This window comes from Sphingomonas sp. EU05-FHT14C10, assembly GCF_058790595.1.
This window is the reverse complement of the sequence record NZ_JBYTEN010000006.1, coordinates 1-175,101: the sequence shown is the minus strand read 5'-3', so window position 1 is coordinate 175,101 and position 175,101 is coordinate 1. Positions and strand designations below refer to the sequence as shown.

Below are 175,101 nucleotides of genomic sequence, written 5' to 3'. Positions count from 1 at the left end.
AGTGAAATCATGGAAAACCGAAGGAAACCTGCGTCTCTCGCCGCCACGCTCGACATAAACTGCGACTGCAAAGAATATGTCCTCGACTATCTCGCGCACAGCTTCCCGGTCCAGCTCTACGAGCCGTTCAGCGACGGCGAGGGCAATCTGTCCTCGCGCCCCGTCTATCGCGACGGCGTGGCGGTCGAATGTCGCGAGGCCGTCGCTCGCCGCGAGGCCATGATCGAGCAATTGGCGGCGCTGCCTCCGGTGCCCGGTGCGCTCGACCAGATCCTCCATCGCTTCGGGTCCGAGCAGGTTGCCGAGGTGACCGGACGGTCGCGCCGTATCGTCGCGAAATCTTCCGACAGCGGAGCGCCGCGCTTCGCGGTCGAGACGCGGCCGGGCGCGGCCAACCTCGCCGAGGCGCAGGCCTTCATGGACGACGCCAAGCGTATCCTGGTCTTTTCCGACGCGGGCGGGACCGGCCGCTCCTATCACGCCGATCTGGGCGCGGTGAACCAGCGGTTGCGCGTTCACTATCTACTCGAGGCCGGGTGGAAGGCCGATGCCGCGATCCAAGGATTCGGGCGCACCAACCGCACCAACCAGGCGCAGCCGCCGCGCTTCCGGCCGGTCACCACCGATGTGAAGGCGCAGAAGCGCTTCATCTCGACGATCGCGCGGCGCCTCGACACGCTGGGCGCCATCACGCGCGGCCAACGCCAGACCGGCGGGCAGAACATGTTCCGCGCGCAAGACAATCTCGAATCGCATTATGCGCGCGACGCGCTTCGCCAGCTTTACGGCCTGCTCGTCGCGGGCAAGGTCGAAGGCTGTTCGCTCCTGGTGTTCGAGGATGCGACCGGTCTGTCGCTGATCGATTCCGGGACAGGCGGCCTCAAGGACGAGTTGCCGCCCATCACGACCTTCCTCAATCGCATGCTGGCGCTGACCATCGCGCTTCAGGACATTTTGTTCACGGCGTTCGAAGGCCTTCTCGCCGCCCGGATCGAAGGTGCGATCGCGAGCGGCGTCTACGAGATCGGCCTGGAGACACTGGCGGCCGAGAGCTTCATCGTGACCGATCGGCGGTCGATCTATACCCATCCGGGCACCGGTGCCGAGACGCGCCTGCTTACGATCGCGCGCAAGGACCGCAACCAGCCGCTCGGGCTCGAACAGGCGCTGGCCCGCGCGCGCGGCGTCGACGCGCTGCTGCTCGTCAATGCGCGGTCCGGCCGTGCCGCCGTGCAATTGCCGTCGCGCAGCCTGCTGCTCGACGATGGCAGCCTCGAACGCCGCATCCGGCTGCTTCGTCCGATGGAAGCGCCGACCATGGCGCTCGACGCAATGGCCGAGACCGAATGGGAGCGGGCTGACCCGGCGGCATTCGCCGATGCCTGGAATGCCGAGCTTGCGACCATCCCAGAATTCGATACCAGCACCATGCATGTCGTGGCGGGGCTGCTGCTACCGATCTGGAAGCAGCTCCCACGCGAATCCTCGCGCGTCTATCGGCTGCAAACCGATGACGGCGAGCGCATCATCGGCAGGCGCGTCTCCGCCGCCTGGGTCGCCGCGACCATCGATGCCGAACGCCCGGCGCTCGGCGCCGCCGAAGCCTGGCCGATGCTGCTTGCCGGCGAGGCCGTGCTGCACCTCATCGAAAGCCAGTCGCTCGCGCGCGTCCGCGCCATGGGCGTGCATCGGATCGAGCTCACCGGCTTCAACGATCTCGGCGTCGCGCGCCTGAAGGCGCTCGGCTTGATCTCCGAGATCATCTCGTGGAAGCTACGGCTGTTCGTGCCGACGGGGGCCGAAGGCGCGGAGGTGCTCGCGCGGCTCATGGAGCGGTTTCCGCTCCAGAAGGTCACCGAGCGCAACCCGGCGAAAGCCGCTTGAGGATGCGCCCCATGGACAATCCCGCAACCGAAATCGCGCGCCGCCTCGCCGAACGCGCCGAGGCGGTGTGCCGCCGCTATCTGTCGAACGGACACCGCGAAGGCCGCTACTGGCTGATCGGCGATGCCACGAACACGCCGGGGCGCAGCCTCTATGTCCGCCTTGCCACAGCCCGCGACGGGAGCGGCAGTGCCGGCAAATGGACCGACGCCGCGACCGGCGATCATGGCGATCTGCTCGACATCATCGCCCGGGTCGAAGGGCATCGGCAGCTGCGCGACACGCTCGCCGAGGCGCGGCGCTTCCTGAGCCTGCCCGTGCCTGGCCCCGATCATGATGGCGATCGAGCACCCGCCAGTCCCGCGCCCATGGGCTCGCCGCTCGCGGCCCGCCGGTTGTTCGAGGCCTCGAAGCCGATCGCGGGCAGCATTGTCGAGGCCTATTTGCGCGGACGTTCGCTGACCGGATTGCGCACCTGCACCGCCCTAAGATTCCATTCGCGCTGCTATTATCGTCCGTCCTGGGACGATCCGGCGCATACCCGTGGCGCCTGGCCGGCAATGATCGCAGCGGTCACCGACGAGGATGGCACGCTCACCGGCGTCCATCGGACATGGCTCGATCCCGGTGCATGCGACAAGGCGCCGATCGCCTCCCCGCGCCGCGCCATGGGCAATCTGCTCGGCCATGGCGTGCGCTTCGGTCGGGCCGGAGCGGTCATGGTCGCGGGCGAGGGAATCGAAACCGTCCTGTCGCTGCGCATGGGGATGCCCGGCATGCCGATGATCGCCGGGCTGTCGTCCGCGCATCTGGCGGCGCTGCGCTTCCCAGCCGAACTTCGGCGTCTCTATGTTGCGCGTGACGACGACCCCGCGGGTGACACCGCAGCAGCGACCCTGGATGGTCGGGCGCGCGATGCCGGGATCGAGGTCCACCCCCTGCAATCGCGCCTCGGCGACTTCAACGACGACCTGCGCCGGTTCGGGCTCGATGCGCTCCGCGTCGCCTTGCGCGATCAGCTGCTCCAGTGCGACGCCGATGGGTTCCTCAAGCTCCGCGTATAGCCCGCTATCCGGAATGCCTTCCTTTTGGGGCCGCGCGATCGGCCTTGCTAGAGGGCGACCGGACGGCAGGCGCGCCGCTGCCGCAACGCCGGGCGGCGGCTATTTTCCGCCGGCGGGCAGGCCCGCCTTTGCAGCGCGAAGCAAAATAGCCGCCGCCCGGCGTCCTTTGCTTCGCTGCGGCCCTGCGGGTGCGGCCCCGGCGCGCCCACCGTCTTTCGTCGCCTGGCAAGGCCGCGAAAGGCGCGGCCGCACTGGAAGGCGGCATCATGACCAGCGATCGATCCGAACCCGAGCATGCGAGCTCATCCACCGGCGTCATTCTCCAGGAGCTTCAGCTTTACGCCTATCGCCCCTTTTCCGACGAGCCCGATCCCCGGCCGCTGCCCGAGGATCGAATGGTCTCGGGCGCCGTCGCCGACATGTTCGATGCGCTGGTGGCGACGCTCGAGGACACGCGGCTCGAGCCCGATCTCGAGGATCTGCTCTGGGGCGTCACCAACGTCTTCCACCGCGCCGCCGAACGCGTGGAGCGCGAACTGGACGACAACGAGGTGGCGCAGCGGCGCAGCCAGCGCGAGCAGGACGGGTCCGAAGTCCGCTCGGTCGAGCTCGAACGCCTGCTGCTCGAAGGCGCCACGCTGATCGAGCGCCGCGACGCCATGGAATTCTTCCGCGATGCCGCGACCGAGCAATTCCGGCTGCATCTCCGCAAACCGTGGAGCCCGCGCTCCGGGTCGGTCGCCAATCGCAAGGCGCTCACCGCCGCGATGATCGACAGCCGGGACTTCCTGAACGCTCGGCGCAAGGCCGAACGGGACGTGCTCGTCCCCGCGGGGCCGAAGATCGCCTTCACCGCCGGCCAGGATTTCAACGACCACCGGCTGATCTGGCAGGTGCTCGATCGCGTGCATGCCAAGCATCCCGACATGGTGCTGCTGCATGGCGGGTCCGATACCGGCGGCGAGCGGATCGCCGCCTGCTGGGCCGATGCGCGCAAGGTCGCGCAGATCGCGTTCAAGCCCGACTGGACACGTCACAAGAAGGCCGCGCCGTTCAAGCGCAATGACGCGATGCTGTCGGTTCTGCCGATCGGCGTCATCATCTTCCCCGGCACCGGCATTCAGGACAACCTTGCCGACAAGGCCCGGGCGATGGGTATCCGTCCGATGGATTTTCGCAAACGAGATGGCGGCTGAGGGTCCGTGTGATCTTGCGCGGCCAGGCGATGGCGAACGCTGGGACCGGCCAGCCAGTTGAACGCGAGCCCCACCCCGCTCTTTGAGGCGCAATCCTTGGTCCAGCCCGGAACCTGACGCCGTCAACCCGTAAAGGGTCCGCTTACGCTAGCGCGTGCGGCCGCTCCCGGCTGCGCCTCCCGCGGTGACGGCGGTTCCGTTCCGGACGCTTCGGGCGCCCGTCGAGCGGGGGTGGTCCTCGCTCCCGACGGGAGTCCCGGACATGCCGCTCACCCTTGCCCAGTCCCACGCATGGAACCTCGCACGCACGCTGATGGCCTGCATCGTCGTATTTCATATCGACGAGAAGCTGTTCGGCGTCGTCGAGGCCCGCGAATATGACGGCGATCCCGCAGCGATCGTGCGCGAATATGATCCCTTTGTGCGCTGAGCCGACCATGTCGCGCCGGGCACACGGGATCGCTGGAAAGCGATTCCCGGATGCCCGGATACGCGCTATGGATAGCCCACATCGTGCGCTGTGGTGGTGGTGGAGAGCGCGTCCGACGGCTGGGCCGTTATTACGGAGGACGCATTGATGCTCGCTGTTCCGATCCTGATCGCGGTCGCGCTCTTTCTGATCTGGGTGCTGTTCAAGCTTTCCGTCCACGCGCTTTCCCTGTTCGCGGGCATGGCGGTCGCCATGCTCACATGGCGCTCGGGCGGCACGCTGTTCCCTGCGGCGCTCGCGGGCATCGCTGTCGCGCTGCTCATCGCCGCGACGGGGCCGATCTTGTTCGCGTCTGCGCGAACGCCGCTGGGCCGTGCGATGGTCGCGCTGCTGTTCGCGGCGCCGGCGGCATTTACCGCCTATCATGCCGCGCACGGCATCGCGGCTGAGGTCGCCGGTACGGGCGCATGGAGCGGACCGACGGCATTGATCGTCGCCTTCCTCGTCGGTTCGGTCGCGTGGCGGCGGATGACGCCGTCCGCATAGCTTCACCCGGTTTTGGTGCGAACGCTTGCCGTGGTGGTGCCCGCACTGCCGATCGGCTCGTCCCCGACGCGCCTTGGGGTGACGTAGCGCGATTTCGGAAAGATCGTGCCGTAGCCGGAGACCGTGGGACGATCGCCATCACGTCCCTGCCTTTTGATCTGCGGGGTTCGCCATCCTCGTCCCCGGTCCGATCGATCCCGCCCGCGGCCTCTTCAATGGCTGAGCTGGCCGGGGGACGGCTGCGCCTCGAAACGCCTTGGCCGCAACCGCGCGCCCGAAACTTTCTTCCCCTGGGCTGGCGCCCATTCCTCGCGAAGCAAGAAAGCCCCGGCCCCGCAGTCCTCCGCTGACGCTGCGGGCAGAGCTGCGGCGGCGTTCGCACCCGGCCCTTGCACGCCATCGAGGCCGCACAGGGCGGGCTCGAAAACCAAGGAGTATCATCATGGCGAACATCGGCAGCTTCAAGAAGGTCGGCCAGGACTATCAGGGCGAGATCGTCACCCTCAGCGTCCAGGCCAAGGGCGTCCGGATCGTTCCGGAGGACAATCGCAGCAACGACAGCGCCCCCACCCACCGTGTCTTCGTCGGACGCGCGGAAATCGGGGCGGCCTGGGCCAAGACCTCGGCCGAGCAGCGCGACTATCTCTCGGTCAAGCTCGACGACCCGAGCTTCACCGCACCCATCTTCGCCAACCTCTTCGATGACGAGGAAGGCGGCACCTACAGCCTGATCTGGTCGCGCCCGCGCCGCGCCAGCAACGACTGAGCCAACGAGACGCCCCGCCCGGCTCTGCCGGGCGGGGCTCTTACCATGTCGATCCGCGTCCGGTGCTCCGATGCCAGGCTGTAGCGAACGGCGCCTTCGACGTTGTGATGAGCGGACAGGCTTGTCCCCGCCGGGGCATGATGTTCCCCGGACGCAGGGCTAACCCCGTTGCGGGCGCGATCGTGCCTCGATGCCGTGCCGGCGTGTCGCAGAGAGGACCGGCGCGCATATTTGGCGTCGATCGGCGCGCTCGTTGCCGCCCTCCTGGGGACAATCGCCTGCCCGATCCGGGTCTTCCGGCCATCCGTGCCGCCGGCACAGCTGGGCATCTCGCAAACGGGTTCCGAGGTGCCTCATCGCAACGCCGCATGTCCGTGTCGACACGACATCAGACGAAGCGCGGCCGCTCGATCTCGCCGACTTCGCGCAGGAGTTCCTGCGCCGGAATCCGGACTATCGCCGCGACTGGCACGACGCGCAGTCACTTGCGGCATCCGCCGGAAAGGGAGGGCTGGCCCGGCATTGGGGTTTGGCCTTCTTCTTTCGATCCGGACCTTACCGCCAGCGACGCGCCGGCGCTCTGGCGCGCCGACGCCGCCGCGTCGGTCGTCGCGCTCGATCGCGCGCCTCCCGGCTTCGCGGGCGTCTGCGCCCTTGCGGGCATCGGCGTCCCGGCAGCCTGCGGCGAGGATGCCGCAGGACGCCACCTGGTCTATGAGACCATCACCGCCCGGCATCGCTTGTGGCTGCGCACGCCGGACGACGACGCGCCGCTGGTCATCCTGCTGAAGCTGACCGCCGATCCGATCGCGGCGGACGCGGCCGACGCCGCTCGGCGCTTCCTGTCGGGCGCGCCATTGGCCGCTGGTTCGGCCGCGCTCCACCCCAGCCGCTTCCAGCGCCAGCGGCTGGCGCTGCTGCTGCGCGTTCTCGATGCCGATCTCGCGGGCGCCAGCAACCGGCAGATCGGGAGCGGCATCCTCTATCCCTGGCTGGCGGAATTGCCCGCCGACAGCTGGAAATCGTCAAGCGAGCGCCGGCGCACGCAGCGGCTGATCGCCGAAGCCCGTCACATGATGCGCGCCGGCTACCGCGATCTGCTCGCCGGACGCTGACGCTGGTTTCGATTGGGGGCGACAATTTTGCGACCCGCATTTCAGCCGCTCCGCCGCCCCGCCCGTCGCCCTCCATGATCACCGGCAGATGGACGGAACTGGCGGTGGTCGCCGGTCGCCCGCTGGAGACCGAAAGATGAGTGGATCCGTATCCGCCGCACCGCAACGATTGCTCCGCACGCCCGACGCCGCGCTACTGCTCGGCCTGTCGGCCCGCACGCTCGAAAAGCATCGCTGCTATGGGACCGGGCCCGCCTATCGCAAGCTTGGCGGCCGCGTCGTCTATGCGATCGAGGATCTGCAATCCTGGGCCGAGCTGGGCGTGCGGCGCTCGACGTCGGATCCCGGCAAGGGTGTGGTCCACCCGGCCAAGCGCATCGCGCTCCCTGACCAGGGCCTTGCCGGCCCGGTTCGGCGCTGACGACCGGTACAGCCTGTGACGGCCGCCATAACCGCCAGCGATCGGCAGCTCGATCTGTTCCGGGCGATACCCGGCGAGCTCGCGCCGCGCGACGCCCAGGACCTGATGGCCTGGCCGTTCTTCAGCCTCGCCAAGTCACGGCGGGTGAAGCCGATCGATTTCCGGATGGGCGACGTCTCCATCCAGGTCGAGGCGACGCCCGAGCATGGCATGGCGACGATATGGGACGCCGATATTCTCATCTGGGCGGCAAGCCAGATCGTCGAGGCGCGCGACCGCGGCCGCCCGACGTCGCGCCTGATGGCGACCACGCCGCATGCCATCCTGACGTTCATCGCGCGCGGCGTCTCGCAGCGCGACTATGAACGGCTGAAAGCCGCGCTCGACCGGCTGCAGTCGACCACCGTCGCGACCACGATCCGCCAGCCACTCCAGCGGCGGCGGCACCGTTTCTCCTGGATCAACGAGTGGAAGGAACGGCTCGACCCGCACGGGCGGCCGCTCGGGATCGAGATGATCCTGCCCGACTGGTTCTATGCCGGCGTGCTCGACCAGGCGCTCGTGCTCACCATCGACCGCGCCTATTTCGACCTGACCGGGGGCCTTGAGCGCTGGCTTTACCGGATCGTGCGCAAGCATGGCGGGCGTCAGCGCGGTGGCTGGAGTTTCGACCTCGCGCACCTCCATTTGAAATCCGGGGTGCTGTCGCCGCGCAAGCAATTCGCCTTCGCGCTGCGCGATATCGTCCGCCGCCAGCCGCTCCCCGGCTACCGCCTCGCGCTCGAATTCGCGCTCGGGCGGGAGCGGCTGAGCTTCGTCGCGATCCCGCCCGATCCCTTCGATGTCGCGATGCGCCGGGTCGGCCTCAAGCCTGTGGATAAGTCATGATGGGACTCGTGCCATCCTTGACCCGGCACCTCGTGCCATCGCGAACCCGAAGCTCGTGCCATCGGAAACCGGAATCGGCTCCAAATCACTGCGCTCGCAGCGATTTTCCCGCGCCTAACCATGCTAACAAAGAATCCTTCGGATTCTATCTAACGTCTGGCGGCCAAGGCCGCCCGTCGCGCGACGGGCGCGCGACGAGCCGCAGTCGCGCGGGCATGGCCCGACCCGCTCCGCCGCTCGCTCGGCGATCCCCAAGGAGAAACTTGATGTCCCGCATCGCATCGGCGGGCGCGGATCGCGGACATGCGTCCGCATCCCCGGCCAGCCGTCTCACCCATGTCGATCTCCTGTGGATCGAGAAGCGCGTCGAGCGCTGGATACGCTTCGGCCGCATCGCGAACGACCGGATCGTCGACCGGCGCCGGCGCGTGGTCGGCTTCCGGCCCGGCGAGCCCTTTGCGTTCGTGTCCTGGGCGGCCAACGATCACGGCACGATCGCCTCGCGAATCGATATCGTCGCGCCGGTCGCGCCTGGCGCGCCCTATTCGACGCTGCCGTTCGTGCAGCCCGGCGGCGAATTGCTGCTCAGCGTTCATGGCTGCCAAAAGGTCGAACGCGTTCTTCGCACGATCGACCTGGTCGAAGCGATCGGCATCTATGCGGGCGATGCCGCCGCCGATCACTGGCGTCATGTCCATAACCGCGTGACGGCGGGATTCGAGCCCAGGCCCTATTCGATCGCGCGCCACCGCGCGTGGCTCCAGCGCCGGGAGCTCGGAGCATGACTCGGTTCGGCTATGTGATGCTCGCCTATTTCGCGGCGATGGCAACGATCATCACGGCGTTCATCAACCCTGCGCCGCGCCTGATCTGGAATGCCAGCGCGAGCGTGCCGATCGGCCTTTACACGGTCGATCGGACAGGCCCGATCGACCGTGGCTCGTTGGTCCTCGTCACGCCGCCGGAGCCGCTCGCGCGCTACCTCGCCGAGCGCCACTATCTGCCGCGCGGCGTGCCGATGCTGAAGCACGTCGCGGCGATCGCCGGACAGCGCGTCTGCCGGTCTGGCGTGCGGATCCTGGTCGATGGCGAGCATCTCGGCGATGCCCGGCTGCGCGACAGCCGAGGCCGGCCACTTCCCATTTGGAGTGGCTGCCGCGTGCTCGCGGCGGACGAAGTCTTCCTGATGAACGCCAACGTTCCCGACAGCCTCGACGGCCGCTATTTTGGCCCGCTCGCCACCACGACGCTCGGCGGCACGCTTACGCCGCTCTGGCTGCAGTCCGACCCGGATCAGGTTCGGGCGGCATCGCCGCGCCGCTGAATTTCGCTGAACTCAACCCCCCAAGTGATGGAGATTCCCATGTCGCAGATCGGTGCCTTTGTCCGGACGCCGGACGGCTTTTCCGGCCATCTCAAGACCCTGACGCTCGACGTCGAGCTGCGCCTGGTTCCCGCCGATGCCGAGGGGGAGAATGCGCCCGATTATCGCATCCATCGCGGCAGCGACGGCCAGGGTCCGGAAGTCGGTGCCGGCTGGAAGCGCACCGGCGAGCGCGCCGGCGCCTATGTCTCGCTGCTGATCGACGACCCGGCGCTTCCCCGGCCGATCCACGCCAATCTGTTCCAGTCCGGCCGCGGTAGCTCGGATCATCATCTGCTGTGGACGCGTCCTTCGCGCCGCGATGCGCGGGACTGAGACGATGCGCTTTTGCCGCGTGCTGGGCATTTTCACCGCGATCTGGACGAGCGCCATTGCAGCGCATGATGCGGCCTTCGCGCAGCCGATCGAGGTGCGTGATGTCGGTAGTTCGGTCGCCGGTTACGTGACCGAGGCGGCGCGGCGCTTCGCCATTCCGGAGGCGTGGATCTATGCCGTGATCCGCATCGAAAGCGCCGGCGATCCGCGCGCGGTATCGCCCAAGGGCGCGACCGGCCTGATGCAGCTCATGCCCGCGACCTGGGAGGCGATGCGCAGCCGATACGCCCTCGGCAACGACATTTACGATGCGCATGACAACATCATCGCCGGGGCCGGCTATCTGCGCGAAATGTACGATCGCTATGGCGCGCCGGGGTTTCTCGCTGCCTATAATGCGGGGCCGGGCCGCTACGAGGATTATCTCGCGAACCGGCGCGGACTGCCTGCGGAAACCGTCGCCTATGTGCGCAAGCTCGCGCCGGTCATCGCCACGGAAGCCACTGTCCGGGCGCCGGCATTCGCTCCCGACCCGCTCGCCTGGACGCGATCCGCGGTGTTCGTCGTGCGATCACGGCGCAGCCCCGTCGGCGCCGAAAACGTGGCAGAAGGCGCGAATTCAGCATCACTGCCTGCAGCGGAAGACCGCCGTTCTACGTCCTCCGATGGCAAGCCGAACGGCCTCTTCATCCCTCTTTCCGGCAAGTCTCCATGACGGTGCGGATGGCCTGCAGATTGCGGGATCGGATGCGAGGTCCGGAGGCCGAAGCTTGGGACGGGAGGCTCTGGACCGCAGGTTGGAAGCGACGGCGAGATAAAAGCACCGCCGTCGCGCGGGGTGCATGTGGTTGGTTTGATTGCGGTTTTCGCGCCGTCTCTCCACTTCGCCTGCCGTCGCTCTCCAGGAATTGTTCAATCTTTTCAAGCTTCCGAACGCCGTCGGCGGGCAATTTCAGCTCTGAGCCGGCTCGATGACTGGCGGCGAGGATGATTTCCGTATCAGGCCCGGCAAGGGGCGGGACGGCGGGGCGGCCAATATGCGCCGCGCGACCCGGCTGGCCGCTCAGGTCAAGCGCGCGTCCATGCGCGGCGGACAATTGCGGCGATCATCCGCCAAGCGCTCCGGCGGCACCGGCGCGCTTGGCCGCGGCCGCAGGGCCGCACTTTCGGCCCGGCTGCGATCCAATGCACGCCGGGTCGTCATCAAGGCGCGCGTCGTCCGCCAGTTCGGCACTCGCTTCCGCGCCGCGCCGCTCGCCCGGCATATCGCCTATCTCGAGCGCGACGGCGTCACTCGCGACGGCAAGGACGCAACGATGTTCGACGCGCGGTCCGATCGCGCCGATGGCGACGCGTTCGCCGATCGGTGTGGCGACGATCGCCATCATTTTCGTTTCATCGTCTCGCCCGAGGACGCCACCGAGCTCGCCGACCTGAGGACCTTCACGCGCGAGCTGATGGCCGATGTCGCGCAGGATCTGGACACTCGGCTCGATTGGGTGGCGATCGACCATTGGAATACCGACAACCCCCACGTCCATGTCCTGGTCCGCGGCGTCGCCGATGACGGGCGCGATCTGGTGATCGACCGGGACTATATCCGCAGCGGCATGCGCGCCCGCGCCGAGGAACGCGCGACGCTGGAGCTTGGCCCGCGCAGCCAGCGCGAGATCGAGGCGGCTTTGACCCGCGAGGTCGATGCCGACCGCTGGACCGGCCTGGACGCCGGCCTCGCGCGCATCGCGGACGATCAATCGGGCAGGATCGACCTGGCACCGTCGCCCGAGGACAGCGATCCGCAATTGCGCCGCTTGCTGGTCGGCCGCGCGATGAAGCTCGAGCGGCTCGGCCTTGCCGATCAGCTGGGACCCGCGAGCTGGTCGTTGAAGCCGGGAATCGAGCCTGCCCTTCGTGACCTCGGGATGCGGGGAGACATCATCAAGACGATGCATCGCGCGATGCTCGGCGCCGGCCGCGCCCCCGACCCGGCGGGGTTCGCGCTTCATGGCGGCGATACACAGGAGCCGGTGCTGGGCAGGCTTGTCGAGCGCGGCCTGCACGATGAGCTGCAGGGTACCGCCTATGCAGTGATCGACGGCGTGGATGGTCGCACGCACCATCTGCGATTCGACGATATCGACATGACGGGCGACGCCCGCCCGGGCGCCGTGGTCGATCTGCGCTCCTGGCAAGACAACAGGGGAAGGATCCGCTTGTCGCTCGCGACACGCTCCGACCTGCCGATCGATGCGCAGGTCACCGCGCGCGGCGCGACCTGGCTCGACCGCCAGCTGGTCGCGCGTGAGCAGGCGGCGACGGGCGGCGGGTTTGGCGCGGAGGTCCGCGACGCGATGGCGGCACGCGCGGAACTGCTGGCGGGCGAAGGGCTGGCGAGGCGGCAGGGCGGGCGCTTGGTGTTCGCGCAGGATCTCATCGAGACGCTGCGCACCCGCGACCTCGACGATGCGGCGGCGCGGATCGGTGATCGCACAGGTCTCGCCTATCAGCCCGGTGGGCCAGGCGAGCCTGTTGCCGGCGTCTATCGCGAGCGCGTGACACTTGCCTCTGGCCGGTTCGCGATGATCGATAATGGCCTGGGGTTCCAGCTCGTGCCCTGGCGGCCGGCGCTCGAACAGCATCTGGGTCAACATGTCAGCGGCACGATCGCGCCGGGAGGCGGGGTCGATTGGAGCTTCGGTCGTGCGCGAGGCCTTGGCCTCTAGGTCAGCCTACGCCGCAGCCTGTCATTGTGCGCCAGGCTTCACTCGACAGCCATTCGCGGCACCGCGCGCTTGAATTCCGCTTGCCCGGCGTCCGACTTCTCTTGCCGGAAAGGAAGGCGTGCGTGTCCGCGACCAAGATTCTCTGGGGCCAGATCCTCATCGTGTTCGCGATCGTGATCGGCGCGATCTGGGGCGCGACACAGTGGACCGCCGCGGCGCTTGGTCACCAACCCGAGCTCGGACCGCCCTGGTTCGTGTGGCAGGGCTATCGAATCTACCCCCCGCCAGCCTTCTTCTGGTGGTGGTTTTCGTTCGACGCCTATGCGCCCGCCATTTTCCTGCGCGGCGCGGCGATCGCCGCTTCGGGCGGGATTGCCGCAATGCTCGTCGCGATCGCGATGTCGGTCTGGCGCGCCCGCGAGCTCAAGACGGCGGAAACCTACGGCTCGGCGCGCTGGGCCAGCCCCGGAGAGGTTCGCGCCGCGGGCCTGCTCGGTGACGATGGCGTGGTCCTTGGCCGGTACGGGAAACATTATCTGCGTCACGACGGACCCGAGCATGTCCTGTGCTTCGCGCCGACGCGCTCGGGCAAGGGCGTCGGTCTGGTCGTGCCCTCGCTGCTCACCTGGCCGGGCTCCGCGATCGTCCATGACATCAAGGGCGAGAATTGGACGCTGACCGCCGGCTTCCGGTCGCGGTTCGGCCGCGCGCTGCTGTTCGATCCCACCAACGCGGCTTCGGCCGCCTATAATCCCTTGCTCGAGGTACGGCGCGGCGAATGGGAAGTCCGCGACGTCCAGAACGTCGCCGATGTCCTGGTCGACCCGGAAGGTTCGCTCGAACGGCGCAACCATTGGGAAAAGACCAGTCATGCCTTGCTGGTCGGCGCGATCCTTCATGTGCTTTACGCCGAGCCCGACAAGACGCTGGCCGGCGTGGCCGCCTTCCTTTCCGATCCCAGGCGGTCGATCGAGTCGACGCTGGCGGCGATGATGTCGACGCGGCACCTGGGCGACGCCGGGGTCCATCCGGTCGTCGCATCGGCCGCACGCGAGCTGCTCAACAAGTCGGAGAACGAGCGTTCCGGCGTGCTGTCGACCGCCATGTCGTTCCTCGGCCTCTACCGCGATCCCGTCGTCGCCGAGGTGACGCGGCGCTGCGACTGGCGCATCGCCGACCTGGTCGATGGCGCGCGGCCGGTCACGCTCTACCTCGTGGTTCCGCCGTCCGACATCAGCCGAACCAAGCCACTCATCCGGCTGGTGCTCAACCAGATCGGGCGCCGGCTGACCGAGGAGCTGACGCCCAAAGGCCGGCGGCAGCGCGTGCTGCTGATGCTCGACGAGTTCCCGGCGCTCGGGCGGCTCGATTTCTTCGAGAGCGCGCTCGCGTTCATGGCGGGCTACGGCCTGAAGGCGTTCCTGATCGCCCAGAGCCTCAACCAGATCGAGAAAGCCTATGGGCCGAACAACGCGATCCTCGACAATTGCCATGTGCGCGTAAGCTTCGCGACAAATGACGAGCGGACCGCGAAGCGCGTGTCCGACGCGCTCGGCACCGCCACCGAGATGCGCGCGATGAAGAATTATGCAGGGCACCGGCTGTCGCCATGGCTGGGGCATCTGATGGTCTCGCGGACCGAAACCGCCCGGCCCCTGCTGACGCCGGGCGAGGTCATGCAGCTGGCGCCCGACCGGGAGATCGTGATGGTCTCAGGCGTCATGCCGCTGCTCGCCAGCAAGGCGCGCTATTTCGAGGATCCGCGGCTGTCCGCCCGCATCGTCGCACCGCCACCGCAGCTTGCGGCGCAACGGTCCGTGCCGGTGGACGACTGGTCCGGCGCCCCGTCCGCCGCGGCGGGTCCACCCACCCCGGCGACGACGACGGCAGTCGCCGACGACGCCGGCGGCGACGCGGCAAACAGCGGCATCCGGCGGGAGCCCGAGCTGCCGGTCCAGGAGGAAATCGTAGCGCCACCGGCGGTGCCCCAGCGCGAATTCGACTTTGTCGAGGATGATGCCGCCGAGGCGAATGCGGTGCGCGCGCGGAGGGCACAGGAAGGCGCTCGCCGCAACGCGCGCGTCGCGAGCCTCGATCCCGATGACGGGATCGCGCTGTGAGCGGCAACCGTCTCAAGCATACGTTTCGCCTGCCGCCGGACCTGTCGCGCCAGCTTGCCGACTATGCCGCGCGCAAGCGCGTGTCGCAGGCGCTGGTGGTCGAGACCGCGCTGGCGTCGTTCCTGTCGCCGGACGGATCGGAGCGGCTGGAAGCCGCGATCAGTCGCCGGCTCGACCGGTTGAGCCGGCAAGCCGACCGGCTGGCGTGGAATATAGATCTCTCGAACGAGACGCTGGCGCTGTTCATCCGGTTCTGGCTGACCACCAACGCGCCGCTTCCCGATACGGCGCTCGCTGCCGCCCAGGCGATGGGAAAGGAGCGATGGGAACGATTCGTCGAATCGCTCAGCCGCCGCATGGAGTCCGGACCTCGGCTGGGTCGTGAGATCTCGCAGGATGTCGATGCCGGGATCGGATCGGAAGGCGAGCGGGACAGCTAGGTTCGCGCCTGATTTCGGTCACTTCAGGAAACCGGAGCCGATGCCTGCCAGCGTCTCGGCGATTGCATCCGGCTCGATCGCCATATAGGGGGGAGGGGTATGTCGCATCTTTCCGACAATCAGGCGCTCGTCAAGCGGGTGCGGCGCATCGCCGGCCAGGTGGCCGCGATCGAGCGTGCGCTCGCCGGAGGCGAGGATTGCGCGACCACACTGCATCTGGTCGCGGCGGCACGCGGCGCGATGAACGGCCTGATGGACCAGATCGTGGAAGCCCATCTCCAGGAGCATGTCGTCCGGCCGGGGCTCTCGGACGAGGACCGCGCGAAGGGCGCGGCGGAATTGACGGCGGCGATGCACCGCTACGCGAAATAGGAATTCAACATGGCGAGCCTTCCGGAAATCGAGGCCCTTGGTCACAGCCACGTCTATCTGGGCGCGGCGCATGACGAGAATGCGCGGCGAACCCTATGGGTGGTCGCACTGACCGCGGCGATGATGCTGGTCGAGATCGCTGCCGGCTATATGACCGGCTCGATGGCGCTGCTCGCCGATGGCTTCCATATGGCGACGCATGCGGGCGCGCTCGGCGTCGCAGCAGCAGCCTACGCGTTTGCCCGGCGGCACGCGCGCAATCCGGCCTTCTGCTTTGGGACCGGCAAGGTGGGCGACCTCGCGGGCTTTGCGTCCGCGCTGGTGCTCGGCTTGATCGCCCTGGGCATCGGGACTGAGTCGATCATGCGGCTCTTCGCGCCCGTCACCGTCGCCTTCGGCGAGGCCACGATCATCGCAGTGGTCGGGCTCGGCGTGAACATCGTCAGCGCGATGCTGCTCGGCGGCGGGCATCACCACGATCACCACCACGGCCATGGCGATCATCATCATGATCATCACGCCGACCATCACCACGGGCATGCTTCAGGGTCGCGCGACAACAATCTCCGCTCGGCCTATGTCCATGTGCTGGCCGATGCGCTGACGTCCGTGCTCGCGATCGCGGCGCTGCTGGCGGGCCGATTCCTGGGCTGGACCTGGATGGACCCGATCATGGGGATCGTGGGCGCGGTGGTCATTGCCCGCTGGTCCTGGACGCTCATGCGCGACACGGCGGCCGTCTTGCTGGACCGGACCGACGACCATGTCGCGCAGGAAATACGCGATCTGGTCGAAGGTCCCGGCGATGCCCGCATCGCGGACTTGCATGTGTGGCGCGTCGGTCCCGATGCGCATGCGGCGATCGTCAGCGTCGCAGGGTCTTCGCTTGCCGCGGCGACGGTTCGTGCACGGCTCGCGCCCGTGCACGAAGTTCGCCATCTCACCGTCGAGATCTGCTAGCGCTTCCGGCGCATCCCTGGCTTGCGCCCCAGTCCGATCTTCTGCGCCATCTCGCGGCGCGCCTTGGAATAATTTTCCGCGACCATCGGATAGTCGGGCTTCAGGCCGTAGCGCTCGCGATAGGTCTCCGGCGTAAGATTATGGCCGGAAAGGTGGCGGCGCAAAGTCTTGTAGGGCTTGCCGTCGATCAGCGAAATGATGTGATCCTTGGACGCCAGCGACTTGCGGACGGACACAGCCGGCGGATACTCGACTTCGGCCTCCGGTGCAGGAGTTTCCGTTGCGGCCGAAGGTGCAGCCAACTGCGACACTGCTTCGTGCATCCTCTTCAGGAAGGCGGAACTTCCTCGGCCGTGGCGCGCGTGTTCGGATTGGTAAGCCAGGCGATCGTCAACTCGGTCGCCAGCTCCAGCGCGCTCGTTTCAGTTGCTTCGTCGGCCATCGGAATCTCCCCTGAATAGATTTCGCACTAGCTACGTTGCGATTCTGGTCAACGGCCAATCGAAAGTGCAGTGCGGCGCCCTGATCCGAGACCTTCTGCCGGCCGATCGGATTCTTGCTGGCTCGCCGATCCTTTGTCTTTCTTCGCCAGCCTGCGATCGTCTCCGATAGTTGTTGCGAAGCCGGGTTTTGCTCCCCTCTTAGTCGACCCCGTTCGCTGGACCGCATGTCCGGCATCCGTCCGGGGACCGACATGGCCGTTCATCCGATCCGATCCGAAGCGAGCAGCCGGGGTGCGCGGATGCTTCGGACCGCGCTCGGACCTTCGATCGCCAAATGGCTCGGCGACGGGGCCGTTGTCGAAGTGATGCTCAACCCGGATGGGCGACTTTGGATCGACCGCTTGGGCGAGGGCATCACCGATACCGGCGAGATGCTTGCCCCCGACGATGGCGAGCGGATCGTTCGCCTCGTCGCGCATCATGTCGGCGTCGAGGTCCACGCGCATGCGCCGCGTGTTTCCGCCGAGCTTCCCGAAACCGGCGAGCGCTTCGAAGGCTTGCTCCCTCCCGTCGTTGCCGCACCGGCGTTCGCGATCCGCAAGCCCGCCGTCGCGATCTTCACGCTCGACGACTATGTCGATGCCGGCATCATGACCGCTGGCCAGGCCGATGCGCTGCGCAACGGCGTCGCCGGCCGCTGCAACATCCTGGTGGCGGGCGGGACATCCACCGGCAAGACCACGCTCACCAACGCGTTGCTCGCGGAGGTCGCCAAGACCGGCGACCGCGTCGTGCTCATCGAGGACACGCGCGAGTTGCAGTGCGCGGCGCCCAACCTCGTCGCGCTGCGCACCAAGGACGGGGTTGCGACACTCTCCGATCTCGTGCGCTCCAGCCTGCGGCTTCGCCCCGATCGCATCCCGATCGGCGAGGTGCGCGGCGCCGAGGCGCTCGACCTCTTGAAGGCGTGGGGAACCGGGCATCCGGGCGGCGTCGGCACCATTCATGCCGGAACCGCGATCGGCGCGCTGCGGCGGCTCGAGCAGCTGATTCAGGAAGCGGTGATCACCGTGCCCCGCGCACTGGTCGCAGACACGATCAACCTGATCGCGGTGCTCACGCGCGACGGCCATGGCCGCCGGCTCTCCGAACTCGCCCGCGTCGAGGGGCTCGGCGTCGACGGCGACTACCGCCTGACCTTTCTCTCAACCCCGGCATCCGGAGGCCATTCATGACTCGTCTCTTCGTTCGCTCGCGCGCCACGCTCGCTCTCGCCGCTTCCGCCTTCGTCGCGGCCGCCTATGCGCGGCCCGCCTTCGCGGCGGGGTCGTCGATGCCCTGGGAAGCCCCGCTGCAGTCGATCCTCGAAAGCATCGAGGGGCCGGTCGCCAAGATCGTCGCGGTGATCATCATCATCGTGACCGGCCTGACGCTCGCCTTTGGCGACACGTCGGGCGGCTCGCGCCGTTTGATCCAGATCGTGTTCGGGCTTTCGATCGCCTTCGCCGCAAGCTCCTTCTTCCTGAGCTTCTTCAGCTTCGGCGGCGGGGCGCTCGTCTGATGGACACGGGCGAGCAGATCCCCGGCTATTACGCGCCGGTGCATCGCGCGCTGACCGAGCAGATCCTGCTCGGCGGCGCGCCGCGCGCGGTGGCGATCGCCAACGGCACGCTGGCCGGAGCCGTCGGGCTGGGTCTCAGGCTGTGGATCGCCGGCATGGTGATCTGGGGGATCGGGCACTTCCTCGCGGTCTGGGCGGCGAAGCGCGATGCACAGTTCGTCGATGTGGCCCGCCGCCACCTTCGCTACCCCATTTTTCTGCGCGCCTGAGGCCGAACGCGATGATGTCCCTTCGCGAATATCGCCGCCACGCCGCCAGCCTCGCCGACTTCCTGCCTTGGGCGGCGTTGGTCGCCAAGGGCGTGGTGCTCAACAAGGACGGGAGCTTCCAGCGCTCGGCACGCTTTCGCGGGCCGGATCTCGATTCCGCCACGCCCGCCGAGCTCATCGCGACCACCGGCCGCCTCAACAATGCGCTGCGTCGCCTCGGCTCGGGCTGGGCGATCTTCGTCGAGGCGCAGCGTCAGGCGGCTGAACATTATCCGCAGGGTAGCTTCCCCGATGCCGCGTCCGCGCTCGTCGATCGCGAGCGGGCCGAGCAGTTCGCGGAACAGGGCGCCCATTTCGAGAGCCGCTATTATCTGACGCTCTTGTGGATGCCGCCCGCCGAAGATGCAGCGCGCGCGGAGGGCTGGCTCTACGAAGGCCGGGCCACGACCGGCGTCGATCCGCGCGAGGCGCTGGCGAGCTTCATCGACCGCAGCGACCGCGTTCTGCAACTCGTCGAGGGCTTCGTGCCGGAGGTCGCGTGGCTCGGCGATGCGGAAACGCTCACCTATCTGCACAGTACCGTCTCTACCAAGCGCCAGGGCGTCCGGGTCCCCGAGACGCCGATGTATCTCGACGCGCTGCTGGCCGACGAGCCGCTGACCGGGGGCCTCGAACCGCGCCTCGGCCATAACCATCTGCGCACGCTCACCGTCACCGGCCTTCCGACCGTCACCTTTCCCGGGCTCCTCGACGATCTCAATCGTCTCGCCTTTCCCTATCGCTGGTCAACCCGCGCGCTGATGCTCGACAAGGCCGACGCGACCAAATTGCTCGGCAAGATCCGCCGGCAATGGTTCGCCAAGCGCAAGTCGGTCGCCGCCATCCTGAAGGAGGTGATGACCAACGAGGCGTCGGCGCTGGTCGACAGCGATGCCGCGAACAAGGCGGCGGATGCCGATCTTGCGCTGCAGGAGCTGGGCTCGGATCATGTCGGTCAGGCCTATGTCACCGCGACCGTCACGGTGTGGGATCCCGACCCCGGCATCGCGGCGGAAAAGCTCCGGCTGGTCGAGAAGGTCATCCAGGGCCGCGATTTCACCGTCATCGCCGAGGGGATGAACGCGATCGAAGCCTGGCTCGGAAGCCTGCCCGGCCATGTCTATGCCAATGTGCGCCAGCCGCCGGTCTCGACGCTCAACCTCGCGCACATGATTCCGCTGTCCGCCGTCTGGGCGGGGCCCGAGCGCGACGAGCATTTCGATGCGCCTCCCTTGTTTTTCGCGCGCACCGAGGGTTCGACGCCGTTTCGCTTTTCGCTTCATGTCGGCGATGTCGGGCACACCCTGATTGTCGGCCCGACCGGTGCCGGCAAGTCGGTCCTGCTCGGCCTGATGGCGATGCAGTTCCGGCGCTACGAGGGCGCGCAGCTGTTCGCGTTCGACTTCGGCGGGTCGATCCGCGCGGCGGCGATCGCGATGGGCGGGGACTGGCAGGATCTCGGCCACAGCCTGTTCGACGGCGCAGCGGGGAACGTTCTCCTGCAGCCGCTCGCCGCGATCGACGACCCGGCCGAGCGCAACTGGGCCGCCGAATGGCTCGCCGCCATCCTCGCCGCCGAAGGCGTCACGATGGACCCGCCGGCCAAGGAGCATCTCTGGTCGGCGCTCGGGTCGCTTGCTTCCGCGCCGGTGGCGGAGCGCACATTGACCGGCCTCGCGGTGCTGCTCCAGGCACAGGCGCTCAAACAGGCGCTCGGCCCCTATTGCGTCGGCGGTCCCTATGGCCAGTTGCTCGACGCGGAATCGGAGCGGCTGGGGCAAAGCCGGGTGCAGGCGTTCGAGACCGAAGGCCTGACAGGAAGCGGCGCCGCGCCCGCGGTCCTGTCCTATCTGTTCCATCGTATCGAAGGCAGGCTCGACGGCTCGCCGACGCTCATCATCATCGACGAAGGCTGGCTGGTGCTCGACAGCCCGGCCTTTGCGCAGCAGTTGCGCGAATGGCTGAAGACGCTGCGCAAGAAGAATGCGAGCGTCGTCTTCGCGACGCAGAGCCTCGCCGATATCGAGACCAGCACGATCGCGCCGGCGATCGTCGAGAGCTGCCCCACGCGCATCTTCCTGCCCAACGAGCGCGCGGTCGAGCCGCAGATCACCGCGATCTATCGCCGGTTCGGGCTCAACGATCGCCAGATCGAGATCCTCGCGCGCGCGACGCCCAAGCGTGATTATTATTGCCAGTCGCGCCGCGGCAATCGCCTGTTCGAGCTTGGCCTTGGCGAGGTTGCCCTCGCCTTCACCGCCGCTTCGTCCAAGGCCGACCAGCTCCGCATCGCCGAATTGACCGGGACCGAAAGCCCCGAGGACTTCGCCGCGGCATGGCTGCGCGCGCGCGGCGCCGATTGGGCGGCCGATCTTTTGCCCGCCATCAACCAGGAGGTGACACCATGAAGACGCTTTCCCTTCGCCTGCTCATCGCCGCGGCTGCGGCACCGCTGGCGCTCGCCGTGTCGGCCGCGCCGGCGCACGCCCAGTTCGGCGGGATCGTCTATGATCCCACCAACTATTCCCAGAACGTGCTGACCGCGGCTCGGACGCTCGAGCAGATCAACAACCAGATCAAGTCGCTGCAGAACGAAGCGACCGCACTGATCAACGACGCGAAGAATCTCGCCTCGCTGCCCCTCTCGCAGATCGCCGAGCTCCAGGCACAGGTCCGCCGCACCCAGCAGTTGCTCGGCAGCGCCCAGCGCATCGCCTATGATGTGCAGTCGATCGACAAGGCGTTCAGCACCCAATATCGCGGCGTCAGCATGTCGTCGTCGGACCAGGCGCTGGTCGATGGCGCCAAGGAACGCTGGGCCAACTCGGTCGCGGCCTTCGAGGACGCGCTCAAGGTGCAGGCCGGCGTCGTCGGCAATATCGACGGCGCGCGCGACACGATGAACAATCTGGTGACCGCCAGCCAGTCGGCGAGCGGCGCGCTGCAGGCGGCACAAGCCGGCAACCAGTTGCTCGCGCTCCAGTCGCAGCAGCTCGCCGATCTGACCGCGATGATGGCGGCACAGGGCCGTGCCCAGGCGCTCGAAGCCGCGCAGCGCGCGGCCGCGCAGGACCAGGGCCGCGAGCAATTGCGCCGCTTCCTGTCGCGCGGCACCGGCTACCGGCCGGGCGGCGCCAAGATGTTCCACCAATAGGGCCACTGCGATGCAGGCCAAGTCTCTCGCCCGAGCTGGCGCGGTTGCGTTCGTCGCGGTCGCGATCACCGCAGCGGCGATCCAGATGCGGGATGGTCCCTCCCATCCTCCGGAAGGGCCGATGCCCGCGCCAGAGGCGAACCGCGACCCGTTGCGCGCCGAGCTCGTCCGCTGCCAGGCGCTCGGCCAGGACGGCGCTAGCGACGCGGCCTGCCTGCGCGCCTGGGACGCAAACCGCCGCCGCTTCTTCGGCCTGGCCGGACCAGCCACCGCGCGAGGCGCGAACGAGCGGCCCTCGTCGGGACTGCCCGGTCCAACCGACGGCAAGGCGAACGAGGATCCAGTTGCGAAAGCGTCGGCACCCGCGCCGGCCGGAGGTCACTGACATGGGCGGAACCGGCGTCGTCGACCGCTTTCTGGAGGTCTTCACCAGCTATATCGATTCCGGCTTCGGGCTGCTGCACGGCGAGGTCGCGTTCATCGCGACGACGCTGATCGTCATCGACGTGACGCTCGCGGCACTGTTCTGGACGCTCGGCGAGGGCGACGACATCATCGCGCGCCTGATCAAGAAGACTCTGTTCGTCGGGATCTTCGCCTATATCATCGGCAACTGGAACACGCTCGCGCAGATCGTGTTCAACAGCTTCGCCGGGCTGGGACTGAAGGCCAGCGGCACCAGCTTCACCGCCGCCGAACTGCTCCAGCCCGGGCGCGTCGCGCAGGTCGGTCTTGATGCCGGCCAGCCGATCCTCGAGGCGATCTCGGGGCTGATGGGCTATATCAGCTTCTTCGAGAATTTCATCCAGATCGTCGTGCTGCTGTTCGCATGGCTGATGGTGCTGCTCGCCTTCTTCATCCTTGCGATCCAGCTGTTCATCACGCTGATCGAGTTCAAGCTGGCGACGCTTTGCGGGTTCGTGCTGATCCCGTTCGGCCTGTTCGGCAAGACCGCCTTCATGGCCGAGCGCGTCCTCGGAAACGTCGTGTCGTCGGGCATCAAGGTGCTGGTGCTTGCCGTGATCATCGGCATCGGCTCGACGCTGTTCGGCGAGTTCACCTCGGCGATCGGCAATGCCGAGCCGACGATCGAGGATGCGATGACGATCGTGCTCGCGTCGCTCACCTTGCTCGGTCTCGGTATTTTCGGTCCCGGTATCGCCAACGGTATCGTCTCGGGCGGGCCGCAGCTCGGTGCAGGCGCGGCGGCGGGAACGGCGCTTGCCGCCGGCGGCATGGTCGCGGGCGGTGCGGCCGCCGCCGGCCTTGCTGCCGGTGCCGCCGGCGGTGCCGTGGCGAGCGTCGCGTCAACGGGCGCCCGCGCTGCGAGCGGGGCCGCGAGCGCCTATCGGCTGGGTGCCGAAGGGAAGACCGGCGCCGCCAGCATCGCAGGTGGCCTCGGCGGTGTCGGCAAGGCGGCGGCCAATGCGGCGATGTCGCCGCTTCGCCGCGCCGCTGAAAGCCTGCGCCGGTCCCCGTCAGCCACCGCCAGCGGACAGAATACGCAGGCCGCCGGCGACACCGCTGCTTCCGGGCCTCCCGCCTGGGCGACCGCAATGAAGCGGCGGCAGGCACTCGGCCACGCCGCGACGATCGGCGCCCATACCCTGCGATCGGGCGACGGCGGCGGCAGCGCCGGCTCGGCGATCGACGTCAGCCAGAAGGATTGAGCCCTCATGTTCCGACGCCCGTCCATTCACTACGGCAAGACGCCTGAGCCCGAGACGCCCTATCAGCGCGCAGCGCAGGCATGGGACGACCGGATCGGCTCTGCGCGCGTGCAGGCCCGAAGCTGGCGGCTCGCCTTTTTCGGCGCGCTCACGCTTTCGGGCGGACTCGCCGCCGGGCTCGTCTGGCAAAGCGCTCGCGGCACGATCGTCCCCTGGGTGGTCCAGGTCGACAAGCTCGGCGAAGCCCAGGCGGTGGCGCCGGCGAACGCCGATTATCGGCCGAGCGACCCGCAGATCGCGTTTCACCTGGCGCGCTTCGTCGAGCAGGTGCGCGGCATCGCCGCCGACCCGATCGTCGTCCGGCAGAATTGGCTGCGCGCCTATGACTTCACCACCGACAAGGGCGCGATAGCGCTCAACGACTATGCGCGCACCAACGACCCGTTCGCCAATATCGGTAAGGCGCAGGTCGCGGTCGACGTCTCGAGCGTGATCCGCGCCTCGCCGGACAGCTTTCGAGTCGCCTGGACCGAACGCCATTATCAGGAGGGCAATCTCGCGGCGACCGAGCGCTGGTCGGCGATCCTCACCATCGTCGTCCAGCCGCCCCGCACGCCCGACGCACTCCGCAAGAACCCGCTCGGCGTGTTCGTCAACGCCATCAACTGGTCGAAGGAACTCGCCCAATGAAGTCCACACGCTCGCGCCGCGGCGCACTTCCTGCGTTGCTGCTTTCGGCCGCACTGCTACCCGGCTGCACCGCCGCCGCGGCGAGGCCGCAGAGCATCGACTTTGCCGCCGCGGCCAAGGCGGCGCCGGTCGAGGATCCGCCCCGGCCCATCGAGATCGTCGCGGTCCCGACTCCCTTGCCCCTGCCGGGGCAACTCAAGCCGGCAGTCGACACGCCGATGCCGCGAGAGGAATCCGATCCCAAGGTCCGCATCGGGTCCGCCAATGCCGCGGCGCGCGTCCAGCCAGTCAGGGACGGCTTCCTCAACGCGATCCAGCAATATCCCTGGGCCGAGGGCGCGCTGTACCAGCTCTATGCGGCACCCGGCCAGGTGACCGACATCGCGCTGCAGGAAGGCGAGCAGCTTGTGGGGCCTGGCCCCGTCGCGGCCGGCGATACGGTCCGCTGGATCATCGGCGATACCGTCAGCGGCACGGGTGCCGCGCAGCGCGTCCATATCCTGGTCAAGCCGACACGCGCGGACCTTGCCACCAATCTGGTGATCAATACCAATCGGCGCACCTATCATCTCGAGCTTCGCGCAACGTCTGCAACCTATATGGCGTCGGTTTCCTGGATCTATCCGCAGGATCGGCTGATCGCGCTGCGTGGCAGCAATGCCGCAGCGGAGGCAGCCACGCCGATCGCCTCTGGCGTCGATCTCGCGTCTCTCGACTTCCGCTACACGATCGAGGGCGACCGGCCGCCCTGGCGGCCGCTCCGCGCGTTCGACGATGGCCGGCAGGTCTTCATCGAATTCCCGGCCGGCATCGCGCAGGGCGAGTTGCCGCCGCTGTTCGTGATCGGCATCGGCGGAGCCGGGGAGCTGGTCAACTATCGCATGCGCGACCGTTTCATGGTGGTCGATCGGCTGTTCGCGGCGGCCGAGCTACGCATCGGCGACAAAAAGTCGGAGCGGAAGGTACGCATCGTGCGCGACGATGCGCGCCCGGCCCGAAAGGACCGGCGATGAGCGAAGGCGAGGAGGGCGCCGGTCCCGCGCCGGAGCTCAGGCTGCGCGGCGATCCGCCGCGAGTGATGCGGCTGTCGCGAAAGACCCTCGCACTGCTCGGCCTCGCCGCCAGCGCGGGCATCGGCGGGTCGCTCATCTACGCGCTCCAGCCGGCGCGGCATCAGGCGAGCGAGGAACTCTACAACACGGATGGCCGGGCCACCGCCGACAGCGTCACAAGCGCACCCAAGGACTATGGCGAGATCCCGAAGCTCGGCCCACCACTCCCAGGTGACCTCGGCCGACCGATCGTCTCCGCTCAGCAGCGGGGAGCCGATGTGCCGCCGCCGCCAATCGGCGCGCAGCCCGGTGCCGGCCCGCCCGCCGCGAACGCCGCGGCAAATGCGGCCGAGGCGGCACGGCAGCGGGTACGGCAGGAGCGCGATGCGGCGCGGACGAGCAAGCTGTTCCTGAGCGGCGCACCGGCGGCGGGCGATGCAAGTGCTGCAATGCCCTCCGTCAATCTGCTCGCGGGAGCGGAGCGGCCGGCGGCCGCCGCCCTGCCGGCTGCGTCGGCGCAGGACTCAGCGGGCGACGGCCAGGCCGCGAAACGGACCTTCATGAGCACGACGGTCGCGCGGCCGGCCAGCGCCGAGCGTCTACAATCGCCATCCTCGCCCTATCTGCTCCAGGCCGGGAGCATCATACCCGCGGCGTTGATCACCGGCATTCGCTCCGATCTGCCGGGCCAGATCACCGCGCAGGTGACGGAGAATGTCTATGATAGCCCGACTGGAAGGCTTTTGCTGATCCCGCAGGGCGCGCGGCTGATCGGGGAATATGATTCGCAGATTTCGTTCGGGCAGAACCGCGTGCTGCTCGCCTGGGACCGGCTGATCTTCCCCGACGGCCGTTCGATCACGCTCGAGCGCCAGCCGGGCGCCGACGTGTCGGGGTTCGCGGGCCTGCAGGACAGCACCAACTATCATTGGGGCGGCATCGCCAGGGCGGCCTTGCTGTCGACCCTACTCGGCATCGGCGCCCAGGTCGGCTCCAACAACGACGACAACCTCAGTCGCGCCATTCGCGAGGGAACTTCGGACACGATCAACCAGGCCGGGCAGCAGATCGTGCGGCGGCAGCTCAACATCCAGCCGACGCTCACCATCCGCCCGGGCTTTCCCGTCCGCGTCATCGTGACGCGCGACTTGGTGCTTGCTCCGATTGCGAAGGAGGCGCGGTGATGGCGAAACTCAAGCTCGGACCCTTGGCCGACGACAAGCCGGTCCGGATGACGATCGAGCTTCCCGCAGCCCTGCACCGCGACCTCGTCGCTTATGCCGCGGCTCATGGCGCCGAGACGGGCCAGGCGCCATTGCCACCCGCCAAGCTGATAGCACCGATGCTGGAGCGCTTCATCGCCACCGACCGGGCATTCGCCGCCGCCCGGCGCGGCTTGCCGAACGGTCAGGACAAATAGCGCGCGGAGCGGCGCGGATCGCGCGGCGCAGCGCCCTGCATCAACCGACCAGCGCCTTTTCGAGATCCTGATGCTCGAACGCACTCGCCATGCGCTCGATCTGCGCCGGCGTCAGCCCGTTCTGGGCGGCTGCGTCGCGCCAACTACGCGTGGCGGCCGCCACTTCGGCGGCGACCCGTTTGGCGTCGGGAAGCTTGATGCCGAATGCGCCGGCCACCGACAATGCTGTGTCGAGCGACGCCTCGTCCTCGACCTCATTGAGCGTCAGCGCATGGATGCGCGGCTTGACGTCGGTCGGCATCGGATTGAGGTCGTAGGCGGGCGCCAGCCGCCAGCCTTCGCGCTCGCGCAGATAGCCATGATTGCGCAGATGGTCGTCGGTGTTCGAGATCAGGATATTGAAGACCATCCGCCGCCAGAGCTGCGCGGCGTCGGCTTCCGGCTGCGCGCCGTCCTGGCGCAGGATGTCGACCAGCTCGAGATAGCTGCGCGCGTCGCCATCGGCGGCGCCGAGCGCGGTCAGTGCCGACATGAAGGGAATGCGCTGGCCGTCCTCGCCGCGGTCGAAGCGGTGCATGATGAAGACCGGGCGCTTGAGCACGATGTCGAGCCGGCTGGCAGGTACGTCGATGCCGGCGCGTTCGGCGAGCAGCATCGCGGTCGCTTCCCAACGCGGTACCGGCCAGTCGTCGCTCGGCGCGGGGAATTTGGCGATCATCAGCCGGCCATCCGCACTCCGAACCGACGCCTTGGGACGAGCGCCGCCGAGCGAGGCGCCGGGCGCCAGCAGCAGCTTCAGATCGTCGTCATTTTCCTTGTCGTTGAGGATCCGGGTCGCCGCCGACAACAGCCGCGACAGCGAGACGAGCGGCGGGATCGGACGGTCGGAACGGGCCAGATAGGCATCGCTGCCTGCCTCTGCGAAGCGGAGCGCCCCCAGCCGCGTCTCGTCTTCGACCAGCAGGAGGAAGTCGGCGTCGAGCAAGGTGCGCGGCGCGCGGCCCTCGGCGCGCGCGGCACGGCGCTCGCGGCGCAGCAGCAGGTTGCGGCCCCAACGATCCGGAGCCGGGTCGGTGAAGGCGTTGAACAAGCCGCCGGCGGTGTGGAACTGGCCCGATCGCAGCGGAAGGTTCGGATCGAGCGCGAAGCCGTGCGGCCGCGCCAGCCAGCCGCGGTCATATTCGAACGTGGCGGTCTCGCGTGCGCCTTTCGATCGCGCCCAGAGCCGGCCGACCGGCACCGTCTCGCCTTGCCAGTCGATATGGACGTCGAGTTCGCGTTCCATGGCGGTCAGCGCTCCTGGCGCTTGGACGCGCGCGTGCGGACGGGCAGCCGTTCGATGTCGAGCGATTTGCCGACCTCGTCAGTTTCCGGATCCGCGAGCTCGGCGAGGCGTTCGGCCAGGCCGAGCGTGAACAGGACGGTGGCGTAGATGCCCAGCGCCACGCCCGGATCGCCGCGCTCGACGCGCGTGATCGTGTTGCGGCCGACAAAGGCCCGTTCGGCCACGGTCGCTATCGTGAGGCTGCGGCGCTTGCGCGCGGTCGCAATGTCGGTGCCCAGCTTGGCCAAGGCCCGCCTGACCGCGAGAGGAAGCGCTGTCTGCGCGCGTGAGGCTTTCATAGCTGCACCATAAAAGTGGCAATATCGAAGTTAGCGCACTCTTTATGGTGCAAAGTTTAAAGTTTCAAGGGCTTCGTGCGAACAACGCACCAAAAATGGTGCGCAAAGCCACTTAATGCCGTATTTTTGGTGCGATACACGAGAGGGCGCGGCTTCCAGCACATTCTGAATAGCCATATCGCACTGCCTTACGCGTGGCGCAGCATGAGCCGACCATGTCCATACTCGCCGATCGCCTGTCTTTCTGCGCCACGCTACGCCGGCACCAAATCCTTGTTGCCGAACAGGGTTTTCCGCTTCTCTTAATCGCCCCCGACGCCGGCGCGCTCCGCATCCGGCTGAGGGGAGATACAAGTGACCCACGCCCGTCCAGTTCGATCCGCCTTGCCGGCCACGCGCCGGTTGCGCCGCCTTGCCGCGCAGATCGCCATCGCCGCCGTCGTCGCGGCGCCCGTTCCAGCCCTCGCCAACAATTATGGCGAGAGCCTCGCCTGGCAGTTCATGAGCCCGGCGGAGCGCGCCGCACAGATCGCGATGCTCGACATGATCGAGAAACGGCGCGGCGGCTATTACGCGGCGCCGATCTATAACACGACCATCGCGCGCCAGTATAACTGCTCGATCAGCGCGACCGCGACCGGCAATAGCGGCGCGCAGACCGCGCTCGCCAATTCCCCAACCGTGACGGGCGCCACCGCGACCGCGACCGGCAACGACAGCACGACCAGCATCGGCGCCGGCCGCGCGAATACGACCGTAGACAGCGGCCAGACCAACAGCGGCGCCATCACCTCCGGAGTCGAAGGCGCGACCAGCGCGACCGTGCGCGGCGTCGCCTGGCAGGCGCTCAATTCGTCCCAAACCAATAGCGGCGACCAGTCGGCCAGCGTTCAGGCGAGCAATGCCTGCACATTCGGGGCACTGAACTGATGCCGCGGCCGAGCGAGGGCAATCGGCTTCTGCGCTCGCGCGCCTTGCGCGTCGCCGGCGCCGCGCTGCTGGCGACAAGCCTCTCGGCGTGCGTGAGCATGCACCAGCAACGCCTGGCTCCCGGCGAGGAACCGACGCTCATCGGGCCTGCCGTGCGCGACAACCGGACTCCGATGGACGGCGCGCTCGCATGCCTCGCAGCAGGGATCGCCGCACGCGGCAAGCCGCCACTGGTCATCGCCGTCGGCGACGTGCGCGACTATACCGGCAAATATTCGGTCAGCGAAGGCAACGCCATCACCCAGGGCGGCGCGCTGATGGTCTATTCCGCGCTCGGCAAGCTCGGCAGTGCCGTGGCGCTCGCCGAACGCTTCGATCCCGTGATCGCCGAACGCGAGCTCGGCTATACCGATCGCCGCCAGCTCGGCGACGGGCAGATCCACGACGTGACCGGCCCGACGGGTGCGGGCAAGGTGCCTTGGCTTCCCTATTTCGGCGGCAGCATCGCGGCGTCCGATTATTACATCGTCGGCGGCATCACCGAGCTCAACTACAATATCCGCTCGGGCGGGATCGAGACCGGTGCCAGCGGCATCGGCCCAAAGGCGCGGACCTTCACCCAGTCGGTCGCGATCGATCTGCGCATCGTCGACACCCGTTCGCTGCTGGTGGTCCGGACCGTGAGCCTCACCAAGCAGTTCACCGGCTATGAGGTCGGCTTCAATATCTTCCGGTTTTTCGGGTCCAGCCTGTTCGACATCAATATCGGCGCCAAGGGCCAGGAGCCGCTCCAGCTCGGCATCCGTACCGCGCTCGAGGAAGCGACATTGCGGCTGGTCGCCTCGGTCACCAAAGCCGATCCCGCGCCCTGCCTGGCCAGGCGCTCCTGGGACGGCGACGCGGTGCCGCCACCCACCACGCACATGCTCCAGCTCGTATCGGACACGGCGGCCCGGGCCGGCGCGGCGGTCGGCACCGCAATCAACGCCGCCGTGGCGGCCGAGGCACGCGACGCGGGCGGCGTCATATCGCTCCCGTTCGAGATCGGCTCGGCCGAGCTCACCGGTACGGCGGCCTCGATCATCGATCAGATCGCCGCAGCCGCGGCCAAGGCGCCGGTCGACGTCGCCATCGTCGCGCGCGACAGTGAAACGCTCGACCCCGCCAAGCGCGATGCCCTGACCGATCAGCGCATCGCCGCCCTGGTCACAGCGCTCGCCGCGCGCGGCATCGCCCCGGCGAGAGTCGCCATGCGCTGGCGACCGGCGCCCACCGACACCGCCGTTCAGCATGACCGCCCGGGCCTTCAGGCGCTCGCGCGGCTCCGCATCGCCAACTGAACCCGCCTCCCTCCAGCCGCAGGAGGCGCCGCCCCTCGAACCGACGACTTCGACCAGCCCCACCCCATCTCCAGGAGCCCATCATGTTCAAGACCCCATATTCCCGTCATGCCCGGCGCGCCCTTCTGGCCAGTGCCGCTGCCCCCGTCCTCGCCGCCATGCTCGCCATCGCCCCCGCCGCGGCGCAGACCGCCGACAGTGCGGTGAAGGGCGCGCGCATCGCCGCGAGCGAGCAGATCAACCGGTCGGCGCCCATTACGGCCGACGCCAGCGGCACCGCCAACCGGATCGCCGCAACCGGCGCGATGGAGGACTCGCGCGCGGCGCTCGACGACAATGAAGTCGCGGCCACGGCGCGCGGCAATCGGACCACGCAGAACATGACGCTCGGCATCGCCGACCAAGGTCTGGCCTATGGCCCCACCACGCTCGCGGCAGGTGCCGGCGGCCTCCGCGCCGATGCCGGCAGCGTCGTCGCGGTGAACCAGCGCGGCATCGCCTCGCCGGTGCGGACGGACATCGTCGGCGCGCAGATCTCGCTCGACAGCGGCGCGGCCATAACGAGCAGGCTCGAGGTCGCGGGCAACGACGCCGAAGCTGTGGCCCTTGCAAACGACGCCGCCGGCACGATCGACCTGACCGGGCTCGGCGACAGCGGCGCCGGCATCGTCGGCCTCCAGCGGACCGATGCGTCCTCCCTGGTGGCTGCGCGCGCGCTGGTGCGCACCCAGCTCGCCACCGGCGCGGCGTCCGGCAGCGATCTCGCGCTCAGCGGCAATGTCACGCGGGCGCTGGGCTATGGCAATTCGCTCACCAGCGACCTCGGCGTGAAGGCGACCGATATCGGCATCGCGCCCGGCTATGGGATCGCGTCGGTCGTACCGAGCGCGAGCGACGGCGACCCCGCGGTCAATGCCGCCTACGCCGTGCTCACCAGTCAGATTCTCGGCGGCAACGTCCAGGGCTATGCCACCGGCGCCGATGCGTCCGATCCGTTCGCGCTGATCGTTTCCGGCGATCTCGATGGCTCCTCCGCCGCCAACGACGCGAATTCACTTGTCGCGGGCGGCTACGGCAACCGCTCCGCAAACAGCCTTGCACTCGATGCCGTGTCGATCGCGCGCGCTGCGTCCGGCGAAGGTCCGGTGGGTGGCGCCGTCGCCAACATCACCAATGTGCAGCGCATCGCGGGCGCCGGTGTCGCCGGCACGACCGTCGGCGGCGCGATTGCGGACGTGTTGGGGAATGTCGATGGCGCCATGCTTTCGGCATCGACGAACGGCGTGCGTGCAGTCGCAACCGGCAATCTCGCCGAGGGCAATCTGCTCGACGTGACCGCCAGCACGATTGACGCCTGGGGCATGGATCCCCCTTCGGGACCGGTCGGGACCGCGCAGTCCGGAAATGACGGCAGCGCCACGGTCAGCGCGGCATTCAGCGCCCAGAACGTCCAGGACTATGGCACCGGCGCGATCGGCGCGAGTGCCATCGGCGCCGGGGCGCTGCTCCAGACCACCGCCGATATCGATCGCTCGACGTTGCACGCTGACGACAACCTCGCCGCCGCCGCCGCGACCGGCAACAGCGCGCTGACTGCGCTGACGCTCAAGGCCTCGACGTTGCGCGCGAGCGCCGACGTCAACAATGTGCAGACCGGTGACGGCGACGTTCGGGCAGCGATCGGCTCCGCCGACGATCCCGCCGGCGCGACCATCGCGCCCTTTGGCATGGTTCGCGCCTCGCGGCTGACCATCAGCGGGAACAGCGTCGCCGGATCGGCGATCGGCAATGTCGCCGACAGCAGCTTGACCGTCGAGGCCGGCTCGATCGCCAACGGAACCTCGCACGAGGACGCGGTCGCCGGCCCGCTGCCGTTCGGCTATGGCGCCGCAGCCACCTTCGCGCTGGCGAACACCCAGAAGCTCGGGCAACCCGCGCCTGGCAGCGAAGGCGGCACGGCGGGCGTCCATATCGCCAGCAACGTCATCGGCCGCTTCGCCGTGACCGGCGACGGCGGTGCGGAAGGTTCCTCGCTTGTAGTCGACGGCAATGTCCAGCGCGCGACATCGCTCGGCAACAGCGCGGCCAATCGCCTGTCGGTGACGGCCGCCAACCTCGACGACCTGACTTCCCCGTCTGCGGGTTCCGCGCTCTCGTCGGCGCAATATGGGCAGGCGGACGTCCTCGCGTCCTCGGCGATGAAGGTCGCCGCCAAAGGCGCGGTGACCGATTCCACCGTGTCGCTGTCGGGCAATTCCAACCAGGCGCTCGCGGCGATCAACGATGTCGACAATCGCCTCGCGCTCGATGCCGTCGGCATCGGCACGCTGACCGGCACCGATACCCGCGTGTCGATCGGCACGGCGCCCGCCATCATCGGCGATCAGGTGCTGGCCAATGTTCAATTCGCGGCCGGCACCGCAACTGCTGCGGCGAGCACGCGGCTGCGCAACGGCGATTCGGGCGGCGGCCTGGTGGCGTCGCGTTTTGCGATCGAGGACAATGCGACCGTGGCCGAGGCTTCGGCGAACCGCGCGAGCAACTTGGTCGAGATGTCGTCGGTCTCCGGAACGCCCGCGACCGGCATCGGCAATCTGCAGCAGAGCACCGCTGCCGTCAGCGCGTCGGCGGTGGCCGGCGCAGCGTTTACGGTCGCTGGGTCATTCGCCGATCCGGCACTGCGCGAATCCTCCGTCTCGATCGGCGCGAACACGGCGAGCGCGCTCGCCCGCGGCAACGTCGCGGACAACCGGCTCGACTTGGCCACAGGCGCTACGCCGGCATCGTCGACGCCATCAGTCGACATCGGCCGGTTCGACGCCTCGGCGCGCGCGATGTCGGCCGTGCTCAACTCCCAGATCAATTACGGGAGCATCGCGGCGAGCACGACGGGCAGCGGCTATGGCGTTCCGCTCAACGGCGCCGGCGCAGCCGTCATCGGCTCCAATGTCGCAGTGACGGGTAACGCCGCCTCCGCCGCCGCCTATGGCAACGCCGCCAGCAACACCGTCTCGGCCATGGCGCTCGGTGGCCTTCCCAGGGCGGCAATCGCCAACGTCCAGGCCAATTACGGCCCGGTCACCGCGCGGGTGACGGGCACCGGCTTCGGGATGCTGTCGGGTCCCCTGACCGGCAGCGCGATCACCATCAGCGGCAATCAGCCCGCCGCGATTGCGACGGGCAACCAGGCGACCAATATCGTCACCGCCATCCGCTAAGCCAATCCGCGGCGGGTCGCCCGCGCCCCCTGGGCCGGCTCGCATGCGGGAAGGGCCGCCACGCTCCCCCTGTCGTGGCGGCCCTTCGATTATCGCTCCCTTAGTCTCTGTCACGCCGTCAGCGCGGCAGCGGACGGCCATAACGATCGGCGAGCAATTGTAGGAAGCGGCGGACGATCGGATTGTCGTTGTCGTGGCGCCAGTGAACGCCCTGGTCGAGCATCGTCGGACCAAAGGCGTCATGCACCTCGCGTAGCAGGGCTTCCCCGTTGCGGAATGCCGCAGGCGCAATGCCGGTCGACACCGTGACGCGGTCTCCGCCGGCAAACGACAGGATATTGTCGCGGCCGACATCCTGCACGGCGATCGGCGGCCGGTGTCCCGGGCCCGAAAGGCGCGCGACGATCAGATCGGCCAGATCGGGACCTGGATCGGCGGCGGTGACGGTGAAGCTGCAATGCCTGAGATCGGTCCAGTAGAGCGGCTCGCGCTCGGCAAACGGATGCCCGGGCGCCAGCCCGATCAGCACCAGCTCGCGCCAGAAGGACAAGGACGCGATCATCGGCCGCGAGGATTGGCCGGTGCAGATTGCGAGGTCGAGCTGGCCCCGGTCGAGCGCGTCGAGCAGCGCCGACCGCCCGCATTCGCGCGCTTCGATGTCCACGTCGGGCCAGGTGGCGCGAAAGGAATTGAGCGCCGCCGCCAGGTCGCCCGCCGCCAGCGAGCCGTGGAATCCCAGCCGCAGCGTGCCGGCCTCTCCCTTGGCGAGCGCGCGGGATTCGCGGTGCAGCGCGTCGATGTCGTGGATGATCCGGCGGGCTTTGCTGAGAAAGCGTTCGCCGGGGTCGGTCGGCACGACGCCGCGCGTCGAGCGGCGAAAGAGCGGAAGGCCGAGGCGCAGCTCGAGGTGCTGCACGCGCTTGCTCAGCGTCGATTGCTTGATTCCGAATTGCTCGGCGGCGCGGCTGAAGCTACCGCTATCGGCGGCTGCGAGGACGTAGCGCAGCAGATGGACCTCGATCATCGACCTTCCCCGGCCGGGACGTGCTACGATGACCGCGCCCCGCATCGACAGAGAATCGTGGGCACGCGACTCGGGGACAATTCCAAGAAATGGGGGCGGCCCTCGTCGGCTTGGCTAGCTGCCACCCGCATTTGGCTCTCGCGCGACCGCACGTCGACCTTATGTGAGGATAAGGAGCGGAGCGCGTCTTGCGCTGCCGACGATGCTTGGCGAGTAACCGATACGCGATGGCGCTTGCCGACAAGATCACCGTTCAAACGCTTCTTTCATACGCGCGGGCCTGTATTTCCGTTGCGCGCGCTTGCACGCAGCTCGGCGCGGACGGCTATCACCACACGATCATTCCGAGCCGCGGCGCCGCGCCGATTGAGCGTGGCGCGCTGTCCTATTTCCACGCGGTCGTTAAACCAGCGATCCGGGGCACGCCGTTCGAGGATGGAATGCGCCGTCATCTGGAAGGACCGCTGGGGTCTTCGCTCTACTTGCCCTTCACGGCGGATTCCTGCGGCGAAATGGACGGAATCGCGAGCGGCGACGTCAGGGCTTTCTGGACCAAGGTGCTGGCTGCGATCGTGCGCGGTGACCTCGCCGATCCCCACTATCGATTCTTCTGTTATGTGCGCGACCGCGTTTGCCGGGTGGGGTTCAAGGCGGCGCTGGAAGACCATGTGCGGTCCGGCCGCTTCGTGTTTCTCGATACTGTCGTGTCAGGCCGCGCCATCGCGGAGATCATCGACGCGTTCGATGCCGAGGGACTGACCGACTGTCATTATATATTGGTCGTCGACGAGAATGGCGCCAGGCTGACCGCCGCGAACCGCCGCAAGCTCGAGGCCTTGCAAACCGCGGGTCGGGCGACACTCCTCAACGTGGACACGTTGTTCACAGAGGATCAGGGACCTGCCGTGAGCGGAATCTGGTGCGTCTCCTGCCCGGAGCTGATGCAGGTGGCCCGCGATGAGATACCCGACTTCGCCCATGGCGCCATCGGTGCCGGGATCTATTATCACGAGGTCCAGCAGCGACCCGACGCATCCAACGTCAACGTGACGGTCGGGATCGCGAAGCTCCATCAGCTGATCTGGCAGGCCGTCCAGGTCGTTGCCTGCCCAGAGGCGCTAATGGAAGATCTCGATTCAACAGGATTGTTGAGTGGCGCCTTCGACCTCGACTGGCAGCTCATGCGCCCCGAAATCATGGGCAGATGGCTTGAGGAGGAAATCGCAGTCTACCGCGAACATATCGATCGCCACCGCCTGTTCGATCAGGCGAGCACGCACGCGATCGCGCAGCCGAAGCTCCTCGCGGCCGCGGTGGAAAAACCGCGACTGGCAGTCTCGAGTTCGCACGCATTGCGGCTTCATTTCACCAGGGACGAGGCCGCCCGGCTCGTTCGAACCTTTCGGGAGGAGACGACCGGCCATGCCTGAGTGGGACCATGCGGGCAGCCGCGCGTCGGCGGGCGCCGCACTGGAAGCGATCGCGCTGGCGAGGCCCGCCCAGTTGCGTGCACGCGACCTCTCGCGACTGTCCAAGCTGCCGTTCAAGGCAGCATTCTATCGCGACAGCCTGCTCTGGCGGATCGAGGAGCTCGGCCGCGCCACGCTTCGGGCATATGACGAAGGCGACCATGTCGCCGGCATCCTGTTGGCGCGCGGTACGATCGAAACGGTGGCCGCCTTGTGGGAGCTTCATCGGCTCGTTTCCGATTATCGTGGCGACGCGATCGACGCCCTCGACGAAGCGTTGATGAAGATGCTGATGGGATCGCGCGTGCGCGACGACCGGCCGGCATCGCCCAACATCCTCACCGCTCTCGACCGGATGACGAAATCGTTGCCCGACTTCCGAGCGATCTATGACCAGTTGAGCGAGTTCGCCCATCCGAACGACGCCGGTACGGCCTCCTCCTTCGCCAAGCTGGACATCGTGCGGCTCGAAGCGACGTTCGGCCCGGCGGGCGAAAATCACGATCGCCGGGCATGGCTGTTGATCGAGGGACTCGCGACGTCGCTTCTGCTCGTGCTTCCACTCTATCGTGAGGTCTGCGCTGGCTTTCCGGCTTTCGCACGCCTCTGCGACACGGACGCCGAGCGGCTTTCCGAAGGCTAGAACCGCGCCAGCAGGTGACGCGCAAGTTCCAGCAGACCATGCGCCACTTCGCCAAGCAGCCCGATCGCGGTCGTCCATGTAAGCGCCTTGATCGAGTTCTTGATCAGCTCGTCGACCGCCAGATCTCCCTTCTTTGCGAGCCAGGAGCCCAGCTTGGCGCTCCAGCTTCCAAATCGGCGCGCCAAGGTCGCGAGCCGCGTGGGATCTGGCGCTTCGCGTTCGATCTCCGAGCGCGTTTCCTCGATCGCGGCGCGCATCTCGGCTGCGTCTTCGTCGCTGTAAGGCGGTAGTCCAATCGTCTCGGGAGGGGCATTGTGGCCGATATTCGCGGGCGCTGTCGGCAGCGCCGCCAACACCGTCTCCAGCGCATCGAGCCGCCGCAACACCTGCGCGCTGATCCGCGCGGTCTCGCCATCGCGGTCGATCGTTTCGCCCTCGGGCTCGGGATGCTCGTAATAGTCGCCGCTCGACGTCGGCGCCCATTCCGTCGTGCCGTCCTTTTCGATCAGCTCGATTGCCTCGTCGATCCACTTGGCGTCATATTCATAGCCGAACTGGTCGCGCAGCACGTCCCCGGCATCGAAGGGGCCGCCCCAGGGATAGAAATAGCTCTGATTCTCGCTGTCTCGTGGCGTTTCGTTCTGCGGATCTTCGAACTGCTCGAAGAACCAGTTCTCCATTTTCTCGAGCGCGCGCCGTTTCGCCTCGGCCTCGCGTTCGCGCTCGGCAGCCTCATCGTCCTCGATCTGCTCCCAATATCGCCGCTCTTCCTCGGCGTCTTCGTCGCGGCGGCGGCGCTCTTCGTCACGATCATCGGCCATTCTATCATGCTAGCCACCGCGCGGCCGCCGGTCCAACGACTATCGCTCCCGCGACACGGCGTGCACCCGCATCGATTGACGTGGGAACAAATAAGGAACATATTGCGCTGGACCGGTTATCGGGAAGGTCGTGCCAATGGACACGGCGGTCGGGCTCGGACGTTTCTCTTGCCATGACACGGCCTTCGCTTCACACCATCAAGCGCCCGGGCGGGCGACGCGGGGAAGGAGGCGCCCTCATGGCGCAAGCACTGATGACAAGAGCCTGGACGGCATGACCATGCAGCTCGCGTTGAGCGATGCCGGCCCAGCTTTATCGCCGATTTCCCCACGTCGTGAACTCGGTGCCTATGAGGCGCTGTGGCTGGAAAAGGGCGCCACCTTCAAAACGCTCGCCGAGCGATTCGCGGCCGATCCCAGTGCGCTTCCCTCCGATTTCGTCAGCCCCGCGATCGCCGATCAATGTGCCGCCGACGTGATGAAGCGACTCAAACAGGCGAACGTCCATCAGTTCGGGGTGCGCATCCACCACGCCGGCGACTATCCCCAGAAACTGCGCGATGCCCGCCATCCGGTCGAACTTCTCTACTATCGCGGCGCCTGGGAAATCACCGAGAGTCGTTGCGTCGCAGTGGTCGGAAGCCGCGAGGCGTCCGAGGACGGCATCCGGCGCGCGGCACGTCTGGCGCGCGAGCTCGTCGACCGCGGTTTCACTGTCGTGTCCGGCCTGGCCAAAGGCGTCGATTGCGCGGCACATGCGGCTGCCATCGCGCGGGGAGGGCGTACCATCGCGGTCGTCGGCACGCCATTGGGCGTCTGCTATCCCAAGGAGAATCTCGAGCTGCAGGAGACGATCGCCCAGCAGCACCTGGTGATTTCGCAAGTTCCCGTTCTGCGCTACGCTAAGCAGGCGCCGCCGCAGAATCGGCTCTTCTTTCCGGAGCGCAACAAGACCATGAGCGCGCTGACCGAGGGCACGATCATCGTCGAGGCAGGCGATACATCCGGCACGCTCACGCAGGCGCGCGCGGCGCTCCATCAAGGGCGCAAGCTCTTTATTCTCGACTCTTGCTTCCAGCGCTCGGATATAACTTGGCCCTCCCGCTATGAGGCCGAAGGCGCAATCCGCGTCAGGACGCCCGAAGATATCTGGAGCGCGCTTGGTTGACGGCATCCGGCTTTCACTGATCGATGACAGCAACCGTGGCGATCACTTTCACCTCACGGCGGACGATACCTGCTATTATCTGTACGAATACACGTCGCATCGCGATTATTCGTTCAGCGCTACCAACAACCTGATCAGCAACCTCAAAAAGAAACCAAGCCAGGCCGGCCAGGCGCATTACCACTATAAGGGCCGGGCGATCGCAAGCTGTGCCCGGGCGCTCGCCGGCGCTCTCAATCCCAATTGGCTGGCCAACGCGACGCTGGTGCCGGTTCCCGGTTCCAAGGCCGCCGGTCATCCTGATCATGACGACCGGATCGTGCGGATTTGCCGCCTGATGCGGCAGCCCGCACCGGACGTGCGGAATCTGGTGATCCAGGGACAATCGACAAATGCGTCGCACGAGGTTGGCCAAGGCGACCGCGTCACGGTCGAGGAACTGCTCGATCTCTACTCAATCGACGAAGCCGCGACGAAGCCCGCTCCTCAGGCAATTGGCATCGTTGACGACGTCCTCACCGCGGGCACGCATTATCGCGCCATGCACACGGCTTTGTCGCAGCGCTTCCCTGGCGTTCCGATCATCGGATTGTTCGTGGCGCGCCGGGTTTTCCCCGACGACCCGCTGGACTTCGATGATCTATGAGGTGGGATTTTCACGATCGGGACGCGGCAATGATCTTCGGATGCGCTATCCTGTGGAAGTGAACGACACTGTCCACTTCGATCCACAGCGGGTCAGCGATTCGCACGGCGCGCATCCCGCTGCCGCGTGGGCTACGCGCAAGGACCGCCGATCCCGGAGCGGAAACCCTGACGAGACGCGCGCCTTTCTGGCGCTGGCGACCGTTCGGGGCATCGGCCAGAAGACGCTTTTTGCGCTAGCCGGTTCCGGTCGCGCCTTCGCGGATGCGCTCGATCAGGGGCCGACCGACGACGATCCCGGCGCAGCGCCGCCCGCCAGGCGCTGGTCGGCCGTGCGCAACCACGCGCTCTCACGCGGCGACGAACTCGCCGGCCTGCTCGAACGGCTGGGCGTTACCTTGCTGTTCAGTGATGATCCGCGCTTCCCGCCCCAACTGCTCAAACTCGAACGACCACCGCACTGGTTGTTCGTGCAAGGATCGATCGACCGTCTGGCCGATCCGTCTTTGGCGATCGTCGGTACGCGCAAGCCCAGCGCCGATGGCTTGTTTCTCGCACGCTACGTCGGCGAGTGCTTAGCGGATTGGAGATTGCCGACCGTGAGCGGGCTCGCCGCCGGGATCGATCAGCTGGCGCACGAGCATTCTCTACGCGCCGATGTCCCCACCATCGCAGTGCTCGGCACGGGAATTCTCGACGAATATCCCAAGGGATCAGCGTTGCTCCGAGATCGGATCCTGGCGGCGGGAGGCTCGATCGTCACCGAATATCTTCCCCAGGTTTCATACAGCGCCGAGAATTTCGTCCAGCGCAATCGCCTCCAGGCCGCGTTGGGTCGCATGCTCATACCCGTGGAATGGAATCGTCGCAGCGGCACCGCGCACACGGTGCGGTTCGCGACCGCGCTCGGACGGCCGATCGCCTGTCTGCGCCTGCCCGAATGGCCCGAGGATCGCGTCATGCTGGAACCCGGCCTCGGATACCCGGGCGGCGCCCTTTTCACGCTGCCCCGCGACCAGACCGCTTTCGACGCCTTCGTTCGCGATGCGGCTGGCCCCCCTTCGACTGCGCCTGCGGGGCAGCTCTCGCTATTCGGCGAACCCTGACATGCTCAAGGGGGCCATCTTCTCGTTGCACGACGTGCTTGTGAAGCAGGGCACGATCGATGGCGGCCTGTTCGGCGAGACGATCAAGCTGCTGCGCTATCTCAAGGGGCGCGGCGTCGAGCCGGTCTTCATCAGCAATCACGACTGGACGGTGTCGTCAGAGGGACCCGAGCGCCCATTCCGTGCCCTGCTCGAGGAGCATCTCGGACCGGTCAGCTATTTTATCGCCGGGCGCGAAGGCATGCCGTTCAAGCCCCGGGCCGACGCGACCGCTCACATCCTCGCGGCCAAGGGTTGGACCGCGCGCGAGGTCCTCTACGTCGGCAACACCACCGACGACATGAAGACCGCCGCCAACGGCCGGCTGCTGTTCGTCAACGTGATGTGGCACGGCATCGCCAGTCCCTACGGCTTCCAGTTCGACTCTCCGCTCGACGTTGCTCGCTTCGTTGATTGCCTGTGCCTGGGGTTGGACAGCTGGTTCTGGGCGCTCGAACAAGGCCCGTTGCGCGTCTATGCGCTCGCGCCGTTCACGACCTTGTCGGCCAAATACGCGCAGGCGCATGCATATTCCGAGAACGCGAAGGCGACGTCCAAGCACGGCCTCGGGGACGCCAATTTCTGGGGCCGCCTTCTCGCCGCCCGGGTCTATTTCTCCGGCATCGTCGACGAGATCGACTATATCGCCGCCTATCCCGGACATTCACCCGCGTCGAACCCCACGGTGATCGCGAACGCGCTCGACATTCTCGGAAAATCGCTTCGCAAGAGTTATCTGCCAGATCTGATTGTCCGGCACAGCAAGGCGGTGAAATCGCAGACGGCACGCGCCTCGGGCGGAAGCGTCGGCCTCGACAACCAGCTGAACACGATCCGTCTCAATCCGGCGCCCACGCGCGGTGTCGGGGGCAAAACCTATGTCTCGCCGCCAACCAAGGGCGGCAAGACGGTGCTGCTCGTCGACGATATCTGCACGGAGGGAAACAGCTTCGAGGCCGGGCGCGCCTATTTGCGCGCAGCCGGGGCGAACGCGGTCTGTCTGAGCTGGCTGAAGACGATCAACACTGACTATCGGCAGGTGGCGCCGCCGTTCGACCCATTCAATCCCTATGTCGCTTGTACTTTCCCGGCCGCGATTTCAACCACCACCCATTGGTATTCGAGCGCCGTCAGCTCGCATTCGGCGCCGACCAATCTCGCCGACGTCTATTCGCGATATTTCAGCTGGGCTTGGCCGCAGGGCCTGTAGCAGTCCCAACCGGCTTGTGCGCTGCTACGCGCACGCCCTCGACACCGACCAGGCAGTCGAATGGATGATGCCCGCCCGCCACGAACTCCTCGACCATCTTGGCGCGTTCCGGGTCGCTGCGCCACGTCGCCTGTGGGAATTCCATCAGTCGTTCGGGCGTGAACCCCTCATAGGTCACCCGCAGGCCGTCGACCTCTACCTCGGCCATCGTCGTGGTCGCGCAGACATCCGCTCCTTCATTATAACGCGCGACGCACGTCCGGATGTGCAGAATGTCGCCATCCGACCGCTCGAGCAGCCGTTCGAGCGTGCGGAAATTGAGGATCGGCGTCGTTTCTTTCCCGAAGAACATCCCGGCATTGTCAGACGTGATCACCAGCTGCTCGAGCACGGTCACGAATCCCTCGAAATGCTCGAGCCCTCCCTCGGGAAGGACTGAACGGATGAACTCGATCCCTTCGGGTTTCGCCAGAAATTCGGCGATCGCCTTGGTCTGCCGGAATGCCTTGGAGACATTGTCGGGCGCAAGCGCGCGCAACTGGTCCTTCGCCCAGCGCGGCGGTATCGGGCTTTTCACTTCGCAGACGAGCATCACGAACCCCAGAGTGGGCTCCTCGGCGATGACCAGCAGATCGATATCGGGAAGCGCGGGATCGATCGCGCGTAGCGACACGTCCGAGCGGCACTGAAAACCCTGGGCTTCGAATGCAGACTTCACCCGCCTGACGAATTGCGCACCAAGCGCGTTGCTCACATTCGAAAGAAACGCTTGCGGCCGCCGCTGCGCGACGACGCGGAGCAGCTGCACCAGCCCTTCCGATTTGGAAAAGTGACAGGGGCGCATCATGATCCGATACGGCGACGCCCCCTCGCGCATCAGCGAAAAATACGTGGAATCGACCCTGCCGGCGACAGCGGCCTGGTCGAACACCAGATCCTGGAGGATTGCCGCGACCGCATCGTCTGCGACGCCTGTTTCTTGCACCAAGTTGCCGCGCAATTCGCCCTCATCCATGAAGACGCACCCGACATTGCCGTTCACCGCCGCCTGGTAACGATGATAGAGCGCCTTCATCATCAGCACGCGATACACCGCGTGGAAATCGCGGTAGCTATAGCCGCCAAGGTCGATGTCGGCATCGGGCTCCAGGATCGAGAAATAGGCAGACAGCTTGCGGTCGGCATGCGCCTGGAGCAGCGCGTCAGCCGCTTGATGCGCTTCGCCGACTTCGAATTCCGGCTGGTCCTTCAATAGGCGTTTGAGTTCGTCGGGCACGTCGAAACCGTCGAAGACGCGCTGCGACAGCAATATATGCTCGTTCCATACGGTGAAGAACTGCCGTGGCAGCGTCCGATCGCGATACCTGATCTCGACATGGTTTTCGCCGAACGACCAGGCGACGGAACCGGGGGCATTATAGCTGTAGTAGAGCAGCTCGCGCAGGTGGTGATAATGCGCGCCGAACATCAGATCGATCGCCATCGGTTCGACCTCCGGTTCGGTACCCAGCCGGCCGCTCACCAGATGCGCCGAGAAGCTGTCGATCCCGTCATTGAGCGCGCTTTCCAGCCCGCCGTCCGGATAGTTGGTTGCTGCGGTTTCGGCCATGTTGCAGGCAAGCAGCAGCGCTTCATTGGCATCGAAGCCGTTTGTCGCGCGCCGCACCAACTCGGCGTCGAGCCGCGCCTCGAATGCCTGGATTTTCTCCTTGGCGACGCCGGTCATCTGGCGCGCCGGCATGCCCGCTGTGCGATCACACGGCACCATAGTCATAGTCGTCGTCGGGCCATTCGGCGCCGTAGAAGAAGTCGTGCCCGTCACCCTCGACCGACAAACCGTTGAAACCGCACGTCGCGGCCTTTACAGCAGCAAGCACGTCGAGCTCGATCCCCTCGGCCCAGCGACCCGGACGGGTCGTCACGGTGTAGCAGGCCTGCGCGTTCGAATCGCACCAGACCATGCTCACGCGCGCCCGGACTAGGTCCGGCAGGGCATCGACGATCGCCCGCATCTCGTCGAGCTCCGCCGCCACCGACCAGCGGCTTTCGAGCTGAACTCCGCGATAGACGAACCCGGCGACCGGCAGCTTCGGACCGGCATCCGCGATGTCGATCTCGCGCTGACGGTGCAATAGCGCCGCCAGTTCTGCCGACATCGCAACCGTCTCGACCGGCGGGGGATTGTCATTGTCGTTCATCGCCGCCTCCTGTCCGCGCGCATCGGTCGACCATACGCCGCATCACAGCTTGAAACTGCCGCGATCGGCATAGCCCACCGGCCGCACCTCGAGCGACGCCACTGTGGCGAGGCGCGCGCGTCGACAGCTGAAGCTGTCCTTCAGCCCCTGCGAGGAAACTTGCAGCCAGGCGCCGTCGCGGCGCTCCAGCCAGCCCGACGCATAGGCGTCGCCCGCCAGGAACCCGGCATAGGCCGCGCCCACCCAGCGCGTTCCTTCCGGCGCCGGCCATAGCGCCACATGCACTGACAGTTCATCATATCCGGCATCATGCACCGAGGCGATCGCGGGAATGCCCTCTATGTCGAATGCGAACACATAGGGATCGCGGCGGCCATATCGGTCCGGTTCCTTGCCCGGCCAGCGATTGTCGCCCGCGCGAATGGTGAACAGCCGCTGGTCGATGCCTGCGTTTATGCCGGCCACCAGCATGTTCCGCCACGCCCGTAGGCGCACGCTCTTATGGTATTTTGTCCGATTGTAGCCCACCGACCGCGTGCGCACGACACGATGGCCCTCCGCATAGCGGATATTGTCGAAAATCAACGATCGGTCGCTTACGCCCATCTTGCGCCCGCTCACCGCGTGCAGACGCGTCAGGAATGCGCTTTCGTCCAATAGCGCATAGTCCGGATCGTCGGGGTCGATGTCCTTCATCGCCGCCACCAGCGAGATGTTGGTGCTGTACCCGAGCGCCGAGGCCAGCGCTTCGGAAAGATGCGATGACTTGTCCTTGGGGAAACGCGTCTGAAGGGCGCGCTTGACGTCACGAACGCCGATATCGCTGAGCGGAATGGCCGCCATGGATCGTTCCTTCACCTGCGGTCGACGTCCACGGATTACGCGCCGACCTGAAAAGTGAAGGTCGATCGTTTGCGAGTATGAGTGTCCGCTTTAACCCCGTGGCAGGTCCGGCGAGACGGCCAGCGCCAGGTTCGCGCATTGGCGGGGCGTAAGTCAAGATGGTCTTGGCGAATAGGAACGGCCGTTCCCTGCAGGTTCAGCGCCGGAGCAGTCGCCCTAGCAGGGACACGTTCGGCGGTGCGGCCGCTGCCTCCACCGCTTGCGCCGCCGCGGCGCCCATCAGCTCGGTCAGCGTATTTTCGAAATCGCGAGTGACATCATCGAAGCCCGTCTTCGCATGCGCGATCTCATGGAGCAGCGTGCCCGCAAACGCCGGCAACGTCGCGAGCTGATCGCGTCGCACCACGATGCTGCTGCTCTGAGGGTCCCAGAGCCCCACGGCATCCGCCCCTGTCACGAAATCCGCGCGCATCGTTCGGCTGATCCGGACGCTCGCGACGTGTGCGGGCAGTCCGCCGGCGATCTCGGCGATCGCGTCCGTGTGGCGAAAGATCGCGTGCTCGCCCGGGGTCAGCGCTTCGGGCTCCACCCAGTCGAACGTAAAGCTGTCGTTCCATTCGGCCTGATATTGGCCGAGGTCGCGGATCGGCGCGCCCGATAGGTCGCGCAGGCCCGCCACCTCCGCCTGGATGACGTCGGGAACGGTTATGATCTCCATGCCGTCACCACGCGCGTGATCGACCGCGGACGCGTTATGGATCAGCTGATCAGCGGTCACGAACAGGTAGCGCCCGCTTGCATTGAGAATACGGCAGGCATGAACCGCGATTTCCTTCCATCGCGCTTCGTCGCTTCCCGCGCCCGATTGCAGCGCGACCAACTGACGCGCGAGCACGGCCGCCACTTCGGTGCCCGACGCCTGCAGCAGCATCTGCTTCACCCGGTCGGTATAGGCGGTCCTCCCGACATTGGTGCGCTCGCGGTTGAGCGCCTTGCGCATCGCTTCGGTCAATGAGGTGATATTGTACGAAAACGCGAAATTCTCCTCCTCGGCGACGAGCAGCCCGGCCACATAAACGCGTGCCGGATGCCCATCCTTTCGCGCGAGGATCTGCCCGAACCTGGTGTCCTCCAGCACCGCTTCATCCGAAAAACGCAGGAAGAACGCTTTGGCCTTCGCCATCTGCGCATCGCTCAGACCGGCGAGCACTACGGTGGTCCCGGCGCGCTGCGCGTCGTCCGCAGGCTTCACCACTGCGTGCAGGGTTACCACATCGTCGAACCCGTGCTTGCCTGTTTCGGCCAAGGCGATCGAACCGTGCGCAGAGTCGATCTGCACTTCGACGCCGTTGCGGTGGAGCGTCGCAAGCGCATCTTTGAGCCCGACACCGAACTTGCCGATCACCCGGCCGGGATTGGCGAGCTTCTCGCCGCTCTCGTTCTGCGTGAAATGCTCATAGCGCAGCCCACGACCATGATCGTGAATGACCCAGGCGCCGTCGGTGCGCTTGAAAATGTCGACATCTGCCGTGTCGCTCAACACCTGCTCATCCAGCGCGTTGGCGATCAACTCGCGTACCGCGTGCGCGTCCTCCCATGCTTCGAGAATCTTCTCGATATTGAGATCGAACAATCGTTCGTCGATCATGATGTCTCAGCCCCCGTCGCAGACGAACGTGCTTTGAATCGCAATATCGGTCAATCGATGGTGCCGGTAGGCAGCGCATGATCGCAATATTCGGAAGTCCTGATCTGGCCACCATCGAACGCTCGGATAGTGTCGGCGGTCCGCCAGCAGTAGGTATTCTGGCTGATCTTCACCGGCCGGATGGGCAGCCTAATCACCGGTGCGCTCTTCCGCCGCCGCATGGCGAAGCTGCTCCAACCGTTCCAGCGAGACCTGCTCGACGATCCCGCGCAACGTGGTCACGCACGCGAGGATTGCATTCAGATCCTCAACGGTGATCTCATAGGCGGTCGAATAGCGCGCCTCGACGTAAGCGCGCTTGAGCAACTGGAAACGGCGGCGGTCGATCCGCCGATCGCGCGGCCAGGCGTCGATCAGTCTCGGCTCGTTGTCCTCGGCAAGCGAGCGCAGGAACTTGATATTGTGCGAGCGCGGGAAATAGAGCGTGCGCGCCAGCAGGAAGCAGATGTACGCGCGCTCAACTGCCTGGTGGAGCGTGAACGCGGCGTCTTTTCGCTTATCTCTTTGGATGCAGAATTCGGCGATCTCGATCGCGTCATCCACCTTGGTGAGCCACTCCCTAAAGTAGCCGTTCGCCATCTCACTGGCGTCGGCTGCCGTTAGCGGCATCGGTGTGGTGAGCGGGTGGCAGGGCAGCTCGTAGAGGATGATGCCGTCGCGGGCGATGTCGACCCAGAAATACTCGCCGCGCTTGAGCGACTGGTTCACCTCGTCGAGCGAGTGGACGATGATGTTGACCGGCCGGGCGATCTCGGCATCGCGAAGAATGCGGTCCTCGGCGACGTACCAGTAATGCGCGATGTCGGTCAGGTCTTCGTGGTTGACCACCACAAGCAGGTCGAAATCAGATTGGTAGCCGTTGGCGGGCTCATCGACCCAATCGTCGCGGGCATAGGAGCCGAACAGGATGATCTTGAGGATCTTGCCGTTCCTGCGGCTGGGCGTCGTCGCCTTGCCGATCGCCTCGGCGAACTCCTCCATCAGCACGCCCTGGACACGTTCCAGTTCGCCCTGCTGTACCGCCGGCAGATGATCGACATCTTTTCTCATTGCTCGGAATCTTCGGCGACCAGTCGTCGCTTGGCAAGCGCCCGTTGTCGAAAGAATATTTGTCGCGCTACTATCGGCAGGTTCGGCGATTCCGGATGGCCGGCAGCAACAGTTGCCGGCGCGCGTTACCCACGCGGTTCTCAACTTCCGGGATCGTCGGACACCACCGAGGCGGAGCTGGCCCGCCGATGGGTAAGCGATCTGGCCATCGGATGCTCTCCGGCGCGTTACCTCTCAGGGAAGTGGGCGCGAGATTGCCTTGATCGCCTTCAGTCCCGAGCCGAACCGCGCGATGGCGTCGCGATGCTTCTCGAGTTCGGCATAGGGCAAGTATGCGAAGTCGAGATCGGCAACTCGGCTGAAGGCGGGCCGCCTGAGCTGCGCGCGGACATCGGCTTCGCGCGCGTCCGGTGCAACCAGGAACAGCCCTGCGGCCGCATGTAGATCGCCGCCCGACAGCGCGAGATCGAGCATGCGCACGATTCCCGAATAGATCGAAGTCGAGTGCTCGACTTCGAACGCAGCCGCGACGTGCTGATTGGCGCCCAGCCACAGGACGTCGATCAGCCGGATCGAATCCGCGCCGGGGCTGACCGCAATGGCTTCGGGCAGATGCTCCAGACAGCCTTGCCCGAGCGGCATGCCCCCGTGCAGCCGGCCGCGATCGTTGGCGGCGATCCACACGTCATAGCCTAGCGCCAGCCCCAAATCGCGCAGCCACGCCTGAATCTCGGCATGGGTGCGGTCGCTTTCGCTCTGCTGCGAAGCCACCTTGTCAAGCTTGCGCGCTTCGGCGCGCGCTTCTTCGAGCCGCGCCAGCCAGTCCTTTCCGCCCGCCAGGTCGAGCGGCGGCGCGGGATAGCGGCCCGACCCGATGTCGAACAACAGCCCGCCGATCGCGCCCAGGTCATTCGACAAAAGGTCGCGATATCGGTCGTTGAGATCGAGAATGCCCGCGCGCATCGCCAGAAAATGATCCCAGGACCCAAGCTTCACCTTGGCGCCGGTCAGCGCGTTGTAGCCATTGACGATGGCGGTGTTGAATGGCGGTACCAGCGTAGGGTGCAGGAAGTAGAGCAGGTTTGCGACCGCTGGTCCCAATCCCTTAATCTTGAGCGCATCGATCGCCCGGATATGCGCGATGATCTCCTCGGCCGTGTCGCAGCACGAGCAATTGTCGAGCAGCTGACCGAACGCGCGCTGATTGTCGGGATTCTCATAGATGTCGGGGATGCGCAGCTTCGGTTTCCACAGAAAGGCATGGTCCGCTCCCTTGAAGATCTGCCGCTGCTCGGCGACCGAATGGACGACCGTCTCCAGTGATGATCCCCGATAGGCGACGCCGAAGGTCCCGGCGCGGATTTCCGCGACTACTTGGCCCAGGCCACGGCGGATCGACCGAAAATTCTTGAGCCGCTCGTCCCAGAGGAACCAACTGCGATAGGTGGCGCCCGGGTCGTCCCGCCAGCGGCGAATGAGCTCACGCGCGAGATCGTTGCCGGTATCCGCCACGTTTGCACTCATTCTCCGCCCCCCGCCTATTCACCCGTTTGCCCGCACGGTAGCGCGGGCTGGACCACCGCGCAGCAGGCAATATTGCGTTTGTCGAGGCGACATTGTGTAACGACATCCACGACCAACGGCGGTCTGCCGATCACAACGTCTTCGATTTGCGGGATGAACGCGGGGGGCCAGCGGAGCGCACGCTGGCGGTTTTCTGCGAAACCGCCAGGGGTCGCGCGTCTTTGTGACCGCGTGGCACACTTCCTCCGCCCGGGGGGCGCGGCGGCGGCTGGCCCCCAGGCCCGCGCGCACGCCGCCGCGCCGGCCGGGCTCCACAAGGGTGCGTTTGTTGATGCGCTCCTTTCGGAGCGCAGGATTGGTTCGAATATTGTCTCCCAATCGGATGCATCTCGAAGCGAGGATTCGCGTGCATCTTGCGTTTCCGCCGATCGCGGTTCTACGTTCGGTCCGCAGCGCCGGTCGGCGGTGCAGAGGCGTGAGAACCTCTTTGGGTCATATTCTACCGGGCACGAGCGGCCGGGTGGCTGACGCGCATGTCCAGGCCGTTCGCGGCTAAAGGCGTCAGCGCAAGTTCCCAAACTTGTTCTCAACACCCGGCTCCTCGGCCGGCCCGCCTCGCGACTGGGAGGCGGACGATGGGCTGCGGAATCGAGCGGGACGGACGGGTTTGCGGCCGGTTCAGATTGGCCGCGCGTGACCGTCGGCTAGGCCGCGCCTGATGCCGCGCCACGCGCCCCTGCCCGATGCGCTCGACGATCCCGAACCTTCCGGCCCGACCACGATGGAGCTCGAAATGCTCTATCGCAACGAGCAGCACGCGCTCGTGCGGTTCTTCACCCGCTACCGCGCCAGCCCCGACGATGCGCGCGATCTGGTCCAGGAAGCCTTTCTGCGGCTTTCGCGGATCGATTTGCGCGGCGGCGTGATCGCCCGGCCCGAGGCCTATCTGCGCCAGATCGCGCGCAACCTGCTGCGTGACCGCGCGAAAGCGGCGCGCCGCCATGCCGAGGCGCTCCATGTGCCGTTCGACGATGAAGCCATTTCGGATGCGGATGAAACCCGCCGGCTCGAGGCGCGCGATAGCCTCAACCGGCTCGAAGCTGCTATGGCGCGCCTGAAGCCCAAGACTCGGGAGATATTCATGGCGCATCGGCTGGACGGGTTCAGCTATGCCGAAATCGCGGAGCACACCGGCATGTCCGTCAAGGGTGTCGAGAAGCAGATGAGCCGTGCGATCGTCGAGCTCAGGCGGCTCATGGATCGCGTTTGATGCCAGTGCCGGGCGGAAGCCCCAGCGATCGCGCGCTCGAACAGGAGGCCGGGGACTGGTTCGCGAAAATGCGCGGACCCGATGCCGATCGCCATCGCCTCGACTTCGAGCGCTGGCGCGCCGCCGATCCTCGCCGTGGCGCCGCTTATGCCGAGCTGGAGCAGGTCTGGCACCTTTCGGGCGGGCTGGCCGGCACGCCGATCGGCCGTGCACGGCATCTGCCGGAACGGCGCCCATCGTTCTTTGCGCTTCCGGGAATACGCCCGGCGCTGGCGGCGATTGTGCTTGTTGCGATCGTCGGTGCGGGAATCTTCATCTGGCGCGCACCGTCCGAGCCTGGCCCCACGGTCGCCGCCAAAGCCGGTACGCCTGCGGTCACGCGCGTCGGCGAGATCCGGACCCTGAAGCTCTCAGACGGCTCGACCGTCACGCTCGACACCGACAGCGCGATCGAGGTCGCCTTTTCGGATTCGGAGCGGATCGTCCGGCTGACGCGCGGCCAGGCGCGGTTCGATGTCGCGCACGATACAGGTCGCCCGTTCATGGTCGAAGCGGGCGATCGCACCGTCGTTGCGCACGGTACCGTATTCGACGTTCGCGTCGGCCGCGATGGCGTGCGGGTCACGCTGCTACGCGGCGCGGTCGATGTCCGCGGGCACGCGCCGGGCGGAGGCAAACCGGCGACGCTGGCGCAGCTGACACCCGGGCAGAGCTTCTCGGACGCGACCGGTGCGGCACCGCAGGTCGCGCCGGCGCCCAAGGGTGGCGAGCAATGGGTATCGGGCATGCTCAGCTTCGATGGCGCACCGCTTGCCGAGGTCGTCGACGAGGCCAACCGCTATTCGCCGCACAAGCTGCGGCTGGGCTCGCCCGCGCTCGCCTCGCTGCGGGTGACCGGCGCCTTCCGCGCGCTCCCCACCGAAGAGCTGGCCGCGAGCCTCGCCGCGGCATTCGATCTTCGTGTCGCCCGTCTGCCCGACGGTGATTTCGCCCTGAACGCACGCTAGCCACAAAGAGCTTTCGCCCGCTTCCCTCCATTTTGGGGGGTAATCCCGCTTTTCGTCGTCAAGCCCCCGACAGCCGCATCACCGGCGTCGAGCAAAGGGGAGACGAACATGCGATTTGCGAAGATGGGGGCGCTCGCTCTGTCCACCGCCATGGTGCTGGTGGCACCGGCGGCGATGGCGCAGGCGAGCGAGGCGCGCGACTATGACCTGCCGAGCCAGCCGCTCGGCGATGCACTCCGCCAGGTGGCGCTCCAGTCCGGGCGGCAGGTGATCGTCGCCAGCGAGCTCGTCGACGGGCTGCGCGCGCCAGCGCTCAAGGGCCGGTACGATGTCGATACGGCGCTCGAAATGCTGCTGCGCGGCACCGGGCTGAATGCCGTCCGCGTTGGCTCGACATTGGTCGTTCAGCGGGTACCGGCTGGCGGGAGCGCCGACGGAGCGGATGCCGGCAGCAGCGAAATCCTGGTCACGGGCACCCGGATTCGCGGCCGCGGTCCCGTCGGCGTGTCGGTCATCACCATCGACCGCGCCGCGATCGACCAGAACGGCTTTGCCACGACGCAGCAGATCGCGCAGTCGGTGCCGCAGAATTTCGCGGGCGGCGCCAACGAGAATACCAGCGGATCGATCACTGGCGCTGGCAACGGCAATTCCGGGCGCGGCTCGGGCGTCAATCTGCGCGGGCTCGGCCAGACTTCGACCCTGCTGCTGCTCAACGGCGACCGGCCGCCGCTCGGCGGGGTGGCGGGCACCTTTGCCGATCTGTCGATGATCCCTGCCTCGGCGATCGAGCGGGTCGAGATCGTGCCGGACGGATCGTCCGCCATCTACGGGTCCGACGCGGTGGCCGGCGTCGTCAACATCGTGCCGCGCCTCAATTTTCGCGGCGCCGAGACGAGCTTCCGCATCGGCACCGCCGACGGCGATTCGCAGGAATATCAGTTCAGCCAGATCTTCGGCACGCGCTGGTCAAGCGGCAACGCGGTCATCGCCTATGAATTCTACAAGCGCGACCGGCTGCGCGCGGCCGACCGCGCCTTCGCCACCGACGACCTGCGTCCGTTCGGCGGGCTCGATCGCCGCGGCAATTATGCGAGTCCCGGCACGATCTTCGCGGGCGGCCAGAGCTTCGCCATCCCGCGCGGCCAGAATGGCGTCGGATTGACCCCCGGCCAGCTCACTGCCGGCACGATCAATCGCGGCGACAGCTGGTACGGCGTCGACATCCTGCCCGAGCAGCGCCGGCACTCGCTGTTCGCCGCGTTCAGCCAGAATCTCGCCCCCAACCTGCGCTTCTACGCGCATGGCTTGGCCACCTGGCGCAATTTCGATCAGGCGGTGCGATCGAGTTCCGATGCGCGCCGGACGGTGCCCGTCACCAACCCCTTCTATGTCGACCCGATCGGCACGCACCAATCGGTCGGGGTCAACTACAGCTTCGTTCGCGACCTCGGCAACGAGCGCCAGCGCGGCCTGGTCCGCGCCTATGGCGCAACGGCCGGGCTCGAGGCGACGTTCGGGCGATGGACCGTCGATGCCCATGGCACATGGGGCAGGCAGGCCGAACGCTATGAGCTGCTCAACCGAATCAACACCGCGCGGCTCGCGCTGGCGCTCGCGGACACCAATCCGGCGACCGCCTACAATCTGTTCGGCGACGGTCCGTCGACCAACAAGGCGACGATCGACTCGATCCGGGGCTATAATAAGCGCGATTACAATGGGACCGTCTGGTCCGCGACGCTGCGCGCCGACGGTCCGCTCCTAGCGCTGCCGGCCGGTGATGCGCGGCTCGCGATCGGCGGGGAATATCGCGAGGACCGCTACCGCGACGGCGCGACCATCTCCTACACCTCGACGCTCACGCCTACCACGACGCCGCCGGCTCCGCTGCTCGACGTCCGCACCGTCAAAGGAGTCTATGCCGAGCTGCTGATCCCGGTGTTCGGCGGCGATGCCCGGCTTCCCGGCTTCCATCGCCTCGACTTCTCGGCGGCGCTTCGCAGCGAGGACTATAGCGATTTCGGGCGCACCACCAATCCCAAGCTGGGTCTTACCTGGGAGCCGTTTGCCGGCCTCAGCTTCCGCGGAAGCTATGGCAAGTCGTTCCGGGCGCCCAGCTTTCAGGAGCTGCGGCAGGACCCCGCGACGATGGGCTATTTCGCCTATGCCGCCGCCGATCCGCAGGCGCCGGGCGGCACGTCGAACATCCTGGTGATCCGCGGCAACGATCCCAATCTGAGGCCGGAGCGCGCGACGACCTGGACGCTGGGCGCCGACCTGAAGCCGGGTTTCGCCCCCGGCTTTCATGCGGGTGTGACCTGGTTCAACGTCGATTATCGCGACCGCATCGCGTCGCCGGCGGCCAATCTCGCGAACTTCCTGGTCAACCGCGACATCTATGCCCCGATCATCACGGCCAACCCGTCGCCCGCGCGCGTTGCCCAGCTCTTCGACTCGCCTTATTATCTCGACCTGTTCGGCATCCCCCGCACCGCGACTTTCGTCGCCGAGGTCGATGCGCGCCTGCAGAACCTCTCGGTCGTCAAGCAGTCCGGGCTCGACTTCGATATCGGCTATGCGCTCGATCTCGGGGGCGGTCGTGCAGAGCTCGGCGCGGTCGGTACCTGGATCTTCCATATCCGGCAGCAGCTGACGCCCACCGCCAAGGCGATCGACGTGGTCGGGACGGTCGGCAATCCGGTGGATCTGCGCATCCGGGGAAAGGCGGTCTGGACGCGCGGGGGCTTTGGCGCGGCTCTGTTCGTCAACTATGTCGACGGCTACACCAACAAGACCACGGCGGCCCCGGAACGCGTCAGGTCCTGGACGACGTTCGACCTCAACCTCAGCTATCGCTTCGAGCGCGAGCGCGGCCCGCTTCATGGTCTGCGCATTGCGCTCAACGCGACCAATCTGTTCGACTCGAAGCCGCCCTATGTCGCCTATTTCGTCGGCACCGCAACCAGCGGCTATGACCCGGAGAATGCCAACCCGCTCGGACGCGTCGTCGCGCTCCAGGTGACCAAGTCATGGTAAGCCGGGTCGCGCTCATCGGGCTCGCGCTCTTCCTGCCCGGGATCGCCAACGCGAAAGCCACTTCCTGTGCAGAACGCCTGCTACCGTCCGCTTCCGCCGCCGCCGGGTCAAAGCGGCCGATCACCGCACGGGATCTGGTCGAGCTGCGCGACTTCGGCCGTCCCGATACCGGGGCGATCGGCGAGCCCTTCAATCTTTCGCCCGATGGCCGCCATGCAGCGCTGACGCTCCGGCGGGGCAACCCCGACAGCGACGATTATTGTGTGGGTGTGGTCCTGGTCACGCTCGATGGTCGCGCCCCGGCGCGTCTGCTCAATGTTGGAGGGGACATCGTCCCTTCGACCTATGACCTGCGCGGTTTGCCCGCGATCCCCAACGGCTCGCCCAAGGCAGCCACGCCGATCTGGTCTCCCGATAGCAAGAGACTGGCCTGGTTGCGGCGGGATCGCGGCGCCACGCAAGTCTGGCTAGTGGGGCTCGATGGCCGCCCCGCGACACAACTGACGCGCCTTTCGACCGATGCCCTGAGCATCGCCTGGGCGAAGGACGGCCGCACGATCCTCGTCAAGACGCGCCCCTTGCTCGACGCCGGGTTCGCCGCGATCGAGCGCGAAGGCAGAAGTGGTTATCACTATGACGCGCGCTTCGCGTCGCTGTTCGAAAATCGTCCACGGCCATCGCTTCCGCTGCCCGAGGAAACCAGCGCACTGGATGTTGTCAGTGGTGCGGTGCGACCCCTCTCGCCTGCCGAAGCCGCCAGGATGATGTTCGCGGGCGAAGCCAGTCGTCCGCCCGGCGCGACACTCTTCGCGGAGGCGTCGTCCGGCGACCGCGCTTGGACTGCATTGGCCGATCCGGAGCACCCTTATGGTCCCGACCGGCTGCATGTCGTGGTCGACGGCAAGGAGATAGCCTGCACCTCCGATGTCTGTGATGCGCATATCGGCGGGCTGTGGTGGATCTCCCCCGGCGAGCTTCTCATTGAACGCTATGGGGGGCCCGAAAATGGTGGGCGGGTCGCGTTGTTCCGCTGGCGCCCTGCGGCGGAAGCCGCACCTTCGATGCTGTTCGACACGGTGGAATCGCTGACCGGCTGCCAGCCCCTTGGCCGAGACCTGATCTGCGCCCGCGAGACCGCAATACAACCCCGCATGCTTGCCCGCCTCGATCCCGAGACCGGTGTGGCGACGACGCTCTACGACCCCAATCCCGAATTCGCTTTCATCCGAATGGGCAGCGTCGAGCGGCTCGTGTGGACCGATCGTGAGGGCGTTCCGACCTTCGGCGACCTAGTCCTTCCACCGGACCATAAGCCCGGCGAACGCCATCCGTTGATCGTCGTTCAATATCAGAGCCGCGGTTTCCTACGTGGAGGAACGGGCGACGAATATCCGATCTTTCTCTATGCCGCCAAGGGCTATGCCGTTCTGAGCTTCCAGGCCCCAAACAGACTGCCCGCGACAGACGCGGCGCCCGACCTCGACGCTTTGCAGCGGATCAATGTGCGCGATTGGGCGGGTCGGCGACGCATCTTCCTCGGTCTCGACGCCGGTGTCGACATGGCGATCACTCGCGGCAGCGTGGATGAGGAGCGTGTCGGAATCACCGGCCTGAGCGATGGCGGCAGCACGGTCCAATATGCGCTCAACAATTCGTCCCGCTTCAAGGCAGCCGTGATCAGCTCATGCTGTGACGATCCCAGCACAATGTTCACGGTCGGGCCGGCCTACCGCGATGCCGCACTTCGCTGGGGCTATCCGCCGCCGGGCCAGGAGGCGCGCGCATTCTGGGCGCCGCAATCGCTGGCGACAAACGCTACGCGTCTGACGACTCCGCTGCTGATGCAGCTGTCAGATGCCGAATATCGAATGGCGACCGAGGGCTTCTCGGCACTCGAAAGCGCCGGCGCACCCGTCGAGATGTATGTCTTTCCGGACGAGCAACATGTGAAAGCACATCCCGCCCATCGTTTGGCCGTTTACGAGCGTGGCATCGCCTGGTTCGACTTCTGGCTGCGCGACATGGTGTCGAACGACCTTGCCCGGCAGCCGGAGCTCGCGCGGTGGCAGACAATGAAGGCGCGCGTGCGATCAGCCCAGCGGTTGCCCTGACCGGCGTTCCCAGTTCGTCGCCCAGGCCTCAATATCGGCCAGTGCGAGCAATTGCGGGAGCGCCTCGCTGTCGAGCGCGCCGCTGTCGAGTACCGTGCGAACTGCCGGGCGGTCGAGAAATCCCTGGCGCGACAGGGTGCCGTCGAGCAGCATCTCCCGCAGGAGCGGCCGGTTGGCATGGATCAGTCGCTGTGCGAAGCCATCGAAGCTCCCCTTGGTGCGCCGGTCGATGACGGCGGCGGGCAATCGGTCCCGAAACGCCTCACGCGCGATGGCCCGATTGTTGCCGCCCGAGCACCACAACCAGCTTGGGATGCGCAGGCATGCCTCGAGCAAGGGCTGCGACATGAGCGGCGAGACATAGGGCGCCAGCGCCTCGCGCCCATAGCCCTCGAGATGGTTCTGGATTCCGATCAGCGACCAGACATGGCGGCGTTTGCCGGGCGGAATGTCGGCGGGCGCCTCCAGCCATGGATTGCCGGAAGGCCAGGGGAGATTCTCGCGGACCTGAGCGGCGGCGAAGCGGTTGGATCGTGGCCTCGGCAGCCTTGTGTCCGGCCGCCGCCAGCGCCGTGCCGCCACCAGCAGCACTTGCCAGACATTGGTCCGCGACAGGCGGGCGACCTCGTCGGCGGTCCGGAGCAGGCCGCGTCCGACGCCCTGCTGCATGAAACGGTCGACCACCGGCAATGCCGACTGGAGCAGGCAGAAGACATTGTCGCCGCCCGCGCCGCCGATGAACCCGTCGGCACCGAGCTCGGTGGCAAGCGACTGGATCGGCCTGTCCAGTGCCTGCGAGAAGTTGCGTGCGCACGGCCTCGGCAGGTGCGCCGCATCCGAGCGCGCGAGGTCGACCGCGTCCACCGCCAGGGACAAGGGATGGAGGGGCAGGCCCAGATGCGCGGCGACGGCGCGCGCATAGGGCAGCTCGTCCGGATCGCCCGGCGCCGGCCCGAAGGTCAGGCATGCCGCCTGCGATCCGGCCTCGTGGCCGCCGGCGGCGACGATCGCCGAGTCCAGTCCGCCCGAAATCTCGAGGAGTGGACGCGTGAAGCAGCGGCGCCAGGCCCGCAACACATCGCTGGCGGTATCGCCCAGCAGCGCGATCGCCGCCTCGCGCTCGTCGATCTGGCGCGCCGCGTCGGCAAAACGCCAGGGAGACCAGGCGCAGCGCGTCGACAACTCGTCGCCCGTCAGCCGGGCCGCCACGCCGGGCAGCAATTCGCTGATGCCGCGCAATGCCGTTTGCGCTGGCCTGAGATCCCGGAAGACCAGCGATTGGGCGATGATCGTCCAGTCGATCTCGGGCGCGAGCAGGCTATATTCGAACAACAAATCCGGGCGCGACGTGATGATCTGCGCGCCGTCGATTGCGGCCCGATAGCAGGCCACGGCGCCCGAGGGGTCGCGCAGGATTTCCACCCCGTCGTCGAGAGCGCGGATCGCGACGTAGCCGCCCCAGAACCGGCTCAGAAATTCCTCGGCTGCGCCTTCTACCGCGCGCTCGCCGTCGGCGAGCCGCGCGTTGGTCTCCCGGTCGAACAGATGGCCCCAGATGACGCCCCGCCCTTCGGGCAGCATCAGATGCGCGGCACCGGGGGCGCCAAGCACCAGCAGCCCCGGGGCATCGACGAGCGACCTGAGATCCTGCGCATCGCGCAATGACGCGATGAACGTGCCGAGCCTCTCCGAACGGGAATGTCCGGGTGGCGACAGGAGCGCGAGAAACGCCGCATTGTTCATACGGCCAGGATCGGCGTGAAACGCGAGACGTGATCATAGCTGTCGTTCAGGATGGCGTTGCGGACTTGCAGCCAGCAATGCGCCTCGAACGGATCGAGCTTGACGCCGAATACCAGCATGGCGGCCAAGCCGCGGGCCGTGAGCCAGCGATCGAGCGCGAGCGAATCGAGCAGGCAGTTGCGGGCAAACGGCGCGAGTGAACGCGATCCTGCGAACGCCGCTGCCTGTCCCAATGCCGGTGCGGTGTCGGCTCCGGTACAAGCTACCCGACGGCAGGCATGCTCGCTCAAAATGGCGTGAAGCGACTGAAGCCGCAGCTTCGCCAGCGTCAGGGCGAGAATGGCGGCGATCCGCCACGGTCCAGCCGTCATACCCCTGTCCTCGTTCGGCAGCCCGCAATCCAGCGCGACCGGAACGGTCACACGCTCCTTGAGCGCATTGGTCGGTTCGGGGTCCCACGCGCGCACAGTTCCGGCGCGGCAGAGCAACGTGCGAACTGCTGCCGGCGGGGATGCCGCATGCGCGCAATCGAGCCAGCTCCGCATCGCGGACTCGGCCGAGGGCGGCACCAGGAAGTATCTGTCCTGCCGCACGTCGAGCAGCACCAGCCGCCCGGAAGCGGCGCAGATATTCGCGTGCGGCAATATCCGCCAGAAGGCCATATCGCCCGTCAGTCGGACCGACGTCGCCGGCCCGGCAAGCGCCGGGCCGACGCGCGCCGATCAGTCCTCGGAAAGGCCGGCTTTGACCTGCAGGCCGGAGGCATCGATGATGCCTTCGTCCAGGCCCTGGGTCTCGACGCTCGCGGCGCCCAGATCGATGAGGTCGACGGCCTCGTTGGTTTCGCGGTCCATGGTCATGCTCCTCGTCGCGGGATGCGACGGAGCGGAGGATCGGCGGACCGCCCGGCTATAAGAAGATTATAATGGGATTATAATCGCCGGGCGCGCTTACCGATCTTCGCGGTGACGCAGCAGTGCCGGAACCGCCCGCATCCGCCGCAAATGATAGCGGCGGACGGCCTGTGCCTGGCCGGAATCGCGAATCGCCAGCTCGTCGAGCTCGCCGAGAATTGGCTCCAGCACCGCTTCTTCGATCATGCGGAACGCGTGCAGCCGGTCGCTCGCGCCGGCGATCGCTGCCCGAACCTCCAGATTGGGCACGTCGGCGGCGATCCGCTCGAACAGCAACGCGGTCCGATCCGCCAGCGTCGCGGGCTCGGGATCGTCGAGGTCCAATGCGGTGGTCGTTCGCGCGGTGCGCAGGGCGATCAGGGTCAGCGCCGAGTTCCACTCGTAGAGATCGCGCAGCGCCGCCTCGGTGAAATGGGCGACGTGAAACCCGTCGCCGCTACTTGCCTCGACCAGGCGTTCGCCCGCCAGCCGGTGGAGCACGTCGCGCACCGGCGTCATGCTCACGCCGAGATCGCCGGCCAGGCGATTGGCCTCGAGCCGCGTGCCGGGGGCAAAATGCCCCTCGCGGAGCATCTGCTTGAGCGTCACATAACTGCGCTCCATCGCCTGTACCGGGCTCATCCGCCGCGCTCCTGCGCCTGGCGGTGCGCCGCGACCGCCTCGCGCTGGTCGGGCCGAAGCGCATCGATCGCGCCGATATGCTCGGGCACGTCGTCGCCGAGCAGCACCGACGGGCAGATGCCCTCGTAATTGCCGAGATTGGGCCGGTGCTGCGCATAGCCGACCAGCGCCGCGAGCGCCGGATCGAACCGTCGCGCGGTCGGCGGCGGATAGGCGAGCCACTGATTCTCGTAAGGCTTGAGCCAGCCCAGGCAGTAGCTGACCACGACAGCGCGGCGGATATCGCCGGTCGCATTGGCGCCGGCGCCGTGCAGCGTCGAACCGAGAAAGACGATCGCGTCACCGGGGTTGCAATCGGCGACCACAGTGCCGCCGGGAGTGTCGTCGGCCAGGGCATTGCGTCCGTGCGAGCCCGGATAGATCAGCGTCCCGCCATTGGCGGGCGTGAACGGCGTCAGCGGCCACATCACATTGACCAGATACTCGACCTCGCCCTTGACGCCCTGCCACATGTCCTGGTCGCGGTGCGGAAACTGCGCCGGCGCTCCGGGATGAAGCGCGATCGCCTGCATGAGGTTGAGCTGCAGGCGATCGCACCAGGGCAGCAGCACATGCTCGGCGAGACCGAGGATTGCCGGGTTCATGACGAGCTCCGCGGCATGCGGCGAGCGTTTCAGCAGGCTGCCGAACCTTTTGGTCCGGGCGCCATAGAAATCGCCCGAGCAAAAGGGCGTCGCCTCGAACAGCGGACCCAGGTCCGCGTCGAGCGCGGCGATCCGCTCCGCGGGCATCGCTCCGCCGACGATGCACCAGCCTTGCTGGCTCAGCGCGGCGGTGGTGCCGATGCTATCGCCAGCGGCGACCAGAGGTTTACGGGTCATGGCGGTCACCTCCGCGCGCCGGCGGCGCGCAGCGGCGCGACCTGCGCCGGTGCCGCAGGCGACCAGATGCCGGCCTCGGCCAGGAGCGCCGGCGTATTCTCGGTGATCCGGATCCGGAGCGCGCCGAGCAACTGGCTGCCATACCGCACCGGCAGGCCGAGCGGCATGCAGTCCCAGCCGAAGCTCAGGATCTGCTGCAGCCAGCCCATCTCGGCGACGCCGGTATAGGTGGTGATGCCATTGGCGAGCGCATAGTCGGCGAGCGCGGTCACAAGCTGGTTGCGGACCAGCCGCCGGTCGCGTGCCGAAAGCCGCCGGTCCAGGCAGAAGCGCGTGATTTCGCGCACGGCGTGCCCGCACGGCGGCGCCTCCTCGCACAGGTCGGCGAAAAGCGTGTCGAGGATGTGCGGCCGGTCGGTCGGGAGCAGACGGGCGGAAGCCAGATGCTCGCCGCCCGCGTCGGTCAGGATCAGATATTCGGCATGCGGATCGTCGAACTGGTCGATTTCGAAACGCCCGTCGAGCACGGGCAGGTCCCATTTGAGAAGGTCGACGAAGACCTCCTTGCGGGCGGCGAACATCGCGCGAAGCGCATGATCCTCGCCTTGTCCCGCGGCAGTCGTGATGAGTTGGGCCATCGGCCAGCCTCCTTGAAGTGAAGAGGCAGCCAACATTGCGGCCGATCGGCGCGGCCGATATTCCAAGAAATGGGGGTATCAGTTCCTGAGCACGTCCGAAAAGCTGATCAGGCCGTCGAACAAGGCGCGCACCGCCAGGAGCGCACGCTTCTGCACCCCGTAGCGCTCGCGCGCATGCTTGAGATGCTGAATCACGGTTTCGTGGCTGATCCCGAGGATCTGCGCGATCTCCCGGTCGGTCTTGCCGCGCGCCGCCCACAGCACGCAGTCGCGCTGCCGATCGGTGAGCACTGCGCGCTGGAGCAGGATGGTATCGCCGCTTCGCGACAGCCGCCGCCCGGCCTCGAAGGCGAACCCGCCAACCAATTGCGCGATATGGTGCTGTTCCTCGGGAAAGCTGCGCCCGGCCGCGACCGCGAACGAGCAGGAGCCATGGACTTCGCCGGGGACATTGGCGGGGACGGTGAAGCCGTCGCCGATGCCGATACGCGATGCCGCCTCGAGCACGTCGCGGTCCTTGCTCGTCAGCTTGATCATGCGCGGCACCGCCGACCAGGCGAAGCCGATGCTCGCACGATGGCTGGCGCGGTGGATGGGGTCGGAACGCCCGAGGCCGCGCGCGTCGAACCAGTCCTGCCATGACGAGGGATAATTGTGCAGCCGGATCGCGGCGCTCGGCTGGCGCCCGAAATCGACGTGATGGACAAGCGCGAAATAAGCCACGCCCATCTCTGCGCAACAGTCCATCAGCGCGGCACGCAAGATCTCGGCATTATCGGCCGCGCGTGCCCTCTCGACGAACGCTTCGGCGATCGCCAGCCTGGTCATTCCCACCCCGGTCGACCCCGAGCGCGGTCCCAATCCGCGTGCCTCGGAAATTCGCCTTCGACAGGCTCGTGGCCAAGCAACTTCTCACGGCGGCCGCCAGAGCAACTACAATTGCCCAGCCTATCTCCTAAAGTAATTTTCCTGTCAAACGAATGCTTTGACCATCGCCGTGATGAAGAACAAAGGCGATCGATCTTCCCGGTTCGAGCGATCCGGCGCCGCGTGCCGTAACGGCAAGTGATGGTTAACCGTTATTTACTTGGCGCAAGCGCAGCGGGGATCGTTACGCCCGGCAACCGAAAGATCAGCCGGCCCGCCGAACCGACCCGTGATTATTTCCATTTTGGATCAATTGCGCGGATGGAACAAACGCGCCAGCGGCACCGGCATGACGGCGCGGGCCGCCGCCATGCCGGTGGTCAGCGAGATCCCGATTATTGCTTGGTCACGGCGGTCACCTCGCCGGCGTTGCCCGCGACCGTGACGTCGAACGCGACCTTGTCGCCGACCGCGATGCCATCGAGGACTTCGGGCTTCGCACTGAAGGTCATGGTCATCGCGGGCCAGTTCACTTCGGGGATCGCCTGATGGTCGAGCGTGATCTTGCCGCCGGCCTTGTCGATCGCGGTCACCGTGCCGACGCTTTTCGCCATCTTCGCTCCGGCGGGCATCGCCATGTTGCCCATGTTCGACCCGGCATTGGTCGCCGCCGGGGTCTCGGCGGTGGTGGCATTGGTCTCGGTTTTCTGGCCGCAGGCTGACAGCGAGACGGCGCCGGCAAGCAGGGCAGCGAGGTACAGGGTCTTCATCACATTCTCCTTCAGGGTTGCTCGGGTGGGGAAACGGGTCGTGCGCGGCGCCGCATGAGCAGATAGGCGGCGGGAATGACGAACATCGAGAGCAAAGGCGCGGTGAGCATGCCGCCGACCATCGGGGCAGCGATGCGGCTCATCACCTCGGAGCCCGTGCCGGTGCCGAGCAGGATCGGCAGCAGGCCGGCGAGGATCACCGCGACCGTCATCGCCTTGGGCCGGACCCGCAGCAGCGCGCCCTCGCGCACCGAGGCTTCGACCTGCTCGGCCGGGGGCGCTTCGCCGCGCTCGGCGAGCGCCTGCTTCAGATAGATCAGCATCACCACGCCGAACTCGGCGGCGACGCCGGCAAGCGCGATGAACCCGACCCCGGTCGCGACCGACTGGTTGTAGCCCAAGAGGTACAGCAGCCAGACGCCGCCGGTCAGCGCGAACGGCAAGGTCGCCATGATCAGCGCCGCTTCGTCCAGCCGCCGGAACGTCAGATAGAGCAGCAGGAAAATGATCGCGAGCGTCGCGGGGACGACGATCTTCAACCGCTCCATCGCGCGTTCCAGGAATTCGAACTGGCCGGTAAAGGCGATGCTGACGCCCGGCGGCAGCTGGACCTTGGCCGCAATCGCATGCTGGAGGTCGCCGACGATTGCCGTCATCGCCCGCCCGCGCGCGTCGACATAGATCCAGGTGGCCGGGCGGCCATTTTCGCTGCGCAGCATCGGCGGGCCGTTGACGATGCGAATGTCCGCCACGGTGCCGAGGGTGATCTGCTGCTTTGACGGGGTCAGGATCGGCAGGTCGACCAGCTTCTCCGGACTGTCGCGCAGCTCGCGCGGGTAGCGCACGCTGATCGGATAGCGCGCCAGTCCCTCGACGGTCTCGCCGATCGCCGCACCGCCGATCGCGCCAGAGACGATGTCCTGCACATCGGCTACGTTCATGCCGTAGCGCGCGGCTGCGCCGCGGTTGATCTGGACGTCGATATAGCGCCCACCGGTCAGCCGTTCGGCCAGCGCGGAGCTCACGCCCGGCACGGTCTTGGCGACGGCTTCGATCTGCCGCGCGACCTGGTCGATCTGCCCGAGATCGGACCCCGACACCTTGATCCCGATCGGGCTCTTGATGCCGGTCGCGAGCATGTCGATGCGGTTGCGGATCGGCGGGATCCAGAAATTGGCGAGACCCGGCACTTTCACGCGGGCATCGAGCTCCTCGATCAATTTCTCCTGCGTCATCCCCGGGCGCCATTGGTCCTTCGGCTTGAACCGGATCGTCGTCTCGAACATCTCGAGCGGCGCCGGATCGGTCGCGGTGTCGGCGCGCCCGGCCTTGCCGAACACGCTCTCGACCTCGGGCATTGTCTTGATCAGCCGGTCGGTCTGCTGGAGCAATTGCCCGGCCTTGGCGGTCGAGATGCCGGGCAGCGCCGAGGGCATGTAGAGCAGATCACCCTCGTTCATCGCCGGCATGAACTCGCCGCCGGTGCGCATGATCGGAACGATGCTCGACGCGAATATGAGGACCGCGATCACCAGCGTCGCCTTGGGCCGCTTGAGCACCCAGTCGAGCGCGGGACGATAGGCGCGCGCCAGCCAGCGATTGACCGGGTTGGCGTCCTCGCCGGGGATGCGCCCGCGAATCAGCCAGCCCATCAGCACCGGTACCAGGGTGACCGACAGGATGGCGGCGGCGGCCATCGCATAGGTCTTGGTGAAGGCGAGGGGCGCGAACAGTCGTCCTTCCTGCCCCTGGAGCGAGAAGATCGGCACGAACGAGAAAGTGATGATCAACAGGCTCAGGAACAGCGCCGGCCCCACCTCGGCGGCAGCGGCCGTGATCACGCGCCATCGCTCCGGGCCGGTCAGCGTTTCGTCCGGGTGGTCATGTTCCCAGCGTTCGAGATGTTTGTGCGCATTCTCGATCATCACCACGGCCGCATCGACCATCGCGCCGATCGCGATTGCGATGCCGCCCAGCGACATGATGTTTGCGTTGACGCCCTGTAGGCGCATCACCACGAACGCGGCGAGGATGCCGAGGGGCAGGGTCAGGATCGCGACCAGGGCCGAGCGGACGTGCCACAGGAACAATGCGCAGACGATCGCGACGACCAGGAACTCTTCGAGCAGTTTGCCGGATAGATTGTCGACCGCGCGATCGATCAGCCCCGAGCGGTCATAGGTGGTGACGACCTCGACGCCGGGCGGCAGGCTCTTGCGCAATTCGTCGAGCTTGGCCTTGACGCCTTCGATCACTTCGCGCGCATTCTTGCCCTGGCGCATGACGATGACGCCGCCCGCGACCTCACCCTCGCCGTTCAGCTCGGCGACGCCGCGCCGCATGTCGGGACCGATCTGGACGCTCGCGACATCGCCGAGCATCACCGGCACGCCGCCGGCGGCGGTGCGGATCGGCACGCTGCGGAAATCGTCGAGCGACGAGAGATAGCCGCTCGCGCGCACGACATATTCGGCCTCGGCCATCTCAACGACCGACCCGCCGGTTTCCGAATTCGCCCGCTTGAGCGCCTCGGCCACCTCGGCCTGCGTGACGCCGTAGGAAACCAGCTTCTGCGGATCGAGCAGCACCTGGTATTGCTTGACCATGCCGCCGATGCTCGCGACCTCGGCGACGCCGGGTACGGACTTGAGCTCGTAGCGCAGGAACCAGTCCTGCAGGCTTCGCAGCTGCTGAAGGTCGTGACGGCCGGTCCTGTCGACCAGCGCATATTCATAGATCCAGCCGACCCCGGTCGCGTCCGGGCCGATCGAGGCGGTGGCGCCTGCGGGCAACCGCCCCTGCACCTGGCTCAGATATTCGAGCACGCGGCTGCGCGCCCAATAGAGATCGGTGCCGTCGTCGAACAGCACATAGACGAAACTGTCACCGACGAACGAATAGCCGCGCACGACGCGCGCACCGGGCACCGACAGCATCGTCGTCGCCAGCGGATAGGTAACCTGGTTCTCGACGATTTGCGGCGCCTGGCCCGGATAGGAAGTGCGGATGATGACCTGGACGTCGGACAGGTCGGGAAGTGCATCGACCGGTGTCGTCCTGACCGCGCCGATGCCGACTGCAACTAGCACCAACGCCGCCAGCACCACGAAGATGCGCGCCTTGACCGAGGCGCGGATGACCGCCGCGATCATTGGCCACCGCCGATCGGGCGCACCGGGATGCCGGTGAGGCTGGCCTCGGAATCGAGCAGGAACTGCCCCGAGGCGACGACCTTTTCGCCGGGCGACAGCCCGGCTAGGATTTCGGTCTGCCCGCCCGCGTCGCGGCCGATACGGACCTCGGCGGGATGGTAGCGGCCGTCGCCGGCCGCGAGCATGACGAGCGTGCGCGTGCCGGTGCGGATCACCGCCTCGCTCGGCACCAGCAAAACCGGTTTCGCGTCGCCGCCAAGCGCCACGCTCGCGAACATGCCGGGCCGCAGCCGGCCGCCACGGTTGGGCAGCTCGATCCGCACGGTGAGCGTGCGGCTGTCGGCCTGCGCGGTCGGCAGGATTGCGATCACCCGGCCGGCGAACGTCTCGCCGGGAAAGCTGGTCAGCGTCGCGCTGGCGTTCTGGCCAATCCGGACATCGCCTGCGCGTGCTTCCGGAACGGCGGCATTGAGCCAGACGGTGCCGAGACCGCTTACCTGAGCAAGCGTCTGGCCCACGCTGAGCGTCACGCCGGCACGGGCATCGAGCGTCTGGATCACGCCCGAAATCGGCGTCGTGATCGTCACCACGCCGTTCGGCCGGCCCGTCCGTTCGACATTGGCGATCAGGCCATCGGACATGCCCATCAGCCGCAATCTTTGGCGCGCGGCGGCGGTCAGATTGGGCTTGCCGAGCCGTCTGACGCTCAAGAACTCGGTCTGCGCGCCGCCCCAGTCGGGCAGCAGCAGATCCGCGATTGGCGCGCCGGCACGGACAATGTCACCGGGCGCGCGGGCATATACACGGCTTACGAACCCGCCCGAGCGCGCCTGGATGATCGCCACATCGCGCTGGTTGAAGTCGATCGTGCCGGTGACGTCGAGCGCCGTGGCGAGACTGCCCATCTTCGCCTCGACCACGCGCAGGCCGAGGCTCTGGCGCGCGGCGGGATCGATCGTCACCGCCGGCGCCGCGCCGGGGCCCTGGCCATCGGCATATTTGGGGACCAGCTGCATGTCCATGAAAGGCGACTTGCCGGGCTTGTCGAACTTCTGGTTCGGAAACATCGGGTCGTAGTAATAGAGGACCTTGCCCGCGCCGGCCGATGCGGCGGCTTGAGGCTGCGGCGACTGGCGATGCCCCGCCCAATAGCCCGCGCCGCCTGCCGCCAGCGCCACGGCAAGGATCGATATTCCCCAGCGCACTGCGCCCGATTTGAGCGTCATGGCCGCTCCTCCCCATAGATGATGTTGATGCGGACCGCGTCGCGCGCGACATCGGCCTCCCGGTTGAGCGCCTCGACCTCGGCCTCGGCGAGCGCGAGCGTGGAGAGCAATGCCGTCCCCAGATCGAGCTTGCCCGCGGCATAGCTGTCGCGGTCGAGTTCGGCGCGCCGTCTGGCGAGTGGCACCAGCACGTCGCGCGCGTTACGCAATCGCTCATGGTGCATGGCGTGGTCCGCGAGATCCGCTTCCAGCGCCGCGACCAGCTCGCGCCGGATTGCGTCGCGATCGTACCGGCTGCTCTGCGCCTCGCTCTCGCTCGCCTCGATCCTGGGGTTCTGCCGCTTGCCGGCGAACAGCGGCAGGTCGATCGACACGCCGACCGACGCCATGTCGCCATATCGGGGATCGCGCCGGCCATAGGACACGCCGACCTTCCAGTCGGGACGCTTCTCGGCGCGGGCCAGCCGCACATCGGCGTCGGCCACCGCGATCCGCGCATCCTGTGCCCTGAGCGCCGGGAGCGAGTCGATCCCCGCCCGAAGCCGAACCGGATCGACATCAAGCATCGGCGCATCGCCCGATACCTCGGGATTGGGATCGCCGGTATAGCGCGCGAGCCGGGCGCGAGCTTGCGCCACCACCGCGGCCATTTCGGCGCGGCGATCGGCGATGGCGGCGCGAAGCTGCTCGGGCTCGAGCGCCTGGCTGGGCCGCGCGCTCCCGGAGGCGAGACGCGCGGTCACCGTCTTTTGGAGATCGTCGAGGCTGGCGTCGAGCAGATCGAGCTGCTTGAGCCGGCGTTCGCCATAATAGAGATCGATCCAGGCAAGCGCGGTCTCGAGCCGCACGTTGCGCCCCTCGACCAATTCGCCCGCCTCGGCGAGGCCGATGTTGGCGGTCGCGCGAGCGGCACGCGCATGCCGCTTGGCGAGGTTAGGGAACATCTGGCTGAACCCGACCGTCGCCATGGTGAAATCGTCGCGGGTGAAGCTGCCCGCATTGGGACCCGTCACCGGGAAATTCTGCAAACCCAGATCGAGCGTCGGATCGGGCAAGCGATCGGCGGCGATCGCCGAGGATCGCGCGCCGGCAGTCGTGGCGGCGCGCGCCTTGAGGCTGGGCGCGTTCGCGGCAGCGCGCGCCAGTGCCTGGTCATAGGTCAGCGGATCGGCCCAGGCCGGCGCCACCGAATCTATCGTCAGCGCCGCGGCGCCGATCGCCAGAACCAAGCGGCGTCGAGCGCGCCTTGGCAGGATGATCATGGAAATTTCCCCTTGTGGAAAAGGGACGGCGCGCCTGCGGAGGCGCGCCGTCCCCGGAGCGGGTCAACCGGACCGCAGCCCGGCCGTCCCGCTCCGGCGAGTCGCCGACGCGCGCGTCAGCCGTTGTTCGGCTTGACCGCAGCTTTCATGCAGTCGGCGGAGCTCGCCTGCATCATCGCGCAGTCGCAGCTGGCCATTTCCCGGGCCTCGGGCACCCACACGCGGACACGCGCGGGACCGATCGCGCGCGGCCCATATTGCGGGACCGAGCGCCATTCATAATGCCCGCGGGCACTTGTCGCCGGCGCATCCTGCGCGAAGGCGGGCACCGCGATGGCGAAGGTGGAAAGCATGGCCGCGATCGCCGCGGCCGACAGAGAAATCGTCTTCATGGTACTGTCCTTGGTCTGAAACTCGTCCTGACGCGGGCCGTTTGGCGCTCCGTCAGCCGTTCACGGCTTCAGGAAGCGCGGGCCCGCGCGCGAAGGTCAGCCAAGGAAGGTGGGTGGTTCCGGTTCCGGCCCGGTGTCATGGCCTGCAAGGATCGGTGATGTCGGCCAAAAACCGGCAGCAACGGGCGCCATCTGTGCGGTCGAGGGCGCCTGCGGCGCCTTGACGCCGAGCACCGCGTTGCAACCAGCCATCAGCATGCAGCCCGAACCCTTGGAGGATTTGGACTTGTCGCTCTTGACCGGCTTGGCGGCACAGTCGGTGCAGGGGCTGGCCATCTTGCAATCCGGCATCGCCGAACTCGATGCGACCTGGTCCTGCGTCATCAGCAGGCACGGCGCCGCGACCGCCACCCCGTTGCCGGCAAGGCCGAACAGGATGCCAATGCACAAGAGGTGGCGCAGCAGCTTCAGCACGGAATCGAAATGCTCCCTGGGGTGACAGGAGTCAATTCGCAGCCGCAGCGAAGAGGGTTACCGCAACCCCGACATTGTCACCTTGGCCAGCCGGTCCACGGCATCGCGCGACGGGAGCGCGCTCGCCGCATTGAGCGCGTGCAAGCAGAATTGCGCGAGTTCGATGGGTGCGACGTCGTCGCGGAGCCCGCCCCCGGCGGCGAGTTCGACCAGCAGGCCGCAGACCAGGTCGAGAAGATGGTGCTGCGCGCGCGCGACATGTGCGTCGCGGTGGAGCAAGGCGACAAGCTCGGCCGCGTGCTGACCGCGCCGGTGCATGCTGAGCGCATAGGCGCCGAGCACCGCTTCCAGACGTTGGTCTGGCGCTCCTGGGGCGCTCGCCAGCGCGGCAAGCTGCTCCAGATGCCCCGCGACATGGCGTTCGTGCCAGGCGACGAGGATCGCTTCGATGTCGGGAAAATATTTGTAGAGCGTGGCGCGGCCGATGCCCGCCGTCTTGGCGATCCGCGACATGGTCGCCGACCCCAGGCCCTGCCCGGTCACCATGCCCCAGGCAGCATCGAGGATCGCATCGCGCACGGCCTGACGATGCGCTTCGATCGTTTCGTTCCAGAGCCTCGGCACATGCCACCTATAGGAGATTGCCCAAGCGAGACAATCCGGCTCCGTTCATGACACATCGACTCGACATAGACATAGTGTCTCGATAAATCCCGAGGAGCCAATGTGAGGAAGTGATTCGATGATCGACCCTTCGGCCTATCCCGGTATGCCTCGCTGGGCGAAAATCCAGTGGCCGTTCCTCGCGATCCTGCTGCTCGTGGTCATCGGCATGGCGACCGGGTTCGTCCATCATGGGGGCCATTGATGACACCGCGTTTGCGCAAGCTCATGCTCACGCTCCATGTCGCGAGCTCGATCGGCTGGATCGGCGCGCTAGCCGCCTTTCTCGCGCTGGCGGCCACGGGCATGGCCAGCGGCGATCCGCAGCTTGTTCGCGCCTGCTATGTGGCGAATGCGCTGATCACCTGGACCGTCATCGTGCCGCTGGCGTTCGCTTCGCTGCTGACCGGCATCGTCCAGGCGCTGGCGACCCCATGGGGCCTGCTCCGGCATTTCTGGATCGTCTTCAAGCTCGTGATCGTCGTCGCGGCAACCGCGCTGCTGCTGGTGAAGACGGGGCAGATCGATCAGCTCGCGGCAACCGGGCAGATCGGCGCGGGCAGCCTGGCAGGCATGCGGGCGTCGATGATCGCGCATGCGGCCGGCGGCTTGGTCGTGCTCCTTTGGGCGACCGCGCTCGGAACCTACAAGCCGGCCGGTCTCACGCGGTACGGCTGGCTCCGCCAGCAATCCCGTCGCGAAGGCGAGCCTCAGTGATGCCCTGACGCACGCGCCGGCACGGCGCCCGGCGGCTCGCTTTCGAGCTGCTCGATGATCGGGCAGTCCGGGCGCGCATCGCCATGGCAGCGCTCGGCGAGATCGACCAGGGTACGCCGCATCGCTTCGAGCGCGACAGTCTTGCGCTGCAGCTCCTCGGCCCGCGAGGTCGCCAGCGCCTTCACTTCGGCGCTCGCCCGGCCGCGATCGTTCCACAGGTCGAGTAGCGTGCGGATCTCCTCGATCGGAAATCCCAGGTCACGCGCGTTGGCGATGAAGCGCAGCCGGTGGAGATCGGCCGGCGAATAGTCGCGATAGCCGCTGTCGCGCCGCGGCGCTTCGGGGATCAATCCGATCTTCTCGTAGTGGCGGATCATCCGCTGCGAGACGCCACTCGCCTCCGAGGCCTGGCCGATGTTCATAGCGTCTCCCGGTTGAGCCGAAGCGCGTTACCGACCACGCTCACCGACGACAACGCCATCGCCGCCGCGGCGATGATCGGCGAGAGCAGGATGCCGAAGAAGGGATAGAGCACGCCCGCCGCGATCGGCACCCCAGCCGCGTTGTAGATGAAGGCAAAGAACAGGTTCTGGCGAATGTTCGACATGGTCGCCACGCTCAACGCCCTTGCCCGCACGATCCCGGTGAGGTCGCCCTTGAGGAGCGTCACGCCCGCGCTTTCGATCGCGACGTCGGTGCCTGAGCCCATGGCGATGCCGACATCGGCGGCGGCCAGCGCCGGCGCGTCGTTGACACCGTCGCCGGCCATCGCGACGACCTGGCCTTCCCCCTTCAGCCGCGCGACGACCGCGCTCTTCTGGTCGGGCAGCACTTCGGCCTCTACCGCGTCGATGCCGAGCTTGCGCGCCACGGCTTCGGCGGTCGTGCGATTGTCGCCGGTCAGCATCACCACCTTGATCCCGGCTTCCCGCAATCCGGCAAGCGCCTCAGGGGTGCTCGCCTTGATCGGGTCGGCGATCGCGAGCACGCCCGCGATACGCCCATCGATCCCGACGAAGATCGCCGTCGCGCCATCGCGGCGCAGCTCGTCGGCCGTCGCTTCCATCGCAGCGAGCTCGATGCCGCTTTCCTGCATGATCCGCGCATTGCCGAGCGTCACTCTGCGGCCGTCGACCGTGCCGGTGGCGCCCTTGCCGGTCGGCGCGTCGAAGTCCGAAACGGCCGGGATTGCGATCCCCCGATCCGTCGCGGCCGCCACGACCGCGAGCGCGAGTGGATGCTCGGACGCGCGCTCCACCGCCGCTGCCAGACGGAGCACCTCGGCCTCGTCCAGTCCTTCGCCGGCGACGATCTGCGTCACGCTGGGTTTGCCTTCGGTCAACGTGCCGGTCTTGTCGACGATCAGCGTCTGAACCTTTTCGAGCCGCTCCAGCGCCTCGGCATTCTTGATCAGCACGCCGAGCCCGGCGCCGCGCCCGACGCCGACCATGATCGACATCGGTGTCGCAAGGCCGAGCGCGCAGGGGCAGGCGATGATTAGCACCGCCACGGCAGCGATCAGTCCGTGCGCGAGGCGCGGCTCCGGTCCCCAGATGCCCCAGGCAATGAACGCAAGCACCGCGACGCCAAGCACCGCGGGCACGAACCAGCCCGCGACCTGGTCGGCCAATCGCTGGATCGGCGCGCGCGAGCGCTGCGCCTCGGCGACCATCTGGACGATCCGCGCGAGCATCGTGTCGCGGCCGATCCGCTCGGCGCGGATCACGAGCGACCCGCTCTGGTTGAGCGTGCCGCCGATGACGCTCGCGCCAGCCGCCTTGGCGACCGGCATGGACTCGCCGGTCACCATTGACTCATCGACCGCCGAGCGGCCTTCCTCGATGCTCCCATCGACGGGGACCTTCTCGCCCGGGCGGACGCGCAGGCGGTCGCCGATCGCGACATCTTCCAGAGCGACTTCCTCTTCCTGCCCGTCGGTGCCGATGCGGCGCGCGGTCTTGGGCGCAAGGTTGAGCAGCGCCTTGATTGCGCCCGAAGTGCGCTCGCGCGCTCTCAGCTCCAGTACCTGGCCGAGCAGTACCAGCACGGTGATGACCGCCGCGGCCTCGAAATAGACCGCGACTGTTCCACCCTCGCGAAAGGCAGCCGGGAAGATGCCGGGCGCGAGCGTCGCCACCATGCTGTAGGCCCAAGCAACCCCGGTCCCCATCGCGATCAGCGTGAACATGTTGAGATGCCGGGTCTTGAGCGACATCCAGCCGCGCTCGAAGAAGGGCCAACCACCCCAGAGAACCACCGGCGTCGCGAGCAGCAATTGCGCCCAGGTGGAGGTCCGCTCGGAGACGAGATGGTGGAGGGCCGGAAAGAGGTGTCCGCCCATTTCGAGGGCCAGCACGGGAAGCGCGAGCGCAAGGCTGATCCAGAAGCGGCGCGTCATGTCGAGGAGCTCGGCGCTCGGCCCCGAGTCCGCGGTGGCGACCTCCGGTTCGAGCGCCATGCCGCAGATCGGGCAGGCGCCCGGATGATCCTGACGGATTTCGGGATGCATCGGGCAGGTCCAGATTGCCCCCGGCGGAACCGGCTCGGGTTCAGGTGCAGCCGCACTCAGGTAGCGTTCGGGGTCGGCGACGAACTTGGTGCGGCAGCCGGCACTGCAGAAATGATAGTCCTGCCCCTGGTGCGTGGCGTGATGCTGCGTGGTCGCGGGGTCCACGGTCATGCCGCAGACCGGATCCTTCACCTGCGCGTCGCCTTGGGGTTGGCCGGCGCAGCAACCGCTGCCGGAATGCGCATGGGGGTCGGCATTGTTCATCTGACTATCCTCCGATGCCTGCCCATGTGGGGTTTGACATCATGTCAGGGTCAAGACCCTATTTTCGCTCCCGCGCCCGTGGCGGTTCAGCCCTTACGCGCCGTGAAGATCGCGATCGTGCCGGTCAGCGTATGGATGCGCGCGCGCTCGGTCACCTCGGCGAAGCCGGCCTCGGCGATGAGCCCGGGAAGGACGCCGTCGGCATTGGGCTGGGTGTCCTCGATCCCGTCGAGCCGCTGCACGGTCAGCCGGAAGAGGAGCCGCATCAGCCCCGCCTGGCGGCTATAGTCGCAGAAGACGAGCCGGCCGCCCGGCTTCAGCGTGCGGTACATCGCCGCCATGCCACTCCGCTTGCCGGCAAGCGGAACCTGGTGGAACACCAGGCTCGAGGTCACCGCATCGGCGCTGTCCGGAGGAAGCGTGTCGGCGAAGCCCTGCCGCCAGTCGATCGTGACGGCCGCACGCACGGCCTTGTCGCGTGCGATGTCCAGCGCCTGCGCATCGGGATCGATGCCAGTGACCGACGCCTCGGGGTAGCGCTGCTTGAGCAGCACGGCGAAGCTGCCCGTGCCGCAGCCGACGTCGACAATCGCTTCGCCGGGCACGGGGGCGAGCAGGTCCAGCATCGCGCCGCGCCAGCTTTGCTCGCGCGTCCAGGTCCGGATCGCGCGGTCATAGTCGGCGGTATCGCCGGTTCCGAGCGGCGGCGTGAAGGCCGGCGGGTCCTGCGCGTCTGCTTCGCGATCGGGCTGCATCATGGTCATTCCCCTGTTGTGCGGACGGTCACATCGCGGACGGCGGCTCGAGCGTGCCCAGCCAGGCGACCAGCGCCAGCACGGCGATCGCGCAGCCGGTCTCGGTCGCCAGGCTGCGGCGCAATGCGCGAAGCGCGCTCGCATGATCCGATGCCGCAAGCGAGCGCTCGAATGCCGGCACCAGCCGGAACCGGTTCGCCGCGGCAAGCGCCGCCATCGCGCCGAACAGCGCCAGCTTGGCGATCAGCAGCTGTCCATAGAGGCTGTCCGGCAGCTTGAGGACGTTGGCGGGTCCGATCAGCAGCCAGCTGTTGACGAGGCCCGAGGCGACGATCGAGCCGACCGTGATCGTCCCCACAGCCGAGAAGCCGTCGAGCGCGCGATGCGACAATATGAGATGATCGCGATCGACCAGGTCGCGCCGCCGGAACACCAGCAGCAGAAGTGGGAACAGCGCGCCCACCCAGATGCCCGCCGCCCAGAGGTGGACGATGTCGGCGATTAGATGGAGCCGGCCGACCGCGCCGTCGTCCATCGCGCCATGCCCGGACCAGGCGAGGCTCGCGACAGCCACCGCGGCGGCGATCGTGACGAGCGACAGAGCGGCCACCGGCCGTCGTCGTAGCGCGACTGCTGCCGCCAGCGCGACGAGCAGCGCCGTCATCCGGAACAGCCAGGCTGCGCCGACGCTCGTGCCGCCGACGATCATTTCGAGGGAAGCGAGGTCGACCGAGGCGATCGGGACGCCCGCCATACCGGCGGCGAGCATCGCGAGGCCGCCGAGCGACAGCACCGCGCCGAGCGCGGCGCTGCCCCACAGCCACGGACCGAGCGCGATCGGACCGTCGAAGCGCCGCTCCTCGCCACGCAGCGCATAGAGCGCGAATGCGGCGAGCCCGAACAGCGCCATCAGGTCGAGATAGAGCCCGAGCCTGACCGCGACCGCGCCCATGTCGGTCATCAATTGATCTTGAAGCTGTAATTGCCCTCGACGCGGTGCGTGTCGGTCGACACGACGTGATAGCTGAGCTTGTAGCCGCCCTTCGGCAGCGCCTTGGGGAGCGTGACCACCAGGGTCTTGCCGTCGGCGCCGAGCGTCGCCTTGGCCGGCATCTTCATCGGCGCGTTCATCTTCATGCCCGGCATGTCGGTCATGACGAGATCGGCGCCCGAGAATTGGGCAACCAAAGATTCCGAGAAGACCAGCTTCAGCTCAGCGGTCGGCGCGGCGACGCTGTTGGGCGCGGGGGTGGCGGAAACGAGCTTGGGATGGGCATAGGCCGCTACGGGCGCGACAAGCAGCACGGCGGCGACGATCGGTGCAAAACGCATATGGGGATCTCCGAGAGCCGGCAAGGCGCCGGCATCGGGGAATACGCATCTCCGCTGCGCAACCCTCATCAACGCCGCGAAAAAGATTTCGGATCCGGCCGCACGAGATTTTTTGAGGGATTGCGCCATCGCTCGCGTAAAAGAGACAAAGGGGCGAGCGGAGCATGAACATGGTACAGGATCTGGACACGGCCCTTCGGCGGCTTTCCGCCGCGCCGCTGCACCCCGGGCTCGACTCGATCGAGGGTGCGGTGCTCGGAAGGCTGCATGAACGGGCGACGGCCTCGCCGCGCCAGGGCATCGGTATCGGCGCAATCGCCGCGGCCGGCGCGCTGATGCTCGGCATCGCGTCCGGCGGAGCGTTTCCGGCCTCGGCGAGCGCCGACACCTTGTCGCCCTTCGGCCCCACCAGCCCGCTTGCACCTTCCACCCTGCTGGCTGCGAACCGGTGAAGCCGACCCGCTGGGCGATCGGGATCGCCATCGTCGCGTTCCTTGCCGGTATTGCGGGCGTGTTCGTCGGCCGCGTCCTGATCGCGCCACCGCCCGCCCAGGGCACCGAGCTTCACGAAGTGCTGCACCATCAGCTGCAGCTCGATAGCGGCCAGGAAGCGAAGCTCGACCTGCTCGAGCAGCAATTCGCGATCCGGCGCCGCGCGCTCGAGCTCGAGCTGCGCGCCGCCAATGCCCGGCTCGCCGGCGCTATCCAGGCCGAGCATGGCAACGGGCCGCAGGTCGCCGCTGCGGTCGATGCGTCGCACGCCGCCATGGGCGAACTCCAGAAGGAGACGCTCGCCCATATCTTCGCGATGCGGCAGATTCTCAGGCCCGACCAGGCGCGAAAATTCGATGCCGCAGTGGTGAAGGCGCTTACCGTCGACGCGCGGTGAGCCTCGACCTTGCCAGCCTGGACGACGGCGAGCTGGCGGCGCTCAGCATCGCCGGGCGCGATACCGCTTTCGCCGAGATCATGCGCCGCCACCGCGAGCCCGTCTACCGCATCATCGCGGGCAACATCGGCGATCCAGATGAGGCGCTCGACCTCGTCCAGGAGACCTTCGTCGCCGCGCATCGCGCCCTTGGCCGTTATGAGACCGACCGTCCCATGCGCCGCTGGCTCGCGACGATCGCGCTCAACAAATGCCGCGACTGGCGGCGCCGGCGCGCGGTCCGCCGGCTGTTCGCCTTCGCGCTGCCGCTCGACGATACGAGCAGCCAGGTCGCGGAGGATCGCGCGCTTCCCGACGAAGAAGTCGCCAGCCGTCAGGAAATGACGCGGGTCTCCCGCGCGATCGCCGAACTGCCGGTCGCGCTGCGCGAGCCGCTCGTACTGCACACGCTCCAGGACTTGAGCCAGGCGGAGACCGCGGCGATCTTGTCGATCAGCGAGAAGGCGGTCGAGACGCGTGTCCGCCGGGCGCGGGCCAGGCTCGCGGAGCTTCTGGCAAAGGGCTGAACCGCGCCCCTTGACCCTGACACGGTGTCAAACCCCATTTTGTTTCATGGAATCTGAGGGGCGCATGCGCGGGGTGCGTATGCCTTTTCAGACGTCCGCGTTGAAGACGAGATCCAGGGACCCGCATGACCCACAGTATCGACCGCCGCCAGTTGCTGCGTGGCGCCACGCTCGCCGGAGGCGGCCTCGCGCTCGCAGCATGGATGCCCGCCTGGGCGCAGACCAATTCGGCCGGGATCGTGCGGCCGCTCCCGACGCTCTCGGGCAATGACATAACGCTCCGGATCGCGCGGCAGACGATGACCATCGACGGCCGCAAGATGCGCGCGATCGGCGTCAACGGCACCGTGCCCGCGCCGCTCCTCCGGCTGCGCGAGGGGCAGGCCGTCCGGCTGAACGTCGTCAACGAGCTCGACGTGGACAGTTCGATCCATTGGCACGGGCTACTGGTGCCGGCCCAGTTCGACGGCGTGCCCGGCGTGTCGTTCCCCGGCATCAAGCCCCGGTCGAATTATCTCTACGAATTTCCGGTCAAGCAGAGCGGCACCTATTGGTATCACAGCCATTCGGGACTGCAGGAGCAGCTCGGCCACTATGGTCCGATCGTCATCGACCCCGCCGGCCCCGATCCCGTGCAATCTGACCGCGAGCATGTGCTCGTCCTCGCCGATCACAGCCCGCTGTCGCCGGAGGAGATTTTCCGGCGGATCAAGGTCGACCCGGGCCATTTCAACTTCCAGCGGCAGACGCTCTCGGGTCTGCTGGCCAGGCGCGACCAGCCGCTCAAGGATCGGATGGACTGGGGCCGGATGCGGATGGACCCGACCGACGTGCTCGACGTGACCGGCAGCACCTACACCTATATCGTCAACGGGTTCGGCCCGCAGGACAATTGGACCGCTCTATTCAAGCCCGGCGAGCGGGTGCGGCTGCGTATCATCAATGCGTCGGCAATGACCAACTTCAATGTCCGGATTCCCGGCTTGCCGCTGTCGATCGTTCAGGCGGATGGGCAGAACGTCCATCCCGTGACGGTCGACGAGTTCCAGATCGGCGTCGCCGAGACCTATGACGCAATCGTCACGCCTGCCGACGACCGCGCCTGGTCGATCATCGCCGAGGCGGTCGACCGGTCCGGGATGGCCCGTGCGACGCTGGCGCCACGGCCGGGCATGGTCGGCGAGGTGCCGCCGCTCAGGAAACGTCCGCTCGCGACCATGAAGGACATGGGCATGGACATGTCGAGCATGCCCGGAATGGAGGGCATGGACATGTCCGGCGGGATGACGCCGCAGCGCGGCGTCGATCCGACCGCCGAGCAGAACCGCTCCGCCAGGCTCGCGACACCGGGCGGGGCGATGCCGCAGGGATCGGGTGCGATGCCAGGCATGGCCCCGGGCGAGATGGCCGGGATGGACCACAGCAAGATGGCGGGCATGTCGGGCCAGGACGGCGGCATGGCGGGCATGGACATGGGCTCGATGGGCTCGATGAAGATGCGCGATTTCTCGAACGCCCCCCAGGTCAAGAAAGGACCGGGCGTCCAGACGATCGCGCCGATGCCGATCGACCGCACCGGCGAGCCCGGCCAGGGGCTCGACGACGTCGGCCACAAGGTGCTGGTCTACAAGGACCTGATGGCGCTGGAGCGCAATCCCGACGTGCGTGCGCCCAGCCGCAGCCTCGACATCCACCTGACCGGCAACATGGAGCGGTTCATGTGGTCGTTCGACGGCGAGAAGATGTCGGACGTCCACGAGCCGATCCCGTTCATCGAGGGCGAGCGTGTACGGATCAATCTCATCAACGACACGATGATGAGCCACCCGATCCACATCCACGGCCACTTCTTCGAGCTGGTGACCGGGCACGGCGATCACGGCCCGCGCAAGCATACCGTGCTCGTCCAGCCGGGCGGCAAGGTGACCTGGGATTTCACCGCCGATGCCGTCGGCGACTGGGCGTTCCACTGCCACCTCCTCTACCACATGGAGGCCGGGATGATGCGCATCGTCAGCGTGCGGCCGAAGGGAGAAGCTGCATGAGCCGCTGCCTCGCCGCCGCATTCGCGGCCTCCGCCGCGCTGGTGCTCGCCGTCCCCGCCATCGCGCAGGACATGCCGGGCATGCCCGGCATGAAAATGCCCGCACCGGCCAAGCCTGCCACCAAGAAGCCGGCCGCGAAGAAGCCTGCGTTAAGAAAACCGGCGGCGAAGAAGCCGGTCGCGCGCCGCAAGCCGCCGCGCGCCAAGCCTGCGGCACCCGCACCGGCAGTGGACGGGATGCCGGGCATGGCGACACCGCCCGCCAAGCCCGGCGCGCAGCCAATGCCCGCGATGCCCGGAATGGCGCCGCCTGCGCCGAGCGGCACGCCGGACGCCAAGCCGGCGATGCCCGGCATGGACATGTCGGGCGACCACAAGGATCATGACATGGGCGCCATGCCCGGAATGGCGATGCCGGGCATGGAGCAGACCGGCACCGCGCTTCCCGCGGGCAATGCGCCTGCGCCCAAGCCGCCAATGGACCATTATGCCGACCGTTTCTTTCCCTCAGCGGAAATGGATCGTTCGCGCATGCAGTCGATGCGCGAGCAGGGCGGCCGGACCTTCTACCAGGTCATGTTCAACCTCGCCGAATACCAGGCACGCGCCGGGCGCGACGGCTATCGCTGGGACGGCGAGGCGTTTGTCGGCGGCGACGTCAACCGGCTATGGCTGAAGACCGAAGGCGAAGGCGCGTTCCGCGAGGGCGTCGATTCCGCCGAAGTGCAGGCGCTCTACAGCCGCGCGATCAATCCCTATTTCAACCTTCAGGCAGGCGTCCGCCAGGATTTCGGGCGCGGGCCAAATCGCACCTATGCGACGCTCGGCTTCGAGGGGCTCGCGCCCTATATGTTCGAGGTCGAGGGCGCGCTGTTCCTGTCGAACAAGGGCGACCTGCTCGGGCGGCTCGAAGGTTATTACGACCAGCGCATCACCCAGCGGCTGATCCTGCAGCCGCGGGTCGAGCTCAACCTGGCAGCGCAGGACGTGCCCGAAAACCGCATCGGTTCGGGGCTGACCAATGCGGAGCTGGGCCTGCGGCTGCGCTACGAGATCACGCGCCGGTTCGCGCCCTATATCGGCGTCTCCTATGACGCCAAGACGGGCCACACCGCCGATTTCGCGCGTGCGCGTGGCGAGGATCCTACCACCACCAGCTTTGTCGCCGGCGTGCGGTTCTGGTTCTGAACCGCACGCCGGTGCTTGCCGGCCGAGGAGAAGGCGATGGACAGGGAAATGATGCGGCGCCACCTGCCGAGCTGGTCGTTTGTGGGTGTGCTGGCGGCGCTGCTGCTGCTTTTCGCAGTCATGTTCGTCTATTTCGGCATCTACAACATCGCCGCCGATGCGCCACACACGCCGCCCGTTTATTCGCTGCTCGAAAGCCTGCGCGATCGCTCGATCCGGGTTCATGCGCAGGGAATCACGCCGCCCGCCGACCTCAATGGGCCGACGCGGATCGCGACCGGGGCCGGCCTCTATGCCGAGATGTGCTCAAGCTGCCATTTGGGGCCGGGCGTCGAGCGGTCCGAGCTCAGCCAGGGCCTCTATCCCCAGGCACCCGAACTCGCCAAGGCGCAGGACCTGAACGCCTCCGAGCAGTTCTGGATCATCAAGCATGGCGTCAAGCTGAGCGCGATGCCCGCCTGGGGCAAGACCCATCCCGATCCGCTAATCTGGGACATGGTCGCGTTCATCCGCAAGCTGCCGGGCATGACGCCTGATGAATATAAGCGTCTCGTTGCCAGCGCCCCGGGCGATCATGACGAGATGATGAAGGATATGCCGGGGATGAAGGAGGCGCCTGAGACGAAGTGAACGAACGGACGAGCGCGGGGCAGTGCAAGGAGCGACGACGAGATGATGAAGAACCCTTATGTGAGCCTCGCGCTGCAGACCATTGTCAGCGGCATCATCATGTATCTGGTGATGTTCGTGATGATCGACAGCCTCGGCAGTTTCTACAACAATCTCAACATGTTCTACATGACGCTGATGATGGTCGCGCCGATGGTGGTGCTGATGGTCCTGGCGATGAAGCACATGTTCCCCTCCAGGACCGCCAATGTGGCCTTGCTGGCGGTATCGGCGCTAGCGTTTCTGGGCTGTTACGCGCTGATCCGCACCCAGACGACAATCGGCGACACCCAGTTTCTGCGCTCGATGATCCCGCACCATTCGGGCGCGATCCTGATGTGCAGGGAAGCAAAGCTCAGCGACCCGGAGATCATCGCGCTTTGCGAGCGGATCAAGCGGTCGCAGGCCGAGGAAATCGATCAGATGAAGGCCATTCTCGCGCGCCGATAGACGCGCGGGCCGAAGCGGGGGAAGAATGAGAAGTACAAGATTGCGGCTACACATCGGCGCGAGCCGTCTGCATCGCTGGCTGGCACTCGTCATCGGCGTGCAATTGCTGCTTTGGTTTTCGAGCGGGCTCGTGATGAGCCTGTTGCCGATCGACCGCGTGCGCGGCGAGCACCTGGTCGATCGCGAGGCCGCCGCCGTCTTGCCCGCAAGCGCGAGCTATGTCTCGCCCCAGGCGATCATCGCGGCGAGCGACACGCCGGTTCGCGCGCTGCGCCACCGCATGCTGCTCGGCCGACCGGTCGTCGAGGCCGAGACGGGCTCCGGCCTCTCGCTCTACGATGGGACCACAGGCGTCCGCCTTCCGCCGGTCGATGCCCGTCAGGCAGAGGCGATCGCGATCGGCGCCTATCGCGGCGGCCCCAGGCCCAAGGCGACGGTCGAGCGCGTCACGGCCGCGAGCACCGAATATAAGGGACGCGTGCCGGCCTGGCGCGTCGTGCTCGCGGACGCCGACAATACCCGCGTCTATGTGACCGATACCGGCACCATCGCCGCGGTCCGCACCGGCACCTGGCGGCTCTACGACTTCTTCTGGGGCCTCCACATCATGGACTGGAGCGAGCACGAGAATTTCAACACGCCCTGGCTGAAGGCGTTCGCATTTGGCGGGCTGGCATTGGCGATCGCCGGCACGATCCTGCTCTATCTGCGCTGGCCGCGGCGCCGGCGACGGCGGGCGGAGGGGTGACCGCCAGGCGTACGTATGGAAGGAGCCCGGCAATGCCCGGGAAGGATATGACGGAGGATCGACGATGACTCGCTTTCGTATATTGGCCGCAGCGCTTGCCTTTGCGGTACCCGCCGCTGCGGTGGCCGCCGGGCCCGTCATCGTTCATCGCGATCCCGGGTGCGGTTGCTGCGAGAAATGGGCGGCGATGGTGAAGGCGCAGTTCGGCCGGCAGGTCCAGATTGTCGACGACGCCAAACGGTCGGCCTTCCAGCGTGCGCATGGCGTTCCCGCCGACCTCGCATCCTGCCACACGGCAGCGATCGACGGCATGACCTTCGAGGGCCATGTGCCGATCGCCGATATGAAGCGCCTGCTCGCCACGCATCCCAAAGGCATCACCGGGCTCGCGGTAGCCGGCATGCCGATGGGCTCGCCCGGAATGGAGATGCCGGGAATGCGCGGACAGGCCTATGACGTCATCGCGTTCGGCCCAGGCGGGCGAAAGATATTCGCGCACCACGGTTGATCGCGCCAGGCGCGATCAGCCGTCGATCGTCAGGATCAGAAGGTCGACGAGATTGCCGGGCTGGTCGGAACAGACATGGTCGAGATGGATGGCATAGCCGTCGCCTTCGTTGCGCCGGACTCGCGCCACCGCATTCTGGAAAGCCTGGAGATCGGATGGTTTGTCGCTCGCCGGCCGGAGCGTGGCGCCGCCCTCGGTCCGCTCGATGATATAATATCCGCCGCCTTCGAACAGATCGTCGATGAATGCCACTTGTGTCTCCCTGACTGGCGTATCGGGCAGGCCGAGGTCCGATGTCCAGTGTCGCGCTGGCGGTTGTCTGCCGGCGCCGACGGCTAGCGTGCGTGGATGTCTTCCCAACCCAATCCGCGTCTCGCGATCCTCAGAGACAAGATCGAGCGCATGCTGCCGGAGCAATTCCTCGCGATCGTCACAAGCGAGCGGATTTCCGTCAAGCAGCCGGGATCATGGCGCTGACCGCGTCGGTAGCTCTTCAATCGCAGAGCAATCCGCGCGATCCCCTATGGTACCTTACGTATCGAACGTGTCTGGACTCGGCCGCATCCTCAGGTCCGGATCGGCGGCTGTGCTGCCCCGGACGAAAGGAAAGCGCCGTGTCATTTCTAAGACCTGCCCTTGCCGCCGCCCTGTTTGCCGCGGCGCCCGCGTTTGCACAGGACCATCAGCACGAGGGCCAAGCCGCCCCTGCACCCCAAACGCCCCAGCCGAATGCATCCTGCCCAATGATGAAGGGAATGATGAACGGCCAGCCCGGAGGCACCATGCCGATGCCCCAGGACAAGCGCGACGGCACGGCGCCCGCGCCTGGCGCGGGCGGCATGCCGATGGCACCGGGTAAGATGGCGGACATGCCGTGCATGAAGAAGCCCACAACGGCGCCCGAGCCGCCGCATGATCACAACCATCCGGCCGGCCAATAAGCGGGAGATCCGGCGATGGCCGCCGTCGCGCGATCGACCTCTGCGTCAGAGGTGCAAGACCGTCATTTCGAGCGCTCGCGCCTGCTGTTGGCGGCGCCTCAAGCCTTGTTCGCGCATCTCGATGACCAGACACGGCTCGCCGGCCATATGACGAGGCCCTCGGCGATGATGGGGGGCGGGCGCATGACCTACGCGTTCGATAGTCGGCGCGGCATGGCGGTCGGGTCGCACATCCGCATGGGCGGCTCGGCCTTCGGGGTCACCATGTCGGTCGAGGAGGAAGTGACCGAGCGCGATCCGCCGCGCCGCAAGGCGTGGCGGACGATCGGAACGCCGCAGCTGCTCATCGTGGCGAGCTACGCGATGGGCTTCCGGATCGAGCCCGCCGGCAACGCCAGCCGGTTGACGGTGTGGATCGACTATCGGTTGCCGCAAGGCTGGATCGGCCGGCTGCTCGGCTGGCTGTTCGCCGGCTTCTATGCGCGCTGGTGCGTCGACCGCATGGTATCCGACGCGGAAAATGCCTTTTCAAGTGCGGCGCCGGGAGCGGAACCGGATTTAGGCTTAAGCGCCTAGACGAAGACGCCCGGCTGGAGCCGATCGCCGACGATAATAAAGCTGCTTCGCGAGTTCCGTGGCGACGGCATAGCCAATGACGATCCCCAGGCTGGCGGCAAGCATCGCGGGCGAAAGCGCCACCAGTCCGAACAACGGCGCAAGGCCGGGCATCCATGGCAGCGGCAACGTCACGCCGGCGACCGCGATCGTGCTCCAGAGCAGCAGCCGGCTCGGCCGGCTCCTGAGCGCCGGTCGGCGCGTGCGTACCACCAGCATCACCACCAACTCGGTGAGCAGCGAGACAAGGAACCAGGCCGTCTGGAACAGCGGCGCGTCGGCATGGAAGACCAGGAGCAAAAGCGCGAACGTCACGCCATCGAAGCAGGAGCTGACCAGACCGAACACGATCATGAAGCGCTGGACCTCGCGGACATCCCAGCGCTGCGGTCTGGCGACATGCTCGGGGTCGACGCGGTCGGTCGAGATGGCGATCGACGGCAGGTCCGACAGGAAATTGTTGAGCAGGATCTGCTTGGGCAGCAGCGGCAGGAACGGCAGCAGCGGCGTCGCCAGCGCCATGCTCACCATGTTGCCGAAGTTCGCGCTGGTGGTGATCGCGATATATTTGAGCGTGTTGGCGAAGGTGCGCCGCCCGTCCTCGACGCCCTGGCGAAGCACGTCGAGATCGCGCTGCAACAGCACGATATCGGCGCTCTCGCGCGCGACATCGACGGCCTGGTCGACCGATATGCCGACATCGGCGACATGGAGTGCGGGCGCGTCGTTGATCCCGTCGCCCAGAAAGCCGACGGCATGTCCCGCGCCTTGCAGCGCGCGCACGATCCGTTCCTTCTGCTGCGGATCGATTTCGACGAACAGCTGGGTCTCACGGGCGCGATGCGCGAGCGCGCGGTCGGATATTTTCGCCACCTCGGCGCCCGTCAGCATCGCGCCGGGATCGAGCCCGACGGCGCGCGCGACATGCGCCGTCACATGGCGATTGTCGCCGCTGATCACCTTGACGACGATGCCGAGCGCCTTGAGCTCGGCGATCGCCCTTGCCGCGTCCGGCTTGGCCGGATCGAGGAAGGCAAGGAAACCGAGGAAGGTCATTTCGCGCTCGCTCTCACGCGTGGCGCGGTCGTCCGCCTCAAGGACACGTTCGGCGACACCGAGCAGCCGCAGGCCTGCCTCCCCCTGGGCGCGGGACAATTCCTCCAGCGCCGCGCGAGCGGCCGCGTCGAGCGGGCTTACCTCGCCATCCGGTTGCGCCACGAACGCGCAGACCGCGAGCACGTCCGCCACCGCGCCTTTGGTGACGATACGCGCCGGTGCCTCGGGCACCGCCTCGCGCACGACGATGCTGAGACGTCGTCGCTGGAAGTCGTAAGGGATTTCGCCGAGCTTGCGCAGATTCCCCGCAGTCCAGCCTTCGCTCTTCGCCGCCGCACACAGCGCGGTATCCAGCGGATTGGCGATGCCCGTTTCGAACCAAGCATTCGCATAGCCGGCTTCGCGCACGCGCCGGCTGGGCTGGCCGGTGCTGTCGAGTGCTTCGGCGAGCGAGACCGCGCCGATCGTGAGCGTGCCTGTCTTGTCGGTGCACAATATCTCCATGCTGCCGAGATTCTCGATCGCTTCGAGCCGCCGGACGATGACGCCGCCACGAGCGAGGTGACGCGCGCCGGCGGATAGCGTGACGCTGACGATCGCCGGCAGCAGCTCGGGCGACAGGCCGACCGCCAGCGCCACGGCAAACAAGAGCGACTCCACGATCGGGCGACCAAGAAGTTGGTTCACCGTCAGAACGCCGAGCACGATGACGATCATCAGGTTGAGCAGCATGACTCCGAACCGCCGGACGCCCCGCGCGAAATCGGTTTCCGGCTCGGCTTGGCGGAGCCGCGCGGCCACTGCGCCGAATTGCGTGCGGCTGCCGGTTTCGGCGATCAGCACCCGCGCCGTGCCGGAGCGCACCGCCGAGCCCATGAACACGCAATTGCTCCGCGCAGAGACGGGCGCGTCGGCGGCGGCTGTGCCTTGCGCCTTTTCGACCGGGAGCGATTCGCCGGTGAGCGCCGCTTCGGTCACGAGGAAGTCGTTCGCCTCGAGGATTACGCCGTCGGCGGGAACGAGGTTGCCGGCGGCAAGCAGGACGACGTCGCCCGGGACCAGTGCGTCGCTCGCGACCGCCTGCTCGGCGCCGTCGCGGAGCGTGCGTGACGTGAGCGCGAGCCGCTGGCGAAGCGCGCGCACCGCCTGCGACGCGCGGTATTCCTGCAAAAAGCTCAACAGCGCGCTGCCGATCACGATCGCGAGGATGATCGAGGCATCGATCCACTCGCGCAGCACCAGCGATATGCCGGCGCCGAACAGGAGGATCAGGACCAGCGGGCTCATGAACTGCCGGAGCAGCAGGTTTAAGGCGGAGGTCCGCTGCTCGCCACCCACGCTGTTGGGGCCGGATCGGCGCAGACGTTCGGTAGCCTCCTCGCCGACCAACCCCTGCGCGCCGGCCGACAGCCTGGCAAGGAGCGCATCGATCGAGATGGCCCAATACGGCGCCTCGTGCGCAGCGATCCTGGCGCCGTAGCGCGGGCGGGAAGCGCGCGCGGTTCGCGGCATCTAGCGGCCCATGCTCGCAGCGGCGGCCATTGCCGATCCGATCGCGGCGGCGATCGGACCCGAGACGTCGATGGCGTTGGAGGGATGCGCAATCGTGTTGCTGCTGACGATTCCTGCCGGCTGCTCCGCCTGCAACCGGTCGAACGAATCTCCGGCGAACACCGGGTGAACGGCGACGCACACCGGCGGGCGATGGCTTGCGGCGTGCACCATCCGCACCGCCTCGATCATCGTCCGCGCGCTGGACGCGATGTCGTCGATGATCACCGGCGTTTCATTGGCGGCAAGATCGAGATCTCCGGCTGCGATGCTGACGTCGCGATCGCCGCGCCGCGTCTTGCGCAGCACCGTGAAACGCGCCTGCGCCAGTTCGGCGATCCGGCCCACCCATTGCGTGCTTTCCTCGTCGGGACCGATCAGCATGGGGTTCGGCACATGCGCGCGAAGCCATTCGGCGATCGGCTCCGCGGCGGTCACCGCAAAGCTCGGCACGGAGTAGATCGCACCGAGTGTCGGATGGCGATGGAGATGCGGATCGACCGTGACCAGCCAGTCGACTGCGTCGGAAATCAGGCGCGCATAGCTGACCGAGGTCACGGCCTCGCCCGGCTGGAATGCCTTGTCCTGGCGCATATAGCCCAGATAAGGCGCGATCAGCCCGACGCTGCGCGCCCCCTGTTCCTTCGCCGCGGCGGCCGCGAACAGCAGCGGCAGCGTCCTCGCGTCGGGATTGTCGAGCGTGCACAGGAACACGACGTCGCGCCCCACGACCGGGCTCAGCAGCCGCAGATAGGTTTCGCCGTCGGGGAAGTGCCGGGTGTCGAATGCGCCGGCTTCCAGCCCGGAAGCAGCGGCAAGGGCCTCGGCGAGACCGGCGGCTGCGTTGAGAGCGAACAACATCGGCTTCATTGCGGTCGCACCAGCAGCATGTCGGGATTGGCGGCTGCAAAGGAGAGCGCATAGTGGAGCTCGCCCTGGCTCTCGCCGTGGAGCGTCAGCAACGGCTGGCCCGGCTCGATCCGCTCGCCCGTCCTCACGTGCAACGCGACGCCCGCCGCCTTTGCCCCGGGGGCGCCCGCCAGCTTGGCGACGCGCGCCAGCAGACGGTTGTCGATGGCGCGCAGCACGCCGCCGCGAGGTGCCTCGATCGTATGGGTGAAAGCTGCGACCGGCGGCTCGCGAAAACCGCCCTGCGCCTCGCAGATCGCCATGAACTTGGCATGCGCGCGGCCGTCGTCGAGGATCGCGGCAGCACTTTGCGCACCCGTTCCTGGTGCCGCCTTGCCGCTGAGTTCAAGCACGCCGCCCGCCAGTTGCACGGCCCGCTCGCGCAAGTCCTGCGGCGCTCCCGCGGTGCGGCGAAGGACCGCGAGCACGTCGTGCGCTTCGAGCGCGGGACCGATGCCGACGCCGACCGGCTGAGTTCCATCGGTAAGCATCGGGCGCACCGTCATCCCGAATTCGGCCGCGACCGCGACGAGTTGTCCCGACAGCCGGTCGGCGTCCTCGCGTGTCCGCACCTTCGCAGTCGGTCCGACCGGCAGGTCGAGCAGGACATGCGTCGAGCCGGCGGCGAGCTTCTTCGACAGCACCGAGGCGACCAGCTGGGTTTCGCTGTCGAGATCGAGCGCGCGTTCGACGCGAATGAAGATATCGTCGGCCGGACTGAGCCGCACGCTGCCGCCCCAGACGACGCACCCACCCTCGCGGTCGACCACCGCGCGCATCCGGGCGACGTCGAGATCGACCGGCGCCATTGTCTCCATCGCGTCCGCCGTGCCGGCGGGCGAGGTGATCGCGCGCGACGAGGTCTTGGGAATGACCAGGCCCGCCGCAGCCGCGATCGCCACTACCAACGGCGTGGTGCGGTTGCCGGGAAGTCCGCCGACGCAATGCTTGTCGGCGACGACCATGCTCGGCCAGGCGAGCCGGTCCCCCGCCTCGAGCATCGCGCGCGTGAGCGCGACCGTCTCCGCGAGCTGGGGCGGCTGCGCCGAAAAGGCGGTGATGAACGCGGCGAGCTGGACGTCGGAATAGCGCTCGGCAACCACATCGGCGACGATCGCCTTGAGTCGCGCGGTATCGAGCCTGTGGCCATAGACCTTGGCGCGCACCGCGCTCATCGAATCGAGCGGATTGGGGTGCGCGACATGGAGCCTGGCGTCGGGCGCGACGCCCAGCCTGCGCCAGGCGACTTCGGACAATCCGACCTCGTCGATCGCCAGCACGTCGCTCGAGACCAGGTAGAGCGTCGCGATGATCGACCGCGCGCCATCGCGCACTTCGACCTGGGTGCGTGCGGTCACGCCCTCCGCTCGGCCGACAGGGCAGTCGGAATTCATGAACACGACCGCCTCGCTCTGGGTCTCGACGCCAAGCCGGCGGGCGCGCAGGCGATGCGCTGGGGCCATCGCGCCCGGCGGAGCGTGCCTCATGCGAGCTCGACCCGCTCACCATGCTCGGGAACGCGCGCGGACCACCCCAGCTTTTCGGAGATGTCCCGTCGGAACGTGTCGGACGCGTCGGGTTCGCCATGCGTCACGAAGGCCATGCGCGGTGCGGCCTCAAATCCACCGAGCCAGCGCATCAGTTCGTCGCGGTCGGCGTGCGCCGACATCATGTCGAGGCTCGCGACCTCGGCACGGACAGGAACATATTCGCCGTGGATCTTGAGCTCCTCGGCACCGTCCCGCAGCGCGGCGCCGCGCGTGCCGCCGGCCTGGAAGCCGGCGAGCACGATCGTGTTCCGTCGCACCGGCGCGTAGCGCTTCAGATGATAGAGCACGCGTCCGCCCGTCGCCATGCCGCTCGCCGAGATGATGACCTTCGGCGCCATGTCCTCATCGAGCCGCTTCGATTCTTCCATCTCGCGCACATAGGTGACCTGGCCGCACGCCTCGCGGCACTGCTCCGCGGTGAGGCGGTGCTCGCCGACGAAGTCGCAGAAGATCTCGCTCGCGTTCACCGCCATCGGGCTGTCGAGGAACACCGGCACGTTGGCGATCCGGCCCTGTTTGCGCAGCTGCGCGAGATGAAAGATCAGCGCCTGCGCGCGGCCGACCGCGAATGCCGGGATCACGACCGTGCCGCCGCGCTGAATGGTGCGGCCGATGACGTCCTCGAGCGCCGCCTGGGGCGAGGTGCGGTCGTGCAGCCGGTTGCCATAGGTCGACTCGACGATCAGATAATCCGCCGCGGGCACCGGCTCGGGATCGACCATCGTCGCGTCACCATAGCGGCCGACGTCGCCCGAGAAGACGATGCGCAGACCTTCGCATTCGATTTCGATACTTGCCGCACCGAGAATATGCCCTGCCGGCCGGAAGAGTGCGCGGCACCCCTCGACGACATCGACCGGCTCATGGAAACCGTGCGTGCGGAACGATTGCAGCGACCGCATCGCATCGTCCTGGGTGTAAAGCGGGAGCGCCGGCTTGTGCTTGCTGAATCCCCGCATGTTCGCGAAGCGCGCATCGCCCTCCATCAGGTGACCGCTGTCCGGGAGCAGCAACTCGCACAGCTTGCGCGTCGCGCGCGTGCTGATGATCGGCCCCTTGAACCCGTCGCGCACCAGGGCGGGCAGATAGCCCGAATGGTCGAGATGCGCGTGCGTGAGCAGCACCGCATCGACCTCGGCGGGCGGGATCGGAAACCGCGCCCAGTTGCGCTCGCGCAGCTGCTTGTAGCCCTGGAACAGCCCGCAATCGATCAGGATGCGGTGCCTGCCGGTGTCGAGCAGATATTTGGAGCCGGTGACGGTGCCGGCGGCACCGAGGAAGGTGAGGCTTACGGTCATTCAGATCCCTTTCGCCGCCGCCCGCGAGTCTGGCCGGCGACTTCCGCAAGGACGCCGTATCGAGCGGCACATTACACCCGGACGCGTTTCACCTGCCCGCGCCTGACTAGGGGATCGCCCGCATGTCCCCTCGTCCGGGGCGTCGGTAGTCAGCCACCACGGAGGTAACGCGGATGGATATCGTGGTGTTCGAGGCCGAGGACTGGGAGGCCCGGGCTTGCGCGGCGCTCGCGGACAGGCACCATCTTCAGTGCACCGTCGACCCGCTCAACCAGTCGACCGCCCCTGCCTTTGCGCAAGCCGAGATCGTCACGACCTTCGTCAACTCGCGTCTCGACGCCGCGACGCTCTCGCTCCTGCCCAGGCTCAGGATGATCGCGACGCGCTCGACCGGATTCGATCACATCGACCTCGACTATTGCGCCGGGCGCCAGATCGCCGTCAGCAACGTTCCGAGCTATGGCGACGTCACCGTCGCCGAGCATGTGTTCACACTGCTCCTGGCGCTCGTGCGCAACCTGGTCCCGACCGTGGAAGGCGCGCGCGGCGGCCGCTTCGACCAGTCTGAGCTGCGCGGCACCGACCTTTACGGAAAGACCATCGGCGTGATCGGCACCGGTCGGATCGGACGGCGTGTGATCGCCATCGCCAAGGGGTTCGGGATGGAGGTCGTCGCGGCCGATCTCGCGCCCGACGCCGCGCTGGCGCGCCAGGAAGGTTTCACGTACCTGGACCTGCCCGAGCTTCTGCGGACCGCCGATGTCGTCTCCCTCAACGTGCCTGCGACCGCGACGACCCGCAACCTGATCGGCGACGCCGAGTTCGCGCTGATGAAGCCGGGCGCGATTCTCATCAACACCGCGCGCGGCAATGTCGTCGAAGTCGACGCGCTCGTCCGGGCGGTCGCGAGTGGGCGCCTGCGCGCCGCCGGCCTCGACGTCCTACCCCAGGAACCGCTGATGCGCGACGAGGCGGAAATCTTCCGCGCATCGCCGCCCGATGCAGCGAGCGTCCGCGAACTGCTGGCCAACCATGTGCTCATGTCGATGCCCAACGTGCTCGTCACGCCGCATGTGGCCTATAATACCGTCGAAGCCCGGCGGCGCATCGTCGAGACGAGCATCGCCAACATCGTGGCTTTCGCCGAGGGCAAGCCGATCAACCTTGTCGAGGCCGGCTGAACCGCATCGGCTGCATCGTTGCCGAAGCCGGGCCTTCGCACGACCGTGGCCCGCAAATGATCGCCTGTAACCGGGGCCCGCAAATGATCCCCTGTAAATAGCACCTGGCGCGTGCGTCCCTAGCCGGTAGGAGCCGGGCTCGGGCTCGGAATCATGAAGCCGCGCGCTTCCTGAGGCTAGGGACAGTGGATGAAACTGGCGGTCTTCGAAACCGGCGTGGACGTGGCGCAAGCCATCGGCAGCCTGTGCCCCGCGCTCGAGTGCCGCTGCACGCCCCAGCCGCTCGATATCGGAAATGTCGCCGACTATCGCGATATCGAGATCGTCAGCGTGGGCGAGGGCTCGCGCCTGACGTTCCCGGTGCTGGTCCAATTACCCAACGCCGCGATCATCATCGCGCGGTCGCCGGACCATCCCATCGACCTTCGTTTTTGCGCCAGGGCAGGGATCGCCGTCATCGAATTGCCGGCTCGTAGCGACCCGACGGCGGCCCCTCATATGGACGCCGTGCTGATGGCGGTGCACAAGCTTCTGGAAGCGCGGGCCTAGGCGCTCCCTCGCGGCTGATCGCCGAATGCCCACATGCCGTCGCGGACGGACGGTTCCCAGGGATGCTTTTCGGTCGTCCTCGATGTGCCGGAAAAAAATCGAGCGATCCCGCGAGGGCTGCATCAATTTTCCGCGTAATGATGGAGAAGCGCCGCCTGGAAGGGATTGGCCCGGCTTGGTACGCCTGTTCGCCGGGCGCGCATCCGAGGGCGGTGCGGGGGAATGATAGCCGATGGTCAAATCCGCGATTGTTGCGCCCGACGCCGCGCACGCGATCATGGTCGATGGCTTGAACGACCTGATCGGTCGGATGGACGGATCGGCGATCCTCCTGCTCGATCCCGCCGGTATCATCCTCAGTTGGAACCAAGGCGCCGCGCGCATCCATGGCTGGACCTCCGAGGAGATGGTCGGCCGCCACTATTCGAGCTTGTTTCCCCAACAGGCCGTGGCGGGCGGCGTCCCCGCCCGGATGTGCGAGCTGGCCGAGCGAGTGAACCACCACGAATGCGAACAAGGGCGCGTTCGCAACGATGGCACCGAATTCCTCGCGGAGGTGGCGATCTATGCCATTCGCGACGATGGCGGCGCGATCATCGGCTTTGGCGAAGTCGTGCGCGACATCACCGAGCTGCGGCGGGCAAGCGCGGCGCTCGAGACGAGTGAAGCGCATCTTCGGTCGATCCTCGACTCGATGCCCGACGCGATGGTGGTGATCGATCAATCCGGATTGATCCAGTCCTTCAGCTCGGCGGCCGAACGCCTGTTCGGCTATAGCGAGGCCGAGCTTCTCGGCGAGAATGTCAGCATACTGGCGCCCTCGCCGCACCGTGAGGCCCATGACGGCTATCTCGCGCGCTATCTGCGCACCGGCGAGCGGCGCATCATCGGCATCGGCCGCGTGGTTTCGGGCCGCCGCCGCGACGGCAGCGTCTTCCCGATGGAACTGGCGATCGGCGAAGTGGTCGCGAAGGACGGTCATCAGCTGTTCACTGGCTTCATCCGCGACCTGACCGCGCGGCAGGATATCGAGCGGCGATTGCAGGATCTCCAGGAGGAGCTGATCCATGTCGCCCGGGTAAGCGCCATGGGAACCATGGCATCGACGCTTGCGCATGAGCTCAATCAGCCGCTGACGGCCGTCGCAACCTATCTCATGGCCGCGCGGACGCTGCTTGCACGCGGCGAGCCCGATTCCCTGAGCGACGCGCGGGAAGCGATCGGGGATGGCATCGCCGAAGCCGTGCGCGCCGGCCAGATCGTCCGGCGGCTGCGCGATTTCGTGGCGCGCGGCGACACCGAGCGCGAGATCGTTAGCCTGACCAAGCTGATCGAGGAGGCGAGCGCGCTGGCGCTCGCCGGCGTCAGCCAGCGCGGCATCACGGTACGGGTCGATCTCGATCCGACAGTGGCGCGCGTCCTGGTCGACCGCATCCAGATCCAGCAGGTGCTGCTCAATCTGATCCGCAATGCAATCGAGGCGATGGAAGACCGTCCGCAGCGAGAGCTGACCATTTCGACGCGCGCGCTCGGCAGTGACGAAGTCGAACTCGCGGTCGCCGATACCGGAACGGGTATCGCTCCGGAAGCGCTGGATCATCTCTTCGAGCCCTTCACCAGCACCAAGGCGCAGGGGCTCGGCGTGGGACTTTCAATCTGCAAGACGATCATCGAGGCGCATGGCGGCCGGCTCTGGGCCGAATCGCGCGGGGAAGGCGGGATGATCTTCCGCTTCACGCTCGCGCGTCTCGAGGCAAGCGAGGCGGGCGATGACAACTGAGCGGCTGGTGCATATCGTGGACGACGACGCCTCGGTGCGCCGGGGCACTGCGCTCCTGTTGCGAACGCAAGGCTATCTGGTCGAAAGCCATGCCTCGGGCGTCGCCTTCCTCGACAAGGTGATGGACTCGCGCCCCGGGTGCGTGCTGCTGGACGTGCGGATGCCCGACCTCGATGGCATCGGCGTGCTCGAACGGCTGGCAACGACCGAATTCGATTGGCCGGTCATCATCATGACCGCGCATGGCGATATCGCGACCGCCGTCGCCGCGATGCGGCTGGGCGCGCGCAACTTCATCGAAAAGCCGTTCGAGGAGGACACGCTGATGCTCGCGCTCGACGACGGCTTTGCCCTGCTGAGCCGGAAGGACGAGCTCGACCTGACAGTGGCGGCCGCCGTGGCGCGTCTGGAGTGTCTGACGGCGCGCGAACGCGAGGTTCTCGACGGGTTGGCCGCCGGCCAGACCAACAAGATGATCGCCATCGATCTCGGGATAAGCCCGCGCACGGTCGAGATTCATCGCGCCAATCTGATGGACAAGCTGCGCGTACAGACACTGCCGCAGGCGCTCCGCATCGCGCTCGTCGTCGAACTCGGCGGTCGCTCCTGACGGCCGGTTGCCCCGGTATCGTACCTATTCAGCATTCCGCGCCACCGGGCTAGCGCCAATGGACCGCGGCCGACCCGACCGCCGGCGTGGAGCGATGTTGTGGATCACGGACGGACTTCCGACGCGCAGCGGCCATGTGTGCTGCTGGTCGACGACGACCCAGCAGTCCGCCGCGCGATCACGCTGCTTCTGAGGACGAGCGGATATGCGGTTCGCGGTTATGAGCGGGCGGTGGACCTGCTGCACGACCCAATGGCACGTGCCGCCCAATGCCTGATAACCGATTATGCCATGCCTGCGATCGATGGCGTGACGCTGCTTCGAACGCTGCGGGCGCAAGGCTGGACCGCTCCGGCGATTCTGATCACAGGATTGTACAAAGGCACGATGGAGCAGATGGCGCGCGAGACCGGCTTCAGCGCGATGCTGGAAAAGCCGCTCACCGACGAACGCCTGCTCGATCTGCTCGCCGGCTGCCTGAACGGCGGCGCGCGCGCGTCAGCCTAACGAAGCGCAATCTGAGCGCATGCGTCGGCCGCGAGGCCGTCTTCCGCCGGTTCGCCCAATAACTGCATTCCAATAGGGAAACTCACGTAGGTAACCGCGCGTAGTTTCTGAGCCGATCGCTGGTGATAGCCCTCTGACAAGGCAGCAGAGCGAGGCCATCATGCCAGTAACGATAGCGAAAAGCGGCGCCACGTCGGGAGTTACGCCCAAGTCGAATGATCGCGGTCCTTGCATCTGCGCTCTCGCCGCGGGTCGCGGCCCCGTCGGCGACGACGCGGCGCCCGCCACCGCACTGCGCCTGATACGCGCCGAGCTGGCAAACGGCTATACTCGGTATCGCGCCCTCGCCGCGAAGCGGCTGCGCGACACCAACGCCGCCGAAGATGTCGTCCAGGCGTTCGCGTTGAAGGCGCTCGAGCGCGCCGGGCAGTTGCGCGATCCCCAGGCGGTCCATGGCTGGCTCCGCCGGCTGTTCGAGACGACGCTGATCGACTTCTGCCGCCGCCGCACGACCAGGGGCCAGCGCGAGGTCTCCTTCGATCTCGACCACCATGATCGTGCCGACGAGACCGTCGCCGATCTCGCACCGGACCCTTCGAACACCGTGATGGCGACGCTGGCACGGCTCAAGCCGGAATATGCCGATACCATCTATCGGCTCGACCTGCTCGACCAGCCGAAGCAGCTGGCGGCCGACCAGCTCGGTATTACCGTGAACAACCTTGCGGTTCGCGCGCATCGTGCGCGCCGGGCACTGCGCGACGCGCTCGACGCGATGCCGATCTCGGGGATGACCCCGGCACGCGCTCCCGCCTTTGCCCAGGCTTACGCCTGAAGGACCCGAATCCGGCTTTGCGCCGCCATCCTTGAGACGCGCGGCGCAATCGCTGCCGCCGGGAGGGCGCATCCGCGTAATATCGGGCCGGACGTGGCGTCTACTATCGTGCGGCATCAGGGATACCGGCGCCGCAGCTGAGACTGGCTGAGCATCCGGAGATTCCCTTGACGTTACCAGCCCGACGCACGCCTCTCCTGGTCGGCTTGGGACTCATCATTCTGGTGATCGGCTCGGCGGCCCTCTATTGGGTGCTCCAGCCGCGTCCGCAGGCAACGCAGCTGATCTACGGCAGCGGGCGTATCGAAGCCGACGAAGTGAGATTGAGTTCCGAAGTTCCCGGGCGCGTGCTGGAGAATCGCGCGATCGAGGGATCCAGCGTCACTTCGGGCATGCTCGTGGTTCGGATCGATCCCGTCGACTACGAGCTGCAGGCGGATCGCGCCAAAGCCCAGCGCAATGCCGCGCGTCTGGCCGCGGTGCAGATCGACGGCCAGATTGCGCTCGCCGCGCATCACGCGATGACCGCCAAAACGGACCTTGCGCGCTACGAGGAACTGAGCCGGCGCGGTTGGGTCTCGGCGCAGCGCCTCGACGTACAGCGCAACGCCTATGTCGCCGCCGCCGAGCAGGTCGGCGTCTTCCGCGAGCAGCGTGCCGGTGCCACGGCACAGGCCGATGCCGCGCAGAAGACGCTGGCGCTCGCGCGTTCACAGATCGGGAAGACGCGCGTCTATGCGCCGCTCACCGCCGCTGTGCTCGAGCGCCTGGTAGAGCCCGGCGAAGTCGTCGCCGCGGGCCAGCCGCTCGCGATTCTCGCCAATCTCTCCACGGTCCGGCTCAGGATATTCATCAGCGAAGCCGACCTCGGCCGCATTCGCCTCGGCTCCGCGGCACGTATCCGGGTGGACGCCTTTCCCGGCCGCGACTTCACCGCCCGCGTGACGCGGATCGATGCGCAAGCTCAGTTTACGCCGCGCGACGTGCACATGAAGGACGAGCGCAGCCGCACCGTCTATGGCGTGACGCTGGAAGCCGCCAATCCGGAGGGCCTGCTCAAGCCGGGTATGCCGGCCGACGCCTGGATCCTCTGGGATCCCAAGGCGGGCTGGCCCGCCGAACTGCGCGTTCCGGAATAGATCGGTGGCGCGCGCCCCGGTGATCGAAGCGCACGGCCTTGGCCGCCGCTATGGGGACCGCACCGTGCTCCAAGATATCACCTTCGATGTCGCGCCGGGGCAGGCATTCGGGGTGGTTGGTCCCGACGGCGCCGGCAAGACCACCTTGCTGCAGATGCTGGCCGGCATCCTGCGCCCGAGCTTCGGCACGGGTCGCGTCTTGGGCGAGGACCTGGGCAAGCACCCAGAGCGGGTGCAGGCGCAGGTCGGCTATATGTCGCAGGGCTTCTCGCTCTACGACCGCCTGAGCGTCGCGGAGAACATTGCCTTCGCCGCAGCGATCCGCGACGTGCCCCGGCAAGACTATGCCGCGCGAAAGGCGAGGTTGTTGGCGATGGCCGGGCTCGAGCGGTTTGAAGACCGGCCCGAAGGCGCGCTGTCCGGCGGAATGCGCAAGAAGCTCGCGCTCTGCGCCAATCTCATCCACGAGCCGCCGCTCCTGATCCTCGACGAACCGAGCCTCGGCGTCGATCCGCTTTCGCGGCGCGAGCTGTGGCGGATCCTCGAGGCGGCGCGCGGCGAAGGTCGATCGATCGTGTTCGCGACCTCCTATATGGACGAGGCGGATGCCTGCGACCACGTGCTGCTGCTGCGCGAGGGGCGGACGCTGGCGCTGGGTGCGCCCCCCGAGTTGCGCGAAGCGGCGCGACGGCGCGTCTATCGCGTGACTGCCCCCGAGCCCTATGCGCTCGAGAGCGAGCTTGCCGCATCGGACGCGGTACTGAGCTTCCAGAAGCACAGTCGCACCGGCTACCGCGTCCAGACCGCGACGGCCTTGCCCCCGGAGTTCGCCGCAGCAACCGCAGTGGACGCGGTGGAACCCGATATGGAAGACGTGTTCACCGTCCTGTCGATGGAGCCGGGAGCACGTGCGGCAGTCGAGACGGTGGCGCAGCGTTCGGCAACCGCCGGGATTGTCGTCGCCGCAGCCGCAGTCACCCAGCGCTTCGGCCGGTTCGTTGCGGTCGACCGGGTCGATCTCGATATTCGGGCCGGCGAGGTGCTCGGTCTGCTCGGCCCCAACGGCGCGGGCAAGACCACGTTGATCCGAATCCTGTGCGGCCTGCTCGCCCCGAGCGAGGGCAGTGCCCAGGTCGCCGGCTTCGACGTCGCACGGCAAAGCGAGCAGGTGCGTAGCCGGATCGGTTATGTCTCGCAGAAATTCTCGCTGTTCCCCGATCTGACAGCCCAGGAGAATCTGGGCTTTTTCGCGCGCGCCTATGGCGTGGCGCCACGGCTGATGCGGGAACGCATCGCCTGGGCAAGCGAGCGCGCCGGCTTCCCGATGGCGCAGGATGGATTGGTGCGAAGCCTGTCCAGCGCGTTGCGCCAGCGCCTCGCGCTGGCCTGCGCCATTCTCCATCGGCCGAAAGTGCTGTTTCTCGACGAGCCTACCTCGGGCGTCGATCCCTTGTCGCGTTTTCGCTTCTGGCGCCTGATCGCGGCGCTCGCCGGCGACGGCGTCGCGGTCATCGTCTCCACTCATTATCTCGAGGAGGCGACCTATTGCGATCGGCTCGGGATGATGATGGATGGCCGGATGATCGGCCTCGGTCCGCTCGAGACGCTCCAGCGCGAGCTCGGACTCGCCGATGCGCGTGTCGAGGAGGTCTTCCTCGGGCTGATCGCGCGCGAGCGCAAGCAGGCGCAGGCCGCGTGAAGCCGTCGCGCGTCCTCGCCTTCTCGCGCAAGGAAGTGCTCGAGATCGTCCGCGATCCGGTCACGATCTGGCTGTCTCTGTTCATGCCGGTCGTGATGCTGTTCCTGTTCGGCTACGCGCTGTCGTTCGATGTGGAGAACGCCCCGCTCATGGTCGTCGACCATGACAAGAGCGTCGCCAGCCGGTCGCTGACCACGCAGTTTCTGAACACGCCCTATTTCCGCCTCGCTGGAAGTCCGGAAGACGAGCGCATGGCCGAGCATGCGCTGATGGAAGGCCGCGCCCGCGCCGTCCTGTCAATCCCGCCCGGGTTCGGTCGCCAGCTCGCCCAGGGCCGGAGCGCTCCCGTCGAGTTTCTCATCGACGGCACCTATTCGAGCACCGCCGCGATCGTCTCGGCCTATGGCCGCGCCATCCTCTACGCATTTCCGAGCGGCACGTTGCAATTGCCCGTGCAGCCCGAGGTGCGCGTCTGGTACAATCCGCAGCTGCGCAGCCGCGACTTCCTTCTTCCCGGCCTGTTCGCGGTGATCATGATGACCTTTCCGCCGCTGCTGACCGCGCTCGCGGTCGCCCGCGAGAAGGAGCTGGGCACGATCGCGCAGATCTTCGCCTCGCCGCTCACCAAGGCGGAGTTCATCGTCGCCAAGCTCCTGCCCTATGCCGCTATCGCCGCCGGGCAGCTCGCGATCGTGCTCGCGGCGGGATTCCTCTGGTTCAAGCTCCCGATGCATGGCAGCCTGTTGCTGCTCGCCGGACTGGGGCTGGTCTATGTCGTTACCACGGTCTCAATCGGGCTGCTGATCTCGACGCTGGTCCGCACGCAGATCGCCGCGATGCTGGTCACGATGATCGCGACGCTGATGCCGTCGTTCCTATTCTCTGGCTTCATCTATCCCGTCTTCACCATGCCCGCCTTCTTTCAAGGCTATGCGGCGCGGATCCCGACCATGTATTTCGTCAACATCTCGCGCGGCATCGTCATGCGCGGCGCAGGGCTGGGCGAGCTCTGGTTCAACGCGGTCGTGCTCCTTGTCTATGGCGCGGTCGTGCTGGCGCTTTCGACCTTCCTGTTCAAGAAGCGGATCGCCTGATCATGTGGGGACGGATTTCCGGCCTGCTCGGCAAGGAGTTCGCGCAGATGCTGCGCGATCCCGTGGTGCTCTTCCTGATCCTGTTTCTCGCGACCGTCGAGATGGCGATGTGCGCGATGGCGCTCGGGTTCGACGTCAAGAATTTGAAGCTCGGGGTGATCGATCACGACCGCACGGTCGTGAGCCGGAGCCTGATCCAGGAACTGACGTCGGCCGACACCTTCGTCCTGCGCAACCAATTCTACTCTATGCGAGACGCGGAAACCCATCTGCGCTCGGGCGCGCTCGACGCGCTCATCGAAGTGCCGCCGAACTTCGGCGCGCGGATCGCCGCGGGGCGCCAGGCCTCGGTCGGCGTGGTGGTGGACGGCTCGAACGCCGACGTCGCCGCGCGCGCCCGGGCCTATATCGTCGAGATGACCGCGCGCTTCGCGCAAGCACGGATGCCGGCGACAATGCCGATGGCGGGCGGCGTCGAGCCGGCGGTGCATATCTGGTACAATCCCGATCTCACCAATACCCGGCTCAATGCGCTGGCGATGCTGACCCAGGCGGGCTTCATGCTCGCGATCATCCTGCCCGCGGCGGGACTGGTGCGCGAGAAGCAGGGCGGGACGCTCGAGCAGATCCGCGTGACGCCGATCCGGGCGCACGAGCTGTTCATCGGAAAGATCGTGCCGCCGATCGTCTTCGTGCTGGGATCGCTCTTCCCGTCGCTGCTCGTCATCCGCCTGCTCGGCGTGCCGCTCAACGGCAACCTCGCGACGTTCATCGCGCTCGACTTGATCTTCCTGTTGAGTGCGGTGTCGATCGGCATCTTCATCGCGACGATCACCACCACGCTGCAACAGGCGTTGCTGACCAGCTTCTTCGGCCTCTTCCCGCTCCTGTTCCTGTCAGGCGGGATCGCGCCGATCGAGAACATGCCCTATTGGCTCCAGGTCGGAATCGAGGCCAGTCCGCTGCGCCACTTCATCGACATCACGACCGGACTGTTCCTCAAGGGCGCGGGCATCGTCGAACTCTGGCGGCACGGCGTGGCACTGGTTGCCATCGGCGTGCCGTTGTTCGCGGCCAGCTGGCTCTTGTTCAAGCGGCAATGGTGAGCGTCCGGCGCGCGCGTCGCCCGCTCACCCGGCCGGCGGATTCGGACTGGCCAGCGTCCCGATCCCGAGCGTCCGGTCGGTCAGCGCGATCGACGCTGCGGGATCGGGCTCGCGGCCCCCCAGCGCCCGGATCGCGTCGATCGTCTCGGGAATGACGATCGCCTGGTTGTCGACCATATAGGTATAGAAAAGCTCGCGGCCTTCGACGGTGAGCAGGTCGCTCCACAGCGCCACCTCGTACAGGTTCGCATGCGGCCGGCCCGCGTCCGTCATCCATTCCTTGATCGCATTGAGTGCCGAAAGACCGGTGCGGCTGTCGACCGGCAGGATACGCGACGAGCCGGCAAAGGCGGCGAGGACTTCTTCCTTGCTCGCTGCGCGCGTCAGCTCGACGTTCCAGGCATGGAGATGCCCGAGCGTTTCGGGCACCTGGATCGCGATCGTGACGACATCGAGGTCGGGATCGACCGAGCGCGCGTCCGGGCCCTGATGGCTCGGCAGCTGCGCCTCGGGCACGAGCGTGTTGACGATGCCGCCGAGGTGGCTCTCCCATGGATCGGTGGTCCGCCGCAGGAGAGTGCCGCGCGCCTTGGCCAACAGGCCGGCGCGCTTGAGCGCGCCCAGCGTGCGGACGATCGAGGTGGTGTTGCACGAGACGACGCGTGTCGCTCCGCGCCCGACGGCGCCGGCATAGCTTGCCTCGGCGACGAACGAATGCCCCGCCACTTCGTGCTTCTCGCCGCCCTGGACGATGAACGCGCGGCCGATCCGGCGATAGAGCTCGGCATTGGCCGCACCGTGGCGCTTGGGTGTGCAATCGACGATGACGTCCGAGACTTCGACGAGTTCGGCAAGCGTTCCCGCAACGGCGAGTCCGGCCGTTTCCATCGCCTGCCGTCCTTCGGCGCTCGCGGCGAACAGCGGCGTTCCAGCCTGGATTACTTGCGCCACGCGCCAGTCCGCGGCCACATCGGCGACGCCGGCGAGCCGCATGTCTGGCTGCAAACGGATCGTCTCCGCCACGCGGCGCCCGATGACGCCATAGCCGACAACCGCGACCTTGATCCCATCTTCGCTGTGCATCGCTGGTTCCTTCGGCCGAGGGTCAATCATGGGCATAGGTGAAGTACGCGATCAGCGGGTTGGGGCGTCGGACCTGATAGGGCTGCGCGGCCGGCTGCGGGCGGGCCACCACGATATCGATGCGATAGTCGTTGACGCTCCGGAGGCTCGCATAGCCGCCATAGGTCAGCGCGCCGTTGATCGTCATCGGCGCGAGCGGAACGGTCCATGTCTTGCCGCGGGCCTCGAAAATCCGAGCCGTGACGGTCGCGTCGGTCACGCGCTGCCCGCCGAAAGTCCTGAAGACCGCCACCACCAGATGCACCGCATGCGCGCCCGGCGCGGGCACACCGCCATGCATGCTGGCTTCGGGATGGTCGGGCGAATGGCCCCGCACGATCGCCGCGGGCATCGCCCCCAGATAGACGGTGATGTCGCCGACGGTGTGGACGCCATCGACGACGCCAGCGCTTGCGGGCGCGGCCAGCAGCACGACGAGGCTCGCCGCCGCGGCGCGCCATCCGCCTGATCGACGATCGAATTCCGGCATCATGCGAACCCTCCTGTTCCGGACACTTCTTAGGACGCGCCGGCCTCCCCGAGCTTACACCCGTGCGCTGCCGGTCTGCGGAATGCAGCTCACCACCAGAGCCGTACGCCCGCCACGAAGCGCCGCTCGCTTGCGGGTTCGCCGCGCGCGCGCCTCAGGTCCGCGGTACTGCCGAAGGAAGGTTCCCACACATAGCCGACATAGGGCGCGACCTTGCGCACCACTTCGTAGCGCAGCCGCAGGCCGAGCTCAGCGCTGGTGACACCGCTGCCGAGCGTGCGGGCGACATCCTTGACGCTATAGGCGTTGACTTCGGCCTGGGGCGTCAGGATCAGACGGTTGGTGAGCCGAAGGTCGAAGGACGCCTTCGCACGCGCCCCCACGCGACCATCGTCGCCGAGATAGCCGGTGAGTTCGATGTCGAACCAATAGGGCGCGAGACCCTCGACTCCGGCTGCAAGCCAGCTGTGCGCGCCGGGACCCACGTCCTGACGGACGCCGAGCATGCGACCCCAGAACGGCCCCGTCGCATGCCACCAGAATGCCTCCACGCTCGTGTCCGCGTCGATGGGCTCGCCCGCGACCTTGATGCCCCGGCTGCGGATCCAGAGCTTGTCGTTGTCGCCACCCTGGGTGACCTGAGCCGACCAGGCAATACCGTTCTGACCACGGGTGCGCACGAACTCGAGTTCGTCAATCAGCACCTTGCCGACGCGGATCTGGTCGGCCTTTTCGAAGCCGGGCAGCGTCGAATTTCGATATCCGTCGGCATACGCATTGGGATCGCGCGCGTCCGCAGGCGGTTTGCCGCCCTGCATCGCGCCCATGCGCATCGTCGTCCCGCTCGACGGGGCGCTCATGTCCATTCCGGCCATCGATTGGTCAGGGGGCTGGGCTGGCGAGGGGCTCGCCGCGCTCGCAGGGGCGCTATGGTCCATGCCTTCCATCGACGGCGCATCGGGTGCCGTCTGATGCTGGTCTTGCGCTTGCGCATAAGCGGGGCCGATGGCCAGCGGCGATAAACCCAGCAGCAACGCCGCGCTGGACGTCCGAAGCAGATGGCGGCGAATGGAGCGCGTGCTCATGCGACCACCACCTCACGGAACATGCCCGCCGCCATGTGATAGAGCAGATGGCAATGAAACGCCCAGCGCCCCGGCGCGTCGGCGTTCACGCCGAAGCTCACGCGCTGCGCCGGCTGGATCAGAATGGTGTGCTTGCGCACAAGAAACCCGCCTCCAGGGTCCTCGAGATCGCTCCACATCCCGTGGAGATGCATCGGATGCGCCATCATCGTGTCGTTGACGAAGGTGATCCGCAGCCGTTCGTCCCTGTGGAAATGGATCGGCTTTGAATCGTTGAGCTTCACGCCGTCGATCGACCAGATGAAGCGTTCCATGTTGCCGGTCAGGTGCAGTTCGATCTCGCGAGCGGGAACGCGCGAGTCGGGTGCACCGCCCGGCCTCTTGAGATCGGCATAGGTGAGCACGCGGCGGCCGTTGTCGCGCAGCCCGGCGCCGGGGTCGTCGAGATTGGTGCGCGGATAGTCGACCCGCATGTCGGTCGTCGGTCCATATTCGGTCCGGGCGTGGCGCGCCGGCGGCGGCATGTCGGACATGTCGCCCGACATGGCGGCCATCGCACCCATCATGTCGACGGGATCGAGCCATTGCCGGGGGTCCAGGCGCGGTACCTCCGCGGTCATGCCCGTCCGCGGCGCCAGCGTGCCGCGGGCATAGCCGGTCCGGTCGAGCGACTGCGCGAAGATCGTATAGGCGCGGTCGTCGGGCAGCGTGACGAGAACGTCGTACGTCTCGCCCGGCGCGATCCGGAACTCGTCGACCTCGACCGGCACGACCGGCTGGCCGTCGGTCGAGACCACCAGCAGCTTGAGGCCGGGGATCCGCACATCGAAGATCGTCGCGGTGCCTGCGCCGACGAACCGCAGGCGCACGCGCTCGCCGGCGCGGGCGATCGCGGTCCAGTTGCCCGCCGGCGCGGTCCCGTTCATCAGGTAGGTGTAGGTTGCCGCAGAGACGTCGCTATAGTCGGTCGGATTCATCCGCGCGCCGTTCCACATCCGGCGTTTGGCGATAGCCTTCGAAAGCCCCAGCTTCGCGACATCGTCGAAAAAGCCACCGACTGTCGGCTGGGCGAAATTATAATAGCCGCTCATCTTCTTGAGATTGAGGTAGACCTGAAGCGGCGGCTCGTCGGTCCAGTCGCTCAGCATCACCACATAGTCGCGGTCGGCCGCGAGCGGTTCGGGAGTCCGAGGCTCGACGATCATCGCCCCGAACAGCCCGGTCTGCTCGGCGAGCGTATGCGCATGATACCAATAGGTCCCGCTCTGGCGGACAGTGAAGCGATAGGTAAAGGTCTCGCCCGGTCCGATGCCGCCGAAGCTGATCCCCGGCACGCCATCCATCTCGGCGGGCAGCTCCAAGCCATGCCAGTGGATGCTGGTCATCTCCTTGAGCCTGTTGGTCACGCGGAGCGTCACGGTGTCGCCTTCGCGCATGCGCAGCAACGGGCCGGGCACGCGCCCGTTGACCGCGGTCGCCAGGCGTTGCCTGCCGGTGTAGTTCACCGGCACCGCGGCGATCTCGAGATCGAACTCGGTGCCGCTCAGCTCGGGCGGGCCGCCGGACGTGGCAACGGAGGCCCCTGCGGCGATCGCGCGTCCGCCGAAAGCGACCAATGCCGCGGTCGCCGAAACACCCTGGACAAATCGGCGCCGGCCGAATGCGTGCTGGCGAAAATCGATCAGATCCATGGTGTGTTCACCCGTTCCCGTCCGTGATCGGTCCCGGCCGCTTGCCGGTCCTGCTGAACGAGACGCCGCCGCCCTTCGAAAATTACGCTTGGCATGGCGCGATGAAATGCTGGCACTCCTGCCTGTAATGTCGTGCCCCGGTGCGCGTCTTCAGCCTTGCAGGAGCCGGATGCCGCCTCGGGGCGCCGGCGCGCATGCAGGAGGATTCGAAATGGCAGATCCGATCAATACTGCCGTGCCGCCCGCCCAGCGCAGCGACGCCATCACCGGCGTCGTCGACGCCGGGCTGCGGTCGCATATGCTTTCGGTTTACAACTATATGGTCAGCGGCGTGCTGCTGTCCGGCATCGTGGCGTTCTTGGTGGCCGGCGATGATACCGCACGCTCGCTGTTCTTTGGCCCGGCCGGTACGCCGACGACGCTCGGCTGGGTCGCGGTGTTCGCGCCCTTGGCGCTGGTGCTCGTCTTCAGCTTCGGCCTCAATCGGCTCCCGACCGGTGCCGCCCGGGCAATCTTCTGGGCCTATGCCGCACTGATGGGCGTCTCGCTGTCGACGGTCCTGCTCGCCTATACCGGCGTCAGCGTCGCCCAGACCTTCTTCGTCTCCGCAGCGGCGTTCGCCGGGCTGAGCCTTTGGGGCTATGTGACCAGAAAGGACCTGTCGGGATTCGGCACCTTTTTGATCATGGGGCTATTCGGCCTGATCATCGCGATGCTGGTCAACATGTTCCTCCGCTCCTCGGCGATGGACCTGATCGTCAGCGTCGTCGGCGTGCTGCTGTTCGCTGGCCTCACCGCCTATGACACGCAGCGGATCAAGAACCTCTATTCCGAGGTCGGGAACGGCGCGTTTCGCGGGAAGGCGGAGGTTCTGGGCGCGCTGACGCTCTATCTCGACTTCATCAACCTGTTCCTGTTCCTGCTGCGGCTGATGGGCGATCGCCGCCAATAGGCCGCCCGGCGCTTCGGCGTCGGCCGGGAAGTCGAGCATCGGGGTGGCGCCGCCTTGGCGCCGCCCCGAATGCGCTGGAATTACGCGAAATCCTTGCCATGGTCCGTGCCGATGCCGTGCTAGGACATTGCGGCAAGCAGATTGTCGAGCGGCACGGTCGCGAATGTCGTGAAGCTGTCGGCGATCGCATAGGGCAGCACCAGCATGCGCCCATGGGCCATCGCACCGCAGCTATACGTCACGTTGGGCACATAGCCCTCGCGCTCCCCGCCATCGGCCCGGAGCAGCGGCCGGCTCATTCGCGCGAGCAGCTTGGACGGATCGTCGCGATCCAGCAGGCACGCGCCGATCCCGTAGTTGCGCATGAAACCTACGCCGTGCGTGACGACCAGCCAGCCCTCGTCGATCTCGATCGGGGATCCGCAATTGCCGATCTGCACGAACTCCCATGGCCAGCGTGGCGTGATCGCCCGCGACCCGCCGCTCCAATCGTGCAGCCTGTCCGAGGTCAGGAACCACAGATTCTCGTGATCCTGGCGCGCGAGCATGGCGAAGCGGCCGCCGATCCGCCGCGGAAACAGCGCCATGCCCTTGCCCGCTGCCGCGTCGCCGCCGAGCGGCCGCAGCTCGAAATTGCGGAAATCGCTGGTGCTGAGCACTTCCTGGCGGATCGCCTCGCCGCTGAACGCGGTGTAGGTGCCGAGATAGGCGATGCTGCCGTCGTCCTCGACGAACCGGACGAGCCGCAAATCCTCGAGTCCGTGCCGCTGGCTGGGAGTGGTCGGCACGATCACGCACTCGGAAAGCTGGTGGCTTCCGTCGCACAGGATGCGCACGCCGGCGTCGGGAATTGCGGCATCGAGGAACTCGACCCGCGGCACGACCGAGCGGCTGCTGGCAGGATCGACCACAGGAGCGCCGCCTGGCCCGCAGCAGCCGGTGCGGAAGGTGATCGACGAGATATGGCCCTCGCCGACGCCGCGCAGCGACATGACGAAGCGGATCGTGTCGGGCGGCAGGCCAGACTGGTCTGGGTGGGGCACGATGCTCGGATTGAACAGCGCAGCCGCCTCATAGGAATATTCGTGGCAGAAATAGGCGCCGATCAGCAGCGCCTGGTCATGGCCGACGTCCGGCGCGTCGATCAGTTGCCCCTGGACTTCATGAAAGCGGCGCAGGAAAGCGCATTCCGCATTCTGGTGGCGGCTCGCATATTCCTCAAGGAGCCGCGCAAGTTCGACCGCCAGCGCCTCGCCTTCGAGCGCGAGCACCCGGTCGGCGATCCGCTGCGCACGCGAATGGGGTTGTCCGGCAAACTCCGGGGGATCGTCCGCCGGGACATAGGGCCGGATGACCACGCGAGCCGGATCGGGACGGAGCTGGACCGAGAGCCGCTTGACATAGGCGGGCGACGGCACGGTGGGCGATCCTGCGGATTGCTCAGGCCACGCCGGCGAGCGCCAGCGTGGCATCGACGACGCCTTCCCGCGATGCGGCTGCGGATGGCATTGCCTTCTCCTTGAACGGCTGCGGCCTTGCGACAAGCTGCCTGCCGCCCCGCCCGCGCGCGAGCAGCGCCAGATGGCGACGTCCGACCGCGGACCAGCACATCGCCGTGCCGAGCAGCGCGGCGCTTCGCTCCAGGCGCGCGCGCAATACCGGATTCGCGAGCAGCCCGCTTATCGTCTCGCCGATGGCGCGCACATCGGCGAAGGGAACGAGCACGCCGCGGCCGTCGGCCAGCAACTCCCGCGCGTACCAATAGGGCGTCGACACCACCGCCTTGCCGAGCCCCACAGCATAAGCGAGCGTCCCCGAGGTGATCTGCGCTTCGTTGAGATAGGGCGTCACATAGATGTCGGCCGCGGCGATATAGTCGAGCAGATCGGGCAGATCGAGAAAGCCATCGATAAAGCGAATGTTGCGTTCGACGCCCAATGCCGCCGCGCGGTCGGCCAAGCTTTCGCGATAGCGTTCGCCCTCGTGGCGGCGGAGGTTGGGATGCGTCGCGCCGACCACCAGATAGAGGAGGTCGGGATGCGCGCGCACGATCGCCGGCAGCGCTTCGATCACCACCTCGATGCCCTTGTTGGGCGACAGCAGCCCGAAGGTGAGCAAGACCTTCCGGCCGGCGGCGTCGAGATCGGCCTTGGCCTGCCCGGGATGCATCAGCGGCTGGTCCGGAATGCCATGGGGAACCACGGCAATCTTGGCCTGGGCCACGCCATAGGTGTCGATGAGGATCTGGCGGCCCTTTTCGGCCATCACCACCAGGCGCGCCGAGCGCGCGATCAGTCGTTCCATCACACGACGCTGCTCGGCGTCGGGATGCGTGAGCACGGTATGGAGCGTGATGACCACTTCGGCCTGCAGCCGGTCGAGCAGGGCAAGCACGTGACTGCCCGCGGGTCCACCGAAGATGCCGAACTCATGCTGGAGGCTGACCGCGGCGACTCCGGCCTGGTTCAATCGATCGGCTGCGGCGATATAGGAAGCGGGATCATCCTGGTCGATCTCGACCGAAACCTCGGCGGGATAGGCATAGGGGCCGTGCGCATCGCTCACCGCGACCGCCAGGCACCGGCGGTCCGGCGCGGCTGCGCAGAGTGCGCGATGAAGGTCCTGCGTGAAAGTGGCGATGCCGCAACGCCGGGGCGGGTAGTTGCCGACGATCGCCAGGGGTGCCGAAGCCGTTGACCGGAGATCGACCAGGACGTTCATGCGACACCCCTTCAGCGCCATGCCGCGCCGGTGCGGCGTGGCTCCAGACCTTCAGACGTGATCGGTTGCGGAATCTTACATCGAGCGGGATCGTCACGCTCCGGGACAAGGCCGCACGCATTTAACCAGGTAGCCGGCACTCTTCCGGCAAGGCGATTTCGATAGCACAACTTGCAGCAGAGCTGCCGGAAGCGTCGCGGTGAGCAAGATCACCTCAGTCGTTGCCACCCTTTCGCTCGTTTGCCAGCAGTGCGGCTATACCCCACGCAATCTCCTCATCCTCGCGTGACGGCAATGTGCGCACCTGGATACGCCCGGTCGTCCCGCCGGTATCGACGCCCGCCCATTCGAGATCCCGGCAGATTGCCGCACGGACGAGTGCATCGTTCTCGCCGATGCCGCCAGTAAAGACGATCGTGTCCGCTCCCCCCAGCGCCGTCATCATTGCCGCAATCGCTCTGGCAACCGAGCGGCAGAAGAGGCGAATGGCGAGATCGGCATCGGCGTTCGTCGACGCTGCGGCGCGCAACCGGCGCAGGTCGCTGGACAGGCCGGACACGCCCAGCAACCCCGATTGCCGGTCGATCAACCGCTCGATCGCAGCTGAGTCCATGCGCCGTTCGCGCATCAGGTAGAACAACAGGCCCGGGTCGAGATCGCCCGCGCGTGTCGCCATCACGACGCCGCCCGATGGCGTGAGCCCCATGCTGGTGTCGATCGACCGGCCATTCCGGATCGCGGTCACACTGGCGCCGCTGCCCAGATGCGCGACCACCAGCCTGTTGGGCAAATCGTGCGCGAGCTGGCGGATGATGGACTGGCACGACAGGCCATGGAAGCCGTATCGGCGGACGCCCTGCGCGCGCAACGCCTTCGGTACCGCCAGCGTAGCGGCCAGATCCGGCAGATCGGCGTGGAAGGCGGTATCGAAGCACGCGATCTGCGGCACATCGGGGTACCGGCGCCCAGCCAAACGGATCAGTGCCAGCGCTGCCGGGCCATGGAGCGGAGCGAAGGCGGACGCCTGCTCGAGCACCGCGATGACCGGCGCGTCGATCCGGACGGGATCGCTCAGTGAAGGGCCACCATGTACCACGCGATGGCCGATCATCCCAGGCCGGACGCCGCCGAGCATTGCCTCGATCCGGGCAAACGGGTCGGCGACGATGCCCTCGATCTCTCCCGTTGCCATTTCCGCGACATGGTTCCGGCCGATATCGTAGAGGCCGAACTTCAGCGACGACGACCCCGCGTTCAGCGTGAGTATGGACCTCCCGCCAGGGTCAGTCACCGGCGCCACTGCCAGTCGCGAATTTCGGGCAGATCCTCGCCATGCTCGGCGATGTGGAGCTTGTGCCGCTCGATCGCGGTCCAGTAGCGCGCCTCCGCCGCCTCCACCTGGTCGCGCAGCCTCGGCACCCGCTGAATCGCGTCGAGCGCCAGGCGATAGCGGTCGAGATCGTTCAGCACCACCATGTCGAACGGCGTGGTGGTCGTGCCTTCCTCCTTGTAGCCGCGGACATGGAAATTGTCGTGGTTGGTGCGGCGATAGGTCAGCTTGTGGACCAAGGCGGGATAGCCGTGAAAGGCGAAGATCACCGGCCGGTCGCCGGTGAACAGCGCATCGAATGTCCGGTCGTCGAGCCCGTGGGGATGCTCGGATTGGGGTTGGAGCACCATCAGGTCGACGACGTTGATCACCCGGACGCGGATATCGGGAACCTGTTCGCGCAGCAGCATCACCGCCGCCATCGTCTCCAGCGTGGGCACATCACCGGCACAGGCCATCACCACGTCCGGCTCGCCCGGATCGCTTGCCCAATCCCAGATGCCGGCGCCCGCGGTGCAGTGCCGCACCGCCTCGTCGATCCCGAGCCACTGCCATTCCGGATCCTTGCCGGCGACGATGACGTTCACGTAATCGCGGCTGCGCAGACAATGGTCGGCCACCGACAGCAGGCAGTTGGCGTCGGGCGGCAGGTAGATACGCGCCACGTCCGCCTTCTTGTTCACGACATGATCGATGAAGCCCGGTTCCTGGTGCGACAAGCCGTTATGGTCCTGGCGCCAGACATGCGAGGTGAGCAGATAGTTGAGCGAGGGAATCGGCCTTCGCCAAGAAATAGTCCGCGCCACTTTCAGCCATTTGGCATGCTGATTGACCATCGAATCGACGATATGGACGAACGCCTCGTAGCACGAGAACAGCCCGTGCCGGCCGGTCAGCAGATAGCCTTCCAACCACCCTTGGCAGAGATGCTCACTCAGCACCTCCATCACCCGGCCGTTGCGGTCGAGATTCTCGTCGATCGCGTCGGTCCGCGCCATCCATTCCTTGCCGGTGACCTGGTACACCGCCTGCAACCGGTTCGACGCGGTCTCGTCGGGACCGAACAACCTGAAATTCGCGGCATCGAGGTTCCGCGCCATGACGTCCCGGATATAGCCGCCCAGCACCGTCGTTGCCGGGGCCTTGATCGCGCCGTGACCAGTAGAGACCGCATGGTCCCGGAAATCGGGCAGCGACAGCGGCACGGTCAGCTCCCCGCCATTGGCATGCGGATTGGAGCCCATCCGCCGGTGGCCAGTCGGCGCGAGCGAGGCATAATCCTCCCGGAATTTGCCATTCTCATCGAACAGCTCGGCCGGGCGATAGCTCAGCAGCCATTCCTCCAACTGCTCGAGGTGACCGGGCCGGTCGAAATTGGCGATCGGTACCTGGTGCGCGCGCCAGGTGCCCTCGACCGGCTTGCCGTCGACCACCTTCGGTCCGGTCCAGCCTTTCGGCGTCTTGAGCACGATCATCGGCCATCGCGGCCGTTCGTTGTCGCCGGTTCCCGACCGCGCCGCGGCCTGGATGACGTGGATGCGCTCCACCACCGAATCGAGCGTCGCGGCGAGAAGCTGGTGGACCGCGATCGGATCATCGCTCTCGACGAACCACGGCTCATGCCCGTAGCCCCTGAGGAGCGCGGTCAGTTCATCGCGGTCTATCCGCGCCAGCACCGCGGGATTGGCGATCTTGAAGCCGTTGAGGTGCAGGATCGGCAGTACCGCGCCGTCCCGCGCCGGATTGATAAACTTGTTGCTGTGCCAACTCGTCGCCAGCGCACCGGTTTCCGCTTCGCCGTCGCCGACCACGCAGGCCGCGATCAGGTCGGGGTTGTCGAACACCGCACCATAGGCATGGGCAAGGCTGTAGCCCAGTTCGCCGCCTTCGTGGATCGAGCCCGGCGTTTCCGGGGCCACGTGGCTCGGGATGCCGCCGGGCCAAGAGAATTGCCGGAACAGGCGGGTCATGCCCACGCGGCTGCGCTCGATCGCCGGGAAGCGCTCGGTGTAGCTTCCCTCGAGATAGGTGTTTGCCACCATCGCCGGGCCGCCATGACCCGGCCCGATCACCACGATCATGTTCACGCCCCGCTCGACAATCAGCCGGTTGAGATGGACGTAGAGCAGGTTCAACCCGGGCGTTGTTCCCCAGTGACCGAGCAACCGTGGCTTGATGTCGGCGCGCGTCAGCGGACGTTCGAGCAGGGGGTTGTCGCGCAGATAAATCTGCCCGACCGACAGATAGTTTGCCGCACGCCAATAAGCGTGCATCCGCCGCAGCATATCGGGCGAAAGTGGGCCGTCGACAGCGCCTGCTGCCAGATCGACGACATCGGATTCGGCCAGAGTCATCGTGAACTCCCTTCCTTCTGCAGCTCTGTGGCGACGAGATAGATTGGGCCCGCCCTGAAATAGGCAGTCATGCGAACGCGGGATCGCCATCTCGCGCGATGCGCAAACGGATTTCTCATGACGCTTCGCGCAGCTTTCGCACGCGCTCGGCCTCTTCGCACTGGCAGTCCAGGAAACCGTGAGCGACGCACATGCGGCACATCTGCTGGAGGCGCGCTTTCAGTGCCCGGCGCGCGCGGTGCAGCCTGACGGTGACATTGTTAACCGTTGTGCCCAGGCTGAGCGCGAGCTGCTCGCGCGGTTCGCCGAGCAGATCCGCGCGCCAGAGCACCGCCGAATATTCCGGCTTGAGCGTCGGCAGCAATTTGTAGAGGCACTGGCATACCGCCTCGTCGACCTCCGGATCCGGCTCGATAAGCGCTTCGGGAAGGTTGGCGAGCACGTCGGGATCGATCGCATGCTCACGCTTGCGCCGCGACGCGGCAGCACGCTGATGATCGACGATGGTGGTGGCCAGCACGCGCCCGAGCCAGCCGCGCACGGTGCGGACGTCGCGCAGCCCGTTCGAGCGTTCGAGCGCCTTCAGCATGAAGCGCTGCAGGACTTCCTCGGCTTCCCCGCTGCTGCCGAGGCGCCGGCGCAGAAACCTCGCCAGATCGCGACGGCTCTCAACCAGCGCGCGCCGCACCGCCGCGTCCATGGCCGACGGGTCGGCGTCGTTGCTCGCGGGCGGGTCCGGTTCGTCGTTCATCCTATCATCCTCATTGCCAAGGACGACGCGACGACCGCGCGATTACAGCAGGTAACAAATCCGGGCGCTGTAATCTTCACAGGCCGGCACCGTCCTAACCGACGCCCGCCGATGTCCTGATCTGGCGGGCGCGGAGGCCGACGCCGGATGCGCCGTCCGCACGAAACCGAATCCGGCCTCGGGAGGACCCCATGAAGTTTCTGCCCATGCTCTTGTCGGCGGCCCTGGTCGCCGTGATCCCCTCAACGACCTTTGCGCAGCAGTCCGGCGCGGCGAAGGCACCCGGCATTGGCCACACCTTCTTCATGCGCGGCAGCGTCGTGCACGTGACCGGCAAGCAGGTCGTGGTCTGCATCGGCAAGGCCGACGGCGCCCGGGCCGGTCAGGAACTGACCGTCTATCGCGTGTCCGAGCATCCGCACGGTCCCAAAGGGCCGCCGACGTTCCAGCGCAAGCAGATCGGCAGCGTGCGGATCGACGCGATCGTCGACGACCATTTTGCCAATGCGACGGTGCTGTCGGGCACGGTCCAGAAGAACGACCTGGTCGAGCTGCAGCGTTCCTGAGCTCGTCCCCGCCACGTCACCGCGCTCGCCAATGGCGGCGCGCGTGACAGGCGGGAGGACGAGGCGCCCATTCTCGATAGGAGCAGGATATGCGCGAGCAGGCAGCCTATGTTCTCGGCTTCGAAGCGCCGGCGGCAGGCGACGTCGCGGTTGTCGGTGGCAAGAACGCCTCGCTGTCGACCATGGTGCGGACCTTGCGCGGTGCCGGGCTTGCCGTGCCCGACGGGTTTGCGACGACCGCGACTGCCTATCGCGACTATATCGCGCACAACGCGATCACGCCCCGGCTGCAGGCATCGCTCGACGCCTTCAAGGCTGGGCGCGCCTCGCTCCAGCAAACCGGAGCGGCGATCCGCAGCCTGTTCCTCGACGGCGAATTCCCGGCGGACATGGCCGACGCGATCCGCCAAGCCTATCGCGAGCTGTCCCGCACCGCTGGCGTCGAGACGCTCGGCGTGGCGGTCCGCTCCAGCGCCACTGCCGAGGATCTTCCCGACGCGAGCTTCGCCGGCCAGCAGGAAACCTTCCTCAACGTTCATGGCGAGCGCGAGCTGCTCGACGCGTGCCGGCGCTGCTTCGCCTCGCTCTTCACCGATCGCGCAATCAGCTATCGCGAGACCAAGGGCTTCGACCATCTCAAGGTCGCGCTATCGATCGGGGTGCAGCGCATGGTCCGCTCCGACCTCGCCGGCTCGGGCGTCATGTTCTCGATCGACACCGAGACGGGCTTTCCGCGGGCGGTGGTGATCAGCGCGGCCTGGGGCCTAGGCGAGACGGTCGTGCAGGGCAGCGTCAATCCCGACAAGCATCTCGTCTTCAAGCCGCTGCTCGACACGCCAGGTGCCTGCCCGATCATCGAGCGGACCCTGGGCGAGAAGGAGCGCAAGCTCGTCTATGCACATGGCGGCAGTGCGCGGACGGTGTTGCGCGACACGACGCGGCGCGAGCGCGCTGCGTTCGTGCTCAGCGACGCCGAAGTCCTCCAGCTCGCGCGCTGGGCGGTGCTGATCGAGGCGCACTACGGCCGCGCAATGGACATGGAATGGGCCAAGGACGGCGAAACCGGCGAACTGTTCATCGTCCAGGCGCGGCCCGAGACGGTGCAGTCGGCCCGCCACGACGCGACGTTCAGGAGCTATCGGCTCAAGGAGGCTGCGCAGCCGATCCTCACCGGATCGGCGATCGGCGAGGCGATCGTCGCGGGCCAGGTCTGCGTGATCCGCAACCCCGCCGACATCGAGCGCTTCCGCGACGGCGCGATCCTGGTCACCGAGATGACCGATCCCGATTGGGTGCCGGTGATGAAGCGCGCGGCCGGGATCGTCACCGATCATGGCGGCTCGACCAGCCATGCCGCGATCGTCAGCCGCGAACTCGGCGTGCCGGCGGTGGTCGGCACCGGCAATGCGACCGAACTGCTCCATGAAGGGCAGGCGATCACGCTCTCCTGCGCCGAGGGAGACCGAGGGCATGTCTATGACGGCAGGCTCGCGTTCGACGCCGAACAGATCAATTTCGCCCAGATCCCCGAGACCCGAACAGCGATCATGGTCAATCTCGCGGACCCGGCCGCCGCGCTGCGCTGGTGGCGGCTGCCGGCCAGGGGCGTGGGGCTCGCGCGCATGGAGTTCATCATCAGCAACGCCATCAAGGCGCATCCGATGGCGCTGCTCCATCCCGAGCGCGTCGGCGACGCCGGCGCGCTGCGCGAGATCCGCAAGCTCACCCAAGGATTCGCCGATCCGCCCGAATTCTTCGTCGAGACGCTTGCGCTCGGCATCGCCAGGATCGCCGCGGTCTATCACCCGCACCCGGTGATCGTGCGCTTGAGTGACTTCAAGACCAACGAATATGCCCATCTCCTCGGCGGAGCCGCGTTCGAGCCCAAGGAGGAGAATCCGATGCTCGGGTTCCGCGGCGCGTCGCGCTACTATGACCCGCGCTACCGCGAGGGCTTCGCGCTCGAATGCCGCGCGCTCAAGCGCGTGCGCGAGGCTATCGGCTTCGCCAATGTCGTGGTGATGGTGCCGTTCTGCCGCACGCCGGCCGAGGCCGATCGCGTGCTCGAGGCGATGGCGGCGAACGGTCTCGAACGGGGCGCCGCCGGCCTCGAAGTCCATATGATGTGCGAGATTCCCTCGAACGTGATCCTCGCCGAACAATTCGCCGCGCGCTTCGACGGCTTCTCGATCGGCAGCAACGACCTGACGCAGCTCGCGCTCGGCGTCGACCGGGATTCGGGCGACCTGGCGCCGCTGTTCGACGAGCGCAGCGAGGCCGTGACGCGGCTCATCCATCAGGCGATCGCCTCGGCGCATGAGGCGGGCATCAAGGTCGGCATCTGCGGCCAGGCGCCGAGCAACTATCCCGAGTTCGCCGGCTTTCTGGTGCGCGAGAGGATCGACTCGATCTCGCTCAATCCGGACAGCTTCGTCGCAACTGTCCGCCATGTCGCCGAAGTCGAACAAGCGCTCGCCGCCGGGGCGGCGGAGAACCGGTCGCCCCAGCTGGCGCCGGCTGCATCCTAGGGAGGCCGCGATGGACGATCGCCAGGAGAGCGCCGACCCCAAGCACATCGTGATCGCGTGCCATCCCGAGGTCCGCAGCTTCACCATGGCGGTCGCCGAGACCTATTGCGAAGCGGTCGAGGCATGCGGCCAGCGCGCGGTGCTCCGCGACCTCTACCGCATGGGCTTCGATCCCGTGCTCAAGGCTTGCGAGCGTCCTGGCGTTGCCGACTTCGCCATCGCGCCCGACGTCGCCGCCGAACTCGCGCTGCTCGACGATGCCGCGGTCATCGTGCTGGTCTATCCGATCTGGTTCGGCACGCCGCCGGCGATGCTCAAAGGCTATGTCGAGCGCGTGCTCGGATCGGGGATGACGCATCGCGCGGTCCGCGCGGGCCAGGGCACGCCGGCGACGGCGGGCAAGCGGCTGATGAGCTTCACCTCGTCGGGAACGACGAGCCAGTGGCTGGAGGAGACCGGCGCATGGCTGTCGCTGCGCCAGGTGTTCGACCATTATCTCAAGGACGCGTTCGCGCTGGCGAGCGACGACCATCTTCATTTCTCGCCAATCGTCGAAGGCCTGGCCGAGCGGTTCGTCGACGAGCATCTCGAGGAGGTCCGCCAGCAAGCGCGCAAGGTCTGCAGCCTCGTTCCGCGCGGCTATCCTGCCCGAGGTCGAATGCTCAGCACGTGACGCGGCGCAAACGCGTCTTCTCGCGGTAAACGGGCCGCTCCGTCCCGGCCCCGCTTCATTTCGCGATCAGGCCCTGTTCGCGCGCGGCGTCGTCATAGAGGAAGACGGTGCCCGGGTCGGGAAGTTCCTGATCGTCGCGCTCCCGCTCTCCCAACCGAACGAGCAGGTCGCGGATCAGCGCGAGCCGCGCATGGCGCTTGTCGTCGGCGCGCACGACGATCCAGGGTGCGGCCACGCTGTGCGTGCGCGCCAGCATCGCGTCGCGCGCGGCGCTATAGGCCTTCCACCGCTTGCCTGCCTCCTGGTCGATCGGGCTCAGCTTCCATTGCTTGAGCGGATTCTTGGCGCGCGCGGCGAGCCGGCGGCGCTGTTCCCCTTTCGAGATGTCGAGATAATATTTGACGAGCGTGATGCCGCAATGCGCGAGCAACTGCTCGAACATTGGCACCGTGACCATGAACTCCTCATACTCGGCGTCGGTGCAGAACCCCATGACGCGCTCGACCCCGGCGCGGTTGTACCAGCTGCGGTTGAACAGCGCGATCTCGCCCGAAACCGGGAGATGCCCGGTCCAGCGCTGAAAATACCAGGAGCGCCGGTCGCGGTCCGAGGGCGATCCCAAGGCGACGACGCGCGTGTCGCGCGGGCTCAGATGCTCGACGATCCGCTTGATCATCCCGTCCTTGCCTGCGGCGTCTCGGCCCTCGACGAGGATCAGCAGCTTGCGCCCGTCCGCGATGACGCGCCGCTGCAGCGCGCTCAGCTGGATCTGCAGCGCATGGAGTTCGTCCGCATAGCCATCGGGCTGTTTGCGCTTCTTCGCCATGGTTCCGCTTGAGGCTGGAGGGGTGAAGCCGGCGCCGCGATCGAGGGGCGGGGCGCGGCGCCGGCTTCGGGGGACGGGGGATGCTAGGCCGGCTCGCGCGCCTCGTGATCCTGCAGCACCCCGTCCAGCGCGTCGCGCAGCTGCTGCTCCTTGGTGTGATCGAGCGAGGTGCGCAGCACCTTGCCGCCGACGCCTTTGAGTTCGTCGAGCAGCTTGTCCTCGGTCATCTTCTGGATGAGCACGAACAGCGCTGCAGACCCTGGTTGCAGCACCTCGGCGACTTCGCGCATGAAGCCGTCGTCGACTCCGACGTCGGTCAGCGCGCCGGCCAGGCCACCGCTTGCCGCACCGACCAGCAGGCCGATATGCGGCGCGAGGAAGAGCGCGCCGATCAGAAGGCCCCAGAAGCCGCCGCTGATCGCGCCGGATGTGGCCGGGCTCGCGAGCTGGCTGAGCCGGATGCTGCCATTCGGCCGCTTGGTGGCGACGACGGCGTCGGCCAGGGTGACGATGTGCGAACGCTGGAGGCTCACCAGCCGGTCGCGGATTTCTTCCGCCTTCTCTTCGCTGTCGAAGGCAATGACGACGAGTTCACTCATGACGTTTCTCCCTGGGAATAGGCCGGGCGGAGCTCAGGACTGCCGGCGATGGGCGCGATCCTGCGGCGGCGACGCCGGCCGCAGGCGCGGAATGAAGCCGGGGACGCGTTCCATATAGGCGCGATACTCCTCGCCGAAGGTGGCGAGCGCCTCGCGCTCCTCGCTGCGGGCGAGCCGGACGTACATGAAGACCAGCACCGGGAACATCGCGAGCGTGAGGATCGTCGGCCACTGGAACAGGAAGCCCAGCATGACGAGGATGAAGCCGTCATATTGCGGGTGCCGTATGCGGGCATAGATACCGTCGGTCGCGAGCATGCGACTGCGCTGCGCGCGGTAGAGCTTGGTCCATCCGGTCGAGATCAGCCAGAAGCCCGCGCCGATCAGCACGAAGCTCAGGATATGGAACGGCCCGAAATGCGGGTTCACGCGCCAGCCGAACATCGTCTCGAGCAAATGGCCGGCATCGTGCGAGAACCAGTCGACGCCGGGATAGCGGCTCTGCAGCCAGCCCGAGAGCAGATAGATGGTGAGCGGAAAACCGTACATCTCGGCGAACAGCGCCACGAGGAAGGCGCTGAACGCGCTGAACGAGCGCCAGTCGCGCGAGGTGGTGGGCTTGTAGAAGCTGTAGGCGAAGAAGATGAAGATCGCCGAATTGAGGATCACCAATCCCCAAAGGCCATAGGCCGGTGCGTCGTCGTGCATCGCTCGATCCTCCCGCTCAGTGGTGATGGGTGCCGGGTTCGGCGGCATCGGCGGCCGCCCGGTCGGCGCCGCCGCCATGGCCGCCATGGCCGCCATGTCCACCATGCCCGCCATGCATGAAGAGGTGCATCAGCGGGCAGGCCAACAGGATCAGGATCCAGGGCAGCGCGCTCAGCGCATGCAGCCGATGCTCGGACAGCAGGAAATAGGCCGCGATCGCCGCGAAGCCGATGAAGACCAGCGGCGCGCGCCAGCTTCGATTGCCCGTTCCTTGATGCGCATCATGGTCCATGTCCGCCTCCACGGCTGCCTGCGATGGAAGGCGCATGACGCGCCTTCGCAGCCTAGGACGCGCGAGCCCCGCCGTCCTTACACTGGCCGTGTGCTTATCGTTGCGGCGCGTCCGCGCCCGCTGCGCGCGCCGCGAGCGGCGCGAGCTGGCCGGGAAGGCGGAGCGCCAGCGCGAGCCCGACAAGCGCGGCAGCCGCCGCGGCGAGGAACGGCAATCCCGGCAACCGCGGTTCGAGTCCGAACAACAGCCCGCCGAGCGCCGACCCAATGGCCTGGCCGAGGCTCGCCGCAGCGGTCTGGCGGCCGAGCGCACCCCCCTGCGCCTTGCCCGCGGCAAGCGACACCCAAAGCGCCAGGATCGGTGACAGGATACCGGCGCCGGCCGCGACCAGCCCGACGGCGAGATAGAGCCGGGCCGGCGTTTCCACCCAGGGCGCGAGCGCGAGCGCGCCGGCAAGCGCGGCAAAGGCCGGTGCCAGCAGCCAACGCGTGGCGCGCGCCGGGAACCAGGGATTGAACACCAGGGCCTGCGCCACGACCATCACCAGGCTGCACTCGGTGAACATCAGGCCGATCTCGGCGGGGCTGAGGCCGAGAGCCTGCTGCGCGCGCAAGGCGAGCGCGACCTCGAAGATGCCGATCCCGGCCGCGACGATCCCGGAGAGCGCCAGCAATCGCGGGACCAGCCGTGTGCCCATATGGGCGATCGGGCCGGCCGCCGCCTTGGACGTCGGCGCGCGGCGGGGCAGCGTCAGCCAGAGCGCGAGCGTGCCGACCGCGCCCGCCGCGGCAGAGGTGAGGAAGGGCGCGCCCGACAATGGCATGCCCTCGCGCCACATTCCGGCGACGAAACCGCCGACCATCGGGCCCACCAGGAACCCGCCCACGCCCGCGATCGACAGCCAGGCGAAACGCCGCGCCCGCCAATTCTCGTCTGGCGCCCAGTCGCCGATCAGCGCCATCGACACCGGGATGACCGCCGCGGAGAACCCTCCGGTCAGGAACCGGCCGAGATAGAGCGCGACCAGGCTGTCGACAAAGGCGAACAAGAGCAGGCTGAGCGTGAATCCGGCCATTCCCGCCAGGATGACGCCGCGCCGCCGTCGCCGACGGTCCGACAGGCGGCCCCATAAGGGCGCGAACAGGAACAGGGCGAGCGTATAAGTGCCGGTCAGGAGGCCGGTATGCCAGGCCACGTCCGCGCCGGCGCCGAGCCGAAGCTCCAGCAGAAACGGCAATACCGGCAGCGCGATGCCATAGGCGAGCGACACGCAGAACGCAGCGAGCAGCAGCGCCGCGAATGCCGCGGACGGCAATCCGGGCTTCATGCGGCGGCGGCGGCCGGGAGTTCCGCCTCCTCCGGGGCGATGCCCGTGAGCCGGGTACGCTTGAGCATCAGCGCGTTGATCGCGACCAGCGCCGAGCTGCCCGACATCGCCAGCGCCGCAATCTCGGGGCTGAGCAGCATCGGATAGAGCACCCCGGCGGCGAGCGGAAAGGCGATGATGTTGTAGGCGACCGCCCACCATAGATTCTGGTGCATCTTGCGCAGCGTTGCCCGCGACAGCGCAAGCGCGCCCACGACGTCGAGCGGATCGCTCCGCATCAGCACCACGTCGGCGCTTTCGATCGCGACGTCGGTGCCGGCGCCGATTGCGAAGCCGACATCGGCCTGGGTCAGCGCGGGCGCGTCGTTGACGCCGTCGCCGACCATGCCGACGCGCTGGCCCTGTGCCTGGAGTTCCTTCACCTTGCCGGCCTTGTCGCCCGGCAGCACGTCGGCCAGCACGATCTCGACCCCGAGTTCCTGCGCGATACGCCTGGCGGTGCCTTCATTGTCGCCGGTGAGCATGGCGACCTTGACGCCGCGCTCGCGGAGCGCCGCGACGGTGGCCCTCGCGCTCGGCCGGGGCGCGTCGGCGATGGCGATCAGGCCGAGGATCTCGCCGCCGCGCGCGACATGGACGACTGTGCGGCCGGCGCCCTTGAGTTGTTCCGCGGCCGCTTCGAGCGCGCCGAGCGCGACCTTCTCCTCGTCCATCGCGAGGCGGTTGCCCACCACCACGGTCGCGCCCTCGACCTCGGCGCTCGCACCCCGGCCCTCGCGATTGGCGAAGCCGGTCGCCGCCGGGAGCGTAATGCCCTCGGTGCGCTCCAGGACAGCCTGCGCTAGGGGATGCTCCGAACTGCGCTCGATCGCGCCGGCGACGCGCAGTACTTCGTCCTCCGTATAGCCCGGCGCCGCGACGAGCTCGACGACCTTGGGCTGCCCCATGGTCAGCGTGCCGGTCTTGTCGAAGATGATAACGTCGAGCTTGGTCGCCTCTTCGAGCGCGCCGGCATTCTTGAACAATATGCCGTGCATCGCGCCGAGACCCGTGCCCACCATCACCGCCATCGGCGTGGCGAGCCCGAGCGCATCGGGGCAGGCGATCACGAACACGGTGATGGTGAGGGTGAGCGCGAACAGCAGCGTCTGTCCGACGATCCAGTACCAGATCGCGAAGGTCGCGAGCCCGATCAGGATCGCGGCCAGCACCAGCCATTGCGAGGCGCGGTCGGCGAGCAGCTGCGCCGGCGCCTTCGAGTTCTGCGCCTCCTGCACCAGCTTGACGATCTGCGCGAGCGCCGTGTCGGCGCCGATCTTGGTCGCGCGGTAACGGAAGCTCCCGCTGCGGTTGATCGTCGCCCCGATGACGCTGTCGCCGACCTTCTTCGACACTGGCATCGACTCGCCCGTCAGCATCGATTCATCGACCTGCGACGTGCCTTCGAGGATCTCGCCGTCGACGGGGATCTTGTCGCCCGGCCGGATCAGCACCACGTCCCCGAGCTGCACCTCGGCGGTCGGCACTTCGATCTCCTTGCCGTCGCGCAGCACCGTCGCCTTCGGCGGTGCGAGATCCATCAACGCCCGGATCGCCGCCGAAGCGCCGGCACGCGCGCGCATTTCGAGCCAATGGCCGAGCAGGATGAACACGAGCAGGACCGCCGAGGCTTCGTAGAATTGCTGGCCGTCGAACAGGAAGGTCGCGCCGACGCTGAACAGATAGCCGGTGCCGACGCTCAACAGCACCAGCACCGCCATGTTGAGCACGCCGTTGCGCAGCGCGCGGACCGCGGCGACCGCGAACGGCCAGGCCGGATAGAGGATCGCCGCGCTCGCGAGCAGGAACAGCGTCATGTTGAGGCTCAGGCCGAACATTGGCTTGAGCAGCGGTTCGCCCATCCCCATCGGCGAGAGCGCGAAGATCGGCAGCGAGAAGAGAAGCGCGACGAAGAAGCGGTTGCGCATGTCGCGCGCCATCTCCGCCATGTCCATGCCCGCGCCGTGGCCCATCTCGTGCGCCATGGCGTCGTGCGCCACTGCATGCTGCACCGATGTACCGGGCATCGCCGGTGCCGCGGGTAAGGGATGGTGATGAACGTGTTTGACCGGCGCGTCCGCGTCCGCTGGGGGCGCGCAGAGGTGCGTGGGCTGCACGCGCCCGCGGCAATGGAAACCGCAGTCGATGATCGTGCGGCGCAGCTCGGCCTCGGTCGTTCGCGCAGGATCGAAGTCGATGGTCACGCTCTGGGAGCCGGGGCTGGCCTCTGCCCGCTTGACCGCCGGATTCCGCATCAGCAGCCTTTCGACCGCCAGATGATCCAGAACTTCGAAGAGGCCGCGCGCCTCCAGCGTCACAGTCTGCAAGGCAAAGCTCCGGTGTCGTGCGTCGGCCCACGCTCGTTGCCGATCGGCATGGCCGAGATGCTATCGCTTCCGGCAGCGCGCGTCACGCGCCGCCGGAGCGTCTGCTCAGCGCTTCGATCCGCAGCACCCGCCGCTGGTTGCCGGCGGCGCGTCTTGCGGACGGGCCTGCTCGGCCTTGCCGGCGTCCGCCTTGCCGCCGCAGCATCCCGACTTGTTGCCGCTGCCACCTTGGTGATCGCTATGGTGGGTGTGGCTCGCCATGTCCTGTCTCCTTCGATGGCGGACTTCAGTCCAGCCGGATCGAAGGACGCGTCCGGCGCACGAATCTTACAGCGGCGCGAGCGATCGGCCCAAGGTCGCCCCAATGGAGCGAGCATTTACGCCGCGATCAGGCGGCCGCAGCCAGCACGCCTTGCTGCGCATCACGCCACGCGGTCAGCGCCTCCGCCGAATAGACGACCCGGCGCCCGATCTTTCGGAATGCCGGACCAGTGCCCATCCATCGATAGGTTTGCATCGTCCCCACCGTGAAACCGAGCAGGGCCGCGGCAGCGCGCGTATCGAGCCACTGGGTACGGATGATCGCGCCAAGCACCGGGTCGGGTTTCGGCGCTTCCTGTTCGCATTGCGTCGCCCAGAAGGCGATGAACGGATCCTCGTCTTCCATGTCATTGGCTGCGGCAACCGCGAAGCTGTCGTCGAGGTGCTGCGCGATCTCGTCGGAGATGCGGTCCGCCGCGGATTTGAGCGGATGATCGGACAGATGGGTATAGCGCTCGGTCGTCTTGGCGCTCTTGTGACCGAGCAGGGCGCCGATGATCAGCATGCTGTCGCCGGTCGATGCGCCGATCGAGGCGAAGCTGTGCCTCAGATCGTGGATGCGGACGTCCTCGAGCCTCGCGGTCTTGCGGATGCGTGCCCAGCAGGAATGCAGGTCGGTCACATGCGTGCCCTCCTTCTTGCCTGGGAGCAGATAGGGGTTGCCGACGACCTGCGGCACCGTCGCGATCACCTTCATCGCCGGCGCTCCAAGATGCACGATCTTCGCGCCCGTCTTGCTGTCCGGGAGCCGCAGGCAGCGGTGGAACGGATCGATATAGCTGCGCTTGAGTGTCAGTATCTCGCCCTTCCGGCATCCGGTCAGCACCAGCAGCCGAAGCGCGGCGATCGCATAGGGACTCTCCACCCCGAGCGATGCTGCCGCCGACAGCGCTTCGCCTAGCCTCGCGAGTTCGGCCGGTGAAAGGAAGCGCTCCATCTTCTTGCCCGGAAACTTGCGGACGCTGATCGCAGGGTTGTCGAGCCGCACGCCTCGCACCACGGAAAACCCCATGACCGCGCTCAGGGTCGTAACTGCCTGATTCGCCGCGCCTTTCCCACCGCGCACGCGCGATAGACCGCGATGACCGGTTTTCCTGCTTCGCGCGGTCTTTCCGGCCGCGATGTCACGCAGCAGCTGCTCGACGTCGGCGCGAACGATCTTCGACGCGCGGCGCGGGCCGAGGAGTGGCTTGATGTGGTTCTCGATGTTGTTACGCGCGGCCCGAATCGAGCTTTCTTTCGCGGTTATCAGTGCTTCCGCGAGATAGACGTCGCAAAGCTCGCCGAGCGTGAGTTCTTTACGTTCATTTATACGCTCCTGCTGCGGGTCGACGCCGTCTATGATTTTTCCCAATAGACTTTGCGCTTCCAGCCGGGCCGCTTCCGGGGTCCATGGAGAGCCATGGGTGCCGATCTTGAAGCGGCGCTGCCGGCCCTCGAAACGATATTGGAGAACATAGGTCAGCGCGCCGCCGGGCGAGATTCTCAGCCCGAATCCATGGACATCGGCGTCCCACAAGACGCGGTCCTTGCCATCCGCCTCGAGCTTGTCCACCACTCGCTTGGTCAAGCGTATCTGCGCTCTTGCCATACGAACTCCCGGAACTCGACCTCAGACTTGCCGCCGAGGTCCGCGAACTGGAAGCACGGCGGAAGCAAGCGGCATAAATTGATGGGTCAGAGTGTCGTATTCCAGCAAAGTTTGGTCAAGCAAAAATGGCTGAAATCGTAGATTTGGATAGTCTAGCGCAAGTAAAAGAGCACCTTGGTAAGGCTGAGGTCGTGAGTTCAATCCTCACCGGCAGCACCACCCGTCTCTGAGAAGGCGGATATGCAGAAGCATCATCATATCCTTCCCGCCGCATCGAATCTGCTGGGCATCTCGCTGCTCATCATCACCGGGCTCAATGTCGCGAAGATTGCGTCGACCACCATCGCAGACGAAATCGCATGGGGCGCGGCCGTCTGCTTCAGCCTCAGCTGCGTCTTCTCCTACCTCGCGATTCGGGCAGAACCGCAGGGCAGCGCGTTCGAGCCCTGGGCCGATCGCATTTTCTTCGGCGGGCTTATTCTGCTTTGCGGCTCGGTGCTCGTTCTGGCGCTCTGATCAAGCGCTTGCGATGGCGTTCCAGTCGATCGGCTGATGCCGGTCGATCGCCGCATCGGCGGGCGGCATCGGGTATTTGAGGCCCGATGCACAATTGAACAGCACCGCGCGGTCGCGGCTGTCGATCAGCCCGCGATCCAGTGCCGCTTCCCACGCCGCCGCCGTCGCCGCGCCCTCGGGGCAGAGCAGCAGCCCGTCCTCGCGCGCGATCCGGTCGCGCGCGGCGATGATCGCGTCGTCGTCGACGGCGATCGCAAAGCCGCCCGATTCGCGCACCGCGCGCAGGATCAGGAAATCGCCGATCGCCCCCGGCACGCGGATGCCGGAGGCCACGGTATGGGCGCCCACGATCGGCTCGGCATGCTCGGTCCCGGCTTCCCAGGCATTGACGATCGGCGCGCAGCCGCTCGCCTGCACGGCCACCATGCGCGGCCGCTCTGATCCGATGAAACCCAGCGCCTCCAGCTCGTCGAACGCCTTCCACATGCCGATCAGCCCGGTGCCGCCGCCCGTCGGGTAGAAGATCACGTCGGGCATCTGCCAGCCGAGCTGTTCGGCCAGCTCCAGCCCCATCGTCTTCTTGCCCTCGATCCGGTAAGGCTCCTTGAGCGTCGAGAGGTCGAACCAGCCCATCGGCTCCTTCCCCTCGCCGACGATCTTGCCGCAATCGCCGATCAGCCCGTTGACGCGCCACACCTTCGCCCCTTGCAGCGAGATCTCGCGGACGTTCACCTCGGGCGTGTCCTCGGGGCAGAAGACATAGGATTCGATCCCCGCCGCCGCGCCATAGGCGGCCAGCGCCGCGCCGGCATTGCCGTTGGTCGGCATCGCGATGCGCCCGACGCCCAGTTCCTTGGCCATGCTGACGGCCATCACCAGCCCGCGCGCCTTGAACGATCCGGTGGGCAGCCGCCCTTCGTCCTTCACGATGGGCGCCGCCGCGCCATGGCGCGCGCCCAGCCGGGGCAGGGGAATCAGCGGCGTCGCGACCTCGCCGAGGCTGACGACATTTTCGGTCCGCCGCACCGGCAGCAGCTCGCGCCATTTCCACAGATCGGGGCCGCGCGCTGCGATCGTCGCCTTGTCGATCGCGCGGCGCACGCCGTCGAGATCATAGCGCACGAGCAGCGGCTTGCCCGCGCGCGACAGGCCGTGAAGCGTGTCGGCGGCATAGGTCTCGCCGGTGGCGGAACATTCGAGATGGGTGACGAAGGTCGGGCGGTCGACGATATTGGCGTTGGGCATTGCCGCCTCATGCGCCCTCCTTTTGGATGACGCCAGATAGAAGCGCTTCAGCCCGCCATATTTTGCTTGAGCTCGCAGGCACGCTGCGCAAGCCGCACGGCCTCGTCGATCAGCGCCGCCGCATCCTGGCCGGCCTTGGACACCGCGATGCCAAGGCAGTTGCTGGCTTCGGCCCGCAGTTTTTCGGCGCGGTGGGCCCGCCGCGCCGAAGGAGATAAGCTACGCAACATAACGATCGCAGAATGCCGCACTGCGGCATTTGTTCCTGCGCCGCGCGGCGCGTGCTTTCAAATTGTCCGATCGCGCGGCGCCCACTAAGGGCGCAGGCAGGCAATCGAAGACGGGGATCCTTCGATGAACGACTGGTCGCGTGGTTATGATGTCTCGGTCGGCTATACCTACGGCTTCTGCCGCGAGATGGCCCCCGACTGGCTCGACCTCTGCGCGCGCGCGGCCGGCGGCGCGCAGCCGCAGCGGCACGCGTCGGGGCAGCCGCGCTTCCTTGAACTTGGCTGCGGGCAGGGCATGGGGCTTTGCCTCCTAGCTGCCGCCAATCCGGGCATCGACTTCGTCGGCATCGATTTCCTGCCCGATCATGTCGATCATGCGCGGCGGATCGCCGATGCGGCGGGGCTCGCCAATGTCCGCTTCGCCGCCGCCGATTTCGTCGATCTCGCGACTGGCTGGCCTGAAGATTTCGGCCAGTTCGACTATGTCGCGATGCACGGCGTCTACAGTTGGGTGGCGCCTCCGGTGCGCGCGGCGGTGGTCGAATGCCTGCGCCACGCCGTCCGCCCCGGCGGCCTCGTCTATGCTAGCTACAATGCCCAGCCCGGCTGGCTCGGCTCGATGCCCTTCCAGCATATCGCCCGCCGCTTGAGGGATGCGGGCGCGAAGACGGGGCCGGAAGCGATCGACGAATCGATCGCGCTGTTCGATCGGCTGGACGACGGCGGCGCGGGGATCTTCAAGATCCTGCCCGCGCTCAAGCCCCGCCTCGATTCGATCCGCCACCGCAGTCGCAACTATCTGGTGCAGGAATATCTGCACGACGGGTGGGAGCCGCTCTGGCATTCGAGCGTCGCCGACGATCTGGCGCGCGCCGGGCTCGCCCATGCCGGCACCGCGACGTTTGCCGAGGCGCTGCTCCCCGGGCCGTTGCCCGCCGCGCTGCGCGATACGATCGCTGCCCAGCCCGATCGCGGGCTGCAGCAGGATCTGCAGGATGTCGTGATCAACCAGGCCTTCCGGCGCGATATCTTCCGCCGCGCGCCGGCCGGCGCTCCTGCGACGACCGGCACCCCGCCGCCGATGCGCGTCCGCCTCCTCGCGCCGCCCGCACCCGGCAGCACGCTCAGGTTCGAAGCCGCGTTCGGCGAGGTCGCCCTGCAAGCCCCGGCCTATGCCGAGATTGTCGACGCGCTCCGCGCCGGCCCATGCCCCGTCGAGCAGCTCGTCGCGCTGCCCGGCGTCGCCCGGCAAGGCGTGGCCAATGCCCGCCAGCTGCTGTTGCTGCTCCTCCACGCGCAGGTGCTCGCGCCTGATGCCGCCGCCCCCGCATCGGCAGAGGCCGCGCAGCGCCTCAATTTCGTGATCGCGCGCGAAGCGTCGAAAGGCCTGCCCTATGGCAATATCGCTGCCGCCGCGATCGGCTCGGCGATCGCGATCACCGACGTCGATCTGATGCTCCTCGACAGCTGGTTTGCGGCTGATCGACAGGCCGACGGCTCGATGCTGGCCGAAGGCGTCGCCACGCGCCTCGCGGCGCTCGACCGCAGGCTCCACCACGCGGGAAAGCCGCTCGAAGGCGAAGCGATGCACCGCCAGCTCCTGGCCGAAGCATCCGAATTCCTCGCCCACCGCATCCCCGCCTGGCGCTCGCTGGGCGTTCTGCTTTAGGGAGCGGCAGGCAGGCGCCCGGTCCCGCCTTGCGGGAACCGGGGCCGCCATGCATCAAACGTCGAGATTGGCGACGTTCAGCGCATTTTCCTGGATGAAGTCGCGGCGCGGCTCCACCACGTCGCCCATCAGCTGGGTGAAGATCTCGTCGGCGACGTTGGCCTGCGTGATCTCGACGCGCAGCATCGATCGGTTCTGCGGATCGAGCGTGGTTTCCCACAGCTGCTCGGCATTCATCTCGCCCAGACCCTTGTAGCGCGAGATCGACAGTCCCTTGCGCCCCGCCGTCAGGATGGCGTCGAGCAGTTCGCTCGGCCGCGTTACCTGCGTGCCGCGCGGATCGACCGCTGCGTCCTCGTCGTCGCTCGCGCGCGCCGCCAGATTGGCCTGGATCAGCCGCGATGGGCGGACATAGGCGTCGGTCTGCTCGGCGGCGAGTGCATGGAGCTTGCGCGCCTCGGCCGATCCCAGGAAGGCCGCCTCGACGATGTGGTGGTCGGTCACCCCGCGCCAGAAGCGCTCGAGGTGATAGCCGCCTTCCTCGCTCAGCCGGCCCTGCCAGCGCGCCTCGGGGTCGCCGGCGTCGAGCCAGCCCGCCACGCGGTCGATCAGTGTCTCGCGCGCGATGCGGTCGAGGTCGGGGGCCAGCGCCCCGGCCAGCGCCATCGCCTCGATGATCGCGGGGTCATAGCGCCGCGGGACGTAGCGCATCAGCGTGCGCATCCGCCGCGCATGATCGATCAGCAGGCGCAGATCGTCGCCGCTGCGCTGCCCCTCGGGGCTGTCGAGCACCATCGCGCCCAGCCCCGCGTCGACCAGATACTGGTCCAGCGCCGCATCGTCCTTGAGATAGACTTCGGATCGGCCGCGCGCTGCCTTGTAGAGCGGCGGCTGGGCGATGAAGAGATGGCCGTTCGCGATCAGCTCGGGCATCTGGCGGTAGAAGAAGGTCAGCAGCAGCGTGCGGATATGCGCACCGTCCACGTCGGCGTCGGTCATGATGACGACCTTGTGGTAGCGCAGCTTCTCGATGTTGAAATCGTCGCGGCCGATGCTGGTGCCCAACGCCTGGATCAGCGTCCCGATCTCGCGCGACGACAGCATCCGGTCGAAACGCGCGCGCTCGACGTTCAGGATCTTGCCGCGCAGCGGCAGGATCGCCTGATAATGGCGGTCGCGCCCCTGCTTGGCCGATCCGCCTGCCGAATCACCCTCGACGAGGAAGAGTTCGGACTTGGCGGGATCGCGCTCCTGGCAGTCGGCGAGCTTGCCGGGCAGCGAGGCGATGTCCATCACGCCCTTGCGCCGCGTCAGTTCGCGCGCCTTGCGCGCTGCCTCGCGCGCGGCTGCGGCGTCGATGATCTTGCCGACGATCGCCTTGGCGTGGGCGGGGTTTTCCTCCAGCCACTCGGCCATCTTGTCGGCCATCAGCGCTTCCAGCGGCTGACGCACCTCGGACGAGACGAGCTTGTCCTTGGTCTGGCTGCTGAACTTGGGGTCGGGCAGCTTGACCGAAACGATCGCCGTCAGCCCCTCGCGCATGTCCTCGCCGGTGAGGCTGACCTTCTCCTTTTTCAACAGCCCCGATTTCTCGGCATAATTGTTGAGCGTGCGGGTCAGCGCCGCGCGGAAGGCCGCGATATGCGTGCCGCCGTCGCGCTGGGGGATGTTGTTGGTGAAGGCGAGGACATTCTCGTAATAGCTGTCGTTCCACTCGAGCGCGACGTCGATGCCGATCGAATCGCGCTGGCCGTGCACCGTGATCGGATCGGGGAAGAGCGGCGTCTTGGCGCGGTCGAGATATTTGACGAAGGCCGCGATGCCGCCTTCGTAGAACAGCTCATGCTCCACGCGTTCCTCGTGGCGCGCGTCGATCAGCTTCAGCCGCACGCCCGAATTGAGGAAGGCGAGCTCGCGGTAGCGATGCTCGAGCTTCTCGAAGTCGAACTCGGTGATCTTGAAGGTCTCGGCCGAGGGGAGGAAGGTCACACGCGTGCCGCGCTTGCCATCGGGCGCGGGGCCGACGACCTTCAGCGGCGCCACGGCATCGCCGCGCTTGAAGCGCATGTAATGCTCTTCGCCGTCGCGCCAGATCGTCAGGTCGAGGAAGTCGCTGAGCGCGTTGACCACCGATACGCCGACGCCGTGGAGGCCGCCGGAAACCTTGTAGGCATTGTCGTCGGACGTGTTCTCGAACTTGCCGCCGGCATGGAGCTGGGTCATGATGACCTCGGCCGCCGACACGCCTTCCTCGGGGTGGATTCCGGTCGGGATGCCGCGGCCATTGTCCTCGACCGACACCGATCCGTCGGGATTGAGCTGGATCAGGATCAGGTCGCAATGCCCGGCGAGCGCTTCGTCGATCGCGTTGTCGGAAACCTCGAACACCATGTGGTGCAGGCCCGATCCGTCGTCGGTGTCGCCGATATACATGCCGGGGCGCTTGCGAACCGCGTCCAGGCCCTTCAGCACCTTGATGGATTCGGCGCCGTAACTATTCGATTCAGGGGATGTTGCCATGAAAAGCATATAGCGATCGATCCGCGGAATCCCAAGCAATTCCGTCGCCGCTAGTCGCTTTACAACGGCGAAACGTGATGTTCCCCTGACAACTATGTACGAAAGCTCGATCACCGCCGTCCCCGCCGACATCGACGAGCTCGGCCACGTCAACAACGCGGTCTGGGTGCGCTGGATTCAGGATATGGCGACCGGCCACTGGCGCGCCCGTGCGCGTGCTCAGGATGTCGACGCCTATGTCTGGGTCGTCGTCCGCCACGAGATCGACTATCTCGGCAATGTGAAGGCCGGCGAGACGGTAACCGCGCGCACCTGGGTCGACGAGGCGGGGCCGCGTGGCGCGCGCTTCGATCGCCACGTCACCTTCACGGGCAGCGACGGCAAGCTGCGCGTCCGGGCGCGCTCGACCTGGGCGATCATCGATCGCGCCACAGGCCGCATCCTCCGCATCCCGAAGGACGTCGCCGCGCCGTTCATGGACGATGTCGGCTAAAACTCGCGCGACAATGCGAATTCGAAGCGCGTTCGCTTGAACTCGTAGAGGCCGACGGTCGAATCATTGACCGATCGCGTCACGCGGATCAGCGGCGACAATCCCTTGAAGCTGAACTGGCGCAGGATGACGCCGCCCGTCAGGTCCCACCGCGCATCGTTGCGCGTCCTGGGGAAGAGCGGCAGCCGCGCGTCGGCGCCGAGCATCCCCACGCTGCCCTGCATGAACACCAATTGCCGCCCGAACGCGCGCGCGAAGAGCATTTCCACCGATCCGCTCGTCGTCGCCAGCGATTTCGCCTCGGCGCTCTGTCGATCGAAACGCACCGCGAAGCGCGTGCTCAGCCGTGGCGTGATCGCGCGGTCATAGGCCACGCTCAGGTCGTAGAGCGATCCGTTTTGCGCCGAAATCTGGCGGTATCGGTTCTTGAGGAAGGTGCCTTCGACTTCGATCTGGCTCATCGGATCGAGCGGTTTCAGATAGTTGAGCGTCGCGCCATAGCTGGTCGAATAAAGGTCGCCGCCGAACCAGCGCTTGCTCGCCACCACCGCCGGCCGCCAGCGCGCGCGGCCGGTGCGGATTTCGGGTCCGGTCGCCACGGTCGCGATCACGTCGTTGAACTGCGATGCGCCATAGAGGTTGGCGCTGGCTGAAACGCGCGCGAGCAGACCGACATGATCGGTGAGGTCAGTTCGCGCAAAGGCCTGACCTGACAGCGATGCGCCGACGCCCGAACGCGCCCGCGCGTCGCGGTCGAGCTGGAGCGGGGCGATCACCGTGTCGACGGTCTGCTGGTCGGGCGCGCGGTTGATGTTGCTGTCGGGCGCGACCGCGATTTCGAAGGAGCCGCCGAAGGACTTGTTCGATCGCAACGCGACTGCGAACTGGTCGACCGCGCGCGCTACGTCCTCGGGCAGTCCTGCCGATCCCACGCGCCGCAGTTCGCGCCGCGCGCCCGCCTCGTCGCCCGATGCGGCAAGCAGCCGGGCAAGCTCGAGCCGCACGCGCTGCGCCCTGGGCTTTTCGTCGAGAATCTCCCGCAGAAGCTCGATCGCGCCATAACGGTCGCCCTGCGCCTCGCGCAGCTGCGAAAGGCGGAAGCGTGCCTCGGCGCGGGCATCGGCATCGGGATCGCGCGTCAGCCCGCGGAGCAGCGTCTCGGCGTCGGAAATCCGGCCGGCATCTGCATAGGCCCGCGCGATCGCCAGTACGTTGGCCGCGTTCAGCCCCGTGACGCAATGCGCCTTGTCGGGGCAGGGGCGGGGCTGCGTCTCGGGTGCCGGGGCTGCTGGCGTCTGCGCTGCCGCCCCGGTCGCCGCGACCAGCGCGATAGCGGCGATGAGGGGGCGGATCATCCTCGGTGTTCGGGTCTATTGCGCCTTGCCGACGACCGCGCCGACCGCGACGCCATTGGCGCCGGTCAGGCGGAAGGTATAGCCGATCTCGCTGCCCGTCGGGCCGAAGAAGGCGCCGTTGAAATTGCCGCTATAGACATTGCCGTCCGCATCGGTGCCCTGATGGACGAAGGTGCCGCCGAAGCCGCCGCCAAGCGCCGCGATCGTCCCCGTGCCGCGGAACACGCCCAGCGATTTGACCTGGCTGGTGATCGCGTGCGTACCCGTGAGATTCAGGTCGGTGGCAACGGTCATATTGCTGAAATTGGCTGTGAAACTGGCATTTCCACTGAGCGCGTAGGCGCCGTTGTTCGTTGCCCACAGGCCGTCGACATAAGTGGTGTAGCTGGCCGATCCGGTGCTTGGCTGGTTCACGCCCTGACGAATGCCATAGACGAAAAAGCGCTGGTCGAACGCGCCGGAGACCGAGTTGGTCGTGCTCCACGCGCCATAGCTCACATAGGATAGCGAGAGCAGCAGGTTGGCGCTGCCCGGATTGAACAGCACCAGCCGGTCCTGCCGTCCGCTGCTGCCGTCGATCTTGTAGACCGTGATGATGACATTGCTGTTGGCGCTGTCCTTGCTCGCGGGCAGGAAGCTCATGCCCGATGACCCGTCGTTGACGGTATATCCGCCAGTCGCGGCATCATAGCTCAGCGTTGCCCCGCCTCCGAAGTCGGCGGACGAAGAGCTGATCCCCGTCAACGCGCCGCCGCTGCCCTGAATAGCGCTGATCCTGCCCGTACTGACCGAGAAGGTCTCGCTCACTGACAAGGGATCGAGCCGCGTATTTGTCGGAGTGGGCGTCGGAGTGGGCGTCGGCGTCGGAGTGGGCGTCGGCGTCGGAGTCGGAGTGGGCGTCGGCGTCGGAGTGGGCGTCGGCGTCGGAGTGGGCGTCGGCGTCGGAGTGGGCGTCGGAGTGGGCGTCGGCGTCGGAGTGGGCGTCGGCGTCGGAGTGGGCGTCGGCGTCGGAGTGGGCGTCGGCGTAGGCGTCGGCGCCGGAGTAGGCGTCGGCGTGGAGTTCGTGCCACCGCCTCCGCAGGCGGCGAGCGCCAGCCCGAGACTGAACACGCAGGCGTTGCGGTGGATCTTCATGATAATTCCCAAGGGCAGCCGACAGTTGCCCGGGGCTATGCGGGACATCCTCCTTCAAATTGGTTAACGTGTCGGAAAGCAGTCGCTCAGGCGGCGCGCGTCCCGATCGCCTTTTGCCGTCGCCGCTGGACTGACGATCCTATCCCCATCGCCTCGCGATATTTGGCGACGGTACGCCGCGCGATGTCGAAGCCTTTTTCGCGCAGCAGATCGACCAGCGTATCGTCGGAAAGGATCGCCGAGGGTTCTTCGGCGGCGATCAGCGCGCGGATCGCGCTCTTGACGGCTTCCGCCGAAACCGCGTCTCCGCCGTCCGCCGACTGGATCGCGCTGGTGAAGAAATATTTGAGCTCGAACAGCCCGCGCGCGCAGCTCAGATATTTGTTGCTGGTCACGCGGCTCACCGTCGATTCGTGCATCCCGATCGCCTCGGCAACGGCGCGCAGCGTCAGCGGGCGCAGATGCGCGACGCCTTTCAGGAAAAAGGCTTCCTGCTGCTTCACGATCTCGCTCGCCACCTTGATGATTGTGCGCTGGCGCTGGTCGAGCGCCTTGATCAACCAGTTGGCGCTGGCCAGCGCTTCGGACAGCCACGCCTTGGACGTCTTGTCGTGCGATCCGCCCTGCAGCTCGACATAATAAGCGCGGTTGACCAGCAGGCGGGGCAATGTCGCGGTATTGATCTCGATCGCCCAGCCCCCGCCGCGCCGCGCCACGAACAGATCGGGCGTCACGGCCTGCGTGCGTTCGCCGCCGAAGCGCAACCCCGGCTTCGGATCATAGCCGCGCAGCTCGCGGATCATGTCCGCCATGTCCTCGTCGTCGACGCCGCACATGCGCTTGAGCTGGCTCAGTCGCCCCTGTGCCAGCAGGTCGAGATTGTCGAGCAGCCGCGCCATGGCGGGATCGTAGCGATCGGCTTCGCGCGCTTGGATGGCCAGGCACTCGCCCAGCGTCCGCGCACCGACGCCCGCCGGATCGAAGCCCTGGATCGTCGCCAGCACGCGCTCGACCATCGCCAGCGGCACGCCGAGCCGGCCTGCGAGATCGAGCAGATCGGCTTCCAGATAGCCGGCCTCGTCGATCTGATCGATCAGATAGGATGCGATCGCGAGTTCGGGCCCCGACAGCGTCTCGCCCGCCTGTGCGATCAGATGATCGTGGAGCGACGGCGCATCGGCCGCGAAGCTGTCGAAATCCGCCGCCTCGCCGTCCCCGCCGCCGCCCGTGCCTGCCAGCCCAAGCGCGCCGTCCATGCCGGGTGCCGAATCGCCGATGCTGTCGATCGCGCTGTCGTGGTGGAAGGTCTCGGCATTGTAATCGACGTCGAGCGGCGAATCGGCCGCGCCGTCGCCATGCGCGATCAGTCGGTCGGCAGTTTCGGGTTCGGGTGCGTCGGCCCAGCCGTCGGGGGCGTCGTCGCCCGATTCATAGGCATCGTCGGCAGGCGCGTCGCCGCGCTCCTCCCCGCCCGCCTCGAGCAACGGGTTGCGCTCCAGTTCCTCGGCGATGAAGGCTTCGATCTCAAGATTGGACAGCGCCAGAAGCTTGATCGCCTGCTGGAGCTGCGGCGTCATCACCAGCGACTGGCTCTGACGCAGATCGAGGCGCGGCCCCATCGCCATCGGCGCTACAATTCGAAACTTTCGCCGAGGTAGAGGCGACGGACATTCTCGTCGGCGACAAGCGCTTCCGGGCTGCCGGCGAAAAGCACCCGGCCGTCATAGATGATGCAGGCGCGATCGACGATGTCGAGCGTCTCGCGGACGTTATGATCGGTGATCAGCACGCCGATATTGCGCTTCTTGAGGTCGCGGACGAGGTCGCGAATGTCGGCGATCGAGATCGGGTCGATGCCCGCGAAGGGCTCGTCGAGCAGCATGATCGAGGGGTTGGCGGCCAGCGCGCGCGCAATCTCGCAGCGCCGCCGTTCGCCGCCCGACAGCGCCATTGCCGGCGATTCGCGCAGCCGCGTCAGCCCGAACTCGTCGAGCAGCGTCTCCAGCCGCTCCGCGCGCGCCGCGCGGTCGGGCTCGGCCATCTCGAGCACGGCCGATATGTTCTGCGCCACGGTCAGTCCGCGGAAGATCGATGTTTCCTGCGGCAGATAGCCGAGGCCCAGGATCGCGCGGCGATACATGGGCAGGCCGGTGATATCCTCGCCGTCGAGCATGATGCGGCCCGAATCGGGCTTCACCAGCCCCATCACCGAATAGAAGCAGGTCGTCTTGCCCGCGCCGTTGGGGCCGAGCAGGCCCACCACCTCGCCGCGTCCGACCGACAGCGATACGTCGGACAGCACTACGCGCTTGTCATAGGCCTTGGCGATCGAAACGACGGCCAGCCCGTCCGTCACCGCAGGCACGGCGTCGGGGCCGATCGGCGGATCGAAAGTGGCGATATCGTTCATCCTGGCTCCGGCTGCTCGCACGCGCGGGTTACGGGCGCGTTAACGGATTCGATTTTGGCAAGATTCGTGCATGGCGGCAAGCGCCGCCTGCGTCGGGACGGAAGGCTTAGGGCTTGGGGCTTGCCGAAGGCGTAGGGGCAGGCGACTTGCTCTGGTCGTTCTGGCGATCAGGCGCGACGAAGCGGCCGGTCACCCGTCCGCCGCGGCTGTTCTCGATATTGGAGCCGCCGACTGCCGATCCGTCCACGACCGCGCGGCCATTGTCCAGATCGTAGATCAGCCGCGCGCCCTGCACGTGATTCTGCCCCTGATCGAGCCGGACATTGCCCAGCATCGTGATCTGGCGCTTGTTGAGATCGTAGATGGCGAAATCGCCCCGCGCCGTCTGGTCGCCATTGTGCACCACGACATTGCCCGATGCGTCCATGCGCTGGATCTTGATATTGTCGCCGCTCGACGCGTTGCCGGCATAGGCCACGGTCAGGCGCTGCGAATCGAGCGTCATATCCTGCTGCTTGACCTTGACGTTGCCCGAGAAGATCGCGCGATCGGCGCGATCCTGCACCTCGATCCGGTCGGCCTCGACGTCGACGGGCGCGTTGGTGTCGTGCTTCTTGCCCGCCTGGCCAAGGGCGGGGCCGGCAAGCGCGATCATCGCGACGGAGAGCAGCAGGGCGCCGTGCTTCATCATTTCCCCTTGGCGGCCCCCTGCACGATATGCAAGCGCGCGCCGCCTTCGAGCGTCACGATCCGCTGGTTGAGGTCGGCGGTCATCCGGTCGCCGCTGAAGGTGCCCAGCGGCATGTCGCCTTCGGCTGTGCCGCGGCTGGCGAGCTTGCGCGTCTTGAGGTCGATGTCGACGTCGCTGGTGTGCAGCCGGTAGCCGTCGGCGGACCGGAAGAGGACGGGCCCGTCGATCGCCATCTTCTCGTCGTCCATATTATAACGGCCCTGATTCGCCGCGATCACCGCCGGCCCCTCGGGCAGCCCCAGCCGCGCGGTCACGCTGTTGAGCCGGACGACGGGGTCGGCCGAGCTGTGCTGGACGGCGGATCCGGCGCGCAGGACGAAGGCCTGGCCCTTGCTGTCCTGCCCGCGATAGCTGGCCGAGGTGACGCGCAGGCGTTCCGACGCGACGGCGACTTTCCCCTTGTCGAGCACGAAGCTCAGATCCTTGCCCGTGGTCAGCGGCGCGATCGCAAGAAAGGCGGTCAGCATCCCGATCGCGATCGGCAGCACGACGCGCAGGATGCGAATCACCCCGTCATGCCGGCTGCCCGGTGCCGCCCAGTGCTGGCGCGACGAGCGCTGACGGGCGGCAGCGTCAGACATGGCTGGGGTCAGACATGCGCGAAAATGTCGATCTCGGGCCAGCCGGCGAGATCGAGCGCCGCACGGTGCGGCAGGAAGTCGAAGCAGGCTTGCGCCAGCCCGGTGCGGCCTTCGCGGGCGAGACGCCGGTCCAGCTCCTCGCGCAGCGCGTGGAGAAAGCGCACGTCGGACGCCGCATAATCCTTCTGCGCGTCGCTCAGCTCCGGCCCGCCCCAGTCGGACGATTGCTGCTGCTTCGAAATATCCTGGCCCAGAAGTTCGCGGACCAGCTCCTTCAGCCCGTGGCGGTCGGTATAGGTGCGCACCAGCCGCGACGCCGTCTTGGTGCAATAGACCGGGGCCGCCATCACGCCGATATAGGCCGCGATCGAGGCGAGGTCGAAGCGCGCGAAATGATAGAGCTTCAGCCGATCGGGGTCGGTCAGCACCGCCTTCAGATTGGGCGCTGCGAAATCGCTGCCCGGCTTGAACCGCACGAGATGCTCGTCGCCGCTGCCGTCGGAAATCTGGACGAGGCACAGCCGGTCGCGTCCGGGGTGAAGCCCCATGGTTTCCGTATCGACGGCGACAGGGCCGGGGCCGAGCACGCCCGCCGGCAAATCTTCTTCATGGAAATGGACAGCCATTACGCGGCAATAGGCTAGGCGACCGCGCGGCTCAATGGCCGATTCGCGGCATCTCAAACTCTTGCCCGCCGATTTTGCGACTTGAACGCGCCGCGCCGATTTCGGCGGACATGCGCGCTATTTCGCTTGATGATCGCGGTTACCCGCGCATGCATCACGAGCTTTGCGAACGATTTGCGGAAATTGTTCGCGACATGGGTATTTTTTCGTTATGACATGCTTTGACGCGACTCCTGACTTTCGCGTCGGGGAGCTTGCGCCTTTCGCCCGGCGTGCAAGATCTGGTTAAGGCAATCGGGCGACCGGGAAAGATTTACAGGGCATGAGTTTCGATCGAGGACGGCGCGGACAGCGCGGCGGCAAGGACAAGCGGGACGGTTTCGGCGACGAGAGCTATGATGGCTATCAGGATCGCGGCAGCCGTTTCGGGGGCGGTTTTGGCGGTGGTGATTCCTACGGCGGCGGTGGCGGTCGTGGCGGCTTCGGTGGCGGCGGTGGCGGCTTCGGTGGCGGCGGCGGTGGCTTCGGCGGCGGTGGTGGTCGCGGCTTCGGCGGTGGCGGCGGCATGCCGGCGCAGGTCGTTGGCGAAGGCAAGGGCGTCGTCAAATTCTTCAACGCGCAGAAGGGCTTCGGCTTCGTCGTCCGCGATGATGGCGGTGAGGACGTTTTCGTTCACATCAGCGCCGTCGAGCAGGCTGGTCTTGCCGGGCTCGCCGAGGGTCAGCCGCTCGGCTTCACCCTCGTCGATCGCGGTGGCCGTATCTCGGCGACCGATCTGAAGATCGACGGCGAACCTCTCCCCGTGACCGAGCGTGCGCCGCGCGACGCTGGTCCCAGTGGCCCCGGCGGTGCTCCGCGTGGCGGCCCGCAGCGTCAGCTTACGGGCGAGAAGGCCAGCGGCACGGTCAAGTTCTTCAACGCGATGAAGGGCTTCGGCTTCATTCAGCGCGATGATGGCCAGCCGGACGCCTTTGTCCACATCAGCGCGGTCGAGCGTGCGGGCCTTACCAGCCTCAACGAGGGTGATCGTCTCGAGTTCGAACTCGAAGTCGATCGCCGTGGCAAATATGCGGCGGTGAACCTCGTTCCGGTCCAGTAAGCGATCCGACGAGACAAGAGAAAGGCCCGGCGGTCACATCGACCGCCGGGCCTTTTCTTATGTCCGGATGATGCGGGGTGGAGTGGTCTCCACCCGGCGCCATGCGAATCAGCTGCGGCTGGCCTCGAACAGGAACCAGGCGCGCTGCTCGGCTTCGTCGGTCCAGGTGTCGAGAATACCCGAAGTCGCATTGTCCTTCGCGGCGTCGACGATCTCCTTCGCCTCGTGGAACTTCTCGACGAGCTGGAGATTATCCTCGCGCAGTTCGATCAGCATGTCCTTGGCGGACACGAAATCGGCATCATTGTCCTTGATCGTCTGGCGGCGGGCAATGTCGCCGATCGAACGGATCGTGGTGTTGCCGATCTTGCGCACGCGTTCGGCGATCGCATCGGTCGTACCCAGGATCTGCGCGGCCTGATCGTCGAGCAGCAGGTGATAGTCGCGGAAATGCGGGCCCGAGACGTGCCAGTGGAAATTCTTGGTCTTCAGGTAAAGCGCAAAGCTGTCGGCGAGGATGCTGTTGAGCGTGTCGGCCACGGTCTTGGTCGCGTTGCTCGCCAGGTCGGTCGGGGTTTTCAGCTTCGGGTCGGTCTTGGCCATGGTCTGCTCCTTTGCCGGAATCTTTGCCGGAGATGGGGATACGCTCCACATAATGCACGAGCCACAGGAAAGTTACGCTGGCGATACGCAGATTCTCGATCTGCGTGAACGGCCTGCTAGATCAGCCTCGGCTAGATCAGGCGCAGCGCGGCGATGCCCGAAAAAAGGCCGCCGAGCAGGAAGATGGCGGCGGCGCCCCTCCTGATCTGCGCGACCGGAAGCTGCGCACCGAGCGCCAGCGCCGCCCCCGAGGCGACGATCACGCCCGCCGCCGCGCCGCAGGCGGTGAGGGCAGGCGATGCGGTACGTGCGGCGATCGCGGCGGTCACGAATTGCGTCTTGTCGCCAAAGGCGAGGAACAGAAAAGCAAGGAAGCTGCTGGCGAAGGCACCGATCCGCCAGCGCGCAACATCCGGCGCGCGCACCGGAAGCAATGCCCCCGCGCCGGCGAAGACAAGCGTGAGCGCGAGCAGCAGCCCGCGCGCTTCCGGCGTCATCAACGGAGCGAGCAAATTGCCGGCAAACGCCGCCAGCACGGCATTGGCGGCGGCGGCGATCGCGACCCCGGCGAGCACCGATCGCGTCCGCCCGAAATGCGCCGCCAGTGCCAGAACGAGCAACTGGGTCTTGTCGCCGAACTCGGCCAGGAGCGCGGCGACGAAAGCGGGCAGCAGGGCGTCCACGCCCTATCCGGCGAAGCGCACCGACATGGCGGCGGCAAAGGATTCGCCCGCGCCGCTGTCGCTCCGATCACAGCTTGCGGCGGCGCGCATCATGTCCAGGTAGGAAAGCAGCATCGGCCCGCGCTCGCCCCCGGCCAGCGCGGCTTCGAGCGACCGGGTCAGCTGGGCCAGCGGCATCAGCCCGTGCGCTTCGGCGGTACTGCGCACCAGATCGACATTCTCGCACAGCCGCATGATGTTCTGATGGCCGATTTCGGCGGCGATGCCGTCGATCCGCGCGCACAGGGTCGCGCGTATGTGACGCATCGCTTCGGACTCGTTCGCCATGATGTGGCCCCCGCCAGTTTCAGGCAGGGAGCCTCGCTCAAAGAGCCTAACGTCCCGTTAAGGACGCGAATCGGCGGGACACGAAAAAAGCGGGCCGCAACGCGACCCGCCCCGATCGGCCAGCAAGCCCGAAGGGCTTACTTGATCTTGGCTTCCTTGAACTCGACATGCTTGCGAGCAATCGGATCATATTTCCGGAAGCTCAGCTTTTCGGTCGTGTTCGGGCTGCGCGGATTCTTCTTCGTGACGTAGAAGAAGCCGGTATCAGCCGAGCTGACGAGCTTGATCTTGACGGTGGTCGGCTTTGCCATGACCCGAAAACCTCAGTCCTGAATTCTTAAAAAGACAAAAGCGGCGCCGACGACGCCGCTTGCGTGAGCGCAGGCCAATGCGCGTAGAGTCGCACTTTGTCAAGGCTTGGAGTCTGATCCGGCGGGCCGGTCCGGCATCCACCTGGGGCAGACCCGCTCTATACCAGCGCGCCGACCGCCTCGATGAATTTCATCACCGCGATGGGCTTCGACACATAGGCCTCGGCGCCTGCCGCCCGAATGCGTTCCTCGTCGCCCCTACCGGCGTAGGCGGTCACTGCCATGATGGGGATGGGCTTCAGCGCCTCGTCGGCTTTCAGCGTCTCGATCAGCTCGATACCGCTGACGTGGGGAAGCTGGATGTCCATGATGATCAGGTCGGGGGCGAAGGCGCGCGCGGTGTCAACGGCCTCGCGCCCGTCGCGCACCGGCTCGGCGACATAGTCGTGGGCGCGCAGCAGGTCGCAGAACAGCTTCAGATTGAGTTCGTTGTCCTCGACAACGAGCACTCTTTTTGTCACGCGCTTCCCCGAACAATGTGGTGATCTATCTAGGCCATGCCGACGCATCATACAAATGAAGCCGACCCGGTGGTGACGGCGCTCGCCGCACTGGGCTGGACGCTCGAATCGCCCGACCGCGCCCAGCGCCTGCTCGCACTGACCGGGCTGGGGGCTGACGATCTGCGCGCCCGCGCGGCCGATCCCGCCGTCTTGGGAGCGGTCCTCGGCTTCCTCGAGGCGCACGAGCCCGATCTCGTCGCCTGTGCCGAGGCGACAGGCGCAACCCCCGCCGCATTGGTTGCCGCGCGCGAGGCGCTCGAGCGATGAGCCGCCCGCTCCTCATCACCGATTGCGACGAAGTGCTGCTGCACATGGTCGTACCCTTCGGCGCCTGGCTGGGTGAGGCGCATGCGATCGACTTCGCGCCCGAAGGCGGCGATTTCTCGCGCGCGCTGCGCCACCGCCACGATGGCGCTCTCGTCGACCGCGAGGCGGTCTGGCCGCTGCTCGATGGCTTCTTCACCACCGAGATGCACCGGCAGACGCTCGTTCCCCACGCCGCCGAGGCCCTGGCTGCGCTCGCCGCGCTCGCCGACATCGTCGTTCTCACCAATCTCGCCGATCATCATCAGACGGGGCGCGAGGCGCAGCTCGATGCGCTCGGCCTCCGGCACCGGGTGGTCACCAATCAGGGGGGCAAGGGCGCGCCCGTGGCGCGGCTGCTCGACGAATATGGGCCGAGCGCTGCGGTCTTTGTCGACGATCTTGCCCAGCATCATGATTCGGTCGCGCGTCATGCGCCGCAGGTCCACCGGCTGCACATGATCTCGGAGCCGAGTCTGGCTCCGGCCGTCGCCCCCGCACCCGCCGCGCATGCCCGGATCGACGACTGGCGCGATGCCGAACGCTGGATCGTGGCGCGTTTCGCCGATGGAGCCTCTGCCAGGGCTTGACCGCAACGCATTCCCGGTGCTTGGGAAAAGCCATGTCCACCGACAAGCGCATCGCCGAGCTTGGCCTCAAGCTCCCCAAGCCCGCCGCCCCCGTCGCGGCCTATGTCCCGGCCGTCGAGCAGGGCGGGTTCCTCTATGTTTCCGGGCAGTTGCCGTTCCGCGACGGCAATCTGATGACCGGCCGGGTGGGCGAGGATGTCGATACCGATTTCGGGCGTGAGGCAGCGCGCGCCTGTGCGCTGATGCTGATCGCGCAGATGCAGGCGGCGCTTGGCTCGCTCGATCGCGTCGAGCGCGTCGTTAAGCTCGGCGTCTTCGTCAACAGCGATCCCAAGTTCACCGAGCAGCCGAAGGTCGCCGACGGCGCCTCGACGCTGATGGCCGATGTGTTCGGCGACGCGGGCAAGCACGCGCGCAGCGCGGTCGGCGTGCCCATCTTGCCGCTCGGCGCGGCGGTGGAAGTCGATGCCATCGTCGCCGTTCGCGGCGCCTGATCCCGCGCGGATCGCTTTCCTCACCGCGCAGCCCTTCGCGCATCGCGGGCTGCACGGCCAGGGCATTGTCGAGAATAGCCGTGCAGCCTGGGCGGGCGCGATCGCGCTCGGCCACGGCATCGAGTGCGACGTCCAGGCCTCGGCCGACGGCGCCGCCTTCGTGTTCCATGATTATGACCTCAAACGGCTTGCCGGGCGCGAAGGGCGGCTCGCGCGCCTGACTTCGGATGAGCTGGACGGAGTCCCCCTGTCGGGCAGCGACGAGACGATCCCGCGCCTTGGCGAGATGTTGGCGATCGTCGGTGGCCGCGTGCCGCTGCTCATCGAGATCAAGGCCGATCATGCGCACATAGCTCCGCTTTGCCTGTCGGTGCGCGATGCGCTCGAAACCTATGCGGGGCCTGTCGCGATCATGTCTTTCAACCCGCTCGTCGGCCGCTGGTTCGCACGCCATGCCGGGCAGATCACGCGCGGGCTGGTCGTCACCGAGGAGAGCCGCAAGGGATTGCGCGGCGCGCTCGTCCGGTGGCTTGCGCTTTGGCAGGCGAAACCCGATTTCCTTGCCTATGACGTGCGCGATCTTCCCTCGGGCTTCGCTTCGCTGTGGCGGGGGCGCGGCATGCCGCTGCTGACCTGGACGGTGCGGAGCGATGCCGCGGCCGGGATCGCCGCGCTCTACGCGGATCAGCCGATCTACGAACGGCCCTGATGGACGATCTCGTCGCGCGTATCGGCAATGGCGTGGCGTCGTTCGATGCGGCGCAGTGGGATGCATGCGCCGGCGCCGGCAATCCTTTCGTCAGCCACGCCTTCCTCTCGATCCTCGAGCAATCGGGCAGCGCCACCGCGCGCACGGGGTGGCAACCGGTGCCGATCGCGATCGACGGACCTGACAGCCGTCTCGCCGCCGTCGCGCCGGCCTATGCCAAGAGCCATAGCCAGGGCGAATATGTCTTCGATCAGGGCTGGGCCGACGCTTATGAGCGCGCGGGCGGCACGTATTATCCCAAACTTCAGGTGGCCGTGCCCTTTTCGCCGGTGCCCGGTCCGCGCCTGCTCGTCCGCGATCCGGCCTATGCGCCGGCTTTGATCGGCGCGCTGGAGGCCGTGGTCGGCCAGCACGGCCTGTCCTCCGCGCATGCGACTTTCATCGCGCCGGACGAAGTTCCCCTATTCGAGGCCGCCGGCTGGCTGATCCGCGCCGACAGCCAGTTCCACTGGACCGACGAAGGCTATGGCGATTTCGAGGGCTTTCTCGCGGCGCTCGCCAGCCGCAAGCGCAAGGCGATCCGCAAGGAGCGCGCGGCGGCGGTCGAAGGGCTGGAGATCGTCCATCTGACTGGCGACGCGATACGCGAGGCCGACTGGGACGATTTCTGGCGCTTCTATCAGGATACGGGCGCCCGCAAATGGGGCCGGCCCTATCTCACGCGCGCCTTCTTCTCGCTCCTCGGCGAGCGGATGGCGGACAAGGCGCTGCTGATCCTCGCGAAGCGGAAGGGGCGCTCGATCGCCGGCGCGCTCAACCTGATCGGCGCCGACACGCTTTACGGCCGCTATTGGGGCGCGGACGAGGAAGTGCCCTTCCTCCATTTCGAGCTTTGCTATTATCAGGCGATCGACGCGGCGCTGGCGCTTGGCCTGAAGCGTGTCGAGGCGGGTGCGCAGGGCGGGCACAAGCTGGCGCGCGGCTATGTCCCGGTGCCGACCTGGTCGGCGCATTACATCGCCGATCCCGGCTTTCGGTCGGCCGTGGCCGACTTTCTCGAGCGAGAACGACAGGCGGTCGCGCGCGACATCGCGCTGCTCGGAGAAATGACGCCTTTCAGGAAAGGCGAAGCCGAGGGCTAGGCGGCGCGGCGTCCGGTTTCGGAAAGCCAGGCGCGGGCCTGGCGCTGTGCCTCGGCAATCTCGCGCGCCGACATTTCATGGGCGATCTCGGCCCGCCATTCCTGCGCGCGTTCGCTGCCCGACATCGCCGAGATGTTGAACCATTTATGCGCTTCGACAAGATCGAGGTCGACGCCCTCGGCGCCGGACGAATAAGCGATGCCCAGATCGAAGCAGGCGTCGCTGTCGCCGCGTGCGGCATCGGCAAGGCGGCTTTCGATCAGAAAGCGAGCGGCAGAGTAACTGGTCCCCATTTTCCATTTCCCCCCGAAATGAACGACTCGAACCTTCGACATGTCGGGATAAGAAATGGTTAACGCGGTTAACCATCTATCCCGCCAAGGGAAAACGGCCGGGGAAAAGGAAGTTTTAGGCGCGCGGCTTGATCGCGAGATTGTCGATCAGGCGTGTGCCCGCGATTCTGGCGGCGACAAGAAGCCGCGCGGGGCGATCGGCGGCGGGGTCGAGCGCCAGCGTCTCGGCGTCGCGCAGGTCGACATAGTCGATCGATTCGAAACCGGCCTTCAGGATCGCGGCCTTGGCGACCTCGATCGCCTGTGCCGGCTCCTGCCCCTGCTCGATCGCTATCGCTGCTTCGCCCAGCGCGCGCGGCAATGCGCGGGCGTGGACGCGATCCTCTTCGGTCAGATAGGCGTTGCGCGACGACAGGGCGACGCCGTCGGCATCGCGCTGGGTGCTCACGCCGACGATGTCGATGCCCATGTCGAGGTCGGCGGCCATCCGCCGGATCACCGCAAGCTGCTGATAATCCTTCTCGCCGAACACGGCGACGTCGGGGCGGACCTGATTGAACAGCTTGGCGACCACGGTCGCGACGCCGTCGAAATGGCCCGGCCGCGCCGCGCCGTCCATCGGCTCGCTCACCCCGCTCACCGCGATGCTCGTCGCAAAACCCTCGGGATACATGGTCTCGATGTCGGGCAGCCACAGGATCGCGGCCCCGCCCTCGGTCAGCATCGCCGAATCGGACGAAAGCCGGCGCGGATAGGCGGCGAGATCCTCGTTGGGCCCGAACTGCTTCGGATTGACGAAGATCGAGACAACGACATGCTTCGCGCGCAGCCTCGCCTCGGCGACCAGCGCCATGTGGCCGGCGTGGAGCGCGCCCATCGTCGGCACGAGCGCGACCGGACCGTCGGCGCGCAGCGCGGCGACGGCGCTTCTCAACTCGGCGATCTGACGGATCGTTTGCACGCGCTGACGGGCTCCGATAAGGCGAAAGGGACGCGCTCCTTACCGGGGCGCGCGGGGGCGGACAAGCAAAAGGCGCCGGATCGGGGTAAAGGATTGTGGCGGCTACACATCTTATAGTTTTCGCGAACGAAAAGGGCGGCACGGGCAAATCGACCACCGCCGTTCACGTCGCGGTTGCGCTCGCGGCGCAGGGCCGTCGTGTCGCCGCGCTCGATCTCGATCATCGCCAGCGCACGCTCGGCCGCTATCTCGAAAATCGCGAAGCGACGGCAAAGCGGCGCGGCATCCACCTGCCGCAGCCGACGCACGCGACCTGCGCGGCGACCGACGAGGCGGGCTTCGATGCCGCGCTCGCGGCGGTCAGCGAAGGCGCCGAATTCGTCGTGATCGACACGCCGGGGCGCGACGATCCCATCGCCCGCCTCGCCGCGACGCGCGCGCATACGCTGGTCACGCCGATGAACGACAGCTTCGTCGATTTCGACCTGATCGGGCAGGTCGATCCCGAAAGTTTCAAGGTCAGCCGGCCCAGCTTCTATTCGGAACTGATCTGGGATGCGCGCAAGGCGCGCGCCAAGGCGGATGGCGCGACGATCGACTGGGTCGTGCTGCGCAATCGGCTTCAGCATATCGAGGCGCGCAACATGCGCCGGGTGGGCGACGCGCTGGCGCAGCTCTCCAAGCGCGTCGGCTTTCGCCTCATCCCCGGCCTCGGCGAACGCGTCATCTACCGCGAGCTCTTCCCCAGCGGGCTGACCCTGCTTGATATGAACGTCATGCAGGATGTCGGGCTTGGCCACGTCGCCGCGCGGCAGGAGCTGCGCGAGCTGGTCTCGGGCCTGCAACTGCCCGAGGCGGCGGGGGCGGTCGCCGCCTGATGCTCAAGCTGGTCGCGATCGCGGTCCTCGCGTTCGTCGTCTGGACCTGGCTGAAGACGCCGGCACGTCAGCCGCGTATGCCGCTGGCCGAGGCGCGCGATCTGCTCGGCGTGGGCGAAGCTGCGGGGGCGGACGAGATCCGCGCCGCGCATCGCCGCATCATCACCCGCGTCCATCCCGACGCCGGCGGCACGGCCGAGCTTGCGCGAAGGACCAATATGGCGCGCGATCTGTTATTGGCCGAGGCCGCCCGGCGGGCGCGCCCGAATCACTAGAACCGGAGTTTTCATGCCGCACCAGTTCCATCCCACCTCGCTGCGCGAATATGACATCCGCGGGATCGTCGGCCAGACGCTCGGGCCCGATGACGCGCATGCGATCGGCCGTGGTTTCGCCACTCTGCTGCGTCGCGCAGGCGGCACGCGCGCGGTTGTCGGCTATGACGGGCGCGCCTCGTCGCCGCTGCTCGAAGCCGCGCTGATCGACGGGCTGACGAGGAGCGGCGTCGATGTCGTCCGCGTCGGGCTGGGGCCGACCCCGATGCTTTATTATGCCGAGGCGATCCTTGAGGTCGATGGCGGCATCATGATCACCGGCAGCCATAATCCGGCCGATTACAATGGCTTCAAGATGGTGTTCCAGCACCGCCCCTTCTTCGGCGAGGATATCCAGACAATCGGCCGGATGGCGGTCGAAGGCGATTGGGACGAAGCTGATACGCCGGGCACGACGACCAATTTCGACATCCTCGATCAATATGTCGAGCGGTTGACTGCGGGCTATGCCGGCGGCGCCTATCGCGTCGGCTGGGATGCGGGCAACGGCGCTGCCGGCCCCGCGCTGGAGAAGCTGGTGAAGCTGCTTCCCGGCGAGCATCACACGCTGTTTACTGATGTCGATGCCAGCTTCCCCAATCACCACCCCGATCCCACCGAAGAGAAGAATCTCGAGCATCTGAAGGCGCTGGTCGCCGAAAAGGGGCTCGATTTCGGCATCGCCTTCGACGGCGACGGCGACCGCATCGGCGCGATCGACGGCGAGGGCCGCGTCGTGTGGGGCGATCAGCTCCTCGGCATCCTCGCCGAACCGGTGCTGAAGCGCGAGCCCGGCGCGACGATCATCGCCGACGTCAAGGCCAGCCAGGCGCTCTACGATCGCATCGCCGAACTCGGCGGCAAGCCGATGATGTGGAAGACGGGGCACAGCCTCATCAAGTCGAAGATGAAGGAAGAGCACGCCCCGATCGCGGGCGAGATGAGCGGACATATCTTCTTCGCGCTCGACTATTACGGCTTCGACGACGCGCTCTACGGCGCGGTGCGGCTGATCAGCGCGGTGCGCCAGTCGGGCAAGTCGCTGACCGAGATCAAGGATGCGATGCCCGCGCTCGTCAACACGCCGGAAATGCGCTTCCAGGTCGATGAAAGCCGCAAGTTCGCGGTTGTGGACGAAGTGCTCGACCGGCTTGAGGCCGATGGCGCGAACGTCAACCGCACCGACGGCGCGCGCGTGAACACGCCCGATGGCTGGTGGCTGCTGCGCGCCTCGAACACGCAGGACGTGCTCGTCGCCCGCGCCGAGGCGAAGGACGAATTGGGTCTCGAAAAACTGCTGGCCCAGATCGACGACCAGCTCGCCAAATCGGGAATCGTGCGCGGGCCGCAAGCGGGGCATTGATTCTTTTTCGGCGCCGGTTTGCGCTTTCCCTTACGGAATCGCGATTTTCAGCCAATGGTTGCGCTAACAACAATCGCGAATGTCGCCTTTGCACTCGCCATGAAACGCATTGCAACGCACAAGGGTCGGGCCTTTCAGGCATCCTCTCCTAAAAACTTTCACAGCCGGTCCTTCGGGGCCGGCTTTTTTTGACCTGAAGCGGGCGGATCGCCGGGCGGCTGCGTGCATCCATCACGCGCCGTCGCCCAGGTTGGCGACGCGGCGCAAGTCGCGCAGGCAATCGATCCATGATATTATCGCCCATCCAAGGGGGAGATGGAACTATGGCGCGCGCCCTGTTCATTGTCCTTGCTTTGCTTGCATACGCCATATTCTTCGCGACTTTTCTTTATCTTATCGGCTTCGTCGGCGATTTTCCCTGGCTTCCGCATACCATTGATCGTGGCATGTCTTCGCCGGTCGGCGTGGCGATTGCGATCGATCTTGCGCTGATTGCGCTGTTCGGTGTCCAGCACAGCGTGATGGCGCGGCAGGGGTTCAAGGCGGCATGGACGCGAATCATGCCTGAGCCTGTCGAGCGCAGTGCCTATGTCGTCTTCGCCAGCGCGGCGCTGATCATCCTGTTCGCTTTCTGGCGGCCGATCGTGGGAGATGTGTGGCGGGTCGAGGCGCCGGCCGGCGTCGCGATCCTCTGGGCCCTGTTCGCGGCTGGCTGGCTGATCGTGCTGCTCAGCACTTTCCTGATCGATCATTTCGAGTTGTTTGGGCTCAGCCAGGTCTTCCGCCACTGGCGCGGCCTGAAGGCGCAGCCGCCGCGTTTCCACCAGCCGCTTTTCTACAAGCTCGTCCGGCACCCGCTCTATGCGGGCTTCTTCCTCGCCTTCTGGGCGGCGCCGGTGATGAGCCTCGGCCATCTGCTCTTCGCGGCGGGCATGTCGATCTACATGCTGATCGCGATTCGCTATGAGGAGCGCGATCTCGTGCGCGTGTTTGGCGCGGATTATGAAGCCTATCGCACGCGGGTCGGCATGCTCGGCCCGAAACTGGTGAAGCGCGGCTAGCCGGCTGGCCGCTGCCGCCCCAGCCAGCCGCCGAGCAGGCCTGAGACCAGCTTCGACGCGCCCATGCCCCCGGTCAGCAGCAGCGGCGAGGGCAGCGCGCCCGTCGATGCGATCTGCGTGCCCCATTCGACGATCACGCACAGCGCGCCGACGATCAGCCCGGTTGCGATCGCCTTGTCCGCCGCCACGCGCCGCGCCGCCATCCAGGCGAACAGGATGATCACCGGGATCGCGCTTGCCGCATAGAAGACGGTCAGCGAATCGACATATTCCCATTGCGGCCGCCCGGGGTAGAGCGCGACCATCTCGATCACGGCCCAGACGATGCCGATGATCATCAGCGTGACGAGCGCGAGGACGCCGAACAGGATAGCGCGCGGATAAGGGCTGGGAGACTTCATGCCTGCCGGTCTAGAACGCTTCGCGCGGCGTTTGAACCGGGATGATGAAGGCGGATACGCGATTGACCGATTTGCCGGCCGTGCTTGCCCGCTGGTTCGCCGCGCGCGGCTGGCGTCCGCGCCGGCACCAGCTGGCGATGCTCGCCGCCGCGCGCGCGGGGCGCCATGCGCTGCTCGTTGCCCCCACGGGCGCGGGCAAGACGCTTGCCGGCTTCCTCCCCAGCCTCGTCGATCTGATTGAGCAGCCGGGCGATGGGCTGCACACGCTCTACGTCTCGCCGCTCAAGGCGCTTGCGGTCGATGTCCAGCGCAACCTGCTGGGGCCGATCGCCGAGATGGGGCTCGACATCAGCGTCGAGACGCGCAGCGGCGACACGCCCTCCGACCGCAAGGCGCGCCAGCGCGCGCGGCCGCCCCGTATCCTGCTGACCACGCCCGAATCGCTGAGCCTGCTCATTTCCTATACCGACAGCGATCAGCTTTTCGCCGGGCTGCGCACCGTGGTGATCGACGAGGTCCACGCCTTCGCCACGCAGAAGCGCGGCGATCTGCTCGCGCTTGCCCTGTCGCGGCTTCAGGCGGTCGCGCCCGGCCTTCGCCGCGTCGCGCTCTCGGCCACCGTCGCCGATCCCGACGGCTACCGCGCCTGGCTCGCGCCCGATGGCGATATCGATCAGGTCGTGGCGGTCAGGGGCGATCCCGGCGCCGATCCCGATATCGCGATCCTGCTCCCCCATGGCGAGATTCCCTGGGCCGGCCATTCGGGGCGCTATGCCGCCGAACAGGTGATGGCGGAAATCGAGACGCACGAGACGACGATCGTCTTCTGCAATACGCGCAGCCTTGCGGAGCTGATCTTCCAGGATCTGTGGGCGGTGAACGCGCAGAAGCTGCCGATCGGCATCCATCATGGCAGCCTCGCGCGCGAGGCGCGGCGCAAGGTCGAGAATGCGATGGCCGATGGGCGGCTGCGCGCGCTGGTCGCCACGGCCAGCCTCGATCTCGGCGTCGACTGGGGCAATGTCGATTGCGTGATCCAGATGGGCGCGCCCAAGGGATCGTCGCGCCTGCTCCAGCGCATCGGCCGCGCCAATCACCGGCTTGACGAGCCATCGGAAGCCGTGCTCGTCCCCGGCAACCGCTTCGAATATCTCGAGGCGCGCGCGGCGCTCGACGCCGTCGAGGCAGGCGAGCTCGATCCCGACATCTTCCGCCCCGGCGCGCTCGATGTGCTGGCGCAGCACATCATGGCCTGCGCCTGCGCCGCGCCCTTCGACGAAGCGGCTCTGCTGGCCGAGGTCCAACGCGCCTTGCCCTATTCGGCGCTGGATGCGGAGACGTTCGCGCGCGTGATCGGCTTCATTGCGACGGGCGGCTATGCGCTCAAGGCCTATGATCGCTTCAAGCGCCTGACGAAAGGCATCGACGGGCTGTGGCGCGTCACGCATCCCAGCTTCGTCGCGCAACACCGGCTCAACGCCGGGATCATCGTCGATGCGCCGGTGCTCGATGTCCGTTTCAAGAACGGGCGCACGCTCGGCACGGTCGAGGAATTGTTCGCCGCCAGCCTGTCGCCCGGCGACACTTTCTTCTTCGCGGGCATGAGCCTTGAGGTCGAGCGTATGGACGCGACCGATCTCTTCGTCCGCGCCACCAAGCGCCCCGCGCGCATCCCCACTTATGCGGGCGCGCGCATGCCGTTGTCGACCAATCTCGCCGGGCGCGTGCGCCGGTTCCTGTTCGATCGGAGCGAATGGGCGCGTTTCCCCGAAGATGTCCGTTTCTGGCTCGAAATGCAGGAGCGCCGCTCGCGCCTGCCGCGTCCGGGCGAATTGCTGGTCGAGACCTTTCCGCACGAGGGCCGTCAGTTCATGACGGTCTACAGTTTCGAGGGCTGGAACGCGCATCAGTCGCTCGGCTTCCTCCTCACCCGGCGGATGGAGGCGCAGGGGCTGAAGCCGCTCGGTTTCGTCGCCAACGATTATTCGCTCGCCGTCTACGGGCTGGAAAAGATCGTCGATCCCGCCGCGCTCTTCTCCCCCGATATTCTCGATCATGAATTTGTCGATTGGGTGCAGCAAAGCTCGCTGCTCCGCCGTGCCTTCCGCGAAGTGGCGGTGATCGGCGGTCTGGTCGAGCGCCAGCATCCCGGCAAGCGCAAGACCGGGCGGCAAGTCACCTTCTCCACTGACCTGATCTACGATGTCCTGCGCCGTTACGAGCCTGATCATCTGCTGCTGGCCGCTGCGTGGGCCGATGCGCGCGCGCGGATGACCGATGTCGGCCGCCTCGCCGATCTGATCGCGCGCGCTGCAGGGACGATGCTTCACGTCGATCTGGAGCGCGTGTCGCCACTCGCAGTGCCGGTGCTCGTCCTGATCGGGCGCGAGTCCGTGGCGCAGGGCACGGCCGACGACGCGCTGCTGATCGAGGCCGAGGCGCTGGCGGCGGAAGCGATGCGTCCGGATTAGGAATCGTCCAGCAGCGGGACAATCACACGGAGGCTCTTGCGATTGCAAAATATTGGGCATCTATTCGGCACCCTTGGGGGATGCCGATGATGACCATGCCGAAACGAGCGGCCATGTCGCCGCGTCTGTGTCTGCTGGCGGCGCTGCTGCTTGCCTCCGGTTGCGCGGGCCGTGTCGAGCCGAAGCCGCAGGGCGAAAGCCTGCACGAAAGGCTGCTCGTGCTAGACAGCCATCTCGATACGCCCGTCCATTTCGGGCGCGCGGGATGGAGCATCGCCGATCGCCACAGCTTCCCCGAAGATCTCAGCCAGGTCGATCTGCCGCGTATGCGCGACGGCGGGCTCGATGGCGGCTTCTTCGTCATCTACACGCCGCAAGGCCCGCTGACCCCTGCCGGCTTTGCCGATGCGCGCCTTTACGCGCTGAAGCGCGCGGCCGAGATCAGGGCGGTGGTGCAGGCCAATCCGGGCAGCATGACGCTGGCGCTCACGCCCGACGATGCGCGGCGCATCGCCGATGCCGGCCGCCGCGTCGTCTTCGAAAGCATGGAGAACAGCTATCCGCTGGGCGAGGGCGTCGCCGCGCTCGCCGATTTCTACGATCGCGGCGTGCGGATGGCCAGCCCGGTCCATTTCCTCAACAACCAGTTCGCCGATTCGGCGACCGATACCCCCAAATGGCACGGCCTCAGCCCGCTGGGGCGGCAATGGGTCGCCGAGATGAACCGGCTGGGGATGCTCATCGACGCCAGCCACGCGTCGGACGAGGCGTTCGATCAGATGCTCGCGCTGTCGAAGGCGCCGATCATCCTTTCGCATTCGGGGCCGAAGGCGGTGTTCGATCATCCGCGCAACATCGACGATGCGCGGCTGCGCGCGCTCGCGGCGAAGGGCGGCGTCATCCAGATCAACAGCGTCTATCTGGTGCCGCGCAATCCTTCGCCGGCTTGGGGCAAGCTGCTCGACGAGCGCGACGAAATCTACGATCTCACGCCCGATCAGCAGAAGGACCTTGCCCGCCGCACCGCCGAGGAACAGGCGCGCAATCCCTATACGACTGCGACATTCGACCTGTTCATGGCCAGCTTGCTCCATGCGCTGAAGGTCGTCGGCCCCGATCATGTCGGCATCGGCGCCGATTGGGACGGCGGCGGCGGCGTGATCGGCATGGAGGATGTCGCCTCGCTGCCCAAGGTCACCGCGCGGCTGAAGGCGGCGGGCTATTCGGATGCCGACATCGGCAAGGTTTGGTCGGGCAACCTGCTGCGCGCGCTGCAGGCAGCGGAAGACGGGGCGGGCAAATAGCGCCCGCAGCCACGCTTAGGCACAATATTTCTTTTTAGAAAATCTCTTCTCCAAAATGAGAAGGTGCGCTAGAGCCTCCTGACAGGTAAGTGGGGGATGGCGTGGCCAAGGCGCATATTGTCGTGATCGGAAGCGGGATTGCGGGGGCCTCGATCGCTGCTGCCATCGCGCCGCATGCCGATGTCACACTTCTCGAATCGGAAAATGCGGCGGGCTATCACACCACCGGGCGTTCGGCGGCGATGTACTTGCCAAGCTATGGCAATGATGTCGTCCGCGCGCTGACGCGGGCGAGTGCCGGCTTCCTCCACGTGCCGCCGCCCGAGGCAGAGGGGCATGATCTGCTGCGCCGTCGCGGGCTGCTCACCGTCGCCGATGCCGCGCACGAAGCCGCGCTCGATGCGCCCGTCTATGCGGGGCACCGCCGGCTTTCGGTCGACATGGCGACGATGCTGGTCCCGGCGCTGCGCCGCGAGGTGGTCGTCGGCGCGCGCTACGATCCCGAGGCGGCGGATATCGACGTCGATCTGCTCCACCAGAGCTATTTGCGCATGGCGCGCGCGCGCGGCGCCCGGACCTTGTTCGATTGCCGGGTGATCGGCGCGGATCGCGTCGCCGGGCTCTGGCAGGTCGCCTGCTCGGATGGGTCGAGGATCGAGGCCGAATGGGTGGTCGACGCCGCCGGCGCGTGGGGCGACGAAGTCGCCGCGCTGTTCGGCGCGCGCCCGGTCGGGCTGAAGCCGCTGCGTCGCACGATGCTGCTCGTCGATCCGCCCGAGGGGATGGCGACCGCCGATTGGCCCTTCGTGATGACCGTGCAGGAGAGCCTCTACTTCCGCCCCGAGGCCGGCAAGCTGCTCGTCTCGCCCGCCGACGAAACCGAGGATGTTCCCTCCGACGCGCAGCCGGAGGAGCTCGACATCGCGATCGGCGTCGATCGGTTCGAAACGCTCGTCGACATTCCGGTGCGGCGGATTTCGCATAGCTGGGCGGGACTGCGCACCTTCGCGCCCGATCGCGCGCCGGTGATCGGCGCGGATCCCGATGCGCCGGGCTTCTTCTGGTTCGCGGGGCAGGGCGGCTATGGCATCCAGATGGCGCCCGCCGCCGCTGCGCTCGGCGCGGCCCTGCTCTTCGATCTGCCGATCCCTGACGATCTTTTGGCCGAAGGCGTCGAAGCGCGGGCGGTCAGCCCGGCGCGCTTTCATGCGGAGGCAGTCCTATGAAGCGCGAATGGATCAACCGGCTGCTGCTCCCCGGCCTTGCCTTCAAGGCCGTGGTGATCGGCGGCGGTTATGCGACGGGGCGCGAGCTTGTCGAATTCTTCCTGCCCAGCGGCGCGGTCGGCGGCGTCGGCGCGATGCTGCTTGCGGCGGCGATCTGGAGCGGCATCTGCGCGCTGACCTTCCTCTTCGCGCAGGCGGTGCGCGCGGGCACCTATCAGGCGTTCTTCCGCGCGCTGCTCGGCCGCTTCGCCTTCTCTTTCGAAGCGCTGCTCATCCTCTACACTGTCGTTACCCTCTCGGTATTCGGCGCAGCGGCAGGGGCGATCGGCGCTGCGCTGTTCGGCTGGCCGGCGATAGGCGGCACGCTACTTCTCGTCGTCGGCATCTTGATCGTCACCGCGCAGGGCAATGGCTGGGTCGAAGGGCTGTTCAAATATGTCTCGGTGTTGCTCTACGGCACCTATGCGATCTTCCTGCTGCTGTGCCTGATGCGTTTCGGCGGGAAGATCGGCGATGCCTTTACGCACTCCGGCCCCGCGACCGGCTGGGTGACGGGCGGCATCACCTATGCCAGTTACAATGTGATCGGCGCGGTGCTCGTCCTCCCCGCGCTCCGGCACCAGAGCACGCGGCGCGAGGCGGTGATCTCGGGGCTGATCTCCGGCCCGCTCGCGATGCTGCCGGCGCTGGTCTTCTTCATCTGCCTGTCGGCCTATGGCACGCAGGTCGCCGATCAGGCGCTGCCGTCGGATTTCCTCCTGCGCCAGCTCGATTTCCCGATCTTCCACTGGATCTTCCAGGCGATGATCTTCGCCGCGCTCCTCGAATGCAGCGTCGGCAACGTCCATGCGATCAACGAACGCGTCGTGGCGCATCGCAAGGGACGCGGCGGGCTCGATACGCCGCGCCTGCGCTTCATCGTCACCATATTGCTGCTCGCCTTCTCGATGGGCGTGGCGCAGGCGGTCGGCCTCGTCGAGCTGATCGCGAAGGGCTACCGGCTGCTCGCCTATCTCGTTCTCGCCATCTTCATCCTGCCGCTGATCACGATCGGCGTCGGGCGGCTGCTGCGCCGCCCCGCCGAAACCGAAAATAGGGAGTCGCACGCATGATCAAGTCCCTGCTGATGGCCGGCGCCGCGCTGGCGGGCATCGTCGCGGTCGCGCCGGTCGCCGACGCGCAGACCAGCGCCCCCGACTATGATCTGGTGATCCGCAACGGGCGCGTGCTCGACGGCGCAGGCAATCCCTGGGTGCGTGCCGACGTTGCGGTGAAGAATGGCCGCATCGCCGCAATCGGCAAGATCACCGGCCGGGGAGCGCGCGAGATCGACGCCACCGGCGACTATGTGTCGCCCGGCTGGATCGACATGATGGACCAGTCGAACGATGTGCTGCTCAAGAACGGCCTCGCGGAAAGCAAGTTGCGTCAGGGGCTGACGACCGTGATCGACGGGGAAGGGGGCACTTCCGTTCCCGCCAACCAGATTGTCGACTATTTCAAGCGCCTCGAGACACAGGGCATCGCGGTCAATTTCGCGACTTACTACAGCGCGTCGCAATCGCGCGTCGAAGTGATGGGCGACAAGGCGGGCACGCCGACCTCGGCGCAGATCGCGGCGATGCAGGACAAGATCCGCACCGCGATGAACGCCGGCGCGATCGGCGTCACGTCCGCGCTCATCTATCCGCCTGATTCCTTCCAGACGACGCAGGACCTGATCCAGGTCGTCGGTGCTTCAGCGCCGTGCAACGGCATCTATGCCACGCATATGCGCGACGAGAGCGGCAAGCTGCTCGATGCGATCCGCGAGGCGATCGAGATCGGCGAGAAAGCGCATGTGAAGGTGGAGATATTCCATCTGAAGGCGGCCTATGCGCCGGAGTGGGGCAAGCTGATGCCGCAGGCGCTGAAGCTGATCCAGGATGCGCGCGACCGCGGCGTCGACGTCGCAGCCGATCTCTATCCCTATGTCGGTGCGGGAACCGGGCTCAGCATCACCGTGCCCAACTGGGTCTATGAGGATGGCGAGGCGAAGGCGATCGAACGGCTGAAGGATCCCGCGATCCGCGCCCGGCTGAAGCAGGAAGTGAAGGCGGGGTCGCAGCCCGGCTGGTCGAACCTCGTCGAGGCATCGGGCGGCTGGGATCATATCATCCTCGCCAACGCCTACAGCCCGAAATGGGACCAGTATCAGTATAAGTCGATCCAGGCGATCGCCGACACGCTGCACCGCGATCCCGTCGATGTCGCTTATGATATCGTGATCGACGCGATGCCCCACCGCGCGATGTCGCTGTTCATGATGATGGACGAGCGCGACGTGACGGCGGCGATCAAGGAGCCGTGGGTCGGGATCGGCAGCGATTCCGCCGCATCGGTCAAGCTCGGCGAGATGGAGGAGCTGGGCCTGGTCCATCCGCGCGCCTACGGCACCTTCCCGCGCATCATCGCCGAATATGTGAAGCGCCGCCACGTGCTGACGCTCGAGGATGCGGTGCGCAAGCTGACTTCCTGGCCCGCCAACCGGCTGGGGATCAGTGATCGCGGCGTGCTGCGCACCGGCCTCGTCGCCGATATCACCGTCTTCAACTACGACCGGCTCGACGACAAGGCGACGTGGGATCATCCCTTCGTTCCCGCCGAAGGCGTCGACTATGTGATCGTCAACGGCAAGGTCGTGCTCGATCAGGGCAAGCCCACCGCTGAGCGCCCGGGCCGGGTCCTGCGCGGCATGTGCGCGAAGGCCTCGTCATGAGCCGGCTGTCGCTTCACGTCGCGATCGAGGCATGGCCGCTGGCCAAGCCCTTCCGCATCGCGGGCAATGTCTTCGCCGAATCGCGCGGCGTGTTCGTGACGATCGACGACGGCGAACATCGCGGGCGCGGCGAGGCGCAGGGCGTCTATTATCGCAGCGAGACCGCCGAGAGCATGGCGGCGCAGATCGAGGCCGTCCGCGATGCGATCGAGGCCGGCGCGGAACGCGGCGACCTGCAGACGCTGCTCCCGGCAGGCGGCGCGCGCAACGCGCTCGACTGCGCCTATTGGGAGCTCGAATCGCACCGTGCAGGCGTGCCCGTGTGGAAGCTTGCGGGGCTGGCTACGCCGCGCCCGTTGCTCAGCACCTGGACGATCGGCGGCGACACGCCCGAGGTGATGGCGCGCGATGCCGTCGGCTATACCGGCGCGCGCTCGCTGAAGATCAAGCTGATCGGCGACGGGCTGGATGCCGATCGCGTCCGCGCCGTGCGCGCGGTGCGGCCCGATGCGTGGATCGGCGTCGACGCCAATCAGGGGCTCGACCGGCAGAAGCTGATCGATCTCTTGCCGGCGCTGGTCGAGGCCGGCGTCGCGCTGATCGAGCAGCCGGTGCCGGTGGGCGCCGATGCGTCGCTTGCCGGGCTGGGCTCGCCCATTCCGATCGCGGCCGACGAAAGCGTGCAGACGCTCGACGATCTCGCCGCCCTCAAGGGGCGCTATGACGTCGTCAATATCAAGCTCGACAAGTGCGGCGGGCTGACGGAGGGGCTGGCGATGGCCAATGCCGCGCGTGACATGGATCTGCGCGTGATGGTCGGCAACATGGTCGGCACCTCGCTTGCCATGGCGCCGTCCTTCGTCGTCGGCCAGCTTTGCGACGTCGTCGATCTCGACGGGCCGCTGCTGCTCGCGCGCGATCGCGAACCCTCCGTCCGCTACAGCGACGGTCTTATCGATTGCCCCGACGCGGTCTGGGGCTCCACTCTGATGCAAGGAGCGGCCCTCTGATGCCGATCGAACTGCCCCAGCCCTATCTTCTCTTCATCGGCGACGTCGCGGACCCGACTTATGCCAAGACGGCCTTCGGCCTGCGCGACTGGGCGCCCGAACAATGCGTGGGCGAACTGGCGCTTCCCGGCGCGACGGTGACGACGGGCCTCCAGCAGATGTCGCCCGCCGAAGCCGCCAAGGCCGGCGCGCGCTCGATCATCATCGGCGTGGTCAACAGCGGCGGCTTCATCCCCGACGCCTGGGTTCCGTCGCTCGTCGCCGCGCTGGAGGCCGGGCTCGACATCGTCAGCGGGATGCATCGCCGGCTTGGCGATGTGCCCGTGCTCAAGGCCGCGGCCGATCGGCTCGGCCGGCGGCTGATCGATATCCGCATCCCGCCCGCCGACCTGCCCGTCGGCACCGGCGAACGGCGCAGCGGCCGCCGCCTGCTGACCGTCGGCACCGATTGCGCGCTCGGCAAGAAATATACCGCGCTCTCGCTGGCGCGCGGCTTCGCCAATCGCGGCATCGACGCGACCTATCGTGCCACCGGGCAGACCGGGATCATGATCAGCGGCAGCGGCATTCCGATCGACGCGGTGGTCAGCGATTTCATCTCGGGCGCGGCGGAGCAGCTTTCGCCGGCGGCGGCGCCCGATCACTGGGATCTCGTCGAAGGGCAGGGATCGCTGCTTCACCCCTCGTTCGCGGCGGTAACGCTAGGCCTGCTCCACGGCAGCCAGCCCGATGTGATCGTACTGTGCCACGATCCGCGCCGGACCGAGATTCGCGGGCTCAAGGGCTTCCCCATTCCGCCGCTGCCCGAAGTCATCGCGCTCTATCTGTCGCTGGCGCGGCTGACCAATCCGAATGTGCGCTGTGCGGGGATCAGCCTCAACACCGCAGGCATGAGCCTGAGCGAGGCGGACGAGGCACTGGCCGCCGCCGAGAAGCAGACCGGCCTGCCCGCGGCCGATCCCTTCCGCGTCGCGGCGGGGTTCGAAAGGCTGATCGACGCCTGTCTGGCTTAAGCCTGATCCAGCAAAGCTGGATCGGGCGCCGCTTTCACATCAGGCGTGACACGCCGGTCAGGACAGCGCCTGCTCCGCGATGCGGCCTTCGGCCTCGGCGATCAGATGCTGCTGCAGATTTTCGTCGGCCGACGCACAGACCGACAGGATGGTCGCCTGCTCGAAGCCGGGGGCGACGACATAGGCATGGCCCATATTGCTGTCGATATAGACGCCTTCGCCCTTGTTGAGCGTGACGGGCGCATAGAATTCCGAATGGAAGACGACCGCGCCTTCGACGACGAAGGCGAATTCCTCGCCGCCGTGACGGACAAGGTCGCCGAACTCGTCGAGCGACTTGGCGGTGACCTTCACGTGGATGGGGATCATCCGCCGTTTGCGCAGGTCGCTGCACAAATAATTATAGACATAGTTGCGCGTCTCGACGCGCACCGACTCGTCGAGGCGCGCGATACTGCGGCGCGCGGTGACGACGGCGTCATTCTGCTCGCCTTCGGAGAAAAGCTCGGCAAGCCCTATTCCTAGCGAACGACTGAGCTGCTGCAGCCGATCGTAAGTGAGAGTGAGCTTGTCATTCTCGATCTTCGAGAGGGTGGAGAGAGGGATACCGCAAACGTCGCTCATTTCCGCGAGCGTCCATTGCCGGTCCCTGCGGATGCGCTTCACGATCGCGCCCAGGCTCATATTCGCTGACATCCGATATTTCCTAGCACATTTGCCGTGCGGCGAAAAAGCTCCTGATGAGCGCATTTTTTGACAGATTCATGTTGCGCTGCAAATATGTTTCCATATAGAGAAATTAATGCGGCATGGAAAATGATCCGGTCGCCAAAGAGGGGGGGTGTTGGCCATATGTCAAGACTCGGGGCCGGACTGGCTTTGGCGGCATTATTCGCCGCTTCGTCCGTTGCCGCGCAACCGGCGCAGCTTCCAGCCGCCGTTCCTGCCCGGCCGGTGGCGGCTTCGGTGCAGCAGGCGGTGTCAGCGCAGATTCTCACTTTGGAAAAACAGATCCAAGGTCGCGTGGGCGTGGCCTTCCGTCTCGTCGAGACGGGTGAGAGCGGCGCGGTCGCGGGGGGCGAGCGCTTCCCGATGGCAAGCACCTACAAGGTCGCCATTGCCGGTACGCTGCTGACGCGGGTCGACAAGGGGCAGGTGAGCCTCGACCAGATGGTCAGCGTCACCCAGCGCGATTTCGACCAGACCGGCGAAGTCGCCGATCACCTCATCCATCCCGGCATCACCCTCTCGGTCGCCAACCTGATGGAATTGATGCTCACCCAGAGCAACAATACCGCGACCGACAAGATGCTCACGCTCGCCGGCGGACCGGCGGCGGTGACGGCTTGGCTGCGTGCGAGCGGCATTGCCGATATGCAGGTCGATCGCAGCGTCAACGACGTGCTCAACGACTTTTACGGGACGCCCGAAGGCTCGCCCTTCGCCAGGCAGTTCATGGCGCGCGGGCTGAGCGACGCCGACATCGAGAAAGTCGCCTATTCGGCCAGCGCCGCTTTCGAGAAAGACCCGCGCGACACGAGCGCGCCGACCGCAATGGTCGATCTGCTCGCCAAGCTGCTCGCCGGGCCATTGCTCAAGCCCGAAAGCCGCACCTTCCTGATCGGCGTGATGGAACGCTGCGAGACGGGGCAGGCGCGGCTGAAGGGGCTTTTGCCGCAGGGAACAATCGTCGCGCACAAGACCGGAACACTCGGCGGTGCGCTCAATGACGTCGGCATGATCACATTGCCCGGCGGGCGCGGCCATCTGCTGATCGCGGTCTATACCAAGAGCAGCAGCCTGCCCGGCCCGCAGCGCGAACGCGCGATCGCGGAGATCAGCCGAAGCCTGTTCGATTATTTTGCGACGCGGTGATCGGACCGCAAAAAACTCACGATACCATATCGATAAAGGGGCAAGCATCATGGCAAGTGCATATCGGGAAGCGCGGTTCCTCCGCCGTATGCGTAACAATCTCTGTTCGACGACAGTCCATGCCCGTTCGGGCCAGGCGATGCTCGCGGTCGCGCTTGCGGCGCTTGTCGGCGTTTCGCCGCTGCATGCGCAGCAGACGGCGCCCGCCGACAATAATGGCAACCCCGGCGAGGGCGGCGACATCATCGTCACCGGATCGCAGATTGCGCGCCCGGGCTTCGTCTCGGCGACCCCGATTACCAACGTGACCTCGGCCGACATATTGCGCGTCGGCGCGGTCAACGTCGCCGATGCGCTCAACCAGCTGCCGGCGCTGAAGCCCAGCATTACGCCGTCCTCGGTCAGCAACCTCTCCAAGCTCGCCGGCGGCAACTACATGGATCTGCGCGGCCTCGGCTATCTGCGCACGCTGACCGTGATCGACGGCAAGCGCTATGTGCCGACCACGCCCGAAGGCGTCATCAACACCAACCTCATTCCCCAGGCGCTGATCGGCAGCGTCGACGTGGTGACCGGCGGCGCATCCGCCGCCTATGGTTCGGACGCCGTGGCGGGCGTGGTCAACTTCAAGCTCGACAACACGTTCAACGGGCTGCGCGGCAGCATCCAGGGCGGCATCACCGATCATAACGACAACCGCAATTACCTCGCTTCCTTCGCCTTCGGCACCAAGTTCGCCGAAGGCCGCGGCCATTTGCTCGTCGGCGTCGAATCGGCGCAGAACAGCGGCATCAAGGACGCCAGCAAGCGCAAATGGGCGGGCAACCGGTCGCTGATCATCAATCCCGCGAACGAGACCGATCCGTCACAGCCGTTTCTCGTCCACGTCAACGATGCGCGGGCTTCCTATGCCGCGCCCGGCGGCGTCATCACCTCGGGTGTGCTGAGCGGAATCCAGTTCGGCGCCAACGGGTCGCCGATGCCTTTCCGCTATGGCGCCTATCTGACCGAAGACAACACGATGGACGGTGGCGACGGCGACGAACTCGCCTCGCCCTATGTGCTCGTCGCGCCGACCAAGCGGCAGAGCGCCTATGCCGGCGTCAACTATGAGCTGACTGATGCGCTGACCGCCTATGCGAGCTTCACCTATGCCCGTTCAAGGCTCAACGAGCGCTCGATCCCGGCCGATGACGTGTTCACGATCAAGGCCGACAACGCCTATCTGCCTGCATCGCTGCGCTCCGCGCTGGCGGCTGCGGGAGAAAGCAGCTTCACCTTCGGCCGCAGCCTCGAGGATTATGGTGTCGGCCGCATCAAGCAGAAGGCGCATACTTGGCAGGCGATGGGCGGCCTGAAGGGCGGGATTGTCGATAGCTGGACCTTCGACGCTTCCGTCTCCTATGGCAAGACGCGCACGCTGACGCTGTTCACGGACGACGTGATCAAGGCCAATCGCCTGCTCGCGATCGATGCCGTGGTCAATCCCGCGACGGGCAGCGTCGTTTGCCGCTCGACGCTTACCGATCCGACCAATGGCTGCGTCCCCCTCAACCTGTTCGGCGTAGGGTCGCCCTCTTCGCAGGCGATCGACTATATCACCGGCACCTCAGTGCGTGACTGGCGTCAGGCGCAGACGGTAGCGGACCTCGTGGTTCGCGGCGAGCCGTTCTCCACCTGGGCCGGCCCTGTCTCGGTCGCGTTCGGCGGCGAATATCGTCGCCTCAACGTCGACGTGACGTCCGATCCCATCTCGGCCACCCCCAACAAGAGCCTGTTTCGCGTCGGCAACGTCAAACCCTATTCGGCGCACGAAGTCGTCAAGGAAGGTTTCGCGGAAGTCGTCGTCCCGCTCGCCAAGGATGAGAGCTGGGCGAAGAATCTCGAAATCGATCTCGGCGGCCGCGTCACTGATTATCGCACCTCGGGCACCGTCGAGACGTGGAAGGCAGGCGTCAACTACACGCTCAACGACAGCATCCGTTTCCGCGCCACCCGGTCGCGCGACATCCGCGCGCCTAACATCAACGAGCTGTTCGCGGCTGGCCAGACGCTGATCGGCGGCATCACGGATACCAAGACCAACGCCACCTACACGGTCAGCCAGACGACCGGCGGCAATCCCTATCTGAAGCCCGAAAAGGCCGACACGCTGACCGCTGGCGTCGTCCTCACCCCGTCCTTCGCCCCGCGCCTCAGCATTTCGATCGACTATTACGACATCAAGGTGAAGGGCGCGATCGCCTCGCTCACCGCGCAGACGATCGTCACGCGGTGCAATGGGGGCGACGCGGCGAGCTGCCTGCTAGTCCAGCGCGGTTCGGACGGCCGCATCTCGAACATCCTGCTCGCGCCGGTCAACTTCCAGAAGATCATCACCAACGGCATCGACGTGGAAGTCGCCTATCGCCTGCCGATCGGCAACGGCATGCTCGATTTCCGCGGGCTGACCAGCTACGTCAACAAGCTCAACCTGGTCGGCCAGAATGGCGACGTCACCAAGTTCGCGGGCAATACCGATCAGCCCGTGCTCGACGGCCCTGGCGGTACGCCGCACTGGCGCGCCAATGTCAGCGTGAACTATTCGACCGACAACTATCGTTTCGGCGTGACCGGTCGTTATGTCGGCGGCGGCGTGATCACGCGGGACGACGTGACGCTCGACTGGAATAATGTCAGCGGGCGCTTCTATGTCGATCTGTCGGGTGAATTCACGCTGTTCAAGACGACGAGCGGCGGAAAGGTCGCGCTCTTCGGAACGATCCTCAACGCCTTCGACAAGGATCCTCCCTTCACCGGCTATCAGTTCCAGACCGCGCGTCAGCTCTACGACGTCATCGGTCGCCAATATACGGCGGGCGTCCGCTTCAACTTCTGAACCAGCCAGAAAAATGTGAAGCCTGCGTCGGTATTCTCCCGAACGGAGATGCCGGCGCAGGTCGAGGGGATGCCTTGCTGAAGCTCCAGTCCATAAGTGAGATGCGTATCGGGGCCGGCGACAAGGGCCTGCCATCCCGGTCCGAAGGCATGAAGCTGGGCGACATCGCGGGCGCGGGCTGGCGCCTGCACAGCGATCTCCAGCTGCCGGCGGCGGTACTGCGCCGCTCTGTCATCGAGAATAATGCTGCGTGGATGCAGCGCTTCGCGGAACGCTTCGGCGTGGCGCTGTGCCCGCATGGCAAGACGACGATGGCCCCCCAGATCTTCGATCGCCAGCTCCGCGACGGCGCCTGGGGGCTGTCGTGCGCGACCATGGCGCATCTCCGCCTCTATCGCCGTTTCGGCGTGCCGCGCATCATCTTCTCCAACCAGATCGCCTCGGCCGAAGCCGCGGCCTGGCTGGCGCGGGAGATGGAAGCGGATCCGGATTTCGAGGTCATCCTCTTCATCGATTCGCTCGCCGGGGCGGAACTGCTGGCCGACGCCGCGCAGCTTGCCGGGCTCGGCCGCCCGATCCCGGTGCTCGTCGAGATCGGCGTCGCGGGTGGTCGCACCGGCGTGCGCGGCGCGGATACGGCGCTTGCGCTGGCGCGTGCGGCGGCGCGGCGCAGCGAGCTCAGCATCGTCGGCGTCGCGACCTTCGAGGGGATCGTGGCGGGCGGCACCGATGCCGGCATGGAACCCAATGTCGATGCGCTGCTTCTCGAAACCGTGCGCGCGGCCGAGATGATCGCGGCCGAAAAGCTGTTCGATCCCACCCGTCCGGTCATGCTGACGGCGGGCGGATCGCGCTTCTTCGATATGGTCGCGCGTCGCTTCAAGGCCGCCCGGATCGGCTCCGATCCGCTCGTGGTGCTGCGCAGCGGCTGCTACATCAGCCATGATTCCATCCAGTATGAGCTGGCTTTCGAACGCCTCCTCGAACGCAATGGCGAGGGCGGGATCGAAGGCCGGCTGCACAATGCGCTCGAGGTCTGGGCCGAAATCCAGTCCTGGCCCGAGCCCGGCTGGATGTTCGCCAATCTGGGCAAGCGCGATATTTCCTACGATGCGCACATGCCCGAGATCATCCTGGCGCGGCCACGCCTGAGCGGCGCGATCGAACGCGTCGCGTCCGGCACCTTCGCGGTCGAACGGCTGTCCGATCAGCATGCGCATGTCGCGGTGCGCGGTGCGACGTCGCTCGGTATCGGCGATCAGGTTGGTTTCGGCGTATCGCACCCTTGCACGACCTTCGACAAATGGCGGACGCTGTTCGAGGTCGACGACGACGGACTCGTCGTCGATGCGATCGCCACTTTCTTCTGAAGGACTGGATTTGCGATGACTCGCCGGCTCTATCTCGCTTCGCTCTTCCTGATCGGGCTGATCCTCGCGGTCCCCGCAGCAGCGGCGCCGGCTCCGCCGGCCGATGCCATTGCGGGCGCGGCGAAATGGGAAATCGAGAATGAGAAGATTCCCTCGATCGCGATCGCGCTGGTCGACAAGGGCGGCGTCGTCTGGTCGGGCGCGTGGGGGTTTGCCGATGCCGGGCGCAGCCAGCCCGCCGGACCCGATACCGTCTACCGCGCCGGATCGGTTTCAAAACTGCTGACCGACACCGCGATCATGCGGCTGGTCGAGGCCGGCAAGCTCGATCTCGATGCGCCGGTGACGCGCTATCTGCCCAGCTTCCATCCGCATAATCCGTTCGGCGGCGAGATCACGCTCCGCCAGCTGATGACGCATCGCAGCGGGCTGGTGCGCGAGCCGCCGCGCGGCCATTATTTCGATGCCGACGCCAAGGGGCAGGCCGATACCGTCCTCAGCCTCAACGACACGACTCTGGTCGCTAAGCCGGGCACGCTGACCAAATATTCGAACGCTGGGTTGGCCGTGGTGGGCGAGGTGCTCGCAGCGGTGACGGGCAAGCCTTACGAGCAGGCGCTGAACGAGCTGATCCTCGTGCCGCTCGGCATGAAGGCGAGCAGCATGACGCTGCCCCCGGTGAAAGACCGGCTGGCGTATAGCGAAATGGCGTCGTTCGATGGGCCGCGCTTTCCCGCGCCGCCCTTCGATCTCGGCACGCCTGCCGCCGGCAATCTCTACACCACCACCGGCGATCTCGGCCGCTTCGCCGTCGCGATGCTCGATCATGGCCAGGCGCTGCTCAAGCCCGCGACGGTCGAGGAGATGTGGCGCGTCCAATATCCGACCAATAATGGCCCGCGCAGCTTCGGCCTCGGCTTCATCGTCACCGATCTCGACGGTCAGCGCATGGTCGGCCATTCGGGCGCGGTCTATGGTTTCTCGACCGAGCTGAGGCTGCTGCCCGATGCGGGCATCGGCGTGGTCGTGTTCAGCACCGTCGATTCGGGCGTCACCGCCGGCAAGCTTGCTCGTTATGCGCTGAAGGCCTGGGCCGCCGCGCGCGGAGGCGCGGCGATCCCGGCTTATGCGCGCAGCACGCCCGTTACAGGCGATGAGGCGAAGCGGCTTTCGGGCTGGTACAGCAACGGCAAGGCCAGCGTCGGCGCGCGCATCTATCAGGCGCAGCTGGCGGTCGACGGCCCCGAGATTGCGGGCATGATCCGTAAGCAGGGCGACAAATATCTGATCGAGGACGCCCAGACGCTCGACGATCGCATCGCCTTCGCGCCCGATGGTAGCTGGATCGATCTTGCCGGCGTCCGCTACACGCGCGCCGTGCAGGCGGAACCGCCGCTGCCCGCGCCCGATTTCGCCGCCCTCGTCGGCGAATATGGCTGGCCGTACAATGTTCTGCGCATCTACGAGCGCGACGGCCGGCCTTTCATCCGCATCGAATGGGTCGATTACCGTCCGCTCGATCGCATCGACGCGGATGATTACGCCTTCCCCAAGGACCGCGGTCTCTATCCGCTCGAAAGCCTTCATTTCGAGCGCGATGCGAGTGGCCGGGCCACGGCCGTTTCGTTCAACGGCATCGTCTGGCCGCGCCGCGATTTCGGGGCGGAGGCACAGGCCCTCGTCCGGCAGGGCGTCAATGGCGACATCAGCACGCTGCGCAAGACAGCGCTTGCCGCCAGCCCGCCGGCCGAGGCGCCCAAGCCGCGCAAGTCGGATCTCGTCGCGCTCGATGTGCTCGATCCCTCGATCAAGCTCGAGATACGCTATGCGATGGATACCAATTTCCTCGGCGTCCCCGTTTATGAAAGCTCGGGTGCCTTCATGCAGAAGCCGGCGGCGGAGTCCGTCGCCAGGGCGAGCGCCGCGCTCCACGCCCGCGGCTACGGCCTGCTGATCCACGACGCTTACCGGCCGTGGTACGTCACAAAGATCTTCTGGGATGCGACGCCGCCCGATCGCCATCAGTTCGTCGCCGATCCGTCGCAGGGATCGCGCCACAATCGCGGCGCGGCGGTCGATCTGACGCTCTATGCGCTGGCGACGGGCAAGGCCGTGGAGATGACCGGGCGCTACGACGAATTCTCCGATCGCTCCTATTCCAACTATGTCGGCGGCACCGATCACGAGCGCTGGCTGCGCGAGGTGCTGCGCTCGGCGATGGAGGGCAACGGCTTCGCCGTCTATCCCGAGGAATGGTGGCACTTCGATTTCGGATCCTGGGCCGATTATCCGATCGGCAATGCGACCTTCGAACAATTGCGAGGCAAGGCGAAATGAAGATCGCGACGGTGATGCGCGCGCTGATGCTGCTGGGCGCTGCCTCGGTCGCCGGGGCGGCGGCGGCGCAGGACCCCTTCGCGCCGACCGCCGGGGCCGACCCCACGCTGTTCGTCAAGCAGTGGAGCGAGGCGAGCAAGGCGTTCGACGCGCCGCGCAAGGCGCTGCTCGCGACGATGGACAAGGAGATCAAGGCCGGGCCGTTCCGCGGCGATTATGAATCGCTCAACGGTTACGAGATTCCGCAATGGTTCAAGGATGCCAAGTTCGGCATCTTCATCCATTGGGGTGTCTATGCTGTGCCCGCCTATGGCAACACCTGGTACCCCCGGCAGATGTATGTGCAGGGGACCGACATCTTCAAACATCATGTCGAGACCTACGGCACGCAGGACAAGTTCGGCTACAAGGACTTCGTCCCGATGTTCAAGGCCGAGCGCTTCGATGCGAAGGCATGGGCGCATCTCTTCAAGCAGGCCGGCGCGCAATATGTCGTCCCGGTATTGGAGCATCATGACGGCTTCGCCATGTATGACAGCGCGCTTTCGGACTGGACCGTGGTCAAGAAGGGGCCGAAGCGCGACACGGGCGGCGAGCTGGCGGCGGCAGTGCGCGCTGAAGGTATGCATTTCGGCGCCTCCACTCACCGCATCGAGCATAATTTCTTCATGGGCGGCGGGCGCCAGTTCCGCTCTGATGTGAACGATCCGGCCAATGCCGAGCTTTACGGCCCGGCCCATGCCTGGCTGGAGGCCGAGACCGATGACTCGGTCTATAACGATTTCACCTATGTCTCGAAGGCGTTCGCCGACGACTGGCTGGCGCGATCGGTCGAGATCGTCGAGAAGTACAAGCCTGAGATCATGTATTTCGACTGGTGGAACGGTCAACCCAGCCTGCGCGACGACGTCGCCCGCTTCGCCGCTTATTATTATAATCGCACGCTCGAAAAGGGCGGCGGGATCGGCATCATCAATTACAAATATCACGCGATGAGCCCGCATTCGGCGGTGCTCGATCTGGAGCGCGGCCAGCTTGGCGAGATCAGGCCGCTGCATTGGCAGACCGATACCTCGATCAGCAACAAGTCGTGGGGCTATCTCGCGAAGGACGAATATAAATCCCCCGATTTCATCGTCCACCAGCTCGTCGATATCGTCAGCAAGAACGGCAATCTGCTGCTCAATGTCGGCCCGCGCGCCGACGGCACGATCCCCGACGAAGTGCAGCAGATCCTGCTCTCGGTCGGCGGCTGGCTCAAGGTCAATGGCGAGGCGATCTACGGATCGACGCCCTGGCTGGTCTATGGCGAAGGGCCGAACAACGTCGTCGGCGGATCGTTCAACGATACCAAGGCGACCGAGTGGAGCACCGGGGATTTCCGCTTCACCGCGAAGGACGGCGTCCTCTACGCGATCCAGATGAAACCCTCGGCGGGCGGCGAGGCGGTGATCCGCTCGCTTGGCGCCAGATCGGGGCTGGTGGTGCGCGGCGTCTCGATCCTCGGCGAAGCCCCGGTGACCGGCTTTACGCAGGCGAGCGACGGGCTGCATGTGCGGATCGGCGCCAAACCCGCCGGCCAATATGCGCTGGTCTACCGGATCGCGCTGGAGCCTGTGCGCCACTGAGCGGTCTGTTATTGTCCGGTTGCCGCGACTGCCGGCCGCTTCTAGGCGGACCGGCCAGCGACTCGAATTAAGTGCAAGGAGAATCCGGCATGGTCCGGACGGTAGGGAATGAAGGGCTGGCCGCGGCGACGGCCGTCGAAATGCTCGACGCGCGGCTGCGCTGGCTGTCCGCATGGACGATCCACAACGCCAATCACCTCCGCGAAAGCCGCGACGGGCTGAAGGTCGGCGGGCACCAGGCATCGTGCGCGTCGATGTCGACGATCATGGCGGCGCTCTATTTCACCGCGCTCCGCCCGCAGGACAAGGTGGCGGTGAAGCCGCATGCCGGGCCGTTGCTCCACGCCATCCACTATATGCTCGGCCAGCAGACCCTCGATCAGCTCCGGCGCTTTCGCGGGCTGGGCGGGATGCAAAGCTATCCCAGCCGCACCAAGGACTATATTCCCGTCGATTTCTCCACGGGTTCGGTCGGCCTCGGCGTCGCGATCACGGCCTTCGCCAGCCTCGTGCAGGATTATCTCATCGCGCATGGCCGTCTTTCGGAAGGCGAGGCGGGGCGGATGATCGCGCTGCTCGGCGATGCCGAGCTCGACGAAGGCAATATCTACGAATGCCTGATCGAGGCCTATAAGCACGACATCCGCAATTGCTGGTGGATCGTCGACTATAACCGCCAGAGCCTCGACGCGACGACGGCGGACCGCATGTTCCGTCGCTTCGACGATATTTTCGAGACCTGCGGCTGGCGCGTCGTCACGCTCAAATATGGCAAGCGCCAGATGGCCGCCTTCGCGCGCCCCGGCGGCGTCGCGCTGCGCGACTGGATCGACAATTGCCCCAATGCCGAATTCGCCGCGCTCACCTATCAGGGCGGGGCGGCCTGGCGCGCGCGCCTGCACCGCGATTTCGCGCAGGACGCCCGCGCCCGCGCGCTGATCGACGATTATGACGATGCCGCGCTCGCGCAGCTGATGACCAATCTCGGCGGCCATTGCCCCGAGACGCTGATCGAGGCCTTCGCGGCGGCGCAGGACGAACGGCCGACGCTGTTCATCGCCTATACCGTCAAGGGGCACGGCCTCGCGCTCGCCGGGCATAAGGACAATCATGCCGGGTTGATGACCGAGACCCAGATCGAGGGTCTCCGCGACAGCATGGGCATCGCCCCCGGCGCGGAATGGGAGCCTTATGGCGGGCTCGGCGCCAATGCCGCCGCCCAGCTGAAGGCCTTTGCAGAGGATGCGCCCTTCGCGCGCAAGCCCGCCGAGCCCCGCGTGCCGGCAACGCCGATTCCCGCGATCGCCGCGCCGTCGGGGCGCGAGCAATCGACGCAGATGGCGTTCGGCAAGATCCTGCTGGAGCTCGCCAAGTCCGGCCACCCGCTCGCCGAGCAGATCGTGACGACGTCGCCCGACGTCACCGTCTCCACCAATCTCGGCCCCTGGGTAAACCAGCGCGGCCTGTTCCGCCGGCAGGAGCTGGCCGACGTCTTCCAGGCCGCAAAGATTCCCTCGGTGCAGAAATGGGGCGCGCACGGCGCGGGCCAGCATGTCGAGCTCGGCATCGCCGAGAGCAATCTCTTCCTCATGCTGGCGGCGATGGGCCTGTCGGCGCCGCTCTTCGGGTCACGGTTGCTGCCGATCGGCACTGTCTATGACCCCTTCATCGCGCGCGGCCTCGATGCGCTCAACTATGGCTGCTATCAGGATGCGCGCTTCCTGCTCGTCGCGACGCCGTCGGGGCTGACGCTGGGGCCGGAAGGCGGCGCACACCAGTCGATCAACACGCCGCTGATCGGCATGGGCCAGCCGGGGCTGACGGCGTTCGAGCCCGCCACCGCCGATGAGCTTGCGCTCTGCATGGAATGGGCTTTCGGCCACATGCAGGCCGATGACGGCGGATCGGTCTATCTGCGGCTTTCGACACGCAGCGTCGCGGCGCCCGAACGGCGCGGGGAGGCATGGAAGGCCGAGGCGCTGAAAGGCGGCTATTGGCTGAGGGAGCCGAAGGGGACGCAGGCCATCGCCTATATGGGCGCGATCATGCCCGAGGCGATCGAGGCGTGGACGGCGCTCGGCGAGGATCATCCCGGCCTCGGTCTGCTGGCGATCACCTCGCCCGACCTGCTCCACCGCGAATGGAGCCAGGCGCAGCATGCCCGCATCCGGGGCGAGACGCCGGCCGAGCCGCATGTCGAAACGCTGCTGCGCCCGCTGGGGCGCGACGGCCGGGTGGTGACGGTACTCGATGGATCGCCCTCGGCGCTGTCCTGGCTGGGCGGCGTGCTCGGCCAGCGCATCCATCCGCTCGGCATCGACCGTTTCGGCCAGACCGGCGACCTCGTCGATCTCTACCGGAGCTACGATCTCGATGCGCGCGCCATCGCCACGACCGCCCGGTTCGCCTTCCGCCGATAGGCACGATTGCGCCGGGTAGCGGCTTCGCGCTAATCCCGGCGCATGGTTCCCTTTTCGTTCGCAGGGCATGATTTGGCCGCGCTGCCGCAGGGCGCGCTTTACTGGCCCGCGCGGCGTGCCTTGCTCGTCGCCGATCTGCATCTCGAAAAGGCGAGCTGGTTTGCGCGCTTCGGGCAAATGCTGCCGCCCTATGATTCGATCGCGACGCTCGCCGATCTCGAGGCGCTGGCAGCGGCCACCGATGCGCGCGAAATCTGGTGCCTCGGCGACAGCTTCCACGATTCGGGCGGCAGCGCGCGCTTGCCCGGTGCGGCGCGCGATCTGCTTGGCCGGTTGACGGCGCGGCTGCGCTTCGTCTGGATCACTGGCAATCATGATGCGGCGCTGGCCGACGATTGCGGCGGCGAGATCATGGTGGAGGCCATGGTCGACGGGCTGGTGCTGCGCCACGAGGCCGAGCCGGGCGAGGCGCGGCCCGAGCTGTCAGGCCATTTCCATCCCAAGCTGCGCATCAATCATCGCGGTCGCAACGTCGCGCGGCGCTGCTTCGTCGCGACACCTGCCAAGCTGATCCTGCCGGCCTTCGGCGCGCTGACCGGCGGGCTCGATGCAGGGCATCCCGAAATTATTCGTGCTGTAGGCGTCGGTGCGGAGGCACTGGTACCGCTTTCCGACCGGCTGCTGCGCTTTCCGATCGCCGTATGAGCGATCGGCCGACAGGCGATGGAACGCGCTCCCGGCCGATCGATGCGTAGGGTAGTTCAACGATAGACGACCGGGCCGATCGGGCGCGGTCCGGGACCGAAAGGTCCAGGCCCGAAGGGACGAGGGCCGGGGCCGAAATGCGGGCCGGGTCCGAAAGGTCCGGGCCCATAGTGCGGGCCGGGTCCGAAGGGGCCGGGTCCATAATGCGGCCCGGGGATGTATGGTCCCGGCCCATAGGGAAAGAAGGGGCCGGGGCCGAAGCCCGCATTGAAGCCGATCGCGATCGAGGTGTGGGCCGATGCAGGCGTGGCCGCCATGCCCCCGCCCAGAACCGCCCCGATCAGGGCTACCGCTGCAAAACGCTTGGAGATCTTCATCATCTTCTTCGCTCCTGTCAGGCGGTGAAGAGGAAAGGCTCCGGATCGCCGCTGTCGAAAATGCTTATGCCTGAGTCGTTCTGAACCGGGCGAGAATGCCATGTTAACGCTACCGTCAGAGAGATTAACGGCGTCGCTGGGGCGGCCTCGCGGCATTTTGCACACCCCCGGAATCGCGCGGGCCGGAGATGCTTGTTTGCATCTCCGGCCCGCATGCCGCCTTTGGCGAGGGATTGGCGCC

At 66.8% G+C, this 175,101-nt stretch carries 168 protein-coding genes and 2 pseudogenes; 97 read left to right on the top strand and 73 right to left on the bottom strand.

The window, feature by feature from the left end; genetic code table 11:
* From AC3WT0_RS08875 to dmeF, 19 genes and pseudogenes are all read left to right on the top strand, one after another.
* Nucleotides 1-1,884 (top strand): strawberry notch C-terminal domain-containing protein (locus AC3WT0_RS08875; protein ID WP_492753151.1); only part of this gene is annotated, 1,884 nt, incomplete at its 5' end.
* A gap of 11 nt (nucleotides 1,885-1,895) precedes the next feature.
* A complete protein-coding gene (locus tag AC3WT0_RS08870) occupies nucleotides 1,896-2,948 on the top strand; it encodes a DUF7146 domain-containing protein (protein ID WP_492753150.1) in 1,053 nt (350 codons plus the stop codon).
* Nucleotides 2,949-3,214: 266 nt separating this feature from the next.
* Complete coding sequence (locus AC3WT0_RS08865) at nucleotides 3,215-4,144, top strand: DUF2493 domain-containing protein (RefSeq protein WP_492753149.1); 930 nt, start codon at nucleotides 3,215-3,217, stop codon at nucleotides 4,142-4,144.
* 262 nt (nucleotides 4,145-4,406) lie between these two features.
* Nucleotides 4,407-4,574, top strand: a complete 168-nt coding sequence (locus AC3WT0_RS08860; protein ID WP_492753148.1) for a hypothetical protein — start codon at nucleotides 4,407-4,409, stop codon at nucleotides 4,572-4,574.
* 147 nt (nucleotides 4,575-4,721) lie between these two features.
* On the top strand, nucleotides 4,722-5,120 hold the full coding sequence (locus tag AC3WT0_RS08855; RefSeq protein WP_492753147.1) for a hypothetical protein: 399 nt from the start codon (nucleotides 4,722-4,724) through the stop codon (nucleotides 5,118-5,120).
* Nucleotides 5,121-5,562: 442 nt separating this feature from the next.
* Complete coding sequence (locus AC3WT0_RS08850) at nucleotides 5,563-5,886, top strand: DUF736 domain-containing protein (protein WP_492753146.1); 324 nt, start codon at nucleotides 5,563-5,565, stop codon at nucleotides 5,884-5,886.
* Between the two features lie 190 nt (nucleotides 5,887-6,076).
* Nucleotides 6,077-6,364 (top strand): annotated as a pseudogene (locus AC3WT0_RS08845) (transcriptional regulator domain-containing protein); the annotation flags it as partial.
* A gap of 7 nt (nucleotides 6,365-6,371) precedes the next feature.
* Nucleotides 6,372-7,001, top strand: coding sequence for a DUF2285 domain-containing protein (locus tag AC3WT0_RS08840; RefSeq protein ID WP_492753145.1), 630 nt, complete (start codon nucleotides 6,372-6,374; stop codon nucleotides 6,999-7,001).
* A 136-nt stretch (nucleotides 7,002-7,137) separates the two neighbouring features.
* Nucleotides 7,138-7,422: a helix-turn-helix transcriptional regulator gene (locus tag AC3WT0_RS08835; RefSeq protein WP_492753144.1), complete on the top strand. Its 285-nt coding sequence runs from the start codon at nucleotides 7,138-7,140 to the stop codon at nucleotides 7,420-7,422.
* 15 nt (nucleotides 7,423-7,437) lie between these two features.
* Nucleotides 7,438-8,310, top strand: a complete 873-nt coding sequence (locus AC3WT0_RS08830; RefSeq protein ID WP_492753143.1) for a replication initiator protein A — start codon at nucleotides 7,438-7,440, stop codon at nucleotides 8,308-8,310.
* Nucleotides 8,311-8,576: 266 nt separating this feature from the next.
* Nucleotides 8,577-9,095, top strand: coding sequence for a DUF2840 domain-containing protein (locus AC3WT0_RS08825; protein ID WP_492753142.1), 519 nt, complete (start codon nucleotides 8,577-8,579; stop codon nucleotides 9,093-9,095).
* Nucleotides 9,092-9,634 carry a S26 family signal peptidase gene (locus AC3WT0_RS08820; protein WP_492753141.1) on the top strand — a complete coding sequence of 181 codons (543 nt, stop codon included), beginning with the start codon at nucleotides 9,092-9,094 and terminating at the stop codon, nucleotides 9,632-9,634. Before AC3WT0_RS08825 ends, AC3WT0_RS08820 begins: the two co-directional genes overlap by 4 nt.
* Before the next feature lie 39 nt (nucleotides 9,635-9,673).
* Nucleotides 9,674-10,009, top strand: coding sequence for a DUF736 domain-containing protein (locus tag AC3WT0_RS08815; RefSeq protein WP_492753140.1), 336 nt, complete (start codon nucleotides 9,674-9,676; stop codon nucleotides 10,007-10,009).
* Between the two features lie 4 nt (nucleotides 10,010-10,013).
* Entirely contained in the window at nucleotides 10,014-10,724 is a 711-nt protein-coding gene (locus AC3WT0_RS08810) for a lytic transglycosylase domain-containing protein (RefSeq protein WP_492753139.1), read from the top strand.
* Nucleotides 10,725-10,980: 256 nt separating this feature from the next.
* A complete protein-coding gene (locus AC3WT0_RS08805; protein ID WP_492753138.1) occupies nucleotides 10,981-12,732 on the top strand; it encodes a relaxase/mobilization nuclease domain-containing protein in 1,752 nt (583 codons plus the stop codon).
* Between the two features lie 122 nt (nucleotides 12,733-12,854).
* On the top strand, nucleotides 12,855-14,852 hold the full coding sequence (locus tag AC3WT0_RS08800) for a conjugal transfer protein TraG (RefSeq protein ID WP_492753137.1): 1,998 nt from the start codon (nucleotides 12,855-12,857) through the stop codon (nucleotides 14,850-14,852).
* A complete protein-coding gene (locus AC3WT0_RS08795) occupies nucleotides 14,849-15,292 on the top strand; it encodes a CopG family transcriptional regulator (RefSeq protein ID WP_492753136.1) in 444 nt (147 codons plus the stop codon). Before AC3WT0_RS08800 ends, AC3WT0_RS08795 begins: the two co-directional genes overlap by 4 nt.
* 99 nt (nucleotides 15,293-15,391) lie before the next feature.
* Nucleotides 15,392-15,664, top strand: a complete 273-nt coding sequence (locus tag AC3WT0_RS08790; RefSeq protein ID WP_492753135.1) for a metal/formaldehyde-sensitive transcriptional repressor — start codon at nucleotides 15,392-15,394, stop codon at nucleotides 15,662-15,664.
* Nucleotides 15,665-15,673: 9 nt separating this feature from the next.
* Complete coding sequence (gene dmeF, locus AC3WT0_RS08785; RefSeq protein WP_492753134.1) at nucleotides 15,674-16,624, top strand: CDF family Co(II)/Ni(II) efflux transporter DmeF; 951 nt, start codon at nucleotides 15,674-15,676, stop codon at nucleotides 16,622-16,624.
* Here the strand turns inward: dmeF and AC3WT0_RS08780 are convergent.
* Nucleotides 16,621-17,066 (bottom strand): annotated as a pseudogene (locus AC3WT0_RS08780) (Ros/MucR family transcriptional regulator). The gene dmeF and the pseudogene AC3WT0_RS08780 sit on opposite strands and share 4 nt — an antisense overlap.
* 252 nt (nucleotides 17,067-17,318) lie before the next feature.
* On the opposite strand from AC3WT0_RS08780, the gene trbB reads away from it, so the two are divergent.
* The 11 genes from trbB to AC3WT0_RS08725 are packed head-to-tail and all read left to right on the top strand — an operon-like array spanning nucleotide 17,319 to nucleotide 26,922.
* Complete coding sequence (trbB, locus tag AC3WT0_RS08775) at nucleotides 17,319-18,302, top strand: P-type conjugative transfer ATPase TrbB (RefSeq protein ID WP_492753133.1); 984 nt, start codon at nucleotides 17,319-17,321, stop codon at nucleotides 18,300-18,302.
* Nucleotides 18,299-18,628: a TrbC/VirB2 family type IV secretion system protein gene (locus AC3WT0_RS08770; protein WP_492753132.1), complete on the top strand. Its 330-nt coding sequence runs from the start codon at nucleotides 18,299-18,301 to the stop codon at nucleotides 18,626-18,628. Before trbB ends, AC3WT0_RS08770 begins: the two co-directional genes overlap by 4 nt.
* A complete protein-coding gene (locus tag AC3WT0_RS08765; RefSeq protein ID WP_492753131.1) occupies nucleotides 18,628-18,897 on the top strand; it encodes a VirB3 family type IV secretion system protein in 270 nt (89 codons plus the stop codon). The genes AC3WT0_RS08770 and AC3WT0_RS08765 overlap by 1 nt, the downstream gene beginning before the upstream one ends.
* Before the next feature lie 11 nt (nucleotides 18,898-18,908).
* On the top strand, nucleotides 18,909-21,344 hold the full coding sequence (gene trbE, locus AC3WT0_RS08760) for a conjugal transfer protein TrbE (protein WP_492753130.1): 2,436 nt from the start codon (nucleotides 18,909-18,911) through the stop codon (nucleotides 21,342-21,344).
* Nucleotides 21,341-22,090 (top strand): P-type conjugative transfer protein TrbJ, encoded by a 750-nt coding sequence (gene trbJ, locus AC3WT0_RS08755; RefSeq protein WP_492753129.1) that lies wholly within the window; start codon nucleotides 21,341-21,343, stop codon nucleotides 22,088-22,090. The genes trbE and trbJ overlap by 4 nt, the downstream gene beginning before the upstream one ends.
* A 10-nt stretch (nucleotides 22,091-22,100) precedes the next feature.
* Nucleotides 22,101-22,475, top strand: coding sequence for a putative entry exclusion protein TrbK-alt (gene trbK-alt / locus AC3WT0_RS08750; protein ID WP_492753128.1), 375 nt, complete (start codon nucleotides 22,101-22,103; stop codon nucleotides 22,473-22,475).
* Nucleotide 22,476: 1 nt separating this feature from the next.
* Nucleotides 22,477-23,760 carry a P-type conjugative transfer protein TrbL gene (gene trbL / locus AC3WT0_RS08745; RefSeq protein ID WP_492753127.1) on the top strand — a complete coding sequence of 428 codons (1,284 nt, stop codon included), beginning with the start codon at nucleotides 22,477-22,479 and terminating at the stop codon, nucleotides 23,758-23,760.
* Between the two features lie 6 nt (nucleotides 23,761-23,766).
* Nucleotides 23,767-24,450, top strand: coding sequence for a conjugal transfer protein TrbF (gene trbF, locus AC3WT0_RS08740; protein WP_492753126.1), 684 nt, complete (start codon nucleotides 23,767-23,769; stop codon nucleotides 24,448-24,450).
* Complete coding sequence (trbG, locus tag AC3WT0_RS08735; protein ID WP_492753125.1) at nucleotides 24,447-25,463, top strand: P-type conjugative transfer protein TrbG; 1,017 nt, start codon at nucleotides 24,447-24,449, stop codon at nucleotides 25,461-25,463. The genes trbF and trbG overlap by 4 nt, the downstream gene beginning before the upstream one ends.
* On the top strand, nucleotides 25,460-26,686 hold the full coding sequence (locus AC3WT0_RS08730) for a TraB/TrbI/VirB10 family type IV secretion system protein (RefSeq protein WP_492753124.1): 1,227 nt from the start codon (nucleotides 25,460-25,462) through the stop codon (nucleotides 26,684-26,686). Before trbG ends, AC3WT0_RS08730 begins: the two co-directional genes overlap by 4 nt.
* Nucleotides 26,686-26,922 carry a DUF2274 domain-containing protein gene (locus AC3WT0_RS08725; RefSeq protein WP_492753123.1) on the top strand — a complete coding sequence of 79 codons (237 nt, stop codon included), beginning with the start codon at nucleotides 26,686-26,688 and terminating at the stop codon, nucleotides 26,920-26,922. Before AC3WT0_RS08730 ends, AC3WT0_RS08725 begins: the two co-directional genes overlap by 1 nt.
* Nucleotides 26,923-26,962: 40 nt before the next feature.
* On the opposite strand, the gene AC3WT0_RS08720 is transcribed toward AC3WT0_RS08725, so the two are convergent.
* On the bottom strand, nucleotides 26,963-28,207 hold the full coding sequence (locus AC3WT0_RS08720; RefSeq protein WP_492753122.1) for a type II toxin-antitoxin system HipA family toxin: 1,245 nt from the start codon (nucleotides 28,205-28,207) through the stop codon (nucleotides 26,963-26,965).
* A gap of 5 nt (nucleotides 28,208-28,212) precedes the next feature.
* A complete protein-coding gene (locus tag AC3WT0_RS08715) occupies nucleotides 28,213-28,494 on the bottom strand; it encodes a helix-turn-helix domain-containing protein (protein ID WP_492753121.1) in 282 nt (93 codons plus the stop codon).
* A 405-nt stretch (nucleotides 28,495-28,899) separates the two neighbouring features.
* On the opposite strand from AC3WT0_RS08715, the gene AC3WT0_RS08710 reads away from it, so the two are divergent.
* The 3 genes from AC3WT0_RS08710 to AC3WT0_RS08700 all read left to right on the top strand — a co-directional run bounded on the left by AC3WT0_RS08710 (nucleotide 28,900) and on the right by AC3WT0_RS08700 (nucleotide 34,033).
* Nucleotides 28,900-29,475: a hypothetical protein gene (locus AC3WT0_RS08710; RefSeq protein WP_492753120.1), complete on the top strand. Its 576-nt coding sequence runs from the start codon at nucleotides 28,900-28,902 to the stop codon at nucleotides 29,473-29,475.
* Nucleotides 29,475-30,815, top strand: coding sequence for a CsgG/HfaB family protein (locus AC3WT0_RS08705; RefSeq protein ID WP_492753119.1), 1,341 nt, complete (start codon nucleotides 29,475-29,477; stop codon nucleotides 30,813-30,815). The genes AC3WT0_RS08710 and AC3WT0_RS08705 overlap by 1 nt, the downstream gene beginning before the upstream one ends.
* An 83-nt stretch (nucleotides 30,816-30,898) precedes the next feature.
* Nucleotides 30,899-34,033 carry a beta strand repeat-containing protein gene (locus AC3WT0_RS08700; RefSeq protein ID WP_492753118.1) on the top strand — a complete coding sequence of 1,045 codons (3,135 nt, stop codon included), beginning with the start codon at nucleotides 30,899-30,901 and terminating at the stop codon, nucleotides 34,031-34,033.
* A gap of 118 nt (nucleotides 34,034-34,151) precedes the next feature.
* Here AC3WT0_RS08700 and AC3WT0_RS08695 read toward each other — a convergent pair whose 3' ends face one another.
* On the bottom strand, nucleotides 34,152-35,057 hold the full coding sequence (locus AC3WT0_RS08695) for a LysR family transcriptional regulator (protein WP_492753117.1): 906 nt from the start codon (nucleotides 35,055-35,057) through the stop codon (nucleotides 34,152-34,154).
* Nucleotides 35,058-35,284: 227 nt separating this feature from the next.
* Between AC3WT0_RS08695 and AC3WT0_RS08690 the strand changes: the two genes are divergently transcribed.
* Nucleotides 35,285-36,487 (top strand): hypothetical protein, encoded by a 1,203-nt coding sequence (locus AC3WT0_RS08690; RefSeq protein ID WP_492753116.1) that lies wholly within the window; start codon nucleotides 35,285-35,287, stop codon nucleotides 36,485-36,487.
* The gene (locus AC3WT0_RS08685; protein WP_492753115.1) at nucleotides 36,480-37,169 is read left to right on the top strand and encodes a hypothetical protein; all 690 of its coding nucleotides are present in this window, start codon (nucleotides 36,480-36,482) and stop codon (nucleotides 37,167-37,169) included. The genes AC3WT0_RS08690 and AC3WT0_RS08685 overlap by 8 nt, the downstream gene beginning before the upstream one ends.
* Here the strand turns inward: AC3WT0_RS08685 and AC3WT0_RS08680 are convergent.
* Nucleotides 37,166-37,990, bottom strand: a complete 825-nt coding sequence (locus AC3WT0_RS08680) for a hypothetical protein (protein ID WP_492753114.1) — start codon at nucleotides 37,988-37,990, stop codon at nucleotides 37,166-37,168. The genes AC3WT0_RS08685 and AC3WT0_RS08680 overlap by 4 nt on opposite strands.
* 274 nt (nucleotides 37,991-38,264) lie before the next feature.
* On the opposite strand from AC3WT0_RS08680, the gene AC3WT0_RS08675 reads away from it, so the two are divergent.
* From AC3WT0_RS08675 to AC3WT0_RS08660, 4 genes are read left to right on the top strand one after another with little or no spacing between them, the layout of a single operon-like run.
* Nucleotides 38,265-39,158, top strand: a complete 894-nt coding sequence (locus AC3WT0_RS08675) for a DNA-processing protein DprA (RefSeq protein WP_492753113.1) — start codon at nucleotides 38,265-38,267, stop codon at nucleotides 39,156-39,158.
* Nucleotides 39,151-39,804 carry a hypothetical protein gene (locus tag AC3WT0_RS08670; RefSeq protein WP_492753112.1) on the top strand — a complete coding sequence of 218 codons (654 nt, stop codon included), beginning with the start codon at nucleotides 39,151-39,153 and terminating at the stop codon, nucleotides 39,802-39,804. The genes AC3WT0_RS08675 and AC3WT0_RS08670 overlap by 8 nt, the downstream gene beginning before the upstream one ends.
* Before the next feature lie 40 nt (nucleotides 39,805-39,844).
* On the top strand, nucleotides 39,845-40,909 hold the full coding sequence (locus AC3WT0_RS08665) for a DNA-processing protein DprA (protein ID WP_492753111.1): 1,065 nt from the start codon (nucleotides 39,845-39,847) through the stop codon (nucleotides 40,907-40,909).
* 1 nt (nucleotide 40,910) lies between these two features.
* A complete protein-coding gene (locus AC3WT0_RS08660; RefSeq protein WP_492753110.1) occupies nucleotides 40,911-42,158 on the top strand; it encodes a hypothetical protein in 1,248 nt (415 codons plus the stop codon).
* Here AC3WT0_RS08660 and AC3WT0_RS08655 read toward each other — a convergent pair.
* The 7 genes from AC3WT0_RS08655 to AC3WT0_RS08625 all read right to left on the bottom strand — a co-directional run bounded on the left by AC3WT0_RS08655 (nucleotide 42,130) and on the right by AC3WT0_RS08625 (nucleotide 49,481).
* Nucleotides 42,130-43,884 (bottom strand): hypothetical protein, encoded by a 1,755-nt coding sequence (locus AC3WT0_RS08655; protein ID WP_492753109.1) that lies wholly within the window; start codon nucleotides 43,882-43,884, stop codon nucleotides 42,130-42,132. The genes AC3WT0_RS08660 and AC3WT0_RS08655 overlap by 29 nt on opposite strands.
* Nucleotides 43,885-43,912: 28 nt before the next feature.
* A complete protein-coding gene (locus AC3WT0_RS08650; protein WP_492753108.1) occupies nucleotides 43,913-44,356 on the bottom strand; it encodes a hypothetical protein in 444 nt (147 codons plus the stop codon).
* A 42-nt stretch (nucleotides 44,357-44,398) separates the two neighbouring features.
* The gene (locus AC3WT0_RS08645; protein WP_492753107.1) at nucleotides 44,399-45,199 is read right to left on the bottom strand and encodes a hypothetical protein; all 801 of its coding nucleotides are present in this window, start codon (nucleotides 45,197-45,199) and stop codon (nucleotides 44,399-44,401) included.
* Nucleotides 45,200-45,395: 196 nt separating this feature from the next.
* Complete coding sequence (locus tag AC3WT0_RS08640; RefSeq protein ID WP_492753106.1) at nucleotides 45,396-46,847, bottom strand: ATP-binding protein; 1,452 nt, start codon at nucleotides 46,845-46,847, stop codon at nucleotides 45,396-45,398.
* Nucleotides 46,848-46,897: 50 nt separating this feature from the next.
* Nucleotides 46,898-47,044: a hypothetical protein gene (locus tag AC3WT0_RS08635; protein ID WP_492753105.1), complete on the bottom strand. Its 147-nt coding sequence runs from the start codon at nucleotides 47,042-47,044 to the stop codon at nucleotides 46,898-46,900.
* Nucleotides 47,037-47,957, bottom strand: a complete 921-nt coding sequence (locus tag AC3WT0_RS08630; RefSeq protein WP_492753104.1) for a HEPN domain-containing protein — start codon at nucleotides 47,955-47,957, stop codon at nucleotides 47,037-47,039. The genes AC3WT0_RS08635 and AC3WT0_RS08630 overlap by 8 nt, the downstream gene beginning before the upstream one ends.
* Nucleotides 47,958-48,191: 234 nt before the next feature.
* Nucleotides 48,192-49,481: a type II restriction enzyme NmeDI-related protein gene (locus tag AC3WT0_RS08625; protein WP_492753103.1), complete on the bottom strand. Its 1,290-nt coding sequence runs from the start codon at nucleotides 49,479-49,481 to the stop codon at nucleotides 48,192-48,194.
* A gap of 718 nt (nucleotides 49,482-50,199) precedes the next feature.
* Here AC3WT0_RS08625 and AC3WT0_RS08620 point away from each other — a divergent pair.
* The 4 genes from AC3WT0_RS08620 to AC3WT0_RS08605 all read left to right on the top strand — a co-directional run bounded on the left by AC3WT0_RS08620 (nucleotide 50,200) and on the right by AC3WT0_RS08605 (nucleotide 56,908).
* On the top strand, nucleotides 50,200-50,751 hold the full coding sequence (locus AC3WT0_RS08620; protein ID WP_492753102.1) for an RNA polymerase sigma factor: 552 nt from the start codon (nucleotides 50,200-50,202) through the stop codon (nucleotides 50,749-50,751).
* A complete protein-coding gene (locus tag AC3WT0_RS08615) occupies nucleotides 50,751-51,758 on the top strand; it encodes a FecR family protein (RefSeq protein ID WP_492753101.1) in 1,008 nt (335 codons plus the stop codon). Before AC3WT0_RS08620 ends, AC3WT0_RS08615 begins: the two co-directional genes overlap by 1 nt.
* A gap of 108 nt (nucleotides 51,759-51,866) precedes the next feature.
* A complete protein-coding gene (locus tag AC3WT0_RS08610) occupies nucleotides 51,867-54,797 on the top strand; it encodes a TonB-dependent receptor domain-containing protein (protein ID WP_492753100.1) in 2,931 nt (976 codons plus the stop codon).
* On the top strand, nucleotides 54,791-56,908 hold the full coding sequence (locus AC3WT0_RS08605) for an Atxe2 family lasso peptide isopeptidase (protein WP_492753099.1): 2,118 nt from the start codon (nucleotides 54,791-54,793) through the stop codon (nucleotides 56,906-56,908). Before AC3WT0_RS08610 ends, AC3WT0_RS08605 begins: the two co-directional genes overlap by 7 nt.
* Here the strand turns inward: AC3WT0_RS08605 and AC3WT0_RS08600 are convergent.
* The 14 genes from AC3WT0_RS08600 to AC3WT0_RS08535 all read right to left on the bottom strand — a co-directional run bounded on the left by AC3WT0_RS08600 (nucleotide 56,888) and on the right by AC3WT0_RS08535 (nucleotide 70,472).
* Entirely contained in the window at nucleotides 56,888-58,570 is a 1,683-nt protein-coding gene (locus AC3WT0_RS08600; RefSeq protein ID WP_492753098.1) for an asparagine synthase-related protein, read from the bottom strand. The two genes, AC3WT0_RS08605 and AC3WT0_RS08600, sit on opposite strands and share 21 nt — an antisense overlap.
* A 77-nt stretch (nucleotides 58,571-58,647) precedes the next feature.
* Nucleotides 58,648-59,313: a lasso peptide biosynthesis B2 protein gene (locus AC3WT0_RS08595; RefSeq protein WP_492753097.1), complete on the bottom strand. Its 666-nt coding sequence runs from the start codon at nucleotides 59,311-59,313 to the stop codon at nucleotides 58,648-58,650.
* A gap of 60 nt (nucleotides 59,314-59,373) precedes the next feature.
* Nucleotides 59,374-59,505 (bottom strand): benenodin family lasso peptide, encoded by a 132-nt coding sequence (locus AC3WT0_RS08590; RefSeq protein ID WP_492753096.1) that lies wholly within the window; start codon nucleotides 59,503-59,505, stop codon nucleotides 59,374-59,376.
* Nucleotides 59,506-59,601: 96 nt separating this feature from the next.
* Nucleotides 59,602-60,186 (bottom strand): GntR family transcriptional regulator, encoded by a 585-nt coding sequence (locus AC3WT0_RS08585; protein ID WP_492753095.1) that lies wholly within the window; start codon nucleotides 60,184-60,186, stop codon nucleotides 59,602-59,604.
* Nucleotides 60,183-61,067, bottom strand: a complete 885-nt coding sequence (locus AC3WT0_RS08580; protein ID WP_492753094.1) for a phytanoyl-CoA dioxygenase family protein — start codon at nucleotides 61,065-61,067, stop codon at nucleotides 60,183-60,185. The genes AC3WT0_RS08585 and AC3WT0_RS08580 overlap by 4 nt, the downstream gene beginning before the upstream one ends.
* 5 nt (nucleotides 61,068-61,072) lie before the next feature.
* A complete protein-coding gene (locus AC3WT0_RS08575) occupies nucleotides 61,073-61,705 on the bottom strand; it encodes an acyl-homoserine-lactone synthase (protein WP_492753093.1) in 633 nt (210 codons plus the stop codon).
* A 78-nt stretch (nucleotides 61,706-61,783) separates the two neighbouring features.
* Nucleotides 61,784-62,533: a helix-turn-helix transcriptional regulator gene (locus AC3WT0_RS08570; RefSeq protein WP_492753092.1), complete on the bottom strand. Its 750-nt coding sequence runs from the start codon at nucleotides 62,531-62,533 to the stop codon at nucleotides 61,784-61,786.
* 434 nt (nucleotides 62,534-62,967) lie between these two features.
* Nucleotides 62,968-63,342 carry a copper-binding protein gene (locus tag AC3WT0_RS08565; protein ID WP_492753091.1) on the bottom strand — a complete coding sequence of 125 codons (375 nt, stop codon included), beginning with the start codon at nucleotides 63,340-63,342 and terminating at the stop codon, nucleotides 62,968-62,970.
* An 11-nt stretch (nucleotides 63,343-63,353) separates the two neighbouring features.
* Nucleotides 63,354-66,494: an efflux RND transporter permease subunit gene (locus tag AC3WT0_RS08560; RefSeq protein WP_492753090.1), complete on the bottom strand. Its 3,141-nt coding sequence runs from the start codon at nucleotides 66,492-66,494 to the stop codon at nucleotides 63,354-63,356.
* Nucleotides 66,491-67,720 carry an efflux RND transporter periplasmic adaptor subunit gene (locus AC3WT0_RS08555; protein ID WP_492753089.1) on the bottom strand — a complete coding sequence of 410 codons (1,230 nt, stop codon included), beginning with the start codon at nucleotides 67,718-67,720 and terminating at the stop codon, nucleotides 66,491-66,493. The genes AC3WT0_RS08560 and AC3WT0_RS08555 overlap by 4 nt, the downstream gene beginning before the upstream one ends.
* Nucleotides 67,717-68,982 (bottom strand): TolC family protein, encoded by a 1,266-nt coding sequence (locus AC3WT0_RS08550; protein WP_492753088.1) that lies wholly within the window; start codon nucleotides 68,980-68,982, stop codon nucleotides 67,717-67,719. The genes AC3WT0_RS08555 and AC3WT0_RS08550 overlap by 4 nt, the downstream gene beginning before the upstream one ends.
* Before the next feature lie 116 nt (nucleotides 68,983-69,098).
* Nucleotides 69,099-69,374 (bottom strand): hypothetical protein, encoded by a 276-nt coding sequence (locus AC3WT0_RS08545; protein WP_492753087.1) that lies wholly within the window; start codon nucleotides 69,372-69,374, stop codon nucleotides 69,099-69,101.
* A gap of 96 nt (nucleotides 69,375-69,470) precedes the next feature.
* A complete protein-coding gene (locus AC3WT0_RS08540; protein WP_492753086.1) occupies nucleotides 69,471-69,848 on the bottom strand; it encodes a hypothetical protein in 378 nt (125 codons plus the stop codon).
* A 57-nt stretch (nucleotides 69,849-69,905) separates the two neighbouring features.
* On the bottom strand, nucleotides 69,906-70,472 hold the full coding sequence (locus tag AC3WT0_RS08535; protein WP_492753085.1) for a TetR/AcrR family transcriptional regulator: 567 nt from the start codon (nucleotides 70,470-70,472) through the stop codon (nucleotides 69,906-69,908).
* A 118-nt stretch (nucleotides 70,473-70,590) separates the two neighbouring features.
* Between AC3WT0_RS08535 and AC3WT0_RS08530 the strand changes: the two genes are divergently transcribed.
* A complete protein-coding gene (locus tag AC3WT0_RS08530) occupies nucleotides 70,591-70,716 on the top strand; it encodes a hypothetical protein (protein WP_492753084.1) in 126 nt (41 codons plus the stop codon).
* A complete protein-coding gene (locus AC3WT0_RS08525; RefSeq protein WP_492753083.1) occupies nucleotides 70,716-71,228 on the top strand; it encodes a hypothetical protein in 513 nt (170 codons plus the stop codon). The genes AC3WT0_RS08530 and AC3WT0_RS08525 overlap by 1 nt, the downstream gene beginning before the upstream one ends.
* Here AC3WT0_RS08525 and cueR read toward each other — a convergent pair.
* The 5 genes from cueR to copC all read right to left on the bottom strand — a co-directional run bounded on the left by cueR (nucleotide 71,222) and on the right by copC (nucleotide 76,088).
* Nucleotides 71,222-71,650, bottom strand: a complete 429-nt coding sequence (gene cueR / locus AC3WT0_RS08520) for a Cu(I)-responsive transcriptional regulator (RefSeq protein ID WP_492753082.1) — start codon at nucleotides 71,648-71,650, stop codon at nucleotides 71,222-71,224. The two genes, AC3WT0_RS08525 and cueR, sit on opposite strands and share 7 nt — an antisense overlap.
* Nucleotides 71,647-74,001, bottom strand: coding sequence for a heavy metal translocating P-type ATPase (locus AC3WT0_RS08515; protein ID WP_492753081.1), 2,355 nt, complete (start codon nucleotides 73,999-74,001; stop codon nucleotides 71,647-71,649). Before AC3WT0_RS08515 ends, cueR begins: the two co-directional genes overlap by 4 nt.
* An 86-nt stretch (nucleotides 74,002-74,087) precedes the next feature.
* Entirely contained in the window at nucleotides 74,088-74,759 is a 672-nt protein-coding gene (locus AC3WT0_RS08510) for a class I SAM-dependent methyltransferase (protein ID WP_492753080.1), read from the bottom strand.
* A gap of 25 nt (nucleotides 74,760-74,784) precedes the next feature.
* Nucleotides 74,785-75,717, bottom strand: coding sequence for a copper homeostasis membrane protein CopD (gene copD / locus AC3WT0_RS08505; protein WP_492753079.1), 933 nt, complete (start codon nucleotides 75,715-75,717; stop codon nucleotides 74,785-74,787).
* Nucleotides 75,717-76,088 (bottom strand): copper homeostasis periplasmic binding protein CopC, encoded by a 372-nt coding sequence (gene copC, locus AC3WT0_RS08500; RefSeq protein ID WP_492753078.1) that lies wholly within the window; start codon nucleotides 76,086-76,088, stop codon nucleotides 75,717-75,719. The genes copD and copC overlap by 1 nt, the downstream gene beginning before the upstream one ends.
* 164 nt (nucleotides 76,089-76,252) lie before the next feature.
* Here copC and AC3WT0_RS08495 point away from each other — a divergent pair, with 164 nt between their 5' ends.
* The 9 genes from AC3WT0_RS08495 to AC3WT0_RS08455 all read left to right on the top strand — a co-directional run bounded on the left by AC3WT0_RS08495 (nucleotide 76,253) and on the right by AC3WT0_RS08455 (nucleotide 83,150).
* Nucleotides 76,253-76,540, top strand: a complete 288-nt coding sequence (locus AC3WT0_RS08495) for a hypothetical protein (RefSeq protein WP_492753077.1) — start codon at nucleotides 76,253-76,255, stop codon at nucleotides 76,538-76,540.
* Nucleotides 76,537-76,977, top strand: coding sequence for a periplasmic heavy metal sensor (locus AC3WT0_RS08490; protein ID WP_492753076.1), 441 nt, complete (start codon nucleotides 76,537-76,539; stop codon nucleotides 76,975-76,977). Before AC3WT0_RS08495 ends, AC3WT0_RS08490 begins: the two co-directional genes overlap by 4 nt.
* Complete coding sequence (locus AC3WT0_RS08485; protein ID WP_492753075.1) at nucleotides 76,974-77,543, top strand: RNA polymerase sigma factor; 570 nt, start codon at nucleotides 76,974-76,976, stop codon at nucleotides 77,541-77,543. Before AC3WT0_RS08490 ends, AC3WT0_RS08485 begins: the two co-directional genes overlap by 4 nt.
* Nucleotides 77,544-77,668: 125 nt before the next feature.
* Nucleotides 77,669-79,588 carry a copper resistance system multicopper oxidase gene (locus tag AC3WT0_RS08480; RefSeq protein ID WP_492753074.1) on the top strand — a complete coding sequence of 640 codons (1,920 nt, stop codon included), beginning with the start codon at nucleotides 77,669-77,671 and terminating at the stop codon, nucleotides 79,586-79,588.
* On the top strand, nucleotides 79,585-80,775 hold the full coding sequence (locus tag AC3WT0_RS08475) for a copper resistance protein B (RefSeq protein WP_492753073.1): 1,191 nt from the start codon (nucleotides 79,585-79,587) through the stop codon (nucleotides 80,773-80,775). Before AC3WT0_RS08480 ends, AC3WT0_RS08475 begins: the two co-directional genes overlap by 4 nt.
* Before the next feature lie 36 nt (nucleotides 80,776-80,811).
* Nucleotides 80,812-81,405 (top strand): c-type cytochrome, encoded by a 594-nt coding sequence (locus AC3WT0_RS08470; RefSeq protein ID WP_492753072.1) that lies wholly within the window; start codon nucleotides 80,812-80,814, stop codon nucleotides 81,403-81,405.
* Nucleotides 81,406-81,447: 42 nt separating this feature from the next.
* The gene (locus AC3WT0_RS08465) at nucleotides 81,448-81,894 is read left to right on the top strand and encodes a DUF305 domain-containing protein (RefSeq protein WP_492753071.1); all 447 of its coding nucleotides are present in this window, start codon (nucleotides 81,448-81,450) and stop codon (nucleotides 81,892-81,894) included.
* 40 nt (nucleotides 81,895-81,934) lie between these two features.
* Nucleotides 81,935-82,642, top strand: a complete 708-nt coding sequence (locus AC3WT0_RS08460) for a PepSY domain-containing protein (RefSeq protein WP_492753070.1) — start codon at nucleotides 81,935-81,937, stop codon at nucleotides 82,640-82,642.
* A 64-nt stretch (nucleotides 82,643-82,706) separates the two neighbouring features.
* Nucleotides 82,707-83,150, top strand: a complete 444-nt coding sequence (locus AC3WT0_RS08455; protein WP_492753069.1) for a DUF411 domain-containing protein — start codon at nucleotides 82,707-82,709, stop codon at nucleotides 83,148-83,150.
* Between the two features lie 15 nt (nucleotides 83,151-83,165).
* Here AC3WT0_RS08455 and AC3WT0_RS08450 read toward each other — a convergent pair whose 3' ends face one another.
* Nucleotides 83,166-83,402, bottom strand: coding sequence for a hypothetical protein (locus tag AC3WT0_RS08450; RefSeq protein WP_492753068.1), 237 nt, complete (start codon nucleotides 83,400-83,402; stop codon nucleotides 83,166-83,168).
* A gap of 503 nt (nucleotides 83,403-83,905) precedes the next feature.
* Between AC3WT0_RS08450 and AC3WT0_RS08445 the strand changes: the two genes are divergently transcribed.
* Both AC3WT0_RS08445 and AC3WT0_RS08440 read left to right on the top strand, forming a co-directional pair.
* The gene (locus AC3WT0_RS08445; protein ID WP_492753067.1) at nucleotides 83,906-84,091 is read left to right on the top strand and encodes a hypothetical protein; all 186 of its coding nucleotides are present in this window, start codon (nucleotides 83,906-83,908) and stop codon (nucleotides 84,089-84,091) included.
* A gap of 15 nt (nucleotides 84,092-84,106) precedes the next feature.
* The gene (locus AC3WT0_RS08440; RefSeq protein WP_492753066.1) at nucleotides 84,107-84,667 is read left to right on the top strand and encodes an SRPBCC family protein; all 561 of its coding nucleotides are present in this window, start codon (nucleotides 84,107-84,109) and stop codon (nucleotides 84,665-84,667) included.
* On the opposite strand, the gene mgtA is transcribed toward AC3WT0_RS08440, so the two are convergent.
* The 4 genes from mgtA to AC3WT0_RS08420 are packed head-to-tail and all read right to left on the bottom strand — an operon-like array spanning nucleotide 84,656 to nucleotide 91,070.
* On the bottom strand, nucleotides 84,656-87,274 hold the full coding sequence (mgtA, locus tag AC3WT0_RS08435; RefSeq protein WP_492753065.1) for a magnesium-translocating P-type ATPase: 2,619 nt from the start codon (nucleotides 87,272-87,274) through the stop codon (nucleotides 84,656-84,658). The genes AC3WT0_RS08440 and mgtA overlap by 12 nt on opposite strands.
* The gene (locus AC3WT0_RS08430) at nucleotides 87,275-88,183 is read right to left on the bottom strand and encodes a ribose-phosphate diphosphokinase (RefSeq protein ID WP_492753064.1); all 909 of its coding nucleotides are present in this window, start codon (nucleotides 88,181-88,183) and stop codon (nucleotides 87,275-87,277) included.
* The gene (locus AC3WT0_RS08425; protein WP_492753156.1) at nucleotides 88,180-89,685 is read right to left on the bottom strand and encodes a thymidine phosphorylase family protein; all 1,506 of its coding nucleotides are present in this window, start codon (nucleotides 89,683-89,685) and stop codon (nucleotides 88,180-88,182) included. Before AC3WT0_RS08425 ends, AC3WT0_RS08430 begins: the two co-directional genes overlap by 4 nt.
* A 20-nt stretch (nucleotides 89,686-89,705) precedes the next feature.
* Nucleotides 89,706-91,070 (bottom strand): MBL fold metallo-hydrolase RNA specificity domain-containing protein, encoded by a 1,365-nt coding sequence (locus AC3WT0_RS08420; RefSeq protein ID WP_492753063.1) that lies wholly within the window; start codon nucleotides 91,068-91,070, stop codon nucleotides 89,706-89,708.
* A gap of 173 nt (nucleotides 91,071-91,243) precedes the next feature.
* Between AC3WT0_RS08420 and AC3WT0_RS08415 the strand changes: the two genes are divergently transcribed.
* The 10 genes from AC3WT0_RS08415 to AC3WT0_RS08370 all read left to right on the top strand — a co-directional run bounded on the left by AC3WT0_RS08415 (nucleotide 91,244) and on the right by AC3WT0_RS08370 (nucleotide 101,570).
* On the top strand, nucleotides 91,244-92,251 hold the full coding sequence (locus AC3WT0_RS08415) for a hydroxyacid dehydrogenase (RefSeq protein WP_492753062.1): 1,008 nt from the start codon (nucleotides 91,244-91,246) through the stop codon (nucleotides 92,249-92,251).
* Between the two features lie 189 nt (nucleotides 92,252-92,440).
* Nucleotides 92,441-92,800, top strand: a complete 360-nt coding sequence (locus tag AC3WT0_RS08410; protein ID WP_492753061.1) for a hypothetical protein — start codon at nucleotides 92,441-92,443, stop codon at nucleotides 92,798-92,800.
* A 232-nt stretch (nucleotides 92,801-93,032) separates the two neighbouring features.
* Nucleotides 93,033-94,580, top strand: coding sequence for a PAS domain S-box protein (locus tag AC3WT0_RS08405; RefSeq protein WP_492753060.1), 1,548 nt, complete (start codon nucleotides 93,033-93,035; stop codon nucleotides 94,578-94,580).
* Entirely contained in the window at nucleotides 94,570-95,190 is a 621-nt protein-coding gene (locus AC3WT0_RS08400) for a response regulator transcription factor (RefSeq protein ID WP_492753059.1), read from the top strand. The genes AC3WT0_RS08405 and AC3WT0_RS08400 overlap by 11 nt, the downstream gene beginning before the upstream one ends.
* 138 nt (nucleotides 95,191-95,328) lie before the next feature.
* On the top strand, nucleotides 95,329-95,697 hold the full coding sequence (locus AC3WT0_RS08395) for a response regulator transcription factor (RefSeq protein ID WP_492753058.1): 369 nt from the start codon (nucleotides 95,329-95,331) through the stop codon (nucleotides 95,695-95,697).
* Nucleotides 95,698-95,857: 160 nt separating this feature from the next.
* Nucleotides 95,858-96,532 (top strand): RNA polymerase sigma factor, encoded by a 675-nt coding sequence (locus tag AC3WT0_RS08390; RefSeq protein ID WP_492753057.1) that lies wholly within the window; start codon nucleotides 95,858-95,860, stop codon nucleotides 96,530-96,532.
* Nucleotides 96,533-96,699: 167 nt separating this feature from the next.
* Nucleotides 96,700-97,671 carry an HlyD family secretion protein gene (locus tag AC3WT0_RS08385; protein ID WP_492753056.1) on the top strand — a complete coding sequence of 324 codons (972 nt, stop codon included), beginning with the start codon at nucleotides 96,700-96,702 and terminating at the stop codon, nucleotides 97,669-97,671.
* Between the two features lie 4 nt (nucleotides 97,672-97,675).
* Nucleotides 97,676-99,370: an ATP-binding cassette domain-containing protein gene (locus AC3WT0_RS08380; RefSeq protein WP_492753055.1), complete on the top strand. Its 1,695-nt coding sequence runs from the start codon at nucleotides 97,676-97,678 to the stop codon at nucleotides 99,368-99,370.
* Nucleotides 99,367-100,464, top strand: coding sequence for an ABC transporter permease (locus AC3WT0_RS08375; RefSeq protein ID WP_492753054.1), 1,098 nt, complete (start codon nucleotides 99,367-99,369; stop codon nucleotides 100,462-100,464). The genes AC3WT0_RS08380 and AC3WT0_RS08375 overlap by 4 nt, the downstream gene beginning before the upstream one ends.
* A gap of 2 nt (nucleotides 100,465-100,466) precedes the next feature.
* On the top strand, nucleotides 100,467-101,570 hold the full coding sequence (locus tag AC3WT0_RS08370) for an ABC transporter permease (RefSeq protein ID WP_492753053.1): 1,104 nt from the start codon (nucleotides 100,467-100,469) through the stop codon (nucleotides 101,568-101,570).
* A gap of 24 nt (nucleotides 101,571-101,594) precedes the next feature.
* Here the strand turns inward: AC3WT0_RS08370 and AC3WT0_RS08365 are convergent, their stop codons facing one another.
* The 4 genes from AC3WT0_RS08365 to AC3WT0_RS08350 form a co-directional block, all read right to left on the bottom strand.
* Entirely contained in the window at nucleotides 101,595-102,653 is a 1,059-nt protein-coding gene (locus AC3WT0_RS08365; RefSeq protein WP_492753052.1) for a type II glyceraldehyde-3-phosphate dehydrogenase, read from the bottom strand.
* Between the two features lie 22 nt (nucleotides 102,654-102,675).
* The gene (locus AC3WT0_RS08360) at nucleotides 102,676-103,185 is read right to left on the bottom strand and encodes a hypothetical protein (protein WP_492753051.1); all 510 of its coding nucleotides are present in this window, start codon (nucleotides 103,183-103,185) and stop codon (nucleotides 102,676-102,678) included.
* Between the two features lie 86 nt (nucleotides 103,186-103,271).
* A complete protein-coding gene (locus AC3WT0_RS08355) occupies nucleotides 103,272-104,267 on the bottom strand; it encodes a copper resistance protein B (protein WP_492753050.1) in 996 nt (331 codons plus the stop codon).
* Nucleotides 104,264-105,958: a copper resistance system multicopper oxidase gene (locus tag AC3WT0_RS08350; RefSeq protein WP_492753049.1), complete on the bottom strand. Its 1,695-nt coding sequence runs from the start codon at nucleotides 105,956-105,958 to the stop codon at nucleotides 104,264-104,266. Before AC3WT0_RS08350 ends, AC3WT0_RS08355 begins: the two co-directional genes overlap by 4 nt.
* 298 nt (nucleotides 105,959-106,256) lie before the next feature.
* On the opposite strand from AC3WT0_RS08350, the gene AC3WT0_RS08345 reads away from it, so the two are divergent.
* On the top strand, nucleotides 106,257-106,910 hold the full coding sequence (locus AC3WT0_RS08345) for a Bax inhibitor-1/YccA family protein (protein WP_492753155.1): 654 nt from the start codon (nucleotides 106,257-106,259) through the stop codon (nucleotides 106,908-106,910).
* Between the two features lie 119 nt (nucleotides 106,911-107,029).
* On the opposite strand, the gene AC3WT0_RS08340 is transcribed toward AC3WT0_RS08345, so the two are convergent.
* The 5 genes from AC3WT0_RS08340 to AC3WT0_RS08320 form a co-directional block, all read right to left on the bottom strand.
* Nucleotides 107,030-108,382, bottom strand: a complete 1,353-nt coding sequence (locus tag AC3WT0_RS08340; RefSeq protein ID WP_492753048.1) for a glycoside hydrolase family 130 protein — start codon at nucleotides 108,380-108,382, stop codon at nucleotides 107,030-107,032.
* Nucleotides 108,351-109,631 (bottom strand): glycosyltransferase family 4 protein, encoded by a 1,281-nt coding sequence (locus tag AC3WT0_RS08335; protein ID WP_492753047.1) that lies wholly within the window; start codon nucleotides 109,629-109,631, stop codon nucleotides 108,351-108,353. The genes AC3WT0_RS08340 and AC3WT0_RS08335 overlap by 32 nt, the downstream gene beginning before the upstream one ends.
* A gap of 214 nt (nucleotides 109,632-109,845) precedes the next feature.
* Entirely contained in the window at nucleotides 109,846-110,922 is a 1,077-nt protein-coding gene (locus AC3WT0_RS08330; protein ID WP_492753046.1) for an acetate/propionate family kinase, read from the bottom strand.
* The gene (locus AC3WT0_RS08325) at nucleotides 110,919-113,315 is read right to left on the bottom strand and encodes a phosphoketolase family protein (RefSeq protein WP_492753045.1); all 2,397 of its coding nucleotides are present in this window, start codon (nucleotides 113,313-113,315) and stop codon (nucleotides 110,919-110,921) included. The genes AC3WT0_RS08330 and AC3WT0_RS08325 overlap by 4 nt, the downstream gene beginning before the upstream one ends.
* A 115-nt stretch (nucleotides 113,316-113,430) precedes the next feature.
* Nucleotides 113,431-114,066 (bottom strand): RNA polymerase sigma factor, encoded by a 636-nt coding sequence (locus AC3WT0_RS08320; protein ID WP_492753044.1) that lies wholly within the window; start codon nucleotides 114,064-114,066, stop codon nucleotides 113,431-113,433.
* 191 nt (nucleotides 114,067-114,257) lie between these two features.
* Here AC3WT0_RS08320 and AC3WT0_RS08315 point away from each other — a divergent pair, with 191 nt between their 5' ends.
* The 3 genes from AC3WT0_RS08315 to AC3WT0_RS08305 all read left to right on the top strand — a co-directional run bounded on the left by AC3WT0_RS08315 (nucleotide 114,258) and on the right by AC3WT0_RS08305 (nucleotide 117,833).
* Nucleotides 114,258-114,632, top strand: coding sequence for a hypothetical protein (locus AC3WT0_RS08315; RefSeq protein WP_492753043.1), 375 nt, complete (start codon nucleotides 114,258-114,260; stop codon nucleotides 114,630-114,632).
* A gap of 89 nt (nucleotides 114,633-114,721) precedes the next feature.
* Nucleotides 114,722-117,160: a phosphoenolpyruvate synthase gene (gene ppsA, locus AC3WT0_RS08310; RefSeq protein ID WP_492753042.1), complete on the top strand. Its 2,439-nt coding sequence runs from the start codon at nucleotides 114,722-114,724 to the stop codon at nucleotides 117,158-117,160.
* 10 nt (nucleotides 117,161-117,170) lie between these two features.
* Nucleotides 117,171-117,833, top strand: coding sequence for an NAD(P)H-dependent oxidoreductase (locus AC3WT0_RS08305; RefSeq protein ID WP_492753041.1), 663 nt, complete (start codon nucleotides 117,171-117,173; stop codon nucleotides 117,831-117,833).
* Between the two features lie 55 nt (nucleotides 117,834-117,888).
* Here AC3WT0_RS08305 and ppk2 read toward each other — a convergent pair whose 3' ends face one another.
* From ppk2 to AC3WT0_RS08265, 8 genes are all read right to left on the bottom strand, one after another.
* Nucleotides 117,889-118,659 (bottom strand): polyphosphate kinase 2, encoded by a 771-nt coding sequence (gene ppk2 / locus AC3WT0_RS08300; protein WP_492753040.1) that lies wholly within the window; start codon nucleotides 118,657-118,659, stop codon nucleotides 117,889-117,891.
* A gap of 83 nt (nucleotides 118,660-118,742) precedes the next feature.
* On the bottom strand, nucleotides 118,743-119,258 hold the full coding sequence (locus AC3WT0_RS08295) for a DUF1269 domain-containing protein (RefSeq protein WP_492753039.1): 516 nt from the start codon (nucleotides 119,256-119,258) through the stop codon (nucleotides 118,743-118,745).
* A gap of 33 nt (nucleotides 119,259-119,291) precedes the next feature.
* Entirely contained in the window at nucleotides 119,292-119,966 is a 675-nt protein-coding gene (locus AC3WT0_RS08290; RefSeq protein WP_492753037.1) for a methyltransferase family protein, read from the bottom strand.
* A gap of 16 nt (nucleotides 119,967-119,982) precedes the next feature.
* On the bottom strand, nucleotides 119,983-120,294 hold the full coding sequence (locus AC3WT0_RS08285; RefSeq protein ID WP_492753035.1) for a DUF2933 domain-containing protein: 312 nt from the start codon (nucleotides 120,292-120,294) through the stop codon (nucleotides 119,983-119,985).
* Between the two features lie 58 nt (nucleotides 120,295-120,352).
* A complete protein-coding gene (locus tag AC3WT0_RS08280) occupies nucleotides 120,353-121,585 on the bottom strand; it encodes an MFS transporter (RefSeq protein WP_492753033.1) in 1,233 nt (410 codons plus the stop codon).
* Nucleotides 121,582-123,942, bottom strand: coding sequence for a heavy metal translocating P-type ATPase (locus AC3WT0_RS08275; protein WP_492753154.1), 2,361 nt, complete (start codon nucleotides 123,940-123,942; stop codon nucleotides 121,582-121,584). The genes AC3WT0_RS08280 and AC3WT0_RS08275 overlap by 4 nt, the downstream gene beginning before the upstream one ends.
* A 114-nt stretch (nucleotides 123,943-124,056) precedes the next feature.
* Nucleotides 124,057-124,212, bottom strand: coding sequence for a hypothetical protein (locus AC3WT0_RS08270; protein ID WP_492753030.1), 156 nt, complete (start codon nucleotides 124,210-124,212; stop codon nucleotides 124,057-124,059).
* 127 nt (nucleotides 124,213-124,339) lie between these two features.
* On the bottom strand, nucleotides 124,340-125,842 hold the full coding sequence (locus tag AC3WT0_RS08265) for a tyrosine-type recombinase/integrase (RefSeq protein ID WP_492753028.1): 1,503 nt from the start codon (nucleotides 125,840-125,842) through the stop codon (nucleotides 124,340-124,342).
* Between the two features lie 261 nt (nucleotides 125,843-126,103).
* Between AC3WT0_RS08265 and AC3WT0_RS08260 the strand changes: the two genes are divergently transcribed.
* A complete protein-coding gene (locus tag AC3WT0_RS08260) occupies nucleotides 126,104-126,379 on the top strand; it encodes a hypothetical protein (RefSeq protein WP_492753026.1) in 276 nt (91 codons plus the stop codon).
* Here the strand turns inward: AC3WT0_RS08260 and AC3WT0_RS08255 are convergent, their stop codons facing one another.
* A complete protein-coding gene (locus tag AC3WT0_RS08255) occupies nucleotides 126,380-127,624 on the bottom strand; it encodes a threonine synthase (protein WP_492753023.1) in 1,245 nt (414 codons plus the stop codon).
* 47 nt (nucleotides 127,625-127,671) lie between these two features.
* A complete protein-coding gene (locus tag AC3WT0_RS08250; RefSeq protein ID WP_492753021.1) occupies nucleotides 127,672-127,875 on the bottom strand; it encodes a hypothetical protein in 204 nt (67 codons plus the stop codon).
* A 103-nt stretch (nucleotides 127,876-127,978) separates the two neighbouring features.
* Between AC3WT0_RS08250 and AC3WT0_RS08245 the strand changes: the two genes are divergently transcribed.
* Complete coding sequence (locus AC3WT0_RS08245) at nucleotides 127,979-129,523, top strand: methyltransferase regulatory domain-containing protein (protein ID WP_492753019.1); 1,545 nt, start codon at nucleotides 127,979-127,981, stop codon at nucleotides 129,521-129,523.
* A 54-nt stretch (nucleotides 129,524-129,577) separates the two neighbouring features.
* Here AC3WT0_RS08245 and gyrB read toward each other — a convergent pair whose 3' ends face one another.
* Complete coding sequence (gyrB, locus tag AC3WT0_RS08240) at nucleotides 129,578-132,043, bottom strand: DNA topoisomerase (ATP-hydrolyzing) subunit B (RefSeq protein WP_492753153.1); 2,466 nt, start codon at nucleotides 132,041-132,043, stop codon at nucleotides 129,578-129,580.
* A gap of 94 nt (nucleotides 132,044-132,137) precedes the next feature.
* Here gyrB and AC3WT0_RS08235 point away from each other — a divergent pair, with 94 nt between their 5' ends.
* Nucleotides 132,138-132,536: an acyl-CoA thioesterase gene (locus tag AC3WT0_RS08235; protein WP_492753016.1), complete on the top strand. Its 399-nt coding sequence runs from the start codon at nucleotides 132,138-132,140 to the stop codon at nucleotides 132,534-132,536.
* On the opposite strand, the gene AC3WT0_RS08230 is transcribed toward AC3WT0_RS08235, so the two are convergent.
* From AC3WT0_RS08230 to AC3WT0_RS08195, 8 genes are all read right to left on the bottom strand, one after another.
* Complete coding sequence (locus tag AC3WT0_RS08230; protein WP_492753014.1) at nucleotides 132,533-133,891, bottom strand: surface lipoprotein assembly modifier; 1,359 nt, start codon at nucleotides 133,889-133,891, stop codon at nucleotides 132,533-132,535. The genes AC3WT0_RS08235 and AC3WT0_RS08230 overlap by 4 nt on opposite strands.
* 15 nt (nucleotides 133,892-133,906) lie before the next feature.
* Nucleotides 133,907-134,533 (bottom strand): HupA family protein, encoded by a 627-nt coding sequence (locus AC3WT0_RS08225; protein WP_492753012.1) that lies wholly within the window; start codon nucleotides 134,531-134,533, stop codon nucleotides 133,907-133,909.
* A gap of 43 nt (nucleotides 134,534-134,576) precedes the next feature.
* Nucleotides 134,577-135,083, bottom strand: coding sequence for a hypothetical protein (locus tag AC3WT0_RS08220; RefSeq protein ID WP_492753010.1), 507 nt, complete (start codon nucleotides 135,081-135,083; stop codon nucleotides 134,577-134,579).
* A gap of 28 nt (nucleotides 135,084-135,111) precedes the next feature.
* Nucleotides 135,112-136,650, bottom strand: coding sequence for an RNA polymerase factor sigma-54 (gene rpoN, locus AC3WT0_RS08215; protein ID WP_492753007.1), 1,539 nt, complete (start codon nucleotides 136,648-136,650; stop codon nucleotides 135,112-135,114).
* A 5-nt stretch (nucleotides 136,651-136,655) separates the two neighbouring features.
* Entirely contained in the window at nucleotides 136,656-137,435 is a 780-nt protein-coding gene (gene lptB / locus AC3WT0_RS08210) for an LPS export ABC transporter ATP-binding protein (protein ID WP_492753006.1), read from the bottom strand.
* Between the two features lie 106 nt (nucleotides 137,436-137,541).
* Complete coding sequence (gene lptA / locus AC3WT0_RS08205) at nucleotides 137,542-138,123, bottom strand: lipopolysaccharide transport periplasmic protein LptA (RefSeq protein ID WP_492753005.1); 582 nt, start codon at nucleotides 138,121-138,123, stop codon at nucleotides 137,542-137,544.
* Nucleotides 138,123-138,767, bottom strand: a complete 645-nt coding sequence (gene lptC, locus AC3WT0_RS08200; RefSeq protein ID WP_492753002.1) for an LPS export ABC transporter periplasmic protein LptC — start codon at nucleotides 138,765-138,767, stop codon at nucleotides 138,123-138,125. The genes lptA and lptC overlap by 1 nt, the downstream gene beginning before the upstream one ends.
* 8 nt (nucleotides 138,768-138,775) lie before the next feature.
* Nucleotides 138,776-139,393 carry a ribonuclease D gene (locus AC3WT0_RS08195; protein ID WP_492753001.1) on the bottom strand — a complete coding sequence of 206 codons (618 nt, stop codon included), beginning with the start codon at nucleotides 139,391-139,393 and terminating at the stop codon, nucleotides 138,776-138,778.
* A 322-nt stretch (nucleotides 139,394-139,715) separates the two neighbouring features.
* Here AC3WT0_RS08195 and AC3WT0_RS08190 point away from each other — a divergent pair, with 322 nt between their 5' ends.
* Nucleotides 139,716-140,492, top strand: coding sequence for a cold-shock protein (locus AC3WT0_RS08190; RefSeq protein WP_492752998.1), 777 nt, complete (start codon nucleotides 139,716-139,718; stop codon nucleotides 140,490-140,492).
* A 108-nt stretch (nucleotides 140,493-140,600) separates the two neighbouring features.
* On the opposite strand, the gene AC3WT0_RS08185 is transcribed toward AC3WT0_RS08190, so the two are convergent.
* The 5 genes from AC3WT0_RS08185 to AC3WT0_RS08165 form a co-directional block, all read right to left on the bottom strand.
* On the bottom strand, nucleotides 140,601-141,095 hold the full coding sequence (locus tag AC3WT0_RS08185) for a Dps family protein (protein ID WP_492752995.1): 495 nt from the start codon (nucleotides 141,093-141,095) through the stop codon (nucleotides 140,601-140,603).
* Between the two features lie 131 nt (nucleotides 141,096-141,226).
* The gene (locus AC3WT0_RS08180; RefSeq protein WP_492752994.1) at nucleotides 141,227-141,778 is read right to left on the bottom strand and encodes a TMEM165/GDT1 family protein; all 552 of its coding nucleotides are present in this window, start codon (nucleotides 141,776-141,778) and stop codon (nucleotides 141,227-141,229) included.
* Nucleotides 141,779-141,781: 3 nt separating this feature from the next.
* Nucleotides 141,782-142,105, bottom strand: coding sequence for a hypothetical protein (locus AC3WT0_RS08175; protein ID WP_492752993.1), 324 nt, complete (start codon nucleotides 142,103-142,105; stop codon nucleotides 141,782-141,784).
* A 137-nt stretch (nucleotides 142,106-142,242) separates the two neighbouring features.
* A complete protein-coding gene (gene rpmG, locus AC3WT0_RS08170; RefSeq protein ID WP_492752990.1) occupies nucleotides 142,243-142,416 on the bottom strand; it encodes a 50S ribosomal protein L33 in 174 nt (57 codons plus the stop codon).
* Nucleotides 142,417-142,574: 158 nt separating this feature from the next.
* Nucleotides 142,575-142,937 (bottom strand): response regulator, encoded by a 363-nt coding sequence (locus AC3WT0_RS08165; RefSeq protein ID WP_492752988.1) that lies wholly within the window; start codon nucleotides 142,935-142,937, stop codon nucleotides 142,575-142,577.
* A gap of 36 nt (nucleotides 142,938-142,973) precedes the next feature.
* On the opposite strand from AC3WT0_RS08165, the gene AC3WT0_RS08160 reads away from it, so the two are divergent.
* Genes AC3WT0_RS08160 through AC3WT0_RS08140 form a run of 5 tightly spaced genes read left to right on the top strand, consistent with a single transcriptional unit; the run spans nucleotide 142,974 to nucleotide 146,217 of the window.
* The gene (locus tag AC3WT0_RS08160) at nucleotides 142,974-143,246 is read left to right on the top strand and encodes a DUF3572 domain-containing protein (protein WP_492752986.1); all 273 of its coding nucleotides are present in this window, start codon (nucleotides 142,974-142,976) and stop codon (nucleotides 143,244-143,246) included.
* Nucleotides 143,243-143,872: an HAD family hydrolase gene (locus AC3WT0_RS08155; RefSeq protein WP_492752983.1), complete on the top strand. Its 630-nt coding sequence runs from the start codon at nucleotides 143,243-143,245 to the stop codon at nucleotides 143,870-143,872. The genes AC3WT0_RS08160 and AC3WT0_RS08155 overlap by 4 nt, the downstream gene beginning before the upstream one ends.
* Before the next feature lie 32 nt (nucleotides 143,873-143,904).
* Nucleotides 143,905-144,366 (top strand): RidA family protein, encoded by a 462-nt coding sequence (locus tag AC3WT0_RS08150; RefSeq protein WP_492752982.1) that lies wholly within the window; start codon nucleotides 143,905-143,907, stop codon nucleotides 144,364-144,366.
* Nucleotides 144,338-145,075 carry a glycerophosphodiester phosphodiesterase family protein gene (locus tag AC3WT0_RS08145; protein ID WP_492752980.1) on the top strand — a complete coding sequence of 246 codons (738 nt, stop codon included), beginning with the start codon at nucleotides 144,338-144,340 and terminating at the stop codon, nucleotides 145,073-145,075. The genes AC3WT0_RS08150 and AC3WT0_RS08145 overlap by 29 nt, the downstream gene beginning before the upstream one ends.
* Nucleotides 145,075-146,217, top strand: a complete 1,143-nt coding sequence (locus tag AC3WT0_RS08140) for a GNAT family N-acetyltransferase (RefSeq protein ID WP_492752978.1) — start codon at nucleotides 145,075-145,077, stop codon at nucleotides 146,215-146,217. Before AC3WT0_RS08145 ends, AC3WT0_RS08140 begins: the two co-directional genes overlap by 1 nt.
* Here the strand turns inward: AC3WT0_RS08140 and AC3WT0_RS08135 are convergent.
* Together AC3WT0_RS08135 and panC are read right to left on the bottom strand one after the other, a co-directional pair.
* Nucleotides 146,214-146,510, bottom strand: coding sequence for a hypothetical protein (locus AC3WT0_RS08135; RefSeq protein WP_492752976.1), 297 nt, complete (start codon nucleotides 146,508-146,510; stop codon nucleotides 146,214-146,216). The genes AC3WT0_RS08140 and AC3WT0_RS08135 overlap by 4 nt on opposite strands.
* A gap of 115 nt (nucleotides 146,511-146,625) precedes the next feature.
* The gene (gene panC / locus AC3WT0_RS08130) at nucleotides 146,626-147,471 is read right to left on the bottom strand and encodes a pantoate--beta-alanine ligase (RefSeq protein ID WP_492752975.1); all 846 of its coding nucleotides are present in this window, start codon (nucleotides 147,469-147,471) and stop codon (nucleotides 146,626-146,628) included.
* Between the two features lie 92 nt (nucleotides 147,472-147,563).
* Between panC and AC3WT0_RS08125 the strand changes: the two genes are divergently transcribed.
* The 4 genes from AC3WT0_RS08125 (at nucleotide 147,564) to mddA (ending at nucleotide 151,087) form a co-directional block, all read left to right on the top strand.
* Entirely contained in the window at nucleotides 147,564-148,349 is a 786-nt protein-coding gene (locus AC3WT0_RS08125) for a division plane positioning ATPase MipZ (RefSeq protein WP_492753152.1), read from the top strand.
* Nucleotides 148,349-148,624, top strand: coding sequence for a J domain-containing protein (locus AC3WT0_RS08120; protein ID WP_492752973.1), 276 nt, complete (start codon nucleotides 148,349-148,351; stop codon nucleotides 148,622-148,624). The genes AC3WT0_RS08125 and AC3WT0_RS08120 overlap by 1 nt, the downstream gene beginning before the upstream one ends.
* 13 nt (nucleotides 148,625-148,637) lie before the next feature.
* Nucleotides 148,638-150,026: a phosphoglucomutase/phosphomannomutase PgmG gene (pgmG, locus tag AC3WT0_RS08115; RefSeq protein ID WP_492752972.1), complete on the top strand. Its 1,389-nt coding sequence runs from the start codon at nucleotides 148,638-148,640 to the stop codon at nucleotides 150,024-150,026.
* 287 nt (nucleotides 150,027-150,313) lie between these two features.
* Nucleotides 150,314-151,087 carry a methanethiol S-methyltransferase gene (gene mddA, locus AC3WT0_RS08110; protein WP_492752969.1) on the top strand — a complete coding sequence of 258 codons (774 nt, stop codon included), beginning with the start codon at nucleotides 150,314-150,316 and terminating at the stop codon, nucleotides 151,085-151,087.
* Here mddA and AC3WT0_RS08105 read toward each other — a convergent pair.
* Nucleotides 151,084-151,488, bottom strand: a complete 405-nt coding sequence (locus AC3WT0_RS08105) for a hypothetical protein (protein ID WP_492752966.1) — start codon at nucleotides 151,486-151,488, stop codon at nucleotides 151,084-151,086. The two genes, mddA and AC3WT0_RS08105, sit on opposite strands and share 4 nt — an antisense overlap.
* A gap of 62 nt (nucleotides 151,489-151,550) precedes the next feature.
* Between AC3WT0_RS08105 and AC3WT0_RS08100 the strand changes: the two genes are divergently transcribed.
* The 7 genes from AC3WT0_RS08100 (at nucleotide 151,551) to AC3WT0_RS08070 (ending at nucleotide 161,270) form a co-directional block, all read left to right on the top strand.
* On the top strand, nucleotides 151,551-153,959 hold the full coding sequence (locus AC3WT0_RS08100) for a ligase-associated DNA damage response DEXH box helicase (protein ID WP_492752963.1): 2,409 nt from the start codon (nucleotides 151,551-151,553) through the stop codon (nucleotides 153,957-153,959).
* Nucleotides 153,960-154,072: 113 nt separating this feature from the next.
* The gene (locus AC3WT0_RS08095; RefSeq protein ID WP_492752962.1) at nucleotides 154,073-155,263 is read left to right on the top strand and encodes a dipeptidase; all 1,191 of its coding nucleotides are present in this window, start codon (nucleotides 154,073-154,075) and stop codon (nucleotides 155,261-155,263) included.
* Nucleotides 155,264-155,364: 101 nt separating this feature from the next.
* The gene (locus AC3WT0_RS08090) at nucleotides 155,365-156,489 is read left to right on the top strand and encodes an NAD(P)/FAD-dependent oxidoreductase (RefSeq protein ID WP_492752961.1); all 1,125 of its coding nucleotides are present in this window, start codon (nucleotides 155,365-155,367) and stop codon (nucleotides 156,487-156,489) included.
* Nucleotides 156,486-157,601, top strand: coding sequence for a YkvI family membrane protein (locus tag AC3WT0_RS08085; protein ID WP_492752958.1), 1,116 nt, complete (start codon nucleotides 156,486-156,488; stop codon nucleotides 157,599-157,601). The genes AC3WT0_RS08090 and AC3WT0_RS08085 overlap by 4 nt, the downstream gene beginning before the upstream one ends.
* Entirely contained in the window at nucleotides 157,598-159,247 is a 1,650-nt protein-coding gene (locus AC3WT0_RS08080; protein ID WP_492752956.1) for an N-acyl-D-amino-acid deacylase family protein, read from the top strand. Before AC3WT0_RS08085 ends, AC3WT0_RS08080 begins: the two co-directional genes overlap by 4 nt.
* Nucleotides 159,244-160,257 (top strand): dipeptide epimerase, encoded by a 1,014-nt coding sequence (locus AC3WT0_RS08075; RefSeq protein ID WP_492752952.1) that lies wholly within the window; start codon nucleotides 159,244-159,246, stop codon nucleotides 160,255-160,257. The genes AC3WT0_RS08080 and AC3WT0_RS08075 overlap by 4 nt, the downstream gene beginning before the upstream one ends.
* A complete protein-coding gene (locus AC3WT0_RS08070) occupies nucleotides 160,257-161,270 on the top strand; it encodes an N-acetyltransferase DgcN family protein (protein ID WP_492752949.1) in 1,014 nt (337 codons plus the stop codon). The genes AC3WT0_RS08075 and AC3WT0_RS08070 overlap by 1 nt, the downstream gene beginning before the upstream one ends.
* A 57-nt stretch (nucleotides 161,271-161,327) precedes the next feature.
* Here AC3WT0_RS08070 and AC3WT0_RS08065 read toward each other — a convergent pair whose 3' ends face one another.
* Entirely contained in the window at nucleotides 161,328-161,966 is a 639-nt protein-coding gene (locus AC3WT0_RS08065) for a helix-turn-helix domain-containing protein (protein ID WP_492752947.1), read from the bottom strand.
* 84 nt (nucleotides 161,967-162,050) lie between these two features.
* On the opposite strand from AC3WT0_RS08065, the gene bla reads away from it, so the two are divergent.
* From bla to pdeM, 7 genes are all read left to right on the top strand, one after another.
* Nucleotides 162,051-163,145 (top strand): class A beta-lactamase, encoded by a 1,095-nt coding sequence (gene bla / locus AC3WT0_RS08060; protein WP_492752945.1) that lies wholly within the window; start codon nucleotides 162,051-162,053, stop codon nucleotides 163,143-163,145.
* Between the two features lie 49 nt (nucleotides 163,146-163,194).
* Nucleotides 163,195-166,023, top strand: a complete 2,829-nt coding sequence (locus AC3WT0_RS08055; RefSeq protein ID WP_492752942.1) for a TonB-dependent receptor domain-containing protein — start codon at nucleotides 163,195-163,197, stop codon at nucleotides 166,021-166,023.
* Nucleotides 166,024-166,124: 101 nt separating this feature from the next.
* Entirely contained in the window at nucleotides 166,125-167,393 is a 1,269-nt protein-coding gene (locus AC3WT0_RS08050; RefSeq protein ID WP_492752940.1) for an alanine racemase, read from the top strand.
* Between the two features lie 15 nt (nucleotides 167,394-167,408).
* Nucleotides 167,409-169,730, top strand: a complete 2,322-nt coding sequence (locus AC3WT0_RS08045; RefSeq protein ID WP_492752938.1) for a serine hydrolase — start codon at nucleotides 167,409-167,411, stop codon at nucleotides 169,728-169,730.
* Nucleotides 169,727-171,358: an alpha-L-fucosidase gene (locus AC3WT0_RS08040; protein WP_492752936.1), complete on the top strand. Its 1,632-nt coding sequence runs from the start codon at nucleotides 169,727-169,729 to the stop codon at nucleotides 171,356-171,358. The genes AC3WT0_RS08045 and AC3WT0_RS08040 overlap by 4 nt, the downstream gene beginning before the upstream one ends.
* Before the next feature lie 89 nt (nucleotides 171,359-171,447).
* Nucleotides 171,448-173,778: a thiamine pyrophosphate-binding protein gene (locus AC3WT0_RS08035; protein WP_492752935.1), complete on the top strand. Its 2,331-nt coding sequence runs from the start codon at nucleotides 171,448-171,450 to the stop codon at nucleotides 173,776-173,778.
* A 42-nt stretch (nucleotides 173,779-173,820) separates the two neighbouring features.
* Entirely contained in the window at nucleotides 173,821-174,483 is a 663-nt protein-coding gene (pdeM, locus tag AC3WT0_RS08030; protein WP_492752933.1) for a ligase-associated DNA damage response endonuclease PdeM, read from the top strand.
* The last annotated feature ends 618 nt before the right edge of the window (nucleotides 174,484-175,101 follow it).

Coding starts and splice junctions, on each gene's coding strand:
- AC3WT0_RS08870 (WP_492753150.1), top strand. CDS start 1,896: ATGGACAATCCCGCAACCGAAATCGCGCGCCGCCTCGCCGAACGCGCC.
- AC3WT0_RS08865 (WP_492753149.1), top strand. CDS start 3,215: ATGACCAGCGATCGATCCGAACCCGAGCATGCGAGCTCATCCACCGGC.
- AC3WT0_RS08860 (WP_492753148.1), top strand. CDS start 4,407: ATGCCGCTCACCCTTGCCCAGTCCCACGCATGGAACCTCGCACGCACG.
- AC3WT0_RS08855 (WP_492753147.1), top strand. CDS start 4,722: ATGCTCGCTGTTCCGATCCTGATCGCGGTCGCGCTCTTTCTGATCTGG.
- AC3WT0_RS08850 (WP_492753146.1), top strand. CDS start 5,563: ATGGCGAACATCGGCAGCTTCAAGAAGGTCGGCCAGGACTATCAGGGC.
- AC3WT0_RS08835 (WP_492753144.1), top strand. CDS start 7,138: ATGAGTGGATCCGTATCCGCCGCACCGCAACGATTGCTCCGCACGCCC.
- AC3WT0_RS08825 (WP_492753142.1), top strand. CDS start 8,577: ATGTCCCGCATCGCATCGGCGGGCGCGGATCGCGGACATGCGTCCGCA.
- AC3WT0_RS08820 (WP_492753141.1), top strand. CDS start 9,092: ATGACTCGGTTCGGCTATGTGATGCTCGCCTATTTCGCGGCGATGGCA.
- AC3WT0_RS08815 (WP_492753140.1), top strand. CDS start 9,674: ATGTCGCAGATCGGTGCCTTTGTCCGGACGCCGGACGGCTTTTCCGGC.
- AC3WT0_RS08810 (WP_492753139.1), top strand. CDS start 10,014: ATGCGCTTTTGCCGCGTGCTGGGCATTTTCACCGCGATCTGGACGAGC.
- AC3WT0_RS08805 (WP_492753138.1), top strand. CDS start 10,981: ATGACTGGCGGCGAGGATGATTTCCGTATCAGGCCCGGCAAGGGGCGG.
- AC3WT0_RS08790 (WP_492753135.1), top strand. CDS start 15,392: ATGTCGCATCTTTCCGACAATCAGGCGCTCGTCAAGCGGGTGCGGCGC.
- dmeF (WP_492753134.1), top strand. CDS start 15,674: ATGGCGAGCCTTCCGGAAATCGAGGCCCTTGGTCACAGCCACGTCTAT.
- trbB (WP_492753133.1), top strand. CDS start 17,319: ATGGCCGTTCATCCGATCCGATCCGAAGCGAGCAGCCGGGGTGCGCGG.
- AC3WT0_RS08770 (WP_492753132.1), top strand. CDS start 18,299: ATGACTCGTCTCTTCGTTCGCTCGCGCGCCACGCTCGCTCTCGCCGCT.
- AC3WT0_RS08765 (WP_492753131.1), top strand. CDS start 18,628: ATGGACACGGGCGAGCAGATCCCCGGCTATTACGCGCCGGTGCATCGC.
- trbE (WP_492753130.1), top strand. CDS start 18,909: ATGATGTCCCTTCGCGAATATCGCCGCCACGCCGCCAGCCTCGCCGAC.
- trbJ (WP_492753129.1), top strand. CDS start 21,341: ATGAAGACGCTTTCCCTTCGCCTGCTCATCGCCGCGGCTGCGGCACCG.
- trbK-alt (WP_492753128.1), top strand. CDS start 22,101: ATGCAGGCCAAGTCTCTCGCCCGAGCTGGCGCGGTTGCGTTCGTCGCG.
- trbL (WP_492753127.1), top strand. CDS start 22,477: ATGGGCGGAACCGGCGTCGTCGACCGCTTTCTGGAGGTCTTCACCAGC.
- trbF (WP_492753126.1), top strand. CDS start 23,767: ATGTTCCGACGCCCGTCCATTCACTACGGCAAGACGCCTGAGCCCGAG.
- trbG (WP_492753125.1), top strand. CDS start 24,447: ATGAAGTCCACACGCTCGCGCCGCGGCGCACTTCCTGCGTTGCTGCTT.
- AC3WT0_RS08730 (WP_492753124.1), top strand. CDS start 25,460: ATGAGCGAAGGCGAGGAGGGCGCCGGTCCCGCGCCGGAGCTCAGGCTG.
- AC3WT0_RS08725 (WP_492753123.1), top strand. CDS start 26,686: ATGGCGAAACTCAAGCTCGGACCCTTGGCCGACGACAAGCCGGTCCGG.
- AC3WT0_RS08720 (WP_492753122.1), bottom strand. CDS start 28,207: ATGGAACGCGAACTCGACGTCCATATCGACTGGCAAGGCGAGACGGTG.
- AC3WT0_RS08705 (WP_492753119.1), top strand. CDS start 29,475: ATGCCGCGGCCGAGCGAGGGCAATCGGCTTCTGCGCTCGCGCGCCTTG.
- AC3WT0_RS08700 (WP_492753118.1), top strand. CDS start 30,899: ATGTTCAAGACCCCATATTCCCGTCATGCCCGGCGCGCCCTTCTGGCC.
- AC3WT0_RS08695 (WP_492753117.1), bottom strand. CDS start 35,057: ATGATCGAGGTCCATCTGCTGCGCTACGTCCTCGCAGCCGCCGATAGC.
- AC3WT0_RS08690 (WP_492753116.1), top strand. CDS start 35,285: ATGGCGCTTGCCGACAAGATCACCGTTCAAACGCTTCTTTCATACGCG.
- AC3WT0_RS08685 (WP_492753115.1), top strand. CDS start 36,480: ATGCCTGAGTGGGACCATGCGGGCAGCCGCGCGTCGGCGGGCGCCGCA.
- AC3WT0_RS08680 (WP_492753114.1), bottom strand. CDS start 37,990: ATGGCCGATGATCGTGACGAAGAGCGCCGCCGCCGCGACGAAGACGCC.
- AC3WT0_RS08675 (WP_492753113.1), top strand. CDS start 38,265: ATGACCATGCAGCTCGCGTTGAGCGATGCCGGCCCAGCTTTATCGCCG.
- AC3WT0_RS08665 (WP_492753111.1), top strand. CDS start 39,845: ATGCGCTATCCTGTGGAAGTGAACGACACTGTCCACTTCGATCCACAG.
- AC3WT0_RS08660 (WP_492753110.1), top strand. CDS start 40,911: ATGCTCAAGGGGGCCATCTTCTCGTTGCACGACGTGCTTGTGAAGCAG.
- AC3WT0_RS08655 (WP_492753109.1), bottom strand. CDS start 43,884: ATGACCGGCGTCGCCAAGGAGAAAATCCAGGCATTCGAGGCGCGGCTC.
- AC3WT0_RS08650 (WP_492753108.1), bottom strand. CDS start 44,356: ATGAACGACAATGACAATCCCCCGCCGGTCGAGACGGTTGCGATGTCG.
- AC3WT0_RS08645 (WP_492753107.1), bottom strand. CDS start 45,199: ATGGCGGCCATTCCGCTCAGCGATATCGGCGTTCGTGACGTCAAGCGC.
- AC3WT0_RS08640 (WP_492753106.1), bottom strand. CDS start 46,847: ATGATCGACGAACGATTGTTCGATCTCAATATCGAGAAGATTCTCGAA.
- AC3WT0_RS08630 (WP_492753104.1), bottom strand. CDS start 47,957: ATGAGAAAAGATGTCGATCATCTGCCGGCGGTACAGCAGGGCGAACTG.
- AC3WT0_RS08625 (WP_492753103.1), bottom strand. CDS start 49,481: ATGAGTGCAAACGTGGCGGATACCGGCAACGATCTCGCGCGTGAGCTC.
- AC3WT0_RS08620 (WP_492753102.1), top strand. CDS start 50,200: ATGCCGCGCCACGCGCCCCTGCCCGATGCGCTCGACGATCCCGAACCT.
- AC3WT0_RS08615 (WP_492753101.1), top strand. CDS start 50,751: ATGCCAGTGCCGGGCGGAAGCCCCAGCGATCGCGCGCTCGAACAGGAG.
- AC3WT0_RS08610 (WP_492753100.1), top strand. CDS start 51,867: ATGCGATTTGCGAAGATGGGGGCGCTCGCTCTGTCCACCGCCATGGTG.
- AC3WT0_RS08605 (WP_492753099.1), top strand. CDS start 54,791: ATGGTAAGCCGGGTCGCGCTCATCGGGCTCGCGCTCTTCCTGCCCGGG.
- AC3WT0_RS08595 (WP_492753097.1), bottom strand. CDS start 59,313: ATGGCCTTCTGGCGGATATTGCCGCACGCGAATATCTGCGCCGCTTCC.
- AC3WT0_RS08590 (WP_492753096.1), bottom strand. CDS start 59,505: ATGGACCGCGAAACCAACGAGGCCGTCGACCTCATCGATCTGGGCGCC.
- AC3WT0_RS08585 (WP_492753095.1), bottom strand. CDS start 60,186: ATGAGCCCGGTACAGGCGATGGAGCGCAGTTATGTGACGCTCAAGCAG.
- AC3WT0_RS08580 (WP_492753094.1), bottom strand. CDS start 61,067: ATGACCCGTAAACCTCTGGTCGCCGCTGGCGATAGCATCGGCACCACC.
- AC3WT0_RS08575 (WP_492753093.1), bottom strand. CDS start 61,705: ATGGCCCAACTCATCACGACTGCCGCGGGACAAGGCGAGGATCATGCG.
- AC3WT0_RS08570 (WP_492753092.1), bottom strand. CDS start 62,533: ATGACCAGGCTGGCGATCGCCGAAGCGTTCGTCGAGAGGGCACGCGCG.
- AC3WT0_RS08565 (WP_492753091.1), bottom strand. CDS start 63,342: ATGAAGACCCTGTACCTCGCTGCCCTGCTTGCCGGCGCCGTCTCGCTG.
- AC3WT0_RS08560 (WP_492753090.1), bottom strand. CDS start 66,494: ATGATCGCGGCGGTCATCCGCGCCTCGGTCAAGGCGCGCATCTTCGTG.
- AC3WT0_RS08555 (WP_492753089.1), bottom strand. CDS start 67,720: ATGACGCTCAAATCGGGCGCAGTGCGCTGGGGAATATCGATCCTTGCC.
- AC3WT0_RS08550 (WP_492753088.1), bottom strand. CDS start 68,982: ATGATCATCCTGCCAAGGCGCGCTCGACGCCGCTTGGTTCTGGCGATC.
- AC3WT0_RS08545 (WP_492753087.1), bottom strand. CDS start 69,374: ATGAAGACGATTTCTCTGTCGGCCGCGGCGATCGCGGCCATGCTTTCC.
- AC3WT0_RS08530 (WP_492753084.1), top strand. CDS start 70,591: ATGATCGACCCTTCGGCCTATCCCGGTATGCCTCGCTGGGCGAAAATC.
- AC3WT0_RS08525 (WP_492753083.1), top strand. CDS start 70,716: ATGACACCGCGTTTGCGCAAGCTCATGCTCACGCTCCATGTCGCGAGC.
- cueR (WP_492753082.1), bottom strand. CDS start 71,650: ATGAACATCGGCCAGGCCTCGGAGGCGAGTGGCGTCTCGCAGCGGATG.
- AC3WT0_RS08515 (WP_492753081.1), bottom strand. CDS start 74,001: ATGAACAATGCCGACCCCCATGCGCATTCCGGCAGCGGTTGCTGCGCC.
- AC3WT0_RS08510 (WP_492753080.1), bottom strand. CDS start 74,759: ATGATGCAGCCCGATCGCGAAGCAGACGCGCAGGACCCGCCGGCCTTC.
- copD (WP_492753079.1), bottom strand. CDS start 75,717: ATGACCGACATGGGCGCGGTCGCGGTCAGGCTCGGGCTCTATCTCGAC.
- copC (WP_492753078.1), bottom strand. CDS start 76,088: ATGCGTTTTGCACCGATCGTCGCCGCCGTGCTGCTTGTCGCGCCCGTA.
- AC3WT0_RS08495 (WP_492753077.1), top strand. CDS start 76,253: ATGAACATGGTACAGGATCTGGACACGGCCCTTCGGCGGCTTTCCGCC.
- AC3WT0_RS08480 (WP_492753074.1), top strand. CDS start 77,669: ATGACCCACAGTATCGACCGCCGCCAGTTGCTGCGTGGCGCCACGCTC.
- AC3WT0_RS08475 (WP_492753073.1), top strand. CDS start 79,585: ATGAGCCGCTGCCTCGCCGCCGCATTCGCGGCCTCCGCCGCGCTGGTG.
- AC3WT0_RS08470 (WP_492753072.1), top strand. CDS start 80,812: ATGGACAGGGAAATGATGCGGCGCCACCTGCCGAGCTGGTCGTTTGTG.
- AC3WT0_RS08465 (WP_492753071.1), top strand. CDS start 81,448: ATGATGAAGAACCCTTATGTGAGCCTCGCGCTGCAGACCATTGTCAGC.
- AC3WT0_RS08455 (WP_492753069.1), top strand. CDS start 82,707: ATGACTCGCTTTCGTATATTGGCCGCAGCGCTTGCCTTTGCGGTACCC.
- AC3WT0_RS08445 (WP_492753067.1), top strand. CDS start 83,906: ATGATGAACGGCCAGCCCGGAGGCACCATGCCGATGCCCCAGGACAAG.
- AC3WT0_RS08440 (WP_492753066.1), top strand. CDS start 84,107: ATGGCCGCCGTCGCGCGATCGACCTCTGCGTCAGAGGTGCAAGACCGT.
- mgtA (WP_492753065.1), bottom strand. CDS start 87,274: ATGCCGCGAACCGCGCGCGCTTCCCGCCCGCGCTACGGCGCCAGGATC.
- AC3WT0_RS08430 (WP_492753064.1), bottom strand. CDS start 88,183: ATGAAGCCGATGTTGTTCGCTCTCAACGCAGCCGCCGGTCTCGCCGAG.
- AC3WT0_RS08425 (WP_492753156.1), bottom strand. CDS start 89,685: ATGGCCCCAGCGCATCGCCTGCGCGCCCGCCGGCTTGGCGTCGAGACC.
- AC3WT0_RS08420 (WP_492753063.1), bottom strand. CDS start 91,070: ATGACCGTAAGCCTCACCTTCCTCGGTGCCGCCGGCACCGTCACCGGC.
- AC3WT0_RS08415 (WP_492753062.1), top strand. CDS start 91,244: ATGGATATCGTGGTGTTCGAGGCCGAGGACTGGGAGGCCCGGGCTTGC.
- AC3WT0_RS08410 (WP_492753061.1), top strand. CDS start 92,441: ATGAAACTGGCGGTCTTCGAAACCGGCGTGGACGTGGCGCAAGCCATC.
- AC3WT0_RS08405 (WP_492753060.1), top strand. CDS start 93,033: ATGGTCAAATCCGCGATTGTTGCGCCCGACGCCGCGCACGCGATCATG.
- AC3WT0_RS08400 (WP_492753059.1), top strand. CDS start 94,570: ATGACAACTGAGCGGCTGGTGCATATCGTGGACGACGACGCCTCGGTG.
- AC3WT0_RS08390 (WP_492753057.1), top strand. CDS start 95,858: ATGCCAGTAACGATAGCGAAAAGCGGCGCCACGTCGGGAGTTACGCCC.
- AC3WT0_RS08370 (WP_492753053.1), top strand. CDS start 100,467: ATGTGGGGACGGATTTCCGGCCTGCTCGGCAAGGAGTTCGCGCAGATG.
- AC3WT0_RS08365 (WP_492753052.1), bottom strand. CDS start 102,653: ATGCACAGCGAAGATGGGATCAAGGTCGCGGTTGTCGGCTATGGCGTC.
- AC3WT0_RS08360 (WP_492753051.1), bottom strand. CDS start 103,185: ATGATGCCGGAATTCGATCGTCGATCAGGCGGATGGCGCGCCGCGGCG.
- AC3WT0_RS08355 (WP_492753050.1), bottom strand. CDS start 104,267: ATGAGCACGCGCTCCATTCGCCGCCATCTGCTTCGGACGTCCAGCGCG.
- AC3WT0_RS08350 (WP_492753049.1), bottom strand. CDS start 105,958: ATGGATCTGATCGATTTTCGCCAGCACGCATTCGGCCGGCGCCGATTT.
- AC3WT0_RS08345 (WP_492753155.1), top strand. CDS start 106,257: ATGCTTTCGGTTTACAACTATATGGTCAGCGGCGTGCTGCTGTCCGGC.
- AC3WT0_RS08340 (WP_492753048.1), bottom strand. CDS start 108,382: ATGCCACGCTGGCGCTCGCCGGCGTGGCCTGAGCAATCCGCAGGATCG.
- AC3WT0_RS08335 (WP_492753047.1), bottom strand. CDS start 109,631: ATGAACGTCCTGGTCGATCTCCGGTCAACGGCTTCGGCACCCCTGGCG.
- AC3WT0_RS08325 (WP_492753045.1), bottom strand. CDS start 113,315: ATGACTCTGGCCGAATCCGATGTCGTCGATCTGGCAGCAGGCGCTGTC.
- AC3WT0_RS08320 (WP_492753044.1), bottom strand. CDS start 114,066: ATGAACGACGAACCGGACCCGCCCGCGAGCAACGACGCCGACCCGTCG.
- AC3WT0_RS08315 (WP_492753043.1), top strand. CDS start 114,258: ATGAAGTTTCTGCCCATGCTCTTGTCGGCGGCCCTGGTCGCCGTGATC.
- ppsA (WP_492753042.1), top strand. CDS start 114,722: ATGCGCGAGCAGGCAGCCTATGTTCTCGGCTTCGAAGCGCCGGCGGCA.
- AC3WT0_RS08305 (WP_492753041.1), top strand. CDS start 117,171: ATGGACGATCGCCAGGAGAGCGCCGACCCCAAGCACATCGTGATCGCG.
- ppk2 (WP_492753040.1), bottom strand. CDS start 118,659: ATGGCGAAGAAGCGCAAACAGCCCGATGGCTATGCGGACGAACTCCAT.
- AC3WT0_RS08295 (WP_492753039.1), bottom strand. CDS start 119,258: ATGAGTGAACTCGTCGTCATTGCCTTCGACAGCGAAGAGAAGGCGGAA.
- AC3WT0_RS08290 (WP_492753037.1), bottom strand. CDS start 119,966: ATGCACGACGACGCACCGGCCTATGGCCTTTGGGGATTGGTGATCCTC.
- AC3WT0_RS08285 (WP_492753035.1), bottom strand. CDS start 120,294: ATGCGCCTTCCATCGCAGGCAGCCGTGGAGGCGGACATGGACCATGAT.
- AC3WT0_RS08280 (WP_492753033.1), bottom strand. CDS start 121,585: ATGAAGCCCGGATTGCCGTCCGCGGCATTCGCGGCGCTGCTGCTCGCT.
- AC3WT0_RS08270 (WP_492753030.1), bottom strand. CDS start 124,212: ATGGCGAGCCACACCCACCATAGCGATCACCAAGGTGGCAGCGGCAAC.
- AC3WT0_RS08260 (WP_492753026.1), top strand. CDS start 126,104: ATGCAGAAGCATCATCATATCCTTCCCGCCGCATCGAATCTGCTGGGC.
- AC3WT0_RS08255 (WP_492753023.1), bottom strand. CDS start 127,624: ATGCCCAACGCCAATATCGTCGACCGCCCGACCTTCGTCACCCATCTC.
- AC3WT0_RS08245 (WP_492753019.1), top strand. CDS start 127,979: ATGAACGACTGGTCGCGTGGTTATGATGTCTCGGTCGGCTATACCTAC.
- gyrB (WP_492753153.1), bottom strand. CDS start 132,043: ATGGCAACATCCCCTGAATCGAATAGTTACGGCGCCGAATCCATCAAG.
- AC3WT0_RS08235 (WP_492753016.1), top strand. CDS start 132,138: ATGTACGAAAGCTCGATCACCGCCGTCCCCGCCGACATCGACGAGCTC.
- AC3WT0_RS08230 (WP_492753014.1), bottom strand. CDS start 133,891: ATGATCCGCCCCCTCATCGCCGCTATCGCGCTGGTCGCGGCGACCGGG.
- AC3WT0_RS08225 (WP_492753012.1), bottom strand. CDS start 134,533: ATGAGCTTCCTGCCCGCGAGCAAGGACAGCGCCAACAGCAATGTCATC.
- rpoN (WP_492753007.1), bottom strand. CDS start 136,650: ATGGCGATGGGGCCGCGCCTCGATCTGCGTCAGAGCCAGTCGCTGGTG.
- lptB (WP_492753006.1), bottom strand. CDS start 137,435: ATGAACGATATCGCCACTTTCGATCCGCCGATCGGCCCCGACGCCGTG.
- lptA (WP_492753005.1), bottom strand. CDS start 138,123: ATGAAGCACGGCGCCCTGCTGCTCTCCGTCGCGATGATCGCGCTTGCC.
- lptC (WP_492753002.1), bottom strand. CDS start 138,767: ATGTCTGACGCTGCCGCCCGTCAGCGCTCGTCGCGCCAGCACTGGGCG.
- AC3WT0_RS08195 (WP_492753001.1), bottom strand. CDS start 139,393: ATGGCTGTCCATTTCCATGAAGAAGATTTGCCGGCGGGCGTGCTCGGC.
- AC3WT0_RS08190 (WP_492752998.1), top strand. CDS start 139,716: ATGAGTTTCGATCGAGGACGGCGCGGACAGCGCGGCGGCAAGGACAAG.
- AC3WT0_RS08185 (WP_492752995.1), bottom strand. CDS start 141,095: ATGGCCAAGACCGACCCGAAGCTGAAAACCCCGACCGACCTGGCGAGC.
- AC3WT0_RS08175 (WP_492752993.1), bottom strand. CDS start 142,105: ATGGCGAACGAGTCCGAAGCGATGCGTCACATACGCGCGACCCTGTGC.
- rpmG (WP_492752990.1), bottom strand. CDS start 142,416: ATGGCAAAGCCGACCACCGTCAAGATCAAGCTCGTCAGCTCGGCTGAT.
- AC3WT0_RS08160 (WP_492752986.1), top strand. CDS start 142,974: ATGCCGACGCATCATACAAATGAAGCCGACCCGGTGGTGACGGCGCTC.
- AC3WT0_RS08155 (WP_492752983.1), top strand. CDS start 143,243: ATGAGCCGCCCGCTCCTCATCACCGATTGCGACGAAGTGCTGCTGCAC.
- AC3WT0_RS08150 (WP_492752982.1), top strand. CDS start 143,905: ATGTCCACCGACAAGCGCATCGCCGAGCTTGGCCTCAAGCTCCCCAAG.
- AC3WT0_RS08145 (WP_492752980.1), top strand. CDS start 144,338: ATGCCATCGTCGCCGTTCGCGGCGCCTGATCCCGCGCGGATCGCTTTC.
- AC3WT0_RS08140 (WP_492752978.1), top strand. CDS start 145,075: ATGGACGATCTCGTCGCGCGTATCGGCAATGGCGTGGCGTCGTTCGAT.
- AC3WT0_RS08135 (WP_492752976.1), bottom strand. CDS start 146,510: ATGGGGACCAGTTACTCTGCCGCTCGCTTTCTGATCGAAAGCCGCCTT.
- AC3WT0_RS08120 (WP_492752973.1), top strand. CDS start 148,349: ATGCTCAAGCTGGTCGCGATCGCGGTCCTCGCGTTCGTCGTCTGGACC.
- pgmG (WP_492752972.1), top strand. CDS start 148,638: ATGCCGCACCAGTTCCATCCCACCTCGCTGCGCGAATATGACATCCGC.
- mddA (WP_492752969.1), top strand. CDS start 150,314: ATGATATTATCGCCCATCCAAGGGGGAGATGGAACTATGGCGCGCGCC.
- AC3WT0_RS08105 (WP_492752966.1), bottom strand. CDS start 151,488: ATGAAGTCTCCCAGCCCTTATCCGCGCGCTATCCTGTTCGGCGTCCTC.
- AC3WT0_RS08095 (WP_492752962.1), top strand. CDS start 154,073: ATGTCGCCGCGTCTGTGTCTGCTGGCGGCGCTGCTGCTTGCCTCCGGT.
- AC3WT0_RS08085 (WP_492752958.1), top strand. CDS start 156,486: ATGAAGCGCGAATGGATCAACCGGCTGCTGCTCCCCGGCCTTGCCTTC.
- AC3WT0_RS08080 (WP_492752956.1), top strand. CDS start 157,598: ATGATCAAGTCCCTGCTGATGGCCGGCGCCGCGCTGGCGGGCATCGTC.
- AC3WT0_RS08075 (WP_492752952.1), top strand. CDS start 159,244: ATGAGCCGGCTGTCGCTTCACGTCGCGATCGAGGCATGGCCGCTGGCC.
- AC3WT0_RS08070 (WP_492752949.1), top strand. CDS start 160,257: ATGCCGATCGAACTGCCCCAGCCCTATCTTCTCTTCATCGGCGACGTC.
- AC3WT0_RS08065 (WP_492752947.1), bottom strand. CDS start 161,966: ATGTCAGCGAATATGAGCCTGGGCGCGATCGTGAAGCGCATCCGCAGG.
- bla (WP_492752945.1), top strand. CDS start 162,051: ATGTTTCCATATAGAGAAATTAATGCGGCATGGAAAATGATCCGGTCG.
- AC3WT0_RS08055 (WP_492752942.1), top strand. CDS start 163,195: ATGGCAAGTGCATATCGGGAAGCGCGGTTCCTCCGCCGTATGCGTAAC.
- AC3WT0_RS08050 (WP_492752940.1), top strand. CDS start 166,125: ATGCGTATCGGGGCCGGCGACAAGGGCCTGCCATCCCGGTCCGAAGGC.
- AC3WT0_RS08045 (WP_492752938.1), top strand. CDS start 167,409: ATGACTCGCCGGCTCTATCTCGCTTCGCTCTTCCTGATCGGGCTGATC.
- AC3WT0_RS08040 (WP_492752936.1), top strand. CDS start 169,727: ATGAAGATCGCGACGGTGATGCGCGCGCTGATGCTGCTGGGCGCTGCC.
- AC3WT0_RS08035 (WP_492752935.1), top strand. CDS start 171,448: ATGGTCCGGACGGTAGGGAATGAAGGGCTGGCCGCGGCGACGGCCGTC.
- pdeM (WP_492752933.1), top strand. CDS start 173,821: ATGGTTCCCTTTTCGTTCGCAGGGCATGATTTGGCCGCGCTGCCGCAG.